179 protein-coding genes, 1 tRNA gene, 1 other RNA gene, 5 pseudogenes and 2 CRISPR repeat arrays (2 of these 188 only partly in view) are annotated in these 230,686 nt (G+C 47.1%); of the genes and pseudogenes, 77 read left to right on the plus strand and 109 right to left on the minus strand.

Annotated features, from left to right (window positions below):
- Nucleotides 1-437, minus strand: partial view of an XdhC family protein gene (locus tag U2F10_RS30595; protein ID WP_163667079.1) — the 5' portion only. It extends 88 nt beyond the left edge of the window; 437 of the gene's 525 nt are visible here — the first part of the coding sequence; it begins with the start codon at nucleotides 435-437; its stop codon lies beyond the left edge, outside the window.
- A gap of 194 nt (nucleotides 438-631) precedes the next feature.
- On the opposite strand from U2F10_RS30595, the gene U2F10_RS30600 reads away from it, so the two are divergent.
- The 3 genes from U2F10_RS30600 to U2F10_RS30610 all read left to right on the plus strand — a co-directional run bounded on the left by U2F10_RS30600 (nucleotide 632) and on the right by U2F10_RS30610 (nucleotide 2,702).
- Complete coding sequence (locus U2F10_RS30600; RefSeq protein ID WP_499874168.1) at nucleotides 632-1,798, plus strand: 5-(carboxyamino)imidazole ribonucleotide synthase; 1,167 nt, start codon at nucleotides 632-634, stop codon at nucleotides 1,796-1,798.
- A 139-nt stretch (nucleotides 1,799-1,937) separates the two neighbouring features.
- Nucleotides 1,938-2,121, plus strand: a non-coding RNA gene (ssrS, locus tag U2F10_RS30605) — 6S RNA.
- Nucleotides 2,122-2,228: 107 nt separating this feature from the next.
- Nucleotides 2,229-2,702 (plus strand): BAR domain-containing protein, encoded by a 474-nt coding sequence (locus tag U2F10_RS30610; RefSeq protein ID WP_006517873.1) that lies wholly within the window; start codon nucleotides 2,229-2,231, stop codon nucleotides 2,700-2,702.
- Nucleotides 2,703-2,773: 71 nt separating this feature from the next.
- On the opposite strand, the gene U2F10_RS30615 is transcribed toward U2F10_RS30610, so the two are convergent.
- On the minus strand, nucleotides 2,774-3,334 hold the full coding sequence (locus U2F10_RS30615; RefSeq protein WP_163667073.1) for a DUF2808 domain-containing protein: 561 nt from the start codon (nucleotides 3,332-3,334) through the stop codon (nucleotides 2,774-2,776).
- Nucleotides 3,335-3,472: 138 nt separating this feature from the next.
- On the opposite strand from U2F10_RS30615, the gene U2F10_RS30620 reads away from it, so the two are divergent.
- Together U2F10_RS30620 and U2F10_RS30625 are read left to right on the plus strand one after the other, a co-directional pair.
- The gene (locus U2F10_RS30620; protein ID WP_499058104.1) at nucleotides 3,473-6,067 is read left to right on the plus strand and encodes a U32 family peptidase; all 2,595 of its coding nucleotides are present in this window, start codon (nucleotides 3,473-3,475) and stop codon (nucleotides 6,065-6,067) included.
- Nucleotides 6,068-6,674: 607 nt separating this feature from the next.
- Nucleotides 6,675-8,288 carry an IS1634 family transposase gene (locus U2F10_RS30625; RefSeq protein ID WP_499871633.1) on the plus strand — a complete coding sequence of 538 codons (1,614 nt, stop codon included), beginning with the start codon at nucleotides 6,675-6,677 and terminating at the stop codon, nucleotides 8,286-8,288.
- A 355-nt stretch (nucleotides 8,289-8,643) separates the two neighbouring features.
- On the opposite strand, the gene U2F10_RS30630 is transcribed toward U2F10_RS30625, so the two are convergent.
- From U2F10_RS30630 to U2F10_RS30650, 5 genes are all read right to left on the minus strand, one after another.
- Nucleotides 8,644-8,994 (minus strand): phenylpyruvate tautomerase MIF-related protein, encoded by a 351-nt coding sequence (locus U2F10_RS30630; protein WP_163667067.1) that lies wholly within the window; start codon nucleotides 8,992-8,994, stop codon nucleotides 8,644-8,646.
- Between the two features lie 139 nt (nucleotides 8,995-9,133).
- Nucleotides 9,134-9,616, minus strand: a complete 483-nt coding sequence (locus U2F10_RS30635; RefSeq protein WP_163667065.1) for a flavin reductase family protein — start codon at nucleotides 9,614-9,616, stop codon at nucleotides 9,134-9,136.
- An 87-nt stretch (nucleotides 9,617-9,703) separates the two neighbouring features.
- Nucleotides 9,704-11,980 (minus strand): transglycosylase domain-containing protein, encoded by a 2,277-nt coding sequence (locus tag U2F10_RS30640; protein WP_163667062.1) that lies wholly within the window; start codon nucleotides 11,978-11,980, stop codon nucleotides 9,704-9,706.
- 182 nt (nucleotides 11,981-12,162) lie between these two features.
- Nucleotides 12,163-12,660, minus strand: coding sequence for a signal peptidase II (lspA, locus tag U2F10_RS30645; protein WP_163698498.1), 498 nt, complete (start codon nucleotides 12,658-12,660; stop codon nucleotides 12,163-12,165).
- A 21-nt stretch (nucleotides 12,661-12,681) separates the two neighbouring features.
- Nucleotides 12,682-13,278: a biotin transporter BioY gene (locus tag U2F10_RS30650; protein ID WP_006517867.1), complete on the minus strand. Its 597-nt coding sequence runs from the start codon at nucleotides 13,276-13,278 to the stop codon at nucleotides 12,682-12,684.
- Nucleotides 13,279-13,420: 142 nt separating this feature from the next.
- Between U2F10_RS30650 and hemB the strand changes: the two genes are divergently transcribed.
- From hemB to U2F10_RS30675, 5 genes are all read left to right on the plus strand, one after another.
- Entirely contained in the window at nucleotides 13,421-14,407 is a 987-nt protein-coding gene (gene hemB, locus U2F10_RS30655; protein WP_499058100.1) for a porphobilinogen synthase, read from the plus strand.
- A gap of 182 nt (nucleotides 14,408-14,589) precedes the next feature.
- Nucleotides 14,590-14,931, plus strand: a complete 342-nt coding sequence (locus U2F10_RS30660; RefSeq protein ID WP_006517865.1) for a metal-sensing transcriptional repressor — start codon at nucleotides 14,590-14,592, stop codon at nucleotides 14,929-14,931.
- A gap of 392 nt (nucleotides 14,932-15,323) precedes the next feature.
- Nucleotides 15,324-16,040: a biliverdin-producing heme oxygenase gene (locus U2F10_RS30665; protein WP_163667056.1), complete on the plus strand. Its 717-nt coding sequence runs from the start codon at nucleotides 15,324-15,326 to the stop codon at nucleotides 16,038-16,040.
- Nucleotides 16,041-16,522: 482 nt separating this feature from the next.
- Nucleotides 16,523-17,098 (plus strand): hypothetical protein, encoded by a 576-nt coding sequence (locus U2F10_RS30670; protein WP_163667054.1) that lies wholly within the window; start codon nucleotides 16,523-16,525, stop codon nucleotides 17,096-17,098.
- Nucleotides 17,099-17,158: 60 nt separating this feature from the next.
- Nucleotides 17,159-18,898: a peptidoglycan D,D-transpeptidase FtsI family protein gene (locus U2F10_RS30675; RefSeq protein WP_163667052.1), complete on the plus strand. Its 1,740-nt coding sequence runs from the start codon at nucleotides 17,159-17,161 to the stop codon at nucleotides 18,896-18,898.
- Here U2F10_RS30675 and gmk read toward each other — a convergent pair.
- Entirely contained in the window at nucleotides 18,834-19,490 is a 657-nt protein-coding gene (gene gmk, locus U2F10_RS30680; protein ID WP_163667050.1) for a guanylate kinase, read from the minus strand. The two genes, U2F10_RS30675 and gmk, sit on opposite strands and share 65 nt — an antisense overlap.
- Nucleotides 19,491-19,524: 34 nt before the next feature.
- Nucleotides 19,525-20,259, minus strand: a complete 735-nt coding sequence (locus tag U2F10_RS30685) for a phycocyanobilin:ferredoxin oxidoreductase (protein ID WP_163667048.1) — start codon at nucleotides 20,257-20,259, stop codon at nucleotides 19,525-19,527.
- A gap of 309 nt (nucleotides 20,260-20,568) precedes the next feature.
- Between U2F10_RS30685 and U2F10_RS30690 the strand changes: the two genes are divergently transcribed.
- Complete coding sequence (locus U2F10_RS30690) at nucleotides 20,569-22,488, plus strand: tetratricopeptide repeat protein (RefSeq protein ID WP_499058097.1); 1,920 nt, start codon at nucleotides 20,569-20,571, stop codon at nucleotides 22,486-22,488.
- An 85-nt stretch (nucleotides 22,489-22,573) separates the two neighbouring features.
- Here U2F10_RS30690 and U2F10_RS30695 read toward each other — a convergent pair whose 3' ends face one another.
- The gene (locus tag U2F10_RS30695) at nucleotides 22,574-22,954 is read right to left on the minus strand and encodes a hypothetical protein (protein ID WP_163667045.1); all 381 of its coding nucleotides are present in this window, start codon (nucleotides 22,952-22,954) and stop codon (nucleotides 22,574-22,576) included.
- A 180-nt stretch (nucleotides 22,955-23,134) separates the two neighbouring features.
- Between U2F10_RS30695 and U2F10_RS30700 the strand changes: the two genes are divergently transcribed.
- The 5 genes from U2F10_RS30700 (at nucleotide 23,135) to U2F10_RS30720 (ending at nucleotide 29,296) form a co-directional block, all read left to right on the plus strand.
- Nucleotides 23,135-23,989: a lipopolysaccharide assembly protein LapA domain-containing protein gene (locus tag U2F10_RS30700; protein WP_163667042.1), complete on the plus strand. Its 855-nt coding sequence runs from the start codon at nucleotides 23,135-23,137 to the stop codon at nucleotides 23,987-23,989.
- Between the two features lie 241 nt (nucleotides 23,990-24,230).
- Nucleotides 24,231-25,184 (plus strand): phosphoribulokinase, encoded by a 954-nt coding sequence (locus tag U2F10_RS30705; protein ID WP_163667040.1) that lies wholly within the window; start codon nucleotides 24,231-24,233, stop codon nucleotides 25,182-25,184.
- Between the two features lie 260 nt (nucleotides 25,185-25,444).
- Complete coding sequence (locus U2F10_RS30710) at nucleotides 25,445-26,758, plus strand: adenylate/guanylate cyclase domain-containing protein (RefSeq protein ID WP_163667038.1); 1,314 nt, start codon at nucleotides 25,445-25,447, stop codon at nucleotides 26,756-26,758.
- 97 nt (nucleotides 26,759-26,855) lie between these two features.
- Nucleotides 26,856-28,541 (plus strand): dihydroxy-acid dehydratase, encoded by a 1,686-nt coding sequence (gene ilvD / locus U2F10_RS30715; RefSeq protein ID WP_163667036.1) that lies wholly within the window; start codon nucleotides 26,856-26,858, stop codon nucleotides 28,539-28,541.
- 479 nt (nucleotides 28,542-29,020) lie between these two features.
- Nucleotides 29,021-29,296 carry a DUF7219 family protein gene (locus U2F10_RS30720; RefSeq protein WP_163667034.1) on the plus strand — a complete coding sequence of 92 codons (276 nt, stop codon included), beginning with the start codon at nucleotides 29,021-29,023 and terminating at the stop codon, nucleotides 29,294-29,296.
- 26 nt (nucleotides 29,297-29,322) lie between these two features.
- Here the strand turns inward: U2F10_RS30720 and U2F10_RS30725 are convergent, their stop codons facing one another.
- The 6 genes from U2F10_RS30725 to U2F10_RS30750 form a co-directional block, all read right to left on the minus strand.
- On the minus strand, nucleotides 29,323-29,790 hold the full coding sequence (locus U2F10_RS30725) for a chemotaxis protein CheW (protein WP_163702782.1): 468 nt from the start codon (nucleotides 29,788-29,790) through the stop codon (nucleotides 29,323-29,325).
- On the minus strand, nucleotides 29,783-32,872 hold the full coding sequence (locus tag U2F10_RS30730; protein WP_499874169.1) for a hybrid sensor histidine kinase/response regulator: 3,090 nt from the start codon (nucleotides 32,870-32,872) through the stop codon (nucleotides 29,783-29,785). Before U2F10_RS30730 ends, U2F10_RS30725 begins: the two co-directional genes overlap by 8 nt.
- A 63-nt stretch (nucleotides 32,873-32,935) precedes the next feature.
- Nucleotides 32,936-36,808, minus strand: coding sequence for a GAF domain-containing protein (locus U2F10_RS30735; RefSeq protein ID WP_499874170.1), 3,873 nt, complete (start codon nucleotides 36,806-36,808; stop codon nucleotides 32,936-32,938).
- A gap of 80 nt (nucleotides 36,809-36,888) precedes the next feature.
- Entirely contained in the window at nucleotides 36,889-37,419 is a 531-nt protein-coding gene (locus tag U2F10_RS30740; RefSeq protein ID WP_499874171.1) for a chemotaxis protein CheW, read from the minus strand.
- Between the two features lie 26 nt (nucleotides 37,420-37,445).
- Nucleotides 37,446-37,808: a response regulator transcription factor gene (locus tag U2F10_RS30745; protein ID WP_006517848.1), complete on the minus strand. Its 363-nt coding sequence runs from the start codon at nucleotides 37,806-37,808 to the stop codon at nucleotides 37,446-37,448.
- 86 nt (nucleotides 37,809-37,894) lie between these two features.
- The gene (locus U2F10_RS30750; RefSeq protein WP_250565990.1) at nucleotides 37,895-39,061 is read right to left on the minus strand and encodes a response regulator; all 1,167 of its coding nucleotides are present in this window, start codon (nucleotides 39,059-39,061) and stop codon (nucleotides 37,895-37,897) included.
- A gap of 452 nt (nucleotides 39,062-39,513) precedes the next feature.
- On the opposite strand from U2F10_RS30750, the gene U2F10_RS30755 reads away from it, so the two are divergent.
- Nucleotides 39,514-39,888, plus strand: a complete 375-nt coding sequence (locus U2F10_RS30755; protein ID WP_163702779.1) for a zinc ribbon-containing protein — start codon at nucleotides 39,514-39,516, stop codon at nucleotides 39,886-39,888.
- Nucleotides 39,889-40,098: 210 nt separating this feature from the next.
- Here U2F10_RS30755 and U2F10_RS30760 read toward each other — a convergent pair whose 3' ends face one another.
- The 5 genes from U2F10_RS30760 to U2F10_RS30780 all read right to left on the minus strand — a co-directional run bounded on the left by U2F10_RS30760 (nucleotide 40,099) and on the right by U2F10_RS30780 (nucleotide 47,726).
- Complete coding sequence (locus U2F10_RS30760) at nucleotides 40,099-41,283, minus strand: VWA domain-containing protein (protein ID WP_163667020.1); 1,185 nt, start codon at nucleotides 41,281-41,283, stop codon at nucleotides 40,099-40,101.
- Between the two features lie 10 nt (nucleotides 41,284-41,293).
- Entirely contained in the window at nucleotides 41,294-43,621 is a 2,328-nt protein-coding gene (locus U2F10_RS30765; protein ID WP_499874172.1) for a DUF5682 family protein, read from the minus strand.
- Between the two features lie 6 nt (nucleotides 43,622-43,627).
- Complete coding sequence (locus U2F10_RS30770) at nucleotides 43,628-44,767, minus strand: ATP-binding protein (protein WP_499874173.1); 1,140 nt, start codon at nucleotides 44,765-44,767, stop codon at nucleotides 43,628-43,630.
- A gap of 95 nt (nucleotides 44,768-44,862) precedes the next feature.
- Entirely contained in the window at nucleotides 44,863-46,383 is a 1,521-nt protein-coding gene (locus tag U2F10_RS30775; RefSeq protein WP_499868625.1) for a DUF5691 domain-containing protein, read from the minus strand.
- A 2-nt stretch (nucleotides 46,384-46,385) separates the two neighbouring features.
- Nucleotides 46,386-47,726, minus strand: coding sequence for an SWIM zinc finger family protein (locus tag U2F10_RS30780; RefSeq protein ID WP_499868626.1), 1,341 nt, complete (start codon nucleotides 47,724-47,726; stop codon nucleotides 46,386-46,388).
- A 329-nt stretch (nucleotides 47,727-48,055) separates the two neighbouring features.
- Here U2F10_RS30780 and U2F10_RS30785 point away from each other — a divergent pair, with 329 nt between their 5' ends.
- Nucleotides 48,056-48,553 (plus strand): YHS domain-containing (seleno)protein, encoded by a 498-nt coding sequence (locus U2F10_RS30785; protein WP_163702775.1) that lies wholly within the window; start codon nucleotides 48,056-48,058, stop codon nucleotides 48,551-48,553.
- A gap of 160 nt (nucleotides 48,554-48,713) precedes the next feature.
- Nucleotides 48,714-50,327: a hypothetical protein gene (locus U2F10_RS30790; RefSeq protein WP_499874174.1), complete on the plus strand. Its 1,614-nt coding sequence runs from the start codon at nucleotides 48,714-48,716 to the stop codon at nucleotides 50,325-50,327.
- Nucleotides 50,328-50,397: 70 nt separating this feature from the next.
- Here U2F10_RS30790 and U2F10_RS30795 read toward each other — a convergent pair whose 3' ends face one another.
- The 6 genes and pseudogenes from U2F10_RS30795 to U2F10_RS30820 form a co-directional block, all read right to left on the minus strand.
- The gene (locus U2F10_RS30795; RefSeq protein ID WP_499874175.1) at nucleotides 50,398-52,599 is read right to left on the minus strand and encodes a phosphoketolase family protein; all 2,202 of its coding nucleotides are present in this window, start codon (nucleotides 52,597-52,599) and stop codon (nucleotides 50,398-50,400) included.
- Nucleotides 52,600-52,947: 348 nt separating this feature from the next.
- Nucleotides 52,948-54,138 carry an NAD(P)/FAD-dependent oxidoreductase gene (locus U2F10_RS30800; RefSeq protein ID WP_499874176.1) on the minus strand — a complete coding sequence of 397 codons (1,191 nt, stop codon included), beginning with the start codon at nucleotides 54,136-54,138 and terminating at the stop codon, nucleotides 52,948-52,950.
- Nucleotides 54,139-54,636: 498 nt separating this feature from the next.
- Nucleotides 54,637-54,852 (minus strand): DUF2811 domain-containing protein, encoded by a 216-nt coding sequence (locus tag U2F10_RS30805; protein WP_163667003.1) that lies wholly within the window; start codon nucleotides 54,850-54,852, stop codon nucleotides 54,637-54,639.
- Nucleotides 54,853-55,812: 960 nt separating this feature from the next.
- A complete protein-coding gene (locus U2F10_RS30810; RefSeq protein ID WP_250565066.1) occupies nucleotides 55,813-56,145 on the minus strand; it encodes a hypothetical protein in 333 nt (110 codons plus the stop codon).
- Between the two features lie 339 nt (nucleotides 56,146-56,484).
- A pseudogene (locus U2F10_RS30815) lies at nucleotides 56,485-57,683 on the minus strand (IS4 family transposase).
- Nucleotides 57,684-57,907: 224 nt separating this feature from the next.
- Complete coding sequence (locus U2F10_RS30820; protein WP_499874177.1) at nucleotides 57,908-58,663, minus strand: LmeA family phospholipid-binding protein; 756 nt, start codon at nucleotides 58,661-58,663, stop codon at nucleotides 57,908-57,910.
- Between the two features lie 325 nt (nucleotides 58,664-58,988).
- Between U2F10_RS30820 and U2F10_RS30825 the strand changes: the two genes are divergently transcribed.
- Nucleotides 58,989-60,038 carry a Rieske 2Fe-2S domain-containing protein gene (locus U2F10_RS30825; RefSeq protein ID WP_499060442.1) on the plus strand — a complete coding sequence of 350 codons (1,050 nt, stop codon included), beginning with the start codon at nucleotides 58,989-58,991 and terminating at the stop codon, nucleotides 60,036-60,038.
- Nucleotides 60,039-60,054: 16 nt separating this feature from the next.
- On the opposite strand, the gene U2F10_RS30830 is transcribed toward U2F10_RS30825, so the two are convergent.
- Nucleotides 60,055-61,854, minus strand: coding sequence for a tetratricopeptide repeat protein (locus U2F10_RS30830; RefSeq protein ID WP_499874179.1), 1,800 nt, complete (start codon nucleotides 61,852-61,854; stop codon nucleotides 60,055-60,057).
- A gap of 1,070 nt (nucleotides 61,855-62,924) precedes the next feature.
- Here U2F10_RS30830 and U2F10_RS30835 point away from each other — a divergent pair.
- Both U2F10_RS30835 and U2F10_RS30840 read left to right on the plus strand, forming a co-directional pair.
- Entirely contained in the window at nucleotides 62,925-63,728 is an 804-nt protein-coding gene (locus U2F10_RS30835; protein WP_163666995.1) for an SDR family NAD(P)-dependent oxidoreductase, read from the plus strand.
- A gap of 887 nt (nucleotides 63,729-64,615) precedes the next feature.
- Nucleotides 64,616-65,314, plus strand: coding sequence for a late competence development ComFB family protein (locus U2F10_RS30840; RefSeq protein ID WP_250565065.1), 699 nt, complete (start codon nucleotides 64,616-64,618; stop codon nucleotides 65,312-65,314).
- A 76-nt stretch (nucleotides 65,315-65,390) separates the two neighbouring features.
- Here the strand turns inward: U2F10_RS30840 and argH are convergent, their stop codons facing one another.
- The 5 genes from argH to U2F10_RS30865 all read right to left on the minus strand — a co-directional run bounded on the left by argH (nucleotide 65,391) and on the right by U2F10_RS30865 (nucleotide 69,859).
- Nucleotides 65,391-66,782: an argininosuccinate lyase gene (gene argH / locus U2F10_RS30845; RefSeq protein ID WP_499874181.1), complete on the minus strand. Its 1,392-nt coding sequence runs from the start codon at nucleotides 66,780-66,782 to the stop codon at nucleotides 65,391-65,393.
- A gap of 98 nt (nucleotides 66,783-66,880) precedes the next feature.
- Nucleotides 66,881-67,111 (minus strand): hypothetical protein, encoded by a 231-nt coding sequence (locus U2F10_RS30850; protein ID WP_499874182.1) that lies wholly within the window; start codon nucleotides 67,109-67,111, stop codon nucleotides 66,881-66,883.
- A 139-nt stretch (nucleotides 67,112-67,250) separates the two neighbouring features.
- Nucleotides 67,251-68,729, minus strand: coding sequence for a PP2C family protein-serine/threonine phosphatase (locus tag U2F10_RS30855; RefSeq protein ID WP_499874183.1), 1,479 nt, complete (start codon nucleotides 68,727-68,729; stop codon nucleotides 67,251-67,253).
- Between the two features lie 217 nt (nucleotides 68,730-68,946).
- Nucleotides 68,947-69,615, minus strand: a complete 669-nt coding sequence (locus U2F10_RS30860; protein WP_490795940.1) for a class I SAM-dependent methyltransferase — start codon at nucleotides 69,613-69,615, stop codon at nucleotides 68,947-68,949.
- A 61-nt stretch (nucleotides 69,616-69,676) separates the two neighbouring features.
- Nucleotides 69,677-69,859 (minus strand): hypothetical protein, encoded by a 183-nt coding sequence (locus tag U2F10_RS30865; RefSeq protein ID WP_163666989.1) that lies wholly within the window; start codon nucleotides 69,857-69,859, stop codon nucleotides 69,677-69,679.
- Nucleotides 69,860-70,227: 368 nt separating this feature from the next.
- Between U2F10_RS30865 and U2F10_RS30870 the strand changes: the two genes are divergently transcribed.
- Together U2F10_RS30870 and U2F10_RS30875 are read left to right on the plus strand one after the other, a co-directional pair.
- Nucleotides 70,228-72,759 carry a sugar phosphate nucleotidyltransferase gene (locus tag U2F10_RS30870; RefSeq protein ID WP_499874184.1) on the plus strand — a complete coding sequence of 844 codons (2,532 nt, stop codon included), beginning with the start codon at nucleotides 70,228-70,230 and terminating at the stop codon, nucleotides 72,757-72,759.
- Nucleotides 72,756-73,202, plus strand: coding sequence for a single-stranded DNA-binding protein (locus tag U2F10_RS30875; protein ID WP_163666985.1), 447 nt, complete (start codon nucleotides 72,756-72,758; stop codon nucleotides 73,200-73,202). Before U2F10_RS30870 ends, U2F10_RS30875 begins: the two co-directional genes overlap by 4 nt.
- 101 nt (nucleotides 73,203-73,303) lie before the next feature.
- Here U2F10_RS30875 and U2F10_RS30880 read toward each other — a convergent pair whose 3' ends face one another.
- Both U2F10_RS30880 and lipB read right to left on the minus strand, forming a co-directional pair.
- A complete protein-coding gene (locus tag U2F10_RS30880; RefSeq protein ID WP_490796184.1) occupies nucleotides 73,304-73,684 on the minus strand; it encodes a hypothetical protein in 381 nt (126 codons plus the stop codon).
- A 181-nt stretch (nucleotides 73,685-73,865) separates the two neighbouring features.
- Nucleotides 73,866-74,564, minus strand: coding sequence for a lipoyl(octanoyl) transferase LipB (gene lipB / locus U2F10_RS30885; protein ID WP_348918135.1), 699 nt, complete (start codon nucleotides 74,562-74,564; stop codon nucleotides 73,866-73,868).
- A 398-nt stretch (nucleotides 74,565-74,962) separates the two neighbouring features.
- Between lipB and hpf the strand changes: the two genes are divergently transcribed.
- Nucleotides 74,963-75,655, plus strand: a complete 693-nt coding sequence (gene hpf / locus U2F10_RS30890) for a ribosome hibernation-promoting factor, HPF/YfiA family (RefSeq protein WP_163702767.1) — start codon at nucleotides 74,963-74,965, stop codon at nucleotides 75,653-75,655.
- A 112-nt stretch (nucleotides 75,656-75,767) separates the two neighbouring features.
- Here hpf and U2F10_RS30895 read toward each other — a convergent pair whose 3' ends face one another.
- From U2F10_RS30895 to hmpF, 3 genes are read right to left on the minus strand one after another with little or no spacing between them, the layout of a single operon-like run.
- On the minus strand, nucleotides 75,768-75,992 hold the full coding sequence (locus tag U2F10_RS30895) for an RNA-binding S4 domain-containing protein (RefSeq protein ID WP_163666981.1): 225 nt from the start codon (nucleotides 75,990-75,992) through the stop codon (nucleotides 75,768-75,770).
- 44 nt (nucleotides 75,993-76,036) lie between these two features.
- Nucleotides 76,037-76,240 carry a hypothetical protein gene (locus U2F10_RS30900; protein WP_006517816.1) on the minus strand — a complete coding sequence of 68 codons (204 nt, stop codon included), beginning with the start codon at nucleotides 76,238-76,240 and terminating at the stop codon, nucleotides 76,037-76,039.
- Nucleotides 76,241-76,266: 26 nt separating this feature from the next.
- Nucleotides 76,267-78,018 carry a pilus motility taxis protein HmpF gene (gene hmpF / locus U2F10_RS30905; RefSeq protein ID WP_499874186.1) on the minus strand — a complete coding sequence of 584 codons (1,752 nt, stop codon included), beginning with the start codon at nucleotides 78,016-78,018 and terminating at the stop codon, nucleotides 76,267-76,269.
- A 517-nt stretch (nucleotides 78,019-78,535) separates the two neighbouring features.
- Here hmpF and U2F10_RS30910 point away from each other — a divergent pair.
- The 8 genes and pseudogenes from U2F10_RS30910 (at nucleotide 78,536) to U2F10_RS30945 (ending at nucleotide 92,994) form a co-directional block, all read left to right on the plus strand.
- Nucleotides 78,536-79,729, plus strand: coding sequence for a response regulator (locus U2F10_RS30910; protein ID WP_163666977.1), 1,194 nt, complete (start codon nucleotides 78,536-78,538; stop codon nucleotides 79,727-79,729).
- Nucleotides 79,730-80,050: 321 nt separating this feature from the next.
- Nucleotides 80,051-80,416, plus strand: coding sequence for a response regulator transcription factor (locus U2F10_RS30915; protein ID WP_006517813.1), 366 nt, complete (start codon nucleotides 80,051-80,053; stop codon nucleotides 80,414-80,416).
- A gap of 32 nt (nucleotides 80,417-80,448) precedes the next feature.
- Entirely contained in the window at nucleotides 80,449-80,979 is a 531-nt protein-coding gene (locus U2F10_RS30920; protein WP_163666975.1) for a chemotaxis protein CheW, read from the plus strand.
- Between the two features lie 50 nt (nucleotides 80,980-81,029).
- Nucleotides 81,030-83,926, plus strand: a pseudogene (locus U2F10_RS30925) (methyl-accepting chemotaxis protein).
- A gap of 104 nt (nucleotides 83,927-84,030) precedes the next feature.
- A complete protein-coding gene (locus tag U2F10_RS30930; RefSeq protein WP_499874188.1) occupies nucleotides 84,031-89,568 on the plus strand; it encodes a response regulator in 5,538 nt (1,845 codons plus the stop codon).
- Nucleotides 89,569-89,682: 114 nt separating this feature from the next.
- The gene (gene glcD / locus U2F10_RS30935) at nucleotides 89,683-91,167 is read left to right on the plus strand and encodes a glycolate oxidase subunit GlcD (protein WP_499869640.1); all 1,485 of its coding nucleotides are present in this window, start codon (nucleotides 89,683-89,685) and stop codon (nucleotides 91,165-91,167) included.
- Nucleotides 91,168-91,434: 267 nt separating this feature from the next.
- The gene (locus U2F10_RS30940; protein WP_499874189.1) at nucleotides 91,435-92,079 is read left to right on the plus strand and encodes a type IV pilin-like G/H family protein; all 645 of its coding nucleotides are present in this window, start codon (nucleotides 91,435-91,437) and stop codon (nucleotides 92,077-92,079) included.
- Between the two features lie 117 nt (nucleotides 92,080-92,196).
- On the plus strand, nucleotides 92,197-92,994 hold the full coding sequence (locus U2F10_RS30945) for a hypothetical protein (protein ID WP_499874190.1): 798 nt from the start codon (nucleotides 92,197-92,199) through the stop codon (nucleotides 92,992-92,994).
- A 232-nt stretch (nucleotides 92,995-93,226) separates the two neighbouring features.
- Here the strand turns inward: U2F10_RS30945 and U2F10_RS30950 are convergent, their stop codons facing one another.
- The 18 genes from U2F10_RS30950 to U2F10_RS31035 all read right to left on the minus strand — a co-directional run bounded on the left by U2F10_RS30950 (nucleotide 93,227) and on the right by U2F10_RS31035 (nucleotide 119,091).
- Nucleotides 93,227-94,777 (minus strand): IS5 family transposase, encoded by a 1,551-nt coding sequence (locus tag U2F10_RS30950; protein ID WP_499871961.1) that lies wholly within the window; start codon nucleotides 94,775-94,777, stop codon nucleotides 93,227-93,229.
- Between the two features lie 158 nt (nucleotides 94,778-94,935).
- Nucleotides 94,936-96,498, minus strand: a complete 1,563-nt coding sequence (locus tag U2F10_RS30955; protein ID WP_499874191.1) for an IS5 family transposase — start codon at nucleotides 96,496-96,498, stop codon at nucleotides 94,936-94,938.
- A 185-nt stretch (nucleotides 96,499-96,683) separates the two neighbouring features.
- Complete coding sequence (locus U2F10_RS30960) at nucleotides 96,684-99,266, minus strand: O-antigen ligase family protein (protein WP_499874192.1); 2,583 nt, start codon at nucleotides 99,264-99,266, stop codon at nucleotides 96,684-96,686.
- 11 nt (nucleotides 99,267-99,277) lie between these two features.
- The gene (locus U2F10_RS30965) at nucleotides 99,278-101,797 is read right to left on the minus strand and encodes an O-antigen ligase family protein (protein ID WP_499874193.1); all 2,520 of its coding nucleotides are present in this window, start codon (nucleotides 101,795-101,797) and stop codon (nucleotides 99,278-99,280) included.
- Between the two features lie 106 nt (nucleotides 101,798-101,903).
- Nucleotides 101,904-103,373, minus strand: coding sequence for a sugar transferase (locus tag U2F10_RS30970; RefSeq protein WP_499874195.1), 1,470 nt, complete (start codon nucleotides 103,371-103,373; stop codon nucleotides 101,904-101,906).
- A 37-nt stretch (nucleotides 103,374-103,410) separates the two neighbouring features.
- Nucleotides 103,411-104,196, minus strand: a complete 786-nt coding sequence (locus tag U2F10_RS30975; protein ID WP_499874196.1) for a WecB/TagA/CpsF family glycosyltransferase — start codon at nucleotides 104,194-104,196, stop codon at nucleotides 103,411-103,413.
- Nucleotides 104,197-104,271: 75 nt separating this feature from the next.
- A protein-coding gene (locus U2F10_RS30980; protein ID WP_431732065.1) for an IS630 family transposase occupies nucleotides 104,272-105,299 on the minus strand; the annotation gives its coding sequence in 2 pieces (ribosomal slippage) (nucleotides 104,272-104,870 and nucleotides 104,870-105,299; 1,029 coding nt in all).
- Nucleotides 105,300-105,450: 151 nt separating this feature from the next.
- Nucleotides 105,451-106,620, minus strand: coding sequence for a glycosyltransferase (locus U2F10_RS30985; RefSeq protein WP_499874197.1), 1,170 nt, complete (start codon nucleotides 106,618-106,620; stop codon nucleotides 105,451-105,453).
- 43 nt (nucleotides 106,621-106,663) lie between these two features.
- Nucleotides 106,664-107,596 carry a glycosyltransferase family 2 protein gene (locus U2F10_RS30990; protein ID WP_499874198.1) on the minus strand — a complete coding sequence of 311 codons (933 nt, stop codon included), beginning with the start codon at nucleotides 107,594-107,596 and terminating at the stop codon, nucleotides 106,664-106,666.
- A gap of 60 nt (nucleotides 107,597-107,656) precedes the next feature.
- Nucleotides 107,657-109,195: a hypothetical protein gene (locus tag U2F10_RS30995; RefSeq protein ID WP_499874199.1), complete on the minus strand. Its 1,539-nt coding sequence runs from the start codon at nucleotides 109,193-109,195 to the stop codon at nucleotides 107,657-107,659.
- Nucleotides 109,195-110,487 (minus strand): lipopolysaccharide biosynthesis protein, encoded by a 1,293-nt coding sequence (locus tag U2F10_RS31000; RefSeq protein ID WP_499874201.1) that lies wholly within the window; start codon nucleotides 110,485-110,487, stop codon nucleotides 109,195-109,197. The genes U2F10_RS30995 and U2F10_RS31000 overlap by 1 nt, the downstream gene beginning before the upstream one ends.
- Nucleotides 110,488-110,515: 28 nt before the next feature.
- The gene (gene pseI / locus U2F10_RS31005) at nucleotides 110,516-111,565 is read right to left on the minus strand and encodes a pseudaminic acid synthase (protein ID WP_499874203.1); all 1,050 of its coding nucleotides are present in this window, start codon (nucleotides 111,563-111,565) and stop codon (nucleotides 110,516-110,518) included.
- 213 nt (nucleotides 111,566-111,778) lie between these two features.
- The gene (gene pseG, locus U2F10_RS31010; RefSeq protein WP_499874204.1) at nucleotides 111,779-113,275 is read right to left on the minus strand and encodes a UDP-2,4-diacetamido-2,4,6-trideoxy-beta-L-altropyranose hydrolase; all 1,497 of its coding nucleotides are present in this window, start codon (nucleotides 113,273-113,275) and stop codon (nucleotides 111,779-111,781) included.
- 12 nt (nucleotides 113,276-113,287) lie between these two features.
- Nucleotides 113,288-113,911, minus strand: a complete 624-nt coding sequence (locus tag U2F10_RS31015) for a pseudaminic acid biosynthesis-associated methylase (protein ID WP_499874206.1) — start codon at nucleotides 113,909-113,911, stop codon at nucleotides 113,288-113,290.
- 11 nt (nucleotides 113,912-113,922) lie between these two features.
- Nucleotides 113,923-114,627 (minus strand): pseudaminic acid cytidylyltransferase, encoded by a 705-nt coding sequence (pseF, locus tag U2F10_RS31020; RefSeq protein ID WP_499874207.1) that lies wholly within the window; start codon nucleotides 114,625-114,627, stop codon nucleotides 113,923-113,925.
- Nucleotides 114,628-114,654: 27 nt separating this feature from the next.
- Nucleotides 114,655-115,821, minus strand: coding sequence for a UDP-4-amino-4,6-dideoxy-N-acetyl-beta-L-altrosamine transaminase (gene pseC / locus U2F10_RS31025; RefSeq protein WP_499874209.1), 1,167 nt, complete (start codon nucleotides 115,819-115,821; stop codon nucleotides 114,655-114,657).
- Between the two features lie 4 nt (nucleotides 115,822-115,825).
- Entirely contained in the window at nucleotides 115,826-116,842 is a 1,017-nt protein-coding gene (gene pseB, locus U2F10_RS31030; protein ID WP_499874210.1) for a UDP-N-acetylglucosamine 4,6-dehydratase (inverting), read from the minus strand.
- A 224-nt stretch (nucleotides 116,843-117,066) separates the two neighbouring features.
- Entirely contained in the window at nucleotides 117,067-119,091 is a 2,025-nt protein-coding gene (locus U2F10_RS31035; protein ID WP_499874211.1) for a glycoside hydrolase family 10-like protein, read from the minus strand.
- A 614-nt stretch (nucleotides 119,092-119,705) separates the two neighbouring features.
- Between U2F10_RS31035 and rpsO the strand changes: the two genes are divergently transcribed.
- Both rpsO and U2F10_RS31045 read left to right on the plus strand, forming a co-directional pair.
- A complete protein-coding gene (rpsO, locus tag U2F10_RS31040; protein ID WP_163668839.1) occupies nucleotides 119,706-119,975 on the plus strand; it encodes a 30S ribosomal protein S15 in 270 nt (89 codons plus the stop codon).
- Between the two features lie 57 nt (nucleotides 119,976-120,032).
- The gene (locus tag U2F10_RS31045) at nucleotides 120,033-120,533 is read left to right on the plus strand and encodes a PAM68 family protein (protein WP_163668841.1); all 501 of its coding nucleotides are present in this window, start codon (nucleotides 120,033-120,035) and stop codon (nucleotides 120,531-120,533) included.
- Nucleotides 120,534-120,564: 31 nt separating this feature from the next.
- Here U2F10_RS31045 and U2F10_RS31050 read toward each other — a convergent pair whose 3' ends face one another.
- The 10 genes from U2F10_RS31050 to U2F10_RS31095 form a co-directional block, all read right to left on the minus strand.
- On the minus strand, nucleotides 120,565-121,911 hold the full coding sequence (locus U2F10_RS31050; RefSeq protein ID WP_499869661.1) for an ATPase, T2SS/T4P/T4SS family: 1,347 nt from the start codon (nucleotides 121,909-121,911) through the stop codon (nucleotides 120,565-120,567).
- 124 nt (nucleotides 121,912-122,035) lie between these two features.
- Nucleotides 122,036-123,160 carry a HetZ-related protein 2 gene (locus U2F10_RS31055; protein WP_163668845.1) on the minus strand — a complete coding sequence of 375 codons (1,125 nt, stop codon included), beginning with the start codon at nucleotides 123,158-123,160 and terminating at the stop codon, nucleotides 122,036-122,038.
- A 281-nt stretch (nucleotides 123,161-123,441) separates the two neighbouring features.
- Nucleotides 123,442-124,449, minus strand: a complete 1,008-nt coding sequence (gene galE, locus U2F10_RS31060; protein WP_499874213.1) for a UDP-glucose 4-epimerase GalE — start codon at nucleotides 124,447-124,449, stop codon at nucleotides 123,442-123,444.
- Between the two features lie 106 nt (nucleotides 124,450-124,555).
- Nucleotides 124,556-125,737: a glutamate 5-kinase gene (gene proB, locus U2F10_RS31065; RefSeq protein WP_348918723.1), complete on the minus strand. Its 1,182-nt coding sequence runs from the start codon at nucleotides 125,735-125,737 to the stop codon at nucleotides 124,556-124,558.
- A gap of 127 nt (nucleotides 125,738-125,864) precedes the next feature.
- Nucleotides 125,865-126,392 (minus strand): YqeG family HAD IIIA-type phosphatase, encoded by a 528-nt coding sequence (locus U2F10_RS31070; protein WP_163668850.1) that lies wholly within the window; start codon nucleotides 126,390-126,392, stop codon nucleotides 125,865-125,867.
- Between the two features lie 44 nt (nucleotides 126,393-126,436).
- Nucleotides 126,437-127,495, minus strand: coding sequence for an endolytic transglycosylase MltG (mltG, locus tag U2F10_RS31075; protein ID WP_499874215.1), 1,059 nt, complete (start codon nucleotides 127,493-127,495; stop codon nucleotides 126,437-126,439).
- Nucleotides 127,496-127,557: 62 nt separating this feature from the next.
- Nucleotides 127,558-128,142 (minus strand): DUF3727 domain-containing protein, encoded by a 585-nt coding sequence (locus U2F10_RS31080; RefSeq protein WP_163668854.1) that lies wholly within the window; start codon nucleotides 128,140-128,142, stop codon nucleotides 127,558-127,560.
- A 33-nt stretch (nucleotides 128,143-128,175) separates the two neighbouring features.
- Nucleotides 128,176-128,604, minus strand: a complete 429-nt coding sequence (gene ruvX / locus U2F10_RS31085; protein WP_163668856.1) for a Holliday junction resolvase RuvX — start codon at nucleotides 128,602-128,604, stop codon at nucleotides 128,176-128,178.
- 3 nt (nucleotides 128,605-128,607) lie between these two features.
- Nucleotides 128,608-129,780 (minus strand): N-acetyltransferase, encoded by a 1,173-nt coding sequence (locus U2F10_RS31090; protein WP_499874216.1) that lies wholly within the window; start codon nucleotides 129,778-129,780, stop codon nucleotides 128,608-128,610.
- A 24-nt stretch (nucleotides 129,781-129,804) separates the two neighbouring features.
- Entirely contained in the window at nucleotides 129,805-130,968 is a 1,164-nt protein-coding gene (locus tag U2F10_RS31095) for a F420-0:Gamma-glutamyl ligase (protein ID WP_499874217.1), read from the minus strand.
- A 194-nt stretch (nucleotides 130,969-131,162) separates the two neighbouring features.
- On the opposite strand from U2F10_RS31095, the gene U2F10_RS31100 reads away from it, so the two are divergent.
- Both U2F10_RS31100 and U2F10_RS31105 read left to right on the plus strand, forming a co-directional pair.
- Nucleotides 131,163-131,666 (plus strand): YxiG-like protein, encoded by a 504-nt coding sequence (locus tag U2F10_RS31100; RefSeq protein ID WP_490795020.1) that lies wholly within the window; start codon nucleotides 131,163-131,165, stop codon nucleotides 131,664-131,666.
- Between the two features lie 24 nt (nucleotides 131,667-131,690).
- On the plus strand, nucleotides 131,691-131,855 hold the full coding sequence (locus U2F10_RS31105; protein WP_499869666.1) for an element excision factor XisH family protein: 165 nt from the start codon (nucleotides 131,691-131,693) through the stop codon (nucleotides 131,853-131,855).
- 82 nt (nucleotides 131,856-131,937) lie between these two features.
- Here the strand turns inward: U2F10_RS31105 and U2F10_RS31110 are convergent, their stop codons facing one another.
- Nucleotides 131,938-132,399, minus strand: coding sequence for a CRR6 family NdhI maturation factor (locus U2F10_RS31110; RefSeq protein ID WP_499060397.1), 462 nt, complete (start codon nucleotides 132,397-132,399; stop codon nucleotides 131,938-131,940).
- Between the two features lie 142 nt (nucleotides 132,400-132,541).
- On the opposite strand from U2F10_RS31110, the gene wecB reads away from it, so the two are divergent.
- Nucleotides 132,542-133,657, plus strand: coding sequence for a non-hydrolyzing UDP-N-acetylglucosamine 2-epimerase (wecB, locus tag U2F10_RS31115; RefSeq protein WP_499874218.1), 1,116 nt, complete (start codon nucleotides 132,542-132,544; stop codon nucleotides 133,655-133,657).
- A 3-nt stretch (nucleotides 133,658-133,660) separates the two neighbouring features.
- Here wecB and U2F10_RS31120 read toward each other — a convergent pair whose 3' ends face one another.
- Nucleotides 133,661-133,885, minus strand: a complete 225-nt coding sequence (locus tag U2F10_RS31120) for a DUF7219 family protein (protein ID WP_163671792.1) — start codon at nucleotides 133,883-133,885, stop codon at nucleotides 133,661-133,663.
- Nucleotides 133,886-134,014: 129 nt separating this feature from the next.
- Nucleotides 134,015-135,628 carry an ArnT family glycosyltransferase gene (locus tag U2F10_RS31125; RefSeq protein ID WP_499869668.1) on the minus strand — a complete coding sequence of 538 codons (1,614 nt, stop codon included), beginning with the start codon at nucleotides 135,626-135,628 and terminating at the stop codon, nucleotides 134,015-134,017.
- 146 nt (nucleotides 135,629-135,774) lie between these two features.
- On the opposite strand from U2F10_RS31125, the gene U2F10_RS31130 reads away from it, so the two are divergent.
- The 3 genes from U2F10_RS31130 (at nucleotide 135,775) to U2F10_RS31140 (ending at nucleotide 140,990) form a co-directional block, all read left to right on the plus strand.
- Nucleotides 135,775-137,433 carry an ArnT family glycosyltransferase gene (locus U2F10_RS31130; protein WP_163668869.1) on the plus strand — a complete coding sequence of 553 codons (1,659 nt, stop codon included), beginning with the start codon at nucleotides 135,775-135,777 and terminating at the stop codon, nucleotides 137,431-137,433.
- 217 nt (nucleotides 137,434-137,650) lie between these two features.
- The gene (locus tag U2F10_RS31135; RefSeq protein ID WP_499874220.1) at nucleotides 137,651-139,513 is read left to right on the plus strand and encodes a hypothetical protein; all 1,863 of its coding nucleotides are present in this window, start codon (nucleotides 137,651-137,653) and stop codon (nucleotides 139,511-139,513) included.
- Nucleotides 139,473-140,990, plus strand: a complete 1,518-nt coding sequence (locus U2F10_RS31140) for a hypothetical protein (RefSeq protein WP_499874221.1) — start codon at nucleotides 139,473-139,475, stop codon at nucleotides 140,988-140,990. Before U2F10_RS31135 ends, U2F10_RS31140 begins: the two co-directional genes overlap by 41 nt.
- A 12-nt stretch (nucleotides 140,991-141,002) precedes the next feature.
- Here the strand turns inward: U2F10_RS31140 and psb29 are convergent, their stop codons facing one another.
- The 3 genes from psb29 to hemF all read right to left on the minus strand — a co-directional run bounded on the left by psb29 (nucleotide 141,003) and on the right by hemF (nucleotide 143,915).
- The gene (psb29, locus tag U2F10_RS31145) at nucleotides 141,003-141,779 is read right to left on the minus strand and encodes a photosystem II biogenesis protein Psp29 (RefSeq protein ID WP_250566191.1); all 777 of its coding nucleotides are present in this window, start codon (nucleotides 141,777-141,779) and stop codon (nucleotides 141,003-141,005) included.
- A 286-nt stretch (nucleotides 141,780-142,065) separates the two neighbouring features.
- Nucleotides 142,066-142,428, minus strand: a complete 363-nt coding sequence (locus U2F10_RS31150) for an STAS domain-containing protein (protein WP_163668880.1) — start codon at nucleotides 142,426-142,428, stop codon at nucleotides 142,066-142,068.
- A gap of 461 nt (nucleotides 142,429-142,889) precedes the next feature.
- Entirely contained in the window at nucleotides 142,890-143,915 is a 1,026-nt protein-coding gene (hemF, locus tag U2F10_RS31155; protein ID WP_163668883.1) for an oxygen-dependent coproporphyrinogen oxidase, read from the minus strand.
- 397 nt (nucleotides 143,916-144,312) lie between these two features.
- On the opposite strand from hemF, the gene U2F10_RS31160 reads away from it, so the two are divergent.
- The 5 genes from U2F10_RS31160 (at nucleotide 144,313) to U2F10_RS31180 (ending at nucleotide 148,642) form a co-directional block, all read left to right on the plus strand.
- Nucleotides 144,313-144,870: an SRPBCC family protein gene (locus U2F10_RS31160; protein WP_163668884.1), complete on the plus strand. Its 558-nt coding sequence runs from the start codon at nucleotides 144,313-144,315 to the stop codon at nucleotides 144,868-144,870.
- A 173-nt stretch (nucleotides 144,871-145,043) separates the two neighbouring features.
- Nucleotides 145,044-146,111: an Mrp/NBP35 family ATP-binding protein gene (locus U2F10_RS31165; RefSeq protein WP_163671793.1), complete on the plus strand. Its 1,068-nt coding sequence runs from the start codon at nucleotides 145,044-145,046 to the stop codon at nucleotides 146,109-146,111.
- Nucleotides 146,112-146,186: 75 nt separating this feature from the next.
- Complete coding sequence (rodA, locus tag U2F10_RS31170; protein WP_163668886.1) at nucleotides 146,187-147,443, plus strand: rod shape-determining protein RodA; 1,257 nt, start codon at nucleotides 146,187-146,189, stop codon at nucleotides 147,441-147,443.
- 200 nt (nucleotides 147,444-147,643) lie between these two features.
- Complete coding sequence (locus tag U2F10_RS31175; protein ID WP_006517769.1) at nucleotides 147,644-147,838, plus strand: NAD(P)H dehydrogenase subunit NdhS; 195 nt, start codon at nucleotides 147,644-147,646, stop codon at nucleotides 147,836-147,838.
- Nucleotides 147,839-148,003: 165 nt separating this feature from the next.
- Complete coding sequence (locus U2F10_RS31180; protein WP_163668888.1) at nucleotides 148,004-148,642, plus strand: HAS-barrel domain-containing protein; 639 nt, start codon at nucleotides 148,004-148,006, stop codon at nucleotides 148,640-148,642.
- Nucleotides 148,643-148,956: 314 nt separating this feature from the next.
- Here the strand turns inward: U2F10_RS31180 and atzF are convergent, their stop codons facing one another.
- Nucleotides 148,957-150,390: an allophanate hydrolase gene (gene atzF, locus U2F10_RS31185; protein ID WP_499874222.1), complete on the minus strand. Its 1,434-nt coding sequence runs from the start codon at nucleotides 150,388-150,390 to the stop codon at nucleotides 148,957-148,959.
- A 308-nt stretch (nucleotides 150,391-150,698) separates the two neighbouring features.
- Between atzF and U2F10_RS31190 the strand changes: the two genes are divergently transcribed.
- From U2F10_RS31190 to U2F10_RS31225, 8 genes are all read left to right on the plus strand, one after another.
- Nucleotides 150,699-151,799, plus strand: coding sequence for a taurine ABC transporter substrate-binding protein (locus tag U2F10_RS31190; RefSeq protein WP_499874224.1), 1,101 nt, complete (start codon nucleotides 150,699-150,701; stop codon nucleotides 151,797-151,799).
- 53 nt (nucleotides 151,800-151,852) lie between these two features.
- Nucleotides 151,853-152,674 carry an ABC transporter ATP-binding protein gene (locus tag U2F10_RS31195; RefSeq protein WP_499874225.1) on the plus strand — a complete coding sequence of 274 codons (822 nt, stop codon included), beginning with the start codon at nucleotides 151,853-151,855 and terminating at the stop codon, nucleotides 152,672-152,674.
- Nucleotides 152,675-152,691: 17 nt separating this feature from the next.
- Complete coding sequence (locus U2F10_RS31200) at nucleotides 152,692-153,591, plus strand: ABC transporter permease (RefSeq protein ID WP_499874226.1); 900 nt, start codon at nucleotides 152,692-152,694, stop codon at nucleotides 153,589-153,591.
- A 646-nt stretch (nucleotides 153,592-154,237) separates the two neighbouring features.
- Complete coding sequence (locus tag U2F10_RS31205) at nucleotides 154,238-155,542, plus strand: M20 family metallopeptidase (RefSeq protein WP_499874227.1); 1,305 nt, start codon at nucleotides 154,238-154,240, stop codon at nucleotides 155,540-155,542.
- A gap of 102 nt (nucleotides 155,543-155,644) precedes the next feature.
- Nucleotides 155,645-156,325 carry a cysteine hydrolase family protein gene (locus U2F10_RS31210; protein WP_499874228.1) on the plus strand — a complete coding sequence of 227 codons (681 nt, stop codon included), beginning with the start codon at nucleotides 155,645-155,647 and terminating at the stop codon, nucleotides 156,323-156,325.
- 58 nt (nucleotides 156,326-156,383) lie between these two features.
- Nucleotides 156,384-156,644 (plus strand): AbrB/MazE/SpoVT family DNA-binding domain-containing protein, encoded by a 261-nt coding sequence (locus U2F10_RS31215; RefSeq protein WP_499874230.1) that lies wholly within the window; start codon nucleotides 156,384-156,386, stop codon nucleotides 156,642-156,644.
- Entirely contained in the window at nucleotides 156,632-156,961 is a 330-nt protein-coding gene (locus tag U2F10_RS31220) for a type II toxin-antitoxin system PemK/MazF family toxin (protein ID WP_499874231.1), read from the plus strand. Before U2F10_RS31215 ends, U2F10_RS31220 begins: the two co-directional genes overlap by 13 nt.
- Before the next feature lie 241 nt (nucleotides 156,962-157,202).
- Nucleotides 157,203-158,309, plus strand: coding sequence for an HNH endonuclease (locus U2F10_RS31225; protein WP_499874232.1), 1,107 nt, complete (start codon nucleotides 157,203-157,205; stop codon nucleotides 158,307-158,309).
- Nucleotides 158,310-158,437: 128 nt separating this feature from the next.
- Here U2F10_RS31225 and U2F10_RS31230 read toward each other — a convergent pair.
- Nucleotides 158,438-158,608, minus strand: a pseudogene (locus tag U2F10_RS31230) (DUF5615 family PIN-like protein); the annotation flags it as partial.
- 54 nt (nucleotides 158,609-158,662) lie between these two features.
- On the opposite strand from U2F10_RS31230, the gene U2F10_RS31235 reads away from it, so the two are divergent.
- Nucleotides 158,663-158,947 (plus strand): hypothetical protein, encoded by a 285-nt coding sequence (locus U2F10_RS31235; RefSeq protein ID WP_499874234.1) that lies wholly within the window; start codon nucleotides 158,663-158,665, stop codon nucleotides 158,945-158,947.
- A gap of 8 nt (nucleotides 158,948-158,955) precedes the next feature.
- Here U2F10_RS31235 and U2F10_RS31240 read toward each other — a convergent pair whose 3' ends face one another.
- From U2F10_RS31240 to U2F10_RS31260, 5 genes and pseudogenes are all read right to left on the minus strand, one after another.
- Nucleotides 158,956-159,816, minus strand: coding sequence for a DMT family transporter (locus U2F10_RS31240; protein WP_499874235.1), 861 nt, complete (start codon nucleotides 159,814-159,816; stop codon nucleotides 158,956-158,958).
- A 182-nt stretch (nucleotides 159,817-159,998) separates the two neighbouring features.
- The gene (locus tag U2F10_RS31245) at nucleotides 159,999-161,114 is read right to left on the minus strand and encodes an Mrp/NBP35 family ATP-binding protein (protein WP_499874236.1); all 1,116 of its coding nucleotides are present in this window, start codon (nucleotides 161,112-161,114) and stop codon (nucleotides 159,999-160,001) included.
- A complete protein-coding gene (locus U2F10_RS31250; RefSeq protein ID WP_163668490.1) occupies nucleotides 161,107-162,087 on the minus strand; it encodes a HEAT repeat domain-containing protein in 981 nt (326 codons plus the stop codon). Before U2F10_RS31250 ends, U2F10_RS31245 begins: the two co-directional genes overlap by 8 nt.
- A gap of 15 nt (nucleotides 162,088-162,102) precedes the next feature.
- Nucleotides 162,103-162,330: a 4Fe-4S dicluster domain-containing protein gene (locus U2F10_RS31255; protein ID WP_006517750.1), complete on the minus strand. Its 228-nt coding sequence runs from the start codon at nucleotides 162,328-162,330 to the stop codon at nucleotides 162,103-162,105.
- 79 nt (nucleotides 162,331-162,409) lie between these two features.
- Nucleotides 162,410-164,052: pseudogene (locus tag U2F10_RS31260) on the minus strand (fumarate reductase/succinate dehydrogenase flavoprotein subunit).
- Between the two features lie 518 nt (nucleotides 164,053-164,570).
- Between U2F10_RS31260 and U2F10_RS31265 the strand changes: the two are divergent.
- Entirely contained in the window at nucleotides 164,571-166,601 is a 2,031-nt protein-coding gene (locus U2F10_RS31265) for a LysR family transcriptional regulator (RefSeq protein ID WP_499874238.1), read from the plus strand.
- 159 nt (nucleotides 166,602-166,760) lie between these two features.
- On the opposite strand, the gene U2F10_RS31270 is transcribed toward U2F10_RS31265, so the two are convergent.
- The 6 genes from U2F10_RS31270 to U2F10_RS31295 form a co-directional block, all read right to left on the minus strand.
- On the minus strand, nucleotides 166,761-167,771 hold the full coding sequence (locus U2F10_RS31270) for a YeiH family protein (protein WP_163668496.1): 1,011 nt from the start codon (nucleotides 167,769-167,771) through the stop codon (nucleotides 166,761-166,763).
- Nucleotides 167,772-167,867: 96 nt separating this feature from the next.
- A complete protein-coding gene (locus U2F10_RS31275) occupies nucleotides 167,868-168,695 on the minus strand; it encodes an ABC transporter ATP-binding protein (protein ID WP_163668499.1) in 828 nt (275 codons plus the stop codon).
- Between the two features lie 19 nt (nucleotides 168,696-168,714).
- Nucleotides 168,715-169,575 carry an ABC transporter permease gene (locus U2F10_RS31280; protein ID WP_163668501.1) on the minus strand — a complete coding sequence of 287 codons (861 nt, stop codon included), beginning with the start codon at nucleotides 169,573-169,575 and terminating at the stop codon, nucleotides 168,715-168,717.
- A gap of 40 nt (nucleotides 169,576-169,615) precedes the next feature.
- Entirely contained in the window at nucleotides 169,616-171,187 is a 1,572-nt protein-coding gene (locus tag U2F10_RS31285; protein WP_163668503.1) for an ABC transporter substrate-binding protein, read from the minus strand.
- A 250-nt stretch (nucleotides 171,188-171,437) separates the two neighbouring features.
- The gene (locus U2F10_RS31290; protein ID WP_499874240.1) at nucleotides 171,438-171,740 is read right to left on the minus strand and encodes a Uma2 family endonuclease; all 303 of its coding nucleotides are present in this window, start codon (nucleotides 171,738-171,740) and stop codon (nucleotides 171,438-171,440) included.
- A 194-nt stretch (nucleotides 171,741-171,934) separates the two neighbouring features.
- The gene (locus U2F10_RS31295) at nucleotides 171,935-173,842 is read right to left on the minus strand and encodes a class I tRNA ligase family protein (RefSeq protein WP_499874241.1); all 1,908 of its coding nucleotides are present in this window, start codon (nucleotides 173,840-173,842) and stop codon (nucleotides 171,935-171,937) included.
- A gap of 133 nt (nucleotides 173,843-173,975) precedes the next feature.
- Between U2F10_RS31295 and U2F10_RS31300 the strand changes: the two genes are divergently transcribed.
- From U2F10_RS31300 to U2F10_RS31310, 3 genes are all read left to right on the plus strand, one after another.
- Nucleotides 173,976-174,110 carry a hypothetical protein gene (locus U2F10_RS31300; RefSeq protein WP_284681683.1) on the plus strand — a complete coding sequence of 45 codons (135 nt, stop codon included), beginning with the start codon at nucleotides 173,976-173,978 and terminating at the stop codon, nucleotides 174,108-174,110.
- A gap of 1,333 nt (nucleotides 174,111-175,443) precedes the next feature.
- Nucleotides 175,444-178,266: a two-partner secretion domain-containing protein gene (locus tag U2F10_RS31305; protein ID WP_499874242.1), complete on the plus strand. Its 2,823-nt coding sequence runs from the start codon at nucleotides 175,444-175,446 to the stop codon at nucleotides 178,264-178,266.
- Nucleotides 178,267-178,509: 243 nt separating this feature from the next.
- On the plus strand, nucleotides 178,510-179,259 hold the full coding sequence (locus tag U2F10_RS31310) for a hypothetical protein (protein WP_499874243.1): 750 nt from the start codon (nucleotides 178,510-178,512) through the stop codon (nucleotides 179,257-179,259).
- 191 nt (nucleotides 179,260-179,450) lie between these two features.
- Here U2F10_RS31310 and U2F10_RS31315 read toward each other — a convergent pair.
- The 3 genes and pseudogenes from U2F10_RS31315 to U2F10_RS31325 all read right to left on the minus strand — a co-directional run bounded on the left by U2F10_RS31315 (nucleotide 179,451) and on the right by U2F10_RS31325 (nucleotide 183,595).
- A pseudogene (locus U2F10_RS31315) lies at nucleotides 179,451-181,129 on the minus strand (ISL3 family transposase).
- Nucleotides 181,130-181,306: 177 nt separating this feature from the next.
- The gene (locus U2F10_RS31320; RefSeq protein ID WP_499874244.1) at nucleotides 181,307-181,522 is read right to left on the minus strand and encodes a transposase; all 216 of its coding nucleotides are present in this window, start codon (nucleotides 181,520-181,522) and stop codon (nucleotides 181,307-181,309) included.
- Between the two features lie 177 nt (nucleotides 181,523-181,699).
- The gene (locus tag U2F10_RS31325; RefSeq protein ID WP_499868822.1) at nucleotides 181,700-183,595 is read right to left on the minus strand and encodes an FAD-dependent oxidoreductase; all 1,896 of its coding nucleotides are present in this window, start codon (nucleotides 183,593-183,595) and stop codon (nucleotides 181,700-181,702) included.
- Between the two features lie 151 nt (nucleotides 183,596-183,746).
- Here U2F10_RS31325 and U2F10_RS31330 point away from each other — a divergent pair, with 151 nt between their 5' ends.
- Together U2F10_RS31330 and U2F10_RS31335 are read left to right on the plus strand one after the other, a co-directional pair.
- Nucleotides 183,747-183,914 carry a hypothetical protein gene (locus U2F10_RS31330; RefSeq protein ID WP_499060836.1) on the plus strand — a complete coding sequence of 56 codons (168 nt, stop codon included), beginning with the start codon at nucleotides 183,747-183,749 and terminating at the stop codon, nucleotides 183,912-183,914.
- 618 nt (nucleotides 183,915-184,532) lie between these two features.
- On the plus strand, nucleotides 184,533-184,697 hold the full coding sequence (locus tag U2F10_RS31335; RefSeq protein WP_499874245.1) for a hypothetical protein: 165 nt from the start codon (nucleotides 184,533-184,535) through the stop codon (nucleotides 184,695-184,697).
- A 579-nt stretch (nucleotides 184,698-185,276) separates the two neighbouring features.
- Here U2F10_RS31335 and U2F10_RS31340 read toward each other — a convergent pair.
- The 3 genes from U2F10_RS31340 to U2F10_RS31350 all read right to left on the minus strand — a co-directional run bounded on the left by U2F10_RS31340 (nucleotide 185,277) and on the right by U2F10_RS31350 (nucleotide 186,850).
- Nucleotides 185,277-185,349, minus strand: a tRNA-Thr gene (locus tag U2F10_RS31340).
- A gap of 127 nt (nucleotides 185,350-185,476) precedes the next feature.
- On the minus strand, nucleotides 185,477-186,124 hold the full coding sequence (locus tag U2F10_RS31345; protein ID WP_006517731.1) for a response regulator transcription factor: 648 nt from the start codon (nucleotides 186,122-186,124) through the stop codon (nucleotides 185,477-185,479).
- Between the two features lie 312 nt (nucleotides 186,125-186,436).
- Complete coding sequence (locus tag U2F10_RS31350) at nucleotides 186,437-186,850, minus strand: (2Fe-2S) ferredoxin domain-containing protein (protein ID WP_163663009.1); 414 nt, start codon at nucleotides 186,848-186,850, stop codon at nucleotides 186,437-186,439.
- A 35-nt stretch (nucleotides 186,851-186,885) separates the two neighbouring features.
- Between U2F10_RS31350 and U2F10_RS31355 the strand changes: the two genes are divergently transcribed.
- A complete protein-coding gene (locus U2F10_RS31355) occupies nucleotides 186,886-187,692 on the plus strand; it encodes an SAM hydrolase/SAM-dependent halogenase family protein (protein WP_499874246.1) in 807 nt (268 codons plus the stop codon).
- Here the strand turns inward: U2F10_RS31355 and U2F10_RS31360 are convergent.
- A complete protein-coding gene (locus tag U2F10_RS31360; RefSeq protein ID WP_163671601.1) occupies nucleotides 187,652-187,927 on the minus strand; it encodes a DUF6439 family protein in 276 nt (91 codons plus the stop codon). The two genes, U2F10_RS31355 and U2F10_RS31360, sit on opposite strands and share 41 nt — an antisense overlap.
- Nucleotides 187,928-188,102: 175 nt before the next feature.
- Here U2F10_RS31360 and U2F10_RS31365 point away from each other — a divergent pair, with 175 nt between their 5' ends.
- From U2F10_RS31365 to U2F10_RS31380, 4 genes are all read left to right on the plus strand, one after another.
- On the plus strand, nucleotides 188,103-188,438 hold the full coding sequence (locus U2F10_RS31365) for a sll0565 family protein (RefSeq protein WP_499874247.1): 336 nt from the start codon (nucleotides 188,103-188,105) through the stop codon (nucleotides 188,436-188,438).
- Between the two features lie 93 nt (nucleotides 188,439-188,531).
- Entirely contained in the window at nucleotides 188,532-189,923 is a 1,392-nt protein-coding gene (gene asnS, locus U2F10_RS31370; RefSeq protein ID WP_499874248.1) for an asparagine--tRNA ligase, read from the plus strand.
- 250 nt (nucleotides 189,924-190,173) lie between these two features.
- Nucleotides 190,174-190,347, plus strand: a complete 174-nt coding sequence (locus U2F10_RS31375) for a hypothetical protein (RefSeq protein ID WP_006517724.1) — start codon at nucleotides 190,174-190,176, stop codon at nucleotides 190,345-190,347.
- 326 nt (nucleotides 190,348-190,673) lie between these two features.
- Nucleotides 190,674-191,051 (plus strand): hypothetical protein, encoded by a 378-nt coding sequence (locus U2F10_RS31380; protein ID WP_499874249.1) that lies wholly within the window; start codon nucleotides 190,674-190,676, stop codon nucleotides 191,049-191,051.
- Nucleotides 191,052-191,088: 37 nt separating this feature from the next.
- Here U2F10_RS31380 and U2F10_RS31385 read toward each other — a convergent pair whose 3' ends face one another.
- Together U2F10_RS31385 and U2F10_RS31390 are read right to left on the minus strand one after the other, a co-directional pair.
- Nucleotides 191,089-191,940: a hypothetical protein gene (locus tag U2F10_RS31385; protein ID WP_499874250.1), complete on the minus strand. Its 852-nt coding sequence runs from the start codon at nucleotides 191,938-191,940 to the stop codon at nucleotides 191,089-191,091.
- Nucleotides 191,941-192,631: 691 nt separating this feature from the next.
- Nucleotides 192,632-196,525, minus strand: a complete 3,894-nt coding sequence (locus U2F10_RS31390; protein WP_499874252.1) for a leucine-rich repeat domain-containing protein — start codon at nucleotides 196,523-196,525, stop codon at nucleotides 192,632-192,634.
- 582 nt (nucleotides 196,526-197,107) lie between these two features.
- Here U2F10_RS31390 and U2F10_RS31395 point away from each other — a divergent pair.
- Nucleotides 197,108-198,268: a glycosyltransferase gene (locus tag U2F10_RS31395; RefSeq protein ID WP_163670124.1), complete on the plus strand. Its 1,161-nt coding sequence runs from the start codon at nucleotides 197,108-197,110 to the stop codon at nucleotides 198,266-198,268.
- Between the two features lie 114 nt (nucleotides 198,269-198,382).
- Nucleotides 198,383-199,420, plus strand: coding sequence for an aldo/keto reductase (locus tag U2F10_RS31400; RefSeq protein ID WP_499874527.1), 1,038 nt, complete (start codon nucleotides 198,383-198,385; stop codon nucleotides 199,418-199,420).
- Between the two features lie 30 nt (nucleotides 199,421-199,450).
- Here U2F10_RS31400 and U2F10_RS31405 read toward each other — a convergent pair whose 3' ends face one another.
- The 5 genes from U2F10_RS31405 to U2F10_RS31425 form a co-directional block, all read right to left on the minus strand.
- On the minus strand, nucleotides 199,451-200,110 hold the full coding sequence (locus U2F10_RS31405) for a PIG-L deacetylase family protein (RefSeq protein ID WP_163670122.1): 660 nt from the start codon (nucleotides 200,108-200,110) through the stop codon (nucleotides 199,451-199,453).
- Between the two features lie 23 nt (nucleotides 200,111-200,133).
- Nucleotides 200,134-200,961, minus strand: a complete 828-nt coding sequence (locus U2F10_RS31410; RefSeq protein ID WP_499874253.1) for a glucose-1-phosphate cytidylyltransferase — start codon at nucleotides 200,959-200,961, stop codon at nucleotides 200,134-200,136.
- Between the two features lie 60 nt (nucleotides 200,962-201,021).
- A complete protein-coding gene (locus tag U2F10_RS31415; protein ID WP_499874255.1) occupies nucleotides 201,022-202,341 on the minus strand; it encodes a DUF4910 domain-containing protein in 1,320 nt (439 codons plus the stop codon).
- A 259-nt stretch (nucleotides 202,342-202,600) separates the two neighbouring features.
- Nucleotides 202,601-203,881, minus strand: coding sequence for a methyltransferase domain-containing protein (locus U2F10_RS31420; RefSeq protein ID WP_499874256.1), 1,281 nt, complete (start codon nucleotides 203,879-203,881; stop codon nucleotides 202,601-202,603).
- A 42-nt stretch (nucleotides 203,882-203,923) separates the two neighbouring features.
- Nucleotides 203,924-204,163: a CDP-glucose 4,6-dehydratase gene (locus tag U2F10_RS31425; RefSeq protein WP_163670114.1), complete on the minus strand. Its 240-nt coding sequence runs from the start codon at nucleotides 204,161-204,163 to the stop codon at nucleotides 203,924-203,926.
- A 472-nt stretch (nucleotides 204,164-204,635) separates the two neighbouring features.
- Between U2F10_RS31425 and codA the strand changes: the two genes are divergently transcribed.
- The 3 genes from codA to uvrA all read left to right on the plus strand — a co-directional run bounded on the left by codA (nucleotide 204,636) and on the right by uvrA (nucleotide 209,890).
- The gene (gene codA / locus U2F10_RS31430; protein ID WP_499874257.1) at nucleotides 204,636-205,883 is read left to right on the plus strand and encodes a cytosine deaminase; all 1,248 of its coding nucleotides are present in this window, start codon (nucleotides 204,636-204,638) and stop codon (nucleotides 205,881-205,883) included.
- 78 nt (nucleotides 205,884-205,961) lie between these two features.
- Nucleotides 205,962-206,522, plus strand: coding sequence for a Uma2 family endonuclease (locus U2F10_RS31435; protein ID WP_499874258.1), 561 nt, complete (start codon nucleotides 205,962-205,964; stop codon nucleotides 206,520-206,522).
- A gap of 284 nt (nucleotides 206,523-206,806) precedes the next feature.
- The gene (gene uvrA, locus U2F10_RS31440; RefSeq protein ID WP_499874260.1) at nucleotides 206,807-209,890 is read left to right on the plus strand and encodes an excinuclease ABC subunit UvrA; all 3,084 of its coding nucleotides are present in this window, start codon (nucleotides 206,807-206,809) and stop codon (nucleotides 209,888-209,890) included.
- Between the two features lie 124 nt (nucleotides 209,891-210,014).
- Here the strand turns inward: uvrA and U2F10_RS31445 are convergent, their stop codons facing one another.
- Nucleotides 210,015-210,230, minus strand: a complete 216-nt coding sequence (locus U2F10_RS31445; protein WP_163696623.1) for a hypothetical protein — start codon at nucleotides 210,228-210,230, stop codon at nucleotides 210,015-210,017.
- A 389-nt stretch (nucleotides 210,231-210,619) separates the two neighbouring features.
- Nucleotides 210,620-213,659: direct repeats of the CRISPR family, unit length 37 nt; unit sequence CTCGCCAAACACCAATCCCGACAACCGGGACTGAAAC.
- A gap of 105 nt (nucleotides 213,660-213,764) precedes the next feature.
- Here U2F10_RS31445 and U2F10_RS31450 point away from each other — a divergent pair.
- Nucleotides 213,765-215,438 carry an ISL3 family transposase gene (locus U2F10_RS31450; protein ID WP_499874261.1) on the plus strand — a complete coding sequence of 558 codons (1,674 nt, stop codon included), beginning with the start codon at nucleotides 213,765-213,767 and terminating at the stop codon, nucleotides 215,436-215,438.
- 165 nt (nucleotides 215,439-215,603) lie between these two features.
- Nucleotides 215,604-216,076: direct repeats of the CRISPR family, unit length 37 nt; unit sequence CTCGCCAAACACCAATCCCGACAACCGGGACTGAAAC.
- A 449-nt stretch (nucleotides 216,077-216,525) separates the two neighbouring features.
- Here the strand turns inward: U2F10_RS31450 and U2F10_RS31455 are convergent.
- On the minus strand, nucleotides 216,526-217,173 hold the full coding sequence (locus tag U2F10_RS31455) for a hypothetical protein (protein ID WP_499874262.1): 648 nt from the start codon (nucleotides 217,171-217,173) through the stop codon (nucleotides 216,526-216,528).
- A 426-nt stretch (nucleotides 217,174-217,599) separates the two neighbouring features.
- On the opposite strand from U2F10_RS31455, the gene U2F10_RS31460 reads away from it, so the two are divergent.
- Nucleotides 217,600-219,921 carry an NACHT domain-containing protein gene (locus tag U2F10_RS31460; protein ID WP_499874264.1) on the plus strand — a complete coding sequence of 774 codons (2,322 nt, stop codon included), beginning with the start codon at nucleotides 217,600-217,602 and terminating at the stop codon, nucleotides 219,919-219,921.
- A 161-nt stretch (nucleotides 219,922-220,082) separates the two neighbouring features.
- A complete protein-coding gene (locus U2F10_RS31465) occupies nucleotides 220,083-220,874 on the plus strand; it encodes a magnetosome magnetite crystal formation protein family (protein WP_499874265.1) in 792 nt (263 codons plus the stop codon).
- A 493-nt stretch (nucleotides 220,875-221,367) separates the two neighbouring features.
- Here U2F10_RS31465 and U2F10_RS31470 read toward each other — a convergent pair whose 3' ends face one another.
- The 6 genes from U2F10_RS31470 to U2F10_RS31495 form a co-directional block, all read right to left on the minus strand.
- A complete protein-coding gene (locus U2F10_RS31470; protein ID WP_163670094.1) occupies nucleotides 221,368-222,144 on the minus strand; it encodes a hypothetical protein in 777 nt (258 codons plus the stop codon).
- Between the two features lie 590 nt (nucleotides 222,145-222,734).
- Nucleotides 222,735-223,289 carry a hypothetical protein gene (locus tag U2F10_RS31475; protein WP_499874266.1) on the minus strand — a complete coding sequence of 185 codons (555 nt, stop codon included), beginning with the start codon at nucleotides 223,287-223,289 and terminating at the stop codon, nucleotides 222,735-222,737.
- A 7-nt stretch (nucleotides 223,290-223,296) separates the two neighbouring features.
- Entirely contained in the window at nucleotides 223,297-223,650 is a 354-nt protein-coding gene (locus U2F10_RS31480; RefSeq protein ID WP_499060854.1) for a RidA family protein, read from the minus strand.
- Between the two features lie 110 nt (nucleotides 223,651-223,760).
- Nucleotides 223,761-224,369, minus strand: a complete 609-nt coding sequence (locus U2F10_RS31485; RefSeq protein WP_499874268.1) for a cupin domain-containing protein — start codon at nucleotides 224,367-224,369, stop codon at nucleotides 223,761-223,763.
- 198 nt (nucleotides 224,370-224,567) lie between these two features.
- Nucleotides 224,568-225,176: a cupin domain-containing protein gene (locus tag U2F10_RS31490; protein WP_499874269.1), complete on the minus strand. Its 609-nt coding sequence runs from the start codon at nucleotides 225,174-225,176 to the stop codon at nucleotides 224,568-224,570.
- 104 nt (nucleotides 225,177-225,280) lie between these two features.
- Nucleotides 225,281-225,838, minus strand: coding sequence for a sigma-70 family RNA polymerase sigma factor (locus U2F10_RS31495; protein WP_490793768.1), 558 nt, complete (start codon nucleotides 225,836-225,838; stop codon nucleotides 225,281-225,283).
- Between the two features lie 294 nt (nucleotides 225,839-226,132).
- Here U2F10_RS31495 and U2F10_RS31500 point away from each other — a divergent pair, with 294 nt between their 5' ends.
- The 3 genes from U2F10_RS31500 to U2F10_RS31510 all read left to right on the plus strand — a co-directional run bounded on the left by U2F10_RS31500 (nucleotide 226,133) and on the right by U2F10_RS31510 (nucleotide 230,057).
- Entirely contained in the window at nucleotides 226,133-227,383 is a 1,251-nt protein-coding gene (locus U2F10_RS31500) for a DUF4331 domain-containing protein (protein WP_490793767.1), read from the plus strand.
- Nucleotides 227,384-227,501: 118 nt separating this feature from the next.
- Entirely contained in the window at nucleotides 227,502-228,854 is a 1,353-nt protein-coding gene (locus U2F10_RS31505) for a tetratricopeptide repeat protein (RefSeq protein ID WP_499874271.1), read from the plus strand.
- A gap of 114 nt (nucleotides 228,855-228,968) precedes the next feature.
- Nucleotides 228,969-230,057 carry a HupE/UreJ family protein gene (locus tag U2F10_RS31510; RefSeq protein ID WP_499874272.1) on the plus strand — a complete coding sequence of 363 codons (1,089 nt, stop codon included), beginning with the start codon at nucleotides 228,969-228,971 and terminating at the stop codon, nucleotides 230,055-230,057.
- A 159-nt stretch (nucleotides 230,058-230,216) separates the two neighbouring features.
- Here U2F10_RS31510 and U2F10_RS31515 read toward each other — a convergent pair whose 3' ends face one another.
- On the minus strand, nucleotides 230,217-230,612 hold the full coding sequence (locus U2F10_RS31515; RefSeq protein ID WP_499874274.1) for a RidA family protein: 396 nt from the start codon (nucleotides 230,610-230,612) through the stop codon (nucleotides 230,217-230,219).
- A 17-nt stretch (nucleotides 230,613-230,629) separates the two neighbouring features.
- A protein-coding gene (locus U2F10_RS31520) for a pyridoxine 5'-phosphate synthase (RefSeq protein ID WP_499874275.1) crosses the window boundary here: on the minus strand, nucleotides 230,630-230,686 show its final stretch. The gene runs 711 nt beyond the window's last position; only the last 57 of its 768 coding nucleotides appear in the window; the start codon falls outside the window, past its right edge; the stop codon is at nucleotides 230,630-230,632.

Genomic DNA, 230,686 nt, shown 5'->3' on the forward strand with positions numbered 1-230,686 from the left:
ACTAAGGGGACAATAAGTCGGCTGGTGTGAGGTGCTTCGAGGGCATATAGCATGGCTTGGGCGGTTGCGATCGCACCCTCTCCTTGCCAGCGTGTTAACCAAACATGAACTTGATCTGTTGTGGATTTATCTTCTGTAGGTATCGAGGAGACGGCAAACATATTATTGCCGGGATCGATCACCATCCGCTGGGAAATACCTGTTTTGAGAACAGAAAATGCCTGGGTAGTTACGGTCGCCTTGACAGTGTTTTCTGTTAAGCTGCCAGCACTTTGAGCATCACCCCAGATCAGTAGCTTATCGCCTACTTGAGAATCTACGTGACCTTGGGTTGCTGTCACAATAGCCAAAACAACAGGGCCTTGGGATAGTTGATTTAAGAGGCAAGAAAACAATTCTAGTGAAGACGTTTTGGGATCAACCGTCATCTGAGTCATAGATAAAAAAGCTCTCTCGTTAGCAGAGCGCTACTATTGTGTGGGCGATTGGGACGGATTAGTCTATCTAAGCTAAGGCGAAACGTAAAGATATATTATGGCAATCATCCTTAAAAAAGACATCCTTTGTTCTGTTACAAGGGACAGTTAAAAAAGGTGACCTTACCGTTCCCTTTATAGTTTTCAAGTTGATTATGGGACAGACAGCAAAAAAAATTGGCATTATTGGCGGCGGTCAACTGGCCTGGATGATGGCCGCTGGCGCTAAAACTTTAGATTTGAGTTTGATCATTCAAACGCCAGAGCAATCTGATCCCGCCGTTGCCATTGCTGATCATGTGGTTTTTGGGGCAGTGGCTGACGCCGATACAACGGCTATCCTGGCCAAGCATTGTGATGTCATTAGTTTTGAAAACGAGTTTATTGATCTACCAGCGCTGCAACTCCTTGAGAAGCAGGGCACTCAGTTTTATCCTCAGCTGAGCTGTTTGGAACCACTGTTAGATAAATATGATCAGCGGTTGTACTGTCAGAGTTTGGGGTTGCCCTCTCCTAAGTTTGTCGCGCTAAACTCAAAGGCCGATCTGCCCCAATTGGAAACTAGCGTTGCTACTGTTGGATTCCCTTTGGCCCTCAAAACCCGTCGCCATGGATATGACGGTCAAGGCACCTTTATTTTGCAAGACCTGGATTCTGTCAAAGCTACCTGGGCAAAACTCGGCTATCAGCCAATTCTATTAGAGGCCTTTGTAGCATTTGAGCGAGAACTGGCAGTTATGGTCGCCCGTTCTCAGACGGGTGAAATCGCCCTCTATCCTGTGGTTGAATCCCAGCAAATTGATCAGGTCTGTCGCCGTGTGATTGCACCAGCAGATGTTGGCGATCCCGTGTGTCAGCAAGTGGCTCACATTGCCACTACGTTATTAACTCAGCTTGGCGTAATTGGTATGTTTGGGATTGAGCTATTCCTAACCGCTGATGATCGCGTTTTGATTAATGAGATTGCCCCCCGTACCCATAATTCGGGGCACTACACTCTGGATGCTTGTGTGACGTCCCAATTTGAGCAACAGCTACGGGCAGTGAGTGGACTATCACTGGGATCGTCTGATCTTAAATGCTCTCAGGCTCTGATGATCAATCTTCTTGGATTTGAAAGTTCCACATCAAACTATAGAGAACAGCGGGGGGCTTTAGCCGCATTGCCGAATGCCCAAGTCTATTGGTATGGCAAAGGGGAATCTCGTCCGGGACGAAAATTAGGTCATGTCACGGTGACATGCGATCGCGTCCATACCCGCGATCAGCTCAACCAACTCATTCATCAGATAGAAGCCCTCTGGTATCCCGAATCCCCTTAAAACGTGGGGACGTTCCATGGAACGTCCCCACGTTTTTGGGTTCTATTTGAAATAGTGATTGAGGTGAGGAAAACCGCTCAATCATCTCTATCGATCAACCCTTGTCGATTTACCAGGACAGTTGGTTATGATGACTCTAGTTTCACTACGACGTTGGTGACTGCCAACAATGTTTCTTGATCTATGCTTTTCACTTAAGGGCATCGAACAGGATCGCGGTGGCAGTATACCGGGCTTGTACCCGGAAACTATAAATCGCGACCACGGGCCCACCTGGATTTTCCAGGTCAAAAACTGAGGTAAGACGGCGTTGCGGTGAAACTTTTAAGATTTGAAAAGCTCTTGGTCGTTAGATCAAGAGCTTTTTGCTGTGGGGTTCACTATCCGGTAGTATTATTGATACTGTTGGTGGGTACAAATATACTATCCCATGGTTCAATACACGATTCCTCAAAGTCCCGAAAATGTATTGATCACCGTTTCTGGACGTGATTCGGCAAAAGCCCGTGAAAAGGCAATGGATCAGCTTCTAGAGATGATGGGCGATGGTAAGCTAACGGCTGATTTAGATGACGGCTTTACCCCAAAGGATTTTATTGAAGTGAAAGAACAAAAGACAGAACCCACCGCTGAGGAAAATGCAATTGTTGATGCGGTGCAGATCCTGAGCAGCTTGGCTAACTTAAAAATTAAGGTGCAAGGATCCCGCAGTGAAGCTTTGAAAGTGAGAGAACTAGTAGATTTACTGTTTACTGATGATGTCATTACTGATGAGCAGCTGGAAGAATTAAAGAATGGTTTTAAGGTGCTTAAAACCTTTGCCCAAAGTAATTTGCGCTATCGTGATGCGCGAGCTAGTGCAGAAGAAGCTCGAAAGGTATTGGATGAAGCCCTTGGTAAATAGGGGATGAAAATTAACGGTGTAGAGGCGTTACATGCACCGTCTCTACATTGTTTTTCCCCTCTGAATACGGCCTAAGGGTAAAGGCGATCGCTATCGTTATCAATAAAGTAAAGACGCCCATGGCCAGCAATGTGAGATTGAGGCTGGTCGCCTTCTGGAACAGTGATCACTCGGAATACATAGATGCCATCGAAGCGTGGATTACGCTGTGGACGTAAGCCGATGGTTACTTGTCTGCCTGGTGTAACGGGCGGATTAAATTCTACCGTCACAGCTTTGGTGTCTTCGTTGACGGAAATATTACCCAAACCTAGTTCACTTCTCTCGTCTCCGGCTGTTTCTGAAAAGGCTACGGTCTGATCTAGTCGATAGGGTTGGAGATGGCGGGTTAGATTTTGGGGTTCAATCACCACACGTTGCAAGGCGGCATCTGCATTGGCAGGCAGATCGAGAGTAAAGAAATACGTGGCATTACGACGCATGACTGAGTCGTTGGTCGTAAACGCATTGAGGAATTGAGGGGGTTGTAAAAAAGCTGTGGTGCCGTTGGCTAACTCAACAGCCTGGGCGGTGTGGGTTAATGCTATTGCTGCGATTGTGCCGATTGATAGCGCTAACCACCTAGTTTTCATGACTCAGTCCTTCAATGTTGATACCCTTATTTTGGAAAATTTTATTGGAATTGTGGGGATGGCCTGATATAACCAAGGCTGGCGATTTATGGCGGAAGCCATAATAGTGGATAGGTTCGGTGTTCCATAGGTTTGAGTATGACGATGTGTTACGGCCCTGAATTACTAGCGCCAGCAGGCACATGGGACTGTGCTAAAGCTGCAGTGGAGAATGGTGCCGATGCGATTTATTTTGGCCTGGATCGGTTTAATGCGCGGATGCGATCGCAAAATTTCACCGAAGCCGACCTGCCCGAACTCATGGCATTTCTCCACAGCCGTGGTGTGAAGGGCTACGTCACTTTTAACACGCTGATTTTTCCTGGCGAACTAGCAGCAGCAGAACGCTACCTGCGCACCATGATTTCTGCGGGGGTGGATGCGGCCATCGTTCAAGACGTGGGCATGTGCCGACTAATTCGCCATTTATCCCCTGACTTTCCGATTCATGGCTCTACCCAAATGACGGTGACCTCAGCAGCGGGGGTGGAGTTTGCCAACAATCTTGGAGCCCAGTTAGTTGTTCTTGCAAGAGAATGTTCTCTTAAAGATATTGAGAAAATACAACAACAAACAAAAGATATTGCATTGCCGCTAGAGGTGTTTGTTCATGGAGCTCTATGTGTTGCTTATTCAGGGCAATGTTTGACCAGTGAATCTCTCGGTGGACGGTCAGCCAACAGAGGTGAATGTGCCCAGGCCTGCCGTATGACCTACGATATGAAGGTTGATGGAGAACTTGTCGATTTAGGAGATAAGCAATATCTTCTCAGCCCTCAAGATCTCTCTGGACTGCCTGTGTTGCCAGATTTAATTAAGTCTGGGGTGAGCTGTTTGAAGATAGAAGGACGATTGAAGGCCCCAGAATATGTTGCCAACGTTACCCGTGTTTATCGTCAAGCATTAGACCGGGCGTTGCAGACGGTCTCTCCAGCGATCGCAACAGAAAAGGTATCTCTGAAGCTAGGTAATCGACCCATTTCCTATCAGCCAACGGCAGATGAACGCTATAACCTGGAGATGGCCTTTTCCCGGGGTCTGTATACAGGCTGGTTTCGCGGTATCAATAACCAGAAATTAGTCCATGCCCGGTTTGCTAAGAAGCGGGGAGTATACCTGGGGGATGTGGTGCGGGTGACCAGGCAGCAGGTGGAGCTACGGCCCAAGGTACCGGTTAAGGCTGGGGATGGCATTGTGTTTGACTCTGGGCATCCCGATACGGACCAAGGTGGGCGGATTTATGGGGTGGAAGATCGGGGGCGTACTGTCTGTCTGAGCTTTTCTAAGCACGGCATTGATTTGCGTCAGGTTAAACCGGGCTATAAAGTTTGGAAAACCTCTGACCCAGAGCTAGATAAGGTCCTACGCCAGAGCTACAGCGGTGAGCAGCCCCAGGTTCAGCAGCCCATTGATATCGAAGTGCATGGTGTGGAGGGAGAGCCGGTGGTTGCGATCGCCACCGATCCCCAAGGCCACATTGCCAGGGCTACATCTGCAAAGCGGCTGGAATTGGCTCGTAATCAGCCTCTGACGTCTGAAAAGTTGGTACAACAACTTTCTCGGTTAGGGAACACTCCATTTCAGTTAGGTGCTTTGACTAACTATCTGGCGGCAGGGCTGATGGTGCCAGTGAGTGAGCTGAATCGCCTACGTCGGGATTTGGTGGAGCAATTGTTGGAGCAGCGGATGCAGCCGCAGGCTTGGAAGCTGGAGGTAACGCATACCTATGGGGATTTGTTGCCGGGGGGGTTGGGGTGCGGCAGGGCAGAGCAATTGGTGGAGGCGTCGGGTGTCGGGGTTTCGGAACAATCTGCGGGTTTGTTGGGTTTTGGGGACTCAATCCAACCTACGTTACTGCCTCTTGTTCGTAATTTTGCTCAACTTCGGGCGGTTTTGGCGGCGGATATTACGACGGTTTATTGCGAGCTGGAAAACCCGGTGCGCTATCGGGACGCAGTGGCGCTTTCCCGTGAGCTGAATCCTAAGGCCCAAATCTATGTTGCTCCACCTCGGATTACCAAGCCAGGCGAACAATACATTCTCAAACAGGTGCACCAGTCGGACGCCGATGGTTACCTGGTGCGCAATTACGACCATCTAAAATTCTTTGCCCACCAGCCCTGCATCGGAGATTTTTCCCTGAATGTGGCTAATCCGATTACGGCAGATTATTTCAAGACTCGATTTGGTCTAGAACGACTGACTGCTAGCTATGACCTGAATATCTCGCAGCTACTGGACCTGCTGACTGCCACACCCGCTGATTGGTTTGACATTACGGTGCATCAGCATATGCCGATGTTCCATATGGAGCACTGTGTCTTCTGTGCGTTTCTATCTGATGGGACTGACTTTTCCAACTGTGGTCGCCCGTGCGAGAAACATGAGGTGGTACTGTGCGATCGCACGGGCACTGAGCATGTTCTCCAGGCTGATGCAGGCTGCCGAAACACTCTTTACAATGGCGTTGCCCAAACCGGTGCAGAATTTATCCCTCGCCTGATTGAGCAGGGAGCACGTCACTTTCGCATTGATTTTCTTAACGAGACACCGAACCAGGTCCAGCAGATTCTTAGCTGCTATCAACAGCTGCTAAGGGGGGACATAACTGGGCGTCAGCTTTGGCAAACCCTACAGCTATCTAACCAACTTGGTGTTACTCGGGGAACTCTGGAAAATCGCAGATCAGCATAATTTGGGTAACCGTCTCATCAGTGCCGTTGGCTGAGCGAAGTCGAAGCCAACACCCCCAGCCAGCATCTCCTTCGACTCCGCTCAGGGGACGCTTACTAATTTTGTGACTTAAATCACGTTCTTATGAACGCCTTAAATTGATGTCAAGTCAGCATTGATTGTGATTTAGATCATGTTTTTGAATGCATCAAAATTGATGTATTTGATACTTTTTAGCTCTACTTTCAAAGATATCTGAATCTAATAAATAACCCCGACATTGCTGCCGGGGTGGATTACACATAGTGGGTTTCATATAAGGTGTGCCCTAAGCACATATTCAATGTAATTAATTTCTGTACCCAACACCGTAAATACCCCGTAAATTTGCTTAAAGACTGGCTAAAGTCATCTGGCTATTTGTTTTCTCTATCCTTGAAACCAATGTAGAAAGGGGGATCTACTTTTTATTGCTTGAATATATCAAGTTTATTTTTTATTAGTCGGTGTTCAGAAATAAGTGTGTAAATTGTGACTTAGATCACCATTCTGAACGATTTTAATTAATGTTATTTCGCGCATTCCGCAGGTTAGGTTTGAAAATCAGGTAATTTAAGCGGTAACGTTTTTGCAGAGCCGCTTAAAGAAGATGCGTGTCGAGGATATTGATCACTTAGGCATCATTGCAGGGATTGTAGACCAAATCGGACTCGAAGCGCTGGTGAATGGTTGTCTAGGGACCCATGTGCAGCAAAAGGTGAGTCCGGGACAAGGGATCAAAGCCATGATTCTGAATGGATTAGGCTTTGTGAGTGCACCGTTGTATCTGTATGAAGAATTTTTTGTGGGCAAAGCAACGGAGCATCTGCTTGGCGAGGGGATTGCGCCCTCCCATCTGAATGATGATTACTTGGGTCGATTACTCGACAAAGTGTGGGCCTATGGACCCAGCAAATTGTTCAGTGTCGTCTCGATGGCAGCCTATCAAGCCTTTGGCTTAGATAGCCGTCGTTATCATCTTGATAGTAGTAGCCTGAGTGTGCATGGGGCGTATGAAAGCGCGAACAAAGAGCCGGGTTGCATTGAAATCACCCATGGGTATTCGAAAGACCACCGACCTGACTTAAAACAGTTTGTAGTGGAGACAATCTGTACGAATGATGGGGGAGTCCCCTTAGCGTTTGAGGTCGCCAGTGGCAATCAATCCGACAAAGCGGTGTTTGCAGACCGATTAAAGACGTTTGCAGAGCACTGGAGTGTCGAGGGAATCTTGGTGGCTGACAGTGCCTTATACAGTGCCGATAACTTAGCCATTTTGGGGGCACTGCGTTGGATTACCCGTGTCCCGTTAACGCTATCCGCCGCCCAATCGGTGGTTACTGAGATCGATCCAGAGGCCTTTGTGGCAAGTGAACGGGACGGCTATCGATTGGCTCGTGTGTGCACAACCTATGGGGGAATTCGACAAGGGTGGGTCGTGGTCGAGAATCAGACACGGGTCGAGACGGATTGCCAACAGGTGGATAAACAGGTTGCCAAACACCTCGTCAAGGCAACAAAACAACTGCGTCGTCAACAGACCATTGAGTTTAATTGTGCCGCCGATGCTCGCCGCCAGGCCGAGGCCCTAGCGACCCGCTGGCCCTATCACTGTTTGAGCCAGTTAGACGTGGTCGAACAGCACCACTATGCCCAGTCAGGACGCCCGAAAACAGGGGCGACACCTACCCACACCACCTATCGAATTACCGCTCAAATCGTCGCCGATGACGCTGCTATTCATCAGGCAAAGCGAAAGGCAGGACGCTTCATTTTGGCGACCAATGTCATCGATGATGACACCTTGACTGACGAAATCATTCTCTCCGATTACAAAGGGCAATCGGTCTCTGAACAAGGCTTCGGTATGCTCAAGGATCCCTTGTTTTTTACCTCCAGTGTTTTTCTCAAAACACCTGAACGCATTGTAGCTTTGGCGACCATCATGGGATTGTCCCTGATGGTGTACACTTTAGCTCAACGGCAGGTGAGACACGCCTTGGATCAGGCGAATGAAACCCTTCTCGACCAACGCAAGCGACCGACTCAAACGCCGTCCTTACGGTGGATTTTTCAGAAGTTTCAGGCAATTCACCTGGCTTGGCTCAATGAGCAACCTCAGGTTTCCAACCTCTCACCTGAACGGCTGAATATCCTCAGATTTCTTGGCGCGCCCTGCCAGAAATATTATTTGATTTGCTGACTAACCTGCGGAATGTCCGTTATTTATCATGTTTTACGCATTTAAATGGTGATGGATAGATAATGAATGTCATTATTTAAACCCAATAAATAACCCCGACATTGCTGCCGGGGTGGGTTACACATAAGGTGTTAAATATAGAGTGTGTTGCAATAACAAATCTAACGTAACCAATTCTTAGGCACACTACCGTAAAACCACGATAAAACTTTTTAAAGAAAACCTAAAGCCAATTTTAGTGATGGCTTTAGGCCTGTAGATCAAATTGAGAATGATCCTTTGTTTGCGTTTTTGCAATGGCTGATTCTAAAGGATGAACCGGTCTAGGGCCATTGTTAAAATGGCTGTTTTTTAATTAACCAAAGGTTCTACCATTCCAGCCCCACATTGCACCTGCAGAGTCGGCGAATTCAATGTAGGTGCGATCAGGAGGCACCCCTAGTGCGGCCTGTACCTGGGCACAAAACTCCTGGCTCATGGTTTTAGTTTTACTGCCCATGGTGCCAACACTTTTGATTTCGATGTAGCAGGTGGGAGCGGTGCTACCTCCGAAGGTCATGGGAGTGCTGGGTTGAAATGCAGTCATGACATAGGATTCAGGCTTGCCCAAATGTTTTGCCAGGCTAGCTGACAGCTGTTTGAGCATGTCTTCCACAGCGCCTTTAGAGGGGGCTTCGACGGAGGTTTGAACTTTGATTAAGGGCATGGGTATTGCAGAATAAACAATCGATGTTATTGGGGTGAAAGAGTCCTTGGTTTTGCGTTTTTAGTTCTTTGCCTCTATTGGGTATAGACCTTGCTAATTCCTTGAACTCAAAATTAAAAACTCAAAACTCAAAATTCCACTACCCTCCGTAGTTCCAGCCGGTCGTGGATAGCAACAAAGCATCGCCTTCACGATGAATACCTGCGCCGATGACTTCGCCAACAAAGACGGTGTGGTCGCCATGTTCAACGGTGCTGATCACGTTGCACTCGACGTAGCCCAGGGTGTCTTTGATGATGGGGCAGCCGGTTTCAGGACCAGGGTAAAATTCGATGTCTTCAAATTTGTTGCCGACACGACGTAGGGGTTTGAAGAAGTTTTGAGCTAACTCTTTTTGGCCATCTTCTAAGATGCTGAGGGCAAAGACGCCGCTAGCTTTGATCATGGCGTGGGAAGTGGAATCGGCTTTAACGCAGTTGACAACCAACGGTGGGGCAAAGGATGCCTGCATCACCCAGCTAGCGGTAAAGCCATTGACTTCTTCGCCGTCTTTGACACCACAGATATAGAGCGCATGGGGAATTTTGCGCAGCATCGTCTTTTTGGCCTGTTCGTCGAGCATTGCATTCACCCTTTAATGTTGTGTACAACGCTTCAGTTTAAACGAATTAAATTGTTCAAAAACGGTAAATGTTTATGAGGGGATGGTTTATCTCACAACTTGGCCCATGTAGTTGCCCCAGAGCCGGGCGGCTTGTGAACTGCTGCTGTTGGTGGGGGTGTTATCGTCATTGCCCAGCCAAATGCCAGTGACTAAATCATTGTTAGGGACAAAGCCCACAAACCAAAGGTCAACGCCATCGTTAGTGGTGCCAGTTTTGCCAGCCTCGCCTAACCCTAAATAGGCGCTACGACCGGTGCCGCCATTAATGGTGCCTCGCATAAAAGAGGTCATGGTGCGAGCCGTATTGGGTCTAAGAACATCGCGATCGCGATCGGCACTGTTATCAAGGGAAAAGTCGAAAATGACCCGGCAGGTACTGGGATCATTATTATCTTCACAGTCACTGCTATCCAACACGCGCTGAATCCCGTGGGGACGATTCCAGATACCATTGTTTGCGATCGCACCCACCGATCCAGTCATTTCTAATGGTGTCACCCCACTTTGACCGAGCACCAACCCTGGTACAGGGTCTAATTCCGATTCAATACCCATGGTTTGGGCCAAGTTCACAATATTGTCTAGACCAGCCTCACGCGCGACCCGTAGGGCGACTACATTTTCTGATAGAGCAAAGCCATCGTACATATCGAGCGCACCACCACCCGAACGACACCCCTGATAAAACTGACCACCCCAGCTCATATCGTTGCAGCTAAAACTGGTGCTAGCGGGAATGCCTTGTTCTAGAGCACTGGCATAGGCAAAAATTTTGAATGTGGAACCAGGTTGTCTAACAGCTTGAGAAGCTCGATTAAACTGACTTTGGCTATAATCTACGCCGCCGACGAGGGCCTGGATTTCACCCGTGGATGCTTTCAGGGTGACCAGGGCTCCCTGGGAAAAACCATGCTGGCCACCCAGGTTGGCAATGCCTGAGCGCATGGACGTTTCTGCCTGGCTTTGTATCGCTAAATCCAGGCTAGTTTCTACATAGAAATTACCTTCCTGGGCAAAGCTGATGCCCAGAACCTGGTCTAGCTCATCAAAGATATAACTATAAAAATATGGGGCCCGAATGCTCTGGAGCTGTTCCCGTGCTTTGGGGCTAATCTCAATGCGTGAGCGACGGGCACGGCGGCCGTCTTCCTGGCTGATCATGCCGAGGGCCACCATGCGTTCAATCACACGGTTGCGGTAGTCTAGCGCGTCATTGTAGCTCTGGACGGGGTTAAAGGCATTGGGCGCGGGCAAAATGCCCACCAGGGTGGCGGCTTCCTGGATATTTAAGTCTTTGGCAGACTTATCAAAGTAAAACTGGGAGGCATCCTCAAAACCATAGAGGTTATTGCCTAAATACACTCGGTTGAGATACAGCAACATGATGTAATTTTTGCTGTAAAACGTTTCCAGCTTGAGGGCGACGATCATCTCGCGAATTTTGCGCATGGCGCTATCGTCACTGCCCACATATTCCCGATAGATGTTTCGGGCCATTTGCTGAGTCAGAGTACTAGCGCCTTCTCGAATGGTGCCGCTTCTCAGGTTGGTTTTAGCCGCTCGAGCAATGCCCCAGGGGTCCACACCCAGGTGCCAGTAATAGCGAGAATCCTCTGACGCGACTACGGCTTGAGGCAAATATTTGGAATATTCCCGCAGTTTGGTTTTTTCGATGTGCGCCTGGTTCGTGATGGGATTCAGCAGCACACGATCACCATTTTCATTGCCAAGGATGGAGACAGGTCCCTGAACTGATTCGGGTATGGGTCGAATCGGAATTTTGGGCCATTCAAGCGCAACTACCCAAAAGACCGTCAGAGCAACACTGCCAGTGATGCCATAGAGACCGTAGCGAATGGTTTTGAGATACCAGGGTGCTGGGTTTTGAAAGCGTACCGTAACGGCATCGCTCAGCTCGTTGGGACCTAAGCTCAGCACATCGCCATCTCGGAGCTTAAAGGTTTTCAGTCGTTTTTGACCGCAGTAGGTGCCGTTGGTGGATTTTTGATCCTTGAGAACAAACGGGTTGCCAGGCTGGTTGCGATCGCGAGTCAAGGTCAAATGAGTCTGACTCACCAGTGGACTGCGCACTACAATGTCACAGTTTTTAGAACTACGCCCCAGCACATAATGATCGCCCACCAGGTCATACACCTGTCGCTGGTTGTCATAGTCCACCACCAGCTTAGGTACCCGAGCACCTGGTTTTAACGCCAGTTTGTTGAAATCTACCCGAGCCACATTCTGAATCACCTGGGTCATCGTGCCCAAGATGGTTCGAGGAGGCGTCGTCGATGAATTATGACGGGGTGGCTGAGTCATCCTTAGACGTAGAGTGTTTGAAAATGCGGATGTTCAAAATATGGGTTCACTATAACCCCTCAATCATTGACCCCTGATCTAGCTATTACAGCTACAGCTAACACACCCAGAATTGCGGATAGGAATACGGCCTATTTTAGGCCGCTTATAAAAAGGTGGCGTGATTTTCCCGTAGTTTTTGTCTAGGGACGTTTTGGTTCGTGTTTTGGTGTCAACAAAATAGCAATTAACAAACAAATAATCCCTACATTGATCCAGATGTCTGCCAGATTGAAGACCGGAAATCGGGTAATGGGAAAGGCCTGAATAAAGTCCACTACTTCCCCTGCTTTGACGCGATCAATGCCATTACCCAAGGCTCCGGCTAAGATAAATCCCCATCCGGCCCGCTCCCAGCGATCTTCAATCCGAAACAAGAGACCATAGCCAGCAATTCCAATGCTCACGATAACTGACAACCACGGCAGTATCCAACGGCAGTTTTCTCCACTGCAAATACTCCAGGCCGCACCGCGATTTAGAACGTAAGTAAAATTTAGAGCCCCCGGAATAATCGTGACCGATTCGCCCAAATTAAAGTTCTGGACAACCCAATGTTTGGTGATTTGGTCTAATAAGAGTCCGATAAAAGCAGCCACCCAAAACAGGCGATTGATCTGTTTTCTCCGTAATCTGCCCATGTTGCTATGACGGTGCTGAAGCTAGTAGAACATGATCTGACGCATACCATAGGCCAGTACTGAAACTGCACAGACTAAAATTAGCTGTCCTGGGAAAGGTGCAATCGAGTACGTGAAAATGGCCTCTATTAATGATGGCGCATTGTCGCCTGTCCACTGTAATACATAGGCTAGGGGCAAATACACCAATCCCACTGCATGAATTGTTAGTAACCCCCCTAAACAGCTTAAGGCTAGGGTTTCTAGCTTCAGGGTTTCCCAGAACGCGAGGTATCCACAAACCCATGCTGCCGGGATAAAGCCCAACAAGTAGCCAAAGCTAGGCTCCCTGAGATAGCTCAACCCACCACCCTGGGTAAATACTTGCAGATCAAAGGCCTGGAATAGAAAAAGGCCCAAGCTCAGATAGGCGACCTGGGACAACGCAGCCGCATTTTGCCCCCCCAAACAGCCGATAAGCAATACAGCTCCCACTTGAAAACTCACGCCTAAAGAAAACACCTCCACACCGTTGGCCCAACTCCAAGGCCCATTGGTAATAAAGACCTCTAGCCATGTGCCTCCAATGGTTAGAATCAAGCCGATTAACGCCCACAGCAACTCTGCCGTTGCAAACACCTACATATTCCTCACGGCGACGGTGGCTTATTTTATCGTTTGACGAGAACGTTACTTTTTCTAATCTGACTGAAAGTAGACAGCCGAGCAGGTTTTAGACTGTTTACTTAATCCTTTTATACGGCTTTCTTTAAGAACTGACATGTTTCCCACTCATCGCCCCCGCCGGTTGCGCAGCCATCCACAATTGCGCCGTATGGTTCGCGAAAATGTTGTTACCACCAGTGATTTCATCTATCCGCTATTTGCGGTTCCTGGTGAGGGCGTTGCTAATGAAGTGAAGTCCATGCCCGGTGTTTATCAGCTATCGGTGGACAAAATTGTAGAGGAATCCAAGGAAGTCTACGACCTTGGGATTCCCTCAATTATTTTGTTCGGTATCCCTGAAGGAAAAGATGATGATGCCACCGGCGCATGGCATGACTGCGGCATTGTACAGAAAGCAACAGAAGCCGTCAAAAAGGCTGTTCCCGACCTGATCGTGGCGGTAGATACCTGTCTCTGTGAATATACTCCCCACGGACACTGTGGCTATCTAGAGGTGGGAGACTTGACGGGTCGAGTGCTAAATGACCCCACGCTAGAACTGCTTAAGAAAACAGCCGTTTCCCAGGCTAATGCAGGGGCAGATATCATCGCTCCATCTGGCATGATGGACGGCTTTGTAGGAGCTATCCGCTCAGGGCTTGATGATGCCAGCTTTGAGAATATTCCGATTATGTCCTATGCCGCCAAGTATGCATCGTCTTACTATGGCCCATTCCGGGATGTGGCTGAATCTGCCCCCCAATTTGGCGATCGCCGCACGTATCAAATGGATCCAGCTAACGGTAAAGAAGCGATCAAGGAAATTGAGCTAGATATTGCCGAAGGCGCTGACATGCTGATGGTGAAGCCAGCCCTTGCCTACATGGATATCATTTGGCGCGTCAAAGAAGCGAGCAATTTACCGGTAGCTGCTTACAATGTCTCTGGAGAATACTCCATGGTCAAAGCAGCAGCTTTAAATGGCTGGGTAGATGAAGAAAAGCTGGTAATGGAGACCATGATGAGCTTTAAGCGCTCTGGGGCTGACTTAATTCTGTCTTACCACGCTAAGGATGTTGCTCGTTGGTTAAAGGGGCAATAGAATGCGTTTTTCCAGCGTCATTGGTCTTAAGCCTGGTAGTTAGGCTGGCTGCGGCATTGAATACATAGAACCTAACCAGGATGACAAAACCTGATGCAGGCGTAACAATAATTAACGAACATCTCCGGTGGAGGTGTTCGTTATTTTTTGACTCTTTTTAGCCCACCTACTTGTTTTAGCCCTTGAGCACCTCTTCAGACGCTGTTTCCCATTCCCATGATGCCAATGGCCATGGCCATGCCGCCCACGGCCACACCCATAGTGAGGAATCTCTAAAACGCATTGTTAACCGCCTATCTCGTATAGAGGGGCATGTGCGTGGCATCAAGACAATGGTTTATGAAGGTAGACCTTGTCCAGATGTATTAGTACAAGTTGCTGCGGTGCGAGGAGCCCTTGATCGGGTGGCACGCCTCATTCTGGACGAACATCTGAGTGAATGCATCAGCCGTGCAGTCACTGAAGGCAATATTGAAGCTGAGCTGACTGAATTGAAAGCAGCCCTTGATCGCTTTTTTGATTAGGGGGTATGGACCTATATTTGGCTAATCATTCTGTAACCAGACTGCAATTAAATTTTCAGAAACCTTTGGCCTAAATTTCAAAAGATTTCGAAATGCTACAAAAAAGACACGTTGACACATTGTCATGAATCCTATGCAGAAATAGGTTTTTAGCTTTTTGGGGCCAAAAATCACTGTGGCTTGCCTGACTTCTGCGTAAAAAAATGTAATGTATTGGCTCATCAAAACGGTCTACGGTAGCAATTGTGGCGATGTCCCTATTTCCCAAACAGGCTTGATAGATACGTTTTGGAGACGTTGTTAACTCTATAAAGCCGTTCAAACTCGTTTAGCTCGTCGTCCTACGCGTACGGCGGACGATATTAAATTCATTTAACGTCGAGATATTTAGTATGAGCAGCAATTTAGCCGAGAAGCTCAAGAAAGGTACGCAGAAAGCGCACACAATGGCCGAGAATGTGGGCTTTGTTCGTTGCTTTTTGCGTGGCGTTGTTGAGAAGAAGTCCTACCGTAAGCTAGTGGCTAACTTCTACTATGTGTACGCTGCAATGGAAGAAGAGTTGGAGCGCCACAAGGATCATCCGGTAGTTTCAGCGGTCTACTACCCTGAGCTATACCGTAAAGAAACCCTTGAGACTGATTTAGCTTACTACTACGGTCCTAACTGGCAAGAGCAAGTTTCTATTTCTCCAGTGGGTCAATCTTATGTTGATCGGATTCGTGAAATTTCTAACGAGTCACCTGAATTGCTTGTAGGTCATTCATATACTCGCTATCTAGGTGATCTATCGGGTGGCCAGATCCTTAAGAGCATCGCCCAACGTGCCATGAACTTGGCGGATGATGAAGGTGTAGCGTTTTACGAATTTCCCACGATTCCCGATGAGGGCGCGTTTAAGAATAAGTACCGCAGCACTATTGATGCCGCCCCTGTTGATGAGGCGATGGCTGATCGCATTGTAGAGGAAGCTAACGATGCTTTTGGGATCAACATGCGTTTGTTCCAAGAGCTTGAGGGTAACTTGGTTAAAGCTATTGGTCAGATGCTGTTTAATAGTTTGACTCGCGGTCGTCGTCGGGGCAGCACTGAACTAGTTGCAGCTGAATAGAGTTGATTGCTTATTAAGCTAATCAAGTTCTCAATTGCTTAGAAAATGGGCAGTATTCCTGGAGGAATACTGCCCATTTTCGTTTTAAGCTCTACAGTTGCTTGACTAAAACTTCCTATCAATTTAAAAAGTCGCTATCAGATATTTTTGAGGGCTTGTTCTTTGGAAAGTGCTCCTGTAGCATGAGGCTCAATTTATAAACTGCAAATCAGCTATTCTTAGTTTTACTTTGGGATGGTTTTGGCAGAAATAGTCAGGCAGGCTGGCTGTAATTTTACATTGAGTGCCAAAAAATACTTGATAAGTTGACCTTTTCTGCTATTTTTTGGTGGAGCGTGGGCAGGTTTGTTCTGTCTGTGTTCGGATCTGTGGTTTGCTTATGGAAGCCTGTAGATCTTTATTTGAATGTGGGTAACCACAGTGCGTTTTGAGTGATCATCGCTCTGGCGCATGGGGCGACGCTTAAAGTGAGGAGTAAACGAGTGGGTTTTGCCGTTAGGGCTGATCGAGATAAGAGTAATAGCGTTAAGAGCTCTAAGAAGCGAAATCTGGTATTACTGCATCCCGTCAATAAGACAGCTTCATCCTCGGTGGCGAGATATCCTTTTAAGGCTGCCGCGAATTCGGGTGCTCCGTCTGTGGCAGCAGTGCCCAATGAGGTGCACGCGCCTGCTGAGGTCAAGCAACTGCCTAGAGCGCCTCGGCTGCCGCTCGGCCTCAAAATTTTAGTGGGAGTGCAGCAGGGGTCTACTGTTCTGACCGGTGGCTTAGTTGCAACGGCCTTAGTGGTCTATAGCTGGACAGTTTATTTAGATAAAACCGTATCTCGTTCATTTCAGCGTTTGGAAACGCTCAAGGCCTCGATCCAACAGGTCACTACTGCCAATGCAACGTTGAAAAATAATATGGCTGAGCAGGCTGAGTCTCCCTCTGCTGGGTTTAAGCCGTTTGAGCCTAAGCGTGCTATCTTCTTGTCACCTGCTCCGGCGCGTCCATCAGTTGAGCCCTCTGTTGAGCCTGAAGCTCCTTCTCCCATGCCCCATCCCCTGGGTTATTAGGTCAGTGAGGTCTTTTGATGTGAGCGCCTTCTGTATGCTTATTGTGCTCGCCTAATATCTATGGTTACGCAGCCATCTAGTCCGGAGCGCCGTCCGTTTAGTCGTCGTCGCCCTCGTCATACGTCTTCACCACGATTTCGCCTTGTCACGGTCTGGGCCTTTATGGTGTTGGTGATGTTTGGCCTAAGTGCGCGTCTTGCTCGGTTGCAGTTAGTGGTTGGTGACCAACTTAAGCTCCAGGCTGAGCAACAGCGACAAAATGTACCCCAGGTTCCTCGGGCATCACGACGTCCGATAGTGGACCGTCAGGGGAATGTGTTGGCGGTGGATCGGATTGTTTATACCATCTATGCTCACCCCATGCTGTTTAGTCGCTCTCGCCAGGAGATGGCTGAAACCTTGGGAAGCGCCCTGGGTCAACCCCAAGATACGTTGCTGCAGCGTTTTCAAGAGCAGGAAACGGGTATTCAGGTTGCTGTAGATGTTTCAGAAGAGCTGACCAAGCGTATTCGTGATCTACGGTTAGATGGTTTGGAATTGTTGCCTAGTCAGCAGCGCTTTTATCCACAGCAAACATTGATGTCTCAGCTGGTGGGGTATATCAATTTGGAAGGGCAACCCCAGGCTGGCTTGGAGTACATGCTGCAGGATCGGCTGCTGTATAAGCTGGATAATGTGCCATTGCCCCATACGCCGAAACAGTTGCCTAATCGTGATGGGCTCAGGCTACAGCTGACTGTGGATAGTCGTTTGCAGCGCATTGCTCAGCGAAATTTAGAGGCAACTGTCCGTCAATATGGGGCCAAGCGGGGGGCCTTAATTGTGATGGATAGCCGTAATGGGGCTGTGTTGTCGTTGGCTGTGACGCCCACCTATGACCCTAATCGCTACTATGAGGCGAATGTTGCGCAGTTTAGGAATTGGGTGATCAGCGATCTGTATGAACCGGGCTCAACTTTTAAGCCTATCAATGTTGCGATCGCACTCGAAGAAGGCTTAATTGCTCCTGGTGACTACGTCTATGACGAAGGTCGTCTGCAATATGACCGATGGACGATTCAAAATGTTGATTATCAAGCCGTGGGAGGACGGGGATCCATCACCATCACTGATGTTTTGCGCCATTCCAGCAATGTGGGCATGGTTCACATTATGGAGCGGTTAAAACGCTCGACGTACTACGACTGGCTGGCACAATTAGGGTTAGGGAATGCAACGGGCATTGAGCTTCCTGCCGAGGCCACCGCCCAGCTCAAAAGTCGCTCTCAGTTTGTTAACAGTGAAGTGGAAGCTGCAACCACGTCCTTTGGCCAAGGATTTTCTCTCAATCCGATGCAGTTGGTACAGCTCCATGCTGCTTTGGCCAATGGCGGTGAGTTGGTAACACCCCACTTGGTCAGGGGGCTGATTGACCAGGAAGGAAACCCCACGTGGCAGCCTCAGCGACCACCTGCCAAACAAGTGTTTTCTAAAGACACGACCCAGGCAGTCCTCCAAATGATGGAGGCCGTTGTGGAATCTGGGTCTGGTAAAACGGCTCGCATCGCCAACTATAGGCTAGCGGGTAAGACAGGGACTGCCCAAAAAGCCAATGAATATGGTGAATATGGCGATGGTCGCATCGTTAGCTTTGTGGGCATTGTGCCAGGGGAGAATCCCCGCTATGTGGTGCTGGCTGTGATCGATGAACCTCTGGGTGAAGATGCCTATGGTTCAACGGTAACTGCGCCCCTGGTTAAGTCGGTAGTTGAGTCTCTTGTGGTGATGGCGGGTGTTCCTCCTTCAAGGCACGCGGAGTAAATAGGATCTTTTCTAACTCACGGGTGGCTCGTTCAAGGTTGTCGTTGACGATTTGTATATCAAACTCTTCAGCAGCTTCAATTTCAACGTTGGCCCGCGCCAGACGTTTTGCGATCGCATCTTCCGAATCTTGACCCCGCTGACGAATGCGATCTTCTAGTTCCTGGAGGCTGGGGGGCAAGACAAAAATCTGCTGTGCTTCTGGTAGCGTGGCGCGCACCTGACGGGCCCCTTCCAACTCAATTTCTAAAATCACCACATTGCCATGGGAAATCATCGCTTCTAAAGGTTGACGCGGGGTGCCATAAAAATTACCCGCAAATTCAGCCCATTCCAGTAGTTGATTTTGTTCAACCATGGCTTTAAATTCCGGGCGTGAAACAAAGTAATAATGTTTACCATGCTCCTCACCTGGACGAGGTTGGCGAGTGGTTGCTGAAATCGATAGCTGAATGTCCGGATGATGCTTGAGCAACTGGCGTAGTAACGTTCCCTTGCCCACGCCACTGGGGCCTGTAAAGACAATCAGTTGCCCTACGGTTGGAGACGTAACAACGATTTCTGAACTCAAGGGAACTGATATTGAAGGCATAACTTACAGAAAAAACTACGGAAATTTTACAGACCTATTCCTCCGATAGATCGAATAGCACCGTCTTCATGTAGCGTTCAGCCCAGACAGGATCAAATGCTTTTTCTAAAATGCGACGGGTTTTGTCATTTTGCTGCTGGTGGGTGCAGTAGTTGCGCTGACCTGCCAAGATCTCAGCCCGTTTATGGGGGGTGGGAGTCATGGCAACTGCTTGTTTACAGTGCAAGGTCAGGTAGTAGCGCACCTGCTCCAGAAAACGATGATTTTCCTGAGGACCTATGGGTTTTACAAAACAGCAATAGTCCGAAAAAATGTGGCCCCAGCTAGGGAGTTCCCGTGGATGGCTATAGCCGTTTGTTCCCTTACCCTTAAGGGCATGGGTATAGGCAATGGGCAAGCCGTTGGGATTAGTGGGGGATAAATCCACAACGGCTGCACTAATTTGCCCGCGACCGCAGACAATGTCACAGCCAAACATCGGTAGCCCATACTCAAGGCGAGGAAACATTACGCAGTGCAGAATGTCGAGATTGGGACCCACCTTCGCTAGTTCTAGGTGAAGTTTACGAAACTCTGGGGTTTGATAGCAGGCATTTTCAATGACAAGTCGTTCGCCTTCTAGACGGCTTTCTACATAGCCCAGATCGTTAGGGAGATTGTAAGGCGAGAGGACAAGATGGTGTTGCCAGGTCTCTTCAATGATGTCAGCCAACTCACAGATGACAGAGTTTTGATGCTGACGGATGGAGTACTTTACCGTAATCGACATGGATGAGCGTTCAGTTCACCTTATAAACAGATTGGACTGCACCATTGAAAAACGGTATCGTCGCGGGTGGTGTGATAAATCAAGTTTACAGTAGCGTAAAGGTCTCAGGCAGAATCAACTACCTATGATCCAATTCGTCACCTTATTCCTGATGTTGACTTTTTTTTAGGGAAAAGATTGGTACTTAGTTGTTGTGCTTATTAGGGCATAACACGGGCCACGTAAGCATTCCGATCGTCGAATACTGCCAAGGCCTAAGCCTCCACTTCTGTTGCCCCACTTCAACATCACACACATTTTTCCTACGCTATGGTGGCCACACAACTCAAATCTCGCAAAGTTTTGGGGTTAAATCAACGTCAGTACGAAGGGCTTAAAACAGCACTCCAGCTTAATCTCAGACGCCAGCTTTTGATTGCGGTCTGCGATAGCAACACATTGAAGACACAGCTGGTCTCCAGACTGCAAGCGGATTTAACAGCAGCGGATAATACCCTGGATGATTTTGGGACAGTAACCCTAGCGAAGCTTGCCTTTGATCCGAGTCAGCCCGATTTGATGCTACAGCTGGTGCATTGGCTAAAGCAAGCGCCCAAACCCACACCCCATCTACAGATTGTTGGTTTAGAGGCGATGACCCACCAGCCGATGCGATCGCAAAATCACTTTTTGCGATCCCTTGAAAATATTCAATCTTTGCTCCCCCACCTTGAAAGCAGCTTGGTGCTGTGGCTGTCATGGCCCTGGTATCGCACATTGCAACAGTCTGCCCCTGAGTTTTGGCAGTGGCGTAGTGGTGTGTTCACCTTTGTGGGTGAGCCTGTGTCCTCTGCTCCAGAGATTGCTAATACCGGCCACCAGGTGACGGATGCGCTTTATGGAGGGGTGTCCACTGCTCAAAATGCTGATATCTGGCAGATTCTCAGTGAGGATTTGGCTCAGAGAGACCAGCAGCCCGCAGCGGCTAATGTTGCGGCTACTGATGTTGAGCCAGAACAGAGCCCATCCGTAATCGTAGACGTGACTACCCTGGAGAATCCTCTGGAAACACTCGCTCAGCTAGAAGAGCAGGGGGCCACACCTGAGGAGATTACCCAGGCTTACCATACCCTTGGCAATCATTATCGCGATCGCATTGAAGCTGGGGAAATGACCCCCAATCTATTGGCAACCGCCATTGAAACCTTTGAACTCTACCTAAACTGGTTGCCAACGGAGGATACTCAACGAGCTGCTGGTCTCAATGATTTAGGCACATTGCACTGGCTCAACGCTCAGCTCCAAGGTGAGCGTTCGGCCCTGGTTGAGGGCATGAACCGCAGTGTGAATCTGTATAGAGAAGGCCTGAGTGCCAATGGTGATGCAGAAACCACCAGCCGCCTGTACGGCAATTTGGGGGCAGTATATAGTGCCTTAGCCAATTACGACGACTCCATTACCCACCTGAAGGACGCTGTCACCGCCTATCGTCAGGCGTTACCATTTTGCTCGGCAGATAGCAATCCTGAAGAATATGGCACCTTGCAGAACAGCCTGGGCTCCGTGTACTGGAAGCTGGCCTACTATGAACAACCCAAGCCCCAGCTGCATCGGGCAATTGCCGCCTATAACGAGGCTTTGCGCTGTCATCACCCCGAAACGTCCCCATTAGAATATGCAGCGGTACAAAACAATTTAGGCATTGCCTACTGGAGTTTGTCGCGTCATGAACGTCCTATATTTTTACTCAAACATGCCATTGCCGCTTACCGGGATGCGCTGAATTATCGTACCCCCAGCACTGATCCGACGGCCTGTGCCAGTACCTATAACAATTTGGGCACAGCGTTTTGGGAATTAGCAAACCATCCTGAGGCACCAGCCGATCCTGAAGGGCGCTATAAGCAAAATGCTGTAATTGCCTATGAAGCTGCCCTCAAAGCCTCAGAATTAGCGCCCAATAATCTTGACCTCGCTTCGATTCGCCATTGCTTAGGCAGTATTTATGACAGAATGGCCCGAGCTACCGATAACAGAGCTCTGATTGTCGGTAACCTGGACCGTGCCTTAGTGCACTACGTCACTGCCCTCAAACAAATTACCAAAACGGCATCTAGCTATGAGCCCATCTTCAAAGCCTTGGTGCGCAATGTTTCTGCCCACTATGAACTGCTAGGGTTAGATGGCCAGCAAAATGCCCTGAATAAGGTGCCCGCTGAAATTTTGCCTCAGGTAATGCTGAAGTTATAGGACACATTCCACAAATAACGATTTTGTCTAGAAACTATCTATCCCCTGTAGGGTCGTTGCATGCAACGACCCTACAGGAGGGTAATTAATTTGGGGTAGTTGCCAATTCTGGTGCGTTTTTGGACAATATTGCACGTAGTTCTTTACTGAGATCGTTATCGCTGCGGTGGGCTTCCCATTCTCCACTGTGCTTAGAATCGAGTCGCCAGTGGCCATTGATATGATCACCATCCTCTGACACTGTTCCGGTGTATTGGATAGCGTAACTGGGAGTGTTGAAATATTTTTTTGTGAACGTCACATAGCGGCCAGTGATTTGTCCGTGTACCTGGGCTTCACCTAAGGGCCCATCATCCACAATGCGACCACTAATACTATTGTTCGCTTGGACAAAGGTGGCTTCAAACCGGGTGGGGGAGTTTGCCTGCCAGTAAGACCCTAGCCAGGGACCAGTTAACTCAGCCATCGCAGATGTCCTCGTGCAACACATTACCTATGATTTTGATGCAACTATCTTGATTTTGCAGGGACTGGAACAACCCACCACCGGGTGTGAAAATTGAAGAAATTCTCAATTTTGGTGGATGTGGACGCATGCTCGGTTTCACTAGGCTTGGGTCAACTCCTACTACTGGTTACCTCTGCTATGGCGCTATTTCTTATTTTTGCTCTGGTAGTGGCGTTTTTTGCGATCGCATTCGCCCTGCAAAATGACCAGCTGATCGACATCAACTTTTTTATCTGGCAACTAGAGCAGCAGCACCTGGCCACTGCTCTGTTGCTGGCATCAGGCTTGGGCGTTCTTTTCGGACTGTTAGTCACCATTCCGGCATTTCTCAAGCGAGAATGGCGCATTTCCCGTGGGAAAAGACAGGCCCATAGCTTAGAAGATCAGCTTTTAGCTAAGCAGCAAGAAGTCAACAATCAAGCGCGTAAAAACGCAAATCTACGCCAGAGCTATCACCACCTTTTGGAATCCCTGGATCTGTTGGATCACACCACTGGTTTAGTTAGTGATGCGGTGGTTTCGCGTGTCATTCGAGCCCTACTCCAGCGAATGAAAATGCAGCCGCTTCATCATCAGTTTCAATCCGTAGGGCTACTGCTGATTCAGCCCCAGCGTAAGCAACCTGAGCCTAGCGACCTCAAACAAGATCAGGCCCTATGGAATGCGATCGCTCAGGTGCTACAGCAAAACCTGACGGTAGATTCCTGGCTGTTTAGCAATAACCAAGGGCAATTTACCTGTAGCCTCACTGGTTTAGATGTTAAAGCCGTTACGAAATATGCAGAAAATCTTAGATTAGCCCTGACCGATGCACCGATAACCCTGCAGGATGGTGCGCAGACTAATATCGACGTCAATATCGGTGGCGTGGTCACTGACCCTGACCATCCGACCGAAAGTGAGCAATTGCTACTTAGCAAAGCGGAAGAATTTCTAGCTTTGGCGACTAAGCGTGGACGTAATCGCCTGAAAGTGTCCTTTGTCACGGACTAGACTGCATTACGGGCTAAACCCTATTTAGGTTATGAAATCTAAATTTTTTTTACATACTTTAAGTCTCGTAGTGACCTTTGTATGCTTTCATTCTCAATGATTATGAGTATTTTTACTCAATGGTTTCTGATGTTTGCAAGCCGTATTCTCTGACACAAAATCTTGAGCCCAGTACCGTTGGTGCATAAGATAAAACTAACGACTGAGTTTAAGAAAGTCTAAAGAAGCAGGAGATACGTCCATGGCAGAGCGCCCAATTATCCTCGGTATTGTCGGAGACAGTGCCGCTGGTAAAACTACCTTAACCCGTGGGATCGCCCAGGTACTCGGTGAGCATGATGTGACGACCATCTGTACCGATGACTACCATCGTTACGACCGTAAACAGCGTAAGGAAATGGGGATCTCTGCACTTCACCCCGATTGCAATTACGTTGACATCATTGAACAGCATCTAGAGCTACTACGCCAAGGCCGACCTATACTTAAGCCCATCTATAACCACACTACTGGTGAGTTTGATGCTCCTGAGTACATTGAGCCCAAGAAGTTTGTTATCGTTGAGGGTTTGCTGGGCTACTCCAGTAAGATTGCTCGCGATGCCTATGACGTAAAGGTTTACCTTGCGCCCCCCGAAGACCTACGCACCAAGTGGAAAATCAAGCGTGATACCCGCAAGCGTGGCTATGATGAGGCTGCTGTATTAGCTGCACTAGCTGCACGCGAGCCTGACTCTGAGGCTTTCATCCGTCCCCAGCGTAAGTGGGCTGATGTAATTGTTACTTTCTATCCACCAGATGCGCCTGAAGAGCAGGCTAACGATCTACTGCTCAACGTAAACTTGGTGTTGCGTCCCACGATCCCGCACCCCGATTTTACCGATATATTGGACAGTGATTTAGGTAAAGCCATTCGTCTGGGTCTAGAGCGTGATATGGGTAAGCCCGTAGACGTGCTATCTATTGATGGTCATGCTACCCCTGACCAGGTGCAGCAGCTTGAGCGCATTCTTTGTAGCGATGTTCCTTATCTGGGGCAGTTCTGTAGTCTGGAGGGCAACCAGGAAGTCGGTAAGATTGTTGGCACCACTGGTGAAACTCTACAGAGCTATCCCCTAGCTCTGACTCAGTTGTTGATCACGTATCACATGCTGATGGCTATGGGTACAGCTGGCAAAATGAAAGTTGCCGCATAGATTCAGACCACGACTCTAAGTTCTTAGATACTCGCCCCCAGAACATTGTTCTGGGGGCGAGTATTTTGCTACAAATTTGGCAAATTCTGCGATATGCGACAAAGTTACAGACGTCTGGCGAATGGGTGTGAAGAAATGACATGGTCTGAGGAATCAGCAGACATATGGTTTGAATCTATGTGCCACAATTACCGTGCCTGTAGATTGTCAGCTTGATTGTTCTTTAACTCAACAGCACCCAGCTTCTGGGCTGTTCTACCATGTTTGGTTTTTCCCGAATAAAGCCCATCCACGAATTTGCATCCTATGCCCATTGGCGTCATCAATTTATGCAGCGGCGGTTGCGGTTGGGTATTCTGTTTGGCCTGTTTTATTTTGTCACATTTTTGCCCTTAGACACCCTGACGTACGTGACTGAGGGGCACGATCCCTTTGTACTGCTTTGGATCATCACGAATCTAATACGGATGGGGTTGTTGTTCTTCTGCCTATGGCTAATTCGCAAAAATATCTATCGACCTCGTCGCATTATTGGTGTTTTTTTGCTGGCATCATGGTCCATTAGTCTGTTGCATCGGTTCCATGAAACCTACACTGGTTTAGCTAGCAACACCCCCATTGCCGAGCCTGATCTTTTTAGTTGGGCACTCTCCTTTATTACTCAAGCTACTCTAGTGCCAGTGGGTTGGCCCCTCCATCTAATCTCTCAGCTGGGGGTAATTGTTTACTACTTTGGTGTCAATACCCTTTTAGGGTTACAGGTGGTAACCCCTGGTTTGCCTGCTGCTAGCCTGTTGCTCAACACGTTTTGGATCTGCTGTATCTGCAACTGCTCGGTTTACTTTTATGAAAAACTATCACGGGAAAATTTTGCCACTAATCGTGAGCTGTTGGAGGCCCAAGAAAAGTCTGAGCGACTGTTGCTGAATATTTTGCCTCGAACAGTGGCTGAGAAATTGAAACAGGGGCCAGATATTATCGCTGAAAGTTTTTCTGAGGTAACAGTATTATTCGCAGATATTGTTAACTTCACCCAGCTTACCGAGACCCAGCCAGCAGCCAACATTGTTGATCTACTCAACCAAGTATTCTCTCGCTTTGATCAGTTAGCCGAGAACCATGGTTTAGAAAAGATCAAAACCATTGGTGATGCCTACATGGTGGCAGCAGGGTTGCCACAACCCCAGGCTGACCACGCAGCAGCTGTTGCTGCCATGGCCATAGAAATGCAAACAGCATTGGCGGACTTTAATGCTGAAACCGGTCAAGATATTGCCTTACGTATCGGGATTCATACCGGTCCAGTGGTGGCTGGTGTGATTGGCCTAAAGAAGTTTGCCTATGATCTTTGGGGCGATACGGTGAATACAGCGAGTCGCATGGAATCCCACGGTGTGCCCAATGGCATTCAAATTAGCGAGGCTACCTATCAACGTCTACAGAAGTTGGATGAACGCTATGAGTTTCATCAGCGTGGTCCAATCGTCATCAAAGGTAAAGGACCCATGATTACTTATTTATTAGAGCCCTGTGTGACGGATGTTGATATAGATCCATTGATGGCTCAATCGTAAAGGGCAATGAAAATATTTTTTAGCCGCCGTAGCATAATTTGTCTCCTGCCCTAATCTGTAACAATTAGGGTCTGTATGGATCGCTAAGGAATTAACCATGGCCGACAACCGTAAAAGCCGCGTCGTTACCCAAGGGGTACAGCGTTCACCCAACCGTGCCATGCTGAGGGCCGTGGGCTTTGGAGATGATGATTTTGATAAGCCCATTGTTGGAATAGCTAATGGCTATAGCACAATTACCCCTTGCAATATGGGGATTAATACTCTAGCTCTGCGGGGTGAAGCAGCTCTGCGGGATGCTGGGGCAATGCCGCAAATGTTTGGCACTATCACCATCAGTGATGGTATTTCCATGGGTACCAAGGGGATGAAGTATTCTCTGGTTTCCCGTGATGTGATTGCTGATTCTATTGAGACCGCTTGCACCGGTCAGAGTATGGATGGTGTATTGGCTATTGGTGGCTGCGATAAGAATATGCCAGGAGCAATAATTGCGATCGCACGCATGAATATCCCCGCCGTTTTTGTCTATGGCGGTACCATCAAACCCGGCCACCTCGACGGCGAAGACCTCACCGTAGTCAGTGCCTTTGAAGCAGTTGGTCAGTACAGCGCCGGTACGATCGACGAAGAGCGTCTGATGGCCGTTGAGAAAAACGCTTGCCCTGGTGCTGGTTCCTGTGGCGGTATGTACACCGCTAACACCATGTCATCCGCCATCGAAGCCATGGGCCTGAGCCTGCCCTATTCTTCCACCATGGCAGCCGAAGATGCAGAGAAAGCCGACAGTACTGAAAAATCGGCCTATGTACTGGTAGATGCCATCCGCAATCAGATTTTACCCAGCCAGCTTCTGACCCGCAAAGCGTTTGAAAATGCCATCTCTGTAATTATGGCGGTAGGTGGTTCTACTAATTCTGTCTTGCACCTGTTGGCCATTGCCAACACCATGGGTGTTGAGCTCACCCTTGATGACTTTGAGGTCATCCGTAATCGCGTTCCTGTTTTCTGTGACCTTAAACCCTCCGGGCGTTATGTGGCCACTGACCTACACAAGGCAGGCGGTATTCCCCTAGTCATGAAAATGTTACTCAAACAAGGGTTGCTCCACGGTGATGCCCTTACCGTCAGCGGCCAAACCATTGAAGAAGTGCTAGCGGATGTGCCCGAACAGCCCAGCCCTGACCAGGATGTGATTCGTCCCTTTAACCAACCCCTCTATGCCCATGGTCACCTGGGGATTCTAAAGGGCAACCTTGCCACGGAAGGTGCGGTGGCCAAACTTACCGGTATCAAAAAGTTTACTATCACTGGTCCTGCGCGGGTATTTGAGTCTGAAGAAGATTGTCTAGATGCGATTTTGGCAGGCAAAATCAAAGCAGGCGATGTGATTGTTGTGCGCTATGAAGGTCCTAAGGGAGGGCCAGGTATGCGAGAAATGTTAGCACCCACCTCAGCCATCATTGGTGCTGGCCTGGGAGACTCGGTTGGTTTGATTACCGATGGTCGTTTCTCAGGTGGTACCTATGGTATGGTTGTTGGCCACGTTGCGCCTGAGGCGGCAGTTGGTGGCACCATCGGTCTGGTAGAAGAAGGCGATTCCATTACCATTGATGCCGAGAAACTACTGTTGCAGTTAAATGTTTCTGATGAAGAACTTGCTAAGCGACGGGAGCAGTGGACAGCGCCCGAACCTCTCTACAAGCGAGGTGTGCTAGCAAAATATGCCACATTAGTTTCATCTAGCAGCCAGGGGGCAGTGACTGACCAAGACCTGTTTTAGGTCTCCTGTTCTATAGAACAAGGCTGATAAAGCAGAAGCCGTCGACCGAAAAACTAGTGTAGATTTTACTCTTAGCCTCAGTTCACTAAGGAACTGAGGCTATTTTTATACTCAACCGTCTATACGTATATATAATACTGTGACCAGTAAAACGTTTTTCCCTTAGAAAGGCTGTCACATTATGTTACGAAACGCAAGGAGTTGAGTTTCCTTATTTTTTCTGACTGTGATAGTAATCAGCTTCCAATAAGCAGGAATGTCAATTTTTCGTTATCGACAGATTGTTGGTTAAATTGTTAACTTTGGGCTCTATAGACAACGACGACGTAACGAGGAAACTCCTTACTTTACTCACTGCGTAATATCACGTACGGCAATTATATCTGAATAGCATGCCGACAGTTCCGAAATGTTAGTTCATACCTAAGGAGTTTAGGTGTTTGCTAGCCCCCTAAAGTGTAGTTATTAAGAATCCTAAGATGAATAATTCTGAATCATATAAACAGCATGAAATAGATGATTTCTTATATCCTCGCAGTCGTTATTATGGCAAGTTTTCTCCACAACGGTTGGCTTTTAATGCGAACCTGCAAGAATTCTCGCAACGTGTTGATATTATTTGTGCCCTGGAAACCGGTGGTAAGCTAACTTCGATGGAGGCTTACTTGCAGATTAGGAAGCTGTGGAAGGATCTAAAAAAGAGCAAAAAAGAACTTGGTATTGATGCCTCTGGATCGTCATTCAATGAATCCTAAAGGAGAAGATGGAGCTAACTGTTTTCTTAAGAGTTGGCTAGTTTTTGTTGAAACACGGCTTTTAGATCTAAAAATAACAGAGTATGATTCCTTTCCTGTTCAGAAAGCATAGCTATGTGACTGATCCACTGCTTTTTAGGCGTCAAGCGTCTGTCTGTAGATACGGCTTGAAATTCGCTAATAGGCAATTCGACCAAATCTGGAGGTGACTCTAAGGCAATCCCCCAAAGCTTATTTTGAATACCCCGTAATACTACTAAAAACTGAGCTTTGCGTGGTGATGTGGCATAGGCATCTAGGCAAAATACGCTATGTAAATCCAACAATTGGATTGTATGGGGACCCAGTTGCACAATTCCGAGCGGAATGATGCCACCTTCATTGGATGATGGACAGTTCAATATCTTTAAGATCGCCTTCATTGGTAAGGCAAACCAATAATCGGCAACTTCAAAGGTGACAAGTTTTATGATTTTCGACGTATTTTTACCCATAATTCTTCTCTAGCTGTTGCTCCAAAACATTGGTTAGTGTTGTCAATAACTGTGGTGTTATATATGGTTTTGTGAGATAGCCAGTGGCACCTAATTCTTGGGCCAGTTGCCGATGTTTCATCCCGGTACGTGACGTTAGCATGATGGTAGGCACTGAAGCAATTTTAGGCGTATGTTGCCGAGCCTTTAAAAACTCAAAACCATTCATGCCAGGCATTTCCAGGTCACATAAAATAGCAGCCACATCAGTGTGCTGGAGCTTTTGTAGAGCTTCGTTACCCTCTTTGGCCTGCAAGACCCAATAGCCAGCGTTTTGTAGAGCTTTCGTAAGGGTATTACGAACCGTAATCGAGTCATCAATAATCAGGATAGTTTGCTTAGTAACATGGGATTTTCGAGGTGCTATTTGTTCTCCTTTACTGTTGCCTGTTTTGATTGCATGTTGAGAAAAGTTCTGGAGAACTTTTAGTATGAGCGTAGAGCCATCTATCACTAAGCTAAGGTGACCATCTGGAAGAATGCTACAGCCATATATATAGCTGGGCATTGTTGCAAGGGTACCTAGAGAGCGAATGACCAACTCTTGTTCTCCAATCAGATGGTCTATTTCTAGACCTACTAAACGATTTTTGTATCGGATCAAAATAACTGGTAAGATGCCTGAGGTTTTATTAATGTCTGGCTGCTGGGGGATTGGGAGTAAACCATTATAGGTAAGGGCTTCCGATAGTGGGACAACTAAAATTAGCTGGTCTTTCTCCTCAATCTGGAGACTGAGCACTTTTCTGTTATTCCGAGTTTTTAACTGCTCAGCGCGGGGGATTAAAATTTGTTCGATAGTATCTGTCATCAGCGCGTATAATCGTTCCCTGGCGCGACAGAGTAACAGTTTCGCAATGGTTAAATTGGCAGGGATTTTGATGGTAAAGCAGGTTCCTTGCCCGTGCTGATGGGTCACGGTAACTGTACCCCGTAGAGTTTGGATTTGGGTGCGAACAACATCTAGCCCAACGCCACGTCCAGATAGATCGTTAATGTGACTAGCAGTGGATAGATCGGGTTCAAAAATTAAATCGCTAATTTGGGTTGCTGTTAAGTGTTGAGCTTCTATGTCTGTAATGAGTTGATTGTCAATGGCCTTGTGGCGAATGGCATCAAGATTGAGCCCCTGTCCATCATCTTGAATTTTGATAACTAGGTTTCGACCTATTTGTTTAACAGAGAGTTTAATTTCTCCTGTTTCAGGCTTGCCCTGCTGCTGACGCATTTCCGGTGACTCAATACCATGGTCAAAGGCATTGCGTACTAAATGGAGTAGAGGATCATACAGCTTATCAACAATGGCTTTATCAACAAGAACATCCTCGCCTTCGATCTTTAAGGTGACCAGCTTACTGTGCTGTGTTGTTAAACGAGCTAGAACTTGATGGAAGCGATGCAGCACATTTCCGAGGGGCTGCATTCTTGCCTCTAATATGGTTTCACGTAGATCATTGACCAGGCGCTGTTGCTTTTCCAAGCTTTGATTATTTTGCTGGATAAATAATTCCATGGCTTCAGCACTTTCCATCTGCTGCACCATCGTGTCGAGCGTCGCCTGTACCAGCAGCTGCTGTTCGCTGTAGTGATCTAATTCTAGAGCATCAAACTGTTGTTCAGCTGGTTTGAGTTGCAATGTTTGAAGCGCTGTGGAGGCGTGGGCAGATTGACGCTGAAGTTTACGTAACTGCTGCTGTTGGAAACTCACACAAGTCAGAAGGGTCTTCATAGCCGCTGTCATGTGCTCATTGCACAGTGCCTGACGGCTCTGCTGAGTTAAGAGTTCTCCAATAGTGTGGTTGAGCTGTTCAAGATGATTGATAGATACTCGCAGGGTGGCTGTGTTTTGGGGTAGTTCATTGGCAGGCACAATGGGTTCGGACTGTTCTGCCTGCTGTTGCGACAAAAGACTGGGCTCTGAACCAGAGACATCATTTTGAATCTGTGCTGCTGGAGATGGGAGCTGCTTAGCATCTGTTGCAACCGTATCTGGTAATGGTGGGGTATCCCAAATAGTATCTGGAGTCTGGACAATGACTGTCTGATCACGGCTGGCATTTTCTAGCAATGCTAGGGATTCTATTGACTCAGGTTTAACCAACTGGGAGGAATTGTTGGCTAGCGATTTAGTCTGGCCAATGGGCTGGCTTAACCATGTCCATAGCCCATTAACCCAGCTTTTAGATGGTTTCTGGTGAGTTGAGAAGGATTTGGATTGGCGATGCTGGTTGCTTTTTTTAGATCTTCGTTTAGAAGAATTCTGTTTAGAAAACTGTTGCAGCGTTCTACTAGGCGTTCCACCTTGGTTGCGATCGCCCTGTAATACTAAGGTTTGAGCAGAACGATAGTCTTTGAGAGCAATCTTAGCTATCTGCACCACCTGATTGGGTTGATTCTTTACGGCGGTTACGGTAGCCCGAGCAATTTCTCCAAATCCCGGTAGATTCAAAGACTCTGCTAAGCCAAAAAATACGTCTGCCTGGGATTGCAGAAGAGCTTTTAAACTCTCTGAATCAGGCTTTTTAAGAGCATTTTCCAGCTCATCGAGTCGTTGATTCACACCCATTTCAAAAATGGATTGGGTCATGTCAAACCCCAGGTCAGTCGATGTCGGCAGGTAACCATCCTGACCGAACTGATCGCCCAGGTTTTCTTGCAGTTGGGTCACAACACTGGCCATGCGGTCCAGCACTTCTGACTCATCAATTTCAGAATTAGTCAGCTGAACTGACAGTAGAAGTTGCAAGCAATCGTAAGCTTCAAAAATTAGTCCTTCTACAACTGGTGTCAAATTGGCATCAGGGGCACATAATGCTTTGAACGCATCTTCTAGAGAATGGGTTGTGGTTTTGATGGCATCCAGCCCAACACTAGCCGCCGCTCCCTTTAGGGTATGAGCTGCCCGCATTAAGCTGTGCATTTTCTGAACACCAAACCCCTGACGTAGAGTTTGCAGCTCATAGTCTATTTGCTGTAGTAGTTCAGAAGCCTCTTGCAGAAAGTAGGCAGGAACCTGCTGGTTAAGTGCTGAAGCTGAAGTCATGATTGGTTAAAACCGCAAGTTGACTGGTACCAAGAATCAAAAACAGAAACCCAAAAATCTCTCTTAGCTGACCTTAAACTTACCTGTACTTGTCTGGAGGGTCTGGGCGGTAGCTAGTAATTGATGAATTGACTGAGTCAATTGTTCTGATTTATGCGATGTTTGGTTAGCAATTTCGGTCGCTTCAGTCACACTGACAGCCACTTCTTTGAAGTCAGTAGCCTGCTGATGGGTAGTTTGAGTGATTCCTTGGATTAGATCACTGATCTGACCGGTCGCTTCTACAATCGCTGTTAGGTTTTGGCGAGCGTCTCTGACCAGATTGGTTCCAGTAGCTACCTGCTGAATACCGTTTTCCATTGCCGTCGACACTTCTGCTGTATTGACTTGAATCTCCTGAACCAGTTGCTCAATTTCAGTAGCTGCCTCTGCAGATTGGCGGGCAAGAGAGCGTACTTCGTCAGCAACGACGGCAAATCCTCGCCCATACTTACCGGCCCTGGTAGCTTCAATAGAGGCATTAAGCGCCAGTAACTGGGTTTGAGTGGTGAAATGACTAATCAGGCTAACGATTTTAGAGACTTTTTGCGATGACTCACTCAGTTGCTTAATGCGTTGGTTGGTATCGGCCACCGTAGAGCGAATAGCCATAATACCGTCCACCGTATGGTTCATGGCTGTATCACCGACCTGTACAGTCTGATTTGCCTGTTGGACAGCAACCTCTACTCGCTGGGCGTCATTGACAACGGTCTCAGTAAAGTTCATCATCTCCTGTACCCGCATTAGCGCTCGCTCAAGTGAGGTTGCTTGCTGTTGGGCTTCTGTATTTAAGGAGCTGACAGATGCTTCGCTAAGTTGAGAGGTTTGCCCAAGTTGGGCAGCAGCTTGTTGTACTTCTAGAACAATTTTTTGGAGACTTTGCAGCGTATTGTTGTAGGCACTGGCAACGGTGCCTACTTCAGTATCTGTGACAGGGGCACGTACAGTCAGATCGCCTTCTAAAGCTGGGCGTACGTCCGTCAATAGTTGCATAACCTGCTGCTGTAACTTTTCTTTGGATTGCTTTTCTCGTGTTGCGGTTGCCTCTAACGCAATATTTTTCTCCTGTAGTTGTTCTAGATAATCAGCCTGCTGTAGCGCTAAATTGAACTGAGTTCCAATCCGATGAACAAACTCTACTTCGATGTCTTGCCATTCGCGAGGCCCTTGACATTGATGAATGGCAAATAAGCCCCAAAGCACATCGCCTTTGAGTAAGGGAACGACTAAGCTGGCCCGGACCTGTAGGTCAGCCAGTAGATCGACTAAGCAATTGGGTAGATCCAGGGTTTTAACATCATTAACCACCCAATAGCGGCCTTTTTGATAGTTTTCTGCCTGACCTTCAGCAAAGCAATGATCTTGTATCTTGGCGGCCATCGCAGATCGTACCCCTGGAGCAACGTCTTCTACAACAAACTCACCGACACTATAGTTAGTTGTTGGATCAAATTGGTACATTCCCACTCGATCAGCCTGAAGCATTTCACGAATGTCACGGGCTACTGTTTTCAGGGTTGGAGGTAAATTGGTTGTTTTGCGGAGACGATCAATAATCTTACTGATCAGTTGTTCCTGCTGGGTTGTAAGAGCCAGGCGCTTTAAGTAATCTGCTTGCTGCATAGCAGTCCCTACCTGTAGGCCAATTTGTTTGAGGGCATTAACTTCAGCTTCAGCCCACGAACGTGGTTTTTCATTTTGATACGCACTCAGCACACCCCAGAGTTGATTTTTCTTAAAGATGGGCACTGTCATATAGGCATTAATGCCAAATTCCTCCAACATGTCAATTTCTGATGGCGCATGATCAGCGGCATAGATATTATTGACAACCAGGCTGGATTGATTGCGGTAGGGACCTCCTTGTGTTTTCTGCAAATTGTGCTTTGGCCAAATTGCATGCAGACGCTCCTTTAAATCTGCATTGCTCTGACTATGGATACTCGATTCACAGAGAAGTTCAGAACTCCAGTCAGGATTGAATCGATGGAAGGCGACGCGATTGCATTTCAGTAACTGCCGTGCTGTTCGCTGTGTCACCTTTAAGATTTGCTCAGTTTCTTGTGCTTGCAAGATTTGCGGAATAATATCGGACACTGCACGACCAATTTGAGCCGCTTTAGTCATCTGAGCCGATTGCTCTTGCAACTGGGCAACATAATCAGCCCCTTTCAGACTCGCCTCCATTTCGCGGCTGATGTCTTGTAAAGCTTTGACATCACTTTCCAGCCAATGGCGAGGTCCACTATGTTGAAAGGCACTTAATAGCCCCCAAAGTTTACCTCCCTGTCTAATGGCCACAATCAAGAAGGATTTAACGCCAAAGTGCTCTAAAGTCTGAATATGACATTCACTTAATCCAGCGGTATAGATGTCATCTGCTAGAAACGGTTGCTCAGTGTTGCGGAATCGTCCACCATGATTCTCTTGAACGTAGCTATCTTCCCAAGCGCTTCCTACCAATGATGGCCACCCACCGGTACCAGATTCATAGATAAAATCACCAAAATAGTCTGGGCGAAATTTGTAAATGCAGACGCGCTCTACATTAAGAAGATTACGAGCCTCTTGCACCGCTGTTTGATAAATCTTCTCAGTATAGGCCGTGTTGCTAATTTTATTGATGATGTCAGGTAAGGCCTCCTGATTTGTGGATGCTCTGGCCATTTCTTCCACAAGTTCTGTCCGATGTAGGCTAATCCCGACAAGATTACCAAGTTGAGTCAGTAGTTTGACGTCGTTGTCATCCCAATATCGAGCACCACTATGTTGATAGGCTCCCAACAAACCCCACAGTTTCTGTCCCTGATAAATGGCTACAATGGCACAGGCTTTTATGTCAAAATCGGTTAAATTCTCAACATGACAAAGGGTGAGCGTTGGATCCTTTTGGACATAGCTAACAACAAATGGGTCAGATTGCCGAAAGATTCCTCCCTCATGCTTTTGTAGATGGCTATCTGCTAAAACAACATCGAGCATCGAGGCTACTTGCCCCACTTTTGATTCGAAGACAAATTGAAAACTATAGTCTTGACGAAACTGACAAATGGCAACGCGATCTACATTTAGGAGCTTTCTAGCATCTCGAGTGACACTCCGAAAGATGGTTTCTTGATCGGATGCTTGACGGAGTTTATCGCTCAGACTAAAGATCAATTGCCGTTCGGATTGAAACCGCAATGGTTGAAGCTTGAGGATAAGTTCAGTACCGACTTGATAGAGTAGAGCAATTTCAGAATCCGTCCATTGACGAGGTCTTGTACACGTTTGAACGACCAACAAGCCCCATAGCTGATTTTCTAAAAAGAGGGGTAGGCCAAGACTAGCCTGGACCTGAAGGCGTTGAAAAAGTTGGGCTTGGTAAGGTGTGATGGCTTCTTCTGCAATATTATTAATCTTGATAACAGCCTGTTGTTGATAGTGCTGAGTAGTAGTTTCACCAAAGGATAAGGCGGCTAGTAGCTCCCCTAAAACTGGACTATAGCCAGAAGTGAGGGATTCGGCAATAACGGTACCATGAGTAGCCGATTGAAATTGATAGATAAGGGCTCGGTCTACAGCAATCTGTTTACGTAGTTCGGTAACAGTAATTTGATAAAGGTTTTCCAGGTTACTGGCTTGGGCCATGGTGTTCGCGATCGCAAATGGCCGTCTACCCTGACAAGGAGCAAATGGTACAGAATCCATAGCCAAGGACAGAGGTGTTGTCGTTTCAGGCAATCGTTCTAGAACATCCTCATCTGGAGTGATCTCCTCCAGAGTTAGGTCCTGATCAGGGAATATCAACTCAGGAGACATCAGGTCAACCTTCTCAAGGGAGAGATCTAGATCAAGACTAGACTCTAAATCTTTAGAGTGTTTATCTGGGTGGGTATTTGCAGCATTTGACATAGGAAAACTCAGTAAACTTACAATGCTTTAAAGCAGCTATAGATAGGCTCAGACCGTTGGTTTCGCGAAGAGATACTTACCTAAGGAGGGGCCTGATACATATGCTCAATAATGGCTACAGTATCGAGAATAACGCCTTGGTGATTAGCAAGGCAGCCCGTCACATAGGGAGCCAAAGTTGGGGCACACAGATCTGTTTTCGGACAAATTGACTGAGGCTCAATCAGCTCTATATCATCCACCTGTTCTACGACTAATCCGATAGCTTTTGGGGCTCTTTGCACCACAATAACCATAGCTTGTTCAAGCAACGGAGCTTGATGCCACAAGGGACGATTGCCGACTAATGCGTTGAGATCAATAAGCCAGAGAATCTCACCGCGCCAGTTGCATACCCCCAACATAGAATTCGATACTTCAGGAATGGGCAAAATGTCTAAGGTCTTTAACTGCTGGACTTCTGCAATAGCCCGTAGCGACAATAATGTTCTATGTTCTTCTAAAAGCTTAAACCGTAGAAAACGTTGACGAGTATCTTCAGGAATTGGGTCTAATCCCAATGGATCAATTTGAGCTAGTTGTTCCTGCAAAGGAGACTGTAGTGTGTTCATGCTGGAGGTATATCTAGGATTTCTACCTAACTCATCACTTGTTGCAGTGTGACCGCCAGCTGTTGCTGATCAATCGGTTTACTTAAATAAGCATCAGCTCCTAACATTGAGCCCCAAAGCTTATCAGCTTTTGTACTTTTTGTTGAGCAGATGACAACGGGAATATTTTGCGTTTGCTCGTTGGTCTTGAGATCGCGACAGAATTCGAAACCACTTTGCCCTGGAAGAACAATATCCAAGAAAACCATATCAGGTAACTTAGTTTGGACCTCCAGTAGGGCCTCTTCACTACTTTTCACACCTACAACCGTTATCCCTGACTGCTGGAGATAATGGGTGAGATGTTCTCTATCCGTCAAACTATCTTCTACAATTAAAGCTGTTACCATAGAACCTCTCAAACTAGTGGGTAGATTTGCGTATCAAAGGAATTTGCAAACTAAATGTTCTATATCAAATCTTAGATATTCTGCTATCAGACTGAAGGAGAAAGCTGAGACTGTTGTTGAAAAGTGGGTGCTGTATTTTTATTGTTTTGCATATATTTCTTGAGTACTTTTAATACTCGCGTCTGTCTAATCGGTTTCCCCATAAAACCAGAGGCACCTACAACTTTGGCACGTACCCGATCCGAAATACCATCATTGTTGGTAACAATGACGATCGGAATATCTCGAAACGCAGAAATTCGCCGAATCTGAGCACACAGTTCATACCCATTGGCAATGGGCATGACTAAATCTAAAAAGATTAACTCAGGTTTGACTTCTAAAAGCTGTGGTAACGCTTGTAAGGGATCTGCAATATTCACATAGCGATACCCAGCAGTTTGAACAATTTGTCCCATGGCCTGGCTATCTGCAGGGCTATCATCAATGTAGAGTACCGTGGGACTATTCCCAGATGGCTTGACCGATGAATTCAATGAAACCTCATGGGAAGAAGTATTTGTAGTCTGGCGTGAAACACCGACAGTTTGATAAGCGGAGGAAGAGCCATGGGCAGAGGCCGCCTGATCATCCAGCTTATCAATGGCAACCATGCGAATAAAATTATTGCGTATGTGGGGCAAGATAGATAGCGTCAAAGGGGTCAAAGGTTGTTTAACCCTTAATTCTAAATCTCGGAGTGTTTGTTGACCATCAAGCAAACCTGTTAAAGCTCGAAATGTGGCTGATGATGTATGTTCTTGTAATTTTTGAGGTTGTTTGATCGTAGGAGCTTGATTAGGCAAAATATCAATTAAGTTTGCCTGTTTCCACATCTTCCAGTCCTGTTGTGCTTGTTCCCATACTGGAAGATGTTGCAGACTAATGCATGGGAATTTGGCTGCATCTCGAGGACTTGTTTGGTACACTAGTAGCTTTCTAGATGTTTGAAAATGTAGAGTTCCCTGCTGCACAATATCGAATAAAATTTCTGAAATACAGCCTGCGGCAAGCTCAGAAAAACGCTCTCTGCTGAATTGTTTCCGCATCACTAATCTGGCTAGTTCATTGTAGGTTAGGTCCACACCAGAGTCTTGCTTAATTAATTCTGGACAATGCTTTAAAAGATGCCTATGCCAACGACGTTGGGCATGGGTGCGCGTATTAGCCCAAACTATTTGTCCAGCTAAAAAGTATAGAAGCCATGGAGCCATCGTCGCAGCCTTAATCGACAAAATTCCAGTGAACTGACATTTTCTGTAATGCTTAATTGTTTTATCTAGATCGACGATGACTGGCATGCATGACATATGCTTATAATACTCAATGCTGAAACAGATTTAGTAATTATTCTGCGCAGGAGACTTCCCCTAAAGGCATCAGAGATTACACGGATCTGTTGGAAATCCTTATGTTCCGTCCATTCACGGATTGAGAGATGAGAGAATTTATCCTAAGCTAATTACGCGCTGTGCTTAGGTGAATGGGACAACTATGCATCAGTCTCAAGACCTCTTTCCATAGCCTGGGGACAATGCTATGACAAAAATGCAGCTATCTAGCTTGGTTGACAAGTTATTAATTTGTCATGATCTAAGCAAAGTAGTTGCGCCATAATAAGAACGTCAGGAGGTCACATACTAAAGACAGCAAAGGACTTATTCCCATGCATGGCATCGCCCCTTTCGCTTGTTTTGATTGCCACACCACATTTAAACGCCCAGGTAAATTTCCAGGGTTTATTCGGCTATGCCCCCACTGTGGTCATACCGCTTATCAAATGGGTGTTAAGTTTCATTCACCCAGCAGATCAAACCAGGCTCTGTGGGACGTCGTTACTTACCTTGCAGAACATGGCTTCTACTATCAAGATATCCATAATCTCCATGGCTATATCTGGGAGCAGATTAGATATCCGAATAATCTGATTGAAGCCCAAGAGTTTGTAAAGCATTTTTGCGATCAAGCTATTCAGACGCTTCCTGAAGAAACATCTAGCACTACAAAACAGCCTGAAAGGTTATTGTCCTTGAAACAATAGACTCTCTTCAATGCTTAGGGTATCAACTTAAGTTGAGAAATCTTGGTTAGGTGGAGCATCAGACTTCGACATGAATGGTTTGGTTGAACTCACCATCGAATCCTCACCGTCAAAGTCTTAGCCGAACGTAATCAGGAGTCAGTAGCAAGGAACTTACTGACTCCTAACTTTTGGCCCCTGTCTTCTTTGGGAGAACGTTCTGTAAATAAATCAAGCTGTCACAATATCCTCCTTGGCTGCCCACTGGCTAATGTTGCTATGACTAATGGCCGCAGACATTAAATCAGGGAACTGATCAGGAGTACAGGCAAATGTTGGGACTCCTAAACGCGCAAATTTTGCTGCATTGCGATGATCAAAACATGGAGCACCCTCGTCGCTTAAAGCTAAGAGGGTAATCATTTGAACGCCTGATGCAACCAAGGATGCCACACGCTTAATCATGGCGTCATTGTTGCCACCTTCATACAGGTCACTGATCAATACCAAAATAGTCTCCTGTGGCTGTCGCACATGGCTCTGACAGTAGGAAAGGGCCTGGTTGATATCTGTGCCACCACCTAGCTGAGTGCCAAAGAGAACATCAACCGGGTCCTGCAATAACTCGGTTAAATCGACTACTGCTGTGTCAAATACCACTAGCTGGGTTCTCACTGCAGGAATAGATGCTAATACAGCGGCAAAAATACTGGCATAGACTACAGAAGGAGCCATCGACCCACTTTGATCAACGCACAGAATAATACTTTTGAGGGCAGACCGTTTACGGCCAAAGCCAATGAGCCGCTCAGGAACGATGGTGGAATACTCTGGCTGATAATGTTGCAAGTTAGCTCGAATGGTGCGATGCCAATCGATTTCGCTATGGCGAGGACGGTTGTTGCGCTGGCTGCGGTTAAGGCTACCCATTACCGCTTGCTGCATGGGATTCTGCAACTTCTGCATCAGCTCATCGACAACTTTACGCACCACTAAACGGGCTGTTTCTTTAGTTTTCTCTGGAATCACTCCATTCAGCGCCATTAGGTTAGCCACCAAATGCACATCCGCTTCAACCGCTGACAACATTTCTGGCTCCAGCAGCATTTGATGCAGGTTCAATCGCTCTAACGCATCCTGCTGCATCACCCGCACCACTGAGCTAGGGAAATATTGCCGAATATCCCCGAGCCAGCGGGCTACTTTAGGGGCAGAACCGCCTAGTCCACCTCGGCGTTCTTGTTTGTCATCATAGAGAGCGGCGAGGGCCTGATCCATAGCCATATCACCACTGCCTAAGTGCGGCCCTCCTTCACCGTCAGCACTGCAGATACCATCAGCATCTCCACCGCCGAGGATCAATCGCCAACGTCTGAGCCGTTCTGTTTTATCTGTGTCTTGAGAGTTACTGACCATGGGGTTGCGATTATAGTTGCAGACCTAGAAGCTGGGCGATGAGGGGCAGAGTTGATTCAGCACGCTCTGTGTCAAAATCTGTGACTGTAGTGACTTGCGTTTGTTGGCAGCCCGCAGTCCGCACCCGTTCTCCCATTTGTCGTCGTTCAGGTGATGAGAAACCTGTAAAGGTGCGACGCAACAGTGGTAATAGGGCAGTGAACTGCTCATTGGTTAAGCTAGTCACCCAGTCATCTAGGACTTGCCAAATGATGTCGTCGTGGAGCAACAACAAGCCACTACCTTGTAAAAAGCCTTCAACCCAAGCGGCAGCCTGTGGCGGCTCATTCGCTAGGGAAAGGGCTAGGCCCATGCGCTGAGCAGCCTTTTCTGGTTCTAGGCTGCCTTCGTCGAGGAGCAAGCGGCAGCAGCGTCCGGCGATGAGACCGTGGAGCGATTGTTGATCGCATAGCACTAACAACACTGCCGACCATGCCCTGCCATGGTGCCCATTTTGCAGTAGTTTAATCGCGCTATTTGTCTGATTAATCGCCTTCAGCATGGCCGCTGCCGCATCATCATCTAAAGACGCACAGGCTCCCGGTAAACCAATGCAGATCCGTGCCACTAATCCATCTACCACTTGGGCTACGATCGTCCCATCTGTCTGGCGCACATCACGATAACGCAACACATTTGCCAACGGTGGTAGTGCTGCCATCAAGTGGGCTATATCGCTGGACACTGCTGCCATTGCCTGCAGTTGACTCAGCAAATAGGTGACAGCATCGGGCAGTGTGGCCAGCAGTACGTTATCTAGCAAATTAGTTAACGATGGCAAATCAGGGGCGATATCTACCCGATACTTGGCATAGGTCTGGGCCGCTGCTCCGATGGTGTTGCCCCAACGTCCCGATTCAATTACCGCAAGGCTGAGCTCGGGTTGCCAACGTAGTTGCCAGGCTTCTTTAAAGGTGCCCTTACCGCTGGTGGTTTGGGGTTGGCCCCATGGAATATCTAGCAGGCTCAAACGGTGTAGCAGATGGGAACGTTCTAGATCTATGTCTTTACGTAAATCTAGGGTGAGAAGGCGTTCATTGGCTTCTGGTTTGAGTCGCAAGCGTTTTTGTAAGCGCTGTAGGTCTTGCTGCAGCGGAATTAATGGTGTTTCTGCTGGAATCCGCCCTAGCCGCTCACTGACAATCAGCTTTTGGTGAATCAGCTGCATGGGCGTTGCATCACCAAAACAAAGTACGGTCTGGGTGGCTTCATTCAGTTCATCCAGACCCGGCATCGCAGACTCTCTCATCGCAGCCAGGGCCTCCGCCAATCGTACTGCCTCAATCACACTGGCAGAAGAAGCATCAATATCTTCCTGGCGTAATAATCTTGCTACCTGGGTCATCCAACCAATGGCTATTTTTTGAGGGCGGGACGACTGCCAAAGATGGTCGTACCAACCGGGAGAGTGAATACCAGCCCCATAGCCAGTAGCGCTGGATAATCTTCCATAGGTCCAGGGAATCCAGGTGGCCTTTACCTTGAGCTTGGGTAGCCCTTTAAGTAAGGCATTATCGTGCTTTTGAGCTGGTAAGGGCTCACATAAAGCCGGACTATGCCAGGCACCACAAATCACTGCGATTGTCTCAAATCCTTCTTTTTTTGCCTGACGAATCGTGCGGCGCATATAGGCTTCTCGCTGTGCTTCTCGATGATCTCGCGGATTTTCAAGATCTGATGGGTGGGTTTGCTCAATTTCTTGCCGCAGTGTCGACATTGCTTCCAAAATTGCCTCAAAAATCTCGGTATTATCCTGACGCTGCTCCACCATATGTTCCCACCAGCGTTCGCTGTCACTGTAGCCTGCTGCTTCAGCTAACCAAGCTAACGGGTCTGCTGGAATTGATCGAACAGGAGCTTGGGAATTGGGAGAACCATCAGACTGACCCTTTGCTTCTAATGCTCTGTCTGACTCTTCATTCTTTGCCTCTTCACTTCTTTCTCCTTCACTTTTTGCATTAGGCTGCTGTTGCGCTAGCCGCTCCGCTATCTGATGTGTCTGGGGCAAATCCATAAAGCGTACGGGAATATTCTGCTTTAGCCCGTACTGGATAGCTTGCCACTCAGGTGAAAACACTGCAAAGGGATAGTAGGCGGCTTGTTCTGACTGTTCAGGGGCATAGATTAGTAGGGCAACAGGCGGTTGCATGTCCTCATGGGCAAGGAGAGCAAGAGCGTCGTTTCCTTCGGGGGGGCCTTCTACGAGAACGATGTCGGGTTGAAGGGTGTGGAGTGATTTTAAAAGACTTCTGGCAGAGCCTGGACCGTGGTGACGAATGCCAAAAATGTGGATGCTCATAATGATTTAAGCCAACTCCCGGCAAGCGCGATAAATATCCATCCATCCATCTCTCTCTTTCACCACGGTTTCTAAATACTCTTTCCAGACCACGGCATCCTGTACAGGGTCTTTTACGACTGCGCCTTGTATGCCTGCTGCTAAATCTTCGGCATCGAGGCTGCCGTTGCCAAAGTGAGCGGCTAAGGCCATACCACTATTCACAACAGAAATTGCCTCCGCTGTACTCAAGGTGCCACTGGGAGACTTCAGTTTAGTCTTTCCATCTTCGGTTACTCCATTACGCAGCTCTCGGAAGATGGTAACGATCCGTCGAATTTCATTGAGAGCAGGTGCTTCAGTCGGTAACTCTAACGCTTTTCCTAGACTCTCCACACGGGTTTGTACAATTTGAATTTCTTCTTCTACCTGGCTAGGTACGGGCAGAATTACTGTATTAAAGCGTCGTTTGAGGGCACTGGAGAGTTCATTTACCCCTTTATCCCGATTATTGGCGGTGGCAATAACGTTAAATCCTTTTTGGGCTTGTACCTCTTCCCCCAGTTCAGCGATGGGCAATGTCTTTTCTGATAAGACTGTAATTAATGTATCTTGCACATCTGCTGGAATCCTGGTGAGTTCTTCTACGCGGGTGATTTTGCCAGTTGCCATGGCGTTCATCAGCGGGCTTTGTATAATGGCATCCATGGAAGGTCCTTTGGCTAGCAACTGGGCGTAGTTCCAGCCGTAGCGAATGGCTTCTTCGCTGGTACCTGCTGTGCCCTGGATCAGTAGGGTGGAGTCTCCGGCAATGGCAGCGGCTAGGTGTTCGGACACCCAGGATTTGCCAGTTCCAGGAATGCCATAAAGGAGCAGAGCGCGATCGGTGGCAAGTGTGGCGATCGCAACCTCCATCAGCCGTCGACTGCCCACATACTTAGCGGAAATCTCCGCTCCGCTATCCAGCGTTCCACCCATTAGATAGGTGGCCACTGCCCAGGGCGACAGCTGCCAATTAGGCGGTCGTTGTCGGTCATCAGCGTCAGCCAGGGCTGCTAGTTCATTGGCAAACTGTTCCTCTGCGTGTTGCCGCAGAATAGTTTCTGCTGTATCTGACTTGGAGGTTTTATGCTTAGCGGACTGAGCTGTTGATTTTGTTGCTGGCATGGGAGGGTTAGATAAAAAGTGGAGAATAGAAGGTAAAGAGTAGAGTTGCCATAGGATGACTTTTCCCCTCTTGGGAGGGGTGTAAGTGGGGTTGGTTAACCGCTGGGCTTAAATGCCTGATGCATTTCGTATCGAAAATGCATATGTTCGTGAAATTCATCCAATGCGCTTTTTATCCAATAAAACCGACTGTCGTTTTCAGGCATCTGAGTTAAGGGCTCAGCAATGGCTGGGGTTAAATCGGGATGTAGAACAATGGCTATTTCTTTTAATAAGTAATGCAATCCATAGTTGTTGCGATCGCTATTATTAGCTAGCGTGAGAATTTTCTCTAACACCAGCTGACTGAACTCTAAACTCCACGTCTGAGAACATCTAGACACTTGATGTAGCCAATGGATGATGTCATCTTTTTGGCTGGGTATTTTCTCCCTTAAGGCTGTTTCCTGCTGCTCGATCGTTAATAATGTCAACAGGTCTGACAACAACCGTTCATCGATCTGTTGCAGGTCAAACTCCTTAACTAGGGCATTGGCCCAGGTCGTATTTTGTTGGCGTAGGGCGGCGACGCCCCATCCTTTGAGCAGCATGTCTTGCCATTGGTGTTCTTTAATGGCGTAGGCAATGGCGGCTGGTTTTCCATGCCAATGGTGCAGGGATACACTGGTGAGCATCTGATATAGCCAACTCGCTTTTTCTCCCAGCCCAGCTACTGTTTTGGATGTGATTCCATCCTCTTCCCACACCGGTTCAAATGTTTTCGGGAGAGTCACCTTGATAGTTAATTCTGAAGTACTGGCTTGAAGCGATATAAACTGACTGACTCGTTCGGCCATGCGCTGACATAGGTGAGACTCTGGCAGTTTTACCAGTAGCCCAACGGTCTGTTGGCGTACAGCTTGGGCGCGATCGCAACGTGCTTTTTCTAAAAAAGGTTCATCGGCTATGGATAAATTGCAGGCCAGGGAAGAGATTAAGGCTGCTCGATCCTTGGCTAACTCTGAGGACCACACAGCTTCTAGCGCTTCTCTAGCTGCATCAGCATCTGTCTCGCGCCACTGTTGTAAAAATAAAGCCCGCTCACTACGGCTACCCTCGCGCCAAGCGGCTGAATCTGCATGGAACTCAGTCATTCTTTGGGCTGAGCCATATTCCCAGGCTGAGTTTTGGCTGGCCAACCATTGACCTCGCTTACCAATAACGGCTGTAATCTGCGGACGAAGTTCTGATCGTTGTCGCCCAAAATGGAGGAGTTTAGGCAACAACTGTTCTGGGACACGCTGTTGAGACTGCGTGAGTAGCCTCAACAATTCCGGCATGATGGCTGGATGTTCGGCCAAGATAGTATTTAAATGTCTGGCGGTTTGAGCAGAACAGCAGGGTAAATCTTCATCAGCACAGGGGTCTAGTAATGCCCAATCTACCGTTATCGGTAGTTGCCCCACCTGTTGATAAAGAGCTATAGCACCAGCTGCTGACAAGATAGAGCGCTCAGGCTGTTGCCAATTGAGTTGACCCAGGGCCGTCGTCAGTGTACCTACCGTTTTAGGAGGATTAGGAGACTGACGATCGGTGCCGATTAAGGCGGTGTTTAAGAGGGTTTTCCAGTATTCCATTGTCAGTCTCCTAATGGGTGAAATTGCTGCCCAGACCAAAGACTGAGGGGCAGAAATGTGCTGCCATTCCACTCGCCAAAGACCGTTAGCGGATAGCCACCGCTTAAGGCCAATAACTCCCACCCGCGTTGAAACCCGGGTGCAATGGGGAGAACTTTCCTGGCTGCATCTCGTAACCACCAGCTATCTTCTCTGGGGAGAGGCCAAACCTGGGCCAGGGTTAGGGGAAATCTCTCTAGCCAGGGATTTTGACTGAGGCTGTGGGCATAGTGACCGATGGCAGCTGCAATGGTGTTTCCAGTGGGCGGTGGTACTTGGGCGGTGGTGTTTTCCCGCAGGTCTATAAAAGCACGCTGTAGCCCAGTTCCTGGATAAAAAATTAAGTTACCGCTGAAACTGCTGCCTGGTATCAGGCTGACATCCAGTGGCTGTCGCCCATGGGCAAAGTTCAGCACGAGGGCAGATTTTTGATTCTCAGAACCCCACAGCCAGGTACGCTGCATTTGCAACTTGTCTTCTTCAATCACAACTTTGCCCAGAATTTGCCAGGTGTCAGCAACACAGTCCACCAGCGGATCCGCTTTTTCCACCCGCAGCCGCAAGTCATCTTGGGTTTGGGGCCAGCCAATTTGCGATCGCACCTCCGCCTGCATGGCGGGTGTCAAACTATCTAATCTGCCATAACTCTCCACCAGCAGATGCAACTGCCCCAGTGCCGTTAGCATGCGCTCGGGCCAACCTTGGCCTGAATGGGGAATGCTACCTAGACTGCGTACTCGTCGGGCTAATCCTGGTGCTTGAGCATCCACTAATCGGGCTGCCGCCTGATCCCAAAAGCTATAGGGCTGGTTTGGCCAAGCCGCCAGACCCTGGCGAATAATATCCGCCAACCACTGAGTTAAGTCCTCTAGTCCAGCTTCAATTTTTGCCGCTCTTTTTTCGGCTCGCTTAGCCTGGGCTGCTGGGTCCGCCGCCGCTTTCTTGTGCTTAATTTGCTGACGGTTTGCTGTTTGAGCGCGTTTTTCTAACCACTCAGTTACCCAATCGGGGGGAGGATCGTTGCCAAACGCTTCAAGCTGCTCTACCAGGAGCAGAAACAAACCCAATGCATGTTTACAAGGAAACTTGCGGCTAGGACAACTGCAGCGAAAGGCCGGTTCGCTCAGGTCAATCTGAGTGCGATAGGGCTTTTTACCACTGCCCTTGCACTCACCCCACACAGCCTGCCCCGCATGACCCAGCAACTGCCACTTGGACACATTGGCCAGGGATTTCCCTCGCTTTGTGGAACCCGCATCTGGCGACAGTGCCAGCACTTGCTCAGATGTCCATGTTCCAGCCATACTGCCGCTACTGCCTCACCAGACTGCAATTGTACTAGTTCGAATGTACTTGTTGAGCCAATATTACTGAAAAAAAGTATGCCCATCCAATTAACCACAGCAGTCGATAAAGAGTTAGCTGACAGCCTGCTAACTATGAAGTTTACTAATCCATTGCCTCAGTCAGGGACTGTCAGACCTTTTTACTCTCCAATGCCCACTGGCAAGATCGATAGACAACTAATAACCAATACCTAATAATCAGGAACTTCAGCCAATTAAGTTATATTTCTCAGTCGGTTTTCAGGTTGAGTGCGTATTAATTGAAGTGACCCTTAGTTCACTGTGCGATGAAACGCTCAATTCTGCTTCCTCTAGCCCTTGCTAGCACAATGTTGTTGGCTAGCTGTGCCACATCCACTACTACATCTACAACGGCTCCAGCGGGCACCGAACAGGCTGCAGCACCCACCTATGCCGTATTTGCTGAAGATAATGTTGCGATTCGTGGAGCCGATCCCGTGGCTTACTTTACTGAGGGTGACTATACGCCGGGTAGTGAAGAATTTACCCATGATTGGGAAGGTGCAACCTGGCAGTTTGCGTCAGCAGAGAACCGCGATCTGTTTGCCGCTAACCCTGAGGAATATGCCCCCCAGTATGGTGGTTTCTGCGCCTATGCCGTCAGCCAGGGTAGCACTGCCCCCATTGAACCCACAGCCTGGAAGATTGTCGATGGCAAACTATATCTGAACTACAACGATAAGATTCAACAGCGTTGGGCCCAAGATATTCCTGGTTACATTGCCAAAGCTGATACCAATTGGCCTGGTGTGCTAGCGAATTAAGGCTGCTTCGACTTCGCCCAGCTAGTTACTGATACCCTGTTGACTTCGGCTTCGCTCAGCCAATGGGGTATCAGCTAGCCAATGTATTCAAATGTGAATGGTACACTGGCGTCGCCTGAGACTGTAGGATTTCAGGTGAGCTTGTTCAATTGAGATACCTGTGAATTCTTTGAGTCAGAAACAGTCTGCAATCCAAACCTGGGTACTGCCCGTTGCCACCATTACGCTGTTTCTGTGTCTCAAGTTTTTATTTATCCGCAATATGGGCTCGGTCAATGAGTTACATCATTTGCCCATGGCTCGTCATTTTGCAGACCCCACCTGGCTGGCAAACGATATTTACTACAGTGAGCCATCCGGTTATCGGCTGCTGTTTCAACTTATATTTGGTCACCTCACAGCGACGGTTGGATTTTTAGCCACATCCATCATTGGACGGATTCTGGGCTATCTTGCCCTAGCGATTGGCCTGTGGACCCTAGCACGCAGTTTGGGGATTCGTTTGCTAACCCTGCTGGTGGCCATTGGTCTGTTTGTTTATGTGCGTAGGCCCCAGGGGGTAATCGCTGGGGAGTGGTTACTAGGGAGCATTGAACCTAAGATTTTTGCCTATAGCGCTATTTTTATGGCACTGTCGGCCATGTTTTCCGGTCGATATTTGCGCATGGTGGCGTTGTTAGGGATTGCTGCATCATTCCATGCGTTGGTGGGTGGCTGGGCATCCATTGCTATTTTGTTGTGGCTGTTATGGCGTCAGCCCAAGGTTTTGCTGGATGGCCGCCGTTGGTTGGCGGCAGTTCCCATTTATCTGGTGACGGGGATCTTTGCCTGGATAGCTGTTTTCACCCAGTTGCTAAGACCGGTTGAAGGGGGGGGAGTCTCTCCGTCCTATATCTATTCTTTTTTGCGTAACCCCCATCATGTGAACCCCTTTGCCTGGCCCCAGGATGAGTGGTTATATTTGCTGGCTTATTTGCTGGTTTTTACAGGCTGTGTTGTTTATGTTTTGAGATCGCACCCCAAACAAACACCGCAAGACGAGACCATCGCCAAGCATCGTGCAGACTTTGTGTGCTTTATTCTGTGTACGCTCATCTTGTTTGGCGCGGGTCTATTAGTGGCTCCGTTTGATAGCAATGGCCAAATTCTGCAATATTACCCGTTTCGTGTTGGCGACTTGATGCTGGCGTTAGGCACGGGTTTCTTTTTGGCGTTGGCTCTAGAACAGCTGTTGTTTCGGTATCCCATGGGTGCGATCGCAATTACTTTGGTAATTCTCTTTGGCTTTGGTGTTGAGGCCACCCGGTTTTATGACAAAGGCATGGCTTTGCAAACCTTTCCTAGTAAAGCCCAAGGCGTAAATCCCGAAATGATTGCCACGGCTAACTGGCTTAAACAACATGTTCCCGATGGTGACGTTGTTGTCTCATCTCCGGTTGATCTGAGTGCTTTACCCTGGCTTTCTGACCATCCATCAGTCGCTAAGTTTCGATTTGTACCCAGTGCTTCATCTGCAGATGTTGATGCCTGGTTTACCCGCATTACGGATCTAGGTGGCGGTATCGACCTGCTGAGTTATGTCGACCTGCGTAAAGATACTCGCCGTCTTATCCGCAATGATCTGACTGCAGCCTACAACAACTTAGATGCCACCCAAATAAAGGCCCTGATGGACAAGTACAAAGGCCAGTATGCTGTCACGAATGCTGAACATCTTGTCGATTTACCAGTGGTGTATGAAAATCCTCGCTATCGGGTATATGCGAGCAAGTAAACCATCATCACTACCTTTTAGGCCGAGGAGGAAAACCTTCCTCCCCGATCCATGTTTACTAATCCCTCCCTTAAGCCATTAGGGATTTTGCCCGGTGTGCCAATGCTTCTGCCGTTAACCCATTAAAGGCAAACAGCTGACCAGCGTTGGCTGTTGTTTCACCACGCTTCCATGCCATCACATCACGGGGTAGTGTGCTGCGTAGCATGACCGGCTCCAACATGGCGCTAGAGCCACCTGTGACACCCAACAGAGCATCGCCTGCAAATAGGGTGGCAAAGTCTTCATCACTTAAGAATGTGTCATCCCCATTGCGGCAGGTTTCCCAAGCAACGTCGGTGGAACGATAGAGGCGTCTGGGGCTAACAATGGCAACAACTTTAGAACCAATGCCTGCTTGAGCTAAGGTTTCAGCCGCTTCCATAACTGGCAGCAGCATCATATCGCCCACAACAGCAAAGACAATAGTTTTCTCCCCTGGTGTTTCTTGAAGGACAATGGCACCACTTTTTAAGGCTTCATGGGTCTGGGCCAGCGTGGTGCGAATGGGTAAAGGAGATTTACTGGCTGTAATGGTAATGCCTTTATTGCTGGTGCCTATAGCCCATTCATAACAAGCTTGAATGCTGTTGGCATCAACAGGAAACAAGGGAAACACATTGCCGTTACGCATCATAGCGGCAAAGTAGTTCTCAATTTCTGGACGTTGGTGGGTCCAGCCGTTGCGTCCTTGTTCTAGCGCCCCTGCAGTAAACAGACAGATGGTAGAGGGGGTATTTCTGCGTAACTCTGCCATGGCCTGGGTGACAGTTTGCCAAATGGGCAAGCCATTAATGACAAAGGATTCATAGGAGCACCATAAACTACGACCTCCGAATAGGGCCTGGGCAGCGGCCATACCAGCACAGGCGTCTTCGCTTAGGGGCTCATAAACTTGACCATTGGGGCCTTGGAAGTATAGATCATCTGTGGTGGGGTGAACAATCTTCAGGGCCTGGTTAATATTGTTAATTCCCGAGGCGGCATTACCGTCTGCATTGGTGACAACAAAGTTAGAGTCTTGCTGACCCACGTGCCCTACCAGTAAGCCCATGGCAGTGGTGGCCACTTGTTTATCACCCCCCACTGGGAATTCGTTGAGGGGAAGCTGGCCTAAGTCTGCTAAAGCAAGTTCTGATTCTGTAACCGCCGTCTTAACGTTGGGACCACCGTTGGATCGCTCAAAGTTGGTGCGCACCAAGTCCCACCCAACAGCAGGTAATGCCCGAGTTTGCAAAGCGTTGACAATATAGTCTTTGTCTAGGGTGTCTCCGGGATAGAGATTGTGGGACTTAGCGCCACGCTTGTGTACCCCTGCCCCTTTCAGCTGCTTAACGATGAGAACGGTGAGAGTGCCAGAAAGTGCTTGTTTTGCAGCTTTATCTGTCGCTTCTAGTAGTGCCTGGGTAAAGGCCATGCGCTGCTTTAGTGAGAAAGCCGTGCTGTCTACATAGGGACCTGGCTGATCGGCATCGTCATAATCCTTGGCATCAACCAAAATCACGTCTTTAAACCCATTGCCTTGCCAGTAGGCAATCATGGCTTCATTGGACTGGGTTGACACCATGCTGTGGTGCTCTTGGGAGAATCCGTTCCACACCAAGATGGGCAGGAAGTTGGTGGACTGGGGATAGGCCGTGTTGAAGTGGGCCATACTGCTCATGATGTAAGGCTCGCCCAAACCGCCATCACCAATGGTGACGGGGAAGAGGGTGCCTGGGTTGAGCTTGGCTCCAGCCATGGCAAAGTGTTGGCCTTGACCTAGAGGACCGGCAGGATTTAACAGGCCTGGGATCTGTCCCGATAAGTGGCCCAGTAAACCGTGGGTTTCGCGGAAGCGATCGCAAAGTTGAGTGACCGTCTTAATCTCCATAGCTTCTAACGAGCGGTCTAAAAAGACAGTGCTGTAGAAACCAGGGGCATGGTGGCCCACCTCTGTAATCAAGTTCTTGTAGCCGAGCATGATCAGGGCTGCAATCTCATCAGCAACACTGGCAAACCCACCGGGGTGACCCGACTGCTTGCTGGCGGTCATTTGTAGCGTTAAATAGCGCAGGGCATCCGCAGCCAGAACAGTCTGATATACAGCTTTAGGATCACTGGGGGATGCGATCTCAACATCCCCTTCACCAATGGCAGCCGTGTCTAAGTAGGCCGCCATTTCAGCAGGGGCCTCACCAAAATATTGAATACCGTCACAGAATGCCGGAGTGGCATAAGCAGTTACCGTCATGGACTCTTGAACCCCTGAACTAGATATGGGCAGCAAATGATCAATGCCAACAATGGAGCCTACAGCCCTGCTGACTTACATGAATCATAGCTTATTTTCTATAGTAAGCTCAGCGATCATAGATAAAAGCAGTGATTAATACAGACGATGATGACATGTCATGGGTTGTTGTTTTGATGCTGTCTAATTGATTTTGATCTTAGAGGCACCACGGATCGAGTCCAGTATCGCTTTTATAACGGTGCCACCACCTACCAAGTAGTTCTCAATTGCTGGCCCAGACAGCATTAGATGGCAGGGTTGCCGACTAGGGCAACCCTATATTAATGAGCTGCTGTATCGATAGGGTTAGGAGTTTTCGAAACGGGTGACGAGCATTTTTTCTACTAAGCCATCTGGGGTCGTTTTTTGTCCACTATCGATCCATTGGGCAAATCGCTCGGCAATGGGCAGGAGCATAGCAAACGGGCTCGTAAAGCCAGAGAAAATATGTAATCCTGCAACGCCAGGCATGGGACCAATTAGCGGTAGTCCGTCGCGGCTAAAGGTGACTACACAGTGTCGCCAGCGGCCCGGGATGTCTCTCAAACAGGGCAACTGAGCAGTGATAGCTTGACGCATTTTAGCGTCACTTTGGGCCGCATCAATGGAGTTTGTTACCAAATCTGTGCGAAACCGACTGATTTGACCGATATAGGTTGACTTATCTAAAAATTGAATTACTCCTGTATCCAAAATCGGGGGGGCAATTTCATAGGGGGGGCCATCCCAGAGACCTTCAGTGACTGGGTCACTGGCTTTGGCTTCAGCCTCAAACCGATTGGCTACCGCAGGCATGATCAAGGTACGTAGGGGCTGCTCGACGGTGGGTAAAGCAACAATTTCTGCATGGGTGTGATATAGCGGAACGGCAAGCCGTGAGTTTTTGAGTAATCGTCGGCTGTAGCCTCCAGCGGCCACGGCAATGTTCCCTGCGGCATAGGCCTGGGTCGGTGTGGTTATGCCAGTGACTCGATCGTTGATCCGTACTAAGCCAGTGACTGATGCTATAAGTTGTTGTCCTCCCAGACAGCGAAAGGCCTGATTGAGGGCCTCTAAGGTGTTAATCGGGTTGACATGGCCATGCTTGACGGTGAAAGCTCCGCCAATGGCATCAATTTTGAGTTGGGGTTCAAGGGCTTGGGCCTCTTGAGGTGTGATTAAGTGGGGTGCGATCGCAAACCGACTATACTGCTCTTCCAACTCTGTGCTATCCACACCAGGTGCAAATGTAAGCAGTAGATCGAGTTCTCGAAACTCCGTTGCTCTACCCAGCTCATCTGATAGCTGACGATGGCGTTCAATGCCCGCTTTACAAAGCTGTTTAGTAGTGGCATCTGTGCCTGACCAATAGGCAATTCCCCCATAGCTACAGCGAGTGGCACTGTCTGGATTACCATCATCCACTAGTAATACCGATTGTCCTAACTTAGCTAACTCATAGCTGAGGGCTGCACCTGCTAATCCATTGCCGATTACGATCCAATCAAACGTCTCCATTCAGCATCCCTCAGCTTGCTTGTTTCAACCACTCACTCAAAATCTAAAATCTGAAATCAAGCATTTACCTGTTGATCACCCATTCAAAATTTAACACTTGGTTTGAGCCACTGGTCTGAGTCATTAGGGTTCATCTTTAGGTCCCTCTTCAGCGCATCTACTCTAAGGAAGCATCTAAGTAAGCAAAATCAATTAACCTCCAAATTTTGGATGTACAGACGTTCCATGGACCGTCATATTCAGCATTTACTCTTGGAAGTTAGTTATGGCTTGATCCTAACCAGGACATAACCCATGCATAGCAGTAACAGTTTGCCAATGCTTTTATGTTAGTAGAGACTCTAAGACAACAAAATTTTGTTGGTTAGAGAACTCTTGACTTTCATGGTTAGCCCTCCCACCAAAGACATAAAAAGTCTCTGGCCAATTAGCCAGAGACTTTTTTACTAGAGTGAAACTCAACAGGTAAATAAGACTGCGATGGCTATCGCATCACTATTAGGCGGTATAGCCAAATAGGCTATCTAGGTAGAGTCGATTGATATGGGGGTGATTTACGCCATTCTGTAGCAGAAACAAGGATAGAGCAGCTTGCATCATCCGTTCCTGACTCCACATTTCATGGGTATCTAAATAGTCTTTGATCGATAGATGCAAATCTTCTGGAATCTCTACCATAAGGGTGACAGTAACAGGGGCTGTAACTGGGGGCATCAGATTTAAAGCTCCTTCAAGAAGATATAGGTATGACAAACTAGTGCCTAGTATTCAAGGGACTGTCATGGCTAACGCAAATGCTAGCCGCACCCTGAAGACAGTGCTCAGAAGAAGAATCACTAGGTCACTTAGGTCAGTGGAGCTTTATTGTGCAGGAGCTCTCAGAAATTAGCAATGCTCCCCACTCTTTAGATTTTTCTAAGAAGATTTTGGCCTAACGAGATGATTAGGGTTGAGCTGTTCTTTTGTTTACATGCAGTTACTCAAACGAATTGATTCTGGTCAATTGGACGTTTTCCACAGATGTTTTGAATTTGCATGACTTTGGTTCCTATCTGGGGAGAACTTATCCCAACCTGTGGAAAACTTGTGGAGAAACCTGTGGAAAACATCCTTTTTTATTAAGAAATGTATATTTCTGAATTATTCCAATAACTTTTAATTTTTTTTAGAAATATAAAGCCTTAAAAAATGGATGTTATAAGAATTTTTGTGTGTTCGGATACCTATAGGACTGTGTTGTATTGACGTCTATAGCGTAGATATCTATTAGCGCTCAACAGATTTAGTATTAGCGAAAACGGTTGGGTGGTCAGTTTCGACGAGTCGCTTTACCTGGCCAGGGCACTAGCTGCGAGTTATTCTGGCGATTATCTAAAAAAATCCCTGACATCGCTGCCAGGGGCAATGGACTTTGCTGTTTAAAGGATTAGGAGAGCTCAGTGGTGCTCTGTATATATAAACAGGCTCCTTCAGCTATATTCCTAAAAGGTTTTTGTGATCTTTTTTGTTTTTCCTTGTGTGTTTGATCACATGAAAAAGCCTCTGTCGGTATGACAGAGGCTTGGGTTGGTGTGTGAAGGTTGTTGGGAGAGGAAAGAGTGCCCTGGGAATAAAGCTTCACCGATAAACGGAGTTTGCACCGGGCACCCAAACTTGATAAGGCAGTCGTATCCATTAGCGGACTACGGTTTTAGTGCTAGCGTCTAGGGCGTTTAGCCGTTCTGTTTGAATATTTTCAATGGCCTTGGTTCGATCATCTTGGGCGTCCAGACGAGCCACTTGGATGGCTTCGATGGTTTTTGTCTGATTGTTGAGATATTCAACCTGAATTTTGTGATGAACCGTGGTCTTGGTGCGGTGATCGAGTGCCTCAAGGCGTTGCTGTTGCAGATTGAAACTGGTGGGTTCAGCAGCGGCAGCAATGGGGGCGAGAGTGCTAGCGTTGACTGACCAGTGGGCAGCGGATGCAACCAGAACAGTCAAAGCGGAAAGACGTGTGCGTTTCATGGTTGACGCTCCCTGATAAATCAATGAATTATTTATTTGCTCCATTGATTACCAGGATGCTGGGCCTAGCTGAACCTTATCTGACGGGTAACTGAAGGTTTCGTAAGGGCTTTCTGAGCTTGGCTGAGGAAAAATAGTGATCATCGTCACAGATTCCAGAGGCTAGTCAACAAGCTTCTAAATCTGGTTAAAATCAGTGTATTGCAATGATTTTGCGGTTTTTCAGAAATACCTGAATCAAAGAAGGGTTAGATATTTAAGTTTAGTAGCATAAATATGCTACAGATGTGATGTTGAAGAAATAGCTCGACTGATCGAGCTTAAAAGGTGACAGCGTAGCTATAAAGCATGTTCCATAAGGGACAGAGCGAGAAAACCACGTTGAAAATAGAGCCGTTTATTAGGTTTGAGAGCGATCAACTTCAAGGCCCAATCAGCCCATATAGTCATGGCAACTATCCACCGTTGTCCATACAAACCCAAGCTAAAATCACTGTGATAGGGAGCCTTGTCTAAGTGACTTTTGATACATCCAGCATACTCATCTATCCGTAATGCTTTCATCTGTTGCCCGTGCATCGTAGCCAAACTATAGGCGAGCACAATGACCACGACCAAGGCTAAAAAGCGACGGTCGTTCACCTTGGTCTCTTCGAGGTGATACCCCCCGCTTTTACAATCTTTGAAAAATTGTTCAATTCCCCAGCGACATCGGTAAATTCTTAAGGTTTGTTTGAGGGAAGGGAGATTTGTCAGGATATACCAGGGAGCTTTCGGTCCCGTCTTGCGATACTTGCGTTTCCAATAAACCGCCAGATTAAAGGGACCTAATCCGTCTCCTTTATTCCCTCGAATGCCGCCATAAAATTGAGACCTACCTGGCTTGAATCCTTGGTCTTTGAGGACTTGGTACTCGTCACCAGGGTGTTGTTGGAAGTGGAAGTCTTTTTTCTGACGTAAGGCAAAGAATACCCCTTGTTGGTCCAGCCATTCGGCCAATTTGGGACTATGAAATTCTCGGTCTCCTATCACCAACGTTGGATAGGGTTTCAATACTTTCAGAGCGATTTTTAAGACTCGTTTTTGGGTCCTCAGATTACTGTTGCCTACATGATCTAATAGCTCCCAATAGAGCGGTAAGGCATGAGTCCCCCATACCAGGGTCACCATAAACAGATTCCGCCCTTTCCATTGGGTTCGGTCTATCGCAATCAACCAATACCCATACTTCTGATGGGTCTTTTTTTTAGCTGACGACGCTGATCTCGATTGAGACGATGCCCGGTTTGAGCTTGTCGAATCCAATATTTGATCAATGGAAACCACAACACGGTAAGACTCAGACGAGGCAGGACTAGAAACCGTTGTAGGTTCCGTTTACGACTCGCATATTTGATCGGTTGAGGGAATAGACTGGCTAAGGTTCCAAGCGTGACTTGACGATGCGCTTGTATCAAAAGTAACACCAGCTCTAGCGTTAGATACTGCTGTTCATTGAGATGCTTACGGCAAATCGTTTGGTATACTTGAGGCAACATTTTATTTTTTGTGGGGGATGCATAGTCCCCTATTTTTTTGCCCTTTTATTTTCCCAAATCATTGCCGACTATAGGCTTGAAGTTCCTTGTCACCCTTTAAGCTGATCGAGTGGATGCGACCTGTAAGAGTGTTCCTAATTCCAGGGTCTGCCAAAATCTGGCTCATATAAACAGACCAGAATGTAGTTTGAATTTCCTATGAGATAGTTTGGTTTCGGACTTAACTACTTGCAGCCTGGAAACTGGTTGATGTGTGCCACACCATAGAAAATCAGCTCTTTATTCCGCATACGGATTTTATCAATACGCAGCTGAGTACCACTGAGGCTGAAGGAATCCAGGTCTAACAAAGCATTGACGTGTTCAATAATCGCCTTACCCAACGCTATGTCCTTATCTGTGCCACCACAGGCCACATCGACAAATGCCAACTTAGTACGCTCATAGACCTCAATACGAGCCGTTAAAGACACAAACTGAGGTGAATTCGAGATACTGCCTATGCGCACCTGACTCAATAAGCTGATGGTCTTATCATCATTCAGTAGCATTTCAGTACTGCTGAAATGAAGGGGTTGGCCCTCAAACTCCATCCGTTGCAGTTTCTCGACTACGAATGGGGTATTAAACGATGTGGTTAAATCTTCCTCAGTCAGCACAACGCGCATGGATGCCTGGGTGGGTTGCTTGATGCGCACCTGCCCTCTAAAAATAGCGCCAAAATCAATTGACACAGCCTGCACGAACAGCTCCATCGCCTTAATGCGAAGGCCGTTATACATCAACATACTGTGGCCAACGAAATCAAAGCCGTCAACGCTTCCCTGGAGCAGTTTAGCTACAGGCTCAGCTCGCACAGTGGCTTCTAGCTTGCCCGTACGTTTAAACAGAGCAGCAATGGCAGTACTCACCGCCTTGCTGACGACTTGGTCACCGCTCTGTCCTGGAAATGGTAAGTTGCCTAACACAAAGGATGTCATTCCTGATCAGTAAGCGATTTCAATGGCTGTGACGCCGAAACCAGATTTAAGGGGTCAGCTACATTATGTACCTTTTCTTAAGAAATGTAACCAGGCGTAACGATATTTTTCGCTTATATGTGCAATTGGAAGGCTAAAAGGATTTTAGTGCAGTTTTTGTCTATGGATACGGACAAACTAATGAAATGGCTCCTGGGCTATGGGAGGATACGCCACAATAGCCAGGGAAAATCGTTAAAACGGTGACAGAAAGAGGGGTTGCGGTTGACCACTATGGCAATCAAACGATGCTCCAAGCATAGAATTTTAACGGACCGGGATAGCTATGGTTTCAATCGAGATAAATAAATTATCGGGTCATTATCCTCGTGGATGTACTTTTTTGAATGATGATTGGGATGCGATCGCACCGTTCTGGTTCCCCATTGCGTTTAGTCACGACGTTACCGATAGCCCCATCGCTGCCACCCTATTGGACCAACGATTGGTTATCTGGCGCACCAGTCAGGGCGTTTCCGTCGCTAACGACCTCTGTCTCCACCGTGGTGTGCCCATGAGTCTGGGGCACATTGATAATGATCAGTTGATCTGCAAGTACCACGGCTTTCACTACAATGCCAGCGGAGCCTGTACGCTAATTCCGGCCAATCCCCAAGCAAGTATTCCGGCCCGGCTATGTCTTAAAACCTACCCCGTTCGCGAAGCGTTTGGGTTGGTGTGGACCACCCTAAGCGGAGATGGCAGCGACGCCAATATGCCCCAGTTGCCGGAGTGGGATAGCCCAGATTATCAGCCCATTTTGCCCGATAGCATTGATATTAGTGCTGCTGTGGGCCGCCAGATGGAAGGCTTTCTCGATGTGGCTCACTTTGCCTGGGTACACCATGAAGCCTTTGCCGATCGTGATAACCCAGAGGTGCCGCCCTACACAGTGACGCCAACGTCTCAGGGCTTACGAGCAGAATATCTCAGCACAGTTAGCAACTTCCCTAAAGAATTACAGCATCGAGCTCCGGCAGACTTTAAATGGCTACGGGTATTTGATGTGTTTCTACCCTTTGCCGCTATTCTGAGGGTTCATTTTCCTGAAGGCGGTCGACTCTGTATTTTGAATGCACCGTCTCCAATTTCGGCGCGCAAGACTCGGCTATTTTCGCCATTGTGCCGCAATTTTGACCAGGAGCAGCCCCTAGAGCCAGTCTACGAATTTAACCGTCAGATTTTTACCGAGGATCAAGAAGTCGTCGAATCCCAGTACCCAGAAGATCTGCCGTTAGATCTGCGTACCGAGTGTCACATTGAAGCCGACAAAACCTCTATTGCGTACCGCAAAGGGCTAGCAAAATTAGGCCTCAGCAAAGTGTATACAGCCTGAAACAACATGGGGACCCTCAATACTCTCCCAACAACGTTCTTAAATAATCAAACCCATCCACCCCAATCCACTGAATAATACCCCGTCGCTGGCTCTGCAATACTTGCTCAAACGTCTCATCTCCCAACTCTCCCGATACCACTCGCAATAATCCTGCCCCCTGCCGCCACTCCGACGACCCAATTTGATGCAACAAATACATCCCTAACGCTCCATACAGCACTGACGCCTCTACATTCCCTAAGGCTCGCTGTGCCTCCGCCAAATACGTACAGGTTACCCCCTGCAAATATACATTTCCTGCCGCCTGGGTTAATGGCAACGCTTGCTCTAACGTTGCGATCGCCAACCCCGGCTGCCCTGCAATACTATAGGCAATCCCCATGCTGTTATAGGCCAACGCCTTACTCTGAAAATCCCCCAGGGTTTCTGCCAAGTCTCGCCCCCGCTCCAAATAGCCAATTGCCTGCTCATGCACCGACAAATCCGGCGTATCGATTGCTCGCGCCGCAAACACCTCACTATAGCCATAGTTCACCAGCGCATTTGCTTCCCCCAAAACATCCCCCTGCTGCCGTGCCATAATTAGCGCCCGCTGGCTAAAGTTCTTTGCCTCCCCATAATTCTTCTGTAGCACATGCACCCTGGCCAGATGGTTAAAGCTGGCAATCACACAGCACTGATCCCCTGCAGCCGTTGAAATCTCTAAAGCCTCTTGATGAAACTCTAGCGCTGCCTCATACCGCCCCAATGTGCGCTGAGAATAGCCCAACAATGTCAGCAATCGTGCCTTCTCCTGTGTACCCGGCACCTGTTTTAGTGGTTCACTAAAATAATCCAAAGTATCTTGCAAATATCCCCCATCAAAGGCAGCAAACACACCTCCATACAAGGGGAAATCATCCCGCTGGGCAAAGCTCCGGAGACTTTGTTGCATCAGCTGAAATGAACTTCGGCTCAGATGGGGCCGGCTAGCCTGAAAGCCTTGAGCTAAACTAGCTTCAATGTTGGCAAAAATCAAAAATGTGGAGTAGGAGAGTTTTTTGCCAAGTTTTACATTATAAGGTTGTTGATCAAACCACTTCACTAATCCCCGTTTGAGATAGTGCAACAAAATCGCTAGCTGCACCCAACTACTCTCATCTAGTCGACTCCATCCCTCTGCTAGAGAAGTGACTGACTCTCCTTTTGCCAAAGCATCAAACAGCTGCTGAGCGACAGGAGACTCTAGCCGCTTTGCCCAATACTGCCAGGGACCACGGCGTTGCTCTGAGCCAAAACCAATATCTTTATCCCCCGCTTCATATAGCCAACTAACCAGTTCTCCTTCCAATTGTCTAAAAGCCGCTAGTCCAGACTCGATCCCTTTTCCTAAAGTCCTATTGCTTTCAGCCTGTAAAGACTGGGCTAGCTGTTGCAGCTGATCACGAGTGGGTGGCTGATCTTGATTAGGATCCAACAGTTTAAGTAACGTATCGAGTTGGTCTTCCCCAACAGCTGACGAAAGCTGAGCCGTCACCGACGACACTTTTTCCTCAACCTGCCGTGTTTTTTGTAAATTCGCCCATTCCCCCTGCACCATTTTTAGAGCACGCACAATCCGAGGCCCTTTTAGCGATTTATCCTGCTCCGCCGTCTGCATCCGTTCCGCCAAACAGCGCTCAAATATTTCCCCGCTTCCCACAGGTAAACCATCTTTCAGTTGACGATACACTTGAGTCTTAGACCGAATTTTACCCTTTAGAGTAGCCTGAATCAGCCCTTCAATTAGATCAGAGCATTGAGCGACAACGGAATTACCAGAATTAAGGGACATAGGCTAACCGGGAGTATAACAACGGGAATCCCCCTTAGGATAACGATTGAACCCAAGTCATGTCATTGTTTGGGCATTAGTTACCCTTTATATAAAGATCGCCTGCAAAACATAAACCGTAGATTGGGTTACACCTACACCAATATCTCTCTCTGCCAACCCAAACGTCTTTAACTCAACATTGCCGCACGCCCATCGGAAATTATGGTAAATCGCCATATACAGTGTGGGATTGGATCAAACTATGCCAATCTCTCTCCTAAATTCTCCATAGCCAACATTGCTACTTAAATTTTGGCGATGTTGGGTTTCGTGCTCTCAACCCAATCTACGTTACTTACGAAAGGACACTCTTCCCTTTAGGAAAAATTGAGCATCAAAAAATTGAACAGCAATGATCATGATCACCCTATTGTGATGACACATCAAGGGCTGCACCCTGATAATAAGTCTTGTTCCAATAGAATGCGCTATCGATAAATTCGATATATCCGCATATTTACTCAGGCTTCTAACACTAGGGGTTCCTCCTCTCAACTCATTAGTCAGAGAACTTCTCAAGTTTCTGGAAATTCGGCAATCCTTTATGTAGCAAGGAATTCAACTAAGATAACCTCTATACTTTTTCTGGAATGTCATGCTCTTGTTAAATAAATGTTGCAGCTATTGTTTCTAATTGCTAAGGTGTGACCCATGAATTGTTCGTGATGCAGTTTGAAATGATCACCCATGCATCATGACCAAACCACTCCCATGGGAAAAGCTATAGTTTACGCGGTCGTAAATCCTAGTTCTGGGCATGGCTCACGCTTAGTTTTCAATTCATCTGTGCAGTCGCTGATTTGGAGAATGATTGTAACTGCTGTTAGCACAGCTTATCTGACAACCAATTGACGCTCAAAATTGGTTTATGCCAAAGATCAGCAACGCTTTATACATGTAGAGGATTTCAGCATACATACATGAAATCCTCTATGTTTCCATCTCAATAATATTCAGATATCGGTACAGTCCTGGTTCACTTGCCTTGTTGAAGATATGAACCCAGGCCATTTTGGAGTTTTTTGATTATGGATATGCAAGGAAAGACGGCTCTGGTAACCGGAGCCTCACGTGGTATTGGCCGTGCAATTGCTATTGAACTCGCCAAACAAGGTTCTGGTTACATTTTACTTATCGCCCGTGATCTTCAGAAATTGAGAGAAGTGGCAACAGAACTCCGTAAGTATGGGACTCAGGGTATCCCTCTCTCTGTTGATCTGACCGAGCCAACAGCAGTCAATATTGTTGTTGCCCAAGCATGGAAAGACTATGGGCCATTTGACCTACTGGTCAACTGTGCCGGTGTTGCCTACCAATCTAACTTTTTGAAAACCCCCCTCGGGCAAGCTCACACTGAACTATCGACCAACTTGATGGGACTATATACAGTTACCTGGCTTGTCGGACGACGGATGGCATCTCGTCGACAGGGCACCATTGTTAACGTCTCTAGCCTTATGGGTAAGGTGGCTGCACCGACGATGGCCACGTATTCAGCCACCAAGTTTGCCATTGTTGGCTTCACCCAAGCCCTTCGCCACGAATTAGCTGCCCATAACGTCCGTGTTGTCACACTGCTACCTTCTCTGACGGACACTGACATGGTGCAAGAGTTTAACTTGTTTCGTTGGGTACTTCCCCTCAGCACTGAAGAAGTTGCCCAAGGCCTAATAACTGGCCTAAAAAGCCGCAATTCAGAAATTGCTATTGGCTGGCAAAGCCATATGGCTTTATGGTTTCACCGATTTTTACCCCAAGCAATGGATGCCATCATCCGGCTGTCTAATCCGACTCAAGCTGCGCCGACATATCCCAGACCCAAAAGGGTATAAATCGCTGATATTTGCCTCAAACACGTTGCCCTTTTGCATGCGTATCTATACGTATTTTGTCCCATACCCCAGGTATTTTTTATGACCAACTGCCTGGGGCATTTTTCAAGTAAAGCAAGCTATAAAATTCTTATTTCAAGAAAGTTTGTTTATTTATTAAGTTTCTAAATTTTACCCATAGTTAAGTCAGGTACCTAAGCTTGGCTGAAGCTTACAGACCTTTGGCAGTTCCCATAGGCTGTTCATCATTACATCAGGGCTATTCAAAGGTGCCTCCAAATGCAGACGCTGTGAATAGGGCTAATAAAAAGCTATGGAGGGTGATCACCCCCAATACCATTCGGGATGTTAGTGGCTAAGATGGTTAATATATTGACTTAATTGAATAAACAATGAGTTTCTAGAAGACTCAATTCTTCATATTTAAGTCAATAAGTTACGTCCAGTCCGTTGGACTATAAATAAGCGTTTTCCTGCTATTTTTGTAATCTTCACAGAAAATTAGTTGCTCGTTTCAAAAGGCACAATTTGGCAATTGGGTAGTTATACTAATAGGGTGTAACACCCCCCGTATAAGGCTTCGTAGTTACGAGCAGAAACGGATAACATCAACGATCTGAAGATCAGCAGTTATCCCGATTTGCGAACGAGGATCCGGAAAACCATGTTGTGGTTTGGGATCTATTTTCTGCGCATAAGGATTACCGGTTTATACACAAGCCTATGTTCTTTTATGCCTGTAGCGTTTCCTGTGTGTCACTCCCTTGTGTGTCACCAAAGTAGATGTCGAAGTTTATTTAAATTGACTTCAACATTACATAGGTCCAAGTGACCTAACTGAGAAAGAGGCTTATGCCGGGATTGTTGTTAAGTAGGTGACGAATGCCATGGTTGATGTGAAAGCACCTCCCTTACGGGAATACATTAACGTCATGGAACTGTTAGTAGCAGAAGAGGTTGAGCAACAGCTACGCCAGCTACCAACTCGTGTTCTTAAATATGTCAAACCGATTGAGGTTGAGACCTATGCCTTAAATCGGTTGCCTCCTCTATATGCAGTCAGTGAGAAAGGTTGGCAATCTCAATATCACAAGGCCAAATATGAACTGCGAAAAGAGATTAACAATGCTGTTAGGCAAGCCATTGCGGCAGTTCAGGTAGATCCTCTACGAGCCTCTCGTCCTTTGGTACGTCGCTCTGCGATTGCTGGAGCCAATGCAGCTTTGTTAGAGCAGTTTCGAGCTGCACTGGGGCAACCCAATTTAACTTGGGAGTCTCTGTTGCGTAAGTGCAAGCGGGCTGGTGCTGCCAGACGTGGAGCAGTGACTGGAGAAGCAGAACCACCTCTACCTACCAAGCCCTATGCAGCAGCGGCTGCCCACGATGTGGATGCTGCCCCCGATGCGGATGAGTATGCAGCAGCCTATGCATCTGAACATGCAGACCATATGGATCACCATGGAACCGTTTGGCGGCCAGGTACCTATGGTGAAACATCCTGGCATCCTAAGCGGAACTATGGCTATCAGACGCCAAAGCCTCCTTCCACCTCAACCTACGATTGGAATGATTCTCGATATCGGTGAAAATTTAATCTTGTAGAGGCGTTCCATGGAACGCCTCTACAAGATTAATTGATGGAATGCCTTTACATCTTGTTAATTAGCGGGTTTCAACCATTTTCTGGGCGATCGCCAAGGCTTGTTTAACCTGCTCAAACCCGGTTCCGCCCAGGCTATTCCGAGCTGCGACAACTTGCTGCGGTGCGATCGCATCATAAATATCCTCTGCAAACGCGGGATGAATTGCCTGCCATTCTTCTAACGTCAGATCCTTAAGCAATTTGCCAGCCGCCAACGAGGTTTTGACCACTGTACCCACAAGGTTGTAAGCATCCCGAAAGGGTACTCCCTTAGCGGCTAAATAATCAGCCACATCGGTGGCATTGGAGAAGTCGTTAGCCACAGCTTCTGCCAATCGCTGCGGTCGAAACTCCAGTCCCTGATGCAGAAGAATCGTCATAGACTGCAGACAGGCCTGCACCGTACCCACGGTATCGAACAGCGCTTCTTTATCTTCTTGCAAGTCTTTGTTGTAGGCCAGAGGTAATCCCTTCATCATGGTCAACAAGCCCTGCAAATGGCCAAACACCCGCCCTGTCTTACCTCGCACCAACTCCGGCACATCGGGGTTTTTCTTTTGAGGCATAATACTCGACCCGGTGGAACAGCTGTCCGTGAGGGTGACAAATCGAAATTCTTCTGATGCCCAAAAAATTACCTCCTCGGCCAGACGTGATAAATGCACCATGATCAGGCTAGCGGCATTGACAAACTCAATGGCAAAGTCCCGATCGCTGACGGCATCCAGACTGTTGGCATAGATGCGTTCAAATCCTAGCTGATCGGCGGTGTACTGGCGATCGATGGAGAAGGTGGTCCCGGCCAAGGCTCCAGCTCCCAACGGAGAGGTATTAACACGTTTAGCTACATCGCCTAAACGCTCGTAGTCACGTTGGGCCATCTCTACGTAGGCAAGCAGGTGATGGGCCAGACTCAGGGGCTGAGCTCGCTGTAGATGGGTATAGCCAGGGATTAGGGTGTCTACGTGGACTGAGGCATGGGCTAGCAAGGCTTTTTGAAAGTCTCGGATCAAGGTGCGGATGGTTTTGATGTGCGATCGCAAATACAACCGAATATCCGTCCCCACCTGATCATTCCGCGAGCGTCCTGTATGCAACTTTTTGCCCAGTGGCCCCAGCAGTTCAGTTAACCGACGTTCTACCGCAAAATGGACATCTTCTTCGTCCACACCAGGGGTAAACGTCCCTTGACGATATTCTTGGCGAATCGCCTCTAAACCATCCACCAACTGCTGACCTTCAACTTCAGAAATGATGCCAACCTTCGCCAACATCTTGGCATGGGCCTGGGACCCGGTCAGATCGTAGTCAACCAGGGCAATATCAAACCCAATGCTGGCATTAAATTCCGCAATAACCGGATGTAATCCCGTCTCAAATCGCTGACTCCAGGGGGTAGGTGATGTACTCAAATCGTGAAAACTCCTGCCAATAATGAAGATGCCGACGCGCACCGCCTAAACTTACCCTAAAGCGCACTAGGAGACTATCCAATTACCTGTGCCTAACCTTAATAAGTAGTGATACCTCGAATTACATAGCCCACTACCATGCCAATGAGTAATGCCCACAGCTGACCTGAGTCCACAAAATTACCTAGAATATCCCCAGAGCGGTCAAAGAAGTTATCCTCAAACTGCTGAGCGATCACAGGCATAGTAACGGCAGCAACTGGCTGATCCACAATTGGCGTAACAGGTGTGAAATCACCAAAAGCGCTAGAGGATGTCTCGATTTTCATGGGGCTTACTAAAAATTTGGTAGATAAATAATCGGGCAAATCGATCATTGCACTACACCTAGATAACATCAAGCCATTTCCGGAATTGTAGGGATTTTGCACAGAAAACCCTTACAATTCCAGAAATAATCGGCCCCCCCTACTCTTCAATTGCAGACAATTGCCGAAACTCAGCAGGTTGGGTCACCTTCATGACCACCAGCGTCGTATCGTCATCCTTAGAACGATCAGGACCAATAAAGTGACGCAATAAATTGAACAGATAGTCCAAAATCTCTTGGGAGCTTTCTAAGTTACGACAGGCCCAGCATACAGCCTTGATCAAATTGTCTTCATCAAAGCGCTCACCACGAATATTAGCTGCATCGGTAAAGCCGTCCGTATAAAAAATCACCACGTCACCTGGATACAGCTGCATTTGTCCCTCATGGTAACGGGTATCAATATCCAACCCCAGCAGCATACCGTCAGCATCTAACCGACTGATGGTATTGTTAGCCGCCTGCCAAAGCAGTGGTGGATTATGGGCTGCATTACCATAGGAAAATAGCTGGGTCCTGGGGTCATATTCTGCATAAAACAACGTCACAAACCGATTTGAACTCTCCAAATCGGTGTGCATAACGCAGTTGAGATTCTGCAGAATTTGCCCAGGGGAATGCTCGTTGAGCACCTCTGCCCGCAACATGCCCCGCAACATGGTCATAATCAAACCTGCGGGTACACCCTTTCCCATCACATCACCAATGGCAATACTCCATGGTTGGGCGGATGATAATTGAGTCGCCGGATTACGTAACTGGTCGTAGGTAGTTGGAATGAAATCGTAGTAGTCTCCACCAACTTTTTGAGCCGTTTGACAGCGAGCGGCCAGATCCACACCCTCAATGATTGGGCACTGGCGAGGTAGCAATTTTTCTTGGATCTCCGCCCCTAGCTCTAGTTCTCTATCCAGCCGCTCTTTTTTACGTAGAGCCAAGGTCAACTCATCATTTTCAATCGCTACAGCTGTCTGGTCAGCCACCAATCGAACCAGCTTTTGCCGGGTCTCTGTCCAAGCATAGTCGCCATCATCACTAAATACATAGAGACGCCCACGCTCAACATTTTGAACAATGATGGATGTGCCAAATAGCTTCAGTTCTGGAGCCAGAAAGTGATTTAGCTGCTGATCCAAAGTCACCATGGCATTACGAGCTGCCTGATGGGTCAGAGCCACGGATTCGCCATCCGATCCTTTACCCCCTGACGAAACTGCCAGAGAAGACGTAATCTGACGTGTAGCCGACTCCAAGGCATAACGCACAGTCTGACAGGTGTCGTTAGTCGGACAATAAAGGCGCTCTAGGCGTAGCTGACCATTGGGACGAAACAATACCAGAGCACCGCCAGTCGCATCGGTTACCCGATTGGCAATCATTGGGATCAGCTCTAAAAACTGACTAATGTTGTTCAGGCTTCGCAGGGCAAACCCTAAAGAACTCAGCAAATCCTGGATTTTGTACTGCTCACGCTGTAGTCGAGCCACCAGTTCTTTGAGTGCAAAAACAGGTGTGCCGCCCGGTAGGGTGCTGCCCTCGGGAAGGGAATTAAAGGGTAGCGAGGGACTAGGCGACATAAGCACAATCGACAACACCGTCGATAGTTAGGAGCAGTAGGACAAAAAAACACCAGTGAATGCAAGGCAATATAGCGGTCAAAGTCACGCTTGGCAACTAGATATTTAAGGTTAACTATAAGTCTTCAAACAAACTTGCTAACGCAAAATTTTAGACACCAAGATAGCATCTCCGCCACAACCGTCAAGGGTATTTTGCTCATCCTGATGACTTTCCCTAGGGCCACTGCACTCGGTAGGTGTGGAAAACCTCACCTGCAACCTGCTTCGTGACCTTAGCTCCCATACGTTTAATCAACGCTCGCCAATGGGGTAAATCCACTAGTTCAACATCAGCGCCCAAATAGGTTTCTAAAATAGCCCAATTTTCTGCTAATTCTTCTTCTGGGTTAATGACATCAAAAATAAAATGCCCCCCTGGCTTTAAGCAGGGCTTTACAGCGGTCATTACCCGTTCCCAGTAGTCCAATGGATAATAGCAACTAAATCCAGTCGCGATTACCAAATCAAATGTCGCTGGTTCATAGTCGAGCTTATGGGCTGGGGCTAATTGAACACCCTTAAATAATTTTGAGTCCAGCTGAGGCCCCCGTTGATTGAGGGCCGCCTGGGCAACCTTGCTGATTTCTTGACCAACGAATACCGCTTTCCACTCTTTCCAGGGATAAATCAAAAAACTGAGGCCACAGCCAAGGTCTAAGCAGCGTTGACCTTTCTTAGGGCGGGCGACTTCCCAAAACTTAGTGGTAATACGCGGGGTTAAACTACCCGCCACCCACTCCCGAAATACCGCCATCTCTTCGACCTCATCCGGTAGCTCAAATGATTTACCTCCATACTCTTGGTCAAACCTTTGAGCTACTGCCTGTAGCTGGGAAACTACCATCCTTGGGTATCCTTCTCACTAAATAATCGAATTAATCGAATTAATTACAGGCGGTCAATCGCTAACGCCCCTTCAGTGCCTTGGTAAAGTTCTGACGATAGGAGGCACTAATAATAAACACAGGCCAAAGCAGTGTTAAATACAGCTTGCCGCTACTGAAGTTGGTGCGATTAAAGCCGGTCCAAAATTTCCAAGCGCCATAGCCATAACCGCCTAACAACAATAGTCCTAACAAAGTGGGCATAGATTTATCCTCGCAATGGTCAATAAAGTAATCAGTGCACTCAGGCTTATAGTTATAGCCGTTGGAAATTTTGTCTGCAGGATATTAATGCTGATAGTCATAGACCGTCAATGGCAATAGGTCATGGAACACAATACGCGTCACCTTATAGCAGTAGACTAGGTACTTTGAAGGCTTGCTTAATGAATATAAAGTTGAGCTTAACAAAGCAAGTACAATTGACACTGCATACATCTAGCACGGCAAAAGAAATGTAATCACTCAAAGCACATATTGCCTGAGTGTATTTCAAAGGTTAGCGTCGTTGTCTATTCACAGCTAACCTTCAATCAAAATTGTTTGAATTCTCATAACCCACAGGAGGAATTATGCGCGCAGTACTCATGGCTGGTGGTTCTGGAACCCGACTTCGACCGCTAACTTGTGACCTGCCAAAGCCCATGGTTCCTGTGCTCAATCGTCCAATTGCAGAACATATTGTCAATCTGCTAAAGCGACACGATATCAATGAAGTCATCGCTACGTTACACTACTTGCCCGATGTGATGCGTGACTATTTCCAGGATGGGCGCGACTTTGGTGTACAGATGACTTACGCGGTGGAGGAAGATCAGCCTTTGGGCACCGCAGGATGTGTGAAGAATATTGCTGAACTCCTGGATGCCACATTTCTAGTCATTAGCGGCGACAGTATTACGGATTTTGACCTTAAAGAAGCGATTCGATTTCATAAGGAAAAAGGCTCTAAAGCAACCCTGGTCTTAACCCGCGTGCCAAACCCCATTGAATTTGGCGTAGTCATTACAGATGAAGACGGACGCATCAAGCGTTTTTTAGAAAAGCCCTCCACCAGTGAAATTTTCTCAGATACAGTCAACACTGGCACCTATATTCTTGAGCCTGAAGTCTTAGATTACCTACCTGAAAATCAAGAAAAGGACTTCTCTAAGGATCTGTTCCCTTTATTACTGGAAAAGGGGGAGCCGATGTACGGCTACGTGGCCGAAGGCTACTGGTGTGATGTGGGCCACCTCGAAGCCTACCGGGAAGCTCAGTATGATGCCCTTGAAGGCAAAGTATTGGTGGATTTTGCCTATCCTGCATCTTCCCCCGGTATCCATGTAGGTCAAAATACCCACATTGATCCAACCGCTGTGATCAAACCACCGGTTTTGATTGGCCGAAACTGTCGCATTGGGGCTCGGGTTACCTTAGAACCAGGCACAGTCATTGGTGACAATGTCACCGTTGGCAGTGATGCTGACCTTAAACGCCCCATCATTTGGAATGGAGCCATCATCGGTGATGAGACCCATCTACGAGCCTGTGTAATTGCCCGGGGCACTCGGGCCGATCGACGAGCTCACGTGTTAGAAGGTGCAGTGGTCGGTGCTCTCTCCACTGTCGGAGAGGAGGCACAAATTAGTCCAGGGGTCAGGGTATGGCCCAGCAAGCGGATTGAGTCTGGAGCCACACTCAATATCAACTTAATTTGGGGCAATACGGCCCAGCGCAATCTTTTTGGTCAGCGCGGTGTGACGGGGCTGGCCAATATTGATATTACCCCTGAGTTTGCAGTCAAATTGGGGGCAGCCTATGGGTCTACCCTGAAACCGGGGTCCTATGTCACCGTTTCCAGGGACCAGCGCAGTATTGCCCGCATGGTCTCCCGATCTTTGATTGCCGGGCTGATGTCTGTGGGTATCAATGTCCAAAATCTAGAAGCAACGGCCATTCCTGTGGCTCGCGTCATCCTCCCAACATTAGATGTTGCTGGTGGGATTCATGTCCGTCTGCATCCTGATCGGGCCGACCAAATCTTGATTGAGTTCTTTGACAAGAAGGGTATTGACATTCCCAAAGGCAAGGAAAAGAAAATTGAAGGAGCTTACTTCAAGGAAAATCTGCGGCGATCTCAAATCCATGAGATTGGCGAAGTCTCCTATCCAGCCAACCTAATAGACATCTACACCAGGGAATTCGAGAAACGACTGAATGTAGGCTCTATTCGCCACAGCAATTCTAAAGTCGTCATCGACTATGCCTATGCGGTTTCCGGTGCCGTCCTACCGAGATTGCTAGGAAAATTTGGTTGTGATGCCGTTGTGCTAAACGCTAGTCTGAGCCAAACTGCTCCCTCCATGGCCGAGCGAGAACACATGTTAGGCCAGTTGGGGCAGGTAGTTCAGGCTCTACAAGCTACAGTTGGGGTACAGGTAGCGGCCAATGGCGAACAGCTAGTGCTGATGGATGAGGTGGGCTCACCGATTCGCGGAGAAATGTTAACGGCTCTGATGACCCACATGATTCTGACGGCCCATCCCCAGGGAACAGTAGTTGTACCGGTTCATACCTCTGGAGCCATTGAGCAAATTGCTCGTCGCCATGGTGGCCATGTCGTTCGCACCAAAGCTAACCCAACTGCCCTCATGGAAGCTTGTCAGGCCAGCAGCAATGTTGTTCTAGGTGGCAGCGGTGACATGGGCTTTATCTTCCCTCAACTCCACCCTGGTTTTGATGCCATGTTCTGCATCGCCAAGTTAATCGAAATGTTAACTATCCAGGAACAGTCCTTGGGCCGTATCTGGGGTGACTTACCCAGAATTTCCCATCGAGTACAAACTCTACGTTGCCCATGGACTATCAAAGGTGCACTGATGCGTTATCTTGTGGAGAGTCATCCCGCTGATACTCTTGAACTGGTGGATGGTGTCAAAATAGTTGACCGTACTCGCGATAACTGGGTGTTGATTTTACCTGACGCTGGCGATCCGCTGGTCCATATCTTTGCCAATAGCGCCGACCGTGATTGGGTAGATACCCATCTACAGGACTATCGCCAACGGGTTCAAAGTTTCATTGAAAAAGAGCAAGGTATTCGAGAGGAACAAGTCGTATGAATCATTGCATCCTCATGGGCGAGATTGTCGAGAGCCCACAGCTGCGCTACACCTCCGACAACCAAACCCCCATTGCCGAATTTAAGATCAAAATAGCTGGGCTGCGCCCAGATGATAGTCCATCGCAGTTTAAGGCCGTTGGTTGGGGCAACCTGGCACAGACAATTCAAGACGCTAGCTACGGTCCTGGTGATCGAGTCGTGGTTGAAGGTCGATTAACCATGAAAACCGTTGATCGACCTGAAGGGTTTCGTGAAAAGCAAGCGGAAATCACCGTCCAACGTCTGCACCGCATTGCCGAGATGCAATCTATGCTGATGGCAGCGGCACCTCCCATCGCTGAAGGTAGTCATAGCGGCAGTCGTCCAGCTGCCTCGACTCCGCAGCCAAGCAGCCCACCGACTAATACCACGACGCCTGATTACGACGAAATTCCGTTCTAGTCATAGCCTTATAGAGGTAGTCTGCGATTATGCAGTTATCAATTAATGGCCCACCTAAGTTTATTCGGCGCGGGTGGGTCATTAATTATTGATAGTTAGACTTACAGATATCCCTGCAAAAAATCAAACGGCTCGTCTTCCCAACAAGGCTCTGGATAGAGCTGCCTTAAACGAATACAGACATCGATCAAAATTTCTTCGACTTGCAGGTCATCAAATATATCCTCCAAAGCCTGTTCATCACGATGCCGCAAAGCGGTCAACGGTTCTGCATGGAACGTCAGTGGCTTTAGGAATGGATGAATTTGAGATTGCTGTCGCGCATGACGAACGTCCTGCCAAGAACACGTCCAAGAGTCTTGGGTAGGAGTTTTATCAGTGAACGAGGAAAAACGAGATTTTGGCTCAACTCCTATTACAGTCTGAGCAACTGAATAAAAACCATTAGAGGGCTTGGCTTCAGGAAAATTAGTGTCGGGCATAGGCTGAATGTCCGTTATCAAACCATTGTATTGGTCCATAAGACAGTTCGCTATTCTAGACAACAAACATCAAGCACCCGTGAGGCTATTCCTAACGCCCGACCTGTTGAAATAATTGAACTCAATCCTGACTCTGTAGGCCTATGCATCATGATTAGATGCCAGTCCTACGTAGTAATGCCTAAACTTTTATATCTTCAGCATGGCGACGCCAGCTGGTTGGTGATTCTTCCAGATACTGAGCTGATAGTCGAAATACCTCAGTAAAATGCTGGACAAGTATGGGTTTCACCTCGGCTAACGTAATGCCATGCACAAACTGAGCCATAGAGCCAACCGGTCGATCAGCTATACCACAAGGGGTAATGCGCTCAAAGCCTGATAAATCTGGACAAATATTCAGAGCAAACCCATGCATGGTGATCCACCGGCTGACCTTAATGCCAATTGCAGCCACTTTATAATCATCAACCCATACACCAGTCAAACCTTGAATGCGCTTGGCTAAAAGGTTGTAGTGAGCAAGCGTACGAATCACAACCTCTTCTAACTGGCGCAGATACCAATGCAAATCTTTGCGATGGTAATGCAAATTCAAAATGGGATACCCCACTAATTGGCCAGGGCAATGATAAGTGACTTCACCGCCACGTTCTACTCGATGCACTTTATAACTGGGATTAGTTAAATCAAAATGCACAAACTGCTCTTGCGAGCCAGCGCCCAGGGTATATACCGGAGGGTGCTCAGTCAACACCAGAACATCGTCTGCGTTAGAGTCCTGTTTACGTGTAGACACCAATTCTTTCTGATATTCCCAAGCCAATTTATAGGCGATTAAGCCAATATCTTGAACAATAAGCTTTCTATCTTCAGTCACTATAAGAATGTTGATTCTGTATCAGCTTTTCGTCACTTTATACCTGCTTTAACTGACTTTATATATGCAAAAAAATGAATGTAGTAGAGTCAGAAAAATACTGAGCTATCGAGTAATTCAGAACTATCTATACATCACAAGAGAAAGATTAAAAAAGTATTAAGAGTCGCAAAAGTCAACCTCCCTTCCCAAGGAGGGGATCAATGTTCACAAGTGCTAGAACCCTTATTGTACAAGAAATTTTGTGATCTTGAGGGAACACATAAGACTCAAATCATCCCGCGCTAATCCTAAAGATTTATCAACGGATAAAAATGTTTCTAAACAGAAAAAATCTCCCAGAATTAAAGTGCTAGGGTGAAACTAATCGCTTATCTTCTATCAGTGGAGGCAGCTTTATGAAGCTTGTTATCCAAGGAAAAAATCTTGAAATTACAGAGGCTATTCGCCAACATGTTTCACAAAAAATTGAGAAGTCAGTTAGCCATTTTCAACGAATGATCAATAAGGTTGATGTTTGTTTGTCTGTGGCTGGTGGTACAAAAATGCCCAATCGGCAGTATGCAGAAGTTACAGTTCATGTAAACCGCGCTGTAGTAAGGGCCGAAGAAAGCAGCGAAAGCCTATATGCCAGTATTGATTTAGTAGCGGATAAGATTTGTCGGCAGCTTCGCAAATACAAGGAAAAACGTCGCAGTTCTGATCATGTATCAGTGCGTTCCATGGAGATTGATACTACTTCTCAGGATGCGAATTTGCACGTCACTGAGCTGTTAGAGCAGGGCCAGCCCCAACTGCCAGCAGAGGTAGTTAGAACAAAATATTTTGCAATGGCTCCCATGTCAGTGCAAGAAGCCCTGGAAAATCTACAGCTTATTGATCACGATTTTTATGTGTTTTACAACTTGGAGACTGACCAAATCAACGTGATATATGAAAGGAATCACGGTGGGTATGGACTGATTCAGCCTCGTCCTGCGGGTGCCAATAATGGCCATGGCAACGGCCATAGTGCCCATGTGTCTGTTAGCAATAACGGACATCTTCAGACCGATAAACATCACCTGCAATCCGCACCTCTGCGCAATTAGATGTCAGTAGGTAAGGCATCTATTGTGCACCTTTAACCTTCAAAGCCGTTGATATGCCTGACAGTGCATACCAACGGCTTTATTTTTAGGTTGAGAGTGCCAACGCCCCAGCCTATTGATTCAGATTATCGATGCTATCTACATCAGAGATAACATCGTAGGTTTGATTAGCAAAGGTTACCCGGTCTCCTGCCCATAGTTTGCGACCGCGTCGTAACTCTACCTCATCGTTCACTCGTACATGGCCAGCCTGAATCAGATGTTTGGCTTCACCGCCGGATTGAACTAAGTCATTGAGCTTTAGGAACTGGCTTAGTTTTATAACGTGTTCGGACATGATGGATATTCAAAGGCAATAGTTAGTTCTCTAAGACAACGACGTTAGGATAACTTCAAAGCACTGACGGGTACATCATCCCAAGAGTCTACAGTGCGCAATCGAGCGACCCAACCAGCTTCTTTTTGCTCATCTGTTAATGATGCTTGAAACGTTGCATGGCATTCTTCAGCAGCATTTTGATCACAACAAGCGATGGCAGAGTAGACAATCCCAGAGGGATCTATATGCTCATTTACCCAAATCATAAAAGTCAAACTAGTGTGGGTAGAGGTTATGCAGCTGCTGGCTCACCTGATAAGCTCTGGATTGTTTGCTGCATCTCAGCAATGGCTTGCAACTGGTAGTCATTGACCTCTTGGAACCGTTCTAGCGTAACAAATACTCCATCCAGCATGTGTTGGATAGTATCCATTTTTTCAGCCGCAGGACCCATATACTCGTTACGGGTTGCGATCGCACGCTCCAAACCAGCCCAATCCTTAATCGCCTGCTCAAACGTGTCTCGTTCCTTCTCCAGATTAGACCGCTGATTGTCCAACTCAGACTGCTTAGTATCTACCTGCTGCTGTAATGAGTTACAGCGATTTTCCAACTCAGCAATTAACTTCTCTAACTCCACAGCCTGGGTCGCTAGCTCCTGACGGACCTGATCGATATGTTCCAGCACTGGCTCCAAATCAGCTGCATTTTCCACAGGGCTATCAACAGTTGCCTGACCCTGACGCCGCAATAAAACAGCTCGATGCTGGCTTAGTACCTCTTCCCGTTCCAGCAAATTACGGCGCTGACCAACCAAGGTTTTATTGAGCATATCGTAACGATCTTGCTCGTCACTGATATCAGCTTCAATCTGCATCCTGTCATACTCGCTAGCAGCTTCCGCTTTCTGCTTCAGCTCATCAATCGCCTGCTGCTGGTATGCCAGCTCTTCCTCTTGGTCACTAACAAAGCGAGACATCTTTTCCAAATCTGTTTCCATACCCGTCAGCAAAGCCTCAAGGTCTTCGATAGACATTTCCTCAAGTTTGGTGAGGTCAATTTTCTTGCCCAAACGTACCTGATCACCAGTATTCAGCAGCTCATAGACCTTTTGATATACTCCACTCTGCTGATTAATCTGCTCTGATACCAGTTGGTTTTGCTGCTTTTTCTGAGCAAGCTTTACCTTTGATTCCCGCAATTCTATACATAGTGCATTGAAAGCGCTGCGATCAGCATCAACAGTCTGGTAAAGCTGCTGCACCGACTGCTTGAATCGCTCTACATCATGGCTCTTAGATTGCAGCTGATCCTGTTGTTCAGAGCCAGTCTGCTGCAAACCTTGTAAAATGCCCTGATACTGCCCCAGGGAATCACGAGTGCTACCAAGTTGCTGACGCAGGTCCTCCATTGGCACTACGTTAACCATCAACTGCTCAACGGCATCTCTTAGCTTTTGCGTCTGGCTCGAATCTAAACCTGTCTGAGACGATAACGTTTCACGATGCTCTTCAAGCCTTTGTTTCTCTCCGTTTAAGTGCGCCCATGCGCCCTCCAGCTCAGAGTTTTTGCGTTCGTAGTCTTGGCGCTGTTCATCTAGCTCAGCGCGAAATGTCTCTAACTCTTGCTTTTGCGTATCTAACTCAGAGAGTTCAGTCGCCGCCTGCTTGATTTCATCTTCGCGGGTATCTAACTCCAGCTCACGTTGATTAAGTGCCTGACTTTGATAGGTTAGGGACTCTTTCCACTGTTCAATCTCGTCTTCTTGAGTTTTAAATTTTTTGTTGAGACTAGAAAAATTTTGCAGGATGCTGACCAACTGACGTCCCGCCTCATAATGACGCTGAACCTGACGACCATTGGACAGCTCAATTAAAATCAGCGCGCCAGAGCTATAACCTGCATCATCTGGAGCTGGGACTAGTTCATCTCCAGAGACAGCACTCCAATTTTGCTCCGAGCGCTCACAAGCTAAGAGTTTAAACTCAGCTCGGCTGCTGCCCATAAATCCACTTTTTTTCTGAACCTCGGCCAAATAACGCACGCTGGCATCCCCTTCGTCTATACAAATAGCTACCGGAAACAGCTACTCAGTTACACAATATCCACGTCTCGTTTAGTTAGTAATATAGAAGCTTAAGGCACTGTATTTATCAAAATATTGAAGCAAAATCAATAGCCAAACGATATTTATCTGAGCGACTCTAGACCTAATAATCCCAAGCTATTCGCTAGTGTATACGTGTCCGATGGAAACCTCTAACCTATAAAAAACAATTCTCCCAAAAGCGCTAAACCATGGAGGTTAACTATCACTTCAATGAATTAATTCCTCTCTAATATGTACATTCCTACGTGCGCATACGGCTAATCAATAGACACCACCACATACCATTCACATAAAAAATGTCACTTTATAAACAGCAGCTAAACTGCTTAGAGCACATAGCCACCTCATATAAAGACAGTGTAACTGTAGTTAAGTGCTAATAATTGTAGCTAATGCCGTATATCAATGTAGCCAACCTAGTTACCAAGTGCCAATTCCTTAGGACAAATCTATGCAGGGCCAGTTAAGCGAGCTGGATATTCGCAGTATTTTTCAACTGATTGATATTGGTCAGCAAACCGGAGAACTTTATATTGAATCTTTCGATGGGCCAGCCAACTCATGGCTAGTGTTTTTTGCCAATGGCGGCATTCTTTACGCTGGACGCACCAATGAACAGCTAAATCGGCTGCGCGATATTTTGTATCCCCTCAAGTTAGAGGTTCAGTGGGAAAGTGTTGACCTGTCTAATCTAACTCCCCTCCGTCCACCAGAGTACGGAGCTCTATGGTGGTTGCTAGAAAATGGCCATCTCACCACTCAACAAGCACGTTCCGTACTTTACCGTTTGATCGAAGAAACGCTTTTTGAAGTCATCAGCTTACATCAAGGGCGATTTTTGTTTCGCTTTCACGCCTCCCTGAGCCCTCAACTCACCGAATTTGACACCAAACCCCTGGTAAAGCGAGTGATTCGACAGTTACAGGGATGGTTGCGACTACAGCCTCGGTTAAATTCTTTTTACGATTGCCCCTTCCTAGCCGACACTTACCGTACAGACTCAGCATCCCTACCGCCACTTTTGGCCATGTCTGATGGCAAAACATCTGTGATTCAAATCTCGCGCCACCTAAGTCGAAATATTTTTAGTGTTGCTAACGGGCTATATCCTTATGTCCAGAAAGGGCACATCCAAATGGTGCATAGTCTACAGGCATCGCATCGCATCCAGACTAAAGCCCCTATTAATAATGCCGTTCCTCGCATCGTATGTATTGATGACACCCTAGCTGTTAGACAGGCCATAGAAATGATGCTGGATGCCTATGGCTACGAAGTCACATCCATTGGGAATCCAGTAAAAGCCTTGAGTTTACTGTTCAGTCTTAAGCCCGATCTCATTCTCTGTGATGTAGCTATGCCTGAACTAGAAGGGCATCAACTATGTGCCATGTTGAGACAGGCTCCATATTTCCAATCAGTTCCTATCATCATGCTGACAGGTAAAGACAGCTTTGTAGATCGTGTCAAAGCCAACATGGTTGGAGCCACAGACTATCTAACTAAACCCTTTGGCGAACCAGAGCTGTTAGCCTTAGTAGAAAGATACGTAGGTAGGGGCAATCCTAAGCGTCTTGCCCCTGAAATGCTACTTGAGCAGGAAATATCAGCTACCCTAAACCCTGAGAACTGGAGTAATCCATAATGATGGAAGATATCGAGTGGAAATCATTCTCTTTTCGAATTTATTAATGATTTTTACGTAACTTGTAGAACCATTACGCTCCATCCAACCAAAAGAATTTTGATGAAAGTTTAATAAATTAGATACGTACGGGTATTTTATTAGGCACAAGCGGTAGGGTGTGCATACCATCATGCACCAAATAGCCAACCAATCGCTGCTTTCCCAGGTGAATCCCAATTAACTGGGCATATTAGTCAACTTAAATAGTTATTTCCCCCTAGGGGGGCATAATGGGTTGAATCAAGATATGAACCGGTCTTAAACGGCGAAATTCAGGTTATGAGTACGGTTTTAGTAGTGGAAGACAGTGTTGCCCAACGAGAAATGATTATTGACTTATTAAAGGGTAATGGTCTACAAGTGACTGTCGCTAGCGATGGTGTTGAAGCATTGGCTCATATCCAGGGAGATCTACCTGACTTAGTCGTTTTAGACATCGTCATGCCCCGCATGAATGGGTACGAAGTCTGTAGGCGTATTAAGTCTGACCCTGCCACACAAAATCTGCCTGTTGTACTGTGTTCTTCTAAAGGTGAAGAATTTGACCGTTATTGGGGAATGAAACAAGGAGCTGATGCTTATATTGCCAAGCCATTTCAGCCAACTGAGCTAGTGGGCACAGTCAAACAACTGCTACGTGATTGAAATGCCAAAGATTTTTGAGGTAATAGGGGCCGATGGTAGGTAATCCAGACTTTCAAACCGGAGTAGGGCAAGATCAAGACCCTGAACTACAAAAGCTTGAAACGCCTGATGGCGAACTTCATCTGCGCTTCTATGTCGGAGCCGATGATGAATTTGCTTTACCTGCCATTGGTATTCGCCGAATCATTGAAAATCCCCCTGACCGTATCACCCCTGTTCCCAATGTGTCTCCTTTATTGCTTGGAACTTTGAACGAACAAGGGCGTGTCATATGGGTTGCCGATCTAGGGCAGTTTTTAGGTTATTCTCAACCGATGAATACTGACAGGGCAGAAATTCCAGTGATTGCTGTCGAACATCAGGGGACTATGTTAGGCTTAGCCGTTAATCAGATAGTGGGTACAGATTGGCTAGATGCGGAACGCATGAAGATGTCCCGCGACTACTCCGATACAATGGCACCTTTTCTAAAGGGGGAATGGGTACTAGATGCCAATACGGATCGCTCATTACGCCTATTAGACCATGTTGCCATACTGCGTTCGGCGCGTTGGGTAGCTTAGGGTCGATGGGTTGAAAATATGGAGAAGTTTAGACTGGCAGGAGAATACAGATGGCATCGGGCATAGATTACGCTCAAACCTATCAAGCAGCAGAACGTGCATATATGCAGGGCAGTTATGAACAAGCTGCTGACATTATTGAGCAACTGGCAGAAAATTACCCGAGCGATCCCAATGTGCTCCTGCTCAAGGGTCACATCTATTGCTATGGGCTAAGTGCGTACGATGTAGCCCGCACTCAATATAAATCCGTCTTAAATTTAACGTCCGATCCTGAGTTCGTTAATTACGCCAACAATGGCCTTACCTATGCAGAACAGATGGATGTTAGCCAGGTACAGGCTGATGAGAATGGCATAGAGGATATTACTGCAGATGGTCTGTTTGACTCCATAGAGCTCTATGGCGATATGGGAGAAGAGGGTGATGACTTGAGTGCCGGGCTCGATTTGTCCTTTGAAGAAGCAGATGGGGCAAGTTTTCAAACCGAGCCAACAGTAGACTCACCCACTGACCTAAGTGCACCCGAACCAAATGCACTAGAAAATGAAGATAGCTATGATCTTGCCACTGAAGCTACAGGCGATCCCTTCAATGCTACTGCTGATTATGAGAGCACCTCTGGTGATCAAGGTTTAGAGTTGGACGACGAGGACGATCCATTCTCCATTAGCGATTTGTCCATAGGTGGAGATCTAGGTAATGCTGAACTTTTAGATCCATTTGCGGACAGCAGCTTGGAAGGTCTTATTGAATCCTCAGAGGAAGAAGAGATTACCCTCGATAGCGTCGTCCGTGATGGGTCTTCAGCACCCATTCAAGATGTATCACAATTTGATCAAGATGATTTCGACGAAGCTTTTCCATCTGCACCGTCTTCATCGGGTGAGCTGGAAGACTTTCCAGATGTGGATGACTTTTTAGAGACAGGTAGTAGTTCTCTGGAGATTGATCGCCCTGAACTTGAAGTGGGTTTAGATGTTGGCTCAGACTTATTAGAAGAGCCAGATGATAAAACCCTCTTCATGATGGAACCGGATGATGCTCAACCCGACACTATGCCTATCGGGGATTTTCAAGAATTTGATGAGGCATCTACCTTGCCAGGTATTGAGACCACCGACAATGGGCTAATGGATGATGACATTGACGAACAGACTTTTCCAGGCGTTGATACGATGGAAGGCTTGGAAAGTCAGCAAGGCGGCGATATCGATTTCCTCGATGAGTTTGATGAATTTGATGATTTAGGCAGCCTGCCAGAATTTGATCTATCCGAAGGTGGTTCTACTGAATTTACGGAGGCTTCAGAAACATCAGAGGGAGGGTTTGCTGAAGCTCCAGTTACCCGTGGCGGTTCTGGCTTTAGTCTAGTAGAGGAGGATGACCAGGCAATCATTGGAGACGATGACATCTTTAGCATCGAAACTGCCGATCAGCTGCCATCCTTTACCCAAGGGGAAGAGTCGCCCGTTGTTGTTCCTGAAGTAGAAAGCGAGGGGATTTTTAATACCCTGAACAATGCGCCGCTTGCCACTAAACGCTTAATCATGGCAGGGGCTGCAGGACTAACATCTGTGATTGCGGTTGCAGGGGTTAATCTAGCTACCTTAGGACGGCTACCTGCTGACAGCACATCTCCAGACAATCGAAACCTAATTGCCCGAGTGTATCCTGCTGCCATGGGAGGTGCTGCAGGTATTGTTAGCTTTGTGACGGTATTTGGATTAGGATTTTTATTAGATCGCCAATCGAAACGCTCAATTGATAATCTTCAACAGCAGTTTGACTTGGTTTCCCAAGGAGATCTAAATGCGCGAGCAACTGTTCACTCTAGTGATGAGTTAGGTCAACTGGCCACAGGGTTTAACAAGATGGCTCGGGTCATTCTCACGACGACTAGTGAGGCCCAGCGAAAAGCGCAGGAACAAGAACAGGCTAAAGAGGATCTACAGCGCCAGGTAATTCGTCTATTGGACGATGTAGAAGGAGCTGCCCGGGGTGATTTAACCGTTCAGGCAGAGGTCACAGCCGACGTTTTAGGAGCGGTCGCTGATTCGTTCAACTTAACGATTCAAAATCTGCGAGAAATTGTACAGCAGGTGAGTGCGGCAGCACTACAGGTGACTAAGAGTTCGTCTGATAATGAGATGTTCGCCCGCAGCCTATCAGCAGATGCCTTGCGACAAGCTGAGGAGCTGGCAGTCACCTTGAATTCTGTACAGGTCATGACTGAATCTATTCAGCGTGTAGCAGACAGTGCGCGGGAGGCCGAAGAGGTCGCTCGTTCAGCATCAGCCACTGCCCTCCGGGGGGGGAAGCTGTGGAGCGCACTGTGGCTGGTATTTTAGAAATTCGCGAAACGGTAGCTGAGACTACCCGTAAGGTTAAGCGATTAGCGGAATCCTCTCAAGAAATTTCCAAAATCGTGGCCTTGATTTCTCAGATTGCATCTCGAACTAACTTACTAGCTTTGAACGCCAGTATTGAGGCAGCTCGTGCCGGGGAAGCTGGTAGAGGCTTTGCCATCGTAGCTGATGAGGTTCGTCAGCTTGCTGACCGAGCGGCCAAGGCATCTAAGGAGATTGAGCAAATCGTTCTGCAAATCCAGGGAGAAACCAGTGGCGTAATGACTGCCATGGAGGAGGGAACTCAACAGGTGATTGAGGGGACACGACTTGCAGAGCAGGCGAAACGATCGTTGGAAGATATTATCCAGGTATCGAATCGCATTGATGTATTAGTACGTTCTATTACGGCTGATACCGTCGAACAGACGGAAACCTCACGAGCTGTTGCTCAGGTAATGCAATCGGTTGAACTTTCTGCCCAAGAGACGTCTCAAGAGTCTCAGCGGGTGTCAACCTCTCTGCAAAATCTGGTGGGCGTTGCTCGGGATCTGCTGACATCGGTGGAGCGGTTTAAGGTAGAAAGTGATAAAAAGTAGGCTATTCGCATCCATTTTTAAACATGTCAAGGGACGACTGCCATCGCTATCAAGTATTTGAAGGACTGGCCTAATTTCCGATTTTATTTAGGGAGACGAGGGTGATGCTGCCTGAACAACAACAGCGTATATTGGGCTACTTCATTGAAGAAGCCAAAGATCATCTCAATACCATTGAGCAGGGTCTATTAAATCTTCAGGCAACCATTGTCAATCCGGAGATGGCCAATGAGGTATTTCGGGCCGCTCACTCTGTCAAGGGCGGTGCTGCCATGCTGGGCATTGAGAGCATGCAGCGTACAGCTCACCGCATGGAAGATTACTTCAAGCTTCTCAAAGAGGCCCCCATCAAGATAGATCGTTCCCTGGAGTCTATGTTTTTGCGGGTATTTGATGCCCTGCAAGAACTGCTTGAGCAACTACAGGGTCCCTTTGGCCTCACTGAGGACAAAGAGCAGAGTATCATGACGAGTGTAGAGCCCGTCTTTCAGCAGCTACAGGAACATTTAGATCAGCTTGTAGCTGAGGCAGACGCCAATGAGGCTGTTGTCGCAGAGGCTCAGCCTGTCGTCTTTACAGCACGCTCACCGCAGCCGGTTGAAGAAAGTGCATTGAAGCTTGTATTCAGCAGTGATGTATCAGCTGCACTTCGAGAAATGCTGGCTCGTTTCAAGCAGGCTGATACAGACGAAAGTAGATTAGCCCTGGAGGCTTGCTGTCAGTTATTAGAAAGATTTGGTGAGCAGTTTAACTTGCCAACTTGGATGAACTTGGTGAAGCATGCCCGTTGGGCAGTATGCGATCGCAATAATGACTATCGCACCCTCGCCCCTGCTTTAATCAAAGAAATCAAAAAATCTCAGGATTTAGTGCTGGCCGGTAGAGAGCCGGAAATAAACATCTCCGAAAAACTTCAAACGTTGGCCGCCCAAGGAGATATAACAGATACCACTGGAGATTTAGAGAGTCTGTTTGCAGATAGCACACCAGATACCTCTTCTACAGCAGGTGTCGAAGAACTATCCGTAGAATCAGACTTGACCTTGAATAATGTGGGCGAGCCATCCTCTGCAAATGAGGAAAGCATTTCCTTAGATGATCTGCTTAATAGTGCAGCAGTCACCCCTTCTGGTCCAGAAGTGGGAGATGCTGAGCTCACTAGTTTGGCCGATCTATTTGAAGCGGGAGGAGATGATCTCGACAGTGACTGGCAAGAAGAAGAGCTTCCTCTAAATGAGGGCAATCCGCCTGTTGAGTCTCTGGATATTGATATTGCTCCCGATTTTGAGGATCTTCTCAATGAAGATGCCACGGAGCTAGAAACCAACCAAAATGATTTTGAATCAGGTAATGAACTTGCAGATCTATTTGGTGATACTGACTCTACGGAATCAGCTGATTCCGTAGATACTCTGGATAACAGTGGCCTAGAAAATTTAACCGAGCAGATAAATACCTCTAGCACTGATATTGAATCTCCGTTATCAGAAGATCTTGACACCTCTTCTATCGATAGCTTATTTGATGACATAGATACTGCAAACGATTCATCTGGTGTTGATGAGCTATTTGGCGATCTTGATAGTTCAACACCAGATGATGTAGCCACTACTGCTGATAATTCACCTGATATTGATGAGCTATTTGGCAATCTTGATAGTTCAGAAGAAGCCGCCGATCAAGAACCCTCACTAGAACTCTCGGATAGTTTGGATGATTTTGACGAGCTCGCATTTAGTGAAACCAACCAAGGTGAAGAGCTTGTCGATAGTGATTTAGACCTCGATTTTGAAAGCCCTAGTAGTAGCGATGAGCTTGCTAGTCTTGAGCTAAATTTGGAGGAAGCCACTGGTGAGACCAATACTGACGAATTGTTCACTAACGATTTAGAAGATGTTGCCGTAGTTTCAGGAACAGATAGCTTCTTTTCTGAGGCAGCAGTACCTGATTTAGATTTATCAGAAATGGTCGAGACTTCAGAAACAGAAACCACAAAGTCCGAGTTCGAAGATTTCTTTACTGTTAATGACTCTGCAGCTGTAGCTCTAGCAGCAACGGGCTCGGATCCATTTAGTGATGATGACCTGTGGGAAACAGACAAGGGCTCTTCCAACACAGATACATCAGAGTTGTCAGACGAGCTTTCTCAAGATATTTGGGATGAGCCCGGTCAACAGACAGATACGCCCAATGAGTCAGCAAGCTTAGGACTTTCTGACGACCTGAGTGAGCTTTCCCTCAATCTAGACAGCGATATCGTAGCTGCAACACAAGATTCAAACGATTTAGAGCTAGATGATGTGTGGGCCTCTGTAGAAGATGTGACCTCTGAAATAGATGAAAAGACTGCAGCTGATACTGATGCAGTTGGATTAGATGATCTATTTAATGAAGGTGATCTCCCTGGTGACGACAACACTGCCTTAGAACAGGTTACACCCGATGATGCGCTAGATACTGGCTTAGGCGATCTAGACGATCTATTTGACAATGGTGGTGATGTCACGAGTGCTGATGCACCTGTAGGCGATCTCCTGGGTGACAACACTGCCTTAGAACAGGTTACACCCGATGATGCGCTAGATACTGGCTTAGGCGATCTAGACGATCTATTTGACAATGGTGGTGATGTTACGAGTGCTGATGCACCTGTTGGTGATCTCCTGGGTGACAACACTACCTTAGAACAGGTTACACCCGATGATGCGCTAGATACTGGCTTAGGCGATCTAGACGATCTATTTGACAATGGTGGTGATGTCACGAGTGCTGATGCACCTGTAGGCGATCTCCTGGGTGACAACACTGCCTTAGAACAGATTACACCCGATGATGCGCTAGATACTGGCTTAGGCGATCTAGACGATCTATTTGGCAATGGTGGTGATGTCACGAGTGCTGATGCAACTACATCAGATAATGCTTTAGATAATCTCTTGGGTGATGCAGATATCGCCTTAGACTCCACTGTTGAAAACAATGCTGATGAGTTGTTAACCGATCTGGATCTAGACAACCTGGAACTGGATGAGCCAGAGACAAATCTGTCAGACGTTGATCTATCCCTGGAATTAGGCAGTAACCTAAACGACGTCAGTAGCACAGCATCAGAATTGCTGAACGAGGAACTGGATGAGCCAGAGACAAATCTGTCAGACGTTGATCTATCCCTGGAATTAGGCAGTGACCTAAACGACGCCAGCAGCACAGAATCAGAATTGCTGAACGAGCCTCCTGTCAGCACGTTTGACTTTGACTTACTCGATATCGAGGACGATGGTATCGTTACCGGTTTTGTCAATGAGGATGAAAAGCCTGAGAGTCTTGAAAAACCCATTGAAACTGACACAATCGATAACCTCGAAATATTTGAGCCCTCATCAGATGAGCCAGGACTCGAATCCTTAGATTCCTTACTATCAGAACTGCCTGAAGAAATTGATGAATTTTCTGCATCCACAGCCACAACAGACAGCAGTAATGAGTTTGGTGAGCTTGAAGCGCTACTCGAAAGCCCAGATAACTTGCCTGAACCCAGCTCTGAATCACCATCAACCACAGACTTAGACGATGAATTTGGCGATTTAGAAGCATTATTACAAGATACGGATAAAACACTAGCTCCCGCAGCAGCTAGTGGCACAAGTACTTACAGACCCAGACCCACATCTAATCGGCTATCGGCACGGCGCATGGTGACGGATCAAACCATGCGGGTATCGGTTAGCCACCTAGATAATCTCAGTAACCTGGTAGGTGAACTTGTCGTTAATCGCAATACCTTAGAGCAAGACCAAGACCGCCTTCGTCAGTTTTTGGACAACTTATTATTCCAAGTGCAACAGTTAAATGACGTTGGGCAACGCATGCGTGATCTCTATGAGCGCTCACTGCTAGAAAGCTCTCTGATATCTAGCCGTCAGTCATACCATATGACCTCTGCTAGTTTTTCTGTAGAAAATTCAGATATCGAGGATCATGCCACTGGCGAATCCTTTGATGCCTTAGAGATGGACCGTTTTACTGGTTTTCACACGTTATCTCAAGAAATGATTGAGCTGATCGTGCGGGTCCGTGAGTCTGCATCAGATATTGCCTATACCGTTGAATCATCGGATCAAGTGACTCGTCAATTTAGACAGGTCACCAATCAACTCCAGGAAGGGTTAAATAAGGCCCGGATGGTGCCCTTTGCTCAAACAGCTTCTCGATTACCTCGGGCTGTGCGTGATATCTCTCTCAAGTGTGGAAAAGAGGCACGTCTTGTCGTAGAAGGCCGAGATATTCTCATTGACAAGATGATTCTAGAGCAGCTCTATGATCCCATGACTCACTTGGTGAACAATGCCATCACCCATGGGATAGAAACACCTGAGGAGCGCCACCAAGCAGGAAAATCATCGGAAGGCCTGATTACCGTTCGTGCGTTTTATCAAGGTAACCAGACTGTTATCTCGGTCGGTGACGACGGTGCTGGCATTGATCCCGATATTGTCAAACAAAAAGCACTACAGAAAGGATTAATTTCTCAGTCAGATGCCCACACAATGACTGTGTTAGACGTCTACGACCTACTGTTCCACCCCGGATTTAGTACACGGGACCAGGCTGATGATTTTGCTGGGCGAGGGTTTGGGATGGATGTGGTACGTACCTCGTTGGCAGACATTCGCGGTAATATCACCATTGATTCTGAACCAGGGCACGGCACAAATTTCACCATTCGTTTACCCCTAACCCTCAGTATTTCTAAAGCTCTCAGCTGTATTAGCAATCAAGCACGGATAGCCTTCCCCATGGACGGTGTCGAAGACATGTTTGATGTGTCTCGAGAGCGTATTCAGAAAAATGATCAAGGGGAAGATTGCATACTTTGGCGTGACACACTGCTACCGTTCCAGAATCTATCAGATTTACTGTCATTTAATCGCACCCTGGGTCGAGGGCGAGTATACGGCGGTAATCAAGATGAGAATATGATTTCCATCGTGGTATTGCGCAGTGCCAATAGCTTTATTGCCTTGGAAGTTGACCAGGTAATGGGCGAGCAAGAAATTGTCATTAAACAGCTAGAAGGTCCGGTCCCCAAACCTACTGGCATTGCTGGTGCCACCGTTTTAGGGGATGGTCGAGTGATGCCCATTGCCGATGTGTTAGAGCTAATTGATTTAGCCATGGGGCGCGTACGCCGTGAACCCAATGCAGCGTTATGGGCTCAATCAGAGGACACTCCGCCTGAAGAGCCTGCAAAAGTCAAGTCTGAACCCACGGTGTTGATTGTGGATGACTCGATTACGGTTCGTGAGCTGTTATCCATGAGCTTTAACAAGGTTGGCTACCGGGTTGAACAGGCTCGCGATGGCCAAGAAGCTTGGGAAAAACTGCGTTCTGGCTTGCCCTGTGACCTTGTATTCTGCGATATCGAAATGCCAAGAATGGATGGTTTAGAACTACTATCTCGTCTACAAAAAGACGATGGCTTACAGCAAATTCCCATTGCCATGCTCACATCTCGTGGAGCCGATCGTCATCGACAGATGGCGGTCGATCTAGGTGCCAGTGGTTACTTTACAAAGCCCTACTTAGAGGAGGCACTACTGGATGCCGCCAATAAGATGCTCCATGGGGAAAAGCTTGTCTAAGTTGGCTTTTTTATTGTCGGGATTTCCCATGGTCCCTATTAGAAATAGGCCAGTCTACTAGTCAGCTTGCTGCGTTAGGATCAATACACAGACCTAACTTATTGGCAGTAATCAATGACTTCTGAGGTAGCACTACAAGACTCAGCAGCTGAACAACGCGATTGGACGCCCATTGTTCAGGAATTTGTTAACGTCCTCAGCGATGATCAGGTTGTGCGTCGCAAGGAGGAGCTGCTGGTGTATGAGTGTGATGGGCTAACCAGCTACCGTCAACGGCCTGCCGTTGTGGTGCTGCCCAAAACCACCGAAGAAGTGGCAGCAGCCGTTAAGGTGTGCGATCGCAACAATATCCCCTTCGTCACCCGTGGTGCTGGCACGGGGCTATCCGGCGGGGCCCTCCCTCTGTCAGACAGCGTCCTGATTGTCACCGCCTGCATGCGGCAAATTTTAGATATTGACTACGATAACCAGCGCATTGTTGTGCAACCGGGTGTAATCAATAATTGGGTCACCCAAGCCGTCAGCGGTGCTGGCTTCTATTATGCGCCAGACCCATCTAGTCAGTCCGTCTGTTCCATTGGTGGCAACATCGCCGAGAATTCCGGCGGGGTTCACTGCCTCAAATATGGCGTGACCACGAACCATGTGTTAGGGCTCAAGCTGGTCTTACCCAACGGCGACATTGTTGATGTGGGTGATATGCCAGAACCCCCAGGGTATGACCTGACCGGTATTTTTGTAGGGTCTGAAGGCACCCTGGGGATCGCCACCGAGATCACCCTCCGTATCCTGAAATCACCGGAAAGCGCTCAAACTCTGCTAGCTGATTTTAATAATGTGGAAGCGGCCGGTAAGAGTGTCTCTGAAATTATCAGCGCAGGCATCATTCCAGCTGGCATGGAAATGATGGATAACTTCAGCATCAACGCTGTGGAAGAAGTGGTCGCTCTAGATTGCTATCCCCGTGACGCTACGGCCATTTTGATTGTCGAAGTCGACGGCTCGCCTGCGGATGTGGCCGCCAGTGCCCAAAAGGTTAGCGAAATTGTTCAAGAAAATGGAGCCAGGAATGTTGCGATCGCAACCACCCCAGACGAACGTCTGCGGCTATGGAAAGGGCGTAAAGCCGCCTTTGCGGCCATGGGCAAACTTAGCCCTGACTACTATGTCCAAGACGGTGTTATCCCCAGGGCTCAGCTCCCCCATGTGCTCAATGAAATCGAAGCCCTGAGCCAAAAATACGGGTATCGTATCGCCAATGTTTTCCATGCTGGCGACGGCAACCTACATCCCTTAATTTTATATAACAATGCTGTACCCGGTCAGCTAGAAACCGTTGAAACTTTAGGTGGCGAAATCCTTAAGCTCTGCGTCGAAGCTGGCGGTAGCATTTCGGGTGAGCACGGCATTGGCGCTGATAAACGTTGCTACATGCCCCAAATGTTTGCCACTGCTGACCTGGAAACAATGCAATGGGTTCGGCAAGCCATTAACACTCGGGGGTTAGCCAATCCCACCAAGCTCTTTCCGACACCCAAAACCTGCGGAGAAGCAGCCATGGCCCAGACAGCTAAATTCGATAATATCGAACGGTTTTAGGCCTGGGGACCCATGAAATCAAACATTCACTGGCCAAGCACCCCAGTAATTTTACGTAGAGCGCCTTAATACCATTAAGGCAAATTCTGTACATTGGCTGATAGGTCTACTTCAATGGGCGGGTAGGTTATAAAGGTAGCGCTAATCAAGTTACCTCAGGGCTTTTCAGCTTTTCAACCAAAGTGATAAGAGATCTGAACGCCATGGGTAGCTTTAAATCTGTGAGCGAGAAGCTACATCCCAAACCTCAAGGAGACATATTTCATAATGAAGACCACTTTACGTGCAAAGCTACTACAGCACCTAGTCAGCAAGAAAAAAGCCAGCGAAGGGTTTACCCTGATTGAGCTTTTAGTAGTCATCATCATCATCGGTATTCTGGCAGCCATTGCTCTACCCTCATTCCTTAACCAAGCTAACCGTGCCCGCCAAACAGAAGCCGTCACTAACATCGGTGCCATTAACCGTGCTCAGCAGGCCTACATTCTTGAAAGAGATGCCTTCTCCAGATTTATCGGTAGCCTAGGAATCGGTATTAATGTAGATTCCGAGAGCTACGAGTTTGGTCAAAGCCCCACTTCTGGTACTGCAGCGAATGTTGGCGACATACTAGGTGTTGCTGCAGATAACAGTATTGCCTTTAACGAGGGCACAGCCGCTGGTGATGATGATCAATATTTATCTGGTTCATTGGTTTATGGAGCACCTAAAAGCCCTATTAAGCTCAAGGGGTATGCGGGTGGAACTTACCTTTTAGCTGAGACAACTACTGGTGAGGTTACGTCAACAACTATCCTTTGTGAAGAAGATCAAGCCGGAACTAATGCTCAAAACCCAATAGTGTTTAATATTGCGGCTGCTAATGGTTTGGCAGTAGATCCTACATGTGGAGCTAACTCCAGTCCTAAATAAAAATTAGGGTTCGCAATTAGCTTAACGATTAAGGCATTTAGAGAAGTAGATGTGATTCAACAATCTTTTCTCTAAATGCATTGACCATAAAATTTAAGCATTCAAGATGTCAGAGGTATGACTAAGATAGAGTGGCAAAGATTGTTACTCCCAGCATGGGCTTTTATGGCAATCTCAGTTACTAGCATTATCTTTCTACAGTCTTTAAAGTATCGATATTTACAAAATGATGTTGAGAGTAACATCAATATCAATGCGGCAAATCAACAAGCATATAAACAGCAGCTACAATTCATTAACAATTTCCCAAAGTTCGGCTACGAGAACGTTTTCGCTAACTCTGTTTTTTTGGCCTTCTTACAATACTTTGGTAACTCTGAGCAGCGTCAGGTTACAGGCTATAGCCTGAGCACTCAATACTTTGAAGCCATTATTGAGCAGGATCCATTATTTATTGATTCTTATATTTTCCTAGTTAACAGTATTTCTATGTATGCTGGAGAACCTGACGAATCTATTAATCTCCTCAGTCAGGGGTTAGAGAGTATGCATCCTAATCTTCCAAAGCGTTCATATTTTATTTGGCGCCATAAAGCCACAGATGAATTATTATTTCTTGGAGATACTCAGGCGGCAAAGGAATCCTATCAAACAGCTGCGGACTGGGCTGAACAGTCTACTGATAAGAATGCACCTCTGGTTGCTGCCCTATCCCGTGAAACAGTAGATTTTTTAGCAACAGATCCTAGTAGTAAACCAGCTCAAATTGGTGCCTGGTCAGATGTTTTGATTAGGGCCATAGATAACAATATCCGAGAGAAAGCTATTGCTAGAATTGAAGAACTCGGTGGGACTATTATTGCGTCCGACAACGGCTCAGTTACAGTCCGTTATAAAAAAGATAGCAATAATTAGGGCTTGCTGAATAAATCGGAATCGAATCTGGATAAGGCTTTCAGCCTCAAAAGGCTCAGTTAGGTGCAAGGTTAAATAACAGAATTTTACGGAAAATCAATGGTTTCAGCGATTTCGACCTTGCACTAGCTTTTTGAAAAATCGGTCAAATTCCTTGCTGTTAAAGCACTGATTACTTTTTCAGCAAGCCCTAATTAGGGTTTGCTGAAAAACTCAATAGAAATCTCAGGGATTATCCAGCAGCCCAGCCAGGGTCAGTAGCCCCTTTCCCAGGGTCGAGCCTTTTCAGCCAGTCCTTGCTTAAGGTGTCTGTAAAGGGTCTCACATCTGCCTGAGAGCGGCGGAGTAAGCGGATCACCCCCATCAAAAACAAGCCAATAAAACGGCGTAGCCGTTTCTCCAAGTTCATCACCAAACAAGTGATGGCAATCATGGTTTCAGCAGTTTGGGCGAGTTTGGCCATGACGTGTCCGAGTCCAAATCGTCGTTTGGCCTGACCAAACTTACCTTCGACAGTGACTCGAATACTCTCATCGTCTCGGGCTTGTTGTCGGAGGAAGGCGTGTTGAGCTTCATCGAGTGACGGTCGACCCAAGGGCGGACCACTTAGACGGATGCCATGCTGTTTACACCACCTCAAGTTATCGCGTGTCCGATAAATCTGGTCGGCATGCACTGAGGCGGGATAGTGTCCGGTGCGGGCGCGAAAGCGTTCTATCTGGGGTATCAAGTCTTCGGATTCATTAAAGTTATCCCAACTGAGACGGTCGAGAAACACATAGCCCGCCACACAACTCATGGCGAATTTGGCTCCAAATTCAACGGGGGTTCCGGCTTTACCGCGCACAATGGGTCGTACATGGGGCTGTGAAATACTCACAATGCGGTCATTAATCCGTCGCTGCTTGTGTTGATACATGTGCTGTTGTTGGCGATAGACCTCATAAATCACCAACAGGGTCTTGTACTCTCGTGGATTCAGCGCTGCAAGCGTTGCGCCTGCTTTGATTAACCGGTCAATGTACCCTAGGTTTCGTCGCACATAGTTGAGTTGTTGTCGGAGGCCTTTACGAATCAACTTGCGTGACTTCTTGCGCCGTTTCACAATCCTGAGGTAGTCTCTGCGGGCGGTTTGTCGATACGTTCGAGGCTTCTTTGGAAGACAGCCTGCTACCTGTTGATACAACTCATCAATGAGCCGTTCACTGTGCTCTCTCGCTTGGTTGAGTAAATCGAGGTCAGTCGGATAGTGAATATCGGCAGGCGCACAACTCGCATCCACAATCAATTGACCTTGATTGCCACTCGATGGCGGGGCTGGTGGATCTGAGTCATCATCGCTCTCGGATGCACTGTCCTCAGATGAGGCGGAGGCGGGGGCCATGCCTGCTTCAACCACCGACTCATTGACCGCTGACACCAGGTCGACACGGATTCGTTTGCGAAAATGAACCAGCATCGACGCATCAAACGGGGGCGTGTCGCTGTACTCATGCAGTCCAAGAAAATATTGCAGATACGGGTTCTCTCGTATTTGGTCTATCGTCTCTCGGTCGCTGGTACCCAATTTCTCTTTGATAATCAATGCGCCCAGAGCCATCCGAAAGCCCTTCGCTGGCGCTCCCATATCCTCGCTAAACTGGCTAGCATAGGTTGATTCGAACTCATCCCATGGGATCATCTCGGCCAGTTTCACCCAGCGATTCTCCGACGATAATTTGCCCCCAAACGGTAGATAAAAATCTTCGAAAGATAACTGGCCAGGTGATGATTGTCGGTACATTTCCCTGAGTAGGTGCAAGGGTTTTAAGCATTTTAGCCACTTTTTCGTGCACTTAAGCACATCTCAATACAATGAAACCCTTGCAAACTATGAAAGCTGGACTTCAACAGCAAACCCTAATTAGGGTTTGCTGAAAAACTCAATAAAAACCTCAAGGATTATCCGGCAGCCCAGACGTGGTCAGTATTGCCTTGCCGATGATCGAGGGTTTTCAGCCAATCATCGCTTAACGTTGCTGTAAAGGGGCGCACATCTGCCTGATAGCCGCGTAGTAAGCGTATCAACACTATCAACAACAAGACAATAAAACGGCGTAGCCGTTTCTCCAAGTTCATCACCAAACAAGTGATGGCAATCATAGTTTCGGCGGTTTGGGCGAGTTTGACCATGACACGTCCTAGGCCAAATCGTCGTTTCGCCTGACCAAACTTGCCTTCGACAGCGACTCGAACACTCTCATCCTCTCGAACTTGTTGTTGAAGAAGTGCTTGTTGGGTTTCATCGAGCGACGGTCGACCTAAGGGAGGACCACTCAGACGGATACCATGTCGTTTACACCATCTCAAGTTATCGCGTGTGCGATAAATCTGGTCGGCATGCACCGAGGCAGGATAGTGGCCTGTTCGAGTTCGAAAGCGGTCTATCTGAGCAATCAAGTCTTCGGATTCATTGAAGTTATCCCAACTGAGATGGTCGAGAAACACATAGCCCGCCACACAACTGATGGCGAATTTGGCCCCAAATTCGACGGGCGTTCCGGCTTTACCGCGCACAATGGGGCGCACATGGGACTGTGAAATACTCACAATGCGGTCATCAATCCGCCGCTGTTTGTAGTGGTACATGTGCTGTTGTTGGCGATAGACTTCATGAATGACCAATAGCATCTTGTACTCCCGTGGATTCAGCGCCGCGAGCGTGGCTCCTGCCTCGATTAACTGGTCAATGTGGCCCAGGTTTCGTCGCACATAGTTGAGCTGTTGTCGGAGGCCCTTGCGGATCAATTTGCGAGGCTTTTTGCGCCGTTTCACAATCCTGAGGTAGTCTCTGCGGGCGGTTTGACGATACGTTCGGGGCTTCTTCTCTAGACATCCCGCCACTTGTTGATACAAGTCATCGATCAGCCGTTCACTGTGTTCCCTGGCCTGGTTCAGCAAATCAAGGTCGGTCGGATAGTGAATATCGGCAGGCGCGCAACTGGCATCCACAATCAACTGCCCTTGATTGCCACTCGATGGCGGTTCCGGTGGATCTGAGTCATCATTGGTCTCTGATCCACTCTCCTGAGGTGAGGGAGTAGTAGTTGGTGGAGCTGGTTCCATGCCCACTTGAACCACGGACTCATTGACCGCTAACACCAGGTCGAGACCAATGCGTTTGCGGAAATGGACCAGCATTGACGCATCAAACGGGGCCTTGTCACTGTACTCATGAAGCCCGAGAAAATATTGCAGATAGGGGTTCTCTCGTATTTGGTCAATCGTCTCTCGGTCGCTGATACCCAGTTTTTCTTTGATAATCAACGCGCCCAACGCCATCCGAAAGCCCTTCGCGGGGGCTCCCATATCCTCACTAAACTGGCTCGAATAGGTCGATTCAAACTCCTCCCATGGGATCATCTCGGCCAGTTTCACCCAACGGTTCTCCGGCGATAATTTGCCTCCAAACGGCAGATAAAAATCGTGGAAGGATAGCTGGCCGGGTGACGATTGTCGGTACATTTCCCTGAGTAGGTGCAAGGGTTTTGAGCAGTTTAACCAATTTTCCGTGCACTTAAGCAAATCTCAATAGATTGAACCCCTTGCTGACTATGAAGGCTAGACTTCAACAGCAAACCCTAATTAAATTGAGTTTGTTATCGCTCTTGAATCAGAGTCATTAAAGAGTGATATCTTCAGCAAGACAACTATGAAGCGCTGTTTTTCCTGATCTTAGAGATCACACTTTCTCTTTTAGTTTTCAATTCTTTATCTAAGGTTGGCAAGAAGGGCGGGGAAGGAAAAAGATTGGCCAGCGTGTAATACGCTGGCTGGTTGACTAGCCGAAAGGTATAGTCTAACGGCGGTGGACCATCAATATGACGGTTAAGTACTCCATGACCTTCTCTGCTACTGCGCGGTTGAGTGATCAGTGAACTATTTTTCAGCCAATCATCAAAACTAATCGCATTATCCATAGAAGAAATAAACTGATCGAGTTGATCAGCTTCGGGTAAAATAGTATTGTATTGTGGCAAATCATTTTGTGGCCTTAGTAATAGTTGCGTTAGCAGCTCACGGCGTTGATTAGGTAGTAGCCACGCCATAATTGCTTGCTTACCTAAGGAATTGTCAGGTAACATTTCAACTGTGATATCATCACCCTGAGCTAGTCTCAACAATGCTTGCCCTTCAGGAAAATCTTCCCAGTATTGGGATGCAGCCGTATAGTCACTTTGCCACCAATACAGTGCACCGCGCCGATGTTGAAAATATAGCTGAAGGGATAAGTCTTCTGATGATGCAATAAGTTGCTCATATTGTTCGTCTAGCTGGTTAAAGATAGACTCTTTTATATGAGCTACTACTCTCAGTTGCCAGATGGGGCTGGTGATCTGTAACGGAAACCTCAGCATTTCCAGAACTAGCGCATCAGTAGCCAACTCAGGCTGATTGTTTCCTAACAACGCTAGCCCTAAACCTAAGAAAACGCCTCGTTTTGCAGGAACAAGTTCTCCAGCATTAACAAAGGCTGCAACAGCTTGCTTGGGATTTGTTTGAGTCAAGAGCCAACCCAGGTTCGATTGGCTAAACTCTTGGTACGGTGAAACAGAATTTGCGACTTCAAACCATTTTATTGCCTTAGTGAGCAACATCTCACGAGATGTTCCGCTAGTTTGCAAACTAAAGTCTCCCAAGACCCATGCCAACATTGCAGGGTAATAAGGCTCCCAATCAGCTAAGTAATGTGCTTGAGTAAGGGCCTCTTCAAAGTCAGCTACATTACCACGGTTAAGCTGATCAAATCCCTGTTTAGATATAGCCCAGGCGCGATGAATGGGCATTAACCAGAGATTTACAGCCAACACACACCCTAATCCCAAGCCTACCAATACTCTAGAAGTTTTTGAGTTTTGAGAATTAGCTGTAGATCTTGATATATTACTCGCTGTATAAACCTTGGCAAGGACAACGAGATAAACTACGAGCACACCAACGATAGCCAAAGTATCTAGCTGGTAATCGGTCAATCCCATCAGCACATAGGCAAATAGTCCCGAAAGTAAACTCCACACCAAACCAGGAGCTAAAAATAAGTTAGGAGTTGATTGTTTCCCCCAATGCCATGTTAGCCAGGCCAATATTCCGACAAAGCTAATTGAACCAATAACTCCCCAAAGGCCTAATTCTGCCCATAGTTGTGCTGGGGTGCTATGGAGCTGAAAATGTAACTCAGCTTCACGGCCAGACCAATAGGGACGGTATTTTTGAAAAAGCGGTAATACGTTACCAGGGCCAACACCCGTCAATGGATGATCTAGCCCCATGCGCCAGCCCATCACACTAGTAATTACACGATAGCCTAGTTCACTATTGTTGATCTTACCCTGTAACAGGGCTAGTAACAGTTGTCTGACGCGACTGTTGCCTAAAGTAGCTACCATCAAAATACACAGTAGTAGCCCTCCAGCGGGTAAAGCTCGGCGATGGGGTATCTGGCTTCGCAGCAGGGTAATGACAAGCGCGATCGCAACCGTCAACACCAGAGCCAACAACCCACCCCGAGAGCTGGCCGTATATAGATCTGCTAACCCCAAACAACAGCCAATGCCCCATAGCCAACGCTGCCAACCACGATCATGAATAGCTAAGCCAAACAACAAGGGCAAAATCAAAACCAGGTACCCGGCCACATAGTTTTGATGCCCCAAGGGATACCAGTTACGCAAGCTAGTCACACCAAAATTAAACTGCTGGGCAACACCATAGGGCTCTAACGCAGCCAGCCTTTCAAGTTCTGGAAAGTAAGTCTGAAATAACCAAAGATAGAGACTGACTAAGATAAACGCAATCCCTAGACCTGCCTGAAACTTAAGCAATCGGAGCGCCTGTTGAGGTGTCTTTAGCCAACCAGATAACGCATAGAGTGCCGCAATTCCGCCTAGTGCCGCCCATGCGTACCAGCGGGCCTGGTTTGGAAATTCAGCAAAGATTGTAGAAACCCCTAACCCGACAACTAGCAGCGCTACAGGCCAATCCAACCCTGACCCCAATTTAAACTGATCTATGGGCTTAAACCACAGTTGCCACAACAACCAGACAATAGGCAACAATAGTGCCACCTGCCACACAGCGACCCAAGGCCAGGACACCATCAAAGAATGACTGCTGGGTAACAAGGTAAATAAGATATAAAGACTGACTGTTAGTAACCCAATCAGGCTGCCATCTTCTGTCCGCAGTGAGACAATTTTAGATGGGGTATGGGATTCTGGTGGTGAGGTAGACATGCACAACGGGGTTAAGAAACGTCAGAGTTTTGGAAGTGGGAAAACTTAAAGTTATTGCGAGTGGGGTGGGGTAATCCAAAAGCCTCAGTTCGCAGAGATTCAACCAGGTGATCTAAGGGGGGAAATTCTCGAGGCCATGATAGGGAAAAGAGATTGAGTGAGACAGGTATGGAAAACTGACGCAGGTTTTCAGGCAACAAAATAGATGAAACACGTTTGGCATAGTAACTGCGGTACAGCAAAGCCAGACCCACCCGTTGATTATTAAAAACGGGTTGTGTAGTAGACCAGAGCCAATCTTTCAGGGTGCGTTCAGTGAGGATATGGGATCGCACTTTCTCTTTTTCTATGGGGTTGAGAGCAACAGCCTCCAAATAATCTGGCAGATAACTGGTCTGTAGCCACGCTTTGAGTAAACGACATCCTGATACATCATCGGTTGCTTCAACAATACAGCGATCTAGCAAGATAGCCGCTTGTTCAGGATTTTCCTCTATGGTGAACAAGGCCTGATGGAGAAGGCGACCATCGTCGGAATTTTGAACCTGAAATGTGGCATTAGCCCACCATTTCAGAGTCGTAATGTGGGCTGCTAAAGGACTATGCAAGGGGTGATTGGGTTCTAGTGCTGATAGAACTGTTTGATAGTGTTGCAATACTCGGGTAAACACAGCTGCTCGTAAGGGAGATAACTCCTGTTGCCAGCTTTGGAAGGTGAGTACCTGGGGATTAATTAAACATTCCAGCGCGAGTGCTGCGATCGCAGACTCAGTGTTACCCATTGCCTGGTAGGTTAGCCCTAGCAAATAATAGCTGTGGTTTTTACTTCTGGGACTGAGTTGCACAACCTTAGTAATCGCCTGGTGGGCTTGTTCAACATGGCCCAATTGCCATGCTAAAACCGCTAAATTTTGATTAAACCAAATATCATTGGGAGCAACATGCAGCGTTTGCTGATATAGCTGAATAGCTTCTTCTCGCAATATTTTTTGGTTCTCGTCGCTAGCCGTTTCAGCTAGGCTACTGAGTTGCTGCGCCCCTAGGGCGGCAGGTATGGGGTCCCATGGAGCTAGGGTAGACGCTTTGTAAAATTTCGAGTTAGCTTGACTCAAGTTGCCCTGACCAGTCAGTGATACGCCTTGATGCGTCATCCACAAAGCAAGATCCGCACGCAGCCAGACTTGTACTATCAGTACGACCATGATCAGAAGAAGCAAGCTCCCCACCCGCCCAGTGGACTTAGAAAAGGTCGAAAACGTCAACTCTCGACCTAGTTTAAGGAGAGACACCAACAACACACTCAAAGTAACGGCAATGGGAATATTTTCTAGTTGATAATCAGTCAAACTAGAAACGCCATACCCCAAAAAACCTAGGGTCGCCATTAAACCCAGCTGCCGATGCTGGGCTGAGGCCAGATGTTTGAACTGCTGGTGTAATCGGACCAGGCAAATCACCGCTGCCCCATACAGCGCGAGGCCACCCACTCCCAACTCAGCTGCTATTTGCAGAGGCGAATTGTGTAACTGTTGCACCTGGTTGAGTCCAGTGCCGACTTCTAAGGGGCGATAGCGCTCATAAACTCGCCCTAAATTACCAGGACCTAAACCTAATGGCCGATCTTGCAAGATATTAATGGCAGCTTGAGCCATAAAGAACCGATCTGACGTAGGGCCATCAGTCACCGGCCTTAACGTTGTTGCCTGTGGAGCAGAGCCGATATCAATGGGGACTAATGAGCGAATGCGTGGATTGCTCATCAGCACCCCCACAGCTAGACAAATCGTCAGTAGTGCTAGCAGCAGCACACTCAAACGAGTCTTACCTCGACTGCGAACAATGCCCATCGTCAGGGTAAGGAGCAGCAGCAACACGCCCCCCAGCCATGCGCCCCGTGATCCAGAGGCATAGAGGGAAATTGCAATCACTACCGCCAATAGGCCGTATATCCAACGTTTCCAGCCCAATTGCAACCACGCGACCCCCGCTGCCATTGGCAATACCAACACAAAATAACCACCCGTAAAGTTGTGATGACCTAAGGGAAAACGGTTACGAATTGCGTCATAGAAATTACTCGATAACCACATTGCTGGCGTGGGTCGCCATAATGCCAGACTGATAATAGCTGCGATCGCACCTACCCAAACCACACCCTGGCATAGCTGTAGAGCGCTAAATCGACTGTTACATAATCCATAGATCAAAATCACATAGCAGCTCACCAATAGGCTATTTTGCAGAGCTAGCATCGGAAAAGGCGCAATCACACTGCTAATAATAAGACATAGAAATAGACCTAAGATCAGCCAGTCAAACCCAAATCCTAAAAGATAAAAGGGTTGCTGAAAGCGTCGCAAACGCCCAACACAAATACCAAATACTAGTAAAAAAGCGCCTTGCCAAACCAACACCCAGGGCCAACTCACCATGCGAAAGTAGCTGTCAGGCAACCATGCAAACGTCGCAAACCCTAACAGGCTTACCCCTAACAAACTGTCATAGGTGGTTAATCGCTTAAATAATTCCATTACCGTACAAGCAGGCAAAAAATTAAGGTACTGCCCATGGTCATATTGTGATCAGCATGCTTTTAATGGCACCCCTTATGTTCCCTACTATGTTTATAGGCACCGTTTAATAGGCACCCAGGCCTGTTAGCACAATGCGTAGTGTGGCTACCATAATCTCTAAGTCCAGATTGAGAGACCAGTTATCGATGTAGTGCAAATCTAACCGGGCAGCATCGTCAAACGTTTCAATGTCAGACCGACCTGATACTTGCCATAGGCCAGTAATCCCAGGTAATACCTGATGACGAATATGGTGCCAAGGCTCAAAGTGAGCCACATCGCGGAGCGGTAGGGGGCGTGGCCCCACTAAACTCATCTGCCCCAGCAACACATTAAACAGTTGGGGCAGCTCATCCAAACTTGTGCGGCGTAGAAACTTACCAACGGGGGTAATGCGTGGATCCTGCTGGAGCTTAAACATAATGCCATCCGCCGTTTGGTTTTGGTGCTCTAGCTGAGCCTGGTGCAGGGGCGCATCCACCACCATGGTGCGAAATTTCCACACCTTAAAGATTTTGCCTTTTAAACCCATGCGATCTTGTCGAAAAAAGACAGGTCCGGGAGATGTGCAGCGAATAGCGATCGCAATCCCAATAAACACCGGGCTCAGCACTAAAACAGCTAAAACGGCTAACCCATAATCCAACCAACGCTTCAGGCGATAGTCAACACTTTGAAAAATAGACGTTTCAATCATTAACGTGGGCAACCCAGCTACAATTTCAGGGATTCCGCGTCGATACAGCATTTCTCGACTTGATGGTAGCAGTCGCAAGGGAATCTTAGCACTGCGCAATCGCCAATACAGGCCTGAGGCAAGCTCCACATCAGGAACATCTTCAGCCAGTACCTCATCCGGTTGGGCCGCTAAAATCTGCCGAAATGTTATGTCTGTATTGGCCGTTGCCACCATGGCAGCCCCAACAACGCGATAGTTCGAGCGCTGTTCTAAGGTTTTTGACAAGCGATGCATACGGCTTGGCTTAGTAATTAGAAATACTCGTAAGGGTGATCGAGCCCCTTGAAGATGTGTCAGTAACCCAGTCGTAAATAAACGGCTAATCATAACCAATACAATGCTACTCACCCAAGCACTAAAAAAAAGTGACCGGGGAGCATCCAGTTTTGGATCATAAAAATAAGCCAGTACCAACGATAAAAAGTAAACACAACTCACTAGCTGTGAGGCTCGCAAATAATCCCTTGCCCTGACCGTAGTGCCATACAAACCAAAGTGAGTAAATAGTAGTAAGGTCGCCCCTGCAAACAACCAAAACAAACTGGGTAGTCCCAACCATACCCACCACACCAAGGGCTCAGGAATTGGAGAATAAAATTGATTCAAAAAACGTGCTAGCTGCCATGCCAGCCCCAGGGCCAAAATATCACTCAGAACCAAAGTCACAACCCTGGCGTTACTCCAATCTAAACGCCGGAGAGGATGACTCCCGTGAGCATCACGAATATCATCTGTACCAATACCAATACCAAAATTTTGCTTGCGGCTTGGCTTGAGAAAAGATGGCTCTTTCATTAAACAGCTTGGGAAACTAGCGCCCTTTGAGCAAATGTCAACTTGACGAATGCTCTGGCCTTAGGATAGACCGCATTGCATGATTCATTAACTGCAGTCCAAATAATAGTAGAAATGCCGTATTGTTTAGCACGTATCGCCGCCATAAACGGCGAGGCTCTTGGTAAAGGCGATAGACCCACTCCAACCCCCAAGCCATCATCCACCGGGGAGCCTGGGAAACTTCGCCGCTATGAAAACTAAAGGCGGCTCCAACACCCATCATCACGGCGTTTAGTTTACCTTGCTGACGTGCCATCCATTCTTCTTGCTTCGGGCAGCCTAGCCCGACAAACACGACAGCGGCTCCAGATTCATGAATGCGTTTAATATCGGTTGCTTCTTCCGCTGAGGTCAGGGGGCGAAAAGGTGGGGCGTGGGTGCCTGCAATTATCAGATCTGGAAACTGTTGCTGTAGATTTTGCACCAGACACTGCAACATCGCATCGGTGCCGCCATAGAGGTAAATAGGTAGTTGTTCTTGGGTGGCGCGATCGCACCAGGCCAGCATCAAATCGGGACCATACACCCGTGGCTGGCGAGCAATTCCCAAACGGCGTAGCCCCCAGACCAACGGCATACCATCGGGGGTGACCAGGGCCGCATGGTTGAGTACCCGACGATAGGCTCGGTTCCAATAGGCAGTCATGACTACGTGGACATTGGCCGCAATGATGTAGCAGGATCGTTTGGTGTGGACCCAGAGGGAGATGCGATCGCAAACGTCTCCATAACTCGTCGCGTTTATTAATACCCCTAATACAGATACCCGACGCTGCCCCATTACTCTAATGTTAAATTCCCCTAGGATTCCGATTCTAGCTCCTCATAAGACATTAGACATTGTTCTATAGCGTTCCTATTTGATTGGTGAGAATGTTCCATACATATGCATTTTGGGAAAGTCAAAGAGTTCCAGGGCACAAAACTGCTCAAATAGAGCTTTGAGGCCAGTGAATGACGGCTTCAATCCAGCCATCTGTCTGACCCAGGTCTTGGCTTGTAACCAAACATCCTCAATCGGATTTTGAGTTGGGTCGTTGGGCGCAAAGCGAATGCAGTGGATACGCCACTGGGATTCTGGCAGTCCTTCATTGAGCTCGTTTAAGCACGCTTGAATCTCCTGAGAACGATGATAACTGGCTCCATCCCATAGAATAATCAAGCGCTGGTTTGGAAACTGACGCTGCAAGAACTTGAGATAGGCCAATGTACAGGTCGTATTGCCGGCAGCGTGGGCCTCAACGAAAACGCGTTTACTCAGCAGGTCCAAGGCCCCATAGTACGTCTGCCGGTCGCGTTCATTGACAATCGGGACCTCAACGCGCTGATTTCGACGTCCCCAAACGTAGCCTTCGAGATCCCCACTCATCAGATGACATTCATCGACAAACAACACCCTCACTTGGCCACATTCAATCTCGGTGCGGTAGCGTGCCAATAGCCGTTGGATGTCGGCTTTTTTTTAGCCACTAGAGCGGGATCGGTTTTGGGGTTGACCTTGCTGGTTTTCTTCCAACTCAGACCAGCGGTCTCGAATAAGTCGTAGTAACTCTGTTTGGACTCATAGCTGACCCCATATTCACTGGCCAGGTGATACTCCAATTCATTCAGTGTCCAGATAGCTTTGGTCCCGAGCCACTCGATAACAGCGGCCTTTTGAGCAGCACTCAGATAGCTTTGACGACCTTTATGACGCGGTGCAAAGCTGCTGAGTCCCTCGGCCTCGTATCGCTGCTTCCAGTTTGCAATGAAGCCCATCGACACGTCGAGAATACTGATAATCGATTCGTAGGTATGCCCCTGATAGAGCAGTTTAACTGCTAGGGCTTTCTTCACCTGACGACCATCACGTTGCGTCTTGATGAAGGTTTTCAATTCTTCGATGGCTGCGGTTTGACTGGATACTGGTATCTCCGAACTCATAACGATACGGGGGGAACATGCTCTGATGAATACAATTTCTCAGATCATACCGATCTACCCTCAAGAATCAAGACGGATGACTATAGTTGACTTAATCAAGCTAAAGAGTCTTCTATCGAGTGATACTCAGCGCCTGCTGGTAAATTTCAATTAATCTGAGGTAGCTACTTTCTGCGTTATAAGTCATTTCAAACTGCTGACGAGCAAATAAACGCATCTTTTTCCACTGAATATCATGACTCAGCATCCAGTTTATGGTTCGAATCAGATCTTCAACATCGCCCGCGCGGAAATGAAGGCCGGTTTTCTGGTGTGTCACCATCGTTGTCATAGCACCTAACTTAGAGCTAATTACAGGCGTCCCTTTAGCAAATGCTTCTATGATCACCCTTGGCATTCCTTCGTACCATAGGGATGGGAAAACCAGCGCTTTTGCCTGTCCCATAATATTTTGGACTTCTTGAATAGGAAGTGCGCCTAGATACTTTATCCCTGAACTTTTTGAGACTGCCTTTTTTACCTCAGTCTCTAAAGGCCCATTCCCAATAATCCGCAAAGGAATCTGATTGCCTAAAGACTCCCATGCCTGCAGTAATATAGATACTCCTTTCTCAGGTGAAAGTCTGCCAACAAAAAGGACAAAACTCCCAGCCCCCTCTCCCATTGCAGGATCAGGATCAACAAAATTGGATTTCAATACAATCTTATGTTCCGGAATACCATTCTCTGCATATTTCTGTTTCGCAAATTCTGTCAGTGCAATAAACAAATCAACTTTTCTAATATAAGTTTTTAGCAGACGATGCAAGGCAATAGAGCTGCTGACAACCGTCGAACCAGCCCTGCTATCTCTATAACATTTATGCTGTATTCCTGATAAAGGGATTGGTTGTTCCAAGCAATCTTCACAAACTTTTCCCTGCCTAAAAAAGTAAGCATTCAAACAGAACAGTCTATAATTTCGAAGTGTTTGAATAACTGGAATATTCTCATTTTTTGCAGCATAATAAACTGCAGGTGAGATCAATGGAAAATTATTTTGGACATGCACTAAATCAGGTTTCTCTACTTGAATTAATGCTCTGATTTTGTCGTAGTCTTCAAAGCTCCAAAGCGTCCTAATAGCAACCTTAAAAATAGAGCTTTCTGAAATACTATCGTTATGTTTAATATAACGAATAATTGTATTTCCATAGCGTTCTAGCAAACTGCTTTCGCTATCAAAAGACTGATCCTCACCACCTTGAATTTGATACCGATTGTGGGCCATTAAGATTTTCATTTAGACCTATATAGCTATCTAAACGACAAGAAAGCCAGATATTTTATTGCTGACGACCTAGCCATTTTACGCGAATAAACTGTCTCACAGTTTGAGGGATAAACCACATTCCCAGAAAAAGGATATACAGCCTAGGATAGGCTTGTCCTGAATTGACAGCTTCCCTGAAAATCAACCAAAAAGCTGACCAGTCTTTCTCACGAGCAGCTACAGAACTTACAGCTAACAGCAAAAAAGCCGAATATGCTTTCGGGGTCAGGAAATTTCGGCGAGTTTTTACCCAGTCAAAAGAATATTTCCAATCACCAGACTCACTAACTCTTGGTGTCTGAGAGTCAATGTGTAAGACACCTAATGGTATATTCACAAAATGAAGCTCTATCTGCTCATAATTGCTAACACGAAGCAACCAATCTGCCTCTTGATGACGCTTTAAACCTTCTTGAAAAGGATATTTTTGTAATAGCTCCTTAGCTGTAAATAGCATAGATGTAGTCAAACTTCCTTCACCTCGAAAAAAGCTTTTACGCACAAACAGATAATCTCCCACTGGCTCTAAATCTCGCGGCAGACGGCGTGGCACAATATATGCCCCACCAGGTGCTTGAACCTTCAATAAACAGGCAATGATGGGATACTCATTTGCAGCCTGTCTAGCAATGAATAACTGCTTTTCTAATTTTGTGGAGTACCATTCATCATCATCATCCAAAAATGCAATCCAACGACCGCGAGCTTCCTTGACTCCTCGATTGCGAGCGCTAGGCGCACCCTGATTTTCTACTAACTCTAAGCAACGTACTCGATGATCCTGGAGGGTAGCAACTGCCGCTTGAGTTGTAGAGTCCTGCCCATCAATTACAATAATGAGTTCGATATTTGAGACAGTTTGCCTAAGTACCGAACTTGCAGCTCTCAGCAGCAAGTGAGGACGTCGAAAGGTAGGAATGACAATACTTACTTCTGGCAATGTCATTATTCTTGAGTCGAAATAGACAGTGAATCGCTACACTGCGCATCACATGCAACCATTTCATTACTGATTCTTCAGGTCAACTAATATCTTCTTAGCATCCTCCAGCACAGACTCTCTATCTTTAGATTGTGAGAGTTTTAGCTGCTTCCTTCTTAAAGATTGCTCTGTAATTGCGTCTATCAGCTTTTGAGGAGTCGTTGCCAAAACGGCCATCTTTGATTGTATTTGATCAGGAAATACCTGAGTAGCTCTGACATCGGTCATGACTGAAGGCACATTGCAACGCTCAGCTTCTAGAACAACACTTGAAAGTGGCGTAACGTGGACATCCATATTAGCCAATAATGCCGGCAGTGGTAGTTCAGTTGTATGCTTCAAGTTCACATGACCTATATGGTTTTGATGCAAAAGTTCATTGATTAATTCATATTGTGAAAGCATTGATGGATGCAATCTCATCCACCATTTCCAATGCTTAGGTGATTGCTGAATTGATTCTATAATCCAAGCTGGCAGAGGTTCATCGATTGGTTGCATCGTAAATAAAACATTGATAACTGGTTCTACTAAACTTGCATCTGCTCGAATCAGATCCCAAATCTGTCTATCAACATCTTGAACTATTTTCTCTTGTTCATTTGACCATAGCTCTAAGCCTAGATTACCAATAGCGATTGGCTGATGATTTTGAGTTTCTTTCTTTCTCCATTGACTAATGAGTTCTACCTCAAAATCACTCCAGCATAGAAAATAAGATGGTAGTAGCTCATAACCTTCTGTAGGGATAGTAGTCCATTTTGCGTAAGCAACATGCGAGTCATTCTGGAGGCCATGCTGAATATCAACAGATTTGACACCTTGTTTTTGACAGGCAAGATTAAATGCCATAGCTATGTCCCAATAATAGGGAACAGAAAATCCTACTACTGGTTCAATTTTTTTGAATATTCTTACAAAATAAGCCGACATATTTTGAATAGAAATCAGCTGATATGACAGTTGTTCATTTGTCGGAAAATTTATTAGCTGATTATGTTGAAGGTAGTCCTTAAACAAACCAAACTTCTCAAAATTTGAGATTTTATCTAATATTGATTTCTTGCAAAAAAGCTTACTTCTTACCTTACAAAGATTAATATCTTTTTGAATAAACACTGAGCGGTTATATCTTGGCAGCCTATATTCATGGGATGGTGAGCACTCTAAAAGCAGGCTACTAATACCTAGCTTTTCAGCTATTGTTATATATGGATCTGAAACTCTATCGTACCAACAGGAGTCTATTTTTGAATTTCGATTGTTTGTTTGACTGAGAAACACAAAATCAACATTTCGAAACTCATCATTTTTACTCCTATCAAGTTGAAGCACTCGAAAATCTTGAATAAAACCAGAGAAGTTATCCAATATTTTTTTGTTTTTTTGAATTAATGTTTTATGTTGAGATGTTGTCTTTGTTTTTGTTCTTCTCAACGATGCATTTAAAAAAAATAAATTAAACCGAAAAATAGGCCATATATATATATCATTAATTTTCCAATCATTTACAGGAAACTGAGACTCGATCTCATTTATAAGAGCCATAAAATCTGCGTACATTATTTTATACCTCTCAAATTCCAGGGCATCGCATAGACTTGTTTTGCTACATGCCAAGAAAGCAAAAATGTGATTGCATATGTAATGGTTGTAGCTTGTGCCGCACCAATGGCCCCGTTATAGATAATGAGCACATAATTTAGAATAATATTTACCAGTGCCGAGAAAAGAGTAATAAGGGTTAAATAATAATTCTTTTCGGCATAAAATATATAGTTAACAATCATAAAGTACATGCCATTTGCAGCATATCCTAATGCCACCCAAATAACGTATTGGGTAGCGCATTGAAAGGCTTTGCCCACAACGAAAGGAGCTATCACTGAAAAAAATAAACTTAGGCTAATTGCAAGAATACAAATGATCAAAAAATAAGCATAGGTAAATCGCACTATATTGAGTTTTACCTGATTATTATTTTTACTCAATTGTTTAAATAAAAATGGACTCCAGGCTTGGTTAAATGACAATGCAAGAATTCCGATAATATTACCAATCTGGTAAGCTACACTGTATATGCCAACTTCAGACATACCAATCATTGAAGCGATAAAAAATCTATCAATATAATTGATCATCCATCCTGACAAAGCATGTGGAATCAGGGGTAAGCCAAAAAAAAGCGCATTTCTAATATGATTAATGTCAATAGACTTAATCTGAAAAATATCATTTGAGATATGATTTCTCCATAATTTGTATAGTGCTATTAATCCAAATATTGAGCCTGTGATAATAATGCCTAATATTCTACCTTGCCAATTCATCTTTAGATGAATAATTAAAAGTGCGGATAGGGCAACATTCAACAAGGCTTTTAGAATATTAAAGAGGCCAAAACTAAAGCTCTTTTCTTGAGCACGCCACAGACTTAATAACAGTTTTGAGAAAGCTTCAAAAAGAGAAAATAGAATTAAAAATAAGATCCATTTCTGAGGCATGTCTATTGATAATGGGTTAAACTTAAAACTAATAGGAGTAATGAATAAAAACAATAAAAAGCTAGAAAAACAAATTATCAATAAGTTGTATAGATATTTCTGAAAATCTAATCCCTTAAGTTTAAAGTAAGTACGAGTAAGTGCTCCATGAGTATTGACTCCAATAAGTATAGAAAATATAGTTAAAAGGATTTTGAAGGTGATCACTAAACCATAGTCAGCTGGTGAAAGATATCGAGTTAAGATTGGTAAAAATATAAATGGAATTGCACTACTTAATATATTCGATCCTAAGTAAATGCTATAACTTGACACCAGTTTGTGTTTAAGAGTTCTAGATATTTTATTCACACTATTATCAGCGTTTTTTGTAAAGATTTTAGATTAGATTCCAGGTTATAGCTGAGCCCTTCTTGATGGCGGTTTTAGCCTTTCTACCTATAATTTGGTCAAAGTACTTTGTGGGCAATCCGTAACCAGGCCGAATGGCACCTACATTTTTAGTATTAAAGGTATCTCCAGCTTTGATATTATCTATGGCATAAAGGCTGCGACGAAATGCTAAGGATTTTTTCTCGACTTGTGTGGGACCGTAGCGGATTCTACCAAGTGCCTGCCAAGCTTGTTTAGTTTCAGTGACTAGCTGGCTCATTTCAGAAGGCTCCATCGAAAAAGCTGAATCTACTCCACCATCCGCTCTGCTGAGCGTAAAGTGCTTTTCAATAAATGTGGCTCCCAAAGCAACACTGGCCACACTCACACCTATCCCCATAGTGTGATCTGAAAGGCCAACCTGAACATCAAATAAGTTACGGAGGTGGGGAATTGTGAGGATATTAGTGTCTTCAGGGGGAGCAGGATAGGTACTTGTGCATTTGAGCAAAACAAGATCTTGGCAACCGGCTTCTCGAGCTACATGAACGGTTTCATCCAATTCAGCAACAGTTGCCATACCAGTGGAAATAATCGTTGGTTTTCCAGTACTAGCAACTTTACGGATTAAAGGAATATCAGTATTTTCGAAGGAAGCTATCTTATAACATGGAACATTCAGTGATTCTAAAAAATCAACAGCGGTTGCATCAAAGGGAGTGCTGAAGCTAATTATTCCGAGTTCCTTACATTTATCAAAAATGGCATGGTGCCATGACCAAGGTGTGTAAGCCTGCTGGTAAAGCTGATACAGAGAAGAACCCTGCCACAAACTATTGGGATCATTAATAAAAAACTCACCCTGATCCAGGTCGAGCGTCATTGTATCAGCTGTATATGTCTGAAGTTTAAGAGCATGAACACCAGCAGCGGCAGCGGCTTCAACAAGTTTCAATGCTCGTTCTAAAGACTGATTATGATTGCCAGACATTTCAGCCACTATGAATGGCTCATGGTTAACTCCAATAATCTGTTCAACAATTTGAATATCTTTCATAACTTTAGTGCATAGAGCATAAAAGAATTAAAATCATAAGGAGTTTTACTCGTCTCATCCTTAGGCATGTATCTAAGACATTGCTAGATATTTTTCTACTTTCATTAACTGATCCAGATTGCAAGAACCTGTGCTTTATTTGCCAGCATAAATGAAAATCGATGGCTTGGTGTCAATGAGTACTGATGTAAGAAGCACATCAACAACATCGAGTTAACGTTGCTTAGCAAATTGTATCGCTGGTCTGTGGTTGTAGATAACGGAGCCGTACTCCTCAAAACCTGCCTTGAGAAAAGCTCGGATAGATGCTTGGTTCTCTGGCTTAATATAGGCGTTGATTCGAGCAATGTTTGAATAATCCTTCAACGCTTTTGAAGCCCCTAACTCTATAAGCTTACTGCCATATCCCTGACCTCGAAATGCTTGGGCTATGGTGATAGAAACTATAGCTTCATTGTGGTGGTTTCTATCAAATCGAATTACACCAAGGGGACTATCTTGGCTATCTAAAGCAAGATAAAACTTGCAATCTGGAGACTGTTGTCTTGCTTGGAACCATACAACATGTTCATCCCATGGAATAGGTTCTGATGAAAAAGAGCTTGCTCTAATGTCTGACTCATTTGCCCACTGCCATATTAATTGACAGTCACTTTCACGGACATCTCTTAATCGCATTTCGTGCCCTTGTAGATACATCAGAATTCTATCTCTGCCTTCCCCATCTACTAATTCTTGAGTATGGGTAACTATGTCTCTGCGTAAATCAATTGTGCTGATTAACCTACTAAGTTCTCGCTGAAGAGTATGGGGCATAAGGTTGTTGTGCCATCCTAAATTGATCGTAACACCAAGAGAATTGAGGGTGTTTGCGATCGCACATTGATTCTCTGCCAATACGATCATCAAACTGGGTAAACCCATAAAGCATAGCTCCCAGCAGGTACTCCCTCCAGCAGTTATCGCTACATCAGCCCAAGCCATTAACTCTGGCATATTCGTAACATTACGCCGGAGTGAAATAGCCATCTTCAAATCTTGAGTAGCTTTTTGTAAGCATTTATAGTGAGGATTATTACCGCCCACTACCACAACGATTTCTAGTGCATCGACTTTAACCATTTGCAAAGCCTGGATTACCTTCAGCGTAACGTTATCCGGATCTGCTCCCCCTAATGTCACTAAGACCTTACGAGCTAGCATTGGTATTTCCCTATACCAGCTACGCCAGGCCCAAAACTCTTTTCTTAATAGGACATAGGAAGTTCCTAAAAGCAGCTGTGTGTCAACCTCACGCTTGTCGTACAACTGCTCATGGGCATAGATATTCTGATTCAGCACCAGATGGGCCCAATAATGCCTAGCATGGCCATAGTCATCCAGAAACAGCTGCTTCAGACCGGCTGTTTTGAGCATACATTGATAATCAGAACCAAAATGGTATCCATCTACTACAATCCACGCTGTCCCCCAAGATTGAGCTTTAGCAATAGTTTGTTTAGCATCTTCCTGACTACCGGGCACAGAAGAAAGATAATCAACCTGAATACCTTCTGCTTTTAGTCGAGGCTCTAAGACTGATACATGAGTCGCCATCAGAAAAGTTACCTGCCCACCTTCCTCCAGCCAAGCTTGGGCTAAGGCCATACAACGCATAACATGACCAGTGCCTATTTGGGAGGACGCATCAGCTCGAATCAGAAGTTGCATTGAACAGCTTTACTAAACATCGATTTTCTCAAGTAAAAACCAATTCACATCATCTTGTGGAAAAATATGATCTCGATGATAGATAAAACCATAATCTAACAGTCTCAAATCTTGATACTGATCTAATAACTCCCCGGCAAAATCACGTTTAAACAACTTACCCCGATGTCCACGATAACTGATCTCAACAGGCGTGGGATTATAATATTCGGCAATACAAATATATCTCTTACTTGTTTCATATAGTATTTTGTATACTTGAGACAATCTCTCAGGATCAATATGAATCAGTAATCCCTTAGTGAGAATAAAGTCATATTTTTGAACTGGTGAAAAATCGAGAATAGACTGTATATGGGTATGTAAACCATTCTGTTGCAATATCTGGCCAGCACTCTGGTTTATCTCAACAGCAGAAAGCTCTGCCTTTGGTAAAAGCTGTTGAATGGCTTTCAAGTTCAGTCCAATATTAGGGCCAAACTCAATAACAGTTTTTATCTGACAAGTCTGTCTAAGAATTCTAGAGAACAGTGAAAGGTTATTTGCAATAAGCTGTTCTGACTGGTTTCGAACAGTATAGTCATCACCAAACTCACCGGCCCAAAATACTTCTTGTTCAGTCACAAAGTTTGCCATATCTCCCCTTTTTAATTGTCTGACAGACATCTGCTCATGATGGCAGGTGCCATGATTTCTGCCCTGACCCAGTCTTCTTCATTATCAATATCGTGCACACGCCATTTCGGTATGATAACAGGTGCAGAATGTCGATTAAATATACGTTTACCACCTAGCCATGCAGCTGCTCGGCCCCAGTAAAATTGGCCAGCATCATGCAATGCCTTAGGTAAATCTTGAGAACGATGCAGGAAAAACTCTGGAAAGAACATTTCGATTCCCCCTTCAGAATTCTCCTTAAACGACCGAAAAATTGGTGCAGCGAACTCCGTCACTGAAAATACATATTCCCAATTCCCAGAATTTAACAACTCTAATCCTCGCTGTAGATCACCCACTTGAATAAACGGAGCTGTTGCATAAATGCAACATACAGAGACGACAGGCCAACCTTGATCATCCATCCATTGAGTAGCATGGGCAACAATTTCGGTTGTACCAGTATAATCATCAGCAAGTGTATTTGGCCTCACAAAAGGGACCTCTGCTCCCCACTGTTTGGCTACCTCAGCAATTTCGACATTATCGGTAGAAACAATTATACGATCAAACAAATGCGAGTCTAATGCTGCCAAAATAGACCAAGCCAGCATCGGTTTCCCACAAAAGGCTTTAATATTTTTGCGTGGGATCCGTTTACTTCCTCCTCGTGCAGGAATCACAGCTACTTTCATAATGAACTCTCAGAACAAATATCGATTTCATTGAAGAATGGCATGTAGCGCATGAATGACACGATCTTGATCCGTTTGAGTCAGCCCATAGTACAGAGGCAGACTCATCTCTTCTCGATAATATTTCTCTGACTCGGGAAAGTCTCCCCAGACAAATCCAAATTGCTGATAGTATGGCTGTGTATGGACTGGAATGTAATGCACATTTACACCAATATCGGCCTGCCGAAGCGCTTCAAATATCTGGCGGTGAGTTTTACTCAGCTTATCTAGTTTCAATCGCACCACATACAAATGCCAACTTGATACCGTATCTCCATGCTGCCAAGGCAAAACCAGCGGCAAATCTTGTAACAACTTGTTATAGCGCTCCGCTAACCAGCGGCGCTTTTCAACAAACTCATCAATCCTGTACAATTGACTGACTCCTAATGCAGCCTGAAGATCGGTAATCCGATAGTTATAACCCAGTTCGAGTTGCTGATAATACCATGGGCCATGAGATTTTTCTTGAAGCAGCTCAGAATCGCGAGTAATCCCATGAATGCGCAATCGTATTAATTTTTCATATAAGTCTGCTCTATTAGTTACAACCATGCCACCCTCTCCAGTTGTAATAATCTTCACTGGGTGGAAGCTAAAAATTGCCATATCAGAAAACGCACAGGAGCCGATAGGGTGCCCTTGATATCTCCCACCTATTGCATGGGAGGCATCTTCAATGACTTGAAAGCCATATCTTTGAGCTAAAGTTCCAATCTTTTCCATTTCACAAGATTGACCTGCGAAATGAACTGGTATCAAAATTTTGGGTAAACACCCCTGTCGCACAGATTGCTCTAACTTATACTCAAGTTCATCAATACTCAAATTATATGTTTTTGGATTGATATCAACAAAATTAACTGATGCACCGCAGTATAATCCACAGTTTGCTGAAGCTACAAAGGTATTTGGCGATGTCCATAACGAATCCCCGGCTTTCAAGCCTATAGACAAACAAGCAATGTGTAATGCAGCTGTTGCACTAGAAACAGCGACAGCATATCGAGCACCACAATAATCAGCAACAGCTTGCTCAAACTGAGCAATCACTGGCCCTTGGGTTAACCAATCCGACTTAAGTACAGCTACAACGGAATCAATATCTTGTTGCGTAATGTCTTGTCTTCCGTAGGGAATATACTCAATCATCGTGCTAAATGCTAAAGTCCGCATCAACGTGGTACTTGATCAATTCTCGTAGTTCCTCAACCGATAGAAAGTGATCGTTGTCGCCAGAGTTATAGCTAAATCCTGGCTCTACAAGTTTTGCTCCCATTACCTCGCAATATCGTTCAATACTGTAGTGCCCCTGAGTCGGCAAAATTGCATAGTAGGGGCCAAGATCCACAGTAGTATAGGAATCTGAGCTAGTAATCATTTCTTCATGGATTTTCTCGCCAGGACGAATACCTATGATCGGATGTTCACAATTAGGCGCGATAGCCTTAGCTACATCAGTAATCCGATAGGAAGGAATACGAGGGACTAGAATTTCTCCTCCTAATGATTTTTCAATAGCCCAAAATACCATGGCTACACCCTCTTCTAGAGAAATATTAAAACGTGTCATATTTGGATGGGTAATGGGCAAAGTTCTCTCTTTTCGTTTTTTCAGAAAAAAGGGGATAACAGACCCTCGTGACCCCATAACATTGCCATAGCGGACTACGCTAAAACTCAACTCTCGTCGACCTTTTATGTTATTGGCTGCAATAAACAACTTATCAGAACAGAGTTTAGTGGCTCCGTAGAGATTAATCGGAGCTGCCGCTTTATCAGTCGACAAAGCAATTACTTTTTTTACATCTGTATCTAATGTTGCCTGAATAACATTTTCAGCACCTAGAACATTGGTTTTAACAAATTCCATAGGGTTATACTCAGCAGCAGGCACTTGCTTGAGGGCTGCGGCATGCACAACAACATCTATTTGCTCTAAGGCACGTGTTAAACGCCTAACATCACGTACATCTCCAATAAAGTAGCGCAGTCCAGGGTAATGCTGGGGAGAGAACTGTTGAATCATTTCAAATTGTTTTAGTTCATCCCTGGAGTAGATGACTAATCGCCTAATATTCGGAAACTTTTCTAGAACTTTTTCTATAAATTTTTTACCAAATGAACCAGTGCCGCCAGTTACCAAGATAGAAGTACTTTCACTAAGTATCATGAACTCACTCGCCAATAAATAACATCCACCGCGAATTAGCTAACCAACTCAAATCCCCCTGTAAACACAATCCTGATTCAGGATGGTTATAGCGTGCCTAATAAGGCTTAGATACTCATCTTTCAATATGCCCACAATTGCAATTGGTAACATCAAGCAAACTTGATGTTACCAAACCAATCAATTTGGCAAAATGTTTTAATCTAATACACTAAATTTATGCACTAGGGAATAAATCGGTTTTCACCGTAGGCTAACAGGTGTTCGATGGTTGCCAACCGGTATTCCCAGGTTTGCAGTCGATAGCGATTTTGCTGGGACTTTACTGTCAGCTCAGAATCGATCACTTGATTGAGCTGATGCAGGTGCGATCGCACTTCCTCTAATTTCCGATGAGACGGATCCTCTGCTAAATCCGCCAGCTGGTCACCCAACTTATTGACATCATCAACCCACTGCGCCATTCGCTGTTCGCGCATTAATAGCTGACCATTACTCAACAACCATCCCCACTCTCGCTGTAACGACTGATAGCGTTCAGCTGCCGTATTAAATGGTTGTCTTTGCGGTAAGGAATGCGGCATAGACGTATCGCCCTGAGTGTTATTCAGCAGCGTCTGAATCCCTTGTTGAAGATTGTCAGCTGCAAACAGCGCATAGCCACTCACCGGTAGATCCCGTAGTGTTTGGATTTGGTCTAATGCTGCCATTTCAGGCAAATTCAGTAATCGAATACCTGGAATAATTAGCGTCGAGCCATAATTACCGTCTAAAACCCAGGGATGAATCAGCTCTTCAAACCGATTGGTATCCATGGCATAGCTCATCAATACGATCCAATCTACATCTCCACGTTCTGCCCAAGTTTCCCAGTCTTGCTGAATTTTTTGGACACGCTCATGGGTCGGTTTAGCAAACACCGCCGCCGACACAGTGATGCCCGGACGTCGCTGGCGCAGCATCTGAGAAGCCTCAGCCACAAACGAACTCACTTGTTGCACACGAAACTCAGTCCATTGCTGCCAGAGCCTGCGCTGACGTCGCTGCTCATGGGTAGTCAGGGCTGGATTATCACGGGGAGAGAGCGCCGCTGGATCCACCCCAGTCATATCTCGAAATCGTAACCGTGCCGCTGTTCCATATCCATAGGTGCGATTAGCACCAGGATCTTGGAAGGGATAGCGGACATAATCAAACTGCACACCGTCGATATCATAGTTCTCGACCAGCTCCTGCAGTATACGCATCAGATAGCTACGCACTTCCGGATTCGCAGGATCCAGAAACGGCTTGTCCTGGCCCAAAGGCACCATACGGCCCTGGCGGTCATAGCCAGTCCAGCCAGGGTTAGCGTTAATGAGGGGACCTGGGTAACTGGCTGGTAAATTTAACAGCGCATTGTGGCGACGATTCCCAGCTGCGAATAACCAAATCCAGGCATGAACTTCTATGCCTCGCTCTTTGCCCAGTTTTATAGCTGAGGCCAACGGATCCCAATGACGGGTTAGGGGATTCTGCTGAGGAGCAATGCGACTAGGGTAAATAGGATAGCCGGCATTCATGGACTCAAAAAAGACCGTATTGATACCGGCAGCAGCAAGACGGTCAAAAACATCTGCTAACTTTGCTTCCGATCCAGCACGCACAATCGTGCCGCGGTCTAACCACATGGCACGAACTTCCGCGTGGGCCAAAGATTGCTCAACTGGAAACGCATTCCAGAGAGCCTGACGAGACTCAAGCCATCGCTGGCGAGCAGTGCCATAGTCTCTTTGAGCGATCAGATTTTGCCAATCATCCAGAGTTTGCTGTGCCGTTTCCAACGCAGGATGGGACAGGGGAGTCGGCAAACTCGCGCCGCCCAAACTCGCGCTGAGGCTACCGTCAGTGCGCATGGAGGTCAATGCTAACTCTGCTGGTTGACCACTAGCATAGCCATGCAGCAAAGCACCTTCAAAGCGCCCCATCAAGTTATGAAGCTCTTGCTGCATGGCCAGCTCTAAGAACGGGCTAATCACGCCATTGCCAGGCCGCACATCTAAACCAGGAGGTTCAATACTATCGGCTGGATCCATGACATTTAGGGCCAGTTGACCATGCTCCGCCTCTACCAAAGACGACTCTAACTCCACAGCCTCGTTATCGGTCTTTGGTAAAGGCGATGATTGAGCAAATCCTGGGGTCGCCAGAGCAATACCTCCTAGCAAAACGGCCAATGCATAGGACGTAGAAAATAGAGAATGGAACATGAGCAGGCTTATCAGACGAAGCAAGAATACTGACGCAACAAAACAAAGACAATGCCGAACACTGTATGGAACTCAGGTTTCAAAAAAGTTTTAAACCGTTTCTCAAAGAATTAAACCCAAAGAGGTCATTATTATCGGGGATGATTTGGCCGTTTTAAACAGCAAAATCGAGTAACCTCAACTAAAACATTGAGAAAGTAATCTATTTTTTAAAACCGCGACCACAAGGCTAATAAACCCCAGTAGCGGGCAATTTATTGAAGTAGTGACAAAGATACGTTCTTAGGGCAGGACGCATAAAAATGAACCCTATTTCTCCTTACATCTGCTAGAAGATTTCCCAGAAAATAAGGTCTAGTTTTCCTACCTTGTTCTGTAAAGTTTCTGCCTACGATGTAGATATGACCATGCTGCTTTGCTAGAAGATAGCCACGCTTGCATGATATACCGTGCCGTACCTACATAGCGGTATGGAAAAACTTAGGACGGAACAAGTTCTAGAGTTATGGCATCTGACCAGCATTGCTGTAGTACAATACAAAATCCTGCGTTGAATTGTGCATGCTCACAGGTTCAACTTTATTCGTTTCCACAGACTGTAATCGGTAAGCTCTATGGCGCTCCTGCAAGAACAAAAGCAATCAATTATTTCTGACTATCAGGTACATGAAACAGACACTGGCTCTGTAGATGTGCAGGTAGCCATGCTCACTGAAAAGATCAATCGGCTGAGTAAGCATCTGCAGGCTAATAAAAAAGATCATTCCTCTAGACGAGGTCTATTGCGTATGATCGGTCGTCGTAAGCGCTTGCTAGCCTACTTGGTCAAGCAGGATTCTAGTCGGTATCAGGAGTTGATTAAAAAGCTGGGTATCCGCGGCTAAGATACAAGGTGGTGATATTCATCACCTTCAAACACGCAGTCTAGGATCAACTGGTTTATGCCTTCTGAATCTCAGCGTGAGTCGCTGCCCTTTGAGCCTAAGTCAAATAGGCGGCAAAGTGATAAAGCTGCTCCATCTAGCCAAGCATCACAGCCTCAAAAATCAGGCTCAGGCATTAAGAAGTCAGACAAGCAAGCGAGCAAACGAAGTAAGCAGACCCAAAAGGAAGAAATGGGTATCCCAGAAGTGGTCAGTCGTCGTATGATTCGACGAATGGCAGTATTTGCTGGGGTGCCTACCGCTTTAGGTATGTCTTCGTTTGTGATTGCCTATGTTCTGCTGACTCAGCACATTGTTGAATTTCCCAATGTCGTTGTCCTCATCGTTTCCCTGGGCTTTTTTGGGTTGGGAACCATTGGCCTCAGCTATGGTGTGTTGTCTGCATCCTGGCAAGAGGATGAAGCAGGCAGTCTACTGGGAATTGCTGAATTTTCTATCAACTTTCGCCGCTTAATTCAAGGTTGGCGGAAGTCGAAGCAACCCTCGGCTTCTGAATGATAATCTGGCCATAGCGCAGTCATGCTGACATTTAATCCGATGCCTCAAGGATGTCGTGAAGCTGTTGCTCCATTTGTTTGAGCATTGTCATAATCGCTGGTAGCGTTTTTTGTTTTGTGTCGTCTTGAACCTCAAGATTTCGCTGTGCTTGAGCTCGCAGATCGTCGATGCGTTGTTGCAAATCTTGAGCTATGCCTAGCGCATCACGGCCCAAGTTATCCATTTGCTGCTGCTGATAAAACTTCAGAGCTGCTCCCCGTAGTATTTGTAGGGTGGCCTCTTCTCCATGGTCACCGGGCATGACTCGGAAGCGTAGCAAAATTCGCTTCTGGTTATGGATGCGTTCGATTTCGATTTGCTTAGGTTTACGGACGGGAATCAAGGAAAGACTCATCATACGTTTGAGTTCATTGATGATACCTTGGAAAAGTTGAGGGGAAATATCGCTGACAACTGATTGCACAACACCATCTTTACTCCAAAGAATTCGACAGGTGGTGCTTTGACGTTCTAGATAAAGTCGTCCAATCCCTTCTTGAGTAATCAGCCGTTTCAATAAGATCTGGGTAAGTTCTTTGGGATTCAATCGGTTGGGATCAAAGGTTACCTCCGGGCTAGGTTCTGCTGTGGGTTCTTTAACGGCGGTCGCCGACGGCTCATCGGTGGGTGGTGACAAGGGCTCTTCAGCCGCTGGTACTGATGGCTCGTTGGCAGGTTCTGGTGGCTCGAGTACGAGCGACTCGTGCTCAGATAGCGCTGGTTCTGCCGCAGATAATGATTCCTCAGATGGCAATTCTTCTAGGTCAGTTACCGACTCTTCTAACTCAATACTCAAGGGAGCTGGTGGCATATCTGCACTATTTGTTTTATCCTCCTTCCCTGCTCTCACGGGCGGCGGCGAGGCAGACTGCTGAGGCGCTGTCGTTTGCTCAGCAATAACCCCATGGGGGTGTTCAATAATCTCAGTTGGAGCTCCTACCACCAGCGTAGGCTGATCCTGAAATGGACTGGACGTAGCGTTAGCCTTAGATTGTGAGGGTTGAGAAGCCTGGCGGTTTTTGGCTGAGTGGCTCAAAAACTTTGATAGAATTTCCCGATGCCAGTCAGACGATATGGGCCTTGAGACAATGGAGCAATTAATATAAGAGACCTGACGTCTGACATAGTCAGCAGCTTTAGTATCGTCAGGGTTTACCATGCCCAGGTTTAGGCTACTACCCTCAATTGAAAGCGGCAGAACCTGATAATAGAGACAGGCTTCAAAGGGCAAAATTCCTTCGATTAACAGGAACATTTGCTCTAGGTTTGTCTTTACATTAGGCTGATGAATATGGCTTGAGGGCGGTGACAACGCATGGTTTTCAGGGAAAGTTGACATGATGGCTGCCAAAAAGGAAATAACGAAGACAAGGGTACAGGTGTAATCATGTGAATGAGATAACCTGCCCATGAGACACCCACGCCTGTTGCCCAAAGACAACCTTCAAAGAGCCTGGGATTGGCTAGGTTCGTAAATCTTGGGCAGCTAGGTAAAGCTTAGCCCATTCACTCATGACTTGTTTAGGTCTGCACCCTAGCTTTTGTGCGATCGCATCGATATCACTGCCCTGCTTCAGTTCGGCCAGTAGCTGCTGCTGAGAAGGTTCTAACGTTTGCCAATAGGTTTGCCATTGACTAGAGGTTAAACCTAAGTCATGCTCAGACAATGTGGTTTTTAACCATCCCAGCACCAATTCTGGCTGTTCTTTCAGGGTAAAAATACGGATCGCGTGATAACTAATTTTTTCCCGTAGTCGATACACCTGATTGATCGACATTTTTAGCTGCTTAGCAATGTTGTCTTGGGTATACCCCTGCAAATGCAGCTCTAGCCATTGGGTCGCCGTATCTCCCAAGGTTTCTTGCAGATAGTCTGTAAAGCTATCTTTAACTGACTGGCGTGCCCGCTGGGTTGCTTCAAAGTCCTGTTGCTGCTCATAGGTACTCACAGCTTGCACATCAAACAGGCTGATAGTACTTTCAGTATCATCTGTCCCAATTTCCTCTGAAATTAGCTGAATTAGCTGCGCTCCAGGAACTTGGGTCATTCCCCCGCGCTGGGAACGTCTCAGATAGTTAACAAAGCGATAAACAATTAGAGGCTGGTTACGAATTGGCCGCAGACAATACTCCTCAATTGTTGCCATGGTCAGCAAATTACGAAGCTGAGGCCGCTTTGTACACTCACCGATCCACCTCATCTGCTGTTGAAGATGACGATCGCTTTGCAACATCTCCTGAATAATTTCTTGCAGAACGTCTTTAACCTGACGCTGTCGATCACGACTGAGGGCAATCCAGGTACGGATTTTGCTACGGACTAAAAACAAGCCACCCAGCTTCCGCATCAGGGTTTGATAAGCTCGATCAGGGGGTAATCCCCAGTAGGTTTTATAAAAAATACGATAGCGATAATCCATTGCCTGAGTGGCAATGGATAGATCCTTGTGAGAAAGCGCCTCAAATCGATCAGTGTCTTCACCGCAGAGCCACTGGGTAATTGCTATATGGGTATCGTGGCTTTGATCGGGCAAATCGGACTGAATCCGTTGCTGCCATTGATTTACGATTGTAGTTGCCACTGCCATGCGTGCGCCTGCTGCTGATTAGAGAAACCCCAAGCAAAATGCCACGGGAAAGGATTGATGAATGATTTGCTCATTCTAGTGCACTCAATCCCTCGATTTATCCGGATACAATCACTTTTCCCTATTAGTGTATTTTCCTTTAAGGCTGCTACCCGGTAAAGCATCCTGATCAAGTCTAGAACTGTCAGCCCAACTACCGATCAGAATACTTTTTATCAGTACAGCCTGTGTAAATTTATTCCGGAAAGGTTAAAGAGACAACCCAGGTTAGCATTTCATAGTTAACCATGGCGCTTCTGATGCCATTGCCAAGCATGGCCAATAATTATTTCTAGATCAGCGTACTGGGGTACCCAACCCAGGCGTTCACGGGCATGATCACTACTACCAATCAGACTGGGAGGGTCCCCAGGGCGGCGCTCACATTCCACAGCAGGAATCGGATGCCCAGTCACCTGGCGAGCTGCTTCAATCACTTCTCTGACGGTAAACCCACTGCCGTTACCCAAATTAATAAAGGTTGTTTCGCCGCCGTCTATAAGATACTGCACCCCTTTCACATGGGCATTCGCCAGATCAGCAACGTGGATATAATCGCGAATACAGGTACCGTCAAGGGTCGGATAGTCGGTGCCATAAATCGAAATATGATCACGTTTACCCAAAGCCGTTTGCAGTACCAACGGGATTAAATGGGTTTCAGGATTATGATCTTCGCCCAGACGACCTTGGGGATCTGCGCCAGCAGCATTGAAATAGCGAAAACATACGGATTGTAAGCCATAGGCCTTTTGGAAATCCTTTAGCATCATCTCCACCATGAGCTTGCTACTGGCATAGGGGCTAATGGGATTTTTCGGATGGTCTTCTGGAATAGGCACCGTCTTAGGAGGACCGTAAATGGCGCAGGTGGACGAAAAGACAAATCGTTTCACCCCAGCCGCTTCCATAGCCTGTAGCAGATTTAGGGTGCCATAGACATTGTTGCGATAGTAGTCGGCTGGCGCTGTCACCGATTCACCCACTGCGATATAAGCAGCAAAGTGCATGACAGCCGCAAACTTGTATTGCGTAAATACCTGATCCAGTAATGCTCGATCGGTTGTATTCCCTTTTATTAGCTTGGCATTGAGATGCTGCTCAACTAGCTCTTGGTGACCATATTCAAGGCTATCTAAAATAACAACCTGATAACCAGCCTGCTCTAGGGCAAGCACGGCGTGGGAGCCAATATAACCGGCACCACCGGTTACCAATATCGTTGGAGTTGAGGTGTTTGTGCTACTCATATGAGGAATTCGTAAAGTTAGATAGGTATAACCATGAAAATAGCCAAACGACCTGGAGAGAGAGAGACCCTCCAGCTGCCCCTAGAGTTAATAGATAGAGCCCAATTTAATGGGAATATTCACCTTCTACCATAGGTTTCATATCAGATCCCACAGCATCAGGATTGAGCACTAAGTTATCCCGATGCACAACTGTCTCAGCACCGTCATAGCCCAAGATCATAGAAATTTCACTAGAACGACGTCCGCGAATCTGCTGAAGGTCATGGTGATTATAGTTCACAAGACCACGGGCAATCTCTTGACCGTTGCGATCGCAAAGCACGACCGCATCCTGGGCCTGAAAATCACCTTCAATTTCGACAATTCCGGCAGAAAGCAATGATTTTCCATCTTTACTAATCGCCCGAACTGCCCCAGCGTCTAAATAAAGCAGACCGCTGGGACGTAGTCCATTGGCAATCCAACGTTTGCGAGCATTTGAAGGATTCGGCTTAGGGGCAAACTGAGTTCCCAGGGGAGCACCGGCCAAAATTTTGAGAATATTTTCCGGGGTCTGACCATTGGTGATGGCCATGCGAATACCGGCACTGGTGGCGATGCGAGCCGCTTCCAATTTAGTAATCATGCCCCCAGTTCCCCACGCAGAGCCACGATCACCGACGTCAATATCTAAATCCCCTAAATGCTGTACCCAGGTAATCGGTTCAGCATCAGGATTGGCCCGTGGGTCAGCAGAATATAGCCGGTCCACATCCGTTAGTAAAAATAACCACTGGGCTCCCACCAAACTCGCCACTAGAGCTGACAGCGTATCATTATCGCCAAATTTCAGTTCGTCCACGGCCACCGTGTCGTTTTCATTCACAATGGGAATGACATTTAAGTTAAACAGCTGCTGAAAGGTGTGATAACTATTCACATAGCGCGCCCGCTGCATTAAATCACTGCGGGTCAGCAACACCTGGGCAATGGGCTGATCTAACACGGTAAATAGGTCGTCATACACTCGCATCAACCGCCCCTGACCCACGGCAGCCACCGCCTGCTTCTGCTCAATGGATTTAGGTCGCTCTGTCAGCCCCAGTCGCGCACACCCTACACCCACAGCTCCAGAAGAAACCAGAATGACTCGATGACCTTGGCGATTTAGTTGACAGAGTGTTTCTACTAAACGAGCAAGCACCGATAGGGCTAGCTGACCATTGGCCGAAGTGAGGCTAGACGTACCAATCTTGACCACAATGGTTTGAGAAGTCTGAGCGTTAGCAGAAGGCGATATAGTCACAGAAATCGATGAAGGTGGGAACTAGTAACAGAGCCTATTGTCATACAAAATTCCAATGCAAGGCCGTCACAATCAACCTCTGACAATCTGGCTGACCTAATATTTTTTTTAGATCTCAAACGAGAAATTAAGTGCGGTCAGCCAGCACCACACCAAGACGCTTAGATAGCCAAATCTCAGCATTACGCAGACATTGTTTTGGGGAATTTGCCGCCATGGGGTCCACCATGGGTTCTACCAAAACCGTAAACAAACCTAGGCGATTGCCCCCTAAGACATCGGTGAATAACCGATCGCCCACCATGGCAATTTCATGGTGAGGCAGTTTCATTAGCTCTGCGGCTTGACGCAGCTTACGTCGGGACGGCTTACCTGCACTCGTATAAAATGGCACTTCCAAGGTTTCCGCAATCCGTCTAATGCGGCTATGGCTAAGATTGTTACTGACCAGCACCACTGGCACTAACGTTTGCATCTGTTGCAGCCACTGACGTACCTCTTCTAGAGGCTGACTTTGCTGAAACGGCACCAAGGTTTCATCTACATCAAGAATCAGTCCTTTGAGTTGATGCTGCTGAATCAGCTCAGGAGTAAGGCCCAGGACAGAAGCATCAAGGGCAAGGTCAGGTTGTAGGAGGCGACCCCAAGGCGTCATGGTTAGGTAGGGGCAGGTCTTGTGCCTGCCCTGGTTAATAGTGCTTAAAGATCATCCCCTAACTGGGCATCAACGCGATCGCGAATCTCACCCTGGGCCCGCTCATGTTCTGCTAAAGAACGGCTAAACACATGGGTACCGTCATAGCGAGCAACAAAGTAGAGAAACTCCGTATCCGGCGGATTTAAGGCAGCTTCTAAACTGGCAATGCCAGGGCTGGCGATCGGAGTTGGAGGAAGTCCTAAGTTACGATAGGTATTGTAAGGGTTGGGGGTATTGACTTGGGTCAAGGTTAGTGGTCTTTCTGGTGTTTGAGTCACCCCCAGACCATATTCCACCGTTGGATCAGATCCCAGACTGATACCTTCCCGCAGCCGTCGAGCAAATACTCCGGCAATCGTATCCCGTTCCTCAGGCACCACAGATTCTTTTTCAACGATGCTAGCTAAGTTTACCCACTCATCCAGAGAATAGGGGCTGGTTCCTTGCTGATACACAGGCAGAGCGACCTGTTCAAAGCGCAGCAGCATCACATCAACAATGCTATCAGCATCCATTTGCTCGCTGGGTAGCTGATAGGTATCTGGATAGAGATACCCTTCCAGATGGGGCAACCCATGAGGCAGCCAGGGAAACTGGGCATAGGGAATTTCTTCAGTAGACCGCAAAAAGTCATCAGCACTGACCAGACCTTGTGCCTCTAAAGCTTGCGCCATCTGAGTACGATTCCAGCCTTCCGGAATTGTAAAGCTGGTTTGTACCACATCACCAGTCCAGATTTGGTCGGCAATCTCTGACATGGATTGGGTGGGAGATAGCGAATAGGTCCCCGCCTGTAGACCTCCTTCGCGATTTTGAAATTCCTGAAGACGATTCCAGACTTTCCAGGCAGTAGTAGAGCGGATTAAGCCAGCTGCTTCTAAGTCTTGGCCAATTTGCTGAGCGGCAGTGCCCGATGGAATCTGCAACTGTATTGGCTGTTCATCGTCTCTCGCCAATACAGGGCTATTGGCCCAGCTCCACCATGACCACCCTTGCCAAGCGGCCACACCTAAGGCAACCGGGAAAATGCCAACATAAAATAGTCGTTTTAAACAACCCATAATTCGTTTAGACAGGCCATGGACCAGGTTCAGAATTGTTTGGTACGTTCAACTGTAGATGCCTAATCTAAGCCCTCAAAAAGCTGATCTTCAATTTGGGGTTGCAACCGCTGAAACTCTTCAGGGGATAGCAACATCACCGTATCAGCATCAGTGCGGTAGGCAAAGAAAAGTAAGGGCTCTAGAGGTGTACAGGTCACATAACGCTGATCGCGATGATAAAACTGCGCCAGCATTTGAAAATTGTCCGTTGCCCCCCCATCATCGACCTCTAATGCGAAACAACTTTCGTCTTCTGCATCAGGGATATTACCTACGGCTGTCAGCGTATAAGCACTACGCTGCAAGGTCAAGTCTAACTCAGCTAAAACTGCACGGGCACTGGGAAAGAGCGGATCAATCTCCTCATCCTCAATATCCGCCAAGGTATCATCGTTATCCTGCCAGCTAAAAATCTCGATCGGGGCAGAAACAGGGAGCAGCAGTAAATACTCTTGGCCAGAATTACTGAGGGTAATGGATTTTTCAACGTAACAAGCGAGGGTATGACCGCCCTCATCAGTGAGGGTCACGATGGGCTGGCCTCCCTGTTGGAAATCAGGAGACGGGTCAGAATTTTGATTGGAGTTGTGATTCAAATTTGCCATGCGTGGTTGTGGATCATTGGGCAGAGGCCCTAACTAAGAAGGGCGATCAGCCCGAGAGCTGTCTAGCCACTGCTGCAAAATAATAGCAGCCGCTCGACGGTCTATTAGGCCCTTATTTTTTTCAATGGGGCGGCGCTCTGCTTGCAGCTGCTGTTCTGCTTCCACTGATGTAAGCCGCTCATCTACATAAGCCACGGGCAAACTCAAAGCCTTAGCTAAACGCTTAGTGAATTTTTGTACCCGCTTAGCCTGGGCTCCCTTTGTCCCATCCAAGGTGTAGGGCAATCCCACCACTAGCAGGGTGGCCTCACGCTGACGAACAAGTTGCCTGAGTTGTTCAGTCACATAGACAAAAGACTTGTTTTCAATGGTGGTTAACCCCGTAGCAATTAGGCCTGTGCGATCGCAACCAGCTACACCAATCCGCCTGCTACCAATATCTAATCCCAAGACAGAAATCATGCGTTAACCCGCTGTCCCACCCGAAGAGTCATCCCTGGCTGGGCGTCTCAAACCAGAATTAGCGGCATCCCAAAAAAAGCGACTTGGAATCGCTTTACCAGAGGGCTGTAATCCCTGCAAAACATCCTGTAAACCCTCAATGGAAACAGCCTTTGACTCACGTACCTTATGCCATACAGAACGGGACATCATCACTGTGTGACCTACTTCTGTGGCCTCAATTTCCCGCAAATAACTTTCGCGCTCAGGCTGATAGTCCAAAGAGGCCAGCTGTAGGGTTTGGTTGGATGCCCCTTGCAACACTTGAGCCATTTGAGCCATGAGCTCTGGATATAGCCAAGTGTAGGCGGGATGGACGGTGAGTTTTGCCCGATTCGGTTGCTCAGTATCCTGGGAGAGACGCAGACTAAAGTAGCCAATGGCCGCCTTCCGCTGGGGTTCAAATACGTAGGCTGAAACTGACTCAGACTGACCTAGCCAACGCTGCACTTGGGCTCTCACACCAGCAATGGAGCGCGTCCGAAAGTCCTGAATCTGGTGATCAAACACCTGACGCAACTGAGGTGGCATCGACGCTGTTTCCAGGTGGTAAATCAGCTGGGCATCAGCGTTGCTGACCGGCAATAGATTGGGTAAATCTGGCTCATTTTCCGCCAGACTGGTAATTTGCTCTGCGTCTATGGACCAGTAGGTGACATAGGCCAGGGGCTGGAACCCATTTTGGCGATAGAGGGCTAGCCCGAACTTATCTTGGATACTGGTTTCACTGATCCAGGTGTGGGCCTCAACAATGGTTTCAAAGCAGTGGCGCAGCAGCAAACTGGCCAAGTCTAAGTTCAGGGTTAGTACCTCATCAGAGGACGCTTTCACCATCACCTGGTCAATCCGCCAGGTGCTGCGTGTAGAGTTAAATGGCGAAACCTGAATCACACCCTGGGTAGTATGTTTACAGCCAGCAGCAAAGGTAATGGTCTTGGGCTGTAGAGGATTTACCAGACGAGATAAACGCTGCCAAGCCTCTTTGCCAAACAAATGTCCCGAGTCGAGTACAGGCTGATTTTTGGTAAATGCGCCACAGGTAACCACCTCTGAGCCGCCATTGGGCATCAGCTTTTCTGAGTCACGAAAATGTACGGGACGAACCGCAATGGAGTCAGAGGAGTTAACGGGTGTCATAGGACCAAAATATGGACAAAATCCCTAGGATTTGGGATGAATTAAGACTACAGGAGTCTGTTCATCAGCGTTACCAGCCGGATTATCGAGCAGAGCACTCGTTATCAAGTCTACGTCAGTGCCAGGTGTTGCTGCTAATATCTTAACCGCTTTCAAATCATTGACATCGACAATGGCCGCTTTCAGGCCAGTTACGTCATAAATATCTTGAACAATTTTTTCAGGGTTGTCTGGACCCAGCACAATGAACTGGTCGTAAGGGGGTAAGGTGCCGGTGACATCATCAATCAAGCGGGCCTGCTCACCTGCAAGTACGTAAAACATGCCAGCACGACCTAAGAACTTCTTTGCGATCGCACCCACCACAAAGGCATACACCACTCGCCATGGTCCCACCAGATCTACCAGGGTTTGCATACCACAGGCCGTCGCCAGACTCGACGTGGGCATAAAGAAATAGCAAATCCGCTTCGCTACCCAGCCCGGTTTGATGTCACTGGGATGCCGCCAACGCCCTTGCATAATCGCCACAGGTGTTTCACCGATGGTGACAATGTCCCCAGGCTTAGCAAAGGGCTCAACATAACGCTTAACCGTATCAATAGGGCTGTCCAGGGGACCCAGCAAATGGGTGGGAATCGGCAACACGTCTGCTTTTGGTGTAGACCGCCAGTTTTGAGGAGCATCGGGGTCAGGGTATTTCAGGGGCACCACCACATTGCCCATTTTGGGAATCCGACCTTCGGGGCCATAGGTGAGATAGTGCACCTTGATCCACAGGGCCTTAAGTTTAGACAAATCAGGCCCCTGGATATCTATTTTAATCTTCAACCCTGTGGATTTAGCGGTTTTGACAATGTAGGCAAACCAATAGTTATCGGGCCTAGCAGGAGCATCTTCGTGATCCGATACCAGCTTTGCTTTGACCGTGATGCCATCCAAGCTGGCTCCTGACAGTAGCTCTGTCTTGATGGAAATCTCCGGCACCATAATTTCTAAGGTGCGCGTCAGATTAATCAGCGAAGGTTCACCCTCAATGACATAGTGCTGAGGCTCTCGCGTAGTAATTGTCCACTTGCCAGATTCCAGCTCTAACTGATTGCCAGGGCGACTCTGATACTGCCGTTCAATCAGTAACCAAACTGCCAAGACTAGCAATATCGCCAGCGTGCCCAAAATGCCTGCCATTAGTGGGTTGCTCCTCTGCCATAACCATGGCTATCTATTATGAGTGGTGCAGCCATAAACCCAACTTAGGATTTACTTTATACATCCGTAAGATTTGTATCGTACTCTCGGGTCTGAAGCAATTGGCTAAATAACTGAATAGCATTCAAAGTACTCATTGGAGCTGAGTCATTAACCTAGCCAATCTTTTTCACATGATGAACCCAGTCAATAAGCTTTTACAGATATTTTCACCAATTGATTTTGCCTTAATTGGCCATGGATGGGCTTCCCACGGACGTGATTACTTATTTCACATTCAAGATTGTTTGGGCAATAATCCAGGTGAATACGAATTGTGCTTTACACATTGTGTTCGTGCTGATTGTGAAACCAGGGTCAACGATCAAGTCTGGTCGCAATCGTGGGGAGACGAATTCATCGATAGCATAAGCTGGAATGCATCGGGTCAGCCTGACGGCTATGTTTGGGGCACAAACTGGTCGAATGCTTATCCAGGCCTGACAATTATTGAGCCATCAACGTTAGCAAAAGAGTGGGCATTACGCATTGGTCAGGAATTTTACGAATGCACTCTTGAAACCGACCGTTTTTTTATTCGCATTATCTATCACGATGCTTTTGCACGAAAGCTGAACGATAATATCGAACAAATCTCAGCTGTAACTGTTCCACTGCCCCAAAATAGCCAATGGTGAGCCATTCTAGGGAAATATCCCCAAATGCCAGCTAAAGACTTCTACCATGACAATGCTAAACAGTCTTTGATCAACGATGGCTGGGCCATTACCCACGACCCATTGGTCATTCGTTTGACCCGCAAACGCCTATACGTTGACCTAGGGTTCGATGCTAACCAGGAGCAAGTCTTGCAGTGGATTCCTTAGCAGCCAAGTATCGACCTATTATCGAAAAACTACTTCAGGAATATATCGATTTCCTGGGCCAGGATGACGCGACTCAACACATCTACTGCAATAGCTCAAATAGGCCATCATCCAGCTCATACCCAAGAGTACGTACCATCAGTTTGAGTTTTTCGATGCCATCAATTTGGTTATCCTTGAGCCATTGGGCAATGGTAAACACTTTGCCCATCACAAAAATCTCTAGAGCTTCTGGGTTATAGCGAATGCCATCTAAGGGGCTGAACTGATGGGGCACTAGCATGGCTGCATACCGGCCCAACTCACCCGACTCAACATCTAGAAACAGGGGTAGCCAGGGATATTGACTATCGAGCCGAATAAACCATAGCCGTACTTCAGGAAGCTCAGACAGCTCGCGGGGGTCATTGGCCTCGCGGGGATAATCGATAGCAAAACTCAGTTTAAAGTCGGTTTTCCAGTCAACTTGACTCAAGGTACTTTGGGCCACTGTCAGGTCCAAAGTCTGAAGGTGCGCAGCATCGATAACAATGGATTGAGGCATGGTGGGGGAGATAAAACAGTGAAGCAGATGAAACAGATTACAGTGTGCCTTGCTGTGGAAGACTTTACTAGGGGGTCAGCCGGGTCTTGACTACGACCTCCGTTTCCAGACCATACTGCACGATATATATGTTTTTATGCCGATGACCACATCTCCTATTCGCGTCTGTATCACCCTGGGAACACGCCCTGAGGCAATTAAACTGGCCCCAGTGATTCAACAGTTTCAGAAAACACCAGATTTTGACACTCAGGTTGTACTCACGGGGCAACATCGGGAGATGGTGGACCAGGTCATGCAGCTATTTGGGCTTCAGGCTGATCGGGATCTGAATATCATGCAGCCTAAGCAAACCCTGTCAGACATTACCTGTCGCAGTTTGCAAGGCTTACAAACACTTTTTAAAGAACTACAGCCTCACATCGTGCTGGTGCAGGGGGATACAACCACTGCTTTTGCCGCCGCTCTCGCTGCGTTCTATCAGAAGATTCCCGTGGGGCATGTGGAGGCCGGACTACGCACTGACAATATTCTTAATCCGTTTCCTGAAGAGGCCAATCGTCGCTTGGTCTCCCAGATCACAACGTTGCATTTTCCACCGACTGACAAATCGGTGGCCAATCTAGCAGCCTCGGGCGTCAGCGGTACTGTTCTTAAGACTGGCAATACCGTTATTGATGCCCTACAGACCGTGGCCTCTAAGGCTCCTGCCTGTGATGTCCCTGGGCTAGATTGGACAGCCCATCGCGTCATTCTAGCCACCGTACATCGTCGAGAGAACTGGGGGGAGCCGCTACAGGATATTGCCAGGGGATTTCTACAAGTATTAGACAAATTCGAGGATACGGCGTTGCTACTGCCGTTGCACCGCAACCCAACGGTAAGAGAGCCCTTAAAGGCGGCCCTCGATCACCACCCTCGCACATTTTTGGTGGAGCCGCTGGACTATGGCCAGCTCGTAGGAGCCATGCAACGGTGTTATCTACTGATGACGGATTCTGGTGGATTACAGGAAGAAGCCCCTGGCCTTGGGAAACCTGTTCTTGTCTTGCGGGAAACAACGGAGCGACCTGAAGCGGCGGAAGCGGGCACAGCCAAACTCGTAGGCACCGACCCAGAGATGATTACTGGCGAAGCAGCAAAGTTACTAAGGGAGCCAGCGGCTTACGATGCCATGGCCCGAGCCATTAACCCATTTGGGGATGGTAAGGCATCAGAACGCATCGTCCGAGCAGTATTGGCTTATTTCAACCGCTAAAAACTAGGAGCCTTCCCCACGTTTCTGGGCTTCATCTAACAAACTCTTTTTAGATGACTTTAATTCTTTCCACAGTCTTTTAATCTGCTGGTAGGCCTCTTCAGACGAGATTTTGCCCCCTGTTTCTAGATTGCAAATCAGTGAAATTCGGGTGGCAAACTCTTGCAAATTAGCATTGAATACCATCCGTTCAGGCGAAAACTCCCCATGGTAAGAAGCACGGGGCATAATAAAGTCTTGCTTTTGTTCGTTAGGTTCATCAACCAACGGAAGGTCCTCTGATTAGGGCAGTTGACAGATGCCTATACATCTAATGATCATACCAATGGCTTCAGATATCGGCGTATATTCTAAAGGTTACTGGATCATTGGTTGCACAAGTACCATGTCGTCGGTACGGCCAATTTCGTGGTACGGGGGCAGTGTATCTAAATGATGGACTTCAGCAAGAACGTAAAGATTATCCTGCCAGCGCTCAAGCAAAGGTTGACCCGATAGGGTAGGGATGTTGCGATCGCAATAAAAATTTAGACTCGGTCGCCCATAGCTAAACGTCGTTACCACCTCAGCTTCAGGCGGAACATGCTGTTTCACCATCGCTGCCACTGGCTTAACTGCATAGGCCTCATTTAGCTCCCACAGCCAAAAATCAGACCCCATCAATAGCAACAGCGTCAGGTATAGGCCTGCCATCAGGGTCAAGCACCACCGTGCCCGTCGTCGCCATAGCTGCAAACCTGTCCAACCCGCACTCATCCCTAAGACAATACCAATGGCGATCAGCGTTGGTTGCTGATCGGCCACGCCCAAGTAAACACCACCACCCAGGGCAACCACACTAATTAAGGCCAAAAGACCAATCGCCCAACGGGGCGATTTTTCCCAGGCATGATGCAAATAGGCACCAATGGCTAGAGCCACAAACGGATATAGCGGCATGATGTACCAGGGTAGCTTGGTACCCATTAGAGAGATAGCCCCCAGATATATCGCAGTGCCCACCAAAACCAGCTGTCCCCAAGGGCGATTACGCTGTCGCCAGGCTAAGCACACACCGCCAGGCCAAAACATCAGCCAGGGAAAGCCATATTTCAGCATTTCTAATAGGTAATACCAGGGCTGCTGCTGGTGATCTTCAATTGCCGAGGTCACTCGTTCAAAGGACTGAGAAACAAAGTGCCCTTGCCAGTAAACATTGCCGTAGCGTAGCAGCTGAGCACCATACCACAGTAAAACTGGCAAACTGCCTAAACCTAGACCTAGCCATAAATAAGGATTACGTAGCAACCAGTGGCTGGCAGATTGTCGCCCCAACCCCACAGTCTGTATAGCAAAAAACTGTATAGCAAAAAACACCAGGGCGATTACGCCCAGCAGAATCACTAAAATCCCCTTGGTTAGTGCAATTAGCCCCAGACAAACACCAACACCCAGGGCATATGCCGGTCGCTTGCGCGCCTTTAACCCCCACAGCAGTAACAGCAAAAATAGCGTCACCGCCACCCCATCTCGCATGGCCAGGCGACCATGACGGACTACGGGTAGAAGCGTCAAGAACACACCAGCTGACAGCAGTGCCGGTCGCCGCTGCTGGAATACTTCTCGTCCCACCCAATACAGCAGCGGTATAGCTAGGGCACTCACCAGAGCTGGCAACAACCGCGATGTCCATTCTGAAACGCCCCCCAGATACCCCGTGGCCATTAACCACTCCACCAGAGGCGGCTTATTCAAATAGGCATCGCCATAGAGTGTGGGATAAATCCAATCACCGCTGACCGCCATACTTCGGGCAACAGCGGCAATGGTGCCCTCATCCCAGTCCCGTAGGGGCAGCATGCCTAATCGCCACCAGTACAGTAAAACAGCCGCTAGGGTAAGCCAAACCCCATCTAGACTTACTATTCGAGATAGGGCACCGACAGCAGTAGAACGGTTTAACTGACGGGATGCGTTTACCTGATCAATCACGACAATTCAACCTATACAGTGGCACAGTAGCCACTGATCAATCACGACAATTCAACCTATACAGTGGCACAGTAGCCACTGATCAATCACGACAATTCAACCTATACAGTGGCACAATAACTACGCCCTATCATATTCCTCTCCCCATGACCCGCTGGCAATTGGGACCTGGTTGGCTCACTCCAAAATTACACGCCCTGATTAAAGCAGAGCACTGGCACTGGCTCGTTCTTTTGGTGTGGATAGTGCCCTTGTTATTAGCCGGTTTTTTTGACCTTGATCACCAGAGTCTGATGGCGCACGACGAAGGACTATACGCCCGTCGCGCCAGGGTCATTGTCGATTCGGGAGATTGGATTCATCCTTGGGCCACGCCACACCATAAAACCCCTGGTCCCTATTGGGTTGTGGCTTTATTTATTCAGCTGTTAGGGCGGCACGAAGTCGCTGTACGTCTACCCAGCGTCTTGGCCAGCATTGGCTGCCTTTGGCTCACATATAGCATTGGCCGCCGTCTGTTGAACCCAACCGCTGCCCTACTGGGGGCACTTTCTCTGGGTGTGGCTCCCCTATGGCTACAGTACAGTCGTTTAGCCACCCCAGACGTTCTGTTTACAGGACTCATTTTGCTGGCGATCTGGCTCATGCTAGCGGCAGAAAGGCAACAGTCATCCTCCAAGCATTGGTGTTACCTCGGAGCAGGCATCACCCTGGGCATAACCGTTCTCATCCGCAGTGCATTGGCCGCTGTTCCCATGGCCTGTTTGCTACCCTATATGCTGCTATCGGGCAAACACCACTTAAGGCAATGGAGTCTCTATTTAGGGGGGCTGATCGGTCTGCTACCCACGGCAACCTGGCTATGGCTCTGTTGGCGGCGCTATGACATGGCCGTTATTGAGGCCATTGTTAACTTTCCAGTCAGTCAGGGGTTGACCACCGATCGAGCCAAATCGCCACTGTTTTATCTGTTCAATCTGTTAGTCAATGATTTTCTTTGGATCTTTTTTGCCCTGGCAGCAGTCGGTTTACTCAGTTTACGGTTTTTACGCACCCATACAAAAGTTACCTATGTGTGTCAGCCGCAAATTTCCCTATTGCTACTTTATCCACTGCTGTACCTGGGTTTACTGAGCTTTGCGTCTACTAAATTGCCCCACTATGCCATTCCCACATATCCATTTCTGGCTCTGCTGACTGGATACACCATGGAGAGATTGCTCACCCCCTCTCTTAGCATCACCATCAAACGCCTGCTGACAACTGTCAATGGTCTACTGGTGCTATTGGGGACAGTACTGATAGCTGCCGGTGGTCTGGCACTTGTCACAGACATTCTGCCTAGCGCCGATGACATTCGCCCCTATGCACCGATTGCTCTCGGCCTGGGGCTTGGCTGGCTGGCTGCTGGCATGCTGTGGTTTCGCACGTCTCAGAATCAACCCATATTACTCAGCTGGCTTGTGCTACTGCTGTTAGGGCATTGGTTAGGGTTAACAATCGCCTGGGGAACAGCCGACTTAGGCAACATTAATCCTGACATGAAGGCCCTGTTAATTCGGGATGATATTCAACCTGTTTTACAAACTGAAGCCGTCGGTTTTTCCCCTGGACTCAACAGCAAACGCAGTACCCTGCTCAGGTTTTATACCCCCAACCCAGGGGAAAAATTAGACACCCTGGAAGCAATTGGTCCCAATGACTATATCTGGATTGAAGATAATGAATTGCCTACACTCACGAAACCCTATGACTCTTTAGGAAAAATTGAGCGAACGCACTTAATCCGTATTCTTGCTCAGTAATGATCCGTATTTTCTCTGTAAAAGCTTAAGGATTTACAACAAAGCTCAGGGAAATATTGATAGGCGACCAGACTTCAGGACATTAGCATGCTCTTGATAGTTGGAGCGCATTGATTTCATTTGCGCTTTTTGCTTTCTAGGTGCCGCATAGACGTAATGGGTTTTGCATTTTTTGGGACAAACGCGATGTTTTATTTATTCTTCAATCGGTTGATCTATGCTGGCTAGATTATTGAGTCCGCAGCAGCATCCTCAAAAGGATATACAGTGGTGGTTTGGGCTGGCGTTCAGCCTTTTTTTTGCCTTTTTCTATGGCTATTTAGCTATGCAGAAGGGGTTTGCGGCCCATTACGTGATCCAAGATGACGCCCGACATTATCTGTTTTGGATGGAACGCTGGCGGGATGCTGATGCTTTTCCCAATGATTTAATTGCTGATTATCTCCAGTCTATTACCCCCGTGGGCTATAAGCTGTTTTATCGCATTGCTAGCAGCCTACATTTACAGCCTGAGTGGTTTGCCAAGGTGATACCTATGTTCCTGGGTATGGTTGCGGCGGGTTATTACTACGGTTTAACCCTGGCTATTTTCCCAGTTCCCGCCACTGGAGTGATGGCATCGGTGATGCTAAGTCAGCATATTTGGTGTACTGACGATGTCGTATCAGCATCGCCGCGAGCGTTTATTTATCCGCTGTTAATTCCACTGTTGTTTTATTTTGTGCGACGACGGTGGTTGGTGAGTTTAGCCTTTTTAGGCTTATTGACCCTTTTCTATCCGCCGGTTGCTGTGGTTGCAACAACGCTGTACGCAGCCCACGCCGTCGATTGGGCAACCCTGCCTGCCAAGTGGTCTCAACCTTGGGTAATGGTCCATCGTGGCCGGCTGAGGATTGCGATCGCAGCATTCATCCTCGCCGCGCTGTGCATATTGCCCACCTATGCACTGGCCAACCATGCATTTGGGCCAGTGGTGACCATGGCTGAGGCACACACCATACCAGAATTTCAGCCAACAGGCCGTCACTCCTTTTTTAGAGAAGGCATCTCCCGCTACTGGTTGGTTTTGTTTGGGGGCCATGGAGCCATTCTCAAGCGCACAATTTTTACGCCAGTCACCCTGGTCGCAGCCCTATTTTTAATCCCGATGCGATGGAGTAAGAGATTTTCACCATCAGGATTAAGCGCCATAAGTCCCGCCATTCACGTGTTTACTAAGCTGACTTTGGTTAGCTTGGTCTGGTTTATAGCCGCCTATGCTCAGGCTTTTAAGCTCCATATGCCTGGGCGCTACACCAGCCACTCCATCATGCTGGCTATCCCCATCTTGGCCGCCATCGCCTGGACCGTCATCTTAGCAGCCATTTGTAAACGCCGCCGCCAGCTAAAGTTGGTGGCCCCAATCGCCATATTACTCGTGGTCGTGCCCTTATTTTTCTACTACCCGCTATTGCTGAAAAAGTTTCCCAAAACCCTCTACATGGCTGGCCAAGAAGCGCCGATTTATGAATATCTACAAACCCAACCTCACGACACCCTGATCGCCTCCATCGATTACGAAGCCGATAATATTCCTGCCTTTGCTAGACGCTCCACCCTGATCGCCCCTGAATATGCAACGCCTTTTCATCTGGGCTATTACCGTCAAATCCGACAGCGAGCGGCTGATTTATTAAAGGCCCACTACACCAGTGATAAAACTGAGCTGACCACATTTAGCAATCGCTATGGCATAGATTTTTGGCTGGTGAACAAAGGTGCTTTTTCTGCTGACTATTTAGACCATCATCAATATTGGGCCAATAACTATCAGCCATTAACGGCGAAGGTTGTGCAACAGGTCAGTAATAGTAATACCAGTGTGTTACGGACCCGCATTGAGTCTTGCACAGTGGTAGAGACAGAGCGCTTTTGGCTAGTCAACAATGCCTGTGTGCTAGAGCAACAGCTGTGTGCTGGAGCAACAGGTGACAGCAACAGCACAATAGCAGCGACAGTTAGCAGTATGATTGATGGCGCTCCCAAGTCTCATAATCTCCATGACGCTTCGTTTGCCACGCCAGCTGGTCAGCCTCTATAAATCACCCTGGACAGCCGTCATCATTATTGCTGTGTTGGGTCTAATCGGCACACTCAACCACAGCATGTGGCGTGATGAGATGAACGTTTGGCTAATCGCGCGGGACAGTCCATCCTGGGGAGCCTTTGTTGAGAATATTCGCTATGACCGAGCCCACCCTGGTCTTTGGCACCTGCTGGTGGCGATGCTTTATCACCTGTTTGGCCATCCCGTCTCCATGCAGGTCTTTCATTGGCTGCTGGCCATGGGCTCAGTGCTGCTGATTTGGCGATGCAGCCCCTTTACTCAATGGCAGAAATGGCTGTTTACCTTTGGCTATTTGCCGTTCTATGAGCACCTGCTGATTGCCCGCAACTACGCTGTGGCCATGCTACTGTTATTCGCTATTTGTGCCCTTTGGCCGCAGCGACAGCGGGCTTATTGGCCCCTGGCAGGCTTGCTGGTGCTATTGGCTAATACTAATGTATATGCGTTTTTGATTGCGATCGCACTTGCCCTTACCCTGGGGCTAGAACTTGTCTTTGACGCTAAACTTCGCCGTAACTGGCTAGATATCCTATTCAGCGGCGGGTTGATTATAGCGGGTTACGCCATGGCTCTGCATTTCATCTTGCCCCCCAGTTATGTCGCTAATCAAGCATTAGAGGGCTATGTCACTGGGTTAGACATCCGTCATTTACTGCGAGCCATTGGCCGTATCTTTGGCGGCTACTATGTGATTATCCCCAACGGTCGGCAGTATCTAGATCTATTAGTCTGTGGCGTCCTTGCCCTTGGTTCTTGCTGGCTGGTGTGTCTCAAGCTTGTGAAAAAGCCCTATCCACTGGCGTTTTATTTGCTTGGTAACGGCATTATTTTAGGCTTTACCTACGCCAAGTTTATGCCCAACTCTATTCGGCATTTTGGCAACTTCTATCTCATCCTAATAGCTGCTTTATGGTTAGCTCATTACTACCCGCCAACCACGGCTATCACCCAATATTTACCAAGCCTTGAAAAGCAACAGCAAACATCTAAACGCTGGTTTAACCGCATGTTTGCCACTGTTTTGACAGCTCAGTTGCTAGGCGGTATTTTCATGTTTGTGATGGATTTCACTATCCCCTATTCAGCGAGTCGAGCTGCGGCTGCCTACATGCGTCAGGCCAATCTCCAAGATGAATTTATCGTGGCTAGCCGAGATGCTCAAATGGCATCTTTAAGCGGTTATTTTGGTCGATCATTTTATTTTCCAGAACGTCAGGCCATCGGTAGCTATACCCTATTTTTCAAGGGCGTTCGCAACGAGGTTGATCATCCAGAAGTGATTCGACAGGTGAAGCAGCTCATACTTGAACACCCCAAAATTCTGCTGGTGCTTACCAAAAAACTAGAAGAACCGACACCAGGCCTAACAATTGAACCCATCGAGCAATTCACAAAGGCCTGGCAAAACGAAGAGTACTATCTTTATTGGGTAACTTCAGCAAACAATTAAGGAAGGGAAACCCTAAGCTTCTTCAGTCTCAGGCGCATCAGGCGTATCGGTCACATCAGGAGGAGCGACCGTCTCTGCCGTTGGAGAGTCTGCTTTAGCCTGGGCACGCTGCTCACGCTTTTTACGCTCAGCTTCTAAAATATCTTTCATCACTTCCTGAGCCTGGGCCATTTTGTCCAAGTTGCTCCGATAGAGCTCCAGATCCTTATCTACCTTTTCAGCTGGCAATGCCAGCATTTCGGCAGCGGTTTTTAGCATCTCCTCACGGCTGTCCTTATCTTCTAGGGCAGACAGATCAACGGTCTCAAATAGGGTGTAAAGACCCACGGCCATCAAGCGCGTGTACTTTGCACTAGCCTGGGTAGCCACCACGTGAAGCTTGTTTTGCAAACCATTACCATCCGTAGTTTTGGCACTGGCGAGCTGAGTATTGAGATCGCCCAGCGATAGGTTGGCAAGATCAGATTTCAAGGCCTCAGCATCCTGGCGATACTGCTGGGGATCACCCTCCACTGCCTGACAGATGGCCGAAAGAATGGACTCCTTATCCTGTTCAGGCTCATACCCCACCATGAACCGATCAAAACTAGTTATCACACCCAGTGCATAGAGGGGGTTATAAACAAAATCAACATTTACCGAAAGCAGATGCATCTCCACCATCAGCTCTTCAATCACTCTCCGATACAGAGAATTGATTGGACGAGAGTGGTAATTGTAAAAGGCTCGCTTGGTATCGGAAACCGTACGGAGATTAGTCACAGGTGGGGGTAATAAAACGTTAGACATCATTTTCTACTGCGGACGACCTTTTGCCAAGAATCCTATGATCTAGGCGAAATAGTATTTTGCGTGATGGATGCCTATACCACCTTAACGAAATTAACGGCTTATCTCACAGACAAGTCGAGCAATCATTGCTAATGTGTGGCTTCAATCAACTGGCGCTGAGACGCCTATGTTCGTTTTAGATTCAATTCTGAAAAAACGATCAGAACTATAAGTGCCTGCACTTTAGCGCAGAACGAACAGGAAACCTATGGGGCGCGAGCTTTAGACTCGACTCAAGACCCACTTAAAAAATCATGGGTTCAGGTGCTGCCTTAATGGCTTCTTCTTCACTGTCGTAGATGGCGAACACAGAATCCATCATAGTCACTTCAAAGACCAGCTTCGATTCTGGATGAACATTACACAGCTTAAAGCTCCCTTGTAGCTTATCAGCATCGCGCATACCTGCTACCAGGGAAGTTAACCCAGAGCTGTCAATAAAATTAACTTGACCGAGATTAACGATGATATGGGGAGTGGTATTGACAATACATTCCTGGAGCTTCAAGCGAAATTGCCAAGCTGTAGTAATGTCTAGTCGCCCCTGGGGTGAAAATACAACGATACTGTGATTGCCTTCAGGAGGGTTGACGATTCTTTGCTCCATAGTCACCGGCCCTTCATATCTAAATGTCTAATGTCTGACGTGCACACTGAAAATTGCGCTCATACGTACCATGATGCCCGTACAATCAGGAGAAAGGACTGAAATGTCAAATGCTTACGACAAATTGCGGGTTTTTATTGACATATCAGTATGCCTGACTGTATTGAAGTACAGCGTGATCAGAATAACGTGCATACAAGTATGCATAAAAATGCAGACCACATCAGGATATTTACGCACTCAATCACACCTAATCTTGAGGTAAGATGACCCACCTTACCCTGTATATCTATTGATGCGTAAAGGGGGCATGTAGTTCCAAACATTCCCAAAAGCGATGGCAGAAAGTTAACAAAACCCAAAAATAAGATAAGCCAACCTGAGAGCAATGTATCTCACAAAGAACTCACAGATTGGCTCATCCTCAGAAGGAGTCATATGTTAAAGACTTGGTCTCTTTTCTAAGCGTCCCAATTAACCCAGTCTTGAGGCTTCAGAAACGTATCGTAAAGCTTTGCTTCAGGAGTTCCTGACTCAGGTGCATAGCTATATTCCCAGCGCACCATGGGAGGTAACGACATCAGAATCGATTCAGTACGACCGTTGGTTTGTAAGCCAAAAATGGTGCCACGGTCATAGACGAGATTGAACTCAACATAACGACCACGGCGATAAAGCTGGAAGTTACGCTGATGCTCTCCATACTCCGTATTGCGACGTTTTTCAACAATTGGAATGTAGGAGGGTAAAAATGCATCGCCACAGTCAATGGCAAACTTGAATAAATCTTCCCAATTGCGCTGTGCTGGCTGTCCTACTTGCTTGCTGTGCTGGGCAGCAGGTCCTTCTGGCTTTGGCCCACGATAAAGCTCACCAGTGCCGTCCTGATAGTCAAAGAACACACCGCCAACACCGCGAGTCTCCTGACGATGCTTAAGGTAGAAATACTCGTCGCACCACAGCTTGAAAGTATTGTAGTACTCAGGATGGTTGCGATCGCATGCTTCCTTAAGCGTGCGGTGGAACTGCACCACATCTTCCTCAAAGGGATAGTAGGGAGTCAGATCAATACCACCACCAAACCACCAAACTGGGCCAGCTTCAAAATAGCGGTAGTTGAGGTGAACCGTAGGCACATAGGGATTGCGAGGATGCAACACCATTGAAGTGCCTGTCGCATAAAAGCCATGACCTTCAGCTTCAGGTCGCTGCATCAAGATGGAGGGAGGCAACCGATCACCCCACACCTCAGAGAAGTTCACACCGCCTTGTTCAAAGACATCGCCCTGCTTCATCACCCGTGAACGACCACCACCACCATCGGGGCGGGTCCACTGGTCTTCCATAAACTGACCGACACCATCAACCTCAGCCAGCTTCTGACATATGCGATCTTGCAGCCCTTTAAACCCTTGGCTTACACGCTCGCGTGAATCACTAGGAGGAGCAACCGGACTAGATACCTTCTGCGTAGAAGCGATGACCATGGCGATCTTGAACTAAAAAACAAATTTAATTAAGGCTAATGCTGCTTGCCATTGTTGGAAGCCCAGTGAGGTCAAAGACTTAGGGATGCAGCTAATACTGATAATGAATCATGATTTGAGACGTTTTAAACCAAGTTGACACACAGTGTGACAATCCTTGACAAAAGCCTAAAGCTGTGTGACACCTTCGTTTCCGCCCCTGTCCTTAGATCAGCAAATAGTTGAACTGTTAACCCAAGGTTAAAATGCCTTTCAATATAAAAACTTACGTGGTCAAGTCTTGATTAGTGAGTCCCTTAACAATCAGTATTTCTGTTTCAACATTTCAACAATAGTCGAGCAGAAATCATCGCCTAGGGCTACAACAACTAAATTTGGCAGGCCACAGCCTTTAATTATGCTTCAACGCTGGTTTAAATCACTCCAACAGCATTTCCGTCGCCACAAGCCCCAGGCAAGCGGACAACTCGCTCTGAACCAGAGAAATCAAAGAACGTTAGAAAAGCACTATCAAGTTAGCAGCACGGCTTCGATCGAGGTGTTGTGGCAAAAGATCAATGATTTAGCAGATCTGGCATCCTGGCATCCACTGATCACCTCCACCAATGCCCCGACTGGCCAGGAAGCCAAGCCAGGATTGATTTATCGAGTGTTTGCCCATTGGGTACCGGTACCCATCAAAATTTTTGTAGAGAACGTACTCCCTGGTGAATACATCAGCCTGCGAATTTTTCCAGTACCAGGATTAGAAGAAAGAGCAATTTATCGTCTAGAGTCAGCCCTGTGCGGCACCCGTATTTCTTATTCCATAGAACTCAAGGGCTGGTTATCACCAGTCGCTTGGTCATTTCTACGTCCCTATGCAGCCAGGGTGGCCGACGCCTTAGCTCAAGCCGCTGAACAGGCCACTCCGTCTGGCATAGTGGCCAATAAATATCGCGATATCTTTAGCTAACAAGCAACAGGATGGATCATGGCATCGAACGTCTTTATATTTGCCATTTGCCTATTAAGGCTATAAAGACATTGCATACAACGTTTCCAACGCATCGGACATGACGTCCTAGAATGGACTGTAAACATTCTTTTAAGAATCCTATCCGTTCACATCTGTCTTTCACCAAAATGATGCCGACAACTGAGGCAATTCTGGACGTACTGCGCCCCGTCCAAGACCCTGAGCTACAGAAAAGCTTGGTAGAGCTCAATATGATCCGTAATGTGGCTGTCGATGATGGCCAGGTGAGTTTCACCCTTGTACTAACAACTCCGGCTTGTCCGCTTAAAGAATTTATTGTTGAAGACTGTGAAAAAGCAGTTAAAACCTTGCCAGGTGTAGCTTCTGTAGATGTAGAAGTCACGGCTGAGACCCCTCAACAGAAGTCATCCCTTCCCGACCAACAAGGCATTGATAAGGTCAAAAATATTTTGGCTGTTTCCAGCGGTAAAGGTGGCGTTGGTAAAAGCACTGTAGCCGTCAATATCGCTGTTTCTCTTGCCAAAGCTGGAGCCAAAGTCGGCCTACTCGATGCCGACATTTATGGCCCCAACGCACCCATCATGATGGGTGTGAAAGAAGGTAATGTCGTTGTTAGAGACGGATCTGACGGTCAGCAGGAACTGGAGCCCGCCTTCAACCATGGCGTCAAATTAGTCTCTATGGGCTTTTTGATCGATCCTGACCAGCCCGTTGTCTGGCGCGGGCCCATGTTAAACGGCATTATCCGTCAGTTTTTGTATCAGGTACAGTGGGGTGAATTAGATTATCTGATTGTAGATATGCCCCCTGGTACCGGTGATGCCCAACTCACCATGGCCCAAGCCGTCCCCATGGCGGGTGTGGTAATTGTGACTACGCCCCAGGATGTAGCCCTATCCGACGCCCGTCGCGGCTTAAAAATGTTCCAACAGCTAAACGTGCGCGTGTTAGGCATTGTGGAAAACATGAGCTACTTTGTTCCCCCCGATATGCCCGAAAAGACCTACGATATTTTTGGCTCCGGAGGTGGTGAAAAAGCTGCGGAAGCATTAGGGGTGCCCTTGCTAGGCTGTGTACCCTTAGAAATGCCAGTACGAGAAGGTGGCGATGCAGGTAAGCCAATTGTCTTGGCCCAGCCTGAGTCAGCTTCAGCGGTCGCCTTAACTAAAATTTCTCAGCAGGTAGCAGCTAAGGTTTCGGTCGCAGCGTTAACGTAGGTATTCATTTATTTTGTGGAGACGTTCCATGGAACGTCTCCACAAAATAAAAAAATTACAATTGGTTTTGTGTTTATGGCTCAAACCGCACTTCTAGGCAAATGGTTTCACCGTTGGTTGCATCCCTGGCGTGGGATTGACTGGTTGCTGTTATTGTTTCCTGTAGGCATCACGCTCTTTTCGAGTCTGTTGATTGCCAGCACCAGGTTATATACCGGTGAGACCGACCTGGCCTGGAACCACGTGATTATGTGCGTGGTTGGCGTAGTTATGTGTATGTGGATCGCCCGTAGTCGCTATGAGTCTTTACTGGAATGGCGTTGGGTTATCTACTTAATTACCAATGTCTCCTTAGTGGCTGTGATGCTGGTGGGTACGGTGGGTAACGGTGCCCAGAGCTGGCTCAGCATTGGTGGCTTTAATATTCAGCCGTCGGAATTTGCTAAAATCGGCATCATCATTACGTTAGCGGCCACCCTAAAAGACCGAGAATCCACCACATTAGTCGGCTTGATAAAGGCTCTGGCCATTACGGGAGTCCCTTGGGCTCTGATTTTTTTACAACCAGACCTTGGCACTTCGCTTGTACTGGGTGCCATCGTTTTAGGGATGCTCTACTGGAGCAATATGAATCCAGGCTGGCTGGTGATTTTGGTGTCGCCCCTGGTTGCTGCCATTATCTTTACTCTGTCGATTCCTGTATGGATTGGCTGGGTAGTGCTGGCCGGAGTCATTGCCTGGATGACGTTACCGCTGCGATGGTATAGCACGTTGATCACCGTTGTCGTCAATTCCATTGCCGGTAAGATTGGCGAGTTGCTTTGGGGACTACTTCAAGATTATCAAAGGGATCGTCTGACTTTATTTTTGAATCCTGAACAGGATCCTTTAGGAGGTGGATATCACTTAATTCAATCAAGGATTGCCATCGGCTCAGGTCAACTGTGGGGTCGAGGCTTATTCCATGGGACCCAGACTCAGCTGAGTTTTATTCCTGAGCAGCATACGGATTTTATTTTCTCGGCCCTGGGTGAAGAACTCGGATTTATGGGTGCCCTGGTCATGGTGTTAGTCTTTTGGTTTATTTGCCTGCGGCTGATTATTATTGCTCAGCATGCAAAGGACAATTTTGGCTCACTATTGGCCATCGGTGTGCTGTCAATGATTGTATTCCAGGTGGTGGTGAATATTGGGATGACTATTGGTCTAGCCCCGATTACGGGGATTCCGCTGCCATGGATGAGCTATGGGCGATCGTCATTGCTGACGAATTTTATTGGCATCGGCATTGTGGAGTCGGTAGCGAATTTTCATCATCGGTTGAAGTTTTAAGGCATCGGTTGTGAAACTCTGGCCCACCGAGTTCAACACCCAGGTAGGTAGGGTTACCCCACACTCATATTTCTGGCATTTTTCAAAGGCCCTTATTAACCCAACATCACCAACTTTTGAGATAGCAGCAAAGGTTTTGGCATTGTGGCAACCCAACCTACCGTTAAACTATTTATTGAAACTCTAGTAAAGCGACACCAATGATAATTTTGCCTGGCTCTCCTGTGAAGGTGACGAATGTAAACGATACATACTATGGGTTTCAAGGATTAGTACAGCGGATTACGGATGGTAAAGTGGCTGTGCTGTTTGAGGGGGGCAACTGGGATAAGCTAGTGACCTTCAGAATGTCTGAACTTGAGGTGGTTAAGCCTAAGCGCGGTAAGAAGAAGTAGGGGCTTGCCTTGTGCATGCCCATCATAAATAAAGCCTCATTTCCACTAATCAAACAAGCAGAAAGAAGGCAAGCCTGGTCAGGGCACCCACAAGGGGAGCCCCTACGGGATGTCTTTTTCTGGAAAGGGTGCTAATGTACTGAAGACGTTTGTACTATGTAAACTATGCGTCTTCCTTTACCACAGCTGGCTGAGCGTGAGCGTCATCCGACCCACATTGCAGAGGTAATTGAAACGGCAACGACTGAGTTTTTGGCTCAATGTTTGGAGCCGGAAGATTTGAGTTTTCCGGCAATGCCACCCTTTGGTAGTTGGGTGAAGTCTTTTGATGAGGAAGCGGGCAATCAGATTTATGGGGTGGTTTACCATGCGACCACTAGCCCAATTGATTCGGTGCATCGGGCGCGGGCATTAGGGATGTCGCTGGAGGATTTACGTCAGCAGCAGCCGCAGATCTTTGCGATGTTGAAAACTGAATTTCGGGTGGCGATTGTCGGATTTGAGACGCCCAGTGAGCGCTACTATCAGCATTTGCCACCGCGACCACCACAGGTGCATCAGGCAGTCTATCGATGCGACCCGGATGAGGTCATCGGCTTTACGGAAGAGTTGGATTTTTTGCGGACGCTGTTGCAGGTGAGTGCGGTACCGAATGAGAGTTTGGTGGCAGCAGCGATTCGTGAGATTTATCAGCTACGGCAGTTTGAACGCGATTGGTTGGTGCTGGCTGGTCGAACGGTTGGGACTTTGCTCAAGGATGATTATGATCGACTGCGGATGATCCTCAATCAGATTCATCCTTAAACTGGCCAGCCAATTTTCTGACCAAATTGCAACGCCTTCTATGATGGACTTTACATTAAACCCACCAGAGGACGTAAATAGATTAGCCATAACAATAACGCTGGCACAACAAACAGTTACCCACTGGAATCAATGGGAAACCTGAAATAACTACATCTGGTTGGCAGTAACTTACGTGGATACTACTGCTCGATTTCCAAGGCACAAAAGTCTCTCCATCCCCAGTTTTTAGTGCTGTGGACTGGCTCAAGTTGAACACCTTAAGGAAAGAGGATTTGTCGAGAGATGGCGGGGTTGAGAGTTACTCAGCGATTCTATTTTTGTGCTAAAGATGGAGCGATTTCCAGGTTAAAAGCTGTTGCTCCTAATTTGTTGTTGAAAACCTGGTGAAAGCTTGACCCCAGATCTACCAGATAGCTTTCACTGTAGGGGGGGGCTATAAATGTAATGCCGGTGGGAATGCCATTGGATTGGAAGCCATTGGGGATTGCGATTGCACTTAAATCTAGCAAATTTACAAAGTTTGTATAATACCCCAAGTTAGAATTTAGTCCCAAAGGCTCCTTTTCAATCTCTTCAATGCGATAAACTGTTCCTGTTGTTGGCACCACTAAACAATCAATCTCTTGCCAAAGGGGCTGAATTTTTTGCTTTAACGTTTCCATTGCATATATCCCTTCAAAGGCTTGAGATGCGCTGATATCTTTGGCTTTGAGAATAATCTCACGGGTGGTGAAAAACACGTTATCCAGATTGGCTTCAACAAATGCCCCCACCGAGGCATAGCGCTCGGCCACCCAGGGGCCATTAAACAACAAGTTGTTCGCCTGCAAGAACGGTTCGTAGTCAATTTCAATGCAGAGCCCACCTAAGTCTGTCAGGGTTTTGATAGCTTTGTTGTAGCAGGCTTCTACATCCGTATTGCCAAAAAACTCTCGCTGGCTGGGCACCCCAAATCGAAATGCTTGCTGGGTCTGATCAGAGCTTAAAGATGCTGGAGGAATATTGGCTGGTCGAGAGAATGGACTGTCTGGATCATATCCTTGGGCAATTTTTAGTATGGTCTGGGCATCTGTTGCCGTCAGCGAAAAAATTGAAAGACAGTCCAATGTTCTACATGCTTCAACCGTATGGCGAGTACTCAATAAGCCTCGCGTGGGTTTAAGTCCAACAATGTTGTTAAATCCAGCCGGGACCCGTCCAGAGCCCCCTGTGTCTGTGCCAATGGCAAACGCTACTAACCCATGGGCAACAGATAAGGCTGCCCCCGAACTGGATCCACCCGGAATATGGTCTTCTGAAAAAGCGTTATGGGGAGCTGTATATCCAGTGCGAATCCCTACGAGTCCTGTGGCAAACTGGTCCAGATTGGTTTTGCCGATGAGTATGGCCCCAGCATCGAGGAGTTTTTGAACGGCTGGATTAGTGTGGGTGGCGTTGTAGGCAAAGGCCGGGCAGGCCGCCGATGTGGGGATGCCTGCCACATCAATACAGTCTTTGACACTGAAGGGAATGCCCCACAGAGGGAGTTGCGATCGCTGGCTTGCGGACATGTTAGTCAGAGCCATCGCTTGTTTAATTAGTGTTTCTTCCGATAGCGTGTAGATCCAAATGCCATCATCTCCACGCTGTTTTAGCTTGGTGATAATGGTTTTAATCACCTGGACAGGCGTGAGTCTTCCCTGGGTATAACGTTCTTGGAGAGAAGAGATCGTTAGGAGAATGTCTATATCGGTGTGCTGAGTCATAATTGCTTTCTTTACGGCATATGCATGGCCAAGGTCTTACTTGGCATAAAACGCAATAGGGCGAGCTATGGGAACAGCAGTATAGAGACAACGCTGTTTTCTGACAAGGGGAAACAGGGTTTGGGGACTTTGATGGATTTGTAGAAGAAAATTTATCGATCCATAAATTTTATTGATTGATAGGGATGACCGTACATAAAGATTTGTAGTAAACGATACGGCTCAAATTTCTACAGCTGTCAAAGTGTCTTCTAACGTGCGAGGTATTGACAGCAAGCTATCAGCAATCATGAGGATTGGAGGCGACCATGCAGCGATCAGTTACACGCTTTTTTAACCGGCGTAGGTTTTTTGCACTCAGCAGTTTAACAGTCTGTTCCTTAACCCTGGCAATAGCCTGTTCACCAACAGCAGACGTTAACCAGCCTGTTGAAGAGACAGCAGAAACAGCTGCTGTTGCTGCATCACCGACATCAGATTTACCCAAGGTGCGGGTAGGATTTCAGACCGGTGATATTAATAACATCACCATGGTTGCTTACAACGAAGGATACTTCGAGAAAGTGGGCCTGGATGTGGAAATGAGTCCCTACTCTTCCGGTGGGGCTATGGTGCCTGCCCTGGCAGCGGGTGAGGTGGATATTACCTGGTTCTTTCCTTTCCCCTCACTGACAGCGTTTGCCACGGGTATTGATATTGAGGTAGTGCTTTTAGACCATGCTCCCCTAACGGCAGAACGCTTGATTGCGAATGAATTGGCAGCAGATGTGCCTAGTCTCAAGGGTAAAAACGTTGGAGTGACCATTGGTACCTCAGGTCACCATTCTCTCCTGGCTGCCCTCGATCAAGCGGGGTTGAGCCAAGACGACATCAACATGGTAAATCTAAAACCGTCTGAAATGGCGGCGGCCTTCTCTGCGAAGAAGATTGATGCAGCTTGGACCTGGGAACCGGCGGCTGGTAAGCTCAATGAGCTGGGGGGTAAGGACATCGCCACAGCAAAATCAGTGGGAGCCTATGCGGTTGCCCTATGGGCCGCTCGTAAAGAGTTTGCAGAGGCCAACCCTGAGGTGATGATCAAGTTTATGGAAGCCTGGGACATGGCCCAGCAGGATTATTTGGCCGATCTAAAATCTGGGCAAAAATGGGAAGCCGAACGTCTAAATCTGACGCCTGAAGAGTTTGGAGCCATGGTTGATCGGCAAGGATCAACAGTGGTGTTAATGGCAGATCAGCTGACTGACGAGTGGTTGGGTACCCCTGGACAGCCTGAGTCCACTAATCTGTATAAGGCTTATGAGGAATATGCTGTGTTCCTCGTGGATCAGGGTCGATTGGATAGTGCGCCAGAAGATTTGACGCCATTGATTAATTCTTCCTACGTGGCGGAATACCTGGAATCGAAATAATCTTCTAACTTTCCATCCATGCCCATTTAAAGATCTGTCTAATTTTTGTCAGCATGTCTCAATCTCCTGTCCACGCAACGGTTAGCTCCCGTGAGCAGCATGGTCAACTTGAGGGAACTCAAGCTGAGATTGTTGCGCTAGATGCCGTCTCTTTCGGGTATAGTCGCAAGCGCTTGGTGCTGCAAGACCTAAACTTGGGTATCCAGCAAGGAGAGTTTTTAACGTTGTTGGGGCCATCGGGATGTGGAAAATCGACCATCCTCAATCTGATTGCTGGATTTTACAAACCATTAGCGGGTACTGTTTCCCACGGTGGGGAGGAGGTCAAGGGGCCATCCGCCAGGCGAGGGGTGGTCTTTCAAAGCAATGCCCTCTTTGACTGGATGACGGTTGAGCAAAATATTGGGTTTGGCTTTCGGTTTCAATCGCTTTCAAAATACGAAAAGCGACATCGAGTGGCAACTATTATTAACCTGGTGGGGTTACGGGGTAATGAGCGTAAGTACCCCTATCAGCTTTCGGGGGGAATGCGGCAACGGGTGGCGGTGGCTCGGTCCATGGTGGTGCAGCCGGAGATTTTGCTGATGGATGAACCTTTTGCGGCAGTGGACGTTCAGACCCGTGAAGGGTTACAGGAGGAGTTGTTAAAGCTTCATGAGCAAGTAGCTGAGGCGATTTTGTTTGTTACCCATAGCATTGAGGAGGCTGTTTTTCTAAGCGATCGCATTGTGATTTTAGATCGCAATTTAGGCGGTATAGCCCACAATATTGAGATTCACCTGCCTGAACCCCGTTATACGGCGATGAATCGGGTGTCGGAGGCGTTTAATCAGTATCGAACGGATCTCTATTTGAAAATGAAGGCGATTAGTTAAAGGTGCAGAGATGGTCCATGGAACGTCTGTGCAGTGGAGAAACGTTCCATGGGTTTATACGTCAGAGGGGAAATAACCTAATGCAGTTGAAGGTGTCTAAACAAGACGGGGTGCCTGCTTTTAAAGGGCAGGATCTGCAAACCCAGGCATTGCGTGAGAAAGGGGTGTTGTTTTGCGTTGCGATCGCAATTCCTACCCTGATCCTCATCCTCTGGGAAACCACCACCCGCATGGGTTGGATCGACGAACTCTTTCTCCCCAGTTTGTCTGGTATTGTCACCGAGTTCTTAGCCATGACCCGCAAAGGGTATGCGGGTACTCCTGTCCTGAGTCATGTTCTAGGCAGTTTGCGGCGGGTATTCACGGCCTTTGGCATTGGTACCGTCGTCGGGTTACTTCTAGGCCTACTCATGGGTTACTACAAGTATGTTCGGGCGGCCTTTTATATCGTCACTGAGATCCTGCGACCGATTCCGCCTTTGGCATTTATCACCCTGTTTATTCTTTGGTTTGGCATTGGTGAAGTCTCTAAAATTTTAATCATCCTCTATGCCGGGGCCTTGATTGTTATGCTCAATACGATGGCAGGTGTGCAGTCTTGTCCCAAGGATAAGATTTTAGCCGCCCGCACCCTGGGGGCAAACGATCTAGCTATTTTTCTATATGTGATTCTGCCTGCGGCATTACCCAGTATCTTTACCGGTATGCGGGTAGCTCTGTCTGTGGATTTTGGTATTTTGGTCGCCGCTGAGCTGTTGGCAGGGGATATAGGCATTGGCTACATCATTCAAGATGCCAGCGTTTTCTTTAATGTAGAAGCGCTGTTTGTTGGCATTTTGATGATTGGCTTTTTTGGGGTGCTGTCCGACTTTCTCCTCAGGGCGATTGCATCAAAAGTCGTGCATTGGCAGGAGTAAAAGTCCGTTGGTGTTAGGGATGTGTGAGAAAAGAAGAAATCGTTTTGAGGCTTGGCAATATCTGGTTGCTACTGTGTGTACACAAGTTCTGGAGACTAGTGCTTGCGGTCGCTTTACCCCCTCTAACTTCCCCTTACCAAGGGGAAGGACCGGAGCTTCCTCCCTTACCGAGGGCAGGGTCGTTTCGTGTTCACCAGAGAAAATCTGTAAGGCTTATTACTTTGTTCATACTGAATCGAGATATGATCGGAGGGAACCAAAACCGGTTGCTTGGGGTCCCTCCGAGTTCCCCAAACCCCCATGGCTAGGGCCGGGAGGCCGCCCTAGGACCCAGCCTACTGAGTTGTCCTCAATTGCATTAAAGTAGGGGTTACGGCGGGGTCGATTAATCAGGTTATCGCATTGTTGTTTGGCCCACCTTCAAGTAGAGCATGCCTTTTCTCAAATAAGCTTTCAATGCCTTCAGATTTTCTGTCCAGACAATGAAACAGCCCTGCTTACCAAGGGGGGATTAAGGGGGGATAAGGCAGGATTTCGAACTCTCTTCTGAGAGATATATACACAGCCTCCTTCTCAACAGAGAAGCTCTATAGCTCGCGAGAAAAGAATATATAGGTTTAGATCATTTATTTTCGGAGTGCATTCAATGTTAGAAACCCTCTCTACCACATCAGAACTGACCGATCTACAAGAACAGATTCTCACCGGTATCACCCAAGAGAAATGCGTGCAGCTGATCAAAGACCTGGTACCCACCGGACAACCGGGCTGTGGTAATTCCATTGACCCGGAAGCTCCCACGGCCCATGAGGAAGATATCTCACGACAGGTGGGACAGCACCTACAGTCCTTAGGGTTAGATGTGGAATGGGTATCGGCCATTGAAGGTAGACCCAATGTAGTCGGTCGCTGGAATGATGGACTACCCGGACCGTCTCTTATCTTTAACGATCATCTGGATACTTACCCCTCCTGTGATCCAAAAGAGTGGCATATGTCGGGACATAACCCCTACAACGCTACCCTGCGCGGCAAGTATCTTTATGGTCGAGGCACATCCGATACCCGTGGCAATATGACCTGCCAGCTGATTGCCATTGAGATGCTGCGTCAGACTGGGGTAAAAATCAACGGCGAGCTGATTTGTGCCTACACTGTAGATGAAGAGCGCCATGGCAAGGCAGGCGCGCTACATTTGTTAAATGACTACGGCCTCACTGCCGATTATGAGATTACGGCGGAGCCCACCTCCTGGACCGAGGGAGACGACTGGGGCATTGGCATTGCCCTGGCTCACTCAGGCCTATGTTTGGTGGATATTGAGACCACGGGGGTGCGATCGCACATTTGGCGACCCGATGAAGGCGTCAATCCCGTATTGCACATGGCTCAGCTGATCGAGACATTGCGCAACACCACTTTTACCCATGACGCACCACAAATTTATGGCCCCACCCAGCCCAGCATTTGCCCAGTCAAAATAGAAGCCGGACAAATTGGGGAAGGGCAGTTTACCCCACCCTCTTGTAAGGCCAGGGTGTGGGTCATTGGCCTGGTGCCCGGCATGACCTACGAGTCCATTGTGCAAGATATGGAAACGGTGATTGCTGAACTACAGGCTAAGGACCCCACCTTTCAGGCGACGATTACCCAGGTAGAAGGAGAGACGTTTGTGCCTGCCTCCATAGAGGTATCAGAAGATGCAGAGCACGTGCAGGCATTATCGAGGGCATACCAGCAGATCTTAGGTAAAGATCCCGTACTCTATCGCAAGAATGCTTACTGCGATACGCTCCGTTTTGCCCACAGTGGGATTCCGTCCATTACCTTTGGTCCGGGTGAAGATGGTTGGCCGCCGGTAAATGAGTTTATCGATATGGACAAAGTTGTAGCAGCAACAAAAATCTATGCATTGTTTCTGTTGGACTTTTTTAAGGTACAGCAGGGTTAGCCAACCGATCTCAGAGTTTAACCAAGGCAGACATAAGACCAGATTTTCAACAGACAGTCCATCTCACACACGCCCTGGCTTTGCTAGGGTTTTCTTTTGATTATGAATACCCATCAAATAACGGTTCCGGCTCAACCCTATCCTCTAAAGCTCGACCTGGCGCATACAGCCCTATTAGTGATCGATATGCAAAATGACTTTTGTACCCTGGGGGGGTGGGCCGATTGTAAGGGGTTTGATGTGAGTCAGACTCAGAAGCCGATTAAACCTTTGCAAGCATTATTACAGTCATTGCGGCAAACACCCGTGACGATTATTCATACTCGTGAGGGGCATCGTCCGGATTTAAGTGATTGTCCACCCCATAAGCTGGCGCGTTCTAAAAAACAAAACGCAGAAATTGGTAGTGAAGGAGCCATGGGGCGGTTGCTAACCCGAGGTTCCAAGAGCCATGATTTTGTGGATGCGCTACAGCCAATATCGGGGGAAATTGTGTTGGATAAGCCTGGTAAAGGGGCCTTCGTAGCAACGGATTTGGATTTAATTTTACGACAGCGAAATATTCGAACGTTGTTACTAACGGGAGTAACAACAGAGTGCTGTGTGCATACGACACTGCGAACGGCCAATGATTTAGGCTATGAATGTTTGCTGCTAGAAGATTGTTGTGCCTCGTTAAATCCGGAGTTTCATCGAGTGTCAGTGGCAATGACACAGACGATTTTTGGATGGGTAACAACGTCTGGGCAAGTGCTGACAGCTGTCAATCTACAGGATATTTGACAGCTCCTTTTGATGTGATTACTATGTAATTACAGTTCGTGTTTGCAGTTATCTAGATATGGGCACAGTTATCAAAACTCGAATCGTTAGAATTGGTAACTCACAAGGTGTTCGCATTCCTAAACTTCTCTTAGAGCAAAGCGGTATTCATGAAGAAGTAGAAATTGAAGTACAGGGTGATTGTCTGACTATTCGCACAGCGCAGTGTTGGCGTGCTGGATGGGATGAAGCCTTTGCTGCAATGGCTGCGAATCAAGATGATGTCCTTCTAGATGAAGTCAACGCTAATGACTGGGATCACTCTGAATGGGAATGGTAGTCAATCGTTTTGATGTTTTTCTGGTTAATCTAGATCCCACTGTTGGTAGTGAAATTCAGAAAACGCGACCCTGTGTGGTGATCTCACCGGATGAGATGAATCGTTATATTGCTACGGTGATCATTGCTCCCATGACTACAAGAGGTAAGCAATATCCCACCCGTGTAGTCTGTCAATTTCAGGGTAAGAATGGGCAAATTGTTTTGGATCAAATCCGCACAGTCGATAAGAATCGATTGGTTGAAAAGCTTGGTCGAATTAGTGAAGATGAGCAAAAAATGCTGCTTGCTATCTTAGCTGAGATGTTCGCAGAATAGCTTGCTTAACAAGGGCTTGCAATGGATTTAGGTGTTGTGGCAGGACACGTGTAACTCCCCTATGTTGGTATTTATTGGTCAGATGCATGGAACTTATCCGCTAGATCTGACGTTGAATTATAAGTTGGCAGCCGGTACGTTTTAGCTCAAAAACTCTAGTCATAATTAAGCGAGAGAAACTTTTTTGCCGATATCGACTTTAGGCAATGGTAAGTTGAGAAGGAAAATTGCAATTATCACTATGACAAAATCTTCTATAAGAGAGCTTCAATTTGACTTGAAAGATACTGAGATATTCAAAATACCAGATACTAAAACTCGCCTTGACACACTACAGAAATATTTCTTTCCTCGCTTAGAAATATTGATGGATAATACTCTGAAACTTGTTCAGAAAATATATCAATTAAATCCTTACGAAGATATATCTTTTTCGTATAGACCTAGACATAGGCAGAATTCTAAGTCTCCTGTAGATAGATGGGGTGATGTGTATCTAGGGATTTTAGGTAGAAAGATTTCAGGCAAGAAGACAACTCTAAAAAATAAGAATGGAAAGTTTTACTCATACTATTATGGTAACCTAGCGTTCTGCATTGATCCAGAGGGATGCATAAGTACCCAATTCTTTGGATGTAATTTTGATGTAACTCAAAATCTTGATTTCTATAGAGATCTGAAATCTGTCTTCAGCAATGATTTTCGAGATCTACAGTCTATTTTGATGATGAATCATCTTTCCTGTAACAGTTATTTTCAACTTATAGATTTCTGTGATTGGTTTGATGAAGACAATAGTCTTAGTAGATCAAAAAATGGAGAGCTAAATGTGGGATTTTTTTCAGATCTATACTATTTCCCACTCGATTTCAATAGAGGATTAAAACGTCTCAAACTTGCTTTTGTTGCGCTATATCCTATTTTTAACTCGGTTCGCCTTCTACAGCAGGGTGAATCATGCCATGAGGTAAGTCTAAAGATGAGCGAAATGCTCAGTAAGTACAGAGTTTGGTGTAATGAAGGCGGGTATCATAACGAGTTTTATGAGAAAGTTGATTCAGGTAAAAATTCTGAAACTCTTGAAGTTGGTAATTTACTAGAGCTAGACAGTTATACTTTTACAAGAGCAGGATTGTGGTGGGATGTTCTAGCTCGTGACAACTGGACTTGTTGCAGTTGCGGAAGATCTACAAAACTTCATGGCATCACTCTGCATGTTGACCACATTTTACCGCGCTCGAAGGGGGGGACTGATCATATTGATAACTTACAAGCTCTCTGCTCAAAATGTAACATTGGTAAGAGCAACAAGGATAGTACTAATCTCAGATTAGATCATTGCTCCTAGTAGAAGCTCGTATTTTTTAAGACTGGTGGCTATAACCAGGCTAACCACTGTGGGGAACGGACTGAAGGTTTTCTCTCATTCTTTGTCAAGTTTTTGCAGCCGTTGACCATAAACGTTATTTGGAACACTTACCACAAACAAAGATAAACGCAAGCGATTGACATATAAGAGCTAGAGCGGTTGTGTCGCCCTGTCAGATGCAATTCTTGAAAGTCATTACAATTACGTGTCAACAAAACATAGCCTTGTTGTTTGGCATAATTCAAGACAGCTGAATCAGGTTGTCCTGGTAAACCAGCGTCATTAACTGTTTATTTCAGCTCGTCAGGCCACACGAAAGGAACGTGAATACTATGAAAACTAACGCATTGAAAAAACGATTAGACAGAAATCGCCCAATGACGACAATCACAATTCGGATGCCCGAAGATGTGATTGAAGACTTAAAGCGAATTGCACCGTTACTCGGATTTTCGGGGTATCAACCATTGGCTCGTGCCTACATTGGGCAAGGTCTTCGTGTTGATTTAGAGCGTTTAGAAGGAGATACTGTCTCTGCGTTGATCGCTAGTCTAAATCGCCATGGTGTCAGTGATGAAATCTTGCAGGAAGCGCTTGATGAAGTTACTCAGCGATAGCTATACGTTTACTGCTCGCTACGTCCCATTACAGCTAGGCCAATGCCACCTAAAATCAACAAAGACGCCAAGACCAATCGTGCGCTCAATGTCTCTTGCAAAAATAAAATCCCCCCTAATGCAGCAATCACAGGCACTGCTAACTGTACTGTTGCCGCCCGCGTTGCCGTTAGGCCTTTTAGCGCCGCATACCAAATTGCATAGCCCACACCAGAGGCTAGCGCCCCTGATAACAAGGCTAAAACCGCACCTGTTAGAGTCAGATGCATTGCCGATAAGTTCACCAGACTCACCCCAACGGCAAAGGGAACTGCCCGTACAAAATTAGTCGTTGTATAGGCTACTGGGTCCTGGCTTCCACGACCGAGCAGCGAATAAAATCCCCAAGCGACACCTGCCATCACCATTAGGAGAGAACCCATCACTGGCGGCGCTGCCAAACCGGGTGATACCAGATATAACAATCCCATCAGCGCCAGTAGTAACCCTACCCATTCCAATGGATGTGGCTTTTCCCCCTGTTTTAAGGCAGCTACAATCATCGTTACCTGCACTGAGCCAAAAAGAATTAAGGCTCCGGTGCCTGCGGCTAGTTGCAAGTATGAAAACGAAAAGGTAACTGCGTAGAGAAACAGCATCAATGCGGCTGTCCATTTGCCCTGGAGCTTTACAACAGACTTTCTCGGAGAGAACGTCATAATGGCTAACAACATGGCTGCACCAGAAACTAATCGCAGCGTCATAAAACTGGCTGCATCAATGGAGCCTGGACCCAGGGCCATGCGGGTAAGTAAGGAATTGGCGGCAAACGCAATTAGCGTGCAGCTAGTCAGAATTGACGTTTTCAGGGCAGGTGCATGATAGGACATGGATTTAAGGTAAAGCCATTCCTGGTCTAAAAGCCAACGCGCTCAGTGTTTGAGGATCGTTAAACAACAAACAGAAGCTTAGGAGTAGAAATTAAATAAATTCCACCTAAACCGGACTTCGGCTCCGCTCAGTCCTCTATTTATGACGTCGAGGAACGTGGATTTTGTTAATTCCTCTATCCTTAGAACGCCGTTGTTGTCTGATTGATTATATGATTTTCTGTCCGATCTACAGTCGGAAAAAATGTATGATTCAAACCAGTAGCGATCGCAGCAAATACCTGTGACAAAGGAGCCTCTCCATCGGCTAAAGGCCGCCCCCTATCACCTCCCTGACAGATCTGAGGATCGATAGGTACCTGGCCCAACAGCGGCACGGATAGTTCCTGGGCCATTTGCTCTCCCCCACCGCTACCAAAAATTGATGTGCGCTCCCCACAGCAGCTGCAGATCAGGTAGCTCATATTCTCTACCAGACCGAGGACGGGCACGCCCACCTGACGAAACATGTGGATACTGCGTCGCACGTCTGAGACTGCCACCTGTTGCGGCGTTGTTACCATCACCACGCCGCAGATGGGGCTTTCTTGAATAATGGTAATCTGGGCATCGCCGGTACCGGGGGGCAGATCAATTAAAAGATAGTCTAACTCTCCCCAATCCACGTCTTGGATAAACTGGGTGATAATCTTATGGAGAACGGGACCACGCCAGGCTAAAGGATGGTCAGGCTCTGCCAGCAGTCCCACCGACATGACCTTAATACCATGGGCCTCCAATGGTTTGAAGCGCTGCCCCTCCGGTGTGTCAATCACCTCAACCGTAGTTTGAGCAAGTCCCAACATCTGGGGCACATTGGGACCGTAGATGTCAGCATCGAGCAGACCCACCTTGGCCCCGGTTTTTGTCAGGGCAGCGGCTAGATTCACAGCTGTGGTGGACTTACCAACACCTCCCTTGCCGCTGGATACGGCCAGCGTCGTGTGCACACCAGGAATTGTGCAAATCTGAATGTAGGCTTTCTGACACCACTCTAAATCTCCCAGGGCTAACTGAGCCTGATCCTTAAGGCCATGCTGATGGGCACCGATATAAAGCTTCAGATACACATAGTTATCCACCACTCGCAGGTTTCGCACCATGCCTAGATCAACAATGTTTTTGTTGAGAATCGGTTCAACCACCTGCTTGAGACATCGAATAGCCGCCTGTTTACGGATGGCTATCACCGGGCTATCGGGGATGGCATCGGGGGACTGGTGAGGGGCACGAACAAAGGGAGAATCATGGTTAGGCATTGGACGCTTCCGCTAGCTGATCCTGAATCTTTTGGATGGCCCGCTGAGAGAAAATCTGTACATCCCGATCTGGGTCATCGAGAGTTTGTTTTAGGGCTGGTAAGACTTCAGGATTACCCAAATTACCCAGGGCAATGGCGGCATCGCGTCGCACATCGGAATACTCGTCAGAAAGGGCTTTGATCAGTATGGGAATGGTCTCATTGGTGGCAACTTTCTGTAAGGCACGGGCGGTAAATTTGCGCACCTGCCAGTGGTCATCGGCCAATGCCTGGGTCAGGGCTGGTGTGGCCGCAGTGGTGGCATGGAGGTCGAGGGACTGGGCTGCGTTACGCCGCACCTGCCAATCTGGGTCATGTGCGATCGCACTACACAACATCGGCACCACCGCCTCATCACTCAAATACCCCAGGGTCAAAATAGCCGAACGTCTGACCTCATCATTAGTATCTTTGGCCAGGGCGAGGGCAGGCTCACAGCGCACCACCTGATTTAGATACCGCAGGGTAACAACAGAGGCCTCCCGCAGTACCGGATTCTCAGACTCAAAGAACGGCAGAATATAGGGCAACGCCTGGGCATCGTGAATTTTGCGCAGCAGGATCAGCACATTCAGCTGCACATTTTCGTCATCGACTTGAATCGCATCCAACAGCTTGAGTAAATCGTCAGGAGCGACCAGTTCTTTCAGGGCAGATAGGGCCTCTTCGCGCACCTCGGGTTCATGGTCAGACCTTAAACAGTCCAACAGCGGCGGGATAACCACTGGATTTGCCATTTCCCAAAGAGCGGTTACGGCAATCTCCTGAACCCTCGGACTCTCATCATTCAAGCTCTGGATCAAGGCGTCAATGGCATCTTCATCCCCCAGGTGCTGTAGTGATTTGGCAGCCACCAAGCGGTCGTTGAGGTCTTGCGATCGCAACATTTCTACCCACTGCACCACTTCTGGATCAAGGTCGGTATGGGCCATGGTGAGTTTTTCTCCCTAACGCAGTAGAAACGGAATCTGAACAGTAATGGCATTGGTGGGACATTCTTTCTCACAGGGAAGGCAAAACCAACACTCGTCGTATTTCATATAGGCTTTGCCAGTCTCAGGGTTTTTTACCAACACATCCAGGGGGCAGACTTCGATGCAGGCCGTACATTTTTCGAGACATTTAGATTCGTCCACAATTACTGGGACATCAACACGCTGGGTGGTTAGAGCCATAGATGGGTTTCTCAATTAAAGAACAGAAATTTTTCGTCCTTTGTAGAGGCGTTCCATGGAACGCCTCTACAAAGGATCCCTACCGTACCGCCACGTCATACACTTCCTGCTGAAGATCCACCTCCACAATATAAGGAGTTACCGAGCGCTTAAACATTTCCATCTTGCCCGATTCTGTTTTCTTTAAGTTCACATGACAGAACCATTCCTCATCATTTTTCTCAGGATAATCCAGACGATAGTGATACAGTCCCCAACGACTCTCCTTACGATAAAGCGATGCCCGGGCCGCCATTTCGGCACAGTCCCGGATAAAGTGAACCTCCATACAGCGCATCAGCTCATGGGGGTCTCGGGCTCCCATCAAATCCAGGGTTTCGTGATACCGCTCAAAGGCCGCAAGACCAATATCCATCTTGGTAGGAGATTTGGGCGGCTGTAGATAATCATTCACATAGCGACGTAGCTTATACTCCACCTGGGTGTGAGGCACGCCATCGGGGCGATCCAAGGGGGCATAGATGCGAGCTTTTTCTGTTGCGAGAAACTCTGGGTCGGGGTCCACATGCTCTAGGCCTTGTACATACTCCATGGCATTGATGCCGGACAGACGTCCAGAAACAAAGGCTCCAATCATGTAGTTGTGGGGCACGCTGGCCATATCACCAGCGGCGTAGAGACCGGGCACGGTGGTTTCAGCCTTGTCACTGACCCAAACGCCGGAGGCGCTGTGGCCACTGCAAAGACCGATCTCTGAAATGTTCATCTCCACCCCGTTGGTGCGGTAGTCTTCCCCTCGTCCTTCATGGAAACGCTCACGGCTGGGGCGTTCATTGGACCAGAGCACCCGCTCAATTTCGGAAATGGTGTCGTCATCCAGGTGATACATCTTCAGGTGTACCGGCCCCTTACCAGAGTTCAACTCTTTCCAGGTTTCCAACATCATCTGGCCACTCCAATAGTCGCAGCTGATGAAGCGATTTCCCTCGGCGTTGGCGGTGTAGGCTCCAAAGGGACTGGCCACATAGGCACAGGCGGGACCGTTGTAGTCTTTGATCAGAGGATTGATCTGAAAACATTCAATGTTGGTCAGCTCTGCTCCGGCGTGGTAGGCCATGGAATAGCCGTCCCCCGCATTGGTGGGGTTCTCGTAGGTACCATAGAGATACCCGGAGGCCGGTAGCCCCAGGCGACCGCAGGCCCCGGTACACAGCACCACGGCCTTTGCCTGGATAACAACAAAGTCTCCCTTGCGCACATCGAAGCCGACGGCTCCAATCACCCGCCCTTCTTTTACCATGACTCGCGTGGCCATTACCCGGTTGGTGACCCGCACCTTATGGCGTTTAACCTGGCGAGAAAGAATCTTTTTAAATCTTTTCCTTCGGGCATGGGCAGTACGTACTTGCCCACGCGGTGTACCTGTTTGAGGTCGTAGTTACCTTCAGTGTCTTTTTGAAATTTAACACCCCAGCTTTCCAGCTCTTGGATGACTTCAAATCCCCAGCGCCCGGTTTGGTAAACATTTTTTTGCTCTAAAACGCCGTCGTTGGCGATGGTGATTTCTCTCACATATTGTTCTGGGGTGGAGTTGCCGGGGATCACGGCGGTGTTGACGCCATCCATGCCCATTGCGATCGCACCGCTACGACGAATATTAGCTTTCTCAAGGATTAAAACATCGGCATCGGGGTTAGCCTGCTTGGCCTTGATACCCGCCATCGTACCGGCGGTACCTCCACCAATCACTAAAAAGTCTGTTTGCAGATGCTGAGTATTCACACAAAAGTCCTCATTTCCAATAAGGTGATCAAACCTCAACCGGTTGGAGGCTCATCAAAAGTAAGCATTAGCTAGTACTTTCTTAAGCCATGGCTTCAGCGGTGTGGTTTCTATAGAAAACTCGCGGTCTAATCTAAAAATCTCAAGTGTCGAACATGGCTTCGTTAAGATGGCGTTGTTTAGAAATATGCATACTTTTCCATGTCCGTTATCCTTATTCTAAAGAGACTCAGTGATCGCCTCAAGATCCTTTGTATCAAAAAGCACTGTTTTTCGATTCAACTTTTTTATATACTCATAAAAATCAGAAATAATATGTTGAGCTGTACGGCCATTAACTTAGGTAATTAAGAGACTAATTAGAGAGGTTACTTGTGCCAAATTTGATTGATTTGGTTACCTGATCGAGCCTTACAGTAGGCCTTTAAATCGTCGCCTAGTTCGCTAGCGATTTTGTTGTGGAAATTTATCATTTAAGAGTCTTTTTAGAGGTCGCACGCTACCTAAGCTTTACCGAAGCAGCAGATGCTCTAAGCCTGACCCAGCCTGCTGTGAGCGCTAAAATTAAGTCTCTGGAGGCCAACCTGGGTGTCGATCTATTTCATCGGCTTGGTCGCAAAATAAAGCTAACCACGGTGGGCAGCTATTTACTCGAAGCAGGCCCTAGTTTACTGGCGTTAGAGAGTCGTTTAATCAATGAAATTAATGAAATTAAACAGGGAAAATATAGCCGTTTAAAAGTTGGCTGTACTGTCAGTATTGCTAGCGGATGGTTATCTAAAATCCTGTTTAAGTATCGTCAGAAATATCCTGATATCGAGCTGAAATGTTTGCCCTTTGACACATCGCAACAGCTACATCAAGCCATCACATTGGGAGAGATTGAAATTGGTTTTGCCGAGACAAATCTCAGTGAATTTGATGAAATAGACTCATTGCCCATTGATAGTTTTCAATATTTCTTGATGGTAGCTGCTGACCATCGGCTAGCCCCGTGCCAATGGCTGAGCCTGCGCGATCTAACCTCAGAAGCATGGGTATTTCCAGGTGCGGGTACACCAGGGCGAGTGGCTTTAGAAGCAAGGCTTGCAGAGTTGGGTATGCACCTCTCGGACTTTGCCCACCGAGAGTTTGTCCAATCGGCTAGCTTATTAAGCACATTTTTGACCCAAGGGCACTATCTAGGCTTTGGCTCCAGCTTACAGCTTCAAACAGAACGTCAAGCCAAGCTCTTGGTGACCATTCCCTTGCAGGAGTTTGCTCTGGATTATCAGCTGTTTATGCTAACGCCTAAACGACTCTCCAGGGTTACCCCACGCCAGGCCCAAAAACATCGCGCCGAAATCCAACCCACTGAACCCCTACAACAATTTATTCAGCTGGTCTCCAAAGAGTCTGAACGGGCTCAGCGGATTAGAGCACAGAAATCATTCTCCAAATCGGCTACGACGGCCCACTTACAATCCCCTAGCCTATGGCTACGCCAGGCTCACGGAGCCTCTTCAGAAACCTTGACGCTGGCTATCGGTACCCAAAACAAAACCATACAAACGGTAACTGCGGGGGTGATTATTCAACGATTGGGACTACTCGAACATTTTTTGCCCAGAAGCGGTCAGTACAGCAAGACAAACTATCAAATTAAATGGCATGACTTTACTTCGGGAGCTCCCATTGCCAAAGGTCTGCAAACCCAACAGCTAGACATCGGTATTTTAGGAGATTACCCTTTGTTACTCAGTGGTCTAGCCGACAGTCTAACCTCAGAGAGTAACTCGTCTTCTGCTACCAAAACTCGATTAGTTAGCTTTGTTGCCAGCAACCCTGATGGGACAGGGAATACCATTATTGTTCCTGGTCGTTCTTCCCTAAGTAGCTTAGATGATTTACGAAATCGAGTACTTGCCGTTCCCTTTGCATCATCTGCCCACGGAATGGTGATGCGTACGCTGTTCCAGGCCAATCTACTCCATAAAGTCACCTTAAACTCAATTGATAACCTGAGCATTGATCGCCTCACCCCCCGTAATGATCGGGCTGATGGCTATGCCTATTTTGCTCCTCTCCATGAAATTGCCAGCCATCATGGTCGGTTCAGGCGTCTAGTTGATGCCCCTGATTTGACAGAATTACCGACATTCCATGGGATTGTTGTTAGAGAGTCCTTTGCTGAACAGCATCCAGAACTAGTGGTTGCTTATTTAAAAGCCTTGATTGCCGCTCAGCATTGGTATATCAACACACCGAGTGCTCTTTCCCTGGTCAGTAATTGGGTCAGGCTAGATCCTGAAATTGTTTCTAAAACCCTTGATTACCAACAGTCAAATCGCACGGGACTGTTTTTCCCAGAAACGCAAATTCGCACGGACTGGATTACAGATCATATCCAACAACTCAAAGTCGTTCCAGGTAATGAGCAACTGGGTGAGATTGATGTCAATAGTTGGATACAGCCTGAATTCTTAGAGACGGCTATAAACTCCTTCTAGGAAATTAAGTGGATGGAAAAAACTATCCATCAATCCGGGCTTTGAATCCGCTCAGCCCTCATCTTCTCTAAATTAGCTGATTAGCGGAGTCTCTAATTTAGCTGGTTGAGTGAAGTCGAAACCAGCGGTATATAGAAACGTTTACTTTGGGCTATCTACTCAATAAAAGGCCTTGATTAACCCCAGACTCAGCAGTGAAATAAAGAACCATGCGGCTCCCCCTAGATAAAGTGGTTTGAGACCAGTTTGTTTCATCTTCAGGAGATCTGTCTCTAACCCCATGGCAGCTAGTGAAAGAGTTAACAGAAATTTATTGCCTTGAATTAAACTATCTTTTAAGGCTGGAGGGAACAGATCTAGACTATTGATGCCAATGAGTACTACAAATCCTACAATAAACCATGGAACGGGTAACTGCCTGGATTTAAAAGAGGAAACACGCAGACGATGGGTAAGATCTGATCCCATTGAGATAGATCTCAGCGTCAGCATAATCGGGACTAGAAATAACATCCGTGCTAACTTGGCCACAGTGGCTAACTCACCACTAACATCTCCCTGTTGAAAGGCTGCTGCTACTACCTGAGCCACCTCATGAATAGACGTTCCAGACCATACACCAAAAGCGACTGGCGTGAGCTGGAGCATCGTTGAGAGTATAGGGTAAAGCAACATCGAAATTGTGCCAAACACTGTCACGATCGTAATTGCATAGGCTACATCTTCGTCTTGTCCCTCTAGGAGAGTATTTGTAGCAACTACAGCCGATGCGCCGCAGATTGAAGTGCCTGCTGCAATTAGATGGGCTAGCTTACGGCTAACGCCCAGATGACGCCCTAACCAACAGGTAAATACAAAAGTAGAACCAACGGTGGCAGCGACAATCATTAACCCGACGGGACCAACCTGGATCAGCTGGAACACACTCAGCTGTAGTCCCAGTAAAATAATCGCTAGCCGTAAAATGCGTTTGAGCGAAAAGGTGATGCCTGGCTGGCAGACTTTGGGAACTCCAGCGGTATTTTTGACCAGAATACCCAATAGGACCGCTAAAATTAAGGGACTCAATAATCCTAAGCCTGGCAGCTGTTGTAGTCCTGTTGCCAGGAAGGCTATTCCAGTTGCCAAAGCAAGGCCAACCAACGTAGTTAGGCTGGTAAGGTTAAGCATGTGTGGTTGTAGGGGATAAAAATACCCAGATGTTGGAGAGACGTTCCATGGAACGTCTGTACATTCAATTACTATGAATCTAGTTGATTTTATTTCCTAGTGAGTCTCCATACTCTTCAGCGTTTCTTCTCGAATTAATTCAAAGACCTGACGATTAAGCTGACTAAACTCTGGCGTTAGTATGTCATCAACATGGCGGGGCCTCACTAGGGGAATATCCAACTCTGCTTTGATACGACCTGGCTGTACGCCCATCACAAAAATGCGATCGCCCAAAAAGACCGCTTCTTCAATATCGTGGGTAACAAAAATGACCGTAGTTTTTAATGTCTCCCAGATATTGAGCAATAACTCCTGCATCATGTGACGAGTTTGAGCATCTAAGGCTGCAAAGGGCTCATCCATCAACAATACTGAGGGTGAATTAACCAAGGCCCTAACAATGCTGGCTCGCTGCTGCATTCCGCCCGAAAGCTGTCTGGGGTAGGCATTGCGATATTTGCCCAGCCCCACTAGATTTAGATATTCTCCCACCATATCCTCTCGTTCTGCTTTGGGGATACCCTTAATCTTTAGACCAAACTCAACATTTTGATAGGTTGTTTTCCAGGGGAGTAACGAATACTGCTGAAAGACAAACCCTCGATCGGCCCCTGGTTTTCTAACTTGTTTTTGATCGACCATGACATAGCCAGCCGTGGGTTTGATAAAACCGGCAATAATATTCAGCAGCGTGGATTTACCACATCCTGAGGGGCCTAAAAGACAAACTAGTTCCCCCGGCTTTATGTGTAAATTGACCGAATCTAAAACCTGGGTGGAGTGGCCCTTTCGATTAAAGATCATCGAAATTCCTTCCACGTTGACCGAGCCTTTGGCTTTAGATGTTGTTGCCGCTGATGCTGTCACAGCCTCTTTTATCATGGTGGGCACTCCTACTGATTTAAGCATCCTGTTTTTTGATCACACGCCAGGGCATCAAGGCCGCTGTGCTGCGCCCAACCGCCCACGAACTCAGGGCCCCCATCAATCCAATCAGCAACATGCCCATGACAATGGGAGGATAGTTGGATGTAACATAGGACTCCCAGGTAATGTAGCCCACACCGTACCGGCCAGCCAAAATCTCAGCAGTCACTAAGCAAAACCAGGCATTGCCCATGCCAATGGTCAATCCACTGGCTATGCCAGGCAAGGCTCCTGGAATGACAATATCTTTGAAAACATGCCATTGATTGGCCCCTAGACATTGACCTACCCGAATCAGGACAATGTCGTGCAGAATATTCTCAACTGCACGAATTGTGCTGATCAAAACCGGGAAGAATGCGCCAATAAAGGTGATATAAATCATTCCCGTCTCAGCGTTGGGAAACATTAAGATGGCGAGTGGAATCCAGGCCACAGCCGGTATGGGTCTAAGCAGTTCTAATGCTGGCATTAAAAGGTCTTCAGCAATTTGAAACCAGCCAATAATAATCCCCAAGACGACCGCCAAAACAGATGCTACAGCAAACCCTACCAATACCCGTACCACGCTAGAGCGGATATGCACCCAGGGGTCACTGGTAAAGAAATCGACAGTGGCTTTTGCCACCTCCCATGGAGAGGGGATCAGCTGAAAGTTAATAAAGAACTTAAAGCCAATCATACATAGGATTTGCCAGATCCCAAAAAAGAGGGCCAGGGCGATAAACCGCCTGACAGAACGGCCTGACAAGATGACCTGTAGGGTTTGATATAAGCTTGACATCGGGCTAGAGCTACGAGCCCGAACGTGAGATTGAGGCAGGGTGCTGGCCATAGGAGAGAATTATTAAAGGAATGGTTGAGAGCATGTATTCTTAACCCGCCAACGCTGGTACAGCCTCCAACAGTGTCTGCTTCAAATCCTCCACAGTTAAACGGCTAATGCGAGCTGGCTGAGGTCCGTTGGCATAGGTCTGTAGCAGGCTCTTAAAGGTGGTTACCTGGCCACCGGACTCAGAGGCAAACGCCTGGGCATCGGCTTCTAGCAAAAAGGCCGATACTTCATCTCCATTTTTGACATAGTGAGAGTTCTCCGCAAACAGCTTCCAGCCTTTGTTGCGATCGTGGACAAAGATCACATCAGAAGCTTTGCCATCAGCCTGTAGCTCGTTGAGCTTTTTGATCATGTTAGGAATGGTGGCAAAATTAGTCACTGTGGGCTCTTCTTGGATCCACAGCTGGGCTGCCATTTTGGGCTCTTCAATTGGCTCGTTGGTGAGGGCGTCATTTCCGGTGATGACATAGCTTTCGCCCACTTCAATCACTTCGTCATAGTTCAAGCCCATGTTGTCCATGGCTGTTTTTAAGAAGCTTTCATCGACCCACTGGGTAACATCGTCTGGGTTGACCGGGGATTCAATTTTACCCAGACTAATCAACGTGGCAATACTGTTTTTGAGCGCTTCTAACTGCACTTCACCAATACTTGGGTTTATAGGCTGTAGCCCAGACGGCCCCAGAAACATATAAACGACTTCTTTCTCAATACCTGACCATTCTTCAATTTGGGCAGAGATCTCTTCGGGCTTCTCTTGAAACGTTTGGTTAGCTTCCAGCATTGCCTGAAGATAGGCCTGAACGATTTCGGGGTGCTCTTCGGCAAAATCCGAACGAACAACAATGCCGTGTAGGGTGGGAACGCCTGTTTGGGCTCCATCAAAAATCTTCTTGGCAAATCCTCGGAAGGGGAATAATTCTCCAAAGGGGACAAAGTCAGCGTGGGCATCAATTTGACCCGTACGTAGGCTGGTACCACCCACCTCCGGTGCTTGGCTAATCAGTTTGACATCTGACTCTGGGTCAATACCAGCGTCGCTCAAGGCTTTGAGCACCATGCCGTGAGCTGCGGAGCCAAAAGGAACGGATACAGAGCCTCCTTTTAGATCCGCTAAAGAGGTGACATCACTATCCTTGGGAACAACAACCGCATTACCTGCTCCGTTAGGGCTATAGGCTAGGGTGCCAATAAATGTGGAGGTAACTCCCTCAACCTCCTCTTGGAATTTAATCAGATTAATAACGGCTGGAAAATCTCCCATTAAACCAATATCAATCTGGTCAGCAAGCATTTTGTTGGTAATAGGTGGTCCTGAGGTGTAGCTAGACCATTGAATATCGTATTCTACATTTTCGTATTTGCCTGTTGTTGGCAGATGTTTTTCCAATAGCCCTAATTCTCGTACGGTGGCACCGCCAACAGCCGTATTAATTACCTGGTCTTGGGTCCCAATAGAAATACGGATCACCTCTCCATTGCCAGTACTGGCTGTATTGGCTGCACCTTCGGCATTTTCGCTGGGGCCAGAGCAAGATGTAATCAAAACTGAAGAAAACGTCAGGGCACAAGAGAGAGAAAGTCTTCTGAACCAAAGATAATGAGGCTTCATGGCGGGGACTCCTATCAATTTGCTTCATTTAATCGATGATAACCATAAAGTATCTGTATCTCTATTTACAGATATCTTTTATCGAGGTGTTAGCTCAATAAGGGTTTTGATTAGACCCATAGATTTCTTTTATTGGTGTGCTTCTAGTTTTGTAGTGACCCCCAAAAAATTAGGACAGAGCTGAGAGAGCGTAAGCTAGAGTCCAAAGGCCCTGATCTTGCTTTTTAATGTGGGAGTGCTGCAGTGGACGTCATTTTGCCGAAGCCATGCAAATAGGCAGAGGAGATTTTAAAATTTCCACAGGCTGGCGCGGTCGATAAATCTCTACGGTCTGATCCTGGGGATTAAGCAACCATCCCAAACATACTCCATTTGCCTGGTACTCCTGCATTTTGGTCTGGAGTGTTGCCAAACTATCGGAAGCAGATCGTAACTCGATAACAAAGTCAGGGGCAATGGGTGGAAACTTTTGTTGTTCTGTGGGGTTAAGGGGTTCCCAACGGCTACGTTTCTTCCTGGGATGAACGTTCAAATTTAACGTCAGGATTGGCACGACAAAGCTGGTAAAATGCTTCGTCGGTTAACCGGCCAATGGGATCAAGGGTAATGGTGAAGGCTGTCATGGCTGGAGGGTTAAGGCTAGCCGTTATTAGTTTGATTGTAGAAGATAGGCTACGGAGGTCAGGGAGTAGGCGATGTATTGGGCGGCAGTCGCTTAGGTTGCCACTGCCGCATGTTTTGGAGTTCTTAGATGACCCAGTTGAGTACTTGGCCAGGCACATAGACCACTCGCCTAATGTCCCCGTCCTTTAGGTAGCGTTGCACGATCGCAGACTGCATGGCCTGGGCGGTGGCTTCGGCTTCAGACGCCTCTATGGCTAACTTCAAGGTGGTGCGGGTACGTCCGTTAATCTGCACCGCAATGGTCACCTGTTCCGATTGTATCTGGGCCAAATCAGCTTGTGGAAAGGGCTGCTGGTGAACCGAGTAAGGTTCTCCCAAGTGGTGCCAAAGTTCCTCAGCGATGTGAGGTGCAAAGGGGGCCAGCATCAACACCAAAGCGTGAACTTCTTCCCAATCAGGCGTGTCCTTGGCTTCCAAATGATTGAGATAGCTCATCAAAGCAGCGATCGCCGTGTTGTACTTCAACTCCTGAATATTGGTATTCACCTTATGGATGGTTTGGTGCAGTTGCCGTTGCGACTCCCTATCCATCGACTGGCTGACCTCAGCAGCAAGATAAGTCATCACCAACTGCCAGATCCGATTTAAGAAGCGATGAACTCCCGTGATACCCTGATCGGAGAAATCGCCCCCTTGCTCGTACGGCCCCAAAAACATCAAGTAGACACGTAAGGTATCGGCCCCATAGGCCTCAATGTACTGATCGGGGGGCACCACGTTGCCCTTAGACTTGCTCATCTTGACCCCATTTTGGGTAATTAACCCATGGGCTCGGAAACGCCGAAACGGTTCCTCAAAGGGCAGGTACCCCAAATCATGCAACACCATTGTGATAAAGCGGGTGTACATGAGGTGCAAGACCGAGTGCTCAGCCCCACCGATGTACATATCCACCGGCAGCCAATGAGCCGTGATCTCGAGGTCAAAGGGAATGTCGGAACAATGGCTCGACGGATAGCGCAAGAAGTACCAGGCCGAATCTAAAAAATTGTCGGACACATCCGTTTCCCGACGGGCCTTGTCGCCACAACAAGGACAGGTGGTATTGACGAATTCAGGTATATCAGCCAAAGGTGAATTCCCTGTACCCTGAGGCAACCAGTTGTCCGTTTGGGGCAATTCCACAGGCAACTGGTCTTCAGGCACAGGCACTACGCCACAGGTGTCGCAATGAATAATCGGGATTGGTGGTCCCCAGTAGCGCTGTCGTGAGATCAACCAATCGCGCAAATGATAATGGACCTCACCATCGGTTTCGGAACGACCAATCCAGTTTCGCTGAATCGCCTTCACGCGCTCGGACCAGTCCAAATTATCCAAATTGTCTAACAAACGTTGAGCATAGCGGGTGATTTTGAAAAACCACTGTTCCAACTCTCGTTTGGTCGCCTTGGTGCCACAGCGTTCACATTCGCCTTCCGCCACCTGCTCATCGGCCAACACCGTTTTGCAAGACGGGCACCAATTGACTGCGGCTCGTTTGCGCTCAGCTAATCCCGCTTTGAATAACTGCAAAAACAGCCACTGAGTCCATTTGTAGTAGGTCGGATCGGTCGTATTGACCTCATGGTTCCAGGCAAAGTGGTTGCCGATTCGCTTTAGTTGAGTTTCCCGAAACCGCTCCACATTCTGATCTGTGAGCTGTCGGGGATGAATACCTTGTTTGATGGCAAAGTTTTCGCTGTGGATACCAAAGGCATCGAAGCCCATCGGTTCAAAGACATCTTTACACTGCATGGCCATAAAGCGACCATAGATGTCGGCTCCGGTGAAAGCGTACACATTTCCCACATGCAACCCCGCCGCAGATGGGTAGGGAAACATCATCAAGTTGTAAAAAGGCGGTTGGTCGGGAGCTGCTCTGGCAGTATCGGTGTCGTAAATCTGGGTTTGCTGCCAGATGGCCTGCCAGTGAGCTTCAACAGAGCGATGGTTGTAGGTTTCAGAAAATTGTTGAATGGCCGGATCCATACGATCCGGCGTTACAGGTCCCAGTGATACATGGTTTGTTCTCCCAATCGATAAAAAACTGCAAATTTTGGAACACGCTTATAGGATGGCATACAACAGCAAACATTGACTTTCCGTTGGAATCAATAACGTCTTGAATCCTGAAACGGATGTGGCCTATCCTCATCAGGTAAGCACGCTTGATCGTTATCGTGTCTACGATAAAGAAACATGTGGCTATGCTCCTGAGTTGATTGGCAGTATTTGGCTCAGTTTGATTGAAGACTGAAGTGGCGAATGGATTGAGGGCTTCCACTGGGTGCGAATTACCAGTTGCTGTATTCGCTACAACCTTCTTTAATTGCTAAAGAATTGGTTGCATAACCGAGAAGATTCTGTTGCCCATGGACGGGCCATTGCAATTTAACAAAAATCTCTTCTGAGTAATCAGAAAAAAGTACGAAAGAAATAGATTTCTCGGTCCTATCAAAATTATTTTTTACTACGTCTTTAAGGAACTGGCTAGCCTGATCGTTCCAAAAGATATAAGCAAAGTCTCTAACACAGATGATTTTGACATAACGTAGAGCCAGCCCAAAATTGCTTGGGGTTCATCCAGCTGTTTGACTTCACAGCGTTCCAGATGTTTGATCACCCAGCGGTACATTCGGATGGTTGATGGCTGCCTGCCTGACGCACTTCATCATGCCCTCTAATAGTAGGACTCGCATCCTACTTTATAGGAACCATTTACCCCAATTTTTTATGCTAATCGCCCCGTCAAATCAGTCTAAACTGACCCAAAAATGTCCAATGTGTTTTCAGAGGGGGCTCTAAAACACCGATTGGGCAAGGCTTTTAAGCCTTGCCCAATCGGTGAAATGATTGTTTTCATTAAAAAGCTGGTGATCCGACTCGAACGGACGACCGGCTGATTACAAAAGAAACGCTCAAAGGCTAAGTTTATTTTCTGGCAAGGCTTTCAAGGTAAGTGAAAAGTGCTGTGCTAATTTTTGTACTAATTTTTCGCGGCATTTTTCGTACAAAATTTTGTCAAGACTTAGATGAGCTGACCGTTAATTAGCTGCTCTATCATCATAGCGAGTGGTCTCAAATATTTTGCTTTTGCAAAGCTAAAAGCTATGTAAATCAGAGTCTCAATCATTTTTCGACTCAGGCCTCCTTGCAAGCTACATAGGGCTATTCTTGTACTAATTTTTTGAGCCATCTTTCGTAAAGAATTCGTCGAGAAATAAATGAGCTGATCATTACTCAACTGCTCTACTCTTGTACTAAAAATGGAACTTCACCTAGATCCGTGAATTCAAACTTCGTCGAGGTTAACTCCCATGGCCTGTAGGCGTTCGGCTAGCCTGTCTGCGCGTTGCATTCAGTTTCTTGGCCTCTGCTCCAGTGGGGATGATTTCGCCCTTGAGATCGCACCATCTCAACCAAAAAAGATTCACGCTGTAGTAAGTTCAGGCTACAGTGTCAGACATTGGTCTTTCTAGAGTCTGATTTTACCTATACAATCTCAAAGCGTTGAGGAATCTCCAGTGATAAAAAGTGGCTTGCAATGGAAGCAGGGGCTATGGAACGTCTGGTTATTAAGCACTTTCTTAATGATAGAGTCTACCCTAGCCTGGCCAGCACGGGCCGACGGTGGAGTGATTCCCGATAATACGCTGGGGGCTGAAAGTTCAGTAGTGAACAGTTTAGATTCGCTCATCCAGCTAGTTGAAGGTGGCGTCGTTCGGGAGGGCAATCTTTTCCACAGCTTTTGGGAGTTTAATGTTGCAGAAGGCCACGAAGTGTTTTTTGTCAATCCGACGAATGTGGAATCTATTCTGACGCGGGTGACTGGGGATAAGCCATCGGCTATTTTGGGGCGGTTGGGCGTTTTGGGAGATGCCAATCTGTTTTTATTGAACCCTAATGGAATTGTCTTTGGTGAAGCGTCGACACTGGATGTGAATGGTTCATTTTATGCATCGACGGCAGAGGCGATTTCGTTAGGTAGTGGTGTGTTTAGTGCGACGAATCCTGACAGTAGTCGTTTGCTGACGGTGGATCCGACGGTAACGTTTTTTAGTCACTTAAAACCTGGTGTAGGGGATATCAGTAACAGTGGTGATTTGTCTGTGGGCAGTGGAGAAACGCTGACGTTGTTTGGGGCGACGGTGCTGAGTTATGGGGCGTTGACTGCGCCGGGTGGGACGGTGCAGGTATTGGGAGATCGGGTAGGCCTGGCGGATCAGGCGACTGTTAATGTGTCGGGTGCTAGTGGTGGTGGCACTGTGTTGTTGGGAGGAGATTATCAGGGGCAGGGAGTGGTGCCGACTGCGGAGCAAACAATTGTGGGGCCAAATGTGTTGATCGCTGCAGATGCTTTGACAAGCGGTGATGGAGGCCGAGTGATTGTTTGGGCAGATGATGCAACTCGGTTTGAGGGGAGTATTAGCGCGCAAGGTGGACCGCAGGAGGGAGATGGTGGTTTTGTTGAGGTCTCAGCCCTGAGACTCTTAGATTTTTCTGGCCTGGTGAATACTCAGGCAACGCAGGGAGAGTCGGGACAACTGTTGTTGGATCCGGTAAATATTCTCATTGCAGATACACCTGATGCAGGATATATCACTATTGAGCAAGCTGATGGAGTGTTGACTGATTTTTTATATGGTGGACTAGAGGATGAAGATCAAAATAGTCACCTGACACCGGAGACAGTGGAAGCGTTATTGGCTTTGAACGATCTAACACTGGAAGCAACCAACTTTATTATTGTTGCGGATAATGTAAATGCTTTTAGCGAGAATGATTTGACGCTTCGAGCCTCGGCTATTGGAGTGCTTAGTGCTCGATTGGGGCAATCAGGTGGTGGCAACATTATTTTAGAGACCTCGCAGTCAGCAGGAAACTTTGTGCTTGTTAGAAGAGGGCTGCTTGATACCGACGTATTACGTGGTTCTAGTGTAGAAGGAGGGAATGTAAGTATTATTACCCGCAATTTATTCGTTAATAGCTTTGGTGTAATCAGTGCCAGTACCTTTGGAGAGGGCAATGCGGGTCAGGTGGAGATTACGGCGACCGGTGATGTCGTAGTTGATGGAATATTTTCCTTTGTTTTGAGTGAAGTCGTTTCAGGTGCGATTGGCAATAGTGGCGGCGTATTGATTAGGACAGGTAATCTTTCTGTACTGAATAACGCTGGGATCGGTGCTAGTACTGGTGGAGAGGGAAACTCGGGACAGGTGGAGATTATAGCGACCGGTAATATTGTGGTTGATGGAAGATTTTCCTCCATTGTGAGTGAGGTCATCCCAGGTGGGATTGGCAATAGTAACGGCGTGTTGATTACAACAGGTAATCTCTCTGTGCTGAATACTGGGGCGATCAGTGCCAGTACGTTCGGACGAGGAAACTCAGGGCAGGTGGAGATTATGGCAACCGGAAATGTCGTAGTTGATGGAACAGATTCCTTTATTGGTAGTACAGTCGCTCAAGATGGGATTGGCAATAGTGGCGGCGTGTTGATTACAGTAGATAATCTCTCTGTACTGAATGCTGCACTGATTAATGCCACTACGTTTGGAGAGGGTGATTCGGGACAAGTAAAGATTATAGCGACTGGCGATGTCATAGTTGATGGAGCATCTTCTTTGATTAGCACTGCAGTTGCTCAAGATGGGATTGGTGATAGTGGCGGGGTGTTGATTACGACAGATAATCTCTCTGTGCTGAATGATGCTGCGGTCAGTGCTAATACGATTGGAAAGGGCGACTCGGGACAGATAAAGATTATGGCAACCGGTGATGTAATAGTTGATGGAACGCTTTCCTCCATTGTTAGTGAAGTTATTTCAGGTGGGATTGGTGATAGTGGTGGAGTATTGATTACAACAGACAACCTCTCTGTGCTAAATGCTGCAGTAGTGAGTGCCAGTACGTTTGGAGAGGGAAACTCGGGACAGATAAAGATTACTGCAACCGGTGATGTCATAGTTGATGGAACAGATTCCTTTGTTGGCAGTACAGTTGCTCAAGGTGGGATTGGTGATAGTGGCGGGGTGTTGATTACGACAGATAATCTCTCTGTGCTGAACGCTGCAGTGGTCAGTTCCAGTACGTTTGGAGAAGGCAACTCGGGACAGATGAAGATTACTGCAACCGGTGATGTCATAGTTGATGGAACAGATTCCTTTATTAGCAGTGCCGTCTTTTCAGATGCTATTGGTAACAGTGATGGTATTTCTATTACTACTAGTAATCTCTCTGTGCTGGATGGAGCTTCTTTAACTACCTTTACTAACGGGAATGGTAAAGCAGGAATCTTACTCATCCAATCTAACCCTGGTGATGATCTAAGTGTGCTCCTGTCGGAAAATGGCTCGATCGATACTCTAACCGCTAGTCAAGAAACCGGTGGAGATTTAATTAGGGCTTGCTGAATAAATCGGAATCGAATCTGGATAAGGCTTTCAGCCTCAAAAGGCTCAGTTAGGTGCAAGGTTAAATAACAGAATTTTACGGAAAATCAATGGTTTCAGCGATTTCGACCTTGCACTAGCTTTTTGAAAAATCGGTCAAATTCCTTGCTGTTAAAGCACTGATTACTTTTTCAGCAAGCCCTAATTATCACCAGTGATGGCGCTCTGACAATTCAAGGGGCAGGAGATTTAACTACTGAAAGTTTGGGAATTAACACTGGAGCGGCTGGCAATCTCAACATTGTTGCCGACTCGGTACTTTTGAATGATGGTGTTGAACTATCTGCTCAAACGGCATCTACTGCAGGGGGAGGAAACATTAACTTTCTTGTTGATAAGGGCATTATTCTACGTTGGGGCAGTTTTATCAATGCTGAATCCACCAATGAAACCCCTGGCAGCGGCAGCGGCGGTAACATCACCCTAGATGCAAATTTTGTGCTCACGTTTCCCGATGAAAACAGCGACATCATTGCCAATGCTGTGGGGGGTGACGGCGGCAACATTGCGATCAACGCAGCAGGCATCTTTGGCTTCACCGAGCAAGGCATCTTCCAAACCACCGACGAACTCCGTGCCAACGTTTCCAGCGACATCAGCGCCAGCTCCCAAGCAGGCCAGTCAGGCTCCATCAACCTCAATGCCGACTTCGAACAAACCCAAGCTATAGATGAACTCCCCGATAACTTTATCAATGCCGATCAGCTAGTCGCCTCCAGCTGCATTGCCCGCAGCAATAACGCCGACAGCGCCTTTGTCATCACTGGCAACGATGGCCTTCCCCAACAGCCAACAGAAACCTTAGGGCTTAGTAGTTACGACACTGGCACAGTTCAACTCTCCCCCGAAGCTGACGTCTCCCAAACACTCCAAGAACCAGAGGGCATTTACCAACTGGCAGATGGGCGTTTGGTGATGGGGCATAGATGTAAGAATGATAGACGGGAAATGTAGCAGGGGATAAGTGGCTGAGTAGGAACTTCTGACCTCTCTTCAGAAGTTACGTTAAGACATCAACCAGAGAAAACTCGAGGGCATTCCCTAATTATTTAAACCACCATTACCACTGCTGATTCACACAACTTCGGGCTCATGGCAACTTTTGGTGATCGCACTACCCTCACTTAAACCATCGCCTTAAGAGACTATGTATTGGTTAAGATCAGTCGTTTGGCCAATAGGTTTAGCCCAGCGCGACCAAACATTTGTCGTTTCAGCATTTTTAATCGATTGTTTTGACCTTCCACCGGTCCATTACTGACGTCTAAGGTCATGCCTGCCTTGACCGCCTCATAATCGTCTTCTATGCCTTTAGCGAAACTCTGAAATGCTTTTACTGTGCTATTTTTAGCCTTCTCTAGCCAGCTATCTAGCTGCTTGGGAAGCCGCTGTCGGACAAGGTCTATAAATCCCTGAGTGAGCCGGATCATTCCCGATAGTTCAGATCGTTGAGTGAGGCATTCCAACAGCGTTTTTTGCTTGTCTGTCAACGTGTCTGGTCGCTGGAGCACTAACCAAGCCGCACGCCTGGCACTTAATGGTTTCTGGGACTTGATGGTCACCTTTGGGGCCGGACCTCGACCAGGCAGGTCCTTTAAAGAGTCGGGATGGGGGAGTGGTTGAGACTGAGCTGACCGTAGCGTATGGGTATAGCGGGCCACGGTTTTATAGGTCCCTGAATACCCCTGTTGTTGAATCTCCTTAAAGAGCTGTTTAGTGTGCTGACGTCCCTGGCTCCATTGATCGATGAGATAGGGTTTGTAGGGATCTAAGATGCTCTTGCATTGTCGGCTGGACGACTGCCATTCTGGAAATGTCTCGTGAGACAGGTAGGTATACACGGTACGCTTCCCCATTCCTAGATGGTAGGCAATGTCTTTGATTTTGTATCCTTGTTGTCGTAAGCTGTGAACCTGTTCATAGTTGTCTAATCGTTCAGCTCGCTTTTGGGCCGTTTTCCGTTGTTGTGCTGTTTGAGGTTGGGGAACTGAGCCTTCTGATATCGACACGTCAGAGGCAAGAACACCCTCAGATTGAAGCTGTTCTTGCTCAACCTGTTTGAGAAGTTTCGAGTGACTTTTCAGTGCCTTTTCTAAAGTCTCTTCAAGATTGTGTAATAGGTGAAAGCGATCTGCGACCTGAATGGCATTAGGAGCCCCCTGGGTCATTCCACGTTTGTACGTCTTGGACCGGTCTCGTGACAAGATTTCGATGCCTGGGTGGTCTTCTAGCCAGGTTGCCAAGGTTTCTGCTGTTCGGTCAGGTAATAGGGCAATGGGATGGTTCGTTTCGAGATCCACCAAGATAGTCCCATAATGATGACCTCTACGGAAGGCAAAATCATCCACACCCAGAATCTTGGGGGTGACCACCTCGGGTAGCGGTAAGCTAGAGAGAAGCCGCAGAAAGGTATTTCGACTATAGCCATACCCCACTTGATAACTTAATCGAGCGGTCGCTGACCCGCCCAATTCCAGGCCCATGGCGATGAGATGGTTTGTGTAGCGAGCCGTGCGTCTCGCCCAAGGGGCGACCAGGCTGGGTAATCGCTCGGTAAAGATGCGTCGCGGACAGGTGTCATTGAGACAGAAAAACTTACAGACCTCTAATAAGAGAGTGAGGCTGAACTGAACCAAGGGTAAATCTCTAAGGGTTCGCTGATAGCGACTATGCACTCGCCCAGTGGGCGCTTGGCATAATGGACAATGTGCATCACCTGAGTGGATTCTACGGTGATAACGAATTGGTGAGTTGCCGTCTCTAACTCCCAGTGTTTCAATGCCAAGGCTGATGAGTCAGGGAGTAGATGCTGGAGGAAGTTCATGATGGGATGCACATAAAGGCTAATCCCATCTACGCCTTGCCAGCCAATTTGGATCACCAAAAGTTGCCATGAGCCCGAAGTTAGTGTGATTTTGCAACCACTAGAAAGCTGGTGATCCGACTCGAACTGACGACCAGCTGATTACAAAAGAAATGCTCAAGAGCTAATATCAATTCTCTAAAGACCAGCTACACATAGTGCATCTACAATCCAGTCCCACTGCGTAAGAGATTTAATCTGTTCTGGAGTAAGTTGAGTCACCCACTGACTCCCCTTGTTTTGTAAGTCCTCCAGACTGGTGAAGTGCTGCCATTGCACATAGCGTTTCAACTCTAGCCACACGCGCTCAATCGGATTGACTTCAGGCGAATAGGGCGGTTGAAACAACAACACAATAGTGAAAAGTGCTGCGCTACTTTTTGTGCTACTTTTTTGAAGTATTTTTCGTGCAAAATTTTGTCAAGCACTAGATGAGCTGACCGTTAATCAGCTACTCTATCATCATAGCCAGTGAGTCTCAGATGTATGGAAGCGCTGCGAGGAGGAAGAGTATGAAAGGATCCTCTACTATTACCATGTTAATCGCAGATTCTGACTTAACATTTGTTCCTGCAGTTTGGTCATATGCCCTTGCTTAACAATATCAGCTGGCGTTAGGTCAGGACGTTTGGCCAGCCAAGCCGAGGTGGTTCCGGCTGCAGCACCCACACCCCACTCACTCGTGTGAACTCGGGTAACCGCATTCACAATATGGCTCACAGCAAGACTCTTACCACCTATCAGCAAATTATTAATTTCCTGGGGGATCATACTCTCCAGGGGAATCTGTACCGGACGTACAACAAATCCTGCAGCAGGAGCAGTGACCGCTTCCCCAGTAGGAGCACCATTTCGATAGCGGCAACCATGGATATCGACATCATAGTGAGTCACTGCTACTGTAGTCGGTGTAAAATCACGACCACCAACTTGGTCATTTCTTACGTCAGCTTCACGCATTAAAAATGCTTTGTCACCGTAAGCAGCACGACCTAAAATACGTCGACCTTCACGGATATACGGAACCAAACTCAACCCTGATTGAGTCCCCATATAAGCCTCATCTCCCATTAAATAACTTAATGGGAGATGGGGTTTTGACTGGGTTTTAAGTAACCAGCGAGCGAATAATAAAGCGTGATCTTCACCATGGCGCAAAGCTATGGTCGAGATCCCTCCCAACCAATTTTGTTGTTGACCACTTCTTTTCACTTGCTCTGCCGTGTAAATTAGAGGTGGGTCCATCCAGGACCAATCATTTCCGCGATTCCAATTTACCATCGTCATATCACCCCGAACAGGCACAGAGTAAAATGGACTGTTTCGAGTATTACTCACAATCCGACGATAGTTAAAAAAGCTACGACCTTCAAAAAAGGGAAATCCCTCCATTTCAAATATTTTTTCATGCTCATGAGACGCATAGAATGGCGGATATTGTTGTAATGTTTGTTCTAAAGCCGCCAGGCTTTTACCTCCATCATCATGAATAGCCACTACAAAAGGGTACGTAAATGCCTGAGTACACTGTGGGTTATCTTTTTGGGCCCCGTTCACCTCTCCAGTGGTCGTTTTAGCTTCTGATCCCAATCGATGAGGCAGATTTGCCCAGCCCACAAATTCTCCTGTATCAGTAGCATCAATGACAATCATGCGCTTTCCCTTAGGAGGCTCTAATCGCAACGGTACTTTCTCAAATGTGTCATCTGCAGACCAAGCATACCAGCTGGCCAACTCTTGAGATAGTCGCCCCATGGGCATGTAATTTGATTCTTTGGGAATACGCTGTATAGCATGAATGGCAACTATTTCCTGACCACTATCATCAAATGTTGCTCCCTTAAAAGCCGTTTGAGTTTGCCAACGGCTTTTAGGTGCTTTTGGTAACACATTTTCTAAATGTTGCTGGGCAGCAGTAGCACCCGCTTTTGGTACAAAGCACAGCCTGCTTACCCAGCATGAATTCACATCATTGACAGTTACAGTGGCTCGCCCCGTCCATTCTGGCAAGGTCACTGTTTGCTGAGCAATTTTTTGCTTAAAGGTTCGCCAACTAGGCGCAAAGCTCTGATAAGCCCACATTGCTCTGGATGCATCAATTGCTGATACCCCTTGCGAGCTAATCTGCCCTCCTAGCCAGGGGGTAAGTTCAATAAGACAGGTAGTGGTCCCAGCCTGCATAGCATGGTATGCAGCTGCTACCCCCCCAAGGGAACCACCGATAACCACAACCTCACATTTCCAGATTTCCTGGGCTGTTGGCAACGGTATTAAATTCGGTCTCCCGTTAGGTAAGAGCAATGGTGGCGGTGGCGGTAGCGGATTCGATAAAGCAGGGGCTATAACCTGAACTTGGGTTGAGCAAGAGCTACCTATAATGAATGCCGTTAAACAACTTAAATACTTACGCAGAGAACGTCGAGCCATAGACCAATCATGATGTTTGGAGCGAGTTACGAGTGGTTAGTACTAATCACTCGCCAATAACCATAAAGGAAATTGACACATTTAGCGAAACAAAATTCATGGTTAAAATTAGCTGCTTTATTGAGCACAACAGGTTAGCTAAGGTGAGGGGATGGATAATTTGGCTAATCTGCCCGAGAGCATCATGGTAGGCTTGTTGGTCTTGTTGCAATCGCTGATTGAACCCAATGCCATTGCTCAACTAGCGACTGCAAGGATGGTGGTGGGCATCACAGCTTTGGCTCAGGTCCTTCTAAAGTTTGTTGTGTTGTTTTTGTAGGAGTCAATTAGTCAAGATTTCAGGATCTGTATCATTTGGAGAAGAGTAAACACTAGCTTCCCCTGTGTATGCATTCCCAAACTTCTGCTCCATTAAGATATGGAAATAATGTCCCAAATCTCTTTTATGGAAGCTTGCTACTTGTATCTTCCCAGCTTGCCTATTTACAAAAGCATCGTTGCAAAATTCTCCTCTAACTCGTTGCAAATTTTCATCAGTGTCATCGATGTATATTGGATACATCTTAATCGGATACAGGCTCGGATCTGATGGTCTATCGTCTCCACAGGAGACCTGTGGAAATGGATTGGTCGTCAATGGATTGGTCGTCAATAGATTGCTATCTATTAAAATTTCCTCATCTCGAGACCTACCTTCATTATTTTCAATTTCATTAATATTAAGGGCAGGCAGTTATTTCATGGGACAACAGGGATTTTGGGATGTTGAGACGCGCCATCAAAAACTGGAGTCCAAGAAAGATCTGTTGGTCTGCTTGGATGCAATGATTCCATGGGATGAGTTTCGACCGATCTTAGCAAGCGCGTATGCGAAGCCCCAAAAGAGTAAAGCAGGTCGTCCCCCGATAGATGTCATCGTGTTGTAAAGCTGTTGATCTTGCAACAGCTGTTTGGCGCGATGGTCAATGAGATGGAAGGCAAAGTCATTCGCACGATTGGGTTTGCCAGATCCAAAGCCATGCTCGGGCTAAAAAAAATGACCTACAATCTTAAACGCTATGTCTTTTGGCAAAAGGAAAACATCGCCGAAGCAGCCGCCTAAACACCAGAATTATCAGAGCTAAAAACGGATGGAATAAATGAATTTTGCCAGTTTTGGTTCATTGAGACTCCAGAAAAAAAGCTCAATGACAGTCTCATTTGAGACTCGATTCTTCAAAAATCAAATAAATAGAGGTGCCCTTAAGTAAATTACTCGCATGCGAAATGATGTCCTCCAAACCCATTGCTAAACGACCAATAGTTGCTTGAGGTATCCTCAAAAATAGAATATTAACTTAGGGCTTTCAGGCTATGAATTGTGCAATTTTTTAGGCAGTGACAACTGCCCTTCTACATTTTCTGATGGAAGCCACCATTTCGGAGTTTGAGTGGTATAGGTAATTGAAGCGAAGCTGTCACCGGGGACAATAAGGCTGTAATGTATGCTGTCAGGTTGTTTTAGCGGTCACTACTGATTTCTGTGCTAATTACTGTACTAATTTCGCTGAAACCTTCGATGACAGAAGCTTCTAGCTCCTAATTTATATCGAAAATCAAGTGAAAATTAGCCATCAAAACTCTAGATTTGATGGCTAATTTGAGATGTTGAAATCCTCTGCATACAAGATTCTCATAAAAAAGCTGGTGATCCGACTCGAACGGACGACCGGCTGATTACAAATCAGCTGCTCTACCAACTGAGCTACACCAGCGAAGCTTCCGTATTATAACGGGATTTGATGCCCTTAAGTCAAGAACTATCGAACTTAATTTGGTTAGTCAAAAATAAGGGGCAGATCCACGGCAAATAACCTGCCCTATTTTGTAGCTTTAAGGGAATTAAGCCTTGTTATTTTCCATAGCCCAGCGGGCTAGTTCGGTACGGTTGTGTAGGCCAGTTTTGCCAAGCATATTGCTGACATGGCTCTCAATGGTGCGCTGGCTGACTTTAAGTTCTTCAGCAATTTCGCGGTTTGCCATGCCTCGCGCCACAAACTGCACTACTTTTAACTCTGTGGGAGTAAGCTCTACATCAAAGGGGACTTGAATGGTCGGAGCGCTGCCGCCAGCTTTGGTCTGATGATGAATCAAACGGGACGCTTGCTTGAGGGAAGATTCTACCTGGGCTACTAGCTCTTCTGGCTCAAATGGTTTTACCATGTAAACATCAGCGCCAGTGGTTAAGCCTTTGACCCTGTCCTGACTTTGCCCTTTGGCAGATAAGAATAGAATGGGAATCCAACTCTTACCCGGATCTTGGCGAACCTGTTCGACAAAGGCGTAGCCATCCATTTCAGGCATCATGACATCGCAGATAATCATGTCGGGCACTAATCCACCCAATACATCAAGAGCTTCGCGACCATTGCCCGCTGTGACAACTTGATAACCTCGAAACTCTAAGTAATCTCTTACAAGCAAGATGAGATTTGGATCGTCATCTATCAGTAAAAGCTTCTTTTGATCGCCAGTGGTATTTTCTTTCATGCCGTGTACTCGTGTTACTCGAAGTCTATGGGAATAGGATGATAAAAGATAAATCCAAAACGTATTAGATAGTTACTAGATCATATCTAGTACATCAGGGGTTGAAGGATTTCTAAAGTCCTCGTATTAGTTTGTATACGCCTCTGTTGATGATACTGTACGGACTATAGTCAATCAGGGTTGTTTTATTAAGCCCAGTTAAATTTATAGCAAGGTTGTACATAATTAAATTTTTGTTACCCATGGATTGGAATACAGCAATTGCGCTTATATCAACTGCTTAACCCATATGCTCAAATCAATTGTTCCCAATTAGTCAATAGGATCACGGATTGTTCGGTACTTATTTACATCGGGTAAGGGGTTTTTCAGGAAGGCGTAGTCTTCAACAACCTGATTCCCAATAAGGTGCTCTTGAATAATGCGTTCTATGACCTCTGGTGTGGCGCTGTGGTACCAAACACCGTCAGGATAAACCACTAGAATAGGTCCTTTCTGGCAGACGCGTAGGCAGTTGGCCTTGGTGCGAAAAATGCAGCTGGGTCGTTCTTTAGTCGGTCTATCTAGCTTCAGTTCTTGCAACCTTTGTTTGAGATAGTTCCAGGCATCGATACTATTAGCCTTGTCACAGCATTTGGGTTTAGTTTGATCTGCACATATAAAGATGTGACGCTCAATTGCATTGAGCGCTAAGGCGTCTACACAGTGTGCTAAGGGGTTACTCATTGGGGAAAACGTATCACTTTGGGAGTGGCAGCCCTATGGGGGTGATCACATTGCTAACGGACTTTGGCCACAGGGATAGCTATGTTGGTGTAATGAAGGGGGTAATTGCTAGTATCAGCCCCCAAAGCCAGATAATAGATCTCACCCATGGGCTTCAACCTCAGGCTATCTTAGCGGCTCGATTTAATTTAATAACGAGCTACTTGTATTTCCCTGTAGGCACTATCCATGTTGTGGTTGTTGATCCGGGGGTGGGGACGCAGCGAGCTGCAATTGCGGCTGAAGTTAGTGTACCTGCTGGGCTGCAAACCATTATTGCGCCAGATAATGGCATTCTGACAGGCTTTGCGATTAAGGCAGTGACAGCGCTAACGAATCCTGATTATTGGTACACTCCTGAGCCTAGCAATACTTTCCACGGTCGCGACATATTTGCGCCTACGGCTGCGCATTTAGCGAATGGGATTCCTATAGGCGAGCTAGGTACGTCGCTATCAGTATCTAGTCTGGTGAGTCTGAATATCAATCATGCGGTAGTAACGGACCAGGGATATCGCGGCAGCCTTCAGTATATCGATCATTTTGGCAATTTGGTGACTACCATTCCAGGGGATGAGCTGACTAGACAGCTTTGGTATGTGCAACTGGGTAAATATATTTGTCCTTACCGTCCCACCTATGGTCGCATTGAGTTAGGTGAAGCGCTTGCCCTGGTTGGTAGCCATGGTTATGTCGAAATTGCGGTAAATGGCGGTAATGCCCATCAGGCATTTCAGGCAAATGTAGGCGATGCAGTGGAGCTTATTTACGCTCGCCATGGGTCGGACACGGTGGCGCTTTAATGCTGCGATTAAGCCAGCCAACAGCTTGTTCTAATCGTGGCAATGCTTCCTCTGGATTATCGTTGAGCAAATATACGAGAGCTGCTGCGATCTGCTCCTTTGCTCGTATCTGGCGGTTGGAGTTTAGTCGGTGCCAATCCATTGGGCCAATGGATAGCTGCTTTGCCAATGCTTGAGCGAGTGCTTTTGGCTCAGCTGTTTCTAAATCTAGCGTGTTATTGACAGATGACGTCATTGTTGTCTTGTCCATGGTTTATTTTCGAGACGGTGGATAACGTTCCACGTGATGGGTGCAGATCGATAGCTTTCACATCGATAGCTTCCATACCTACTATTGAGATCTGCCGAGGGTTTCTTGTGAGGAACCTCTCCTGTACTTTAAGTCTATATCTACCCAGCCGAGTCGCGTTATGAAATCGTCCCTGCCCCTGACTGAGCAAGACCTCACCGACTTTGCTACGGCTTTGGATGAAACGACTAAGGACTTCAATGCGTTGCGCCAGCGGTATACCGAAGTACGTGAGGCGTTTGCGCAGCGGGCTGATGCTCAGGCAAAAATTACCCAGGGGCATTTGCCTCAGGCTGAGTTAAAGCGTTTGAAAAAGCAAATTGCAACGCTAGAGGAAACGCTGGAGAATCAGCTGATGTCCTGGAATAACCTGAAGGAGCCGTTTTGGCAGGTGCTGCGATTTGTGGGATTGGGAATGGTTTTGGGATGGTTTTTTCGGGGATGGTTTGGGGGGTGAGACGTTTCTATATTCAAAACGGATGATGATGGCGGTAAAGGGGGCTGCCTGCGTTACCTTATATAGAGTCATTTTTCGGCATAGATATAGGTAATGGCCATCCAGCGTATTAAGCACATCCTGAAATCTGGCAACCCTGGTGATGTTGTGACTATCCAAGGTTGGGTTCGTACTAAGCGTGATTCTAAGAAGTTTAGTTTTTTGGATATTAATGATGGCTCGTCTATGACGGGGCTTCAGGTGATTGTGGATATTAGCCTGGATGGCTATGACGATGCGATGAAGCGGATCACTACGGGGGCTTCGGTGGTGATTAGCGGCACCCTGGCTGAGTCGCCGGGTAAAGGGCAGCGGGTGGAACTACAGGCTAGCAGCCTTGATGTGGTGGGTGAGTCGGATGCTGAAACCTATCCGCTACAGAAAAAGCGGCATTCGTTTGAGTTTTTGCGAGGGTTGGGACACTTGCGATCGCGTACCAACACCCTCGGTGCAGTTTTCCGTGTTCGTAATGCCTGTGCCAGCGCCATCCACGAATTTTTCCAAAGCCGAGGCTTTCTCTGGATTCACACACCGATTCTCACGGCCAGTGACTGTGAAGGGGCGGGGGAAATGTTCACCGTTACCAGCCTGAACCTGAATAAATTGCCCAAGGGTGATGATGGCAAAGTGGATTATGGCCAGGACTTTTTTGGTAAGCCCACATATTTGACTGTGAGCGGCCAGTTAGAAGCTGAGATTATGGCCATGGCGTTTACGAACGTGTATACCTTTGGGCCTACATTCCGAGCAGAAAATTCCAATACCTCTCGTCATCTGGCAGAGTTTTGGATGATGGAGCCAGAGATGGCCTTTTGCGATTTGGAAGGCAACATGGATCTGGTGGAAGAGTTTCTCAAGTTTGTCTTTAAGTATGTGTTAGAAGCGTGCCCCGATGACATGGAATTCTTCAACAAGCGGATTGACAAAACAGTTTTAGGAACTGCCGACAACATCATCAACAATGAGTTTGAGCGGATTACCTATACGGACGCCATCAACCTGCTTGAGACGTGTGACAAGAAATTTGAGTATCCAGTTTCTTGGGGCTTAGACATGCAATCTGAGCATGAGCGCTATCTAGCGGAAGAGTATTTTAAGAAGCCGGTAATTGTTACGGACTATCCCACTGAGATTAAGGCGTTTTATATGCGTCTAAATGATGGGGGTAAAACTGTCGCAGCGATGGATGTGTTGGCTCCTCGCATCGGTGAGATTATTGGGGGTTCGCAGCGGGAAGAACGCTTAGATGTATTGGAGCAGCGTATTACGGAGGCGGGTTTGCCAAAAGATGATTACTGGTGGTATTTGGATTTGCGTCGCTATGGTACGGTACCCCATGCGGGGTTTGGTCTAGGATTTGAGCGGCTGGTGCAGTTTATGACGGGTATGACGAACATTCGCGATGTGATTCCATTCCCTCGGACGCCCGATAATGTGGAGTTTTAGCGGGGTATCACCTGCCAATATAACTGTGGTTTCACCAGGAATATAAAAGTATAAATCGCTACCGAAAGAGATTTCACTTAGCTTAAGTGCGCTAGGTGCTAGTTGTTGTGGTCTCAGCATTGCATGGCATTTGAAGAAATGTCACAAAACACGGTGAGAATGGAAAAAATGGCCATGGTACCCGCTCGGGTAATGTGACCCGATTTGACGATGCCTAGGATCTAGATATCAATTTATCTGAGGTTTTGTTATGACTGTTGCAACTGGTACCACAACTAATGGCGTCGCAAAAGACTACGCATATTATGACAAGTATTACAACCATGCTTGCGAAGTCTGTATTCCCATTGTTCTGAAGACGCCTATTTATATTGAACCCATTGTGATTGAAAAGGAACCTAAGTGTTTAGAAAAGAAGTATTAAGAAGACATTGGGTACAGTCTAAGGCCCACTTAATGCCGTGATCTTTTTCCCAGTTCCTAGCAGATTACAAATCTTTTTTGAAGGTAGGTGATAAAAATGACTACAGCAACTGAAACTATGCAACTCGATACCGCGGCGTATGACAAATACTATAAACGTGCCTGTGAGGTGTGTGCACCGATTAAATTAAAGGTACCTGTTTATGTTGTCCCTGTTGTGATCGAGAAAAAGCCTGAGTGTATTAACAAAGGTTATCACTAAAGTTCTCTTTTCCCCTTGCTCCTTAGCAGGGGGAGTGATGCTCTATCGTTATACGGGTAAAGATTATGGGTACCCCCTTAGATTTTGATCGCTATCCCCACGGATGCGAAATAGTTATTCCTGTTGTTTTGAAAATACCGATTTATATTGAGCCTGTTGTTATAGAGAGGACAGCGGTATGTTACGGAAACTCCCATTCTGAAGTTGCTAGCCTTAAAAGTCAGCTGTCAGAAGCTGGGCCGGTTGCACTAGCCCATGATGCCCAGGCTGTTGTTAGCACCGTTGCTAATGCTGATATAAACGACTTAGATAATGTCTCTTTACAGCAGTCGTTGAGTATATCTTTGCGACCGGTTGCTGACGGCTGGCACTCTTTTGCCCATGCTATTCAAGACCTATTTGAGTCAGGCATGTTAGGCAGATCAAGATTTTTGCAGCAATAAGGGATATCCCTTCACACGAGCAGTCTGATTTTTTAGGTTATTGTTTGATTTGCGCTAATTCTGGAGTGTTGGCTACGGCACTAAAATAGTCGCCTAAAGTGGGATGTGCTGCCATTGTGTTGTGTCCATCAACAGTTTCACAGTGAGAAAACTGTTGAGTGCTTTTGTTATATAGCATATAGTAATCGCCAAGCGTGAGTTTCAGCTTGTGTTGGACGGTGGCCATCTGTTTTAGCCATGTTGGATCTAGGGTATCCCAATCACTTTTGTTCATGACGCGAAAGTCAAAGGATACACGGGTGGGACCCTGCTCGTTCATTTGATTGTGGTGCAAGCAACGGGCACCCCAGAACCGTAAAACTTGCCCATTGCTAAGGACCATGGGCCGGAAATCTTTCTTGCCAGGCTGGGACTCTAAATGCAAGGTGTTGCTGGGGTAGCACTGGGTAAACGGTACCCAAAAGTTGATTTCGACGTCGGGGTGGTTATAGTCTGCATCGCAGTGTAATCCAGGTCGGGTGGGATCACCACCAATATCGGCGGGAATGGCGGTATTGTTCGGTAGGTGGATGCGAAATGTAGGTTTTGCCTGGACGACCAGGTGACTATCTACAAACTGTGGTGCAATGACCGTCTTGATAAAGTCTCGGTAGACCTTTAAAACCCTGGGAAGCTTGGGGCTATTGTAGTATTTGTGATGAAAATAAAGATTCTGATCATTGGAGAATGTCAAGACATGGGAAGGCTTGCCCATGGTATGCAGCTGCTCTAATGGCAGAGCGGGACCCTCATAATCGCCCAGCAAAATGTCATAAATGAGTTGGGCGAAGTGGAATCTGTTAGTGTCATAGTCAAATAGATGTTCTTTAGTCAGTTCGGGCTGTTTCATAATGGGCGATGTAGCTGATATAGCCGTTTATTGAATGGGACAGCATGGGCCTATCAGTAGAGGCTATGCTCTAAATTTGATTTATCTTCCTTCAGAGGCTATCTTTGCTACATTGTTTTTATTTTTTCCCAAAGAGAATTATGCACAAATAATGTCTACAAGAGTCCTCCCTTTATCAAAGGGAGGTGCCGTAGGCGGAGGGGGCTGACTGTTGCGCCAGTTATCCAAACCCCTCCCTGGCGGTTCCCCCTGGTAAGTCTATGGTATATACACAAGTTCTGGATACTAGCCTTCGCGGTTGCCCTCACCCCCTCTAACTCCCCCTTGGTAAGGGGGAGGACTGGAGTTTCCCCCCTTACCAAGGGGGGATTAAGGGGGGGTAATGCATGATTTTGGGCTTCTTTCCGAGATGTGTGCTTTACCAAGCCTCTCAAAACGATAGATTATTTACTTGCACATCCCTCTACAGACACTGCTGTGCTAGATTTTTCACTTAGCATAGGATGAAGCCGCACCACTGATCGTCATCAATACCGAATCCATTTTTTGAGGACACGCGTAGGTTTGCCGCTTTTGGAGGCGATCTGGGGTTTACTCCAGGCTCCGACTTCGGCAAAGCCTAGACGATGAAGAATTAGGATGATGATGGCTATGATTTGACGTTGATTTGGCTAGGTGAGCGGAGTCGAACCTAGCTTTCGAGGCGTTTTTCGATGGCGCTGATCAGTTCTGTAAATCCTGATTCGGTATGAATCTCAGGAGTCAGGGTATTCATATCTTTGAGGGTTTCGGTGAGTTCGGCGATGGTGGCGCGAATACGGGTGTAGAGGTCGATGGATTCGCGGAAGCCTTGCATGTTAGCGGCACTGACGGTTTTCATTGCTTCTTCTAGAGCTGCGATTTCCTGTTCCCAGTGTTGGATGTAGCGGATGCGTTTGATGGGTTTATAGATTTGGGCATCGTCGAGGACGATGGGAAAAATGCGATTGTCGAAATTACCACTAGCAGCGATTTCCACCAGTTCAAACATACAGTTTTCAGATTTGAGGTATTTGTCGCTGATAATGATAATTACGGCTTTGCCTTTGCCGATTTGTTGCATAAAGTCTTTGATGCGACCTTTGAAGCCTAGATCTCGCTTATCGCGAATGAGATTAATGCTTGTTGCTTTTAACGCCTCGTCTACTTTGTTAGTAATGTCTTCGCTGTCGCCCCCCCAGGCATAAGAAATAAATACTTCTTTTTCTGGCTGATACATCTGTGTTGGGGTACTTTGGCGAATTAGGTCATTGGGCTGTAATGGCAGTCCCTGGAGATTATTCGAGGCAGATGTGTATCGCTGGGAGAAGACGCCATCCTCCTTGCTAGCTAGTAGGTCCTCTATATTTCGATACAGGATGTCATCCAGCAATTTCCGTACATCCACCATTTTGTAGCTTTCCTGGCATTGGATCTGGTATTGACCATCGCTGAGAAACTTTTGCAGACGCTGGTAGGGGTAGTCGTGGGGTGTTTGACTGTCTTTGCAGATTTCGCAGTTACAAGGGATTAACGTTTTGTACTTTAACTGTTCGTAGGAACGATGGATTTTTTCTAGTTCGTGGGTGATGGCGGATAGCCAGCGTTTTTGATTGGTGCCGGAAACACGAATGCGGATTTCGCTTTTGGGATAATGTTCGGTAACTTCGGCATGGGCAGTACCGTTGGTGAAAACGACACCAGTCTTCCAAACCCTGGTTTGGTTTTCGATATATTCGTGGAGTTCGACGATGAGACGGGTGAGGATACCCTTGGGCATGAAGTCGTAGCGGTAGCGGAGGATGAGATTTGAGGTTTCGTCCCACGGATAGTCAGGTTGTTCTGGTGAGAGGAGTTGGGGTGCGATGAAATGGTTAGCGCAGCCAGGGATTTCATAGCAGAGTTTGAAGCGCATCATGAGTTGGAGCAGTTCATCCCTCATTTCGGCATATTGGCTATCGCTCCAGATGGTGTTGAGCTGCTCACGGGTAAAGCGACCAAAGTTCTCGTGAATCTCCTGGGTGTCTAGGGCGTCATAAACAGCGGCGGTGCCCCACTCGGGTTTAAGGATGACGTAGTGTTTAAGGATGGGATCTTCGTGGAAGTGGAGGATGACGCCTAGATCGTGGAGGTAGTTGCTGAGACTGTTTTGACGGTTACGCTCGGTGAGCTGGCTGGTGCGGCACAGGTCTCGGTATTTTTCGAGGGTGATGTAGTTGCAGTTGGTGGCGTAGTTTTCAAGAGCAGAGCGAACACGCACCCAAACTTTTGGTAACGGAGTGCCCACATGGTCTAGCTGGGTAATCCGCTTTTGGATGGATTCTTTAATGGCGTCTAAGCCACGATTGTCTGCCAGGTTTGTGGCGAAGACTTTTTCTAGATTGGTGAACTCGCCTCTCAGAGCACGTTCGTTGACGTCGCACTGGCGGTCTTGTTTTTCATTTTTGATAATAAAGACGGGGCTGTTGTCGCTGAGAAGGGAGACGATATTGAGCCAGTAGTAGAAGTCAGTATTTTCCTGGCGGGCATCAACTACCAGGGCGTAGAGAGAACGCTTAGTGAGAAAGAACTGGTGGGTAGCATGGTAGATCTCTTGACCACCAAAATCCCAAATATTGGTGCGAAAAGGCGTTTTGTTTGTTTGCTCAAATTCCCAACGAATAACGTCAATGCCTTCGGTGGATTCTTCTTTAGAGTCAATCTCATAGTCAGGATGAATGAGTTTTTTAGCTAAGGTGGTTTTACCGGCCCCACCTTCACCGACGATGATGAATTTAGATTCGTAAAGAGGTTCGGTTTCGTTGGGATCAAGGACCTGGAAATAGTAGTCAAGAATTGCTTGTATGTTGCCAGAACTCTTTAAGATTTCCGGTGGTATCGGAATCGGATTTCCTTGCAAATTCAGATATTGAAGAGACTTAAGCTGGACAATCTGAGGGGGTAGCTGAGTGAGTTGGTTAGAGCGGAGGTCGAGCTGCGTGAGACTGGTAAGCTGGACAATCTGAGGGGGTAGCTGAGTGAGTTGGTTAGAGCGGAGGTAGAGCCGAGTGAGACTGGTTAGCTGGACAATTTCAGGGGGTAGTTGAGTGAGTTGGTTCGCGCTGAGGTAGAGCTGCGTGAGACTGGTTAGCTGGACAATTTCAGGGGGTAGCTGAGTGAGTTGATTCGCGCTGAGGTCGAGCTGAGTGAGACTGGTGAGCTGGACAATTTCCGGTGGTAGCTGCGTGAGTTGGTTCGCGCTGAGGTCGAGCTGAGTGAGACTGGTAAGCTGGACAATCTGAGGGGGTAGCTGAGTGAGTTGGTTCGCGCTGAGGTCGAGCTGCGTGAGACTAGTTAGCTGGACAATCTGAGGGGGTAGCTGCGTGAGTTGATTCTCGCGGAGGTCGAGCTGAGTGAGACTGGTGAGCTGGACAATTTTAGGGGGTAGCTGAGTGAGCTGATTCTCGCTGAGGTAGAGCTGAGTGAGACTGGTGAGCTGGACAATTTTAGGGGGTAGCTGAGTGAATTGATTTGCGCTGAGGTCGAGCTGAGTGAGACTGGTAAGCTGGATAATTTCAGGAGGTAACTGAGTGAGTTGGTTAGAGCTGAGGTAAAGCTGCGTGAGACTGGTAAGCTGGATAATTTCAGGGGGTAGCTGAGTGAGTTGGTTAGAGCTGAGGTAAAGCTGAGTGAGACTGGTAAGCTGGATAATTTCAGGAGGTAACTGAGTGAGTTGGTTAGAGCTGAGGTAAAGCTGAGTGAGACTGGTAAGCTGGATAATTTCAGGAGGTAACTGAGTGAGTTGGTTAGAGCTGAGGTTAAGGTTCTGGAGATTGGTTAGCTGTCCAATTTCAGGAGGTAACTGAGTGAGTTGGTTTGAGCTGAGGTCGAGCTGAGTGAGACTGGTTAGCTGTCCAATTTCAGGGGGTAGCTGAGTGAGTTGATTTGAGCTGAGGTCGAGCTGAGTGAGACTGGTTAGCTGTCCAATTTCAGGGGGTAGCTGAGTGAGTTGGTTCGAGCGGAGGTCAAGGTTCTGGAGATTGGTTAGCTGTCCAATTTCAGGGGGTAGCTGAGTGAGTTGGTTCGAGCGGAGGTCAAGGTTCTGGAGATTGGTTAGCTGTCCAATTTCAGGGGGTAGCTGAGTGAGTTGGTTCGAGCGGAGGTCAAGGTTCTGGAGACTGGTTAGCTGTCCAATTTCAGGGGGTAGCTGAGTGAGTTGGTTCGAGCGGAGGTCAAGGTTCTGGAGTACTTTTAATTGGGAAATTTCGAGTGGTAACTGTGTAAGTTGATTGCCTGGTTTATCACTGGGGAAAAAGCTTCTGTGTGCATATCTCCAATTGCCAAAAATGATTAGTGATTTTAAATTTTTGAGTAGTCCAATTTCGGCTGGCAGTTTGGTAAGGGAATTGCCAAAATATTTCCCAAAGGAATCATCTTTAACCTCCTTCGCCAATATCAGTGTCTCAAGCTGACTCAGCTTTCCAATTTCCGGTGGCAATTCCGTCAAATCAGCCCCAGCCAAATCTAGCTCCGTCCAGCCTTCCTCGGCAGCTTGGTCAATCAGCTTTAGCAGTTCATCTTGAGTCATCGGTCGGCAGCGATCGCAGGAGTCTACCTAGTTCTAACAGTTTCCTGCCCCCTAGTGCGTCTTTGTAGCATTGAATTTAACTTATATAGAGCTGGTGCGATCTTGTTTTCTCAACATCGTCTCCACCTATGTACTACGAACTGCTCTGAAAAAATACCACCAGCACACTACCACTTTCAAAACCTATAAAAATTTAGTATTGAAAATTAAGACTGGAAGAACCTTAGAAGAAGTTTACCAAGAAGCTCCTGAGATCCGATTGTTGACTTATACAGTTCTTATGAATCAATGCATTGAAAGATTAATTACCCTTAAAATAAGGAACCTTTATGCAAGCAGCAACGTTTATTACCCAGGAGTTATCGGTGGTTTAACCATGCACTGCGTGCAATCTTTTGAAGGATATCAACTAAAGCCGGAAAAGCTTAGGTAGATGGAGAATTAAGAAGTAGCAGGAGACGTTAGTGAAGCCCTCTATGCTGATGTCTACTATCTGACTTCTATCCTTGGGAAAACATTCCACTCTAAATTGATACCCTGCTAAATCATCGTCATATTTAATGTTGAGTATATTTAAAAGCTATGTTGATCAATAGCTCAGTTAAACAAAGAGAGAACCAGCCCCGTATTTTAGTCGCCTCCGTACGAGGCTTTCGCTTTCAAGTCGCTAACTGTGTGCTGTATGAATTCGAGGACTTTATCTGCGATTTAGAAGGAGCAGAACTCTACGCTCCTACCCAGGAATTTGACCTGGCTAGAAAAATATACCGCTTCTCTAAATACGCGACGCATTCTGACAAGATTGCCAGTTCTCTTGCACCATTTCCAACTAAGGTATTGCTAGAAAACGAATACGACTTGCTATTTGTCGTTTGCGATAATCCCTGGCAACTCCATTTACTGGAAACCATTAAAAACTGGCGTGATAAATGTCGCCATAAGGCTTGCTACATCATGGAAACATGGAAGCCAAATTTTGATGACTGGCGTTTAGCCCAAGAACCATTCAAGAATTTTGACCATATTTTTGCAGGGACCGCCCACTGTGTTGAGATTTACTCAAACGTTACAGGGTTGCCTAGCAATTATCTGGCACCAGCCATTGATGCCCTTAAGTTTTGTCCCTATCCCAATCCACCCCAGAGGATGATAGATGTTTGCTGTGTGGGGCGTCGTCATCCAGAAACCCATCAATCATTGTTTCAACGTTCTCAGCAAGACGATAACTTTTTCTATTATTATGATACTGTCAACAATCGTGACTTAGAAGTTGGCAATCCTCAAGAGCATCGCGCTAAGTTAGTAAATCTCTTACAGAGAAGTCAATATAATATTGCCGTCAATGCCAGGTTTGATGCCCTGGAAGAAACAGGAGGGTATCAAGAGATGGGCAGTCGTTATTTTGAAGCGGTCGCTGCGGGTACCGTGTTGCTGGGCATACCTCCCAAGGGTGATGTATTTCCCCGTTATTTTGATTGGGAAGATGCCATCGTTCACGTAGATCTTTATGAACAAGATATTCTGGCGGTGATGGAAACGCTCAATGCCCAACCTGACAGGCTTGAAAGGATTAGGCGTCGTAATGTTGTGAATGCTTTACTCAAGCATGATTGGGTCTATCGCTGGCGAGAGGTTTTAGCGGCATTTGATTTGCAGCCGAGCCAGGCTGTGATTGAAAGGGAGAAACAATTGCAACAGCTGGCGTACAGGGTTGATTCTATTGATATGTCCATAGCGTGTTAATGCTGTTGTCAGCAACTCAGTTGCTCGTAGTTAACGTTAGGAAATTTATCTTGTTGAGGGGTTGGATGAGTGCGGTGATAGTGTCGCCTATGCCCGTTTAGAGGTCGATGGATGATGGTAAGTACAATCAAGTTTAGCAACGGTGATCAAATGCCCATGGTGGGCTTAGGCACCTGGACATCTACCCCCAGGAGTGTGCAGCATAGCGTTAAGCGTGCGATCGCAACAGGTTATCGTCTGTTGGGGTTAGGCCCATGGTCATTGGCCCCTGGCGATGTGTATAGCGCCGTTAAGGATGCGATCGCAGCGGGCTATCGCCACATTGACTGCGCCCACATCTATGGCAACGAAGCCCCTGTTGGTCGCGCCCTTGCGGATTCCTTTAAAGCAGGTGTTGTCACCCGAGGAGAAATGTGGATCACCTCCAAACTGTGGAATGATTCCCATGCCCCAGAAGATGTACAACCCGCCTTGGCAGCGACTCTCTCAAATTTGCAGTTAGATTATCTAGATCTGTATCTCATCCATTGGCCTGTGGCCATGAAAAAAGGAAGCTCAGACCCCCTAACGGCAGAGCACCTGATCTCCCTGGACACACTCCCTATTTTGACCACCTGGCGAGCAATGGAATCTCTTGTGGATAAAGGGCTGTGCCAGCATATTGGAGTATCAAACTTTAGTAGTGCAAAGTTACAAAATCTGTTGGATAATGCCCGACTTCAGCCAGAAATAAACCAGATTGAGCTGCATCCCTATTTACAGCAACCATCAATGTTAGAGTTTTGTCAGGCCAACAAGATTCACCTGACCGCTTACGCCCCCCTCGGTTCCTCGACGCGCCCTGATAACCTCAAGTCAAAAGATGAGCCAGTTTTACTGAAAGAGCCCACCATTGCTGCCATTGCTAAGCGCCATGGCGTCACCTCTGCCCAGGTTCTCCTGAGCTGGGCTATGCAGCGGGGCACTGCTGTCATTCCCAAGTCCTTCAATCCAGAACGTATCCGCCAAAATTTGGCATCGGCTGATGTTGTGCTGACTCCAGAGGATATGCAAACCATTAAGGGTCTGGATTTGAATCGTCGCTATGTGGATGGTGCATTTTGGCAAGTCCCAGGGGGACCGTATACGGTAGACAGTATTTGGGATCTGTGACGTTGGCACATAGAGACCCGATCGAGACGCTTACATCAAGATAGCCTTGCGACAATAAAAGGCTTCTGCATATTTATCGGGTGCATTTGACTCAATTCCCCGCAGTCTCAGGATTGATGAAAACGTTTCTTCGTCAAACCATTGCTTGTTGAACTGAGTTTGAAAATGCTGCATCAGGTAATCTATTTTTCGCCGATAAGTGAATGCATCAAGATGTATAAAGAAGTTGGGATTTCCTAAATCTCCATCATATTTAGGAATCTCATATTCTAAAATCATATGGTTGCGAAAGGCATTCCAAGTCAGTTCAGAGATTAACCGATGATCTTGATGCAAGTCATTACGATAGTGGGTCAGAACTAGATCAGGAGAACAATTCTTGCTTAACTGATCAAAAAACTCTTTGATTTCTATGCCAATGTATGGAAAAAATCGTTCTCTGAATTCTTTAATGACAATATTTTTCTTGTTGACCGGTTTTAGGAAGCTATTTGCACTGGCTAGGGCCTCCTCTTTTCGATGTCCAGTTGCCGAGAAAACCACCCAATCAACTTCAATCTCTGGACAATGGTCAATCAATTTCAAGAGGGTGCCACCACAGCCGATTTCAATGTCATCACTGTGGGCACCCAGGCAAAGAATGCGACGGAATGTATGGTTATCCTGATGGTTACCGATGAGTTTCATCATAAAATTGTACGATTTTTGAAGACTTAAGCGATTTTTAGGTCAGGCTTTGGGCTATTGCTGAATATTTCTGGGTGAGACTCCCATACAGCCCATGGAGTGTTCCCTTTGGCATACATATCGTCAAATAGTATCTTTTCTTTTAAAGTGTCCATACAGGCCCAAAAACCAGGATTTCTGTAGGCAATCAGTTGTTGTTTTCGAATCAATCGCTGGAATGGTTCAAGCACTAACTCTTCACCGGGGGAAATATAGTCAAAGATTTCTTTTCTCAGTACAAAGAATCCTCCATTGATCCATAAATCTGAATGACCCACCGATCGAATATTTTCCACGATGCCATCTTCATTGGTTAAAGAAACAACGTGGAATGATTGTGAAGGTTGCACGGCTAAAAAGCTGGCAATCTTATTTTGTTGTTGAAAATACTCAAGGTATAAATTTAGATCAAGATCGCTGAGACCATCTGAATAATTGGCTAGAAAGGTGTCTTCTCCTTCTAAATAAGGCTTGACCGCAGCTAAACGCTCGCCAATGTTTAAATTGAGCCCAGTATCAACAAAGGTGATTTTCCAGTCTTCTATGTCAGTGGTATGGAGTTGAATATCCTTGCCACCCTTAGATAAGGTAAAGTTGTTGGATAAACACTCGTCGTAGTTAAGAAAGTAATTCTTAATGTAGTCTCCTTTATAGCCAAGGCATAAAATAAATTCTTTATGGCCAAAGTGAGCGTAATATCGCATCAGGTGCCAAATAATTGGGCGATAGCCAATTTCAACCATTGGCTTGGGGATAGTTTCAGAATATTCTCTGAGTCGGGTGCCTAAGCCACCACAAAATAGAACAACTTTCATTTGGATTCTCCTTATGTTTTTTTACATGCTGAACTGGAATAACTGGTTAGCAAGCCATGGTTAGCAAGCTATGGTTAGCAAGTTATGGTTGGCCAGGGTAAATGCAGCATTCTTGATGGTCGAAAAATTCAACTGAGATCGCTCAGCGATATCAAGCAATGTGTGTTCTCCATCGGAGAGATTTAACGTCCACAACATGGCCATGCGCTCGTCAGGGGTTGTTTGTTTACCTCCCATGGTGCTGTAAAGACCTCGCTTGCCTAACTGGGGTTCACATTTAGGATTCGTATTCAAGTAGGCGTAGTTGTTTTCTAAAACATCGAGCACATTCACATAGGTTTCGAAGGAATTGACTAAAGCAGACGTTTGCACAAAGTCTAAATTGTCAGCCGAGGTGTGATATTCAGGGTAGGTGCCAAATTGACTTCTCGTGAGGCTACCAATAGGCAAGTTGAAGCCAGGTGAGCAAAATTGTCGTTCATCATATCCATAGGGTGAAAAATCAGAAACTTTATGGTCTTGGGACAAATTTTGTAGGATATGGGTGACGGCCCTATCAATGTCTGCATTGCCACGACGGCTTTTCTTATAGGCTAAAGGACCTGAGTCGCCAACATTAGAAACAGTTAAACCATGCTTAATGAATGAAACTCGATCCTCATTGCGGCTCAACCAAGTAATCGAGCCGATGGTACCTGGAATAAACAGGAAACGGTAGGAATAGCGTAAGGATTGTTGTTGGCTAAGATGTTTCGCTAGAAACGTGACGAGTGCGATGCCCGATAGATTATCGTTGCATAGGGATGGGTGGCAACTATGGCAGCACAATAAGACTTCGTCAGATGTTTGTCCTGGTAATAATAGCTCGCCATAGGTGAGAGAACCTGATTCTAAAGAAGAATCAATATAGACTTCATAGTCACTCTCTGGTAGAGATTGCAGTACCCGATCCGATAGGCAAAACCCCCATGTCTCTTGATAGTAAGAGGTGCGATAAGGAATCCAATCGGGTCGATCAGGCATTGAGAAAAGATGCTCTTTTAACTGGGAAAGAGACATCGTTTGATGAATTGCAATGCTGTAGTTTAGTACGTGTAAGTTTGATGATTGAAAATCAACGATTTTCTTGCCCGTTTTATCTTTGATGTAAGCATCCTTGATATTCCATTCTTTAGGAACCGTCCAATCAAAAACGGGTGTACCTGTCGGCACTTCATGAATTTCTAGGGGAATATGTTGCTGGATAATGTTGAGTGACTTGCGTACGCCATTGCCTGTGATGCTACGGCAAATTGGATATAGATCGCTGATGAGGTTATACATGTCTAACCCTAGGCGATGTATATCATCGATTGATTTTGCATCAAGCTCCATATTCATGTTCATGCTCCTGGAATGCTTTAAGGAGTAGCGATCGCAAACTGTATTCAAAAAATGTCTAAGGTTAAACCATAAGAGGCACTGACAGATTTATCTGTCTCAGCGCTTGGTTCGCGTTTGGTATGTAAACCCTGCCTTACAAAACTGGGGTAAGGCAGCTACACACATCGTTTAGCCCCTATGGTTTTATGGTGTATGCATCCTGTAGACCGGCAGGCGTCACAGGTATCCCTAGCTAGGAATAGACGTTTACTATTCCCTAGGAATAGACGTTTACTTCAGGGATGGGTACAACAAATTTTCCACCCCATTCGCGGATCACACTCATTTGCTGCATAATTTCGTCTTTTACATTCCAAGGCAAAATCAACACATAATCGGGTTTTGTTTCTTTGATTTTATCGGGGTGATGAACAGGAATATGGGTGCCCGGCAGGAATTTTCCATGCTTATAAGGGTTTCTATCCACCGTATAGTCAAGAAAGTCTGTGCGAATGCCACAATAATTTAGGAGAGTATTCCCTTTGCCCGGTGCCCCATAGCCAACAATTGTTTTCCCGTCTCGTTTTGTTTTAATCAAAAAGTCTAGAAGCTTACGTTTGGTTTCGCGCACTTGTTCATCAAAATGAGTGTAGCGTTCTAGACTTGTAAACCCGGCGGCGGCTTCACGTTGTCTCAAGTCAATGACGCGCTCGCCCACGGGCTTAGAGATATCGTCTGTGTGTCGCGCATAGACACGTAACGAGCCACCATGGGTGGGTAGTTCTTCTACATCAAAGAGGGTCATGCCATGGGCTGCAAAGATGGTCTCTAGGGTGCTCAGGGTATGATAGAAAAAATGCTCGTGATAAATGGTATCAAATTGATTCAACTCCATGAGGCGCATCAAATGTTGAATCTCCCCAGTGAAAACGCCTTGGGGCTTCATTAAAATTTTGATGCCTGCAATAAAATCGTTGAGATTGGGCACATGGGCAATGACATTATTGGCAGCAATCAGATCGGCGGACTTCCCCTGTTGCACCAGTTTCTTAGCACAGTCTTCTCCAAAGAATTCATTCAGGGTGGGAATGCCTTTATCAATGGCAACCTTGGCGATGTTCGTTGCCGGTTCAACGCCTAGCACCGGAATCTTTTTTTCTACGAAATACTGTAGGAGATATCCGTCGTTACTGGCTAGTTCCACAACGTGACTTTCTTCATTGAGGTGAAACCGTTCAACAACCTGATCTGTATATGCTTTGCACTGAGCCAGCCAAGTATCACTGTAGGACGAGAAATAGGCATACTCAGTGAAAATATGTTCTGGGCTGACGTATGCTTCTAGCTGTACCAGGAAACAGTTGCTACATACCCGTACATGGAGAGGATAGAACGGCTCCATCTGGTTGACTTGATCCGCACTTAGGATGCTTTCACATAGGGGCGACATGCCCAAATCTACCAGGGTGTGGTTTAAAGACGTTCCGCAAAAGAGACACTGGGGCGTATTTTGAGAAGACGCTTTGATCGTTTCTTTCGTAGCCGTTTGCTGACTCATGTTTTAATTTTAAAGGGGTCTACAGGGGAAAGGGTTGAGGGCTTACATCCACTGAGCAATGGCCGCTTCAGTGACTGGCCGCATATCGGTTCCAGAGCCATAGGCTTGGCTCCAGGTGATGCTTTGTTCCAAGCCTTGATCTAGGGAAATCTGAAGCACCCAACCTAGCTTCAGTCGTGCTTTAGAACAATCTAAGCTCAGGGAGTGGGCCTCGTGGGGATGGTAGGCGTTATCTTGTTCCCAGGTCGCCCCCTTGCCCCAGAGTGATACGAGTTTATCCACTAATTCCTCTCCAAAAATTAGGATCCATTGCACCTCTGGGGATGTATTGTTGCCATTGGTTCTATTTCCTAAGAATTCACCAGGATTTATACGCGAAGACGGCAATGTTCGGATTTAAGTTTCCAGAACTCAAATCTCGACCTAATATTTATTTTTGTTTTACACATCAACAACTTTGTGAATGTCAGAGCATAGATAAATATCTGTTTTTTTGATTGATCACTCGCACAATAACAGGTTTTCGTTAATTTATATGACGTACCCGTAGTACATGGTTGAAAGGCTGCTTTTCTCCAAGAGAAATGCTTTTTGTTAGATCTGGCCCATGCCCATGGGCGGGATGGTTACTTGCAGTTGGTAGAAGATAGGCTGTCTAATCTTCACTGTTTACTGTTCGTTTAAGTACGGAAAAAAGGGACATTCTCAGGTTATGTCTGCAATATCCCCCTGTAGCTTTTTTTCTGTTCGATCCATGACACCTACACTGATTCTTAGAAATTGCGCTTTGGTTAATGGTCCGGCTGACATTGCGATCGCAAACTCAACCATCATTGCCATTGAACCCAACCTACCGCTCACCGCCCCCACTGAAATCGACGTCGCAGGCAACCTCGTCAGTCCACCGTTTGTCGAATCCCACATCCATCTAGACTCGGCCCTGACTGCCGGGCAACCCCGCCATAACCAAAGCGGCACCTTGTTTGAAGGCATCGAGATTTGGAGAGAACGCAAACAATCCCTCACCCTGGATGACATCAAACACCGTGCCACCGCCGCTCTCAAACTAATGGCCAGCCAGGGTACCCTTTTTGTCCGTACCCATGCTGATGTCAGTGAAGCCAGTCTAACTGCGTTGCAAGGCTTGCTCGAAGTGCGTGACACCGTCAAAGACTGGATGACCGTCCAAGTTGTCGCCTTTCCCCAAGACGGCATTTATGGCGGCCCCAAAAACGACGACCTGATGGAAGAAGCGATCAAACAAGGAGCCGATGCCGTCGGCGGCATTCCCCATTACGAACTCACCCGCGAAGATGGTGTCCGCTCCGTCCACCGCATCTTCGAACTCGCCCAAAAATATGATCGTCTGATCGACATCCACTGCGACGAAATCGACGACGACCAATCTCGCTTTCTCGAAGTCGTCTCCGCCTGTGCCTTGCGCACTGGTTTAAACGAAAAAGTCACCGCCAGTCACACCACCGCATTTGGCTCCTACAACGATGCCTATGCCTTCAAACTCATGGGCTTCCTAAAACGGTCCAAGATTAACTTCATCGCCAATCCCCTGATCAATATCACCCTTCAGGGCCGCACCGATACCTACCCCAAACGCCGTGGCCTCACCCGTGTTAAAGAACTGTGGCAAGCTGGTTTGAACGTCAGTCTCGGCAATGATTGCATCCAGGATCCCTGGTACGGTCTCGGCATGGGCCATATGCTCGATGTTGTCTCCATGGCTGTTCACGTTTGCCAAATGACGGGGCTTAAAGAACTGGATGCCTGCTACGACATGGCAACCATCTGCGGAGCCAACACCCTAAACCTGCAAGACTCCTACGGCATACAAGTGGGCAAAACGGCAAACCTGATTGTGTTGAACTGTCCTAGTAAGTATGAAGCCATCCGCTGTCGGCCCGTCGTCAGTCATGTGATTTCTCGTGGAAAAGTACTGGTGGAGACAACCCCGCCTGAGATTAAGTGGCAACAAGAGGTGGGTTGATTGTGGGAGCGTTACATGCAACGCCCCTACTTGCCTAGCGTTTATCATTGAAATACTTCATTCTGCGGAGACAGGTCGATGACAGCAGCCAAGAAAGTTCGCTGGACGGTAGATGACTTAGAGAGCCTGCCTGACAGTAGCGATCGCTTTGAAATCATTGATGGAGACCTGCATGTGACTAGAGCACCCCATTGGAAACATCAGGATGTTGCCGGTGCCATTTATGCAGAACTTTTGGCCTGGTCTAAGAAATTGCCATTGGGAAAACCTATCTTTACTCCAGGAGTGATTTTTTCCCCTACCAATGCAGTCATTCCCGATCTCATTTGGGTCAGCAATGAGCGAATTGAAACATTGATGGACGATGCAGGTCATCTGACAGGGGCACCTGAACTGGTGATTGAGGTTCTATCTCAGTCGCAGAAGGATAAAGATCGTGATAGAAAATCTAAACTTAAACTTTATTCTGTGGAAGGTGTCCAAGAATATTGGATCTTTGATCGCGAACAGCAAATGGCTGAGGTTTTTCGTCGCGAAGACGGCATTTTGGTTAAAGTCCTTACTCTCTATGCTAAAGACACATTAACCAGTCCTTTATTGCCAGACTTTAGCTGCGGGGTTGCCTCCCTTTTTGCTTAGTGCGATAGCGTCAGCGTTGACTAGTCAGTTCGCAAAATCCTTTTGTCCAGGGCGTGCACAAAGCAACGCCTCTTTTGCCCAGGGCGTGCACAAGGCAACGCCCCTACTTTGCCATCCTCACAGACAGACAGACATTGCATGCAACGTCTCGATCCCTTTTGCCACACTTAACACCACATGGTTAAACTCTATGACTTACCATAAAGAAATGTTTTGCTAGTACTAGTACTGATTTATCAGTCTAGTTATGATTTACCTGCCTGAGCTGTAACCCTATCCGCCCCATGCCCCAGTCAAAGACCTCGAAAACGGCCAAGACACGCAAGTCGAGCGGCAACGGCAAAGCCGCTAATGGCAAGGTGACGACTAATGGCAGGGCAGCAAAAACTAAACTGACGAACCTATCGGATGACCTGATCCGCATTCGCGGTGCCCGTCAGCACAACCTAAAGAATATCGATCTGGACCTGCCCCGCAACCAGATGATCGTCTTTACGGGGGTGTCTGGTTCTGGTAAGTCATCCCTTGCCTTCGATACGATTTTTGCTGAGGGCCAGCGCCGTTACGTTGAATCCCTCAGTGCCTATGCCCGGCAGTTTCTAGGGCAGGTGGACAAGCCCGATGTGGATTCCATTGAAGGGCTGAGTCCGGCGATTTCCATTGATCAAAAGTCCACCTCCCATAACCCTCGCTCCACCGTAGGGACGGTAACTGAAATTTACGACTATCTGCGATTGCTTTATGGTCGGGCAGGTCAACCCCATTGTCCCCATTGCGATCGCTCCATTGCCCCCCAGACCATTGACCAAATGCTGGATCAGGTGATGGCCTTGCCAGACCGCACGCGTTTTCAGATTTTGGCCCCGGTGGTGCGCGGCAAGAAAGGGACCCATGCCAAACTGCTGTCGGGATTAGCGGCGGAAGGCTTTGTGCGGGTGCGGGTGGATGGCGAAATCCGTGATCTCAGCGACAATATTGAGCTATCAAAGAATAAGATCCACGATATTGAAGTGGTGGTGGACCGCCTGGTGAAGAAAGACGATATCCAGGAGCGTCTGGCGGATTCCTTGGCTACCTGTCTAAAACGGGCTGAGGGCATTGCGGTTATTGATATTCTCGCTGATCGTAACAAGGACAATGTGGTGCCGCTCAAGGCTAAAAGTGGGGGTAAGGGCAAGAAGGCTGACATGCCTGTAGCGGCAGAGGAAGAGGGAGAATACGGTGCTGAACTGCCGTCAGAGCTAGTCTTTTCTGAGAATTTTGCTTGTCCAGAACATGGGGCGGTGATGGATGAACTGTCGCCTCGTCTGTTTTCGTTTAATTCACCCTATGGTGCTTGTCCCGATTGCCATGGGTTAGGCAGTCATCGGCGGTTTGCGGCAGATTTGGTGGTGCCTGATCCGAATTTGCCAGTGTATGCTGCGATCGCACCCTGGTCCGATAAAGATAACACCTATTATTTCTCTCTTCTTTACAGCGTTGGTCAAGCCTACGGGTTTGAGATTCAATCCACCTGGTCTAGCCTTACCGACGAACAGCGCGACATTATTCTCCACGGTTCCCCTGACAAGATTTATATCGAAACCGACTCCCGTTACCGCGACAAAAAGGGCTACGAACGCAAATATGATGGAGTGCTTCCCATCCTTGACCGACAGTACCGTGAGAGCACGTCCGATCTCTACAAACAAAAGCTCGAAAAGTATTTGATCGATCAAGTGTGTGAAACCTGTAATGGAGCCAGGTTGCGGCCAGAATCTCTTGCCGTCAGAATGGGGCCATACAACATTCTTGACTTCACCAGTGTTTCCATTCGTGATTGCCTGTACAACATCGAAGATGTTATGGGTGAGCACGGAGAAGACTCCCCTCTAAGCAAGAAGCAACTGGCTATTGGTGAGTTGGTTCTCAAAGAAATTAAAGCTCGCCTTACATTTTTGTTGGATGTGGGGTTGGACTATCTCACCCTGGACCGTACTGCTATGACGTTGTCAGGTGGTGAGGCCCAGCGTATCCGCCTCGCAACTCAAATCGGTGCGGGTTTGACGGGGGTGCTATACGTTCTTGACGAGCCCAGTATCGGTTTACATCAACGTGATAACGCACGGTTATTAAAAACCCTTGATCGTCTTCGTAATTTGGGTAATACCTTAATTGTGGTTGAACACGACGAAGATACCATTCGTGCCGCCGACCACATTGTAGATATTGGGCCTAAGGCGGGTGTTCATGGTGGTGATATCGTTGTCAATGGTGATTTGAAGGCGCTATTAAAAAATAAAGAGTCTCTGACGGGCGCTTATCTGTCAGGGCGAGAGAGTATTGGTACACCCGCTGAACGCAGACCAGGTAATAACCGCAAGCTACAAATTCGCAATGCCCATCGCAACAATCTGGAGAATATCGATGTTGATATTCCCCTAGGTAAGTTTGTCTGCATCACAGGTGTTTCTGGTTCTGGTAAATCCACCTTGATTAATGAGTTGCTTTACCCGGCTCTGCAACATCATTTTGGTAGCAAAGTGCCTGAACCTAATCAGATGGAGCCGATTAAGGGGCTTAAAGCCTTAGATAAGGCCATCGTCATTGATCAATCACCCATTGGTCGTACACCGCGCTCGAACCCGGCTACCTACACAGGGGTGTTCGATGTTATTCGTGATTTGTTTGCTGAGACTATTGAGGCTAAAGCGAGGGGCTATAAGCGCGGGCAATTCTCTTTTAACGTTAAGGGTGGGCGCTGTGAAGCCTGCGGTGGTCAGGGCGTGAATGTGATTGCCATGAACTTTCTGCCCGATGTATACGTTCAGTGTGAGGTGTGCAAAGGTGCACGCTACAACCGTGAAACTTTGCAGGTGAAATACAAGGGCAAAACGATTTCCGATGTGCTGAATATGACGGCTGAAGAGGCCTTGAAATTCTTTGAGAATATCCACAAGGCGGCCAATAAGTTACAGACCATGGTAGATGTGGGTCTGGGCTATATTCGCTTGGGGCAGACGGCTCCCACCCTTTCTGGTGGTGAGGCTCAGCGCATGAAGCTGGCCTCTGAATTGGCCCGTCGCTCTACAGGTAAAACCATGTATCTGATTGATGAGCCGACTACGGGCTTATCTTTCTACGATGTCCACAAGCTGCTGGATGTGGTGCAGCGTTTGGTGGACAAAGGTAATTCTGTGGTGATGATTGAGCACAACCTGGATGTAATCCGCTGCTGCGACTGGGTGATTGATCTAGGTCCTGAAGGGGGCGATCGCGGTGGTCAAATTATCGCTGAGGGTACACCCGAAGAAGTCGCTCAGGCGGAAAATTCCTACACCGGGCATTATTTGAAGCATGTGCTGGAGCAACATCCACCTACAGCGTAATTGAGGAGATATGGAGATTTTGGGATGATGTGCAGCATGTGAGATGTAGGTTGGGTTAATGAAAGGTTTTGATGGGTGCAAGGGTTCAGGAGTTTGGATAACCCAACCTACGGGGAATTGAAACCTAAGCCGCTGACTCGGTAGAGGGTTCGCTATCCGCTGGGATTTGGCTTTCAAGCTCGCCAATGGCTGCATTGATAGCCGCTAGCTGCACCTGTAGCCGGTTACGGCTGGTCTTTAGCCAATGAAGCTTCATCTTTTGGCAATTGGCATAGAAATTGGCGTAATCACTATTGGTGCAGTTTTCAGATGCATGGGGTTTACAAAATGGGAAAAACATGACGGCAGGCTAATACAAAGAGGTACGCCTATAGGCTACCAACTTTCTAAAAAAGATGTGGTCAGGCTCGCTAACTAGAAATGATGCGGTGAAGCTTGCTAACTATGATCCTGACAAATACCTGAAACCTTAAAGGAGGTTGCTTGATAAGCTCAAGGATACTAAGTTTTTCTAAATGGCTATACCTGATTTAATGATTTTTTGGCAAACTGAAGTGAGGGCAAAATCTCTTGGGGTTTGCCAAATGGCTAGAACCTTGATAATTGAATAGTTTTAGGTTTCTTAGATGGATGGGTTGCGATCGCAATCAGATAAATCTATTGCTTGGTTTTGACCTTTGCCAAAATTACCGGTAGAAACCTCATCTGATAAGCATTTGGGCCTACGGACTCGCCAAACACCAATCCCGACAACCGGGACTGAAACTATGCCAAAGTTCTAGACCGCTTGTCGGATGTTGATCTCGCCAAACACCAATCCCGACAACCGGGACTGAAACGACTCCAACCAAGTGCAGCCTCTTGTAGCTTGATACCTCGCCAAACACCAATCCCGACAACCGGGACTGAAACTGAGATAAATACCAACTTTATAAATCCCCTTGAAAGCTCGCCAAACACCAATCCCGACAACCGGGACTGAAACGCTTGAGATGACAGACCAGGAACGAGGGTTCCCCCCTCGCCAAACACCAATCCCGACAACCGGGACTGAAACGAAAAAGGTCCTGGCGACGGCGCGATGGTCCCCGTTCTCGCCAAACACCAATCCCGACAACCGGGACTGAAACATCCTGGCGAAATATGGAACGATGCTGCCTACTGACTCGCCAAACACCAATCCCGACAACCGGGACTGAAACTTCGAAGCGCAGATTGCAGCAGGGGTTCCCTCACCTCGCCAAACACCAATCCCGACAACCGGGACTGAAACGCGACTCCAAGGCTGTTGAATTAATCAATAAATTAGCTCGCCAAACACCAATCCCGACAACCGGGACTGAAACACGATTAACTACAGGCAGCCAACAGTAAATGAAGACTCGCCAAACACCAATCCCGACAACCGGGACTGAAACATTAGATGACTGGAAATAGAACTGGCCCAAAGAAGAACTCGCCAAACACCAATCCCGACAACCGGGACTGAAACTACCAATGTAAACTTCCAGTACACTCTGCCATATCCTCGCCAAACACCAATCCCGACAACCGGGACTGAAACCTCCCCCTCAAGCCTGAGGGGGAGGGGGGGGTGTTGCTCGCCAAACACCAATCCCGACAACCGGGACTGAAACCTTTCCTGTTAATTCCGGTATCTTCTTGGCTAACTACTCGCCAAACACCAATCCCGACAACCGGGACTGAAACTGGGGGAAGGGAGTCTGTTAAATATGGCCTTTCCGCTCGCCAAACACCAATCCCGACAACCGGGACTGAAACATCATGGGACAACTAGCCTCATTGGAGGGTCTTGTTGTGATCTCGCCAAACACCAATCCCGACAACCGGGACTGAAACATCATGGGACAACTAGCCTCATTGGAGGGTCTTGTTCTCGCCAAACACCAATCCCGACAACCGGGACTGAAACAATGAATTCACGATGGATTACAGTACCGCAATGAGTCTCGCCAAACACCAATCCCGACAACCGGGACTGAAACAGTTGATAAATGCCTTACGTCGATAACAGTAGTGCCTCGCCAAACACCAATCCCGACAACCGGGACTGAAACGCTTACAAAATGTAGATGAAGCCATCGAAGCCTATGCTCGCCAAACACCAATCCCGACAACCGGGACTGAAACGCGGACGACAAATAGAAAAAATAGCTGTCCCTTCGACTCGCCAAACACCAATCCCGACAACCGGGACTGAAACGCAAGCCTAAGCCGGTTCGCTCCCAAAAGAACGCAGCTCGCCAAACACCAATCCCGACAACCGGGACTGAAACGGGTACAGCCTCACCGTCAGTTTCCGCTTGTCCAACTCGCCAAACACCAATCCCGACAACCGGGACTGAAACTAAATAATCTCGTAGAGTTTGAATGGTTTCCCCACCTCGCCAAACACCAATCCCGACAACCGGGACTGAAACCTAAAGGGCTGCCAACGTCATAAATCCGTTGATGTTGCTCACTCGCCAAACACCAATCCCGACAACCGGGACTGAAACAGCCCTATCGATCTCTTCAATGCGGGCTTTCTCAACTCGCCAAACACCAATCCCGACAACCGGGACTGAAACAAGAGATAAAGGACTGAAGTGAGGCGGGCGTGTGGCGCTCGCCAAACACTAATCCCGACAACCGGGACTGAAACTGATGCCTCTTGTCCCTTGAATCAGTTGAGGTCCCCTCGCCAAACACCAATCCCGACAACCGGGACTGAAACGGCGCGATCGCTCAGGGGGAGTGTGCGCCATAGACTCGCCAAACACCAATCCCGACAACCGGGACTGAAACTCCATCATGGGACGAGCGATTTCACGAGGCACTCGCTCTCGCCAAACACCAATCCCGACAACCGGGACTGAAACCCTTAAAAACACCAACCTCAGACACACGGAGCAGTCGAACTCGCCAAACACCAATCCCGACAACCGGGACTGAAACTGTACCTTTCTATGATTTTGAAGATTGGGCCGTTGCTCGCCAAACACCAATCCCGACAACCGGGACTGAAACCTAGGATTTCACCACCTAATACTTCATCACGTCCGTCTCGCCAAACACCAATCCCGACAACCGGGACTGAAACACAGTGAATTAACAGTATTTCTAGTCGAGCTAAGCACTCGCCAAACACCAATCCCGACAACCGGGACTGAAACAAGTCATATTCCCCTTCAATGTCGATGAAGGCAGATCTCGCCAAACACCAATCCCGACAACCGGGACTGAAACCTGGGCAGCTAATTACACGCCCCCCACATAGAGACTCATGGACTCGCCAAACACTAATCCCGACAATCGGGACTGAAACATTAAGGATTGCTTGCCTGAGGAGACGTTTAACCAGCTCGCCAAACACTAATCCCGACAATCGGGACTGAAACATCTGCTTGATTTGTTCGTAGGTGTTGGGTGGAACCTCGCCAAACACTAATCCCGACAATCGGGACTGAAACATGCGCTACCGAGGGTCAATCGCTGCAATGGCAGATGCTCGCCAAACACTAATCCCGACAATCGGGACTGAAACATCGCAAGCCCAGATGGTACGCCATTAATTCAAGAAACCTCGCCAAACACTAATCCCGACAATCGGGACTGAAACAGCTTTGATTACTCAACGTAAATCGAGTTGATCCTGCTCGCCAAACACTAATCCCGACAATCGGGACTGAAACATGCGCTACCGAGGGTCAATCGCTGCAATGGCAGATGCTCGCCAAACACTAATCCCGACAATCGGGACTGAAACATCGCAAGTGCAAAATCACACTAACTTCGGGCTCTTGGCGACTTTTGGTGATCCGAATGGGATGGCAAACCGTAAATAGGGATTGGCCTTCACGTGCATCCCATCATGGACTTTCTACAGCATCTACTCCCTGACTCATCAGCCTTAGCCCTGAAACACTGGGATTTAGATACCCAAACCCATCGGTTCATCGTTACAGTAGAATCCACTCAGGTGATTGCCCATTGCCCATTGTGCCAAGCTCCCACTGGACGGGTTCATAGTCGTTATCAACGAACGCTCAGGGATTTACCCTTGGTTCAGTTCAGCCTGACTCTCTTGTTAGAGGTGTGTAAGTTTTTCTGTCTCAATGACACCTGTCAGCGACGGATCTTTACTGAGCGCATACCCAGTGTTGTCGCCCCTTGGGCTAGGCGTACGACTCGTTACACAGACCATCTAATCGCCATAGGATTAGAATTGGCTGGGTCAGCCGCCGCTAGATTAAGTCACAGAGTAGGCTACGCCTATAGCCGAAATACCTTTCTGCGCCTTCTCTCCAGCTTGCCGCTACCCGAGGTGATTACCCCTAGGAGTCTGGGCGTAGATGATTTTGCGTTCCGTAAAGGTCATCACTATGGAACTATCTTGGTGGATCTCGAAACACACCATCCCATTGCTTTGTTACCAGACCGGACAGCAGAAACCTTAGCCGCATGGTTAGAAGAGCACCCTGGTATTGAAATCTTGTCACGGGACCGTTCCAAGACGTACAAGCGTGGGATGACTCAGGGAGCTCCCGATGCCATTCAGGTGGCAGATCGCTTTCATCTGTTACACAATCTTGAAGAGACTCTAGAAAAGGCTCTGAAGAGTCACTCAAAAATCCTCAAACAGATTGAACAAGAACAGCTTCAATCCGAAGGAGCTACGGTGTCTGAAGTTTCGACATCACAGAATTCAACTCCCCAAACAGCCCAACAACAGAAAACGGCCCAAAAGCGAGCTGAACGCCTCGAAAACTATGAGCAGGTCCACAGCTTACGGAAGCAAGGATACAAGGTCAAAGATATTGCCTATCATCTAGGGATGGGTGAGCGTACGGTGTATACCTATCTATCGCATGAGACGTTTCCGGAATGGCAGCCATCCAGCCGAAAACGCAGGAGTATTTTAGACCCCTACAAGTCATATCTCATCGATCAATGGAACCAAGGACGTCAGCACACCAAACAGCTCTTTAAGGCAATTCAAGAAAAGGGCTATTCAGGGACCTACGAAACTCTTGCACGCTATACCCATACGCTACGGTCAGCTCAAGCTCAGCTAAGCCCCAACCCTGACTCATTAAAGGACTTGCCTGGTCGAGGTCCGGCCCCAAAGGTCACCATCAAGTCCCAGAAACCGTTAAGTGCTCGGCGAGCGGCTTGGTTAGTTCTCCAGAAACCGGACACGTTGACAGATAAACAAAAAACGCTCTTGGAACGCCTTAGTCAACGATCTGAACTATTGGAGCTCATAAGGCTCACTCAGGACTTTATCAGCCTTGTCCGACAGCGACTTCCTGCACAGTTAGATAACTGGTTAGAAAAAGCTAAGAATACTACAGTGAAAGCATTTCAGAGCTTTGCCAAAGGATTGGACGAAGATTATGATGCGGTCAAAGCTGGCGTTACATTAGAGGTTAGCAATGGCCCCGTTGAAGGCCAAAATAATCGATTAAAAATGCTGAAACGACAAATGTTTGGACGGGCAGAGCTAGACCTATTGGCTAAGCGACTAATTTTAACAAACAGATAGTCTTCTGGGGCGATGGTTCAGGCTAGGGTAGCGCGATCACCAAAAGTCGCCAAGAGCCCGAAGTTTGGTGTGACTGCCTGCCGAAGTTGTGTGAATCAGCACACTAATCCCGACAATCGGGACTGAAACGGTAGTGATCAAAACGAGATATACGACTATTTAGATCTCGCCAAACACTAATCCCGACAACCGGGACTGAAACTTGCGTTAATGCTGAAGGCTCGCCCAACCAAAAACCTCGCCAAACACTAATCCCGACAATCGGGACTGAAACATAGCAACATGCCTCAGTACACCAATCCTTCGATGCTCGCCAAACACTAATCCCGACAACCGGGACTGAAACATTGCAGCTACTTTGCTCGCATACTTTTCTCCCGGCCTCGCCAAACACCAATCCCGACAACCGGGACTGAAACTTTTTAAGTGGTGGTCAAAAGTCCGTCATATGACGCTCGCCAAACACCAATCCCGACAACCGGGACTGAAACGCGGCAATTCATAAAGGTCATCTCGGGTTAGGCCATGCTCGCCAAACACCAATCCCGACAACCGGGACTGAAACGAGGCACTAAGGAAAACGCTGACTGCGGCTACTCCGCTCGCCAAACACTAATCCCGACAACCGGGCATGACAATTTTCAGCATATTAGAGTTATTACTCTATAAACTACTAATCATAACAAAGAGAACAAAGCCGACGATCAGTAGAAAAATAAACCAGCTGCCATCAGAATCATTTTTCTTAGACTTGTTGATATTTTCTGACAAATCCCGCTTGTAGTCGCATAGGATACATGCGACGTGATTTTTGTCAGTTAGTACTAGTCCATGTTTTCCACAGGTAGGACAGCTAGGCATACCGTAGCTCAATGGTTGGAAATCAGCTTTCATGGTATTAGCTCTGATGATGACTGTTGGTAAATTGAGCATTTACTCATTTACCGTTGGTCATACGATAGACCCATAAAATATCCGTGCGGTTGAACGTGCGGTTGCTGCGGTTGTAAATTTTTGTATTTGTCGTTATTGATACATCAGAGCTTGTCTATGCACTAGCAATGCTACGTAATATGTTTGCTAGTTTCTATACTGAAACCAAGGAATCGGAAAAGCTTTCACGCATATTGTCCAGTTTCGAGAAAGGAGATTCACATTGATAGAAAAGCTGTAGCAATGAGCTGTGCAATAGCAAGTTATCTACTTTCCTGGGGTGATGGTAAAGCTCCTTGAGGAAGTTGCTATTTTGTAGCGTTTTTGACGGTAGCATATCAAGTAGCAGATAGTCTAACGGCATCCATACTGATTTCTGCCATGGTTGTCCATAATACTCTTTAGTCCATTTGGTATGGATGCCCCTAATGGCGGGGAGTAGCGCATCAACTAAGAACTTGGACTGGTAACCTTGGGTGTCGCCACTGGCTAGACGCCGATTCTCTTTCTCCAGCACGATTATGGTTTTGATGTTGACTGGTCGTTTTTTATAAACCGCTATCAATTCCGCTAGACTGGCTGGATTCTGATAATCAGCAGCTAATTTCTTGGCTGGTGCATTACGACTATCAAAAATGCCCAAAATATCATCATCATCGATCTGAAATACATTGTGGAAGTTTCTGTTGCCTGTGTATCCACCACAGATGCCAAATGCATCAGCCCACTCTAAACCCTTGTAAAAGTTCTTGATACACCGAATGGCAATGGCTTTCTGTTCCTCGGTTATCCAGGCATTCATGCTATTTGCCTTGGGGTTTCCAGGAAAAAGATTATGCTGTGTCAGCATAGCTCTGCGAGCAATTTTCCATTCAATAGCTGTAAAACTACTGCATAAGTTACTCAAGTTTTCCGTATGTCCTTAACGTATGAACCAATTCTGTATAGGGAACATAAAAGCCATGCATACATAACCTAAAAGAGTAAAGCACTTTATCTTGCGCAATTGCCAGTAGTTATTGTTTAACCCTGGATTTATTCCATCCATATGACCAGTAAAAGACTCACTGTATAAGCAGTAAACCTCAAGAAAAATGGTACTAGTGGACTGTATGGATGGAAAGACATTCAAAATGTAGGACAATTCACAATTTAGAATGTCCTAAGAGCTGAAAATATTTTTAGGAAAAATAATCAGTTCCTCAGGGTTCAGCCTTTAGTTAAACGCATGCCTTCAATCAACTACTCTTACCTTACGCTCAAGCCAGAATACCGTGAACAGTTTCTACAAAAGGCAAGATCTAGATTTCCAGGGAGACATATCAAAGGCACATGGGAAGCGGTCAATGAGATCCTAGACCCTGATAAGCCTAGGATTAGTGATGATACAATTCGCCGTATTCTAACAATCGATGGTCATCGAGGGCTTGCGGACAAGGTAGATGCCGTTTGTAGCCTCTTTGGTCCACCTTGGTACGAGGCATGTATAGAGGGTAATAATTTATCCGATTCCAATATTGAGGACCGTATTAGTGAGATTCGCCGGAAGGTTGAAGCTGATCTTTTTTCTAATACTCGAAGGCTCAATACTCAGCAACTTAACCGAAGACTCAATCATGACTTTATTGAGCTTTCTCTAATTGAGGTGACCTCTCTGCCGTCAGACTATCCACCAGTGGCGGATCCTAATGCCCTTGTTGATAGTTCGCACCTGACAGAAGAAGATTTTGATCGGATGGGTATCAATTTACTGCGAGGTAAAAAAAAGAAGATCAAAGAGGTTGTCAATGGGCACCATAATATTTTTGTTTATGGAGATCCGGGCTCAGGTAAGACAACGTGTCTACAGTGGATGACTTTGAAGTGTTGTCAAAGAGAAGCTTTGCAAGAGGTTATTCCAGTATTTGTTGGGGCACGTTGGTTCGCATCAACCACTGAACATGAAACACTACAAGAATGGATCGAAAAAAGATTCTCTCACTGGGGATGTACTCCTGCTGAACGCAATGAAATTTTGGAGTCTGGTCAAGCTGTTTTTATCTTGGATGGTATCGATGAAATAGCAGCTACAGAGCGAGAACGCATAGAGACCGAGATTGAGCGTTTGTTGCGGAATTATGAACGATGTCGTTTTATATTTAGTTCTCGCCTAGGGCGTGAATTTCCTTTTTCTGGTGGCTTTCAAAAGGTTATTATTGCGCCTTTACAAAAGGCGCAAATTAAGCGATTTGTTGAGAACTGGTTTAGACAACCTGGAAAGGATATAGCTTTAGCTGATCAAATGTTGAAGAAGCTTCGTTCAAAAGCTTATAGGGGTATTAGAGAACTTTCTCAACGACCTATTTTATTAGATTTGTTATGTGTTGTTTTTGAGAGTCAAGCGGATCTTCCTCGTAGACGGTTTGAAGTTTTTCGTAAGGGTATTGACCTGATGACGCGGAAAAACGTGTCATTAGAAGAAGGGGGAAGCTCTTTTAAAACCCTGCGTGAATTGGATGTCCAAAATATACTATGCAAAATTGCTAATTACTTTTTCTTAAAACGCAAAATAATTTTCCCCACACTGGAAGTAGAAAGCACTATTCAGGATTATTATGAGATTGCTTATAATAGGCCAAGAAGTTTGGTCCCTAGCAGGCTAATATTACAAGGGATTGAGCAGTCTAATGGTCTATTAGTACGTTGGGCAGACAATTTTTGTACGTTTTCTCATTTAACGTATCAAGAGTTTTTTACGGCTGATGAGTTAGTCAGGAATAACAGATATCAGGAGGTTTATGAACATATAGATAAAACCCGTTGGAAATTTGTTATAGGATTGATATCTGAATGTCTTTCCTATGAATATATATGGGGCTTTCTGTGTGGCTTTAAGTTTAAAATTGATTCGACTATTTCAGATGAACCAGTTTTACTAAAATTTTTAGAGGAAGTCGAAAAAATAGCAGCTTCTACTGTTCAACAGCTAGATTCAAATCAACCCCATCTTGAGAGTTATGCCCGTGCTTGGTATTTTGTGTATGCTCTTAAAGATACAGGTCGTGTAACAAATGTAGGTGCAGTATATAGATATTTTGACTTGCCCGATTTTGAATTCGCTACCAGTATGATCGATGGAAAGCTTTTGGAAACTCATGAATGTGTTTATAAGCTTTATCATGATTTTGAACAAAAGATTGAAACACCTCAGGGATTTATTAATGCTCTTCAGCGTTTGCAGGGTCTATTAATTGATGATTTTCAAAATTATGAGGTGGTGAAAGGTTGGCTCGAATTTATTCGTCAACAACGTGGAGACTTTTCTGACCTTGAAGAGTGGTGGCAATACAAGCGTAATTATTGGCAAGGACGTATCATTCGATTTATAAAAAAGTTAAAGTTACCTTGTGCTGTTGAGCTGACGCCAGGGCAGAGAGATAAATTGCATTCTTACTACAATGCGACGAAGCTTTTTTCGACATGCATGACCCGTTCTCTATTAGATGACCTTCAACGCGAGAAGGTTGTCGACTCAATGCTGTCAACTCAGACGCTTGTATCTGAGGAGTGATGGTCAAACCAAATACGGCCTTAACCGATGCTGCCCGTGATGGCTTTATAGATATTGCCCGCCTCCTCATTTTTGGATGGATATTAAGTTTTATCCAAAATTGATGTATTTCATGCTGTAGACGTCGAAGTGTAAATGAATACCATGGGCTTACCATCGTTATGAGTCAGGAAAAAACAACTCCTTCAGTAGAAATTTTTCTCCACCTTTCCCTTCTGTTGAGTTGGGTTGTTCCTATACCCTTTATCGATATCTTAGTGCCAATTATTATTTGGCAAGCCACTAAAAAACAGTCCCCTCAAATTGAGCCCCATGCGCGTAATGCCATTAATTGGCTGATTTCATCGACAGTTTACAGCGTTGTTTTACTGGTTACGTTAGTCGGGACGATTTTACTGCCGGTGTTATGGGGGCTGCGCTTTGTATTTCCAATTATTGCGGCTATTCAAGCTAGTAAGGGAAAGACGTGGAAATACCCTCTTGCTATTGATTTTCTAGGAAGTAAACCTGAAAAACAACTCCAAAGGGCAGCTATTGGTTTTTTGTCATTGGTGGTTATACCTGTAGCAGCCTTACTGGGTTCTATTGTTTGGCAAAATAATCGTGTCAGCTGGCTGGATAGCCTGTCACCTACTACGGGGACTGTCTCACAGGTCAATGAGAAGACAGATGAGTATGGTGATACGCTCTACCAGCTTGTAGTTGAATTTGAGGGACCTAATGGAGATTTGTATGATGTTTCTCCACTGGGGTGGACAGGTTCCCCCACTTACAAGAAAGGAGAGTCTGTCGGAGTGCTGTATACGCCCACTGAACCACAGAGGGCCATTATTGACAGCTGGTCTGAAAAATGGTCTATGGTCACAGTAGCCTTGGTACTGAGTGCTATTGTGTTTGGGTTTTCGCTGATTCCCAGTATATTTTGTTTGATTGTGCAGCGTTTTTCCCCATGAGGACTGTCCGCTCAAGCAACGATAGGACTCTACATTTAACCCACCAAGGAGCTGTTAAGAAACAAGTTCATGATTTGAATGCAGTAACGTTTATCCTGACCTCACCGTAACTCCCACCAAACCTGAATCGTTGCAATGAGCGACATCCTACTTTCGGGGGGTGGTGGGGAGTCGAGGCCCCACGAACAGGAGGGTTTCAGGGAGGAAAGCCCTGAGCAATCCCTATCGCGATTACCCTATGCTCAACCGATGTATCTTGGGAGGTTGGTAACTCGCAAAACCCGCTGCGTGGGGTCCCGCCGAGTTCCCCACACCCCCATGGCTAGGGCGGACCGCCGCCCTAGAACCCTCGGAAAAATATCAATGATATCCCTAGCAGCCTATTTGGGCAGTTGGCAAAGTGGTTTAGAATTTTGCGCGCTGCGACAAAATTCTAAAAGGAGAGGTTATCCCATTTCCTGTTAGGCAAAATAGCCATGGTCAACCCATGAGCTTAATTTTTAACAAGCCCCAAGTTAAATCGCTGTAGTTTGGCATCTAGCATTTTAGGTAGTGCCTTTTGTAATGCGGATTTGCTGGTAAATTCCAGCTTATGCTGAGCGGCAATATCAAACGGAAACTGGCCTGGTAAGTCTCCCCGCTCCATTTGAGCCACAATCAATTGCTCAGGTCGCTTATTGCATAGGGCATACCCCAGCTCTACGCAAACTGCTGGATTGGGCACTAGTAAGGGCAAATCGCTATCGACTTCAAAAATTGGTGTGGCATCGGCAATAAACAGCAGGCTCCGGCGAATGTGGCGCATCAGGTTGCTGTTTAGTCGTACAGGGCCATTGCTGAGCCGGTGGGATTCGACTAGCTTGATGGGTAGCCGAGAGCGACGGTTAAACTTTTCGACGTAGGGTTCAAGGGCTGCCTGTAGCAAATCGCTGGATTCTGGATATTCCTCCTGGTAGCAGAGGAAAATAGTGGGATCAAGGTTGGCGAGGGAGTCGGCCTTGGCAAAGTAGATTTCGTGGCTGATCAGGTCGATATTTGCGATCGCATAGGTCCCGCTGCCTTCAATGTAAAACTCCACCGCATCCCCTTCCAGGTAACGCTGGAACCACTCTGCGTCGCGCACATCGGCAATATCATCCAAAAAATCAGCCCGCAGCGCTGACTTCAGCAGACTATTCTTTGCCAGCCGCAGATCGTGGGGTCGCCTTTCTAAATCCCGAATTGGCTCATAATCCTGGAGATACCAAGCCTTAAGCGCAATTATCGCCATACTGCCTCAAACAGATTGATTTGCTGTGGTCTAGGGTATCCCAACTCTAAACCATCAAAACATTGCTATGGCCATCAGAATTTGAAAAACCATGTATTAAATCATTTTAGATCATTCGTACTATTTTTTTCTGGCAGTCTGTCAAATCTTTGCCAAATACATAACCGATGTTTTACTCGGCCTCTGATGACTGCGCTATCGCCTGCTGCGTCAGCATCTCTAGACACTTCATCGAACTGTTCAGACAAGGAATTGCCAGCGCTGGCGCGGACCATGGGAGTAATTTCAACTCTTGATTCATTTTTGCCCTGCGCTGAGTAAGTTGCTAATACAGACTAAGCACTTTGTACGGTGAAACTTATGACAAATTGCTAGTATTTCACGTCTAGTGTTAAAAGCGTAGCGCTTGTCCGTAAGGTGGAGTAGACATAACGGTTCAGGGAAAAAACCGCTATCGTTATAGACAAACTGAACCCTCGTGCGATTCGATTCAGATAGCATGGGGGTTGTTTTTTGGCCATCGATGTTCGGCTTCGCCATGGTAGGGGCACACCCTTCGGATGTTGGCTGATGTTCCATAGAATAGGCCATCAGTCATCAGGCTCTAGATCACGAGCAATTTGCCAAACGCGACAGTTGCGACAATGGGGATCATCTGAAAATGACAAACGAAGCTGAGCAGCGACAGCATTTGCATGGTCCAGGTTTGACAGCAGTCCAAATTGATTAACATCTGAGGGGATAAAACCAGCGTCTTGATCTGAAAATTGCCCGCAGTTGGTCAAAACGCTATTACCCTCCGCATCATCGACAATGTCAAAACCACAGAATTCAAATTTGGGGGGTATTGCGTGGATGTGGGTTGGCTGCTCAAGGATAGCCAGTAGCTGATCTTGCCCTATACGCCAGCGAATGCGTTGGCGGAGGTAAGCGAGATTGGTGAACCAGGTAATGCGACAATCTGCTTGGACATTGTAAGACCAGTCTTCATCCATAAGATCATCGATCAGATCAGGGCAGAGAATATAGTCAAGGGTGACAACTTCAGTGATGTGGGTGAAGCCAGAAAACTTAATGTAGCTATGCCAGTCTTGAGTTTGGGGTGGGATAAAGCGTTGGCGGGCGGTGAACATCCATTGAGTCATCTCTCTTTCACGTAACGACGCAATCTACTTCGATTTCCACCAACCAATCTTCTTTAATAAACCGTGATACTTCTACAAAAGTACAAGCAGGACAAATCTCAGAAAAGAATTCTCCATGGGCCTTAGCGGCTTCCTCCCATCTGGAAATATCTGTGAGCATCACCCTTGTCCGAATAACATCACTTAACTTGCCACCAGCATCTTGAATCGCTTTATGGATAATACTTAAACAGCAATACGTTTGACCATATACATCCCCAAGACAAGCTGTGGAACCGTCATCCCCAATGGGTGCCGTTCCTGCGATTGAGATGAGGTTAGCAATCCGTACTGCCCTTGAAAATCCTATCGGTTTTTCCATTGGAGAACCAGAGGAAACGTTTTTTCTTGCCATAGAAATCAATTTAGAGTGTGTAGCGTTGCTCAGCAATACTCAAATAGAATTTAGGCCCTGAGAAACATGGAGAGCCTTTAAACATCTAAAATGTCATCGTCCATCGACGACACGCATAATAACAGACAACCTGTTAGCGATTTCGGCTGATGGCTAGTCTTACCAGGGGCAGAAACTTGTTCACCTGGATGGTATACCTGACCATCTACTACAAAGTCTCCATCCAGTACCAGTACGGTCTCTCCACTGGCATGATAATGATTCGGAAACAGACCAGCGCCAATCTTTCGTGCAAAAAAGGCTGCTTCACGAGAAGCTTCTTCTGTTTGCCAGGGGGCCACTTCCACACCTGACTTACCAGGTAACAGAGACCAGCTTAACTCAGCTGCCTTTTGTTTTAGCTGATTAATGGGCACATCCAACAGCTGCAGCAATTCTGAGCTCGCTCCCACAGACTGAGCAGCGATCCGTTGCCATAGGCGCTCCTTTAGAGCCGCTGCCATTGGCACAGGTTTGGCCACATAGGCCAATGTAGCCGCTGTCTCTTCAAACTCACGAACTGCCTGCTCTAACTCTGTACTGTCTAACAAATCCTGCTCAAACTGGGCACGCTCGTCTGCCTCTAGCGCATCAAGGGCATAGAGGGCGGCTGCATCGGCATTTGAGTAGGACTCAGGAGGGTTCATGGCTTCATGTTAGCTCGGTTAATTAAGAACTAGTGTGGTGACACGAATGCTAACAGCGCTCTGCTGTCGCTTCAAAGCTTAAGACTACGTACAATGAAAAACGAACTGGGCAGGGTTGAGAGCTTGCATATAGGCTGACGGGCGCATAGCCGTTCGCCCCTACGGAATTGGGTTGATCATCTTAAAAAATCTTTATTCTTAAGATTCCAAAATGTCATCGTCCATGGAAGACACACAGAATAATAGGCAACCGTTCAACGTTTTTGGCTGATGGCTTGTATTACCAGGAGACGATACACATTCCCCTGACCGATATACCTGGTGGTCAACAACAAAATCTCCGTCCAACACCAGCACCGTTTCGCCACTAGCATGGGCATGGTTAGGAAATAACCCGCCTGTGGCTTTGCGTACAAAAAAGGCAACTTCGCGATCGCAATCATCAACTCGCCACATGGCAATTTCTGCCCCCGAGTTACCAGGCATCAACGCCCAGTCTAACTCAGCCGCCTGGTGCTTCAGCTCAGCAATCGGCAAATCTAGCAACTCCACTAAATCTGAACTCGGCCCGATAGACTGCTGAGCGATCCGTTGAAATAAGCGATCTTTTAAATCTGCTGCCATCGGCACAGGTGAGGCACCATAGGCCAAATTAGCCACCACCTCTTCACACCCACGCACCTCCTGCTCCAGCTCTACGCTATCCAATAGCGCCTGCTCAAACTGCCTACGCTCATCTGCCTCTAGCGCATCAAGGGCATAGAGGGCAGCTGCATCGGCATTTTGATAGCGCTCAGGAGATGTCATGTTCTTATACTAACTCGGCTACTAACTCGGCATTTGAAACCTATAGGATTAGAGGATAGCTATATAGGTATACGCTAGCCATCCCGGCTTGGATCTCATATTTTTTAACCTGTTCCCAAAGCCTGTTTTAGTTTGCGCAATCCCAACCGAATCCGCGTTTTGACCGTGCCTAAGGCCAGACCAGTTTGTTTGGCAATTTCCGACTGACTATAGCCCTGGTAATAGGCCAACTCAATCACTAGGCGCTGTTCGTCTGGCAGCTCACCCAAGGCCTGCATCACGACTGTCCGGCGCTCAGCAATCATCAGAGCGTCATCCGGCCTATCAGAAGCACTCGTCTCGACCGTCTTCGTAGCCGCTTCGACGACCTTAGTCTGCCGTTGCCGCTGCCGTAATCGATCCAACGACCGACTGCGGGTCATTAAAAATAACCAAGAATCCACACGGCTGCGACTGGAATCATATCGGGCAGCCGTTCGCCAAGCCTTGGCAAAGACATCCAGGACAACTTCCTCCGCTTCTTCCACAGAGCCAAGTATTTTAAAGGCCAATGAATACATGACTCGGGCGTAGCGATCATAAAGCTGACTGAGTGCCGCCTGGTCTCCTTGCACCATGCGGCTAATCAGTTCGGTTTCATCCTTAGATTGCAGTTTTGCCATTTATTTCAACTTTTTTTTGAAACCGAGAGATCCAATCCGCCAAGCCTGGCGTATACCTTTTCAGATTGCACAAAATCATCGCTTACAAATAGGGCAGAAAACCTCTGCTCCGACAATATTGACGATTTTTATATGTTGTCATGGCCTATGCTCCCTAGCAACCGGGTCTGCTTTGAAATGCGTGCAATTTGCCCACGTCCAGAATTGTAAGTTTTCAGTAGAGAAAACACCAGCTTTGGCCGTGGTTTAACGAAAACCCCATTCTATTCATTTCCCAAAAGGAGAAATTGAACCATGCTGAAGTCTTTACAAAACACTCTAGGCCAACTGTCTAAGCGCCAAACCTGGCTAAAACTCAGCGGAGTGTTTCTAGCCACCACCCTAACCTTAGGGGGAGCCGCAACATTAATTAACGCGTCGGACCACGATGATGGAGAAGTAGATGTTAAAGGTCGTAACCTCAACATTACTGACGTTTATGCATTTAGAGAGAAAGATCAAAACCCCAATGCATCTGAAGATGATCTCATCCTGATGATGAATACCAATCCTCGCTCCCTAGCGCGACAACAATATTATTTCAGCACCAATGCTCGCTATGAATTCCATATTGACTCTGTTGCCAATAAAGATGCCAAGGTTGCTGGTCAACCGGATCTAACGCTGCGCTTCGAGTTTGGTCCTCCCAATGAAAACCAAGAACAGGAGGTTACGGTCACGACTATCAGAGACGGTAAAACTAGAGTTCGGAAAGCTGTCACAACATCTTTGTTCGATTCCTCACCCAATATTAACAATGTTAAATTAGGTGGCGAGCGTCTGACTGTTTTTGCCGGATTACGAGAAGATCCCTTCTTCTTTGATGTAGAGCAGTTCTTCCGTGTCCGTGCCGGAGCGGCTGGCATTGGCCCTGCTGTCGGTTTCCGCAGTGCCAATGAAGCGGTTGACTTTGCTGCTGGATACAATGTCAATACTATCGCTGTGCGTATCCCGAAAAAGGTCTTAAGAGGCTCCACAAGTGCCGATGTTTTTGATGTCTGGACGACGATTTCCACCCCTGATGCCAGTGGCAACTATGTCCAAGTTGAACGCCTGGCCCGCCCTGGTATTAACGAAGGGTTAGTGATTACCAACGATTTCCTAAATGCTCTAAATAGTGTTGGCCCTGACTTCGAAGCCGCCGCATTAGCAGGTGAACAACCCGCCGCCGATATTGCTGGCCCCATTGTGGGTGAAGCTAAGAAAACCTTGCTGGCCCTAGGCAATAGTGAAGAACGTGCTAATGCGTTATTAGGAGCCTTCTTGCCCGACGTTATGCGCATCGACACCAGTGGTCCCAGTGGCTATGCCAATGATCTAAATGCCGCAGGCAGCCCTGTGCGCGGGCGCATGTTAGAGGATGATGTCATTGATATCACGCTGAGTGTTCTATCTAATGGAGCAATCACGACCGACAATGTTTCCTATGAAGGCACTCCTGGAAATCCGGCCCAGGGACATCAGCCATTAGAGCATACGTTTCCTTACTTGGCATTGCCTAATTAGGCTGCACCCAACGTCCCTCTTGCTAGCAAAGATAGCAAGCAGGACATCAAAGAGGATTAATCATGTCCTAATTCAGAAGGGCGCATGGCCATGCGCCCCTACGCAACAACATAAACCCATGTTATTACCTCTCAATCTTCGTTTCACCCAGCGTCGTCGACAGCTGCTGTGGGGCATTGGCATCCTCCTGATTGCCACTACCGTCCATCAACTCAAACCTCTCCTCAACACCAGCCCCTACGATTACTCTTTCTCGCCTCCAGACCAAACCGACATCACTGGCCAACTCGAACAGGAGATTGCCTTCTATAAAAATCGCATCCGCCAAACTCCAGAAGACGGTCTTAGTCAAGCGGCCCTCGCTAGCACTTACTTAAAACTGGCCCGTGCCACTGGTGATGCCAACTGGTATCTTCTTGCTGACCAAGCGGCTCAACAATCTCTACAAAAGCTGACGTTTAACAACGAAGGGGCTCAAATTGTTCAAGCCAAAGTCGCTGAAGCTCAGCACGACTTCGACCGCGCTATTCTTATAGCGAACCAGGTGCTTGCCACCCAAGCCTATTCTGAACCAGCTCAGTCTATCTTGATCACAGCATACTTAGGCAAGGGCAATCTCACTAAAGCCAGGACCATCGCAGACAATCTGGTGCAGCAAATACCCACCCTAGGCTCCCTCACGCTGCGGGGCCTTGGGCACTATGCACTAGGCGAGGATGCATTGGCGATTAAAGACTTTGAAGCCGCCCTCAACGCGGAAGAACCGCAGGAATCAGGGAGTTCTGCCTGGACTCGTACTTTGATGGGGCGTTTTTACGCTAGCCGAGGAGATTATCAAACTGCTCAACAACTCTACCAAGAAGCCCTAGACATTTTGCCTCGATACCCTTTAGCCCTAGTCCATATGGCTAAGCTCAAAACTCGCCAAGGGCATTACCGAGCTGCGACAAAGCTCTACTCTCAGGTGTTTACTTCCCAAGACTATCCCCATGTGTGGGACCATGTTGCACTTCAAGGCATGGCTCAAGTTGCGAGTCTCCAGGGTAATCGAGCAAAAGCTCAACAGTTGTGGCAACAAGCCGAAGAACAGTTTAGACAACATGAAGACTTAGAGACCTTTGGGCATCGTCGTGCCTTAGCACAGCTGTTATTGGACCGAGGTGATGCGGCTGATCTGCCAGAAGCTTTGGCACTGATGGACGCTGACGTAAAAATACGTCAGGATGCAGACACCTTAGATACTTACGCCCGAGTGCTCATGCAGTTGGGGCGTTGGCAGGATGCTCAACGAGCGTTGCAAAGAACCCTTGGGCAGGGCACTCGCAATGCGGTGATTTTTTATCGGGCTGGGTTGGTTGAGCAACAGTTGGGCAATGGGTCTAAGGCTAATCAATATTTTGAGGCTGCCCAGATGGTTGATCCCAGCTTTGGTGAACGGGACCAGCAGATTTGGGGGCTGGTTGCTGATTAGCCTTTGCGGTTAACCCACCCCGCTTTTCAGGCACCCCGCCCAAGAGGGGATTGCATTAGCCCTCCCCATAGTTTTTTATGCCTTTTTTATGCCTTAAATTATTAGGAGGTCCAAATGAAACGGTTTGTTCGCTTTTTACGGGTCGGTATTGTGGGTTTGTTGGCTAGTGTGTGGCTGGGGAATGTTGCGATCGCACCCGCCCAAGCCCACTGGGACGACCTCACCGTAGCCGACATCATTGTCACCGACACCAACGCCCAAATCACGTTGACAATGCCTACAGCATTGCTTAGTTTTGCTGATGACGACGGCAATCAAACGCTGTCATCATCAGAAATTGAACAGCATCGTACCCAGCTAGAACAACAATTAGGCAATGGCATTACTTTAAAAAATCAAACAGATGAATCAGGACAATTCACCCTCGCCTCAACAACAGCTCAGCAGCCTGAAGACAAAATCAACCATAGCACCTTTTTATTAAGCTATGAATGGCCAACAACCCTCCAAAAACTCACCATTCAATATAATCTATTTCCCCCTGAACATGAACAGGCTCTAGCCACCATTACTCAAGGTAACCGTACCCGCAATATCGTATTTACCCCCGAAAACAACACAATAGAACTAGCAGACACAATCCCCTGGCAACACCAGTTTCTTAGTTTTCTCAAACTGGGTGTAGAACATATCTTCACTGGCTACGACCACATCCTATTTTTACTTGCTCTACTTTTACCAGGAGGTCGCCTATCTCAACTCCTAAAAATCGTTACCGCCTTCACCATTGCCCATTCTCTTACCCTTACCTTAGCCGCTCTCGATATTGTCACTTTGCCCACAGCCTTTGTCGAGAGTGCGATCGCTCTATCCATCGTTTACATAGCGATAGAAAATCTGTGGCATAAACCTATGAACCATCGACCCTGGTTTACCTTCGGCTTTGGGCTGATCCATGGCCTCGGCTTCGCCAATATTCTGAGAGACCTCACCCAAAGTCAGAGCAACCTGATCTTATCCCTAGCCAGCTTTAACCTAGGCGTAGAGATAGGTCAGATTGCCATTGTTGTCCTGGCATTCTACGGATTGCGATTTTTACAACAACGTCGAGGAGCCATCTTCCTAAACTACGCTGCTTCAGTACTGATGATTCTCATGGGCAGCATCTGGTTTGCAGAGAGAGTCTTAGCTGCTTGGGTTTAAGCAATAAAGCACTGATGCACTCCTAGTGGTCTGTCAAGAATCAGATTTTGGGTAAGACTGTTAAAGTGTAACAAGTCTAAAGTGGTGAAGAGTCACTCCTTACCCTTCACCCTTCACCCTTTACTCGTTAACCAACCCGAATTTTTAGCGTAGAATAATTCAAAACACCAGAGCCTCTACCTCAATTTCAATCAGCATATCAGGATCAATCAGCGCACTAACCTCCACCATCGCCGTCGTAGGGGGATAAGTCCCCATAAACTCCTGATGGGCCTGACCATATTCTTGCCAGCGGCTAATATCTGTCACATACATGCGGGTCCGCACAATATTCGATAAATCCGCACCCATAGCCCGGAGCGTCTTTTGAATTATCTGAAAACACCGTTTTGCCTGGGCATAACCATCTCCTGGAGCAACGGTATTCCCCTGATCATCCACCGGAGCAGTCCCCGACATAAAAATTTGGTTGCCCGCTCGAATCGCTCGACAATAGCCTACCGCTGGCTCCCAAGGAGTGTCAGTAAAATGACGAACAATAGATGGGTCATCCATGACTATCTTTATATGTATTACTGATTTGCCGCTGCAATGACATCCAAATAAGCCTTGACCGCATTCTCCAGACC

Origin of the sequence: Leptothoe sp. EHU-05/26/07-4 (genome assembly GCF_043421015.1) — a bacterium.
GTDB classification, from domain to species: domain Bacteria; phylum Cyanobacteriota; class Cyanobacteriia; order Phormidesmidales; family Phormidesmidaceae; genus Leptothoe; species Leptothoe turfae.

Bases quoted from the DNA above. Each gene is read 5' to 3' on its own strand.
- U2F10_RS30970 (WP_499874195.1), bottom strand. From the start codon at position 103,373: ATGAAAGAGCCATCTTTTCTCAAGCCAAGCCGCAAGCAAAATTTTGGT.
- pseI (WP_499874203.1), bottom strand. From the start codon at position 111,565: ATGAAAGATATTCAAATTGTTGAACAGATTATTGGAGTTAACCATGAG.
- U2F10_RS31345 (WP_006517731.1), bottom strand. From the start codon at position 186,124: ATGAAAGAAAATACCACTGGCGATCAAAAGAAGCTTTTACTGATAGAT.
- U2F10_RS31350 (WP_163663009.1), bottom strand. From the start codon at position 186,850: ATGAGTAACCCCTTAGCACACTGTGTAGACGCCTTAGCGCTCAATGCA.
- U2F10_RS30915 (WP_006517813.1), top strand. From the start codon at position 80,051: ATGAGTACGGTTTTAGTAGTGGAAGACAGTGTTGCCCAACGAGAAATG.
- U2F10_RS30965 (WP_499874193.1), bottom strand. From the start codon at position 101,797: ATGGAATTATTTAAGCGATTAACCACCTATGACAGTTTGTTAGGGGTA.
- U2F10_RS31355 (WP_499874246.1), top strand. From the start codon at position 186,886: ATGGGGGTGATCACATTGCTAACGGACTTTGGCCACAGGGATAGCTAT.
- U2F10_RS31250 (WP_163668490.1), bottom strand. From the start codon at position 162,087: ATGGCCCATACCGACCTTGATCCAGAAGTGGTGCAGTGGGTAGAAATG.
- U2F10_RS31105 (WP_499869666.1), top strand. From the start codon at position 131,691: ATGCCAGCTAAAGACTTCTACCATGACAATGCTAAACAGTCTTTGATC.
- U2F10_RS30735 (WP_499874170.1), bottom strand. From the start codon at position 36,808: ATGTCAAATGCTGCAAATACCCACCCAGATAAACACTCTAAAGATTTA.
- U2F10_RS31410 (WP_499874253.1), bottom strand. From the start codon at position 200,961: ATGAAAGTTGTTCTATTTTGTGGTGGCTTAGGCACCCGACTCAGAGAA.
- U2F10_RS31280 (WP_163668501.1), bottom strand. From the start codon at position 169,575: ATGGCCAGCACCCTGCCTCAATCTCACGTTCGGGCTCGTAGCTCTAGC.
- U2F10_RS30665 (WP_163667056.1), top strand. From the start codon at position 15,324: ATGAGCAGCAATTTAGCCGAGAAGCTCAAGAAAGGTACGCAGAAAGCG.
- U2F10_RS31135 (WP_499874220.1), top strand. From the start codon at position 137,651: ATGCTGGCTAGATTATTGAGTCCGCAGCAGCATCCTCAAAAGGATATA.
- U2F10_RS30820 (WP_499874177.1), bottom strand. From the start codon at position 58,663: ATGACATCCTTTGTGTTAGGCAACTTACCATTTCCAGGACAGAGCGGT.
- pseG (WP_499874204.1), bottom strand. From the start codon at position 113,275: ATGCAACTTCTGATTCGAGCTGATGCGTCCTCCCAAATAGGCACTGGT.
- U2F10_RS30725 (WP_163702782.1), bottom strand. From the start codon at position 29,790: ATGGGTAAAAATACGTCGAAAATCATAAAACTTGTCACCTTTGAAGTT.
- U2F10_RS30795 (WP_499874175.1), bottom strand. From the start codon at position 52,599: ATGACGGTAACTGCTTATGCCACTCCGGCATTCTGTGACGGTATTCAA.
- U2F10_RS31485 (WP_499874268.1), bottom strand. From the start codon at position 224,369: ATGAACCCTCCTGAGTCCTACTCAAATGCCGATGCAGCCGCCCTCTAT.
- U2F10_RS31255 (WP_006517750.1), bottom strand. From the start codon at position 162,330: ATGGCTCTAACCACCCAGCGTGTTGATGTCCCAGTAATTGTGGACGAA.
- U2F10_RS30685 (WP_163667048.1), bottom strand. From the start codon at position 20,259: ATGTCGATTACGGTAAAGTACTCCATCCGTCAGCATCAAAACTCTGTC.
- U2F10_RS30770 (WP_499874173.1), bottom strand. From the start codon at position 44,767: ATGCCAGCAACAAAATCAACAGCTCAGTCCGCTAAGCATAAAACCTCC.
- U2F10_RS30810 (WP_250565066.1), bottom strand. From the start codon at position 56,145: ATGAAACGCACACGTCTTTCCGCTTTGACTGTTCTGGTTGCATCCGCT.
- U2F10_RS30705 (WP_163667040.1), top strand. From the start codon at position 24,231: ATGGCAGAGCGCCCAATTATCCTCGGTATTGTCGGAGACAGTGCCGCT.
- U2F10_RS31380 (WP_499874249.1), top strand. From the start codon at position 190,674: ATGGGTACCCCCTTAGATTTTGATCGCTATCCCCACGGATGCGAAATA.
- U2F10_RS30775 (WP_499868625.1), bottom strand. From the start codon at position 46,383: ATGGAATACTGGAAAACCCTCTTAAACACCGCCTTAATCGGCACCGAT.
- U2F10_RS30985 (WP_499874197.1), bottom strand. From the start codon at position 106,620: ATGAAAATCTTAATGGCCCACAATCGGTATCAAATTCAAGGTGGTGAG.
- U2F10_RS30835 (WP_163666995.1), top strand. From the start codon at position 62,925: ATGGATATGCAAGGAAAGACGGCTCTGGTAACCGGAGCCTCACGTGGT.
- U2F10_RS31050 (WP_499869661.1), bottom strand. From the start codon at position 121,911: ATGTCAACTTTCCCTGAAAACCATGCGTTGTCACCGCCCTCAAGCCAT.
- U2F10_RS31420 (WP_499874256.1), bottom strand. From the start codon at position 203,881: ATGAGTCAGCAAACGGCTACGAAAGAAACGATCAAAGCGTCTTCTCAA.
- U2F10_RS31505 (WP_499874271.1), top strand. From the start codon at position 227,502: ATGTTATTACCTCTCAATCTTCGTTTCACCCAGCGTCGTCGACAGCTG.
- U2F10_RS31270 (WP_163668496.1), bottom strand. From the start codon at position 167,771: ATGCTTAACCTTACCAGCCTAACTACGTTGGTTGGCCTTGCTTTGGCA.
- U2F10_RS31015 (WP_499874206.1), bottom strand. From the start codon at position 113,911: ATGGCAAACTTTGTGACTGAACAAGAAGTATTTTGGGCCGGTGAGTTT.
- U2F10_RS31470 (WP_163670094.1), bottom strand. From the start codon at position 222,144: ATGGCGATAATTGCGCTTAAGGCTTGGTATCTCCAGGATTATGAGCCA.
- U2F10_RS31225 (WP_499874232.1), top strand. From the start codon at position 157,203: ATGACAAAATCTTCTATAAGAGAGCTTCAATTTGACTTGAAAGATACT.
- U2F10_RS30785 (WP_163702775.1), top strand. From the start codon at position 48,056: ATGAAACGCTCAATTCTGCTTCCTCTAGCCCTTGCTAGCACAATGTTG.
- U2F10_RS30870 (WP_499874184.1), top strand. From the start codon at position 70,228: ATGCGCGCAGTACTCATGGCTGGTGGTTCTGGAACCCGACTTCGACCG.
- U2F10_RS31140 (WP_499874221.1), top strand. From the start codon at position 139,473: ATGACGCTTCGTTTGCCACGCCAGCTGGTCAGCCTCTATAAATCACCC.
- glcD (WP_499869640.1), top strand. From the start codon at position 89,683: ATGACTTCTGAGGTAGCACTACAAGACTCAGCAGCTGAACAACGCGAT.
- U2F10_RS30640 (WP_163667062.1), bottom strand. From the start codon at position 11,980: ATGACTCAGCCACCCCGTCATAATTCATCGACGACGCCTCCTCGAACC.
- U2F10_RS31200 (WP_499874226.1), top strand. From the start codon at position 152,692: ATGGAACGTCTGTGCAGTGGAGAAACGTTCCATGGGTTTATACGTCAG.
- U2F10_RS31465 (WP_499874265.1), top strand. From the start codon at position 220,083: ATGAGTCAGGAAAAAACAACTCCTTCAGTAGAAATTTTTCTCCACCTT.
- hpf (WP_163702767.1), top strand. From the start codon at position 74,963: ATGAAGCTTGTTATCCAAGGAAAAAATCTTGAAATTACAGAGGCTATT.
- U2F10_RS30745 (WP_006517848.1), bottom strand. From the start codon at position 37,808: ATGGTAACAGCTTTAATTGTAGAAGATAGTTTGACGGATAGAGAACAT.
- U2F10_RS31055 (WP_163668845.1), bottom strand. From the start codon at position 123,160: ATGGCAGTGGCAACTACAATCGTAAATCAATGGCAGCAACGGATTCAG.
- U2F10_RS31475 (WP_499874266.1), bottom strand. From the start codon at position 223,289: ATGACTCAATGGATGTTCACCGCCCGCCAACGCTTTATCCCACCCCAA.
- U2F10_RS30800 (WP_499874176.1), bottom strand. From the start codon at position 54,138: ATGGAGACGTTTGATTGGATCGTAATCGGCAATGGATTAGCAGGTGCA.
- U2F10_RS30990 (WP_499874198.1), bottom strand. From the start codon at position 107,596: ATGACATTGCCAGAAGTAAGTATTGTCATTCCTACCTTTCGACGTCCT.
- U2F10_RS30635 (WP_163667065.1), bottom strand. From the start codon at position 9,616: ATGCTCGACGAACAGGCCAAAAAGACGATGCTGCGCAAAATTCCCCAT.
- U2F10_RS31400 (WP_499874527.1), top strand. From the start codon at position 198,383: ATGGTAAGTACAATCAAGTTTAGCAACGGTGATCAAATGCCCATGGTG.
- U2F10_RS31035 (WP_499874211.1), bottom strand. From the start codon at position 119,091: ATGTTCCATTCTCTATTTTCTACGTCCTATGCATTGGCCGTTTTGCTA.
- U2F10_RS31295 (WP_499874241.1), bottom strand. From the start codon at position 173,842: ATGGATCCGGCCATTCAACAATTTTCTGAAACCTACAACCATCGCTCT.
- U2F10_RS31460 (WP_499874264.1), top strand. From the start codon at position 217,600: ATGCCTTCAATCAACTACTCTTACCTTACGCTCAAGCCAGAATACCGT.
- U2F10_RS30895 (WP_163666981.1), bottom strand. From the start codon at position 75,992: ATGTCCGAACACGTTATAAAACTAAGCCAGTTCCTAAAGCTCAATGAC.
- U2F10_RS31175 (WP_006517769.1), top strand. From the start codon at position 147,644: ATGATAATTTTGCCTGGCTCTCCTGTGAAGGTGACGAATGTAAACGAT.
- U2F10_RS31190 (WP_499874224.1), top strand. From the start codon at position 150,699: ATGCAGCGATCAGTTACACGCTTTTTTAACCGGCGTAGGTTTTTTGCA.
- U2F10_RS31385 (WP_499874250.1), bottom strand. From the start codon at position 191,940: ATGAAACAGCCCGAACTGACTAAAGAACATCTATTTGACTATGACACT.
- U2F10_RS30710 (WP_163667038.1), top strand. From the start codon at position 25,445: ATGTTTGGTTTTTCCCGAATAAAGCCCATCCACGAATTTGCATCCTAT.
- rpsO (WP_163668839.1), top strand. From the start codon at position 119,706: ATGGCGCTCCTGCAAGAACAAAAGCAATCAATTATTTCTGACTATCAG.
- asnS (WP_499874248.1), top strand. From the start codon at position 188,532: ATGGCCATCCAGCGTATTAAGCACATCCTGAAATCTGGCAACCCTGGT.
- U2F10_RS31455 (WP_499874262.1), bottom strand. From the start codon at position 217,173: ATGAATGCCTGGATAACCGAGGAACAGAAAGCCATTGCCATTCGGTGT.
- U2F10_RS30630 (WP_163667067.1), bottom strand. From the start codon at position 8,994: ATGCCCTTAATCAAAGTTCAAACCTCCGTCGAAGCCCCCTCTAAAGGC.
- U2F10_RS31195 (WP_499874225.1), top strand. From the start codon at position 151,853: ATGTCTCAATCTCCTGTCCACGCAACGGTTAGCTCCCGTGAGCAGCAT.
- U2F10_RS31480 (WP_499060854.1), bottom strand. From the start codon at position 223,650: ATGGAAAAACCGATAGGATTTTCAAGGGCAGTACGGATTGCTAACCTC.
- U2F10_RS30765 (WP_499874172.1), bottom strand. From the start codon at position 43,621: ATGAGCATCCACATTTTTGGCATTCGTCACCACGGTCCAGGCTCTGCC.
- U2F10_RS31205 (WP_499874227.1), top strand. From the start codon at position 154,238: ATGTTAGAAACCCTCTCTACCACATCAGAACTGACCGATCTACAAGAA.
- uvrA (WP_499874260.1), top strand. From the start codon at position 206,807: ATGCCCCAGTCAAAGACCTCGAAAACGGCCAAGACACGCAAGTCGAGC.
- U2F10_RS31070 (WP_163668850.1), bottom strand. From the start codon at position 126,392: ATGACGCCTTGGGGTCGCCTCCTACAACCTGACCTTGCCCTTGATGCT.
- gmk (WP_163667050.1), bottom strand. From the start codon at position 19,490: ATGCCTTCAATATCAGTTCCCTTGAGTTCAGAAATCGTTGTTACGTCT.
- U2F10_RS31435 (WP_499874258.1), top strand. From the start codon at position 205,962: ATGACAGCAGCCAAGAAAGTTCGCTGGACGGTAGATGACTTAGAGAGC.
- U2F10_RS31095 (WP_499874217.1), bottom strand. From the start codon at position 130,968: ATGGCAGGCATTTTGGGCACGCTGGCGATATTGCTAGTCTTGGCAGTT.
- hemF (WP_163668883.1), bottom strand. From the start codon at position 143,915: ATGGTCATCGCTTCTACGCAGAAGGTATCTAGTCCGGTTGCTCCTCCT.
- U2F10_RS31045 (WP_163668841.1), top strand. From the start codon at position 120,033: ATGCCTTCTGAATCTCAGCGTGAGTCGCTGCCCTTTGAGCCTAAGTCA.
- U2F10_RS30940 (WP_499874189.1), top strand. From the start codon at position 91,435: ATGAAGACCACTTTACGTGCAAAGCTACTACAGCACCTAGTCAGCAAG.
- U2F10_RS30840 (WP_250565065.1), top strand. From the start codon at position 64,616: ATGGTTGATGTGAAAGCACCTCCCTTACGGGAATACATTAACGTCATG.
- U2F10_RS30675 (WP_163667052.1), top strand. From the start codon at position 17,159: ATGGTTACGCAGCCATCTAGTCCGGAGCGCCGTCCGTTTAGTCGTCGT.
- U2F10_RS31245 (WP_499874236.1), bottom strand. From the start codon at position 161,114: ATGCCTAACCATGATTCTCCCTTTGTTCGTGCCCCTCACCAGTCCCCC.
- U2F10_RS31375 (WP_006517724.1), top strand. From the start codon at position 190,174: ATGACTGTTGCAACTGGTACCACAACTAATGGCGTCGCAAAAGACTAC.
- U2F10_RS30880 (WP_490796184.1), bottom strand. From the start codon at position 73,684: ATGCCCGACACTAATTTTCCTGAAGCCAAGCCCTCTAATGGTTTTTAT.
- U2F10_RS31120 (WP_163671792.1), bottom strand. From the start codon at position 133,885: ATGCCCCGTGCTTCTTACCATGGGGAGTTTTCGCCTGAACGGATGGTA.
- U2F10_RS31220 (WP_499874231.1), top strand. From the start codon at position 156,632: ATGGGAATGGTAGTCAATCGTTTTGATGTTTTTCTGGTTAATCTAGAT.
- U2F10_RS30865 (WP_163666989.1), bottom strand. From the start codon at position 69,859: ATGCCCACTTTGTTAGGACTATTGTTGTTAGGCGGTTATGGCTATGGC.
- U2F10_RS30690 (WP_499058097.1), top strand. From the start codon at position 20,569: ATGGTGGCCACACAACTCAAATCTCGCAAAGTTTTGGGGTTAAATCAA.
- U2F10_RS31490 (WP_499874269.1), bottom strand. From the start codon at position 225,176: ATGACATCTCCTGAGCGCTATCAAAATGCCGATGCAGCTGCCCTCTAT.
- galE (WP_499874213.1), bottom strand. From the start codon at position 124,449: ATGAGTAGCACAAACACCTCAACTCCAACGATATTGGTAACCGGTGGT.
- U2F10_RS30860 (WP_490795940.1), bottom strand. From the start codon at position 69,615: ATGGTAGTTTCCCAGCTACAGGCAGTAGCTCAAAGGTTTGACCAAGAG.
- U2F10_RS31445 (WP_163696623.1), bottom strand. From the start codon at position 210,230: ATGTTTTTCCCATTTTGTAAACCCCATGCATCTGAAAACTGCACCAAT.
- U2F10_RS30850 (WP_499874182.1), bottom strand. From the start codon at position 67,111: ATGAAAATCGAGACATCCTCTAGCGCTTTTGGTGATTTCACACCTGTT.
- U2F10_RS30695 (WP_163667045.1), bottom strand. From the start codon at position 22,954: ATGGCTGAGTTAACTGGTCCCTGGCTAGGGTCTTACTGGCAGGCAAAC.
- U2F10_RS30920 (WP_163666975.1), top strand. From the start codon at position 80,449: ATGGTAGGTAATCCAGACTTTCAAACCGGAGTAGGGCAAGATCAAGAC.
- U2F10_RS31515 (WP_499874274.1), bottom strand. From the start codon at position 230,612: ATGGATGACCCATCTATTGTTCGTCATTTTACTGACACTCCTTGGGAG.
- U2F10_RS30995 (WP_499874199.1), bottom strand. From the start codon at position 109,195: ATGTACGCAGATTTTATGGCTCTTATAAATGAGATCGAGTCTCAGTTT.
- ruvX (WP_163668856.1), bottom strand. From the start codon at position 128,604: ATGATTTCTGTCTTGGGATTAGATATTGGTAGCAGGCGGATTGGTGTA.
- U2F10_RS31275 (WP_163668499.1), bottom strand. From the start codon at position 168,695: ATGATAAAAGAGGCTGTGACAGCATCAGCGGCAACAACATCTAAAGCC.
- U2F10_RS31090 (WP_499874216.1), bottom strand. From the start codon at position 129,780: ATGACACCCGTTAACTCCTCTGACTCCATTGCGGTTCGTCCCGTACAT.
- codA (WP_499874257.1), top strand. From the start codon at position 204,636: ATGACACCTACACTGATTCTTAGAAATTGCGCTTTGGTTAATGGTCCG.
- rodA (WP_163668886.1), top strand. From the start codon at position 146,187: ATGGCTCAAACCGCACTTCTAGGCAAATGGTTTCACCGTTGGTTGCAT.
- U2F10_RS31395 (WP_163670124.1), top strand. From the start codon at position 197,108: ATGTTGATCAATAGCTCAGTTAAACAAAGAGAGAACCAGCCCCGTATT.
- U2F10_RS31285 (WP_163668503.1), bottom strand. From the start codon at position 171,187: ATGAAGCCTCATTATCTTTGGTTCAGAAGACTTTCTCTCTCTTGTGCC.
- U2F10_RS30720 (WP_163667034.1), top strand. From the start codon at position 29,021: ATGAATAATTCTGAATCATATAAACAGCATGAAATAGATGATTTCTTA.
- U2F10_RS30700 (WP_163667042.1), top strand. From the start codon at position 23,135: ATGGCGCTATTTCTTATTTTTGCTCTGGTAGTGGCGTTTTTTGCGATC.
- U2F10_RS31360 (WP_163671601.1), bottom strand. From the start codon at position 187,927: ATGACGTCATCTGTCAATAACACGCTAGATTTAGAAACAGCTGAGCCA.
- U2F10_RS31365 (WP_499874247.1), top strand. From the start codon at position 188,103: ATGAAATCGTCCCTGCCCCTGACTGAGCAAGACCTCACCGACTTTGCT.
- U2F10_RS30960 (WP_499874192.1), bottom strand. From the start codon at position 99,266: ATGTCTACCTCACCACCAGAATCCCATACCCCATCTAAAATTGTCTCA.
- U2F10_RS31110 (WP_499060397.1), bottom strand. From the start codon at position 132,399: ATGCCTCAATCCATTGTTATCGATGCTGCGCACCTTCAGACTTTGGAC.
- U2F10_RS31150 (WP_163668880.1), bottom strand. From the start codon at position 142,428: ATGGAGCAAAGAATCGTCAACCCTCCTGAAGGCAATCACAGTATCGTT.
- U2F10_RS31405 (WP_163670122.1), bottom strand. From the start codon at position 200,110: ATGATGAAACTCATCGGTAACCATCAGGATAACCATACATTCCGTCGC.
- U2F10_RS31180 (WP_163668888.1), top strand. From the start codon at position 148,004: ATGCGTCTTCCTTTACCACAGCTGGCTGAGCGTGAGCGTCATCCGACC.
- ilvD (WP_163667036.1), top strand. From the start codon at position 26,856: ATGGCCGACAACCGTAAAAGCCGCGTCGTTACCCAAGGGGTACAGCGT.
- U2F10_RS30955 (WP_499874191.1), bottom strand. From the start codon at position 96,498: ATGTACCGACAATCGTCACCCGGCCAGCTATCCTTCCACGATTTTTAT.
- U2F10_RS31160 (WP_163668884.1), top strand. From the start codon at position 144,313: ATGCTTCAACGCTGGTTTAAATCACTCCAACAGCATTTCCGTCGCCAC.
- U2F10_RS30750 (WP_250565990.1), bottom strand. From the start codon at position 39,061: ATGGCTCCATGGCTTCTATACTTTTTAGCTGGACAAATAGTTTGGGCT.
- U2F10_RS31415 (WP_499874255.1), bottom strand. From the start codon at position 202,341: ATGAATATGGAGCTTGATGCAAAATCAATCGATGATATACATCGCCTA.
- U2F10_RS30600 (WP_499874168.1), top strand. From the start codon at position 632: ATGGGACAGACAGCAAAAAAAATTGGCATTATTGGCGGCGGTCAACTG.
- hemB (WP_499058100.1), top strand. From the start codon at position 13,421: ATGTTTCCCACTCATCGCCCCCGCCGGTTGCGCAGCCATCCACAATTG.
- U2F10_RS30740 (WP_499874171.1), bottom strand. From the start codon at position 37,419: ATGAACACACTACAGTCTCCTTTGCAGGAACAACTAGCTCAAATTGAT.
- U2F10_RS31305 (WP_499874242.1), top strand. From the start codon at position 175,444: ATGATAGAGTCTACCCTAGCCTGGCCAGCACGGGCCGACGGTGGAGTG.
- pseB (WP_499874210.1), bottom strand. From the start codon at position 116,842: ATGATACTTAGTGAAAGTACTTCTATCTTGGTAACTGGCGGCACTGGT.
- U2F10_RS30755 (WP_163702779.1), top strand. From the start codon at position 39,514: ATGCATGGCATCGCCCCTTTCGCTTGTTTTGATTGCCACACCACATTT.
- U2F10_RS31330 (WP_499060836.1), top strand. From the start codon at position 183,747: ATGGATAATTTGGCTAATCTGCCCGAGAGCATCATGGTAGGCTTGTTG.
- U2F10_RS31080 (WP_163668854.1), bottom strand. From the start codon at position 128,142: ATGGCAAATTTGAATCACAACTCCAATCAAAATTCTGACCCGTCTCCT.
- U2F10_RS31510 (WP_499874272.1), top strand. From the start codon at position 228,969: ATGAAACGGTTTGTTCGCTTTTTACGGGTCGGTATTGTGGGTTTGTTG.
- U2F10_RS30855 (WP_499874183.1), bottom strand. From the start codon at position 68,729: ATGTCGCCTAGTCCCTCGCTACCCTTTAATTCCCTTCCCGAGGGCAGC.
- U2F10_RS30615 (WP_163667073.1), bottom strand. From the start codon at position 3,334: ATGAAAACTAGGTGGTTAGCGCTATCAATCGGCACAATCGCAGCAATA.
- U2F10_RS30910 (WP_163666977.1), top strand. From the start codon at position 78,536: ATGCAGGGCCAGTTAAGCGAGCTGGATATTCGCAGTATTTTTCAACTG.
- U2F10_RS31450 (WP_499874261.1), top strand. From the start codon at position 213,765: ATGGACTTTCTACAGCATCTACTCCCTGACTCATCAGCCTTAGCCCTG.
- atzF (WP_499874222.1), bottom strand. From the start codon at position 150,390: ATGACTCAGCACACCGATATAGACATTCTCCTAACGATCTCTTCTCTC.
- wecB (WP_499874218.1), top strand. From the start codon at position 132,542: ATGACCACATCTCCTATTCGCGTCTGTATCACCCTGGGAACACGCCCT.
- U2F10_RS31500 (WP_490793767.1), top strand. From the start codon at position 226,133: ATGCTGAAGTCTTTACAAAACACTCTAGGCCAACTGTCTAAGCGCCAA.
- U2F10_RS31215 (WP_499874230.1), top strand. From the start codon at position 156,384: ATGGGCACAGTTATCAAAACTCGAATCGTTAGAATTGGTAACTCACAA.
- U2F10_RS30950 (WP_499871961.1), bottom strand. From the start codon at position 94,777: ATGTACCGACAATCATCACCTGGCCAGTTATCTTTCGAAGATTTTTAT.
- U2F10_RS31165 (WP_163671793.1), top strand. From the start codon at position 145,044: ATGCCGACAACTGAGGCAATTCTGGACGTACTGCGCCCCGTCCAAGAC.
- U2F10_RS30805 (WP_163667003.1), bottom strand. From the start codon at position 54,852: ATGCCCCCAGTTACAGCCCCTGTTACTGTCACCCTTATGGTAGAGATT.
- U2F10_RS30780 (WP_499868626.1), bottom strand. From the start codon at position 47,726: ATGGCTGGAACATGGACATCTGAGCAAGTGCTGGCACTGTCGCCAGAT.
- U2F10_RS30875 (WP_163666985.1), top strand. From the start codon at position 72,756: ATGAATCATTGCATCCTCATGGGCGAGATTGTCGAGAGCCCACAGCTG.
- U2F10_RS30930 (WP_499874188.1), top strand. From the start codon at position 84,031: ATGCTGCCTGAACAACAACAGCGTATATTGGGCTACTTCATTGAAGAA.
- U2F10_RS30620 (WP_499058104.1), top strand. From the start codon at position 3,473: ATGACGATGTGTTACGGCCCTGAATTACTAGCGCCAGCAGGCACATGG.
- pseC (WP_499874209.1), bottom strand. From the start codon at position 115,821: ATGATTGAGTATATTCCCTACGGAAGACAAGACATTACGCAACAAGAT.
- lspA (WP_163698498.1), bottom strand. From the start codon at position 12,660: ATGGGCAGATTACGGAGAAAACAGATCAATCGCCTGTTTTGGGTGGCT.
- U2F10_RS30610 (WP_006517873.1), top strand. From the start codon at position 2,229: ATGGTTCAATACACGATTCCTCAAAGTCCCGAAAATGTATTGATCACC.
- pseF (WP_499874207.1), bottom strand. From the start codon at position 114,627: ATGAAAGTAGCTGTGATTCCTGCACGAGGAGGAAGTAAACGGATCCCA.
- U2F10_RS31495 (WP_490793768.1), bottom strand. From the start codon at position 225,838: ATGGCAAAACTGCAATCTAAGGATGAAACCGAACTGATTAGCCGCATG.
- U2F10_RS31130 (WP_163668869.1), top strand. From the start codon at position 135,775: ATGACCCGCTGGCAATTGGGACCTGGTTGGCTCACTCCAAAATTACAC.
- U2F10_RS30730 (WP_499874169.1), bottom strand. From the start codon at position 32,872: ATGACTTCAGCTTCAGCACTTAACCAGCAGGTTCCTGCCTACTTTCTG.
- U2F10_RS31100 (WP_490795020.1), top strand. From the start codon at position 131,163: ATGATGAACCCAGTCAATAAGCTTTTACAGATATTTTCACCAATTGAT.
- U2F10_RS31210 (WP_499874228.1), top strand. From the start codon at position 155,645: ATGAATACCCATCAAATAACGGTTCCGGCTCAACCCTATCCTCTAAAG.
- U2F10_RS31325 (WP_499868822.1), bottom strand. From the start codon at position 183,595: ATGGCTCGACGTTCTCTGCGTAAGTATTTAAGTTGTTTAACGGCATTC.
- U2F10_RS31390 (WP_499874252.1), bottom strand. From the start codon at position 196,525: ATGACTCAAGATGAACTGCTAAAGCTGATTGACCAAGCTGCCGAGGAA.
- U2F10_RS30945 (WP_499874190.1), top strand. From the start codon at position 92,197: ATGACTAAGATAGAGTGGCAAAGATTGTTACTCCCAGCATGGGCTTTT.
- U2F10_RS31235 (WP_499874234.1), top strand. From the start codon at position 158,663: ATGAAAACTAACGCATTGAAAAAACGATTAGACAGAAATCGCCCAATG.
- U2F10_RS30900 (WP_006517816.1), bottom strand. From the start codon at position 76,240: ATGATTTGGGTAAATGAGCATATAGATCCCTCTGGGATTGTCTACTCT.
- psb29 (WP_250566191.1), bottom strand. From the start codon at position 141,779: ATGTCTAACGTTTTATTACCCCCACCTGTGACTAATCTCCGTACGGTT.
- U2F10_RS30830 (WP_499874179.1), bottom strand. From the start codon at position 61,854: ATGTCCCTTAATTCTGGTAATTCCGTTGTCGCTCAATGCTCTGATCTA.
- U2F10_RS30760 (WP_163667020.1), bottom strand. From the start codon at position 41,283: ATGGTCAGTAACTCTCAAGACACAGATAAAACAGAACGGCTCAGACGT.
- U2F10_RS30825 (WP_499060442.1), top strand. From the start codon at position 58,989: ATGGTTTCAATCGAGATAAATAAATTATCGGGTCATTATCCTCGTGGA.
- U2F10_RS31240 (WP_499874235.1), bottom strand. From the start codon at position 159,816: ATGTCCTATCATGCACCTGCCCTGAAAACGTCAATTCTGACTAGCTGC.
- U2F10_RS30975 (WP_499874196.1), bottom strand. From the start codon at position 104,196: ATGGGGCAGCGTCGGGTATCTGTATTAGGGGTATTAATAAACGCGACG.
- mltG (WP_499874215.1), bottom strand. From the start codon at position 127,495: ATGGGTTGTTTAAAACGACTATTTTATGTTGGCATTTTCCCGGTTGCC.